This is a genomic window from Burkholderia ubonensis (assembly GCF_902833085.1).
Classification (GTDB): domain Bacteria; phylum Pseudomonadota; class Gammaproteobacteria; order Burkholderiales; family Burkholderiaceae; genus Burkholderia; species Burkholderia ubonensis.
This window is the reverse complement of record NZ_CADFEB010000002.1, coordinates 112,076-337,214: the sequence shown is the minus strand read 5'-3', so window position 1 is coordinate 337,214 and position 225,139 is coordinate 112,076. Positions and strand designations below refer to the sequence as shown.

Genomic DNA, 225,139 nt, shown 5'->3' with positions numbered 1-225,139 from the left:
CAAGCTTGAACACGGCCTGGCCATCCATGTGAAGGAATGCGTTGCCGGCGACCACGCCGCCGTTGACGTGGCCGGGCACGCAGAGAATGTCCGCGTAGCTGCCGTCCGCGTGCAGCGCGCTGCCGAGCACGCCCGGCTCCTCGGATGCGGACAGGATCACCGCGCCCGCGCCGTCGCCGAACAGCACGCAGGTCGTGCGGTCCTTGAAGTCGAGGATGCGCGAGAACGTCTCCGCGCCGACGACGAGCGCCGTGCGGTGCTGGCCGCTGCGGATGAAGCTGTCGGCCGTCGCCATCGCGTACGCGAAGCCGGAACACACGGCCTGCACGTCGAACGCGGCGCCGCCGTTCTTGATGCCGAGCTTGCTCTGCAACAGGCAGGCGGTGCTCGGGAACACGAAATCGGGGGTCGAAGTCGCGACGATGATCAGGTCGATCGACTGCGGATCGATATCGGCCGCCTCGATCGCGCGCCGCGACGCTTCAAGCGCGAGGTCGCTCGTCGCGACATCCGGTGCGGCGAAGTGGCGCGCATGGATGCCCGTACGCGCAACGATCCACTCGTCGCTCGTCTCGATGCCGTCCTTCGCAAGACGATCGGCCAGCTGCTGGTTCGTGACACGGTCGGGCGGCAGGAAGCTGCCCGTGCCGAGCACGCGGGAATAGAGAGTCGATTGGGCCATTTATGCTTTAGAGGATAGCGCAGCGGAGGGCTCGGCGTGCTGGCCTGCGGCGGGACTCGCGTGACCTGCGCCGCTCGCGTCATGCCCGGCGGCGTCGCCGAGCGATCCGGAATTATCCGCCATCGCGCGCGCGAGGCGCTCCAGGACGCCATTTTTGACGGCATCATACCCGCGTTTGATCGCCCACTCAAACGCGTAGGCGTCCGCGGAGCCGTGGCTCTTGATCACGAGGCTCTTCAGGCCCAGCAGCGCCGCGCCGTTGTACTGGCGGTGGTCGACGCGCCTCTTGAAGCGCAGCAGCACCGGCAGCGCGAGCACGGCCATCAGCTTCGACAGCAGCGAGCGGCCGAATTCCTCGCGGATGATGTCGGACAGCATCTGCGCGAGGCCTTCGGACGTCTTCAGCGCGACGTTGCCGACGAAGCCGTCGCACACGATCACGTCGACCGTGCCCTTGTAGATGTCGTTGCCTTCGACGTTGCCGCGGAAATTGAGCGTGCTTGCGCGCAGCAGTTCGCCCGCGCGCTTGATCGTCTCGTTGCCCTTGATGACCTCTTCGCCGATGTTCAGCAGGCCGATGGTCGGACGCTCCTTGCCCTCGAGCGCCGCCACGAGCGCGTGCCCCATCTCCGCGAACTGCAGCAGGTGCTGCGGTTCGCAATCGACGTTCGCACCGAGGTCAAGCATCATCGTGTAGCCGGTCGGGTTCGGCAGCGCGAACGCGATCGCGGGCCGCTCGATGCCGGGCAGCGTCTTGAGCACGTAACGGGAGACGGCCATCAGCGCGCCGGTGTTGCCGGCGGAGATGCAGGCCTGGGCCTGGCCTTCCTTGACTTGGTTGAGGGCGACGCGCATCGAAGAATCCTTCTTCTTGCGCAATGCCACTTCGACCGGATCGTCCATCGCCACGACTTCGGTGGCGGGCACGATGGTCAGCGCAGGGTCGTCGAGCGCCTTGCACTTCTTGAGCTGCGCACGGATCGCACTCTCGATGCCGACGAGCATCAGGTGCGCATCGGGGTGCGCGCGAACGAACTTGACTGCCGCGGGAACGGTCACGGACGGGCCGTGGTCGCCTCCCATGCAATCGATTGTGAGCTTTACAGTCATGGAATGCGACGAATTTCAGGCACAAAAAAGCGGCAGTTGAATGCCGCCTTTTCGTAGAGCCAGGAAAGTGTCAAGCGAACCAGTGGTCACGCGAACGGCGATCGCAGCACGCGTGACATGACGCTTAGTCGTTCTTCGTCTTGACGACTTTCTTGCCGCGATAGTAGCCGTTCGGGCTGACGTGGTGACGCAGGTGCACTTCACCCGTGCTCGGCTCGACTGCCAGCGGCGCTGCCGTCAGGAAATCGTGCGAACGATGCATGCCGCGCTTCGACGGCGACTTCTTGTTTTGCTGGACTGCCATGACTAACTCCTAAAAATTTTCCGGATTCTAACACAGCCCGATCCGGCGCTTGACTACCCTGGCCCACGGCCCTACGCCTTCCCGCGCCACACTGCTCAGTGTTTCTTGTTGCCGTCCCCGCCCTTCTTCAGCGCTTCGAGCGCCGCAAACGGATTCGGCTGTTTGCCTTCGTCCCCGTCTTCTTCGGACGCTTCGTCCGATTCGTCCGCGGGACCGCTCGCACCCGACACGAGGCTTTCGTGAACCGCCGGGCAAACCTCGTGCCTGGGCACGAGCGGCAGCGAAAGCAGCAACTCCTCCTCGATCAAGTCGACGAGATCGAACTGGCGGGAGCCCACGATCACATCGGCTTCATCGTCGTCGAGCGGAAATTCTTCAGCTTCTTCTTCGGTCGCGACGATCCGGTACGTCATGTCGACGTCGAACGCCTGATCGCACGGACTCATGCAGCGCTGGCACGTGAGCCACGCATGGCCGTGCAGCGCGAGGCGCAGATAAGGCTGCTGCCCCTCGGCGCCGTCGTCCTGCAGCTCGTTCTGGGTGAACCCTTCCGCCTGCCAGGTGAAGACCGTGTCGCGATCTGGCGCGTCCGCCGGCACTTCGTTTAACATGCGCGGCAGCTGCGAAAGGTGCACCGCGCCGGCCGCCTGCCGCCCGCTGCGGGCGAATTCGAACAGGTCGACCGCGTGCGGATCGAGCGAAACCGCAGGTTTGCCAGAAGAGGTGCTCATGTGCGCTCCTGCGTATCGATCCGGCCGTGCGCCGTGAACTTCCGAAGACCCGGCAGACGCCCAATCAGGAGCCTGCCGATGAAAAGCGGGAAAGCATACCCGTTTTACCTTTTCCGGTCAATCACTTAAGCTTACGCCCGCGCGCGCCGCCGCGCCGCGCCCCGACGACTCATCACCAACCGACCATGCCGGACACCTTTTGCCGCTCGCCGCGGCTGATTCTCGCCTCCAGTTCCCGTTACCGCCGCGCGCTGCTCGAGCGGCTCGGCGTGCCGTTCGACGTCATGTCGCCCGACCTCGACGAAACCCCGCTGCCCGGCGAGACGCCCGCCGCGACCGCGCTGCGCCTCGCCGGCGCGAAGGCGCGCGCGGTTGCCGCCACGATCGATGCGCCGGACGGCGTGCTCGTGATCGGCTCCGATCAGGTCGCGACCTTCGACGGCCTGCAGATCGGCAAGCCCGGCACGCACGAGCGCGCGCTCGCGCAGCTCGTCGCGATGCAGGGCCGCGAGGTCGAATTCCACAGCGCGCTCAGCCTGTACGACAGCCGCACGGGCGAATCGCAGAACGAGGATGTCGTCACGCGCGTGCGCTTCCGCACGCTGCCCGAGGCCGAACTCGACGCCTACCTGCAGGCGGAAACGCCCTACGACGTCGCCGGCAGCGCGAAATCCGAGGGGCTCGGCATCGCGCTGCTCGACGCGATCGACTCGGACGACCCGACCGCGCTCGTCGGACTGCCGCTGATCGCGCTGACGCGGATGCTGCGCGCCGCGCACTACCCGCTGTTCGCCACCCGCGGAGACCGCGCATGACGGCCGGCACGCTCTATCTGGTGCCGAACACCCTCGGCGACGGCGACGCATCGATGCTGGCCGCGGTGCTGCCCGCCGCCGTGCAGGCGCAAGCCGGCACGCTCGGCTACTACATCGGCGAAAACGCGAAAACCACACGCGCGTTCCTGAAGAAGATCGGCACGACGCGGCCGATCCAGGAAATCCAGATCCGTGAGCTGAACGTCAACACGCCGGCCGGCGAGATCGACCGGCTGCTCGCGCCGGTGCTGGCCGGCGCGGACGCCGGGCTCGTGTCCGAGGCCGGCTGCCCGGCCGTCGCCGACCCGGGCGCGCTGCTGGTGCGCCGCGCGCACGAGCGCGGCGTGAAGGTCGTGCCGCTCGTCGGGCCGAGCTCGATCCTGCTGGCGCTGATGGCGTCCGGCCTGAACGGCCAGAGCTTCGCGTTCAACGGCTACCTGCCGGTCGACGCGGGCGCGCGCGCGAAGCGGCTGCGCGAACTCGAACAGCTGTCGCGCAAGGCGCGCCAGACGCAGATCTTCATCGAGACGCCGTATCGCAATCACGCGATGCTCGACACGCTCGTCGCGACCTGCGCGCCGTCGACGCTGATCTGCGTCGCGGCCGACCTGACGCTCGCGACCGAGACCATCGCGAGCCGCACCGTGGCGGAATGGAAAAAGGCGCCGGTGCCCGATCTGCACAAGCGCCCTGCGATCTTCCTGTTACTGGCGAACTGACGGCGGAACACGCGCCGGGTCTTGCCCGGCGCGTGAACCGCCCCTAACGCAGGCTGAGCTGCGCGCCCGTGGCCAGCGCCTTCATCGCGGCATTGCCGACCGCCGCGCCGAACTTGCGCGCGACGCGGTTTGTCAGGCTCTCCTTCACCGTGTAGTCGACGAGGTCGGGCGCCTTCAGCACGTCGCGCGCGACCGAGTCGGTCGTGCCGAAGCCGTCCGCGAGCCCGAGCTCGACGCCCTTCTCGCCGGTCCAGAACAGGCCCGAGAACATGTCCGGCGTCTCATGCAGGCGCGCACCGCGCCCGTCCTTCACCGCCTTGATGAACTGCGCGTGCACCTGATCGAGCAGCGCCTGCGCGTGCGTGTCCATCTTCGGGGTTTCCGGCGAGAACGGATCGTAAAAACCCTTGTTCTCGCCCGACGTATGCAGGCGCCGCTGGATGCCGAGCTTGTTCATCAGGCCGGTGAAGCCGAAACCGTCCATCAGCACGCCGATCGAGCCGACGATGCTCGCCTTGTCGACGTAGATCCGGTCGGCCGCCGCCGCGATGTAATACCCGCCCGACGCGCACATGTCGGTCACGACCACGTACAGCGGCTTGCCCGGGTATTTCGCGCGCAGGCGCTTGATCTCGTCGTAGACCATGCCCGCCTGCACCGGGCTGCCGCCCGGGCTGTTGATCTGCAGCACGACGCCTACTGTGCCGTCGTCGTCGAACGCGGCGTTGAGCGCCGTGTTGATGTCGTCGGCGTTCGCGTTGACGCCGGCCGCGATCTCGCCGTCGATCGTCACGACGGCCGTGTGCCGGCCGCTCGTCGAGAACTTCGCATCGCTCGAGAAATCGATCAGCGCGAACGCGAGCAGCAGGAACACGGCGAGGAACGCGAAGCGGAAGAAGATCTTCCAGCGGCGGGCCGCGCGCTGCTCCTTCACCGCCGCGAGCGCGATCCGCTCGAGCGCTGCGCGCTCCCAGTTCGGTTCGCGGCCGTCGGGGCGGGAGGAGGAATCGGGAGGGGTCGTCGGTTGGTCGGCCATGCGTGGTTGTCGTCAGTCAGTCGTGGCGGGCCGCAAATCGGCGTCGGGCACCCAGAATACCGCGCGGCCGTCGGGCGTGTCCCGCTCGTCGACCTCGACCGGCCGCAGGCGGGCGCCGCGGCACGGGCCGCCGACGCACTTGCCGGTGTCCGGCGCATAGATTGCGCCATGCGTCGCGCACATCAAGTATAAGCCCGACGATTCGAAGAACTGGCCCTCGGCCCAGTCGAGCTCCATCGGCACGTGCGCGCAGCGGTTCAGGTAGCCGTACGCGCGGCCGTCGTAGCGCACGAAGAACACGACGGCCGACTCGCCGCGCAGCGTCGCGTCGACGCGCACGCCGGCGCCGCCGTCGGCCAGCGCGTCCGACGCGCAGACGCGCACCGCGTCCGGGGCGGGAACGGCCGCGCTCATGCGAACTCGCGCAGCCAGCCGGCCAGCGCCTCGACGTCCGCCGCGACGAAGCGCGGCGCCAGTGCGGCGAGCGCGTCGGCCGAGTGCGCGCCGTACGCGACGCCGATGCCGGCCGCGCCCGCGCTGGCCGCCATCTGCAGGTCGTGGGTCGTGTCGCCGATCATCACGGTGCGCGCCAGGTCCTGCCCCAGTTCCCGGCCCAGTTCCTGAAGCATCGCCGGGTGCGGCTTCGAGAACGTCTCGTCCGCGCAGCGCGTCGCATCGAACAGGCTCGTCAGCTTCGCCTGGTCGAGCGCACGGTTCAGCCCGACCCGGCCCTTGCCGGTCGCGACCGCCAGCAGATAGCCCGTATCGCGCAGCTCCGCGAGCAGTTCGCGCACGCCGGCGAACAGCTCGATGCGCTGGTCCTTGATCAGGTAGTGATAGCGGTAGCGCTCGGCGAGCCGCGGATAGTCGGACGGATCGAGGGTCGGCGCCGTGATCTGCAGCGCGTCGCGCAGGCCGAGGCCGATCACGTAGCGGGCCGCCTCGTCGGACGGCGCGGGCAAGCCGAGATCGCGGCATGCCGCCTGGATACTGAAGGCGATGTGCGCCGTCGAATCCATCAGCGTGCCGTCCCAGTCGAAGACGATCAGGTCAAATTGCTGTCGTGCCATGCGGTTCAAGCGGTATCGCGCAATGCGCTCAGTTGGTCGAGGAAGCGCCGGCATTCGTCCGGCAGCGGCGCGTCGAACTGCAACGCCTCGCCGGTCAGCGGATGCGCGAGCCGCAGCCGGTGCGCATGCAGGAACATGCGCTTCAGCGACGGCTGCGCGTTCGCGCGCGACAGCGCCTTGTTCAGTGCGAAATCGCCATACTTGGCGTCGCCGGCGATCGGCAGGCCGAGATGCGCGAGGTGCACGCGAATCTGATGGGTCCGACCCGTTTTGAGTTCCGCTTCGACGAGCGCATAGTCGGGCCAGCGCTCGACGAGGTTGAACACGGTGTGCGACGGCAGGCCGTCGTCCTGCACGCGCACCCGGCGCTCCCCTTCCGGGGTCGTGTACTTGAACAGCGGCGCCTTCACCGCGCGGCGGCGGCCCCAGTCGGACTGCCACTCGCCGTGCACGCACGCGAAATAGCGCTTGTCCATCCGGTTCTCGCGGATCATCTCGTGCAGGCCGACGAGCGCGGCACGCTTCTTCGCGAGCATCAGGACGCCGGAGGTCTCGCGGTCGAGACGATGCACGAGCTCGAGGAATTTCGCCCGCGGGCGCGCCTGCCGCAGCTGCTCGATCACGCCGAACGCGACGCCGCTGCCGCCGTGCACCGCGACGCCGGCCGGCTTGTCGATCACGAGCATCGCGTCGTCCTCGAACAGCACGTCGAAATGCGCGGGCGGCACGACCGGCTTGTCGGCGCGCGCGAGATCGGCCGCGGCCATCCGCACCGGCGGCACCCGCACGATATCGCCGTGCGCGAGCCGGTACTGCGCGTCGACCCGACCCTTGTTCACGCGGACTTCGCCGCTGCGCAGGATCCGGTAAATATGGCTTTTCGGCACGCCTTTACAGACGCGCAACAGGAAATTGTCGATCCGCTGACCCGCGGAACTTTCGTCGATCTCGACCATCGAGACCTGGCCGCTCGCGACCGAATTCTGGGATATTTTGCCTAACTCATTCATACTGAATATAATTTTGCCCAGCCTGACGTAGCGGGCGGCCTGATCGGCCAACCCGGACGGATTGGGCAAGGCGCAAGCGCAAACCGTCATTTTACTTGCGCCGGGGGCTGGCTGCTCGCCCCGAACAAAGAGAAGCAGCAAGTTGCACGCACGGCGCCGGCCGCCGGCAGGGATCACGCCCACAGGCGGATTCGGTCGGCAAGGCGCCGCGGTAACGGAAAGTTGGTTGAAAAGAATTTAATTGGCAGCCGGGCGGCGCGACGCGTCCGATCCGGCTGCCGGTTGCGAAAAACGGCGTTGCGCCCGATTTGGCCCCGCGAAGCGTGCGGGGACTGGCGACGTCAAACCAAGGAAGAACACCCCAGGCGGGAAAGTCGGGCTGGATTCGATACTCCCCGCTGCGGCCCAAGCCGCAGCATCTGCCGCCCGTCGGCGCGCGCGACTTTCTGCGCGCGCCCGCGGCAGTGCCCGGTCTGAGGCTTAGCGCGCTTGTGCAGCGTGCGGAGTGTCGACGCCGTGCTTTGAAGCCGTATTCGCAGGTGCCCTATGGCCGCCGGCCCCGTCGTTCGGGACCCAAGCGCCTCTTCAGGCAATTCTCCCCGCCATCGATCCCGCTCCAGCGTGCTTGTGACAACACAACAAGGCGCGGCCTGCCGTCGTTCCCGCCCTTGCGGCTGACAACCGCGAGGCGCCGGCAGCAGAGCCGCCTGGAGTCGTTCATGAAACGCATGTTGTTCAACGCGACGCAGCAGGAAGAACTGCGCGTCGCCATCGTCGATGGGCAAAAACTCATCGACATCGATATCGAGACCGCCGGACGCGAACAACGCAAAGGCAATATCTACAAGGGCGTCATCACCCGCATCGAGCCGTCGCTCGAAGCCTGCTTCGTCAACTACGGCGAAGACCGCCACGGCTTCCTGCCGTTCAAGGAAGTCGCCCGCCAGTACTTCAAGGAAGGCGTCGACATGCGCTCCGCGCGCATCCAGGACGCGCTGCGCGAAGGCCAGGAGCTGATCGTCCAGGTCGAGAAGGAAGAGCGAGGCAACAAGGGCGCGGCGCTCACGACGTTCATCTCGCTCGCCGGCCGCTACCTCGTGCTGATGCCGAACAACCCGCGCGGCGGCGGCGTGTCGCGCCGCATCGAGGGCGACGAGCGCCAGGAACTGCGCGAAACGATGGCGCAGCTGCAGATTCCGGACGGCATGAGCATGATCGCCCGCACCGCGGGCATCGGCCGCAGCGCCGAGGAACTGCAGTGGGACCTGAACTACCTGCTGCAGCTGTGGCGCGCGATCGAAGCCGCGTCGCAGAGCGGCCGCTCGGGCGAGCCGATGCTGATCTACCTGGAATCGAGCCTCGTGATCCGCGCGATCCGGGACTATTTCCAGCCGGACATCGGCGAAATCCTGATCGACACGACCGAGATCCACGATCAGGCCCGTGCGTTCATGGACATCGTGATGCCGGACAACGTGTCGAAGGTGAAGCGCTACCACGACGACGTGCCCCTCTTCTCGCGCTTCCAGATCGAGCACCAGATCGAGACCGCGTATTCGCGCACGGTGCCGCTGCCGTCGGGCGGCGCGATCGTGATCGACCACACCGAGGCGCTCGTCGCGATCGACGTGAACTCGGCGCGCGCGACCAAGGGCGCGGACATCGAGGAAACGGCGACCCGCACCAACCTCGAGGCGGCCGACGAAGTCGCCCGCCAGCTGCGCCTGCGCGACCTCGGCGGCCTGATCGTGATCGATTTCATCGACATGGAATCGGCCAAGAGCCAGCGCGAGGTCGAGCAGCGCCTGAAGGACGCGCTCAAGCATGACCGCGCCCGCGTGCAGATGGGCAAGATCTCGCGCTTCGGCCTGATGGAGCTGTCGCGCCAGCGGCTGCGCCCGGCGCTGTCCGAAGGCAGCCACGTGACCTGCCCGCGCTGCAACGGCACCGGCCATATCCGCGACACCGAATCGTCCGCGCTGCAAGTCCTGCGGATCATTCAGGAAGAAGCGATGAAGGAAAACACCGCGGCGATCCACTGCCAGGTGCCGGTCGAGGTGACCGCCTTCCTGCTCAACGAAAAGCGCCAGGAAATCAACAAGATCGAGTCGCGCTTCAAGGTCGGCATCGTGCTGATCCCGAACAAGCACCTCGATACGCCGCACTACAAGCTCGAGCGCCTGCGTCACGACGATGCGCGCCTCGACGATCCGCGCGCATCGTGGAAGATGGCCGAGGAAGCCGCCCGCGAGCTGGAATCGGAAACCGGCTACAGCAAGCGCGCCGCCGAAGTGAAGCCGAAGCAGGAAGCCGCGGTCAAGGGCATCACGCCCGAGCGTCCGGCGCCGAGCCCGGCGCCGCAGCGTCCGGCCGAGCCGACGCCTGCGCCCGTCCCGGTCGCCGCTGCAAGCGGCGGCATCATCGGCTGGCTGAAGGGCCTGTTCGGCATGCAGCCGGCACCCGCGCCGGCCCCGGCTCCGGCCCCCGTGAAGGAGCAGGCCGCCCGCCCGGCGCGCGAGCGCACCGAGAAGCCCGAGCAGCGCGGCGAACGCGGCGGCGATCGCAATCGCAACCGCCGCGGCGGCGCCCAGCAGCCGCAAGGCGGCCGCGACCAGGCCGCAGCCGGCCGCGGCGGCCAGCCGCAGCGTCCGGAGCGCGAAGGCAAGGAAGCCCGTGAGGCACGCGAGCCGCGTGAAGGTCGTGAGGGCCGCGAGGGTCGTGAAGGCCGCGAGGGCCGTGGCCAACGCGAACCGCGTGAAGCGCGCGAGGGCCGCGAAACCCGCGAAACCCGCGAGCCGCGTGAAAGCCGCGAGCCGCGCGAACGCGTCGAGCAGCCGGAAGCCGTCGAGGCAGCCGGTCGCGGCGAGCGCCAGGACCGCGGCGAACGTCGCGAGCGCGGCGAGCGCCGCAAGCCGACCCAGCATGCGGCCACGCTCGAAACGGTCACCCGCGGCGAAAGCCATCCGGAACTCGAAGCCGACAAGGCTGCCGCCGCCCTGCCGGGCGCCGAGGTGATGGCCGACGCGGAAGCCGGCGCGCGTGACGGCGAGGAACGCCGCCGCCGCCGTCGCGGTCGCCGCGGCGGTCGTCGCGAGCGCGAGGAAGACGGCACGATCGTCGCCCACGCAGCGGACGGCACTGAAGGCGAAACCGCTGTCGCACCGGCAGCGGAGCCCGTGGCGCACGCAGCGCCGGTCGCCGAAGCGCCGCACGCGGCAGCACCGGCAGTCGCGGCGGCTGTCGCGGCAGCCGGCGCCGTCGTTGCGGAAGCGGTCGCGCACGCAGAGCCGGCCGCTGCCGACACGCAGCCGGAACCGGCTCGCGTCGAGCCCGCACCGGCCGTCGCCGCGGTCGAACCCGCCGTTGCGGCGCAACCGGTTGAAACCGCTGCGCCGGTCGCTGCGGCCGAAACCGGCCCCGCACCGGTCGCGGTCTCGCCGAACGATGCGCTGGAAGTGCCGGAAGCGCCTGCGGCCGTCGCAGCGCCGCAACCCGCACCGGTCGCCGAAACCGCCCCGGTCGCGACGGTCACGATGGTCGAAACCGCCCCGGCGGTGGCAGCCGAGCCGGTTCGCGTCGAAGCGGCGCCGGTCGAAGCTGCCGTGGCCGTCCCGGTCGTCGAGCAAGCGCAACCGGCTGCCGCGGCGCCCGCCTCGGCCAGCCTGGAGACGGTGCTGACGCAAGCCGGGCTCGTCTGGGTGAACACGGACGCCGACAAGTTCCGCGCCGCCCAGGACGCCGCCGCGCAGCTCCCGCGGCCGGCTCGCGTGCCGCGGGAGCGCAAGTCGCTGCCGCCGGTCGACACGACGCCGATGCAGCAGGTGGAAACGACGCATCACTGATCGCGTCCGCCGTCACGAAAAAGCCCGCTTCGGCGGGCTTTTTCACGTCCGCGCTGCGGGTTTTCCGCCCGCAGCCCGCTGCGGCGCTTGCGGCTAGAATAGAGGTCTGGCTCGTACCGCTTTCAACATGTCCCGACGCATCATTCCCCTCGCCGACGTCAGCGGGTTGCCGGACGTTTCCGGCGCCGCACATACCCCGGATGGCCTGCTGCACGACACGCTTGCGCGTCCGCTGCGCGATCTGCGCATCTCGGTGACGGATCGCTGCAACTTCCGCTGCGTGTACTGCATGCCGCGCGCGGTGTTCGACAAGGATTACCCGTTCCTGCCGCATAGCGCGCTGCTGACGCTCGAGGAAATCGAGCGGATCGCGCGGCTGTTCGTCGCACACGGTGTCGAGAAGATCCGCATCACGGGCGGCGAGCCGCTGCTGCGCAAGAACCTCGAATTCCTGATCGAGCGCCTCGCGCGCCTGACGACCCACGACGGCCGCCCGCTCGACCTGACGCTGACCACCAACGGCTCGCTGCTCGCCCGCAAGGCGCGCGCGCTGAAGGACGCCGGGCTCACGCGCGTGACGGTCAGCCTCGACGCGCTCGACGACACGCTGTTCCGGCGCATGAACGACGCCGACTTCGCGAGCGCCGACGTGCTCGACGGCATCTTCGCCGCGCAGGCCGCCGGCCTCGAGCCGGTCAAGGTCAACATGGTCGTGAAGCGCGGCACCAACGACAGCGAGATCCTGCCGATGGCGGCGCGCTTCCGCGGCACCGGCGTCGTGCTGCGCTTCATCGAATACATGGACGTCGGCACGTCGAACGGCTGGAACATGACCGAGGTGCTGCCGTCCGCCGACGTCGTCGCGCGCATCGCCGAGCATTTCCCGCTCGTGCCGCTCGAGGCCCACACGGCGGCCGAGACCGCGCAGCGCTGGGGCTACGCGGACGGCGGCGGCGAGATCGGCGTGATCTCCAGCGTCACGCAGGCGTTCTGCGGCGACTGTACGCGCGCGCGCCTGTCGACCGAAGGCAAGCTGTACCTGTGCCTGTTCGCGACGGCCGGCCACGACCTGCGCGCGCTGGTGCGCAACGGCGCGAGCGACGCCGAGATCGCCACCGCGATCGCACGCATCTGGCAGGCCCGCACCGACCGCTATTCGCAACTGCGCGGCAGCGCGATGGCCGACACGGCGGCCGACCGCGCGGGCAAGCGCGTCGAAATGTCCTACATCGGCGGCTGACGCGCGATGGCCGCTGCCCCGCTCCCGTCGATCGCCGGCCTGCTGCTCGCGGGCGGCCGCGCGACGCGCATGGACGGCGTCGACAAGGGCCTGCAACTGCTGGACGGCACGCCGCTCGCGCTGCACGTGCTGCGCCGGCTCGCGCCGCAGGTCGACGAAACGCTGATCAGCGCGAACCGCCATCCGGAGCGCTATGCGGAACTGGGCGCGCCGTTCGGCGCGCGCGTGGTGCCCGATGCGACGCACGACTTCCCGGGTCCGCTCGCGGGCCTGCTCGCCGGCATGCGCGCGGCGCGCGCACCGCTCGTTGCGTGCGCACCGTGCGATTCGCCGTTCCTGCCCGAGGATCTGGTCGCGCGGCTCCATGCGGCGCTCGTCGCGCAGCACGCCGACATCGCGATGGCGGTCACGGTCGACGCGCAGCGCCAGCGCGCTCCGCAGCCGACGTTCGCGCTGCTGCGCACGGCGCTGGCCGACGATCTCGCGGCGCGGCTCGACGCCGGCGACCGCAAGGTGCGTGCGTGGTACGCGCGCCACAAGGCGGTCGAAGTCGAGTTTCATGACGAGCGTGCGTTTTACAATGCCAACTCTTGGCAGGAACTCGCCGCGCTCGCCCGTCGCTGACCGCGCCGCCCCGGTTCCCGCCCGCCGCCTGCGCCCCGCGCATACGCGCCGCCGTCGCCCAGCCGGCCACGCACCCCGGCCACCAACCCGATAAGCCTCGCGGCGCAGTCCGACTCATGACCACGCAATCCTCGTCCGCCTCCCGATCCGCAGCCGACCACGACGTGCCGCTGTCGCTCGCCGACGCGCAGGCGCTCGCGTGCCGCTGCGCGGCGCCGGTCGACGCGTGCGACACGGTGTCGCTGCGCGACGCGCTCGACCGCGTGCTCGCGGCCGACGTGACGGCGCCGTTCGACATCCCCGCATACGACAATTCGGCGATGGACGGCTACGCGTTCGACGGCGGCGAATGCGCGCACGCATCGCCGGACGGCGACGTGACGCTCGCGATCGCGGGCGCGGCGTTCGCCGGCCACCCGTTCGACGGCGCCGTGCCAGCGCGCGCCTGCATCCGCATCATGACGGGCGCACCGCTGCCGGCCGGATGCGACACCGTGATCCCGCAGGAGCGCGTGACCGCCCTGGACGGCGCGATCCGGTTCGCCGCGCGCGACGTGTCGCGCGGCGCGAACTGCCGCAAGGCCGGCGAGGATCTCGCGCGCGGCGCCTGCGCGCTCGCCGCAGGCCGCATCCTGCGCCCGGCCGACCTCGGCCTGCTCGCATCGTTCGGCCACGCCGACGTGACCGTGCGCCGCCGCCTGCGCGTCGCCGTGTTCTCGACCGGCGATGAATTGCGCGCGCCGGGCATGCCGCTCGACCGCGGCACGCTGTACGACAGCAATCGCGGGATGCTCGTCGCGATGCTCGCTCGATTGAACGCCGAACCGCTCGATCTCGGCATCGTCCGCGACGATCCGGCCGCGCTCGAAGCGGCGCTGCGCGACGCGGTCGCCGCGCACGCGGATGCGGTGATCACGTCGGGCGGCGTATCGGTCGGCGAGGCGGATTTCACGCGCGACGTGATGGCGCGGCTCGGCGACGTCACGTTCGCGAGTCTCGCGCTGCGCCCCGGCAGGCCGCTCGCGTGCGGGACGCTCGCGCCGCCGTCCGCCGGCGAACGCGGCGCGCTGTTCTTCGGCCTGCCCGGCAACCCGGTGGCATCCGCGGTGACGTTCTACGCGATCGTCCGCCCTGCACTGCTGGCGATGGCCGGCGCGCAGACGCCGCCGCCCGCGCTGTACACCGCGCTCAGCACGCAGCCGCTGAAGAAGCGGCCGGGCCGCGCCGAATACCTGCGCGGCGTCGCCACGCGCGCCGCCGACGGCACGTGGCAAGTCGCGCCGGCCGGCTCGCAAAGCTCGGCGTCGCTGAGCGGACTCGCGGCCGCCAACTGCTTCATCGTTCTCGGCCACGACGCGGGCGCGATCGACGCCGGCGCGCCGGTCGACATCCTGCCGTTCGACGGCCTGATCTGAATTCCATTTATCGGTATCACTACGGGGGCAATCCGCACATGAAGAAACAAATTTCGTCGATCGCCGCGGGACAGACCGCCAAGGCGCTGATCCTCGTCTACCTGACGTTCAGCGTGCCGATCGTGCTGCTCGGCATTCTCGTCGCGTACGTCCGCTTCGGGATGGTCGAACTGAGCACGATCCTGAGCGCGCTGCTGCTGAACGCGGTGGTCGGCTTCGTGCTGTTGTGGATCGCCTGCCACGCATATAACTGGGTTGCGTCGCGCTTCGGCGGCATCGAGATCGTGCTGTCCGACCCGCCGGAGGAAGCGTGAGCGGCAGCCCGCTGATCCGCGCGGCCGAGACGCGGGACGTCGGCGCGATCCTCGCGCTGATGCGCGAGCTGGCGGAATTCGAGCAGCTCACGCACCTGTTCGTCGCAACCGAGCATGATCTCGCCGACGCGCTGTTCGGCGCGCACCCGGCGGCCGAAGCGCTCGTCGCCGAACGCGACGGCGCACTCGTCGCGTATGCGCTGTTCTTCCACAACTATTCGACGTTCGTGGGCCGCCGCGGCCTGTATCTCGAGGATCTCTACGTGCAGCCGTCGCAGCGCGGCACGGGCCTCGGCACCGCGATGCTCCGGCAGCTTGCCGCGCTCGCCGTCGAGCGCCGCTGCGCACGCTTCGAGTGGTCGGTGCTCGACTGGAACCAGCGCGCGATCGATTTCTACGAGAAGATGGGCGCGACCGTGCTGCCGGACTGGCGCATCGTGCGCGTGACGGGCGACGCGCTGGATACGCTCGCCGGGCGCTGAAACCGGCCGCCGCAGCAGCAGCCGTCAAAAGAAATGGGCGCTCATCGCGCCCATTTTCGTTTCACTGACGGATCGCGCGGCCGACGCCGGTCACGCGTCGTCGGGATCGACGCCGTCCGCGCCCAGCAGGCCGGCCGCCGTATCGCCCGGCAGCGCCTCCACCTGCTTGAGCTTGCGGTTCATCACGCGCGTGCGCTGCTCGGCCGCCTCGATCGAACGGGTGACCGTCTCCAGCTGCGACTTCGTGCGCGCGAGCACGTCGCCGAACTTGCCGAATTCCGTCTTCACCGCGCCGAGCACCTGCCACACCTCGCTCGAACGCTTCTCGATCGCGAGCGTCCGGAAGCCCATCTGCAGGCTGTTCAGCAGCGCGGTGAGCGTCGTCGGGCCCGCCACCGTCACGCGGTAATCGCGCTGCAGCAGGTCGGTCAGCCCCGGGCGGCGCAGGATCTCCGCGTACAGCCCTTCGGTCGGCAGGAACAGCAGCGCGAAATCGGTCGTGTGCGGCGGCGCGACGTACTTCTCGGCAATCGTGCGCGCTTCCGCCCGCACGCGCGCCTCGAGCGCGCGCGCGGCCTCGTCGACCGCGGCCGCGTCGGCCCGCTCCTGCGCGTCGATCAGCCGCTCGTAGTCCTCGCGCGGGAATTTCGCGTCGATCGGCAGCCAGACCGGCAGCGCGTCATTCGCGCCGGCGTCGCGCCCCGGCAACCTGATCGCGAACTCGACCCGCTCGCTGCTCTTCGGCACGGTCGCGACGTTCTTCGCGTACTGGTCGGACGTCAGCATCTGCTCGAGCAGCGCTTCGAGCTGCACTTCGCCCCAGGTGCCGCGCGTCTTCACGTTGGTCAGCACCTTCTTCAGGTCGCCGACGCCGGCCGCGAGCGTCTGCATCTCGCCGAGCCCGCGATGCACCTGCTCGAGCCGGTCGGAGACCAGCTTGAACGACTCGCCGAGCCGCTGCTCGAGCGTCGCGTGCAGCTTCTCGTCGACGGTGCGCCGCATCTCCTCGAGCTTCGCCGCGTTGTTCGTCTCGATTTCCTTCAGGCGCTGTTCGAGCGTCGCGCGCACTTCGCCGATCCGGCGGTCGTTCGCTTCGGTCAGCTGCGTGAGCTGGCGGTTCAGCGTGTCGCCGAACATCCGCAGCGCCGCGGTCTGCTCCTCGCGCGCCTGCTGCGCCTGGCGCTGCAGGCTGTCGCGCATCGCGTCGAACTGCTGCGCGTTGCCGGCGACGAGCTTCGCGAGCTGCTGTGCGAAGCCGTCGATCTGGTTGTTCTGCACGGTGGCGACGCTCGTCAGCTGCGCGGCGAGCGTCTGCTGCAGCCGCGCAAAGCTGCCGGCCAGTTCCGTGCGCGAGCCGCGCGCGCCCTCGACGATCTCGCCGCGCAGTTCGCGCTCGAGCCGCTCGACCGCGCGCGCCTGCGCGTGCGCGGCGTCCTCGATCTGGTCGCCGAGCACCGCCGCGTCGTCGTGGCGGCCGCCGCCCCGCACGATTGCGACGATCGCCACCGCCAGTGCGACGGCCAGCACGAAGACGGCCGCGAGCAACAACGTGATCGTCATGCGCGCGTCTTCCCGATCACGTCCGGGTTGATCGGATTCGGCGGACGCCCCGCGCGCGGCCCTTCGCCCAGTGCGGCGATCAGGTTGTCGGCGGCAAGGTTCGCCATCGCGCGGCGGGTCTTCTCGGTCGCGCTCGCGATGTGCGGCGTCAGCACGACGTTCGGCACCTCGAGCAGCGCCGGATGCACGCTCGGTTCTCCCTCGTATACGTCGAGGCCGGCCGCGGCGATCTTCCGGTCGCGCAACGCGGCCGCCAGCGCCGCGTCGTCGACGATCCCGCCGCGCGCGATGTTGGTCAGCGTCGCGGTGGGCTTCATCAGCGCGAGTTCGGCCGCGCCGATCGTATGGTGGTTGTCCTTCGTATACGGCAGCACGAGCACGACGTGGTCGGCACGCGACAGCAGCGCTTCCTTCGACACGTACTCGGCGTTCAGATCCGCTTCGATCTCGGGCGCGACCCGTGACCGGTTGTGATAGATCACCTGCATGCCGAAGCCTTGCGCGCGGCGCGCGAGCGCCTGCCCGATACGGCCCATGCCGATGATGCCGAGCGTCGAGCCATAGATGTCGTGGCCGAGAAAGCCGTCGTATTCCCACTTCTGCCAGCGCCCGGCGCGCAGCCAGTGCTCGGATTCGGCGATGCGCCGCGCGGCTGCCATCATCAGCGCCCAGCCGAAATCGGCGGTGGATTCGTTCAGTACGTCCGGCGTGTTGGTGCCGAGCACGTTCGCCGCGTCGAACGCGGCCATGTCGAAATTGTTGTAGCCGACCGCCATGTTCGACACGACACGCAGGCGCGGCGCCGCCGCGAACGTGGCCGCGCCGATCGGGTCGCCCGCCGTCAGCGCGCCGTCCTTGTCGGCCAGGCGCGCGGCGAGCGCGTCGGGCGCGAGCGCATCGCCATTGTTCCAGTCGACTTCGAAATACTGCTCGAGCCGTTCGATCACGTCCGGGAAGATCGGACGCGCGACCAGGATCTTCTGCATCGCCATCTCCGCATGCACGGGCGGTTCATTCTCGAGCCGCCCGCTCCTTGTTGAAAACCGTCAGCTTACGCCGTGAAGAACAGCCACGTCGTCAGCAGGAACACCGGCACCAGGATCACGACCGCCCAGCCGAGATACGCGAAGAAGCTCGGCATCTTCACGCCGCGCGACTCGGCGATCGCCTTCACCATGAAGTTCGGCGCGTTGCCGATGTAGCTGTTCGCGCCCATGAATACCGCGCCCGCGGAAATCGCCGCGAGCGTCGTCGCGCCGGTGGTCATCAGCGACGGCGCGTCGCCGCCCGCGAGGTTGAAGAACACGAGGTAGGTCGGCGCATTGTCGAGGAACGACGACAGGAGGCCCGTCGCCCAGAAGTACATCGCGTCGACCGGCTTGCCGTCCGGCCCCGTGACGAGATGGACGATCTGCGCGAACGCGCCGTCCGCGCCCGCGCGCAGGATCACGATCACCGGCGCGATCGTCACGAAGATGCCCGCGAACAGCTTCGCGACCTCCTCGATCGGCGCCCAGTTGAATGCGTTGCCCTCGCGCGCGGAGCGCGGCGTCAATGCGAGCGACGCGAACGTCACGGCGACGAGCGCGACGTCGCGGACCAGGTTCTGCAGCGCGACGTGCGTGCCCCACACGTCGAACGTGACGCCGGGCTTCCAGATCCCGCTCAGCAGCACGAGGCCGACCACCGCCGCGAGCAGCACGAAGTTGATCTTGCCGTCGATCGACAGCCCGCCGTCGTCGGGCGTCGGGTCGAGCGCGACCGGCCGCTCCTCGCCGCCCTTCCGGTAGTAATACGTGTCGAGCGCGAAGAAGATCGCCAGCAGCACGACGCAGATGAACAGCATCGGCAGCGCGAGATGCGTCGTCGTCCAGAAGAAGCTCACGCCGTTCAGGAAGCCCAGGAACAGCGGCGGATCGCCGAGCGGCGACAGCGAGCCGCCCGCGTTCGCGACGAGGAAGATGAAGAAGATCACGACGTGCACGACATGCTTGCGATTGTCGTTTGCGCGCAAGAGCGGCCGGATCAGCAGCATCGCGGCGCCGGTCGTGCCCATCACGCTGGCAAGCAGCGTGCCGAGCGCGAGGATCGCGGTGTTGAGCTTCGGCGTGCCGTGCAGGTTGCCGTTCACGCAGATCCCGCCCGCGACGGTATAGAGCGCGGTGAGCAGCACGATGAACGGGACGTACTCCTCGAGCAGCGCGTGCACGAGCGTGCCGAGCGCGGTGCCCGCGCCGAACACGACGGCGAACGGCACCAGGAACGCGACGGCCCACGCGGCCGCGATCTTGCCGAAGTGGTGATGCCAGAACACCGGAGCCACGAGCGGGAACAGCGCGATGGACAGCAGGATCCCGGCGAACGGGACACCCCACAGTGCGGACAGCGTGGCGCCGTCGAGCGACGCGGCCGATGCGAGCGAGGGAGCGGCGCCAAGCGCAGCCCCCGACGCCATGCCCGCCCAGGCGGCATGTCGTTTCATGCGGAACTTCCTTTGTTGAACGGTGGTGGAATGCAGCGGGTGCGTCACGCGCCCCGTACGACGATCACGTGGACGCGATACGGGCCGTGCGCGCCCAGCACGATGGTTTGCTCGATGTCGCCCGTGCGCGACGGGCCGGACACGAAATTGACCGCACGCGGCAATTCGCCGCGCTCCGCGCGGATCAGCGCGAACGCGTCCTCGTGGCCGGCAACGATCCGCGACGCGGGCACGATCGCGATGTGCGTCTCGGGCAGCAGGCCGGCCGACGCATAGGTATCGGGACCGGACAGCAGAACCAGCGAGCCGGTTTCCGCCGTCGCGCAGAAGCAGCCTGTCAGGCCGACGAGATCACCGTCGGCCGGCTTGCGGCATTCGACGGCCAGCCCCGCGCCCGCCCAGTCGAGATCGGCCAGCGTGCGCCACGCAACAGCCTGCATCGGCAGGCCGTGCGCCAACAGATAGCGGGCCGCGGCGGCGGGTGCGTCGGCCAGCGTCGCGACTTCGTCGACGGTCGTCGCGAGCTTCGTCGCTTCGTCGACGAACGCGGCGACCAGGTCGGCCGGTGCCGGCGGACGCGGGCCTTGCGGATGACGGGCGAGGTAGTCGTCGACACCTTCGCGCTCCGTCGCGTCCGGCTCGGCCGCGCGCCCCTGCGCGGCGCGGATGCGCGCGAGGATCTGGCGACGGGCAGCGGAAGTGTCCATGAACGGTCCTCGTGACGTTGGCGGGCGATACCGTCGGATTATACCGGCCGCCCCTCTCGCCACGCACCTTCGGCCGAACGGCCGACCTACTGCGACGCGTCGTCTTCGACCGGCTGCGCGATGCCGAACACCTGGCGCAGGTACGCGAGATATGCCTTGTCGTCGCACATGCTCTTGCCCGGCGAATCGGACAGCTTCGCGACCGGCTGGCCGTTGCAGCGGACCATCTTGATCACGATCTGCAGCGGCACGTAGCCGAGGTCGTTGGTCAGGTTGGTGCCGACGCCGAACGCGAGCTTGCAGCGGCCGCGGAACCGTTCGTACAGCTGCATGACCTTCGGGATGTCGAGCGCGTCGGAGAACACCAGCACCTTGGTGCGCGGGTCGCAGCGGTTCGCTTCGTAGTGCGCGATCATCCGCTCGCCCCATTCGAACGGGTCGCCCGAATCGTGGCGCGCGCCGTCGAACAGCTTGCAGAAGTACATGTCGAAGTCGCGCAGGAACGCGTCCATCCCGTAGACGTCCGACAGCGCGATGCCGAGGTCGCCGCGGTATTCCTTCGCCCACATCTCGAAGCCGTAGATCTGCGAATCGCGCAGCCGCGGCCCGAGCGCCTGGCACGCCTGCAGGTATTCGTGCGCCATCGTGCCGAGCGGCGTGATGTCGTGCTTCATCGCGTACAGCACGTTGCTCGTGCCGGCGAACTGCGGCCCGAGGCCGTCGCGCAGCGTGCGCGCGACCTCCTCGTGCCATACCTTCGAGAAGCGCCGGCGCGTGCCGTAGTCGGCGATCTTGCAGTCGGCGAATTCCGGCCTTGCGCCGAGCAGCTTGATCTTCTCGCCCAGCCGCCCGCGCCCCTCGCGGTAGTCGGGCTCGCGCTGCGTGTTGCGGAAGTACACCTCGTTGACGATCGCGAGCACCGGGATCTCGAACAGGATCGTGTGCAGCCACGGCCCCTTGATCTCGATGTCGATCTCGCCGTTGCCCTTCGGCGACGGCGAGATCGAGATGTATTTCTCGTTCAGGTGAAAGAGCGCGAGGAAATCGACGAAGTCGCTCTTGATGAAGCGCATCCGGCGCAGGTAGTCGAGCTCGACGTCGGCGAAGCGCAGCGCGCACAGGCCGCGCACCTCGTCGCGGATCTCGTCGATGTACGGCACGAGATCGACGCCGGGCGTGCGGCACTTGAAGCGGTATTCGACGCTTGCGGCCGGGAAGTGATGCAGGACGACCTGCATCATCGTGAACTTGTAGAGATCCGTGTCGAGCAGCGAAGTGATGATCATGGTGACGGCACCGCCAATTTCGGAACCGGCCCCGGCGCACCGCGCGCCGCCCGGTCTGCCGGCCATGTTACCCGAATGCGGGCCGGACCATCGGGAAACCGCGGCACGCAGCCCCTGGGCGGGCCCTCATAAACTAATCACGAAACGGTATAAGCCGGAAAGCCGACCACGTCATGCGGGTTTTGCGCATCAGTTACAATGCCGCTTTTGGCGCACACGCCACCCCATATATACCGACCGCCAAGCAGGAGCGTTTTAATGACTCACGTTGTGACCGAAGGCTGCATCAAGTGCAAATACACGGATTGCGTGGATGTATGCCCGGTGGATTGCTTCCGTGAAGGTCCCAACTTTCTCGCCATCGATCCGGACGAGTGCATCGACTGCGCCGTGTGCGTCGCCGAGTGCCCGACCAACGCGATCTATGCCGAAGAAGACGTTCCGGGCGATCAGCAGCAGTTCACCGCGCTGAACGCCGAGCTGGCGAAGAACTGGCCGTCGATCACGAAGACGAAGCCGGCGCCGGCCGACGCGGACGAGTGGAAGGACGTGCAGGAAAAGCTGCATCTGCTCGAGCGCTGATCGCGCGCATGCCCGCGCGGGAAAAAAATTGCGCGGCGGGCATAAAAGGTGTTGACAGCCTAGCTAACACTCCATACAATCTCGTTTCTCTGCTGTTTGTTCCCCGATAGCTCAGTCGGTAGAGCGCCGGACTGTTAATCCGTAGGTCCCTGGTTCGAGCCCAGGTCGGGGAGCCAAAAATGCAAAGAGCCCGTTGAAATTGGACGGGTTTTTTGATGGCCGCCAAACGCAGAAGATACCGATTTATTCCCCGATAGCTCAGTCGGTAGAGCGCCGGACTGTTAATCCGTAGGTCCCTGGTTCGAGCCCAGGTCGGGGAGCCAAACAGCGAAAGGCCCGTCAAGCGACGGGCCTTTTGTTTTTCCGGCGTCGGCACGATAACGCGATCCGCGCGTGCTAGAGTCTCTGTCCCGCAATCGCTTCAGATTTCGCCGATGAAGAGCCGTCTTGCCGCCGTCGCGCCGTCCGCCCTCCTCCTCGCCACGCTTGCCGCCGCGCCGCTCGCGCACGCGGAGGAAGTCGGCAGCGTCAACACCAATTTCCGCCTGACGGGTTCCGACCGCGTGGTCGTCGAGGCCTACGACGATCCGCTCGTCGCCGGCGTGACCTGCTACGTGTCGCGCGCGCGCACCGGCGGGATCAAGGGCTCGCTCGGCCTCGCCGAGGATCCGAGCGAGGCGTCGATCGCGTGCCGGCAGGTCGGCCCGATCAGCTTCACCGGCCCGCTCAAGCAGCAGACCGACGTGTTCAGCGAGCGCATGTCGTTCATCTTCAAGACGCTGCACGTCGTGCGCGTGGTCGACAAGAAGCGCAACACGCTCGTCTACCTGACCTACAGCGACCGGGTCGTCAGCGGCAGCCCGAAGAACAGCGTGACCGCGGTGCCGGTGCCGGCCGCCACGCCGATCCCCGTCAAGTAAGTCGCAACCGGCGCGCGGGACTACACTGTCGGTTCGCCCGTTCCAGTGCCCGCCATGTCCGCCGCCCGCCTCCGAGATTCCGCCCGCTACTGGCGCACCCCGCTCCTGCCGGACGCGGATCTCGTCACGGCCACTTATCGCGACCACACGTTCGCGCCGCACTGGCACGATGCATACACGGTCCCCGTGATCGAAGCGGGCGCCGAGCGCTATGTCTGTCGCGGCACCGGCCATATCGCCGAAACGGGCACCGTCCCCGTGATCAATCCCGGCGAAGTGCACACCGGCTCGCGCGCTGCCGACGACGGCTGGCGCTACCGGGTCTGCTACGTGCCGGTCGAGTTCATCCGGTCGCTCGCGAGCACGATCGCCGGACGCCCGCAGGATGCGCCGTGGTTTCCGCACGACGTGATCCGCGATCCGGATCTCGCGGCCCGGGTCGCGCGGGCGCACCGGATGATGGAAGCCGGCAGCGTACGCGCGCCGGCACCCCACGAGCACGGGCCGCCGGCCGACGCCACCGCGATGCCCGACGCACCGCGGATCTACGACCCGCTTGCCGCCGAGACGGCGATGCTCGACGCGTTCTCGGCGCTGATCGTGCGCCACGCGGACGCGCATCTGCGGCCGGCGTCGCTCGCCGCGGACGAACCGCGCGTCGAGACGATGCGCGAGCGGCTTGCCGCCGACCTGACGGGCGCGGTCACGCTCGACGAGATCGCGCAGGCGGCGGGATTGTCGCCGTTCCATGCGGCGCGCCTGTTCACGCGCACGACCGGCATGCCGCCGCACGCGTGGCGCAACCAGTTGCGGTTGCAGCGCGCGCTCGCGCCGCTGCGCGCGGGCGTGGCCGTCGCCGAGGTTGCCGCGGCCAGCGGGTTCGTCGACCAGAGCCATTTCACCCGCCACTTCAGGCGGATGTTCGGCGTGCCGCCGGGGCGCTGGCAGACGCGCTGACGCCCCCGCGCAGCGCTGCGGGCCGCCCCCTGCCCGGCAGCGCAAGAACGTACAAGCCGCCCGTTCGCCGGCCCGCTATCCTCCCGCATATGGAGGAGCAACTCGTGAATCAATCACCCGCGTCATCCGCACGCCGTCCGCTGAACGAATGGCTCGACGGCGCCCGCGACACGATCCCGATGATGGTCGGCGCAGCGCCGTTCGGCGTGATCTTCGGCACGCTCGTTGCCGGCGGCCCGCTCGCCGGCTGGCACGGCGCGCTGATGTCGCTGACCGTGTTCGCCGGCTCCGCGCAGTTCATCGCGCTCGGGCTCGTCGCGGGCGGCGCAAGCTTCGTCGTCGTGCTCGCGACGACGCTGATCGTCAACCTGCGCCACCTGCTGTACAGCGCGACACTCGCGCCGTACGTCGCCCACCTGCCGCTGCGCTGGCGCGCGACGCTCGGCGCGCTGATGACCGACGAGGTGTTCGCGGTCGCGTACGCGCACTACCGGCATTTCCCGCCGGGCGCGATCGGCCCGCACTACTTCTTCGGCTCGGGACTCGCGATGTACGTGAACTGGCAGATCTGGACGCTCGCCGGCCTGGGGTTCGGCTCGGCATTCCCGGGGCTCCAGTCGCTCGGCCTCGACTTCGCGATGGCGGCGACCTTCATCGCGATCGTCGTGCCGCAACTGGGCACGCTGCGCTATTTCTCCGCTGCCGCGACGGCCGGCGTGCTCGCGTATTACTGGCAGGGCTGGCCGTACAAGCTCGGCCTGCTGGGCGCGGTCGCGGCGGGGGTCGCCGTCGGCGTCGCGCTGACGCTGCTGCAGGACCGCGCACGCGCGGGCTCGCACCCGGAGGCCGCATCGTGAGCTACGCGCTGCTGATCCTCGGCATGGCCGCCATCACCTATGCGATCCGCGCGACGCTGTTCCTGTTCGGCGAGCGGCTGACGTTCCCGCCGCTCGCGCGCACGGCGCTCGGCTTCGTGCCGGTCACCGTACTGACCGCGATCATCGTGCCGATGACCGTGTCGCCGCACGGCGGCACGGCCGAGCTGACGTGGCGCAACCCGCAGCTCGTCGGCGCGCTCGCCGCGGTGCTCGTGTCGGCCGCGACGCGCCGGCCGCTCGTGACGATCGCGGCCGGGCTCGCGGTGTTCTTCTTCTGGCAGGGCGTGGTGCTGCCGCACGGCTGGCTGCCCGGCTGAAGCGGCGCCGGAATGCGCGAGCGCACGTCCCGCTCAAGTTTCGCGCCGCCCGGCCGATAAACGGTTGAAGACCCGCCGTCGGTCTCGGCGCGTACCGGGACCGTCGACGACGCGCCGGCGCCGGCGTGCGATCCCGGCATCCGGCCGGCGCGGGCCGCCACCGAGACGATTCATGGGCCAGATCACCCTTTCCCTCAAGGACGACACGCTCGCGTCCTTGCGCAAGGACTACGACGCATTCGTGCGCGTGTCGCTGAAACTCGACCCGCAGTTCGCGACACCGTCGTTCGAGGATTTCCTGCGCGCAAAACTGCTCGACAACATGGTGCCGCTCACCGAGCACGCCGTGCAGCGAATGCTGGAGGGCGGCCAGTATGCGTGGGCCAAGCGCACGCTCGACAAGGAATTCCCGGACGTCGTCGCGATCCTGATGCGGCAGGCCGGCGAATTCGGCTTCGGCTTCGCGTCGCGTTCGGAATGGACGCCCGACGAGCTGGCGAAGGCGTGCCGAGACTGGGCGAAGGCGATCGTCGCCGAAGCGCAGGGCGATGCGGCCCTGATCGATCCGCTCGCCGCGCAGATCAAGAGCGCGGTGCTGGACATCCAGGCGCTCGAGGAGCAGATGCAGACGCCCGCGTGGCGGCTCGCGGAATCGCTGCGGCAGCGAATCTACGAAGCCAAGCTCGCGTGCGAGATGAGCGTCGGCAGCACGGCGCGCGACAAGCTCGGCGAACTGCGCGGGCTGCTGCGCCTGGCGCTCGCGCACGGCTCGTTCCAGAAGGCGGAAGCGCAGCAGATCATGGAATACCTGCGGCTCCTGAAGCCGGAAATCTTCGTCGAGGAACCGTACGACGTGTTCGCGCGGCTCGCCGCATGGCTGCGCGCGGTGTTCTCGCCGCCCGCGGTGCGCACGCAACAGGGCCAGACGCCCGAACAGCGCCGGCCGTGACCGCGCGCTCGCGGCCATGAACAACGGCCCGGTCCGCGCGAAGCGAGCCGGGCCGCCGGGTTGATGCCGCCGCCACGACGCGCCTTCCGGGGCGACCGTCGCGCGGCAAACGAACGACGTTACTGCGTGGCGCCTTCGGCCGACGCACCGCCCTTCACGCCGGCCGATGCGCCGCCGTCGGCGGCTTCGCCGGCCTTCGCCTTCGCGGCGTTGGCGTGACCCTTCGCCGACTTCGCGGCGTGCTTGACGTGCTTCTTCGTCGAGTGGACGGCCGACGACGCGGTGTCCTTCGCCTCATCGGTCGCCGAGCTCATTGCGCCGGTCGCGCCGCCCGACGCGTCTGCGCCGCCCTGCATGCCCGCACCGGTGGCCGGCGTCTGCACCTGCACGCCGGCGCCTGCCGAGCCCTGTGCCCCCGCCGTCTGCGCAAACGCAGCCGAGGTCGCGAACGCCGTCAGCGCGGCACCGATCAGCATCGTACGAATCTTGGACATGGCAATCCTCCTCAAGAAGTTGTTGGCGTGGACTGCATCGGTGCGGTCCATCGCGTCCCCCGCCGCAACATGCAACAGGTACGCCTAGAGACCCGGCGTTCGCGGGACGGGTTCGCCGATCTCGCAGACTGTTACCCACCGTTTCATTTGCTGACGAATCGCTCACACTCTTTAACATCCGGGGCCGACGCCGCATCGCCGCCCTCGCGCGCAGGCCTCCGGTGCCGTATGATGCGGGGCGATTCATCCCGCGCCCCGCGCGCTTTCCTCGTCATGCCCAATCTGGATTTCACGCTGACCGGCGAATTCGTCGAGTTGCACAACCTCCTGAAGATCACCGGCCTCGCCGACAGCGGCGGCTCCGCGAAAGTGATCGTCGCGTCCGGCGCGGTGAAGGTCGACGGCGCAGTCGAACTGCGCAAGACCTGCAAGATCCGCGCAGGCCAGGTCGTGCTGCTCGGCGACACGCGGATCGCGGTGCACGGCGCGTAGCGCAAACATCCGGCCGCGCGACGCCGCACCCGACCCTGCGCACGACAGGGCCATCGCCCCCCGTTCGACACGGTGCGAATAAACCCGTAAGCTAGGCGCCTCTCTCAAAATAAACACAGCGCGGGCCGGCACCCGCGCAGGCGTTCATTCCATGTCGCATTCCGGTCTCTCGCGGACGGCCGCCGCGCCGCCCTCCCTGTCCAGTCACGCCGCCGATACCGCGCGCCTCGCCGCCCCGCTCGCCATTGCGCAACTGTCGCAGATGGCGATGAGCGTCACCGACACCGTGCTGCTCGGCTCGCTCGGCCCCGACTCGCTCGCGGCGGGCGGCCTCGGCGCGAACTTCTTCTTCGTCATCGTCACGGTGCTGCAGGGCGTCCTGTCGTCGGTCAGCGTCAGCGTCGCGCACGCGCGCGGCGCGAAAGCCGATCATCGCGTGCCGCACATCTACTGGACGGGCTTCGCGCTGTCCGTGCTGCTCGCGATTCCCGCGATCGTCGCGCTGTCGCTTTCCGAGCCGATCCTGCTGATGTTCCACGAGCCGCCGGCGCTCGCGCGCAACGTCGGCGAATACACGGGCATCCTGCGCTTCGCCGCGCTCGGCAGCCTGATCGGCGTCGGCCTGATGCGCTCGTTCCTGCCCGCGATCGGCGCCGCGCGGCGGCTGCTGTGGGTGTCGATCGGCGGCGTCGGCATCAACGCGGTGCTGAACTACGGGCTGATCCACGGCGCGTTCGGGCTGCCGCGGCTCGGCTTTCTCGGCTCCGCGGTCGCGACGACGATCACGATCTGGCTCAGCGCGCTCGCGCTCGTGTGGCTGCTGCACGGCCGCCAGCGGTTCAAGCACTTCGTGACCGTGTCGCGTCCGAAGCTGCCGATGATGGGCGAGCTGGTCGGCATCGGCTGGCCGGTCGCGATCACGTACGGGGTCGAATCGACGCTGTTCCTCGCCACCGGCCTCACGGTCGGCGTGCTCGGCGCGACGTCGCTCGCCGCGCACCAGATCGCGCTGAACGTCGCGTCGGTATCGTTCATGGTGCCGCTCGCGATCGGCCAGGCGGCCAACGTCCGGGTCGGCTACTGGGCCGGCGCGGGCAACGCCGTGGCCGCGCGGCACGCGGGCTTCGTCGCACTCGGGCTCGGGGTCGCGTTCATGTCGCTGTCGGGCGTCGTGATGATCGTCGCGCCGCACACGATCGTCAGCCTCTACCTGCGCCTCGACGACCCCGCCAATGCCGCCACGGTATCGCTCGCCGCGTCGCTGCTCGGCATCGCCGCGGTGTTCCAGATCGTCGACGGCATGCAGACGGTCGGCTCCGGCGCGCTGCGCGGCCTGAAGGACACGCGCGTGCCGATGCTCGCCGCCACCCTCGGCTACTGGGGCATCGGCTTTCCGACCGGCTACTGGCTCGCATTCCACGCGGGTCTCGGCGCGCGCGGCCTGTGGTGGGGGCTCGCGGCCGGGCTCGCGAGCGTCGCCGCGCTGATGGCGTGGCGCTTCCACCGCAAGAGCGCGTCGCTCGCCGCGCTGCGCGCGTGAGCGCTCCCGACGGCGTAAAACCGCCGCCGGCGCTATGCTAGCGGCTGTTCACCCGGATCACGCAGATCACGGGCCTGCGCCAGGCCCGCCGAAGAGACGCCGCGCACGCGCGGCGCGGCCTGCCCACGATACGCCCGACGCCGCGCACCGCGCGGCCTTTCCCCTTTCGAAGAGGAGTGCATCATGAACGAAGCAGTTCGGATGGAACGCGACACGTTCGGCGAGATCGCCGTGCCGGCCGCCCGGCTCTGGGGCGCGCAGACCGAGCGCTCGCTGCAGAATTTCCGGATCTCGACCGAGAAGCAGTCGCCGGAGCTGATCCACGCGCTCGCGATCGTGAAGCGCGCGGCGGCGGCCGTGAACCAGTCGCTCGGCGTGCTGGCCGACGACAAGGCGCACGCGATCATCGCGGCGGCCGACGAGATCATCGCGGGCCAGCATCCGCGCGAATTCCCGCTCGCGGTCTGGCAGACCGGCTCCGGCACGCAGACCAACATGAACCTCAACGAGGTGATCGCGAACCGCGCAAGCGAGCTGATGGGTGGCGAGCGCGGCGAGGCGCGCAAGGTCCATCCGAACGACGACGTGAACCGCGGCCAGTCGTCGAACGACGTGTTTCCGACCGCGATGCACGTCGCCGCCGCGTATGCGATCGTCAACCACCTGCTGCCCGCGCTGCGCACGCTGCGCGCGACGCTCGACGCGAAGTCGAAGGCGTTCGCCGACATCGTGAAGATCGGCCGCACGCACCTGCAGGACGCGACGCCGCTCACGCTCGGCCAGGAGTTCTCCGGCTACGTCGCGCAGCTCGACCAGGGCGTCCGGCACGTCGAATCGGCGCTGCCGCACCTGTACGAGCTCGCGCTCGGCGGCACCGCGGTCGGCACCGGGCTGAACGCGCATCCGGAATTCGCGGTGCGCGTCGCCGACGAAATCGGCCGCCTGGCGAAGCTGCCGTTCGTGAGCGCGCCGAGCAAGTTCGAGGTGATGGCGGCCGCCGACGCGCTGGTGTTCGCGCACGGCGCGCTGAAGACCGTCGCGGCGAGCCTGATGAAGATCGCCAACGACGTCCGCTGGCTCGCGAGCGGGCCGCGCTGCGGGCTCGGCGAGCTGTCGATTCCCGAGAACGAGCCGGGCAGCTCGATCATGCCGGGCAAGGTGAACCCGACGCAGTCCGAAGCCGTGACGATGCTGTGCTGCCAGGTGTTCGGCAACGACGTCGCGGTGAACGTCGGCGGCGCGAGCGGCAATTTCGAGCTGAACGTGTTCCGGCCGATGATCGCGCACAACGTGCTGCAATCGGTGCGGCTGCTCGCCGACGGCGCGCAGAGCTTCAACGACCATTGCGCGGTCGGCATCGAACCGAACCGCGCACGCATCGACCTGCTGCTCAACGAATCGCTGATGCTCGTGACGGCGCTCAATCCGCACATCGGCTACGACAAGGCCGCGCAGATCGCGAAGAAGGCGCACAAGGAAGGCACGACGCTGAAGGCCGCCGCGCTCGCGCTCGGCTATCTGACCGACGCGGAGTTCGATGAATGGGTGCGTCCCGAGCAGATGATCGGGACGCGCTGACGCGCGGGTCGCGCGCCGCCGGCATCGCGCGGCGGCGCGCAACGGGTCCGGCACGGCGGCGCTTGCGTCAGACCGTGCCCTTCGCGACCTCTTCGGGCTTCATCTCGACGATCTTGTCGAGCGCGGCGCGCACGTCCATCGCGTACTTCGCGAGGCGCTTCTGCTCGTCGGTCTCGGGCACGAACGGCGGCACCGGCAGCGGGTTGCCGTTCTCGTCGACGGCGACGAACACGACGAGGCAGTCGGTCGTCTGGCGCAGCACGCCGCCCTTCGGATCGCCGGCGTGCACCGACACGTGGATGTGCATGCTGGTGCGCCCGGTCGCGACGACGCGCGCCTTCAGCTCGACCAGGTTGCCGACCAGGATCGGACGCTGGAAGCGGATGTTGCCGACGCTGACCGTCACGCAATAGCGGCTCGACCAGACCGCCGCGCATGCGTAGGCGACCTCGTCGATCCATTTCATCAGCGCGCCGCCATGCACCTTGCCGCCGAAGTTCACGGACGACGGCTCGGCGAGGAAGCGGAAAACGGTTTCGTTGCGATCGAGGGTCGCGGTGGCGGGGGACGAGGCGGACATCTTGTTGACTCCAGGCGGCGTGGGGCACTGCAAACGGCCCCATTATACGGTGCACTGCGACAATGCGCCGCGGCGCGCCGGCCGGCCCGGCACGCGGGAGCGGGCCAGCCCGGACGGACGGCGCGTCCCCGGTCAGCGGCGCACCGTCACGCCCTGGTCGATCACGCCGTACATCTCGATATGGCTGCCGCGCTCGTCCGCGGCGCTCACGCCGCCCTGCGCGCAAGCCGCGCAGACCAGCGCGGCCGCCAGCAAGCAGAAAATCGTCTTCATCGTCGCATCGTGTCACCTGCGGCGGCCCACTGCCGCCGCGCCCGGCCATTGTACGCGCCGGGCCGCCGGCCCTCCGCCGCCGGCCCGTCGCATTCGACATTTCAGCCTGACGCGAAACATCGAATGCCGTCAGCGCCTACACTGCGAGGCATCCCCCCTTCTCCGAGGCGCCAAGATGACCGATTCCGACGATCACCATTTTCCGGGCCTGAGCCGCATCGGCGCGCTGATCGCCGACCCCGGGCGAGCCGCGATGCTGTGGGTGCTGATGGACGGCAGCGCCCGCCCCGCCGGCGAGCTCACGCTGGTCGCCGGGCTGTCGCCGTCCGCTGCCAGCGCGCACCTCGCGCGCCTGACCGAAGGCGGGCTGCTCGCGCTCGACGTCCGCGGCCGGCACCGCTATTACCGGATCGCATCCGCCGACATCGCCGCGTCGCTCGAGGCGCTCGCGAACGTCGCCCGCGCGGCCGCGCCGCACCGGCCGGTTCCGCCGCCGTCGCGCGCCGTGCCCGCCGAGCTGCGCTACGCGCGCACCTGCTACGACCACATGGCGGGCGAGCTCGCCGTGCGCATCTTCGACGCGCTCACCGCGCGCGGCTGGCTGGACACGCAAGGCGACGCGGTCGACGCGACCGAGCTCGGCACGCAGGCGCTCGCACGCTGGGGCATCGACGTCGCGCAGCAGCGCACGCGCCGGCGCCGCTTCGCGTGCGGCTGCCTGGACTGGAGCGAGCGCCGCTCGCACCTCGGCGGCGCGCTCGGCGCGGCGCTGCTCGACAGCTTCTGCGCGCAGGGCTGGGTCGAGCGCACCGAGCGGCCGCGCGTGCTGCGCGTGACCGTGCCCGGACAGCAGGCGCTCGACGCGTGGCTTACGGCCCCATGACGCGTGCGTGCGGCAGACAAGTTTTGTTACACGACGGGGATGAGGTCTTACAAAACACAGAGCACTGAAACAGCCTGAGCGGATATTGTGAATTCAACGGCACGAATCGACGCGCCGGGATAACGACGAAAGACGCTCATCATGGCCACCCTGTTCACGCTCAAACGCACCACACGCGTCACCCTGCTTGCCTTCGCCGCGCTGGCCGCGCTGCCCACCGCGTTCGCCCAGTCGACGGGCGCGCCGCCGTACGCGGCCGCCCGGCAACAGCAGCAAGGCGATCCGCCCGGGCGCGTCGCACGGCTCAATTACCTGTCCGGCGCCGTGACGACCGAGCCGGCCGGCACCGATACCTGGTCGTACGCCGCCGTGAACCGGCCGCTGACCACCGGCGACCAGTTGTGGAACGACGCGGGGGCGCGCTCGGAGCTGCACATCGGCTCGACCGCCGTGCGGCTCGGTGAATCGACGAGCCTGTCGGTGATGAACCTCGACGACACGACGACGCAGCTGAAGGTCGGCCTCGGCTCCGTGTCGACGCACGTGCGTTCGCTGCCGCCCGGCACCTCATATGAAATCGACACGCCGAACCTCGCGCTCGGCGTCGCCGGCCCCGGCGACTACCGCGTCGACGTCGCGCCGAACGGCGCGAGCACGACGGTCACCGTGCGGCGCGGCAGCGCGACCGTCTACGGCGACAACGGCCAGTACCCGCTGTCGGCCGGGCAGCAGGTCGTGTTCACCGGCACCGGCCTGCAGGTCGCGCAGCAGGCGCAGGCGCCCGGCCTCGACCCGTTCGACCAGTGGGCCGCCGGCCGCGACGGCAACGAGGAGCGCTCGGTGTCGGCCCGCTACGTGTCGCGTGACATTCCCGGCTATCAGGACCTCGACGCGAACGGCACGTGGCGCGAGGACCCGACCTACGGCGCAACCTGGGTGCCGAACGACGTGCCGGAGGGCTGGGCGCCGTACCACGACGGCCACTGGATCTGGCAGGCGCCGTGGGGCTGGACCTGGGTCGACGACGCGCCGTGGGGCTTCGCGCCGTATCACTACGGCCGCTGGGCCTATGTCGACGACAGCTGGGCGTGGGTGCCCGGTCCGGTCGTCGTCAGCGAGCCGCCCGTCTATGCGCCGGCGCTCGTCGCATTCGTCGGCGGCGGGGGCGGCGGCTTCGACTGGAGCATCGGGCTCACGGTCGGCGGCGTCGCCGCGGCGGGCTGCGCGTGGTTCCCGCTCGGCCCGGGCGAACGCTGGCATCCGGGCTGGGGCGGCTGGAGCCCGCATTACTACGACCGCGTAAACCGGAACATCGTGGTGAACAACGTCAACGTCAACGTGAACAAGACCGTGAACGTGACGAACATCACCAACATCAACAACACGTACATCAATTACCGCGCGCCGCATGCGATCACGGCCGTGCCCGCGACCGCGTTCGTACACGGCCAGCCGGTCGCGCACTTCGCGCAGCACGTCGACCCGCAGCAGTGGCGCAACGCGCACGTGACGCCGGGTACGCCGGGCATCGCGCCGGTGCGCCAGAGCTTCACCGGCGGGCTGCGCAACGCCGCCTATCGGCCGCCGGCCGCCATCGCGCAGCATCCGGTCGTCGCGACGCGCAACCCGGCCGTGCCGCCCGCGTTCCGCGACCGGGCGGCCGAGCATCTGGTCCAGCAAGGCGCACGCGTGCCCGGCGCGGGCGCGCCGGTGGTGAAAACCAGCGTGCCGCCCGACTACACGCCGCGCCCGGTCAAGGTGCCCGGCAATCCGCACGAGAGCGGCTGGGCGATGCGCAACGTGCAGCTCGTCAATCCGCACGGCCCGGTCGTGCAGCCGACGCATGCGCAGGCCGAAGGCCAGCCCGGCGCCGCGCATGCGGGCCCATCGGGCCCATCGGGGCCGTCCGGCCCGTCCGGCCTCGCCGCGGCCGGGGTCGGCGCTGCCGCCGCCGGCCTGGGCGCGGCTGCGCTGATGGGCGCCATGCACGGCGGCCACCCGGCGAACGGCGAGCCCGCGAATGCACCCCACTTGATGAACGGCGCCGCGCCGAACGCGCCCGCGGGCCAGCATGCCGCCGCGGCGCCGGGACCCGGCGTCCCGCATCCGCCATCGCTCGGCAACGCGCCCGACCTGCGTGGCGGCGCGCGCGCCGCGCAGGCCGCGCCTGCACCGTCGCCCGCGTGGATGCAGCCGCACCCGCCGATCGACCGGCAACGCGCGGCGCCCGGCTCGTCCGGCGCGCCGACCGCGACCCATCCGGCGGGACAGAACGCGCTGCCGCCGGTGCGAAGCGCGATGCAGCCGCCGCGCCCGGACGCCGCACCGGCGCCGGCGGCGCGGCCGGCCGAAACCGCGCCGACGCCACGCGCATTGCCGAACCCGCGCGCAGACCTCGCCGCCCCGACGCCGCAACCGCGCCCCGATTTCTCCGCGCCGGTCCAGCACGGGCAGCCGCGGCCCGACAACGCGCCCGCGGCGCCGCGTCCGCGTGGCGACTACGCGCCGCCCGCGCCGCGCCAGGACGTCGCGCCGCCGCGTGCGAACGAATATCGCCCGCCGGCGCCCGCTCGCGAGGCGCCGCGGCAGCAACCGCCGGCGATGCAGATGCAGGCCTTGCCGCGGCCGCAACTGCCCACGCCCCATGTGGAAGCCCGGCCGCAGATGCAGGCGCCGCATATGGAACCGCGCCCGCAGATGCAGGCACCCCGGATGGAGCCGCGGCCGCAGGCACAGCCGCCGCGCATGGAGCCACGGCCGTCAATGCCCGCACCGCACGTCCAGAGCAGCCCTCCGCCGCAAGCGCCGCACAACAACGGTCATGACGACCGCCATCACCAGTAAGCGCCTGCGCAGGTGAAAAAAAACCCGACCGGCGCAAGCCGGTCGGGCCTTCGTACGAAGCGGGACGAGCGTCGCGCGCGGCGATCAGACGGCCATCGGCGCGGTCAGCGGCTCATGATGCCGGTAGCCGACGAGCGAGAAGTCGGACGGCTCGACCTTCTCCAGCCATTCGGGCGCGTACACGCCCGTCTGCGCATACTCCGGCACGCGATCGGCGATCGCGAGCCGCGGGCTCTCGTACGGCTCGCGCGCGAGCTGCTGCTGCAGCATGTCGAGCTGGTTCTCGTAGATGTGCGCGTCCCCGACGAAATACGTGAACCAGCGCGGCGTATAGCCGGTCAGCCGGCCGACGAGCGACAGCAGCGCGGCCCCTTCCGTCAGGTTGAACGGCGTGCCGAGTCCGACGTCGTTGCTGCGGATGTACAGGCACAGCGAGATCTCGCGCTTAGCGACGTTCGGCAGGAACTGATACAGCAGGTGGCAAGCCGGCAGCGCGATCTCGTCGAGCACCGCCGGATTCCACCCGTGGAACAGGATGCGGCGACTGCCCGGGTCCTGCATGATCGTGTCGAGACACTGGCGCAGCTGGTCGATCGCCTTGTACAACAGCACCTTCGGCGCACCGTCCTCGTCGAAACGCGCGACGATCCGAAAGCCGTGGCCGGTCGCGTCGGCGATCTGCGCGTCTGCGCCCGCGTCGAGCACCTTGTAGCCGGGCCACCTGCGCCATTGCACGCCGTACACGTCGCCGAGATCGTCCACGCCCTGCCGGTACGGATTCGCGAGCCATTGCGCGTTCTCGTTCGCATTGGCGTCCCACACCTTGCAGCCGAGCGCGCGGAAATCCGCGGCGCTGCGCGACGCGCGCAGGAAGCCGACCAGCTCGCCGATCGCGGATTTGAACGCGAGCTTCTTCGTCGTCACGGCCGGAAAGCCTTGCTGGAGGTCGAAGCGCAGCATCGCGCCGGGCATGCTGATGGTGCGGATGCCCGTGCGGTTCTCCTGCCAGGTGCCGGTGTCGAGAATGGTGCGAACGAGATCGAGATACTGTTTCATGCGGGTTCCTTCGGCCGCGAGGGCGGCCGTACCCGCCAATTCTAGCAAGCGTGCCGCGGAAGCTCAGGCAGCGGCGCCGAGAACCCGGCGAGCCCGGCATCGCCGCGCTCGCGCATCCCGTGCGCGCACATCAGCCGGTACAGCGTGACGCGCGATACGCCGAGCTCGCGCGCCGCGTCGGCGAACCGGCCGCGATGCCTCAGCAGCGCATGCTCGATCGCCTGCCGCTCCGCCGCCTCGCGCGCCTCGACGAGCGACACCGGCGCCAGCACCGCATATTCGCCCAGCTCGAGATCCGCCGCGGTGATCGTCCGGCCTTCCGACATCACGATCGCGCGGCGCACGCGATTGATCAGCTCACGCACGTTGCCCGGCCACGGATAGCCGTACAGCGCTGCGATCGCGTCGGGCGAAAAGCCGCGCAGGCGGCGGTGCGAATCGCCCTTGAAGCGTTCCAGCATGTGCCGCGCGAGCACCTCGATGTCCTTGCCGCGCGCGCGCAGCGGCGGCTCCTCGATCTTCAGCACGCACAGCCGGTGGAACAGGTCCTCGCGAAAGCGCCCTTCGCGCATCGCCGCCACGAGATCGACATGGGTCGCGCAGATCACCCGCACGTCGACCGGAATCGACACGTGCGCGCCGAGCCGCTCGATCTTGCCCTCCTGCAGAAAGCGCAGCAGGCTCGCCTGGCTTTCGAGCGGCAGGTCGCCGATCTCGTCGAGGAACAGCGTGCCGCCGTGCGCGGCTTCGACGCGGCCGGTCTTGCGCTGGTTCGCGCCGGTGAACGCGCCGCGCTCGTAGCCGAACAGCTCGGCCTGCAGCAGCGTCGACGGAATCGCGCCGCAATTGATCGCAATGAACGGCGCCTGCGCGCGCGGCGAGCGCTCGTGGATCGCGACGGCCGTCAGCTCCTTGCCGGTGCCCGACTCGCCGGAGATGAACACCGGCGCATCGGTCGTCGCGACCCGGCGAATCATCTTGAAGAGCGCGAGCATCGCCTCGCAGGTGCCGACCATCTCGCCTTCGCCGCGCCCGGCGCCCGGCTGCGGCGTGACCGGATCGGTCAGCGCGACCATCCCGTGCGCATGGCCGATCGTCTCGACGATGCGCGACGTCTCGAACGGCATCGTCACGTAATCGAAGCAGTAGTCGCGAATCAGGTGCCGCAGCGCGGCGTCCTGCAACTGATCGCGCAATGTCGCCGCGATCCAGCCGATATGCGGAATCGTCAGGCAGGGCTCCAGCTCGCGCAGGTCGGCCGGCTTGAAACCCGACGAGAATTCGAGCAGCCCGGCCGTCGCGACGCCGTGCTGCACGACACGCCGCACGTCGCGCACGGTTTCGGCGAGATCGACGCACCAGCCGCGCGCGTCGAGGTGCCCGCGCAACGCATCGCTCGGTTCCCGGGAGAAATAGATCACGTGCCGTGCTTCGGCTTCCATATGCCCACCCCGTTCATCAACCGTCTGACGATTACCGACGCATGCCAAGTCGCATGCAAAAATCGAATCGGGTCCATGCCCAGGCTGGCTCGATTCACCATGCAATGCGAGGCAGTGCCACACCTCGCATGATGGCGCTCACGAAATCGCGGACAGCGGCCGCGGGTCTCTTCGCGTGTGGTTGTTCTTTGGTCAAGACAGCTTAGTTATAGGCATCGATCGAGACAAGCCGATTTCAACGCCACGCGCGTGTTCGAAAGGCAACCCGAACGAACCGGAAGCTCGCCATTCCTCTGCGTATAACCGCAGGCCCCAGGCTGCTTTTCATATCGACACGTAGGCCGATTGTCGTCCGCGAAGCGAATTGCTTGAATCAGCAGTACTCCCAAGGCCCCTCGTTTCAGAGCTGAAACAATTTCTCCTCGTTTCGCTGCGCGCGCTGCCGCACCGTCGGGGTGGGCGCAATCGCGACAACGATCCTGGCGCAGTGGCATGTATTTCGCTGGTATCAGTGCACACCGGAGATACGCCATGCGAACCCTTCATCGCCTTTCCATCGCCTGGATCGACGTCGCGTTCACAGCCGCGTCGCTACAGGTCGCGGCGATCGCACAGGAAACCACCCAGGGAGGTGTGCCCGACACCATGCTCGCGTCTCCGGCAAACGACGCTACATGGATGAAGCGTTACACGCAGGTCGACGAGCGCCGGCCTGCGCTCCAGCCGGCCAGCACATCGGACGTCGCGCTGGCGCCGTCGTCCACACCCGGCAACGGCACGGTCACGCTGTGGGACGAGATTACCCCGCCCGCGCCGCTTCCGGCTCCCGTGAATACGCAGCAAGCATTGCAGAGCCGCGTCACGTCACCACCGAACAAGTGACGACCGCCGGACCTTCGATATCGCAGCCCTGTCGCGCCCACCACTTCTTTCAATGAATCATCCACGAGATCCGTCATGATCGCGCTGCCCTGTCCTCTTCCCGACAGGCCGATGCAGGCAATCGCCGGCACCGGGTGCGGCGCGCCGGATGTCCGGATGGCGTCGCACATTGCAGACGCGAGCCGATCACTCATATCGGATTACGAATCATTTTTCGAATTCACTCGGCGCGACGGGCAGGCGTGCCCGCCAGACGCACGCAACATCGTCGGGAGCAATGCGATCGAATGCGCCGAAACCCGACGCCCGCCAAGCTGCGGCAAACGGTTTTGTGCTCCGTCCCCCGGCGGGCACTCTTTTTACACGCTCGATGCTGTTTTTACACGCTTCCTCGATCAGGCCATCACGTGATGGAGCACACCGTGAAGCACACGCCACATTCCGATTCGTCGGCCGGACATGATGCCGGCGACGCAAACACGCCCCTGCCCGGACACCTGTGCGCGCTCGCGCCGGCCGGTGCGAGCGGGCATGTCGGAATGTCGGGTGAGGCCGGTCAGCCGTATTGCGTCGACGCTCGGCGCATGACGATGTCGCGCTCTCCAAGGGCTCGACGCAATGCTCTGACGGATCCACCGGAGACCGCGCATGGTCCGTATGTCCGGTAAACGATCGCTACGGCTGCGACGGATGACTGACATGGCAATCCGCGCGAACCGCACCGCCGCATTCGCGCCGTCGAATCCCGACGGCCGGGATGCGTATGGCCACGGCGCTGCGAACCGGTTGCGAACCGCTTCATACCGTTCCACTGCATTTTGCGAACGGCGCGCTCGACAATGCACGCCGTCCGTCGCTCGCCGTATACCGCATGATCGAATCCGGCCGATTTCATATCCGGTTGCATACACAACCGATGCACGCGTAACGCTCCGTCAGACGAGCGTCCCGCCAACGCTGCACGACGGCACATTCACCAGGAGATGACGCACGGCACGCAAGCCGTGGAACCGAATTTGCATGGCATCGATATGCCATTCCGGACGCCCGCCCCCGAACCCGTCGGTCCGCGGCCAGGCCGTCCAACCCGGGGGAGGGAACATGTCGCAACAGCAGCCGCCCGCGATCGGCTTGCCCGCTGACCCGCTGCACCATGCGCGCACGGCGCTGCCCCTGCGCGCGCGGGGCAAACGCGTCAGCCGGGACCAGCTCGAGGCGAACCCGACAACATTCCATGAACTGGCCGCGGCGGCCTCTCCGCGTCGGCCGACAGCATGCCGACCCGCGGCGCTCGCCCGGCATCGCGCCAGGCGCCTCGCGCCAACCGCATGTGCCACCGCGCGCCATACACCGACCATCGTGTCGCGTGCCGGCCGCCCCCATACCTTAAAGAAACTCTCGGCGACGAAGATGCCAGCCGCGTTCGGGCGCACGTCCGACACACCGGCCTGGATCGCCGCCCTGCGCCCTTCGTCCACTTTCCGAAGCGCGCTTACGCAGCGAGGTTATCGTGCATGACTCCCATTCCGTCACCTCAGCCGCCCCGCAGGGCTTCGTGCCGCGACTGACGATCGCGTGCTCGGACGGCGCCGCCGCTCACGGCCACCCGCATGCTGTCCGGCCGCTCGTGTATCTGTCCCGCCACCCTGACGCGACGCTCGTTGCGCATCTGCTCGAGCGCCGCTGGGACGTGCTGCATGCGAGAAGCGCACACGACGCGCAGCGGCTCGTGAAGCCGGAAGCCGCACATGCGGGCATCGTCGATCTCGACGGCTTCGTGGCGCGCGATCTCGCCACGCTCGAGCCGATCCTGCGCCATCAGCAGATCGGCTGGATCGCGCTCGCCGACTCCACGCGCCTCGCCGAGCCCGACATCCGCAAGCTGATCCGCCAGTGCTGCTTCGACTATCTGAAAGACGCGCCGACGCTCACGACGATCGACTACCTCGTCGGTCACGCGTACGGAATGATGACGCTGTGCGACCTCGATCTCGCGACCGACGTCGCCGCAACCGGCGACGACGAAATGGTCGGCACCTGCGATGCGATGCAGAAGCTGTTCCGCACGATCCGCAAGGTCGCCAACACCGATGCGACCGTGTTCATTTCCGGGGAATCGGGCACCGGCAAGGAACTGACCGCGCTCGCGATCCACGAGCGCTCGTCGCACCGCAAGGCGCCGTTCGTCGCGATCAATTGCGGCGCGATTCCGCATCATCTGCTGCAATCCGAATTGTTCGGCTACGAGCGCGGCGCATTCACCGGTGCGCACCAGCGCAAGATCGGCCGCGTCGAGGCCGCGCATGGCGGTACGCTGTTCCTCGACGAGATCGGCGACATGCCGCTCGAGAGCCAGGCAAGCATGCTGCGCTTCCTGCAGGAGGGCAAGATCGAACGGCTCGGCGGCCACGAATCGATTCCGGTCGATGTCCGCATCATCTCGGCGACACACGTCGACCTCGAGGCGGCGATGCGCGACGGCGCCTTTCGCGCCGACCTGTTCCATCGCCTGTGCGTGCTGCGCATCGACGAGCCGCCGCTGCGCGCGCGCGGCAAGGACATCGAACTGCTCGCGCATCACGTGCTGCTGAAGTTCCGCAGCGACAGCGCGCGGAAGATCCGCGGCTTCACGCCCTGCGCGATCGAGGCGATGTACAGCTACCCGTGGCCGGGCAACGTGCGCGAGCTGATCAACCGGATCCGCCGCGCGATCGTGATGGCCGACGGCCGGCTGATCTCGGCTGCCGACCTCGATCTCGGGCCGTACGCCGCCCAGCAGTCGTCGACGCTCGCCGAGGCCCGCGAGCACGCGGAGAAGCGCGCGATCGAGGCGGCGCTGCTGCGCCACCGGCACCGGCTCGCGGAAGCCGCCGCGGAACTCGGCATCTCGCGCGTCACGCTGTACCGCCTGATGGGCGCGCACGGGCTGCGCGAGCTGTCCGACGCCGAGCAGCGCGCGGCGGCGGGCGGCGACGAGCACCGGGGATAGATGCGGCGAACGGATCGAGCCGAACTCGACGAGCGATGCGCGCCGGCATTCCGGTAGAATCGGCGCCGTTCCCGCTTTCCCCTTTCCTACGTTCATGACGACGCTGACCCTGATCGTCGCGCGCGCCCGCAATGGCATCATCGGCCGCGACAACCAGTTGCCCTGGAAACTTCCAGAGGATCTCGCCTTCTTCAAGCGCACGACGATGGGCGCGCCGATCGTGATGGGCCGCAAGACCCACGAATCGATCGGCCGGCCGCTGCCCGGGCGCCGCAACATCGTCGTCACGCGCGACGGGGCGCGCCGCTTCGACGGCTGCGACACCGTCACGTCGCTCGCCGACGCGCTCGCGCTCGCCGCGCGCGACGGCGCGCCCGAAGCGTTCCTGATCGGTGGCGCGCAGCTCTATGCGGAAGGCCTCGCGCTCGCCGACAAGCTGGTCGTCACCGAGATCGACGCCGATTTCGACGGCGACGCGTCGTTCCCCGCACCCGATCCCGCGCACTGGCAGGAAGTGTCGCGCGATTCGCACCAGGCCGCCGCGCCGAACACGTTCGGCTACGCATTCGTCGTCTACGAGAAAAAGCGCGGCTGACGCGCGCTCATGAAAAAAGCCCGACCGGCGATTTGCCGATCGGGCCGTGCTTGTCGGGGCACCGGCCTGGCCGGCGCGGGCCGCGCGACGCGGCTTACTGCCCGGCGATCGTCATCTGCTCGATCAGCACCGAGCCGGTTTCCTTCGTGCCGCGCACGATCGAATCCGCGCCGATCGCGACGATGTGCCGGAACATCTCCTGCAGCGTGCTCGCGACCGTGATCTCCTCGACCGGGTACTGGATCACGCCGTTCTCGACCCAGAACCCCGCCGCGCCGCGCGAATAGTCGCCCGTCACGTAGTTCACGCCCTGCCCCATCAGCTCGGTCAGCAACAGGCCCGTGCCGAGCTTCTTCAGCATCGCGTCGAAATCGTCGCCCGACTGCGTGTTGCTGCTGCGCAGCGCGAGGTTGTGCGAGCCGCCGGCGTTGCCGGTCGTCTGCGTGCCGAGCTTGCGCGCCGAGTAGGTCGACAGGAAATAGCCCTCGACGACGCCATCCTTGACGACGCTGCGCGCGCGCGTGCGCACGCCTTCCTCGTCGAACGGCGCGCTGCCCATCGCGCGCGGCACGTGCGGATCCTCGACGATCTGCACGTGCGGCGCGAACACCGGCTTGCCGAGGCTGTCGACGAGGAACGAGGTCTTGCGGTACAGCGCGCCGCCGCTCACCGCCTGCACGAACGCGCCGAGCAGCCCGGCCGCGAGCGGCGCCTCGAACAGCACCGGCACCTTGCGGGTGTCGAGGCGGCGCGCGCCCATCCGCGCGAGCGCACGCTCGGCCGCATAGCGCCCGACCGCTTCCGGCGCCGCGAGGTCGGCCGCGCTGCGCTTCGACGTGTACCAGTCGTCGCGCTGCATGTGGCGGCCGGTGCCGGCGATCGGCGCGCAGGCGATGTAATGGCGCGAATACGGATAGCCGGCGAGGAAGCCGCGCGACGTCGCGAGCACGAACTGCGAATGCTGCGCGGACACGCTCGCGCCTTCCGAATTGCGGATCTGCGGACTGACCGCGAACGCGGCGTCTTCCGCGCGGCGGGCAATCTCGACCGCGTCGTCGGCGGACAGCTCCCACGGGTGGTAGAGGTCGAGGTCGCGCGGCGCCGTCTCGAGCAGTTCGGCCTCGGCGAGCCCGGCCGCGTCGTCCTCGGCGGTGAAGCGCGCGATGTTGTATGCGGCGGCGACGGTGTCCTTGATCGCGGACGGCGAAAAATCCGACGTGCTCGCATTGCCGCGCTTCTTGCCGATGAACACGGTCACGCCGACCATCTTGTCGCGATTGTGCTCGATCGTCTCGACCTCGCCGCGGCGCACCGACACCGACAGGCCGTCGCCTTCGGAGATTTCGGTCGCGGCGTCCGACGCGCCGAGCGCCTTCGCGTGCCGGAGGATGTCCGAGGCGATTTCTTTCAGCTGATCCTGCGTATGCGGGAAATAGCGCGCTTGCGTGTCGAGATTGGCAGCCATCTTCGTTTTATCCGGTGGCGGGCTCGCGGCCCGCGTGTTCAAAATGTCGTATTCCGCGATCATATCAGTGTGCGCCGGGGCCGTTTCATTTCGGGTCCGGGATACCGGAACGGAGAAGCTTGGGGCGGCCGCGGCGCGATACAATGCCGCCCATGACACGCAAAACCCGTATTCAGCCGATCGAGCACGCCGACGACGACGCCGGCCACGGCTACGATCGCCCCAGCAAATCCCAGTTGAAGCGCGAAATGCACGCGCTGCAGGAACTCGGCCAGGCGCTCGTCGACCTGCCGAAAGACGCACTCAAGCGCATGCCGATGCCCGAAGACCTCGCGGATGCGGTGCGCGAAGCGCGCCGCATCACCGATCATGAAGGCAAGCGCCGCCAGCTCCAGTACGTCGGCCGCGTGATGCGCTCGCTGACCGACGACGAGACGGCCGCGCTGCGCACCGCGCTCGACGCGCAGCGCGGCGTGAACAAGGCCGCGACGGCCCGCCTGCACTGGATCGAACGCACCCGCGAGCAGCTGCTGGCCGACGACGCCGCGCTGACCGAATTCGTGCGCCAGCATCCGGACGCCGACGTGCAGGAAGGCCGTACGCTGATCCGCAATGCCCGCAGGGAGGCGCAGCAGAACAAGCCGCCGCGCTACTTCCGCGAGCTGTTCCAGTGGATCAAGACCGCGAGCGGCGCACCTGACGCGGACGACGACGAAGACGAGTCCGCCGGAGAGGATCATGGCGACGAAGCGTAACCATCCCGACGAGCTGGTGGTCGGCCTCGTGTCGATCAGCGACCGCGCGAGCACCGGCGTCTACGAGGACAAGGGCATTCCGGCACTGCAGGACTGGCTCGCCGCCGCGCTGAGTTCGCCGTGGCGCGCCGAGACCCGGCTGATCCAGGACGACGCCGCGACGATCTCCGCGACGCTCGTCGAGCTGGTCGACACGGCCGGCTGCGACCTCGTGCTGACGACGGGCGGCACCGGCCCGGCGCGCCGCGACGTGACGCCCGAGGCGACGCTCGCGGTGGCGACGAAGGAAATGCCGGGATTCGGCGAGCAGATGCGGCAGATCAGCCTGAATTTCGTGCCGACCGCGATCCTGTCGCGGCAGGTCGCGGTCATCCGCGAGACGGCCGACCATGCGGCGCTGATCATCAACCTGCCGGGCCAGCCGAAATCGATCAAGGAAACCCTCGAAGGGCTGCGCGACGCGGACGGCCGCGCCACCGTGCCCGGCATCTTCGCCGCGGTGCCCTATTGCGTCGACCTGATCGGCGGCCCGTACATCGAGACCGACGCCGCGGTGGTCGCGGCGTTCCGGCCGAAGAGCGCGCAGCGCGCGCCGCGCTGACGCGGCGCGGTGGAGCAAACCGGCCCGCTCAGGCGGCCGGCGCGGATTCGCCGGCCGGCGCCGGCGTGGCCGGGATCAGGAAATGCTCGCGGTAGTACTTCAGCTCGTCGATCGACTCGTGGATGTCGGCCAGCGCCGTATGCATCGCGCGCTTCTGGAAGCCCTTGTAGATCGCCGGCTGCCAGCGGCGGCACAGCTCCTTGAGCGTGCTGACGTCGAGGTTGCGGTAATGGAAGAAGCGCTCGAGGTCCGGCATCCAGCGCGCCATGAAGCGGCGGTCCTGGCAGATCGAATTGCCGCACATCGGCGACTTGCCGGGCGATGCGTACTGCGAGAGGAACGCCTGGAGCTGCGCGGCGGCGTCCGCTTCGGTCACGGTCGACGCACGCACGCGGTCGATCAGGCCCGAGCGGCCGTGCGTGTTCTTGTTCCAGTCGTCCATCTTCGCGAGCGTCGCGTCGCTCTGGTGGATTGCGAACACCGGGCCTTCGACCGCGATCTCGAGCGTCGAATTGGTCACGACGACCGCGATCTCGATGATGCGGTCGTTATCCGGGTCGAGGCCCGTCATTTCCATGTCGAGCCAGACGAGATTCAACTCGTTGCGCACGAGTTCGGGCTGGCTGGCGGAAGCGGGGGTATCGGTCATGAGTCATCCTGGAAAATGGCGGACAGCGCAAGGCGCCGCCCCGGCGGCCGGTTTCGCGTCAGCGGGCCCGGTCCGCAAGAACATATAATTCTCGCATAGAACCCTTTGGCGCCTTCGATGTCACCTTTTTCGTTCACCCTGCTGTTCGCGCTCGCCGTGCTCGCGATGGTCGTCACCAAGCTGTGGCTCGCGTCGCGGCAGGTCCGCTTCGTCGCCGCGCACCGCAACCGCGTCCCTGCCCGCTTCAGCGCGACCATCCCGCTGTCCGCGCACCAGCGCGCGGCCGACTACACGGTCGAGCGCACCCGGCTGACGATGCTCGAGATCGTCGTCAGCGCGGCCGTGCTGGTCGGCCTCACGCTGCTCGGCGGCGTCGGCGCGCTCGATGCGCTGCTGTCCGGCTGGCTCGGCCGCGGCTACGGGCAGCAGGTCGCGCTCGTCGCGGCGGTGTTCGCGATCACGAGCGTGATCGACGTGCCGTTCGAGTATTACCGCCAGTTCGGCATCGAGCAGCGCTTCGGCTTCAACCGGATGGCCAAGCGCCTGTTCTTCACCGACATGCTGAAGAACGTGCTGCTCGGCGCCGCGCTCGGCCTGCCGCTGCTGTTCGTCGTGCTGTGGCTGATGAACCAGGCCGGCAGCCTGTGGTGGCTGTGGACGTGGATCGTCTGGGTCGCGTTCCAGATGCTCGTGCTGCTGATCTACCCGAGCTTCATCGCCCCGCTCTTCAACAAGTTCGAACCGCTGAAGGACGACGCGCTGCGCGAGCGCATCGAGTCGCTGATGAAGCGCTGCGGCTTCGCGGCAAAGGGCCTGTTCGTGATGGACGGCAGCCGCCGGTCCGCGCACGGCAACGCTTACTTCACCGGCTTCGGCGCGTCCAAGCGGATCGTGTTCTTCGACACGCTGCTCGCGCGGCTGTCCGGCGAGGAGATCGAGGCCGTGCTCGCGCACGAGCTCGGCCATTTCAAGCGCCGCCACGTGATGAAGCGCATGCTCGTGTCGTTCGTGCTGAGCCTCGCGCTGCTCGCGCTGCTCGGCTGGCTCGCGCAGCGCGTGTGGTTCTATACGGGGCTCGGCGTCACACCGTCGCTCGACTCCAGCAACGCCGGCGCGGCGCTCGTGCTGTTCTTCCTCGCGATCCCCGTGTTCCTGTTCTTCGCGACGCCGATCGGCAGCCTCACGTCGCGCAAGCACGAATTCGAGGCGGACGCATTCGCCGCCAGCCAGACCGACGCGCAGGATCTCGTCAGCGCGCTCGTGAAGCTGTACGAGGACAATGCGTCGACGCTGACGCCCGACCCGGTCTACACGGCCTTCTACTATTCGCACCCGCCCGCGTCGCAGCGGATCGACCGGCTGCTGCAGCGCGCATGAGCCGGCCGACCTCCCCCCGCAAGCCGGCCCCGCGCGCCTCGGGCGCGGCACGCGCCGAAGGCCGCGTGATCGCGGCGCACGGCCGCCACTACATCGTCGCGCCCGACGAAGGCGGCCCGATGCTGCAGTGCTTCCCGCGCGGCAAGAAGAGCGACGTCGCGGTCGGCGACCGCGTCGCGTACGAGCGCACGTCCGCCGACCAGGGCGTGATCGTCGAGATCGGCGAACGCCGCAACCTGCTGTATCGCTCCGACCAGTTCAAGTCGAAGCTGTTCGCGGCCAACCTCGACCAGCTGCTGATCGTGCTCGCAACCGAGCCCTATTTCAGCGAGGACCTGCTCGGGCGTGCGCTGATCGCCGCCGACGCGAACGACCTGAAGCCGCTCGTCGTGCTGAACAAGATCGACGTCGAGGCGGCGCTGCCGGTCGCCCGCGAGCGGCTCGCGCCGTATCGCGCGCTCGGCTATGACGTGCTGGAACTGTCGGTCAAGGGCGCGCCCGACGACGCGCGTGCGCAGCTGATGCCGCATCTGGCGGGCCATTCGACGATCCTGCTCGGCCAGTCGGGGATGGGCAAGTCGACGCTCGTGAACCTGCTCGTGCCCGACGCCGAAGCCGCGACGCGCGAGATCTCGGCGGCGCTGAACAGCGGCCGGCACACGACGACGTTCACGCGGCTCTATCCGCTGCCCGGCAGCGACGGCGCGCTGATCGATTCGCCGGGCTTCCAGGAATTCGGCCTCTATCATCTGACCGAAGGGCGCCTCGAGCGCGCGTTCCCGGAGTTCCGCCCGCTGCTGGCGGACTGCCGTTTCTATAATTGTCATCATCTGCACGAGCCGGGCTGCGCGATCCTGGAAGCCGTCGCCGACGGCCGCATCGCGCCGTCGCGGCACGCGTTGTACGCGCAACTGGTGCACGAGGCGAGCCAGGTCGTACGTTGACGTCCGGACGGCGCGCACGGAGCGCGCTGCGCGGCCGGGCCACCCTGCCCCGCGCAATGCCCGTTGCCCGGCCCGTCACCGACAGGAGCGATGATGCGTTTCAAGGCGCCGGATCTTGCGACCGCGCAGCATTGGGCCAATGTCCTCGAGGCGGCCGGCGTCGGCTGCGAGCTGCACAACCGCTATGCGACGGGCGCGCTCGGCGGCCTGCCGGCCGACGCGTGCGCGCCCGAAGTCTGGCTCGACGACGAACGCGACGAAGCGCTTGCGCGGCGCCTCCTAGACGCCGCGTCGCGCGGCCCGGCCGCCGGCGCGACGCCCTGGCGCTGCCCGCAGTGCGGTGAGTCGCTCGAAGCGCAATTCACCGCCTGCTGGCATTGCGGCGCGGTGCGCGACCCGCGCGACGGCTGACGCACAGCAAAAAGGCCGGCGTCGAGCCGGCCTTGTGCGTTCCGCTCCGGGCCCTGCGTCAGGACACCCAGACCGCGATCGTCAGCATCAGCAGCAGGATCATCCACAGAATCACCGCGCGCCACACGAGGCCGACCGCCGACTGCAGCGTGCGCGGCGTGCAATCGTCGCCCACCGTCAACGGGCCGCTTTCACCGACCGCCAGCGCGTCGAGGCTCGACGGCTCGGCGAGCGGCCCGGCCAGCCGCGCGCCGAGCGCCCCGCTGCCCGCCGCCAGCAGCACGCCGTCGTTCGGGTCGGGCCACTGGCGCGTGTGATTGCGCCACGCATAGATCGCATCCTCGAAGTTGCCGACGATCGCGAAGCCCAGCGCAGTCAGCCGCGAGGGCACCCAGTCGATCACGAAGAACGCGCGCTGTGCGAACGTCGAGAAGGCGGCGGTGCGGTCGTCGGCCGGCGTCGACCAGCTGCGCGCCAGGTATTCGGAAATGCGATACAGCACCGCGCCTGCAGGGCCGACCGGCAGCACGTACCAGAAGAACACGCCGAACACGTGGCGATGCGACGCGACGACCGCATGGATCAGCGTATGGCGGACGATCTCGCCGACCGGCATGTCGACCGTGTCGATGCCCGTCCACTCGTGCAGGATTTCGCGCGCGCGCGGCACGTCGTCGTTGTTCAGCGCGAGATGGATATCGGTGAAGTAATGGCTGAACTGGCGGAAGCCGAGCGTGAAATACACGACGGCGACGTTCCACAGGAACGCGAGCACGAAGCTCACCTTGTACAGCAGGAAATAGATCAGCGCGACGACCAGCACCCACGGCAGCACGACCGCGAGCCAGGCAAGGATGCCGTGCTTCTGCTTGCCTGCGTCGAGGCCATGCGCGACGGTTTCCGCATGAAACTGAAACAGGGCGAACACCGGATTGCTCGGCGACAATGCGCGGACCTGTTCGATGATGAGGGCGAGAAGAACCGAAAAGAAAGTCATGCGTAGCGCCGTCTTCGGGTTATGTCATTTTTTGCATAACGATAGCACAGCGTAAGCCGGGCATGGCTGCCGACGCCTGCGGCCGTCCGCGCGCGCGGAACGGCGCGCATGTTCATTTCGCGACCAAGAAGCGGTACAGATTGCGCAACATGCCGGCAGTTGCGCCCCAGATGAAGTAATCTCCGCCCCCGTCGCCGCGCGGATAAGGCATCGCAAAAAAACGACGCTCTCCGCCGTCCCAACGGAATGTGCGGATCTGATGGTTCGCCGGATTCATCAGGAACGCGAGCGGCACCTCGAAGATCTCGGCGACTTCGAACGTATCCGCCTGCACCGTGAAGGGTGGATGCACGAGACCGACGACCGGCGTCACGCAAAAGCCGGTGCCCGTCAGGTAGTCCGGCAACGCGCCGAGGATCTCGACCTGCTCGCCGGCGAGCCCGATCTCCTCCTTCGCCTCGCGCAACGCCGTCGCGGTCGCGTCACGGTCGAACGGCTCGCGCCGGCCGCCGGGAAAGCTGACCTGTCCGGCATGATCGTTCAGGTGATCGGCACGCTGCGTGAGCAGCACGGTCAGGCCGGCGTCACGGACGACGAGCGGCACGAGCACGGCCGCGCTGCGCGGATCGACGCCTTCCACGACACGGGATTCGAAAGGTTCGACGGTCCATTCGAGCTGACGGGCAAAGCGGTCGCGCATGCCGGATGGCGTCATCCGTTCGCGATCGATGGGCGGCAGGCCGGCACTGGTGCCTTCGACCGGCAGCACTTCGGGATCGATGATGAGGCGGCGAGTCAACGGGGGCTCTCTTGATTCGAGTCGATATGAGCGTATTGTCGCGCCAGAATGAAAAAAGCACCCGGGTGGGTGCTTTTTCCTTACAGCTCTTACGCCTGGACAGCTGCGGTGCGATCCTTCGACACCAGCTTTTCCTTGATTCGAGCCGACTTGCCCGAACGCTCGCGCAGGTAGTACAGCTTCGCGCGACGCACGTCGCCGCGACGCTTCACGACGATGCTCGCCAGCAGCGGCGAGTAGGTCTGGAACGTACGCTCAACGCCTTCGCCCGACGAAATCTTGCGGACGATGAACGCCGAGTTGAGGCCACGGTTGCGCTTCGCGATCACGACGCCTTCGTAAGCCTGAACGCGCTTGCGGTTACCTTCAACCACGTTCACGTTCACGATCACCGTGTCGCCCGGGGCGAATTCGGGGATCGTCTTGCCTGCGAGCGCGCGCTCGATTTCTTCCTGCTCAAGCTTTGCAATCAGATTCATCACTGACTCCTAAAACCATCTTGTCGGCGTTTGCGCCCGCCCGTTCCCAGGCCCGGCCCCGATAGAGGATGGATTCACATCAGGCGCCGCGCACGCATGCACGGCACCGCCAATTCCCGCCCGCCAGCACCGCCTCAGGAGGCGTTCTTCGCTTCGCGTGCGAGATTCGCGAGCCACGCCTCGTCGGCACGGCTCAGCAACTTGTCGCGACGCGCCCGGTCGATCAGGTCCGGACGCTTCAGCCACGTATTCCTCAATGCTTCCTGGCGCCGCCAGCGCTCGATCTCGGCATGATGGCCGCCGAGCAGCACGTCCGGCACCCGCGCGCCCTCGTATTCCTCGGGCCGCGTGTAATGCGGACAATCGAGCAGGCCGCCGACGAAGCTGTCCTGCACGGCCGACTGTGCATCGTTCAGCACGCCGGGCAGCAGGCGCACGACCGCATCCATCATTGCCATCGCCGGCAGCTCGCCGCCCGACAGCACGAAATCGCCGACGCTGATTTCCTCGTCGACGCAGCGGTCGAGCAGGCGCTGGTCGATCGCTTCGTAGCGACCGCACAGCACGATGACGCCCGGCTCCTGCGCCATCCGCACGACGCGTTCATGCGTGAGCGGCGCGCCCTGCGGCGACATCATCACCACGCGCGGGCTCGCGACGCCCTGCTCCGCCTGCGCCGCCTTCGCGGCACCGATCGCAGCCTCGAGCGGCTTCGCGAGCATCACCATGCCCGGACCACCACCGTAGGGCCGATCGTCGACCGTGCGGTAGTTGTTCGTCGTGAAGTCACGCGGGTTCCAGGTACGCAACCCGAAGCTGCCCTGCTTAACGGCCCGGCTGGTGATGCCCCAGTCGGTCAGCGCACGGAACATTTCGGGAAAGAGCGTGACGACATCGAACTGCACCGCGCTCTCCGTAACCTGGTTCATTTAATAATCGGCTTCCCAGTCGACGACGATGCGACGCGCCGCCTGGTCGACCGTTTTGACGTACACGCCGACGAACGGAATCAACCGCTCGGCAGGCGCCGGCTGGCCGTCTTTCCCGGTCGCCGGATATTCGATGCGCATGATCGAATGCGCGCCGTTGTCGATCATTCCGATCACTTTCCCGAGCGCCACCGATTGCTCGTTGACGACGTCGAGACCGATCAGGTCGACCCAGTAGAACTCGTCTGCGTCCAGCGCCGGAAAATCTTCCCGGCGCACGGACACGCGAAAGCCGCGCAAAGCCAGCGCGGCATCGCGATCGCCCAGACCGGCGAGATGCGCGACGACCGTATCGCCATGCGTCTTCGCCTGCGTGATGCGGACGGCATGCCGCTCCGCACCTTTTTCCAGCCACCAGCAGCGCGCATTGAGCAGCGCGTCGCCGCCGCGACCGGCGTCGGCGTGGGTCATCACCTTGACCCAGCCCTTCAGGCCGTAGGCATCGACCACCGCTCCGACCTCGACGGCGTCGTCGGGCCAGGCTTGCACCGCCTCGAGGCCGCCCTGCTCGGCAGCCGCGCCGGCGTTCGCGGCAGTACCGCGCTCGGCCGGCTTGCGGACGAATGCGCCGAACGACGCTCGCCCGCGCCTTGCGTTACCGGAATCGTGACCCGCCATCAATGCACCTCGCAGCCGGCACGACCGGCACACCGTGCCATGTTAGGCAGCCGGCTGCGCCTTCTGCGCTTGCTTCACGAGACGCTCGACGGTCGGCGACAGTTGCGCGCCAACGCCTTGCCAGTACGTCAGGCGGTCCTGAGCGATACGCAGCGATTCGCCCTTCGTAGCGACCGGGTTGTAGAAGCCGACGCGCTCGATGAAGCGGCCGTCACGACGGTTGCGCGAATCGGTAGCGACGATGTTGTAGAACGGGCGCTTCTTCGAGCCGCCGCGAGCCAGACGGATGATAACCATATGAAATCCTTCGGGAAAACCGGGTTCGAAACTACTGAAACGTGCGATTATAGCCGGAAACCAGAGGCACAACAAACACTTACGCGCAAAAAATCCGCGCCCCCCGACCGCCGGGCATACAATCGGCCTGTCCAGGACCGTCCGCCGCCGCCATGCCGCCGCTTCGCGCCGTGGTGCGCCGCGCGCAGCGCCGCGTTGCGGCGCTCGTTGCCGGCGCCGCCTGTCTCGCCTCCGCAATGGCGTTCGCCGCCGGCCTGCCGGTGAGCGAACTCGTCGTGCCGCCCGGGTTCCACGTGTCGCTGCTCACCGATGAGGTGCCGACTGCACGGGAAATGGCGTGGTCGCCGCGCGGCATCCTGTATGTCGGCACCCGCGAGGGCCGCGTGCACGCATTCGTGATGCGGGAGGGCCAGATCGGCGCGCATCACGTGATCGCGTCCGGGCTCGACATGCCGGTAGGCGTCGCCTACCGGGACGGCGCATTGTACGTGTCGGCCGTATCGCGCATTGTGCGCCTCGACCGCATCGACGACCAGCTTGCCGCGCCGCCGAAGCCCGTGGTCGTCACCGATGCGTTGCCGACCGAGCACCATCACGGCTGGAAATTCATCGCGTTCGGGCCGGACGGCCGGCTGTACGTGCCGACCGGTGCACCATGCAACGTATGCCTCGCCGACCGCAACCGGTTCGCGATCATCGCGCGCATGAATCCGGACGGCGGTCACCGGGAGGTGGTCGCGCGCGGCGTGCGCAATACGGTCGGATTCGCGTGGCATCCGGACACGGGCGAGCTGTGGTTCACCGACAACGGCCGCGACTGGATGGGCGACGACGTGCCGGACGACAAGCTCAACCGCGCGCCGCACGCGGGCCTCGATTTCGGCTTCCCGTACTGCCACGGCGGCGACACGCCCGACCCCGAGTACGGCAGCCAGAACGCGTGCCGCCGCTATACGGGCCCCGTGCTGAAGCTCGGCGCGCATGTCGCCTCGCTCGGCATGCGCTTCTATACCGGCTCGATGTTTCCGGCCGCGTATCGCAACAACATCTTCATCGCCGAACACGGCTCGTGGAACCGCAGCACCAAGGTCGGTTATCGCGTAATGCGCGTCGTGGCGTCCGCCGACGGCAGCCACGCGCGGCAAACGCCGTTCGTGACCGGCTGGCTGCGGGCCGACGGCACCGTGTGGGGTCGCCCGGCCGACGTGCTGGTGCTGCCCGACGGCTCGCTGCTCGTCAGCGACGACTACGCAGGCGCGATCTACCGCATCACCTATGCGGCACCTTGACGCAGAGCAGGGATGACCGCCTCCACCACCGCATCGTAGAATGCGTGCCGGGCTGCACGCCCGCGCCGCGTCTGCGGCGGTCCACTCCAACGCACCATTCCAACGACATTACGCCCGCCCATCCATGTCCAGCAGCAGCACCGCCCCGATCCGCCGCTTCCGCTCCAAGACGCTTACCGCCGCCCTCGCGTTCCTGTTCGGCTCGATCGGCGCGCATCGCTTCTATCTGTACGGCTTTCGGGACGTCTATGGCTGGGCCCATCTGCTCGCGACGATCGTCGGCATTCCCGGCTTCCTGCTGCTCGCCGCGACCCAGCGCACCGCCGGCCTCGGCTGGTGGCTGGCGGTGCCCGGCGCGATTTCGCTGCTGGCGGCCTTCCTTGCGGCCATCGTCTACGGGCTGCGTCCGGACGAAAAGTGGGATGCGCAATTCAATGCGGACACCGGCAGGCACAGCCGTTCGGGCTGGACGGTGATCTTCGTCGTGATCTTCTCGTTGCTGATTGGTGCGTTCCTGCTGATGACGGCGCTCGCCCTCTCGTTCCAGACGTATTTCGAGTCGCAGGTTGAAGCGGCCAAGCAGATCTCGCAATAAACAAACGGGAGCGACGCGCCTGGTGCCGGCATCACGCTCCATCCGGTGGCACGCCGGAAACCTTTACATTGCGGAAGTCATACTGCCTAGAAAAGACTCAACTGCGTGTCGTCACGCAACCTCGAACCGACCACGCGCGCGTTTGATCGAGGGGCGGCCACCCCGCCCCCCGGTTGGCCGGCCCCCGGTTGGCCGGCCCCCGGTTGGCCGGCCCCTCTAAACTGCGACAGATCGAGAATGCCGTTCGCACGCTCGTTCAGCCCAAGCCGCTTGACCGCCTGACGAAAGCGCTGCTTCAGCAGATCCGCCCAGATCCCTTCGCCCTTCATCCGCTTGCCGAAATCCGAGTCGTAGTCCTTGCCGCCGCGCATGTCGCGCACGCGGTTCATCACGCGCTCCGCTCGATCCGGAAAATGTGCGGTCAGCCAGTTCCTGAACAGCGGCGCAACTTCCCAGGGCAGCCGCAGGATGATGTAGCTCGCGTGCGTCGCGCCCGCTTCCGCGCACGCTTCGAGCACCCGCTCCAGGTCCGGCTCGGTGACGAACGGAATCACCGGCGCAATGCTCACGCCGACCGGCACCCCCGCGTCGCGCAGCGCGCGGATCGTACGCAACCGGCGAGCCGGCGTCGCAGCGCGCGGCTCGAGCGTGCGCGCAAGTTCCGCGTCGAGCGTCGTGATCGTGACCGCCGCCATCACCTGCCCGCGCGCCGCCATCGGCGCCAGCAGGTCGAGATCGCGCTCGATCAGCGACGACTTCGTGATCGCGGCGAACGGCAGCCCGTGATCGTGCATGACCTGAATCACGCTGCGCGTGATGCGCAGATCCCGCTCGACCGGCTGGTATGCATCGGTATTGACGCCGAGCGCGATCGGCTCCGGCACGTAGCGCTTTCTGGAAATCTCGCGCTCGAGTAGTTCGGCCGCGTTGACCTTCGCATAGATGCGGCTCTCGAAATCGAGCCCCGGCGACAGGCCGAGATAGCTGTGAGTCGGCCGCGCGAAGCAGTAGATGCAGCCATGCTCGCAGCCGCGATACGGATTGAGCGACACGCTGAACGGAATGTCGGGCGACTGGTTGCGCGTGAGGATGCTGCGTGCCCGCTCCTCGAATACCTGCGTGCGCAGCGGCACCGGCAAATCGGCGTCGTCCGCCTCGTGTGTCCAGCCGTCGTCGACCGCCTCGCGAAGCGCCGTCTCGTACCGCCCCTGCAGGTTGTCGACCGCCCCGCGCCCCTTGCGAGGCATGGGTGGCGCAACCGGAAATTCATTGTCGGATCGATCGTCCATCGCCTCACCCAGTCACCTGCACTCAATACTGTACATTTATACAGTATTGAGTGCAGCGTGCCAAGGGAGAGATAGGGGGCTATTCGTCGACCGAAATCGTCAGCGTCTCCTTGATTTCCTCCATCACGACATAGCTCTTCGACTGCACTGCGCCCGGCAGCTGCAGCAGGATGTCGCCGAGCAGCTTGCGGTAGTCGGCCATCTCGCCGATCCGCGCCTTGATCAGGTAGTCGAAATCACCGGACACGAGATGGCACTCGAGCACCTCGTCGATCTTCATCACCTCGCGGCGGAACTGCTCGAACATGTTGCCGCCCTTGTGACCGAGCGTGATCTCGACGAACACGAGCAGCGCCGCGCCGAGCTGGGCCGGATCGACCCGCGCGTGATAGCCGGTGATCACCCCGTCGCGCTCCATGCGCCGCACGCGTTCGATGCACGGCGTGACGGTCAGTCCGACCTGCTCGGCGAGATCCTTCATCGCCATCCGGCCGTCGTTCTGGAGCAGTTTGAGGATGCGCCGGTCGAGCTTGTCGAGCGTGCGCACCGGGTGGCGTTGCGTTCTCATTTGTTTATGCTGAAAAGCCAAAAAATACGATAACAAAAACTGCACATTCGACAATACCATAGCGCAAAAAACTAGATCAGCTAGAGGTTACACGGAGCCGCGGGTGCATCCGGCCTCGATCTGGTCCTTCCATCTGGAGCAGCTATGCGAGTCGTCGTTCTGGGCAGCGGTGTAGTGGGCGTGGCAAGCGCGTATTACCTCGCGCGCGCCGGTCATGAAGTCACGGTGATCGACCGGGAGGCCGGCCCGGCGCTCGACACGAGCTTCGCGAACGCGGGCCAGATCTCGCCCGGCTACGCGGCGCCGTGGGCCGCGCCCGGCGTGCCGCTGAAGGCGGTCAAGTGGATGTTCGAGAAGCACGCGCCGCTCGCGATCCGCCTCGACGGCACCCGCTTCCAACTGCAATGGATGTGGCAGATGCTGCGCAACTGCACGGCCGAGCGCTACGCGGTGAACAAGGGCCGCATGGTCCGTCTCGCCGAATACAGCCGCGATTGCATTCAGGCGCTGCGCGCCGACACGGGCATCGAGTACGAAGGCCGCACGGGCGGCACGCTGCAACTGTTCCGCACGCAGCAGCAGCTCGACGGCGCGGCGAAGGACATCGCGGTGCTGCGGGACGCGAACGTGCCGTTCGAACTGCTGTCGCCGGCCGAGCTGAAGAACGCCGAGCCGGCGCTTGCCGCGGTGTCGCACAAGCTGACGGGCGGCCTGCGCCTGCCGGGCGACGAAACCGGCGACTGCCAGCTGTTCACGACGCGCCTCGCTGCGCTCGCAGAAGGGCTCGGCGTCAAGTTCCGCTACAACACGCCGATCGACGCGCTCGCGGTCGCCGGCGGCAAGATCGCCGGCGTGCAGTGCGGCGGCGAGATGGTGCGCGCTGACGCTTATGTCGTCGCACTCGGCTCGCACTCGACCCGCTTCATCGCGAACCTGATGAAGATTCCGGTGTATCCGCTCAAGGGCTATTCGATCACCGCGCCGATCGTCGACGAAGCGGCCGCGCCGGTGTCGACCGTGCTCGACGAAACCTACAAGATCGCGATCACGCGTTTCGACCAGCGCATCCGCGTCGGCGGGATGGCGGAAATCGTCGGCTTCGACAAGCGCCTGCGCGACGCGCGCCGCGAAACGCTCGAAATGTGCGTGAACGACCTGTTCCCGGGCGGCGGCGATACGTCGAAGGCGACGTTCTGGACCGGCCTGCGCCCGATGACGCCGGACGGCACGCCGATCGTCGGTCGCACGCCGGTGTCGAACCTGTTCCTGAACACCGGTCACGGCACGCTCGGCTGGACGATGTCGTGCGGCTCCGGCCAGCTGCTCGCGGACCTGATTTCCGGCAAGAAACCGGCAATCCAGGCAGACGACCTGTCGGTGCACCGCTACCTGAAGGACACGGCAGGCCAGCCGCGCCCGGCTTACGCGTAAGTCGCACCGGCCCGCCGCAGCGCGGGGCTCAATCAAGCAAAAAGGCGCCCTCGGGCGCCTTTTTGCATTGCATCCCGCACCGGCGTCAGAACTGGTCTTCCGTCAACGCGAGCACGCCCTCGCCGCCCTTCGCGCCGACGATCGACGCTTCGAACCCGCCCGCCTGCACGAGAATGTGTTCCGCATAGAACTGCGCGATCGCGATCTTTGCGTCGTAGAACGCCGGATCGTTCGCGCGGTTCGCGTGCGCGGCCACCAGCGCGCGCGCCATCTGCCACCCGCACAGCACCACGCCCGCCAGCTTCAGGTACGGCACGCTGCCCGCGAACACCGCGTTCGGGTCCTGCTTCGTGTTCGCCACCACGTAATCGACCACCGCCGACAACGCCCGCGCCCCCTTCTCCAGCTGCGCCTTCATCGACGCCGCCGCCGCGCCGTCGAGCTTGGCGAGCGCCTCGACCGTCTGACCGATCTCGCCGAGCAGCGCCTTCGCCACCGCGCCGCCGTCGCGCACCGTCTTGCGGCCCACCAGGTCGTTCGCCTGGATCGCCGTCGTCCCTTCGTAGATCGCCAGGATCCGCGCGTCGCGGTAGTACTGCGCGGCGCCCGTCTCCTCGATGAAGCCCATCCCGCCGTGCACCTGCACGCCCAGGCTCGCGACGTCGTTCACCATCTCCGTGCTCCAGCCCTTCACGACCGGCACCAGGTACTCGTAGATCGCCTGATGGCGTGCGCGCGTCGCCTCGTCCGCATGGCGGTGCGCCATGTCGCTGTGCGCGGCCGCCACATAGGCCAGCGCCCGCGCGCCTTCGGTCAGCGCGCGCATCGTGCCGAGCATCCGGCGCACGTCCGGGTGGTGGATGATCGCCACCGACTGCTTCGCCGAGCCGTCCACCGGCCGGCTCTGCACGCGCTCCTTCGCGAACGCCGCCGCCTTCTGGTACGCGCGGTCCGCCACGCCGATCCCCTGCATCCCGACGCCGAAGCGCGCCGCGTTCATCATGATGAACATGTATTCGAGGCCGCGATTCTCCTCGCCGACCAGGTAGCCGATCGCGCCGCCGTGGTCGCCGTACTGCAGCACCGCGGTCGGGCTCGCCTTGATGCCGAGCTTGTGCTCGATCGACACGCAGTGCACGTCGTTGCGCGCGCCGAGGCTGCCGTCGTCGTTGACGAGGAACTTCGGCACGATGAACAGCGAAATCCCCTTCACGCCTTCCGGCGCGTTCGGCGTGCGCGCCAGCACGAGATGGACGATGTTCCCGGCCATGTCGTGCTCGCCCCACGTGATGAAGATCTTGGTGCCGAACACCTTGTACGACCCGTCGCCCTGCGGCTCGGCGCGCGAGCGCACCAACGCGAGGTCGGAGCCGGCCTGCGGCTCGGTCAGGTTCATCGTGCCGGTCCATTCGCCCGAGATCAGCTTCGGCACGTAGCGCTGCTTCTGTTCGTCGGTGCCTGCCGTCAGGAGCGCCTCGATCGCGCCGTCGGTCAGCAGCGGACACAGCGCGAACGACAGGTTCGCCGCGTTCAGCATCTCGATGCACGGCGTCGCGATCAGCTTCGGCAGCCCCTGGCCGTCATACTCGGCCGGATGCTGCAGCCCCTGCCAGCCGCCTTCGACGAACTGGCGGAACGCTTCCTTGAAGCCCGGCGTCGCGGTCACGACGCCGTCCTTCCAGCTGCTCGGCTCGCGGTCGCCGTCGACGTTCAGCGGCGCCAGCACTTCGCCGCAGAACTTCGCGGATTCGTCGAGCACCGCCTGCGCGGTGTCGAAGCCCGCGTCCTCGAAACCCGGCAGCTGCGCGACGGCGTCGATGCCGGCCAGTTCCTTCAGCACGAACAGCATGTCCTTGACGGGGGCGGTATAGCTCATGTTGCTCCTCCATATTCTTCTGCCGACGGCGTAATAAAAAAGGGGCGCTCGTCGCGCCCCTCGTCTCGTGTGCTTACCGCTGAAGCGTCACGCCGCGTCAGCCGAGCTCGTTCACGAGCTCCGGCACGAGCGTGAACAGATCGCCGACGAGGCCGTAGTCCGCGACGCTGAAGATCGGCGCTTCCGGATCCTTGTTGATCGCGACGATCACCTTCGAATCCTTCATGCCGGCCAGATGCTGGATCGCGCCCGAAATGCCGACCGCGATGTACAGCTGCGGCGCGACGATCTTGCCGGTCTGGCCGACCTGGTAGTCGTTCGGCACGTAGCCGGCGTCGACCGCTGCGCGCGATGCGCCGAGTGCCGCTTGCAGCTTGTCGGCCAGCGGCTCCAGCACCTTCGTGTAGTTCTCGCCGCTGCCCAGACCGCGGCCGCCCGACACGATGATCGACGCCGACGTCAATTCCGGACGGTCCAGCTTCGTCACTTCACGGCTGACGAATTGCGACTTGCCCGCATCCGCTGCCGCGTCGATCTTCTCGACCGCTGCGCTGCCGCCTTCCGCCGCGACCGGATCGAAGCCCGTCGCACGCACCGTGATCACCTTGACCGGATCGCTCGATTGCACGGTCGCGATTGCGTTGCCCGCGTAGATCGGGCGCTCGAACGTGTCGGCCGAGTCGACCGCCGTGATGTCCGAGATCTGCGCGACGTCCAGCTTCGCCGCGATGCGCGGCGCGATGTTCTTGCCGTAGGCGGTGGCCGGCGCGAGGATGTGCGAATAATCCTTCGCGATGTTCAGCGCAGTCGCCTCGACGTTTTCCGCGAGGCCTTCGGCCAGCTGCGGCGCGTCGGCCAGCAGCACCTTGCTGACGCCTGCAATCTTCGCCGCCGCATCCGCAGCGGCTTGTGCGTTGTGGCCCGCGACCAGCACGTGAATGTCGCCACCGATCTTCTGCGCTGCCGCCACCGTGTTCAGCGTGGCCGCCTTGATCGACGCGTTGTCGTGTTCTGCAATTACCAGAATCGTCATTTCTTTCCGCTCCCCTTACAGCACCTTGGCTTCGGTCTTCAGCTTCTCGACCAGCGTCTTCACGTCCGGCACCTTCACGCCGGCCGCGCGCTTCGGCGGCTCGACCACCTTCAGCGTCTTCAGGCGCGGCGCGACGTCGACACCGAGGTCTTCCGGCTTCACCGTTTCCAGCGGCTTCTTCTTCGCCTTCATGATGTTCGGCAGCGTCACGTAGCGCGGCTCGTTCAGGCGCAGGTCGGTCGTGACCACGGCCGGCAGCGTCAGCGACAGCGTTTCCGCGCCGCCGTCGACTTCGCGTGCGACCGTTGCCTTGCCGTCGGCTACAACAACCTTCGACGCGAACGTCGCTTGCGGCAGGCCCGCCAGCGCAGCGAGCATCTGGCCGGTCTGGTTCGAATCGTCGTCGATCGCCTGCTTGCCGAGGATCACCAGCTGCGGCTGCTCCTTGTCGACCAGCGCCTTCAGGATCTTCGCGACGGCGAGCGGCTCGACGCCGTCGTTCGATTCGACGAGGATCGCGCGATCCGCACCGATCGCGAGCGCCGTGCGCAGCGTTTCCTGCGCTTGCGCGACGCCGACCGACACCGCGACGATTTCCGTCGCCACGCCCGCTTCCTTCAGGCGCACCGCTTCTTCAACGGCGATTTCGTCGAACGGGTTCATCGACATCTTCACGTTCGCAATGTCGACGCCCGTGTTGTCCGACTTCACGCGGACCTTCACGTTGTAATCGACCACTCTTTTCACTGGCACCAGGATTTTCATGCACACGCTCCAAAGTTACGAATACGACCAGAGACCATTTTATAGCGAGGCCTCGTGACTGCGCGGCCAAGCGGATCCTTCCATCGTGGCTATCGAGGATACTGCTCCTCCGCGGCGGGCCGACAATAGCGAACGGTCGTTCTATTTTAAAAGAGAAAAAACCCGGACGCAAAGCCCGGGTTTTCGATCACGGCCTCTAATCACCGTCGGGCGTCCCGTCCGCCACGCGTTACCAGGCGGCGATCACCGCACCGCCGAATTTGCCCTCGATGAACTGCTTCACTTCGGGCGAATGATAGGCCGCGACGAGCTTCGCGACCCAGGGCTTGCTCCGATCCGCCTCGCGAATCGCGATGATGTTCGCATACGGGCCGTTCGGACCCTCGATCGCGATCGCGTCCTGTTTCGGTTTCAACCCCGCTTCCATTGCGAAGTTCGTATTGATCGCGGCTGCGTCGACGTCGCCGAGCGAACGCGGAATCTGCGCGGCATCCAGTTCGACGATCTTCAGCTTCTTCGGATTGTCGACGATGTCGAGCGGCGTCGCCTTCAGCCCCGCATCCGCACGCAACTTCAGCAGGCCCTGCTTCTGCAGCAACAGCAGCGCACGGCCGCCGTTGGTCGGATCGTTCGGGATCGCGATGCGCGCGCCGGGCTTCAGCTCGGCGAGCGTTTTCACGCGCTTCGAGTAGATGCCCATCGGGAACGTCACCGTCTCCGCGACCTTGATCAGCTTGTAGCCGCGATCCTTCACCTGCGCGTCGAGGTACGGCGCGTGCTGGTAGCTGTTCGCATCGAGGTCGCCGGCGGCAAGCGCCGCGTTCGGCTGCACGTAGTCGGAGAATTCGACGATGCGGATGTCGAGGCCGCCCTTCGCCGCGACCTTCTTAACCGCCTCCATCACCTGCGCGTGCGGGCCGCCCGTCACGCCGACCTTGATGGTCTCGGCGTGCGCCTGCGCACCCGCGAACAGCGCGGCCGCGCCGAGCGCCGCCGCGAACTTCAGCATGAACCGTCGTTGCATCGTCATTCCCCCAAACACGTCGGATGTCGCTTTACTTGTGGCTGAGCCGTCGCACGAGCCAGTCGCCGAACGACTGCACGATCTGCACGAACACGATCAGGATCGCGACCACCGTCCACATCACTTCCGGCAGGTAGCGCTGGTAGCCGTAGCGGATCCCGAGATCGCCGAGCCCGCCGCCGCCGATCGCGCCCGCCATCGCCGAATAGCCGACGAGCGACACGAACGTGATCGTCAGCCCCGCGACGATGCCCGGCAGCGATTCCGGCAGCAGCACCTTGAACACGATCTGCGACGTCGTCGCGCCCATCGACTGCGCAGCTTCGATCAGCCCGCGGTCCACTTCGCGCAGCGCGGTCTCGACGAGGCGCGCGATGAACGGCGCGGCCGCGAGCGTCAGCGGCACGACTGCCGCCGCGGTGCCGATCGACGAGCCCGTGACGAGCCGCGTGAACGGAATCACCGCGACCAGCAGGATGATGAACGGCGTCGAGCGCACCGCGTTCACGAAGCCGCCGAGCACGCGGTTCACCGCGAGGTTCTGCAGCACGCCCTGGCGATCCGTCAGGTACAGCAGCACGCCGAGCGGCAGCCCGACGAGCGCGCCGACCACGCCCGAGATGCCGACCATGATCAGCGTCTCCCAGAACGACTGCACGAACATGTCGAACATTTCACTCAACATACGAAAGCTCCTCCACCACCACGCCTTGCTCGCGCAGGAATGCGAGCGCCTGTCCGACCTTGCCCGGCTCGCCGCCCGCGAGCACCGCGAGCGAACCGAACGCCTGGCCCTGGATCTCGTCGATCTGGCCGTGCAGGATGTTGAAATCGAGCTCGTAGCGGCGGATCGTCTCCGACAGGATCGGCTGGTCGACGCCCGACCCCGTGAACGCGAGACGCAGCAGGTGGCCGCTGCCCGTCTTGAGGCGCTCGGCGACGCGCACCTTCAGCGCGGGCGGCAGCTCCTGCGCGATCACGTCACCGATCAGCGCGCGCGTCACTTCGTGGCGCGGCTGCAGGAACACGTCGATGACCTTGCCTTCCTCGACCACCCGCCCGGCGTCGAGCACCGCGACGCGATCGCACACCTGCTTGATCACTTCCATCTGGTGCGTGATCAGCACGATCGTCAGCCCCAGCTCGCGATTGATGCGCTTCAGCAGGTCGAGGATCGAACGCGTCGTCTCGGGGTCGAGCGCCGACGTCGCCTCGTCGGACAGCAGCACTTTCGGCTGGCTCGCAAGCGCGCGCGCGATGCCGACGCGCTGCTTCTGGCCGCCGCTGATCTGCGCCGGGTAACGGTCCTTCTGCGCGGACAGCCCGACGAGGTCGAGCAGCGGCAGCACCGCGGCCTCGATGTCGGCGCGGCTCGCGCCGGCCAGCTCGAGCGGCAGCGCGACGTTGTCGAACACCGTGCGCGACGACAGCAGGTTGAAGTGCTGGAAGATCATGCCGATCTCGCGCCGCGCTTCGCGCAGGTCGCGCGTGGGCAGCAGCGTGAGGTCTCGCCCGCCGACGACGACGTTGCCTTCGGTCGGCCGGGTCAGCAGGTTGATGGTGCGCACGAGCGTGCTCTTGCCCGCGCCGCTGCGGCCGATGATGCCGAACACCTCGCCCTTGGGAATCGTCAGGTTGACGTTGTGCAGCGCCTCGACCCAGCCGTTCGGGCCGGGGAAGCGCTGCGACAGATTGCGTAATTCGATCATGTAAACAAAACGGCGGACGGCTGGGGAGCAGGCCCGCCCAGTCGGCCGCCGATGGATCCGGAATAGCCGGCGATTTTACCGCAAACCCCTCATTCCCCTTAATAATCGATTCCGATCTTTTCATAACCAGGCGAAATTAGAGGAAAGCGCTGGCGCGTGGCGGCGGCGCGGCGTCTATGATCGGGAGCGCGACGACAAACGATCGAAGGGGACAAGCCAGATGACTGCTACCACCACCCCGGCCTCCGCGCCCGCCGCTGCGTCATCCGGGTCACCCGCTACGCGCGCGCCGCGCATGGGGCGGCTGCGCACCGCCGACGGGCTGGAGCTGGCATCGTACCGCTGGCCGGCCGGCGACGGCGCCGCTGTGCCGCGCGCGACGGTCGCGCTCGTGCATGGCCTCGCCGAGCATGCGGGGCGCTACGACGCGCTCGCGACGCGCCTGAATGCGGCCGGCATCGACGTGCTGGCGGTCGACCTGCGCGGGCATGGCCAGTCGCCCGGCAAGCGCGCGTGGGTCGAACGGTTCGACGGCTACCTGAACGATGCCGACGCGCTCGTCGACGAAGCCGCGCGAAGCGGTGCGCCGCTGTTCCTGATGGGGCACAGCATGGGCGGCGCCGTCGCGGCGTTGTATGCGATCGAGCGCGCTGCGGCGCGCGGCCGCGCGTTCGCGGGCCTCGTGCTGTCGAGCCCGGCGCTCGCGCCGGGCCGCGACGTGCCGCGCTGGATGCTTGCGGTAAGCCGCTTCATCAGCCGCGTGTGGCCGACCTTCCCCGCGATCCGGATCGATGCGGCGCTGCTGTCGCGCGATCCGGCCGTGGTCGCGGCCAATCGCGCCGATCCGCTCGTGCATCACGGCGCGGTGCCCGCGCGCACCGGCGCGGAAATCCTCGACGCCATGGCGCGCATCGAACGGGGCCGCGGCGCGCTGCGCGTGCCGGTGCTCGTCTACCACGGCACCGAGGACAAGCTGACCGAGCCGGACGGCAGCCGCGCATTCGGCGCGCGCGTCGGCTCGCCCGACCGCACGCTCACCCTCTACGAAGGGGGCTTTCACGAAACGATGAACGACCTCGAGCGCGACCGGGTGATCGACGCGCTGATCGCGTGGCTGCACGCGCGCGCGCCGCTGCGCTGACCGGACGGCTTGCGGCGTCAGATGCCGGCCAGCACGCGCAGGTGCGCGACGACGCTGCGCCCGAGCGCGGACAGGTTGTAGCCGCCCTCGAGGCAGCTGACGATGCGGCCCTGCGCGTGACGGCGCGCGACCTCGACGATCTGCGCGGTCAGCCATTCGAAGTCCGCCTCGACGAGACCGAGGCCGCCGATGTCGTCCTCGCGATGCGCGTCGAAGCCCGCGGACACGAACAGCATCTGTGGCTTGAACGCATCGAGGCGCGGCAGCCAGAACATATCGACCGCCTCGCGGATCGCCATCCCGTTGCTGCGCGCCGGCATCGGCAGGTTGACCATGTTCGGCGCCTGATGCTCGGCGCCCGAGAACGGATACAGCGGGTGCTGGAAGAAGCTGCACATCAGCACGCGCTCGTCGTTCGCGAACGCGGCTTCGGTGCCGTTGCCGTGATGCACGTCGAAGTCGACGATCGCGACGCGCTCGAGGCCGTGCACGTCGAGCGCATGCCGCGCCGCGATCGCGACGTTGTTGAAAAAGCAGAAGCCCATCGCGCGCGCCGGCTCCGCGTGATGGCCGGGCGGCCGCACGCTGCAGAACGCATTGCCGTAGCGTCCCTCGATCACCGCGTCGGTCGCCGCGATCGCGGCGCCGGCCGCGCGCAGCGCCGCGCGCCACGTATTGCGATTCATCAGCGTGTCGGGATCGATCTCGGCATAGCCGTCGGCCGGCGTCATGCCGCGGATGTAGTCGATATGAGCCTGCGTGTGCACGCGCGCGAGCGCCACTTCGCTCGCGAACGGCGCGGTCTCGTGCGCGATCAGGTCGTCGATGCGGCTCGCGATCAGTTGATCCTGGATCGCCGACAGGCGAGCCGGACACTCCGGATGCCATTCCCCCATCTCGTGCAGCATGCAGTCGGGGTGCGTAAAGAAGGCGGTTGCCATAAGCGTCGTCCGCGGCGCATGCGCGCCGCAGGTCTCCATCAATGAGGTCCATCGTCTGTCGCGAATTCGCCGCTAACTTACCACAACGGGGCGCCGTTTCGCCCCGGCGCGGCGGATGCGTCGGGTATACTGCGCCGAACACATTTGCCTTGTCCGCCCCGGTTCGTCATGAATTACAAGAAGCCTGCCGCACCCTTCTCCGCGCCGTACCGCGTTCGCCTCCCACTCGTTGCCATCGCCCTCGCCGCCGCGCTGTCCGCTGCGCCGGCCGGTGCGCAAACGCAGCCGGCGGCGTCCGCCGGCACGCGCGTCGCGCAGGCCCAGCCGCAGCAGCCGGCGCCGCAAGGCCAGACCTTCGAGGAAGAGATCGTCCCGCAGCGTTATGCGAACAACGCGCAGGTCGATGCATTCATCGACGAGATGGCGAGCCGCCACGACTTCAATCCGGCCGGCCTGCGCGCGCTGTTCGGGCGCGTGAGCTACTCGGCGACCGCGGTCAAGCTCGTGAAGCCCGCGCCGTCGCCGACGGTGAAGAACTGGCGCGTGTATCGCTCGCGCTTCATCGAGCCGATCCGCATCAACGCGGGCGTGAAGTTCTGGAAAGCGAACATGGCGACGCTGCAGCGCGCGTCCGAGGAATTCGGCGTGCCGCCGGAGGTGATCGTCGGCATCATCGGCGTCGAGACGATCTACGGCCGCTACATGGGCAACTTCCGCGTGCTCGACGCGCTGACGACGCTCACCTTCGATTATCCGGACACACCGAATCGCGACAGCCGCCAGGCGACGTTCCGCAAGAACCTCGAGGACTTCCTCGTCTGGACCCGCGACAACCAGCTCGACCCGACCACCGTGCTCGGCTCGTACACTGGCGCGATCGGCATCCCGCAGTTCCTGCCGAGCAGCATCCGCGAATACGCGGTCGACTACGAAGGCAACGGCCACGTCGACCTGCGCAACAGCCCGGCCGACGCGATCGGCAGCGTCGCGAACTACCTGAAGCAGCACGGCTGGGAAAACAATCGCCCGGTGGTCTGGCAGATCGCACCCGACATCGGCAGCCAGGGCATCGCGCAGGCCGCCGCGGACGGGCAGCCGGAACCGCACTGGGCGCTGTCGCAGCTGTTGCGCGCGGGTCTGACGCTCAACGAGCCGGCGATCAATATCGCCGCCGAGGCGGACACACCGGTCACCGTGGTCGATCTGCCGTCGCCGGGACGTGCGACCGAATACCTGCTCGGCCTCAAGAATTTCTACGTGCTGACGCGCTACAACCGCAGCTTCTTCTATGCGCTCGCGGTCTACCAGCTCGGCGAAAGCGTGAAGGCGCAGATGGAAGCGACCGGCGCGCTCAGGCCCGCCGCCGCGAACCCGCCGCAGGCTGCGCAGTAAGCGCTCCGGCCACAAGCAAGAAGCCCCGCGATCGCGGGGCTTCTTCGTTTGATGCGTCGGGTCTCGCTTACGCGGGAAACACACCCGTCGACAGATAGCGGTCGCCGCGGTCGCAGATGATGAACACGATCGTCGCGTTCTCGACCTGGCGCGCGATGCGCATCGCGACTTCGCACGCGCCGCCCGACGAAATGCCGGCGAAGATGCCTTCGACGGCCGCAAGCTTGCGTGCCATCGCTTCGGACGCCGCCTGTCCCACGTTCTCGACGCGGTCGACACGGCTGCGATCGAAAATCTTCGGCAGATAGGCTTCCGGCCACTTGCGAATGCCCGGGATGCGCGAGCCCTCTTCCGGTTGCGCGCCGACGATCTCGATCTTCGGGTTCTGCTCCTTCAGATACTGCGACACGCCCATGATCGTACCGGTCGTGCCCATCGCCGACACGAAGTGCGTGATGCGGCCTTCGGTGTCGCGCCAGATTTCCGGGCCCGTCGCTTCATAGTGCGCGAGCGGGTTGTCCAGGTTCGCGAACTGGTCGAGGATCACGCCCGTGCCTTCGCGCTGCATCTGCTCCGCGAGATCGCGCGCCAGCTCCATCCCGCCCTTGACCGGCGTGAGGATGATTTCCGCGCCATAGGCCGCCATGCTCTGGCGGCGTTCGACCGACAGGTCCTCCGGCATGATCAGCACCATCTTGTAGCCGCGGATCGCCGCGGCCATCGCGAGCGCGATGCCCGTGTTGCCGCTCGTCGCCTCGATCAGCGTATCGCCCGCCTTGATGCGGCCGCGCGCCTCGGCCTTGCGGATCATCGACAGCGCCGGGCGATCCTTCACGGACCCCGCCGGGTTGTTGCCTTCCAGCTTCGCGAGAACCACGTTGTTGCGCGCGCGAATCTCGTCGTCCGGCAGGCGGACCAGTTGCACCAGCGGCGTGTTGCCGATCGTGTCTTCGATAGTTTTGTAAGCCATGGAGGTACCGTGAGTGCGATGCCGATCAATCGATGGATTTTAAACCAGCGCAGAAGTGCGCGCCGCCTGCCCCCATTGCAACGATGGATACCGGCGCCGGGCCGGCATGTGCACGCAAGCGGGACGTCCACGCAAAAAACCCGCGGCATGCCGCGGGAAACCGTCGCAATGACGGTCTGAAGGAGCCTATTCATCCGGCTCGCGAACCCGACCCCGGGCGCGCTATTTCTGGGCGGTGCGCGCCGCGGACGGTTTGGCCGGCAACGTCGGCGGCGGCGCGGCCGCAGGCTTGGCGGCGGCCGGCGCGGCGCCGGCGCCGGCCGCGCCGACCGTCAGCCCTTCGCGCTGCAGCCGCTCGACCGTGTGACCGCCCATGCCCTTCACGCGCGCCGCGAGGTCGTCGGCATTCTTGAACGGACCGTGCGCGCTGCGTTCGTCGAGGATCGCCTTGGCTCTCGCGGGCCCGATGCCCTTGATGCCGATGAGCGCATCCTCGCCCGCGGTATTGACGTCGACGGCCGCCCACGCCGACGCAATCGCGCCGAGCAGGGCCGCTGCAGCGAACCATTGCTTGATCATGTTCCGGATCTCCAAGTGAAAACGGCCGGCGGCCGCCGACCGTGAGACCCAGTCTAAGGATTCGACGCGCCGGCTTAAACCTGGCCGGACAGCCAACGTACGTAGCGGTCGACGCCTTCCTGCACCGTCAGGAACGGCGCATCGTAGCCGGCCGCGCGCAGCTTCGTCTGATCCGCCTGCGTGTAGCACTGGTACTTGCCGCGCAGCGCGTCCGGGAACGGCACGTATTCGATCAGGCCCTGCTCGACCTGCTGCGCGAGCGTCAGCGGCGGCAGGTTGTCGAGCGCACGCAGCGTGTTGACCACCGACGTCGCGACGTCGTTGAACGGCTGTGCGCGGCCCGTGCCGAGGTTGAAGATGCCCGACTTCTCCGGATGATCGAAGAAGAACAGGTTCACCTTCGCGACGTCCTCGACCGACACGAAGTCGCGCGTCTGCTCGCCCGGCGCGTAGCCGTTGTATTCGCCGAACAGCTTGACCTTGCCTTCCGCGCGGAACTGGTTGAAGTTGTGGAACGCGACCGACGCCATGCGGCCCTTGTGCGTCTCGCGCGGGCCGTACACGTTGAAGTAGCGGAAGCCGGCGATCTGGCTCTTCGCGCTCGGCAGCACGCGGCGGACCACCTGGTCGAACAGGAACTTCGAATAGCCGTAGACGTTCAGCGGCGCCTCGACCTCGCGCTCCTCGACGAAGCGCGTCGAGCCGCCGTAGGTTGCCGCCGACGACGCGTACAGGAACTGCGCGCCCTGTGCGAGGCACGCGTCGAGCACCGCGCGGCTGTAGCGGAAGTTGTTGTCCATCATGTAGCGGCCGTCGTGTTCCATCGTGTCGGAACACGCGCCTTCGTGGAACACCGCACGCACCTTGCCGAAATCGCCGCGCGCGAAGCGCTCGACGAATTCGGTCTTGTCGAGATAGTCGTCGATCTCGCAATCGACGAGGTTCCGGAACTTGTCGGCGCGCGTCAGATTGTCGACCGCGATGATGCGCGTCTCGCCGCGCTCGTTGAGCGCCTTGACGAGGTTCGCGCCGATGAAACCGGCTGCGCCGGTGACGATGAGGGTCATGATCGTCCTGCCTGAAAAGAGAAATGAGGCCGCGCGCCGCGCGTTCGTCGCACCGCGCGCCCGCGCTCAATGAAACAGTTCGTCGTAGTCGACCGTGGCCGTCCCAAGCTTGCCGACCACGATCCCCGCCGCGCGATTCGCCAGCACGACCGCGTCGACAAGCGGCACGCCCGCGCCGAGCATCGTCGCGACCGTCGCGATCACCGTATCGCCCGCGCCGGACACGTCGAACACTTCGCGCGCCAGCGCCGGCGCGTGCAGCTCGCCCGCCTCGGAGAACAGCGTCATGCCCTCCTCCGAACGCGTGAGCAGGAGCGCGTCGATGCCCAGCGATGCACGCAGCGTCGCGACCCGGTTGCGCAGGTCGTCTTCCGACTTCCATTGCCCGACGACCTCGCGCAGCTCGGCACGGTTCGGCGTGATCAGCGATGCGCCGCGATAACGCTCCCAGTCGTCGCCTTTCGGATCGACGAGCACCGGCTTGCCGGCCGCGCGTGCCTTCGCGATCATCGTCGTCACGTGCGTGAGGCCGCCCTTCGCGTAATCCGACATCAGGATCACGTCGTGCTGCGGCAGCAGCGCGTCGAAACGTGCGAGGCCCGCCAGCAGCACCTCGTGGGTCGGCGTCGCCTCGAAATCGACGCGCAGCAGCTGCTGCTGGCGTGCGAGCACGCGCAGCTTGATCGTCGTCGGCAACGACGGGTCGCGCTCGAGATGCGGCGTCACGCCGCTCGTGCCGAGCAGCTCGACGATCCGCTCGCCCGGCTCGTCGCAGCCGACCACGCACAGGAGCCCCGCCTGACCGCCGAGCGTCACGGCGTTGCGCGCGACGTTCGCCGCGCCGCCGAGCCGCTCTTCCTGGCGCTGCACGTGCACGACCGGCACCGGCGCCTCAGGCGAAATGCGGTCGACGTTGCCGAACCAGTAGCGATCGAGCATCACGTCGCCGACGACCAGCACGCGCGAGCCCGCCAGCTGTTCGCGCGGCACCGGGGCCACTTCGCGCGGGGCGCTCATCGTCAGATCATCCACGGGAGCCAGCCTGGGGGTCGACATGGGGGCGTCCGATCGCGTAGTAATCGATGCCGAGCTCGGCCAGCGCTTGCGGCTCGTACAGGTTGCGGCCGTCGAAAATCACCGGCGCCTTCAGCTCCGCCTTGAGCCGGTTGAAGTCGGGGCTCCTGAATTCCTTCCATTCGGTCACGATCACGAGCGCGTCGGCGCCCGTCACCGCCACGTCCTGCGTGTCGACGAAGTGCAGGCGCGACAGCGCGTCGGAACCCTCGCCGAGATCCAGCGCGAACACGCGGCGCGCCTCGTCGATCGCGACCGGATCGTATGCGCGCACCGTCGCGCCGCGCTCGAGCAGCTCGGCGATCAGGCGGCGGCTCGGCGCCTCGCGCATGTCGTCGGTGTTCGGCTTGAACGCGAGGCCCCAGACCGCGAACTCGCGGCCGGTCAGATCCGCGCCGAAGCGGTGCTCGATCTTGCCGAGCAGCACGGCCTTCTGCGCGTGGTTCGCCTCCTCGACTGCCTCGAGAATGCGCAGCGGCTGGCCGTTTTCGCTCGCGGTGCGGATCAGCGCCTGCACGTCCTTCGGGAAGCACGAGCCGCCGTAGCCGACGCCCGCATACAGGAAGTGGTAGCCGATGCGCGGATCGGAGCCGATCCCGCGGCGCACGGCCTCGATGTCGGCGCCGACCTTGTCGGCCAGGTTCGACATCTCGTTCATGAACGAGATGCGCGTCGCGAGCATCGCGTTCGCCGCGTACTTCGCGAATTCCGCCGAACGCACGTCCATGTAGATTGTGCGCTCGTGGTTGCGGTTGAAAGGCGCGTAGAGCTTCTTCATCTTCTCGCGCGCGATCTCGCCCGTCTCGTCGCCGTCGACGCCGATGATGATCCGGTCCGGACGCATGAAGTCCTCGACCGCCGCGCCTTCCTTCAGGAATTCGGGATTCGACACGACCGAGAACCGGTGCGCGACGCTGCCCGCCAGGCCGCGCGCGGCCAGCGCCTCGTCGACCACGCCGCGCACGCGCTGCGCGGTGCCGACCGGTACGGTCGACTTGTCGACGATCACCTTGAAGCCGGTCATGTGGCGGCCGATGTTGCGCGCCGCTTCGAGCACGTATTGCAGGTCGGCCGAGCCGTCCTCGTCGGGCGGCGTGCCGACCGCGATGAACTGGATCTCGCCGTGCGCGACGCTCGCCTCGACGTCGGTCGAGAAGCGCAGGCGCCCGGCGGCGCGGTTGCGGGCGATGATGTCCAGCAGGCCGGGTTCGTGAATCGGCATGCCGCCGTTGTTCAGGATGTCGATCTTGCGCGGATCGACGTCGAGGCAGAAGACGTCGTGGCCGATCTCAGCCAGGCACGAACCCGTGACGAGACCGACGTAACCGGTGCCGATGATGGTGATTTTCATAGATGTTCCGGTGATGGTTCCCGGTGATTGACTAACTTGGCCGCCGGGCCGCGCCCGGCGGCGTCCGCATCGCGTTCGCCCAGCCGGCCTCGATCAGTTCGGCACGGCGGGTTCGACGCGACGCGGCGCATAGGTTTCCCAGCCGCTGCATCCGGGGCATTGCCAGTAGAAGAGCCGCGCCCGGAAACCGCAATTCTGGCACGTATACCGTGGCAGATTCTTGGTGCGCTGCTTGATCAGCGCACGCATCATTTCAAGTTCCTTACGACGCGCTTCGTCGGCCGTCGCGATCTGCGCGTCGAGCAGGTGCAGCATGCCCGACAGGTTCGGCGACTTTTCCATCTGCGCGCGCGCGAGCAGGTGCGCGGCATCCTGGCCGCGCAGTCCGGCGATGTGCTGGTACGCGGTGTCGAGCAGGTCGTTCGACGGGTAGCGGTCGACATAGTCCATCAGCAGCTCGGCGCCCTCGCCGGCCCGGTCGAGCGCGACATAAGCCTTCATCAGCTTGTCCGCGACGAGCGGCAGGTAGGCCGGGTTCTGCGACTCGACGCGCTTCCAGTGGTCGATCGCGGCCGCATGGTCGCCGGCCGCCGCCGCGGCGTCGCCGGACAGGATCGTCGCGCGGACGTTCTGCGGATTCGCGGCCAGCGCGAGCCGCAGCTGCTCCGAGGCAGCCGCCGCGTTCTTGCGTTGCAGCGCCTCCTGCGCGAGCTCGCAGTGGAACTGCGCGATCTCGGTGCCGAGAGAACCCGCGCCCATCGACTCGATGCGCTTCGCGGTTTCGATCGACTTGTTCCAGTCCTTCTCGATCTCGTAGATCGTCAGGAGCGCACGCTGCGCGCCGAGTGCACGGTCGCCGTCGACCAGCTTGTGGAAGGCTTCTTCCGCACGATCGAGCAGGCCGGCCTTCAGGAAGTCCTGGCCGAGCTCGTACAGCGCGTGGTCGCGTTCGTTGACGGGCAGGTCGGTGCGGCTCAGCAGGTTCTGGTGCACGCGAATCGCGCGATCCGTTTCGCCGCGACGGCGGAACAGGTTGCCGAGCGCGAAGTGCAGCTCGACCGTTTCGGGGTCGAGCTTCGCGACCTCGATGAACGCGTCGATCGCCTTGTCGGGTTGTTCGTTCAGCAGAAAATTCAGGCCGCGGAAATACGAGCGCGGCAGGTTCGCGCTCTCCGACAGGAGACTCTTCAGGTCATAGCGTGACGCCACCCAGCCGAGTGCGAAAGCGACCGGAATCGCGAGCAACCACCAGAAATCCAGATCCATGCGAAATATCGAAGCGGAATCGAAAACCGCGCAGCCTTCGCGCGGCTTGAAAGGTCGTTAAATGACCGGCGGCATCGGCGGTTGGTCGATGACGGCCGGAGTTTCGCGCGCCGCGCGCAGATCGCGCTTCAGGCGCCCGTTCTCGACGCGCATGCGGAAGATCGCGGGCACGGCGGACAGCAGGCCGGCAATCAGCCCGACGCCGAAGAAAGCGAGGCCGATCAGGATCAGCGGAGCTTGCCATGCGTAGCCGGCGAGGAAATTCAGCGTCGCGGTTTGCGTATTGGCCAGCGCGAGCACCAGCAACAGCACGAACACCAATACCCGGATCAGCCAGACGATAAATTTCATGAAGCCCTCTCGATGATTGAGATTTCGCCGCGGCGCGCGCGACTCCCCTTCGCCGCGCCGAATCGACCCGTATTGTAAAGGATGCGTTTCTGCGTCAGCGCATCCGATGCATGCGCGCACCCGCGCGCATCGGACACGTGCCGCAAAAATAAAAAAAGCGCCCGCAAGGGGCGCTCTTCTTCAGCCTTTGCCGGTTGGGTTCCGGGCGGGCCGGGCGACGTTCAGCGATCGTCGTCCGGCTCGTCGGCCTTCAGCGGCTCACCGGCACGGCCGTCGACGCGTTCACGCAACTCCTTGCCAGGCTTGAAGTGCGGCACGAACTTCTCGGGCACCTGCACTTTTTCCCCCGACTTCGGGTTGCGTCCGACGCGGGCCGGGCGACGGTTGAGACCGAAGCTGCCGAAACCCCGAATTTCGATGCGATGCCCTTTGGACAGAGCATCGGACATCGCATCGAGCATCGTTTTCACCGCGAAATCCGCATCCTTGAGGACAAGTTGCGGAAATCGCGATGCCAGCTGCGCGACCAACTCGGATTTGGTCATACTTCAGCAGACCTCGTAAGGCTTACTGGTTCTGGCCGTCGAGCTTGGCCTTCAGCAGCGCGCCGAGGTTGGTCGTGCCCGTCGCGGCGGAGCTGGTGTCGGCTTGCAGGCCGCGGATCGCTTCCTGCTGCTCGGCCGAATCCTTCGCCTTGATCGACAGGTTGATGCCGCGCGACTTGCGATCGATGTTGATCACCATCGCGTTGACCTTGTCGCCTTCCTTCAGCACGTTGCGTGCATCTTCGACGCGATCCTGCGAGATTTCCGACGCACGCAGGTAGCCTTCGATGTCGCCCGTCAGCGTAATGACCGCACCCTTCGCGTCGACCGACTTCACCACGCCGTCAACGATCGAGCCCTTGTCGTTCATTGCAACGTAGTTGCTGAACGGGTCGCCTTCGAGCTGCTTGATGCCGAGCGAAATGCGCTCCTTCTCGACGTCGATGCCGAGCACGATTGCCTCGACTTCGTCGCCCTTCTTGTACTTGCGAACCGCTTCTTCGCCAGCTTCGCTCCACGACAGGTCCGACAGGTGGACCAGGCCGTCGATGCCGCCCGGCAGACCGATGAACACGCCGAAGTCGGTGATCGACTTGATCGCGCCCGTGATCTTGTCGCCCTTCTTGAAGTTGCGGCTGAAGTCATCCCACGGATTCGGCTTGCACTGCTTCATGCCGAGGCTGATACGACGACGGTCTTCGTCGATCTCGAGGACCATGACTTCGACTTCGTCGCCCAGCTGGACAACCTTCGACGGAGCGACGTTCTTGTTCGTCCAGTCCATTTCCGACACGTGGACCAGGCCTTCGATGCCCGATTCCACTTCGACGAATGCGCCGTAGTCGGTGATGTTCGTGACCTTGCCGAACAGGCGGGTGCCCGACGGGTAGCGGCGCGAGATGCCTTCCCACGGATCGTCGCCCAGCTGCTTGATGCCCAGCGAGACGCGGTTCTTCTCTTGGTCGAACTTGAGGATCTTCGCGGTGACTTCCTGGCCAACCGACAGGACTTCGCTCGGGTGACGCACGCGGCGCCATGCGATGTCGGTGATGTGCAGCAGGCCGTCGATGCCGCCGAGGTCCACGAACGCGCCGTAGTCGGTGATGTTCTTGACCACGCCGTTGACGATCGCGCCTTCCTTCAGCGTCTCGAGCAGCTTCGCGCGCTCTTCGCCCTGGGTCGCTTCGATCACTGCGCGGCGCGACAGCACGACGTTGTTACGCTTGCGGTCGAGCTTGATGACGCGGAACTCGAGCGTCTTGCCTTCGTACGGGGTCGTGTCCTTGACCGGACGGGTGTCGACCAGCGAACCCGGCAGGAACGCGCGGATGCCGTTGACCATCACGGTCATGCCGCCCTTCACCTTGCCGGTGATCGTGCCGGTGACGAGTTCGTTGTTGTCGAGGGCCTTTTCCAGCGACAGCCACGATGCAAGGCGCTTCGCCTTGTCGCGCGACAGGATCGTGTCGCCGTAGCCGTTTTCGAGTGCGTCGATCGCGACGGACACGAAATCGCCCGACTGCACCTCAACCTCGCCCTGATCGTTCAGGAATTCCTCGATCGGAATGTAAGCCTCGGACTTCAGGCCTGCATTGACGACCACGAAGTTGTGGTCGACGCGCACGACTTCGGCGGAGATCACTTCGCCGGCGCGCATGTCTTGGCGGGTCAGCGACTCTTCGAACAGAGCCGCAAAGGATTCGGTATTCGGGTTGGAGGTTTGCAGGTCGGACATAAAAATCTGATTGTGCATGGATCGCTGTGCCACGCCGGCCGGAATGGTCGGCTGAAAGAGCCAGATCGAAGTCCACACGGGGTTAAGGGTTCAAAACACGCTCCGCACTTGCGGCGCGGAGCTCCTGCTGCTGCCCTGCCCTTTCAGGCAGGCTGGCCGAGCGCCCGGTACCACTGCAGCACCTGATCGACCGCCTGGTCGATCGAAAGCGCCGACGTATCGAGCAGCTCGGCATCTGCCGCGGGCTTCAGCGGCGCGGCCGCGCGATTGCTGTCGCGCGCGTCGCGATCACGAAGATCCCGGAGCAAGTTATCAATATTAGCAGAAAAACCTTTTTGCATCAATTGCTTATGCCGTCTGGCCGCGCGCGCCTCGACGCTGGCCGTCAGGAACACCTTCAGCACGGCGTCCGGGAAGATCACCGTGCCCATGTCGCGGCCGTCCGCGACGAGGCCCGGCGTCTTGCGGAACGCGCGCTGGCGGGCGACGAGCGCGGTGCGCACCGGCGCATGCACGGCGATCGCCGACGCGCGATTGCCGACCGCTTCCGCGCGAATGTCGTTCGACACGTCCGCGCCGTCGAGCTGCGCGCAGCCTTCGCGGAACGTGATATGGAGATCGTCGATCAGTTTCACGAGCGCGTCGACGTCTTCGGCCGCGATGTCGTAGCGCATGCTCGCCAGCGCGGCGAGGCGGTACAGCGCGCCGCTGTCGAGCAGGTGAAAGCCGAGGTGGGCGGCGACGAGCGCCGCGACGGTGCCCTTGCCGGAAGCGGTCGGGCCGTCGATCGTGATGACCGGGGTCGGGTGAAAGGGTCGGTTGGATTTCATCGGAAATACGGGGTCAGGCTTTCGCGAGCGCGGTGAAGCGGTCGAAATAGTCGGGGAACGTCTTGCCGACGCACTTCGGATCGTTGATGCGCACCGGCACGCCGCCCAGGCTGACGAGCGAGAAGCACATCGCCATCCGGTGATCGTCGTAGGTGTCGATCGCCGCGTTCGGCGTGAGCTTTTCCGGCGGCGTGACGACCAGGTAGTCCGGCCCTTCCTCGACGGTCGCGCCGACCTTGCGCAGCTCGGTGGCCATCGCCGCGATGCGGTCCGTCTCCTTCACGCGCCAGCTCGCGATGTTGCGCAGCGTGCTCGGACCGTCGGCGAACAGCGCCGCGACCGCGATCGTCATCGCCGCGTCGGGAATCAGGTTGAAATCCATGTCGATCGCTTCGAGCTTGCCGTGGTCGTGGCCGATGCCGCGCACCTCGATCCAGTCGTCGCCCATCGTCACGTTCGCGCCCATCTGCATCAGCGCGTTGGCGAAACCGACGTCGCCCTGGATGCTCGCGCGCCCCACGCCCTCGACGCGCAGCGGGCCGCCGCCGAGCGCGCCGGCCGCGAGGAAGTACGATGCCGACGACGCGTCGCCCTCGACCATGATCCGTCCCGGCGACTTGTAGCGGACGCCGGCCGGCACGATGAAGCGCTGCCAGCCGTCGCGCTCGACGGTCACGCCGAAGCGCGCCATCAGCTTGATCGTGATCTCGATGTACGGCTTCGAGATCAGCTCGCCGTCGACCTCGACGACGATCCGGCCGTCCGGCGCCTTCACGAGCGGCAGCGTCATCAGCAGCGCGGTCAGGAACTGGCTCGACACGTCGCCGCGCACGAGGATCGGCGCGTCGACCTTGATCGACGCCGGCTTGATGCGCAGCGGCGGGAAGCCTTCGTTCTGCTCGTAGTCGATCTGCGCACCGATCTGCCGCAGGCCGTCGACGAGATCGCCGATCGGCCGCTCGTGCATGCGCGGCACGCCGTGCACGCGATAGTCGCCGCCGTTGACCGCCAGCGCCGCCGTGAGCGGCCGCACCGCGGTGCCCGCGTTGCCGAGGAACAGGTCGGCCGTCCTCGCGGTAAACGCACCGCGCGTGCCGGCGACGACGCAGGTGTCGCCGTCGCGTGTGAGCCTCACGCCGAGCTTGCCGAGCGCATCGAGCATCACGCGCGTGTCGTCGGAATCGAGCAGGTTGGTGATCGTCGTTTCGCCTTCGGCGAGCGCCGCGAGCAGCAGCACGCGGTTCGAGATGCTCTTCGAGCCGGGCAGGCGCACGGTGCCCGATGCGCTGGAGTACGGGCCGAGATCGAGATATTCCATGGGAGCTTCCTGTTATTTCCTGATCGTTTGGGCTGGCTGTCCGGGGGCGGGCTCGCCGGGCGCGTGCTTGCCGCCGCGCTCCTGCCACGCCGAGCGCGCGGCGCGCGAACGCGCGAACACGGTTTCGAGCGCCGCGCCGTCGCCGGCGTCGATCGCGGCCCGCAGCCGTTCGAGCACGCGCATGTAGCCGTCGAGCTCGTCGAGCAGCGCGGCGCGGTTCGCGACGCAGATGTCGCGCCACATTTCGGGGCTCGATGCGGCGATGCGCGTGAAATCGCGGAACCCGCCCGCCGCATACGAGAATTTCAGTTCCGCGTCCGCCTCGCCGAGGATCTGCTCGACGAGCGCGAACGACAGCACGTGCGGCAGATGGCTCACCGACGCGAACACGCGATCGTGCTGCTGCGCGCTCATCGTCCGCACGTCGGCGCCGGTCGCGCGCCACATCGCGTCGATCCGCGCGACCGACGCCGCCGGATTCTCCGGCAGCGGGCACAGCACGACGTTGCGCCCGACGTACAGGTCCGGCAGCGCCGCCTCGACGCCGCTCGATTCGCGCCCGGCGATCGGATGCCCCGGCACGAACTGCGCGAGGCGCGCGCCGAGCGCGTCGCGCGCGGCGGCCACCACGTCCGACTTGGTGCTGCCCGCGTCGGTGACGATCGTCGCGTCGTCGAGCCACGGCGCGATGCGCGCGAGCAGCGGGCCCGTCTGCGCGACCGGCGCGGCCAGCAGCACCAGATCGGCGCCGGCGAGCGCGTCGCGCAATTGCGCATCGTCGTCGAGCGCCGCGGCGCGATCGATCACGCCGAGCGACACCGCCCGCTCGACCGACGCCGGCGAGCGGCCGACGCCGACGATCTCGCCCGCGCCGCCCGGCGCGCGCTCGCGCAGCGCACGGGCCAGCGATCCGCCGATCAGGCCGACGCCGAAGATGACCAGTTTGTTGAATGCAAAGCCTGACACGACAAGAGCCAAGTTGCGCGTGGCGGCCGATGCCGCGCTACGCGAGAGTCCAGATTCGGGGCGGACCGGCGGCCGGCGCCATGCGCCGAACGTCGTCCGCCCCGCCTTCGGCAGCGCCGACCGGCCTGCCTTGCCCACTCCGGCGCGACGCGCGCCGGCACCACCGCAACGCGCGCCGCGTCAGCGCGCGCGCGGATACGAACCGAGAATCTTCAGGAACGCGGCCTTCTGGCCGAGTTCCGCGAGCGCGGCCGTCACCGACGCGTCGCCCCGATGCCCTTCGATGTCGATGTAGAAGTAGTACTCCCACGTGCCGACGCGCGCCGGGCGCGACTCGAAGCGGGTCATCGACACGCCGTGCCGCGCGAGCGGCTCGAGCAGCTTGAACACCGCGCCCGGCTCGTTCTTCACCGACACGATCAGCGAGGTCTGGTCATAGCCGCTAGGCCCCGCCGGCTGCTTGCCGACGATCACGAAACGGGTACGGTTGTGCGGATCGTCCTGGATCAGCGAGAAGGCGATCTGCAGGCCGTAGTGCGCGGCCGCGCGGTCGCCGGCAATCGCCGCAACCGTCGGATCGGCCGCCGCGAGGCGCGCCGCCTCGGCATTGCTCGAAACCGCCTGCCGCTCGAGTTGCGGCGCGTTCGCCGACAGCCATTGCTGGCACTGGGCCAGCGCCTGCGCATGCGCGCACACGCGCTTCACGCCGTCGAGCGTGCCGTTCTGCGTGAGCAGGTTGTGGTGGATCGGCAGCGCGAGTTCACCGCTGATCAGCAGCTGCGTCTGCAGCAGCAAGTCGAGCGTGCGCGACACCGCGCCCTCGGTCGAATTCTCGACCGGCGCGATGCCGAACGCCGCGGCGCCCGCCTCGACCGAGCGGAACACCTCGTCGATCGACGGGCACGGCAGTCCTTCGATCGACTGGCCGAAATACTCGAACATCGCCTGTTCGCTGTACGTGCCGACCGGGCCGAGGAACGCAACGTGGATCGTCTGCTCGAGCGCGCGGCTCGCGGCCATGATCTCGCGCCAGATCGCGCTGATGTGCTCGCTCGCAAGCGGCCCCGCGCTCATGTCCTGCAGGCGGTTGATCACCTGCAGCTCGCGTTCCGGCCGGAACACCGGCGCGTTGAAGTGCTTCTTGACCTCGCCCACCTCGAGCGCCACCGCCGCGCGCTGGTTCAGGAGCTCGATCAGTTGCGCGTCGATCGCATCGATGCGGTCGCGCAGCGGTTTCAGGCGGGAATTCAGTTCGTCGTCCATGCGTTTTGCCGTGCTGTTGACCAGCACCGCCGCCGTCAGGCGCGGTGCTGCTCGAAATCCTTCATATACTCGACGAGCGCCTTCACGCCCTCGAGCGGCACCGCGTTGTAGATCGACGCCCGCATGCCGCCGACGGACTTGTGGCCCTTCAGCTGCAGCAGCCCGCGCGCCTTTGCGCCGGCAAGGAAGTCTTCGTTGCGCGTTTCGTCGGCCAGGAAAAAGGGCACGTTCATCCGCGAACGCGCCGCCGGCTCGACCTTGTTCAAATAGAAGCTGCTCGCGTCGATCGTGTCGTAGAGCAGCTTCGCCTTCTCGATGTTGCGGGCCTCGATCGCCTTCAGGCCGCCCTGCCGCTTCAGCCACTGGAACACGAGGCCCGCGATGTAGATCGCGTAGGTCGGCGGCGTGTTGTACAGCGAGTTGTTCGCGGCAACCGTCTTCCATTCGAATGCGGACGGGCAGATCGACAGCGCGCGGTCGAGCAGGTCCTCGCGGACGATCACGAGCGTGACGCCCGCCATCCCGATGTTCTTCTGCGCGCCGCCGAACAGCACGCCGTACTTCGCGACGTCCATCGGGCGCGACAGGATGTGCGACGACACGTCCGCGACGAGCGGCACGTCGCCGAGATCGGGAATCTCGAACGTCTCGACGCCGTCGATCGTCTCGTTCGTGCACAGGTGCACGTAGGCCGGATCGTCCGACATCTGCCATTCGGCGCGGGCCGGCGCGCGCGTATAGCCGGCGTCGGTCTTGCCGGTCGCGGCGAGATGCGGCGTGCCGTACTTCTTCGCCTCGTTGAACGACTTCTGCGACCACGAGCCCGTCACGACGAAATCGGCCGTCTTGCGCGACCCGAGCAGGTTCATCGGCACGACGGCGTTTTCCGCGATGCCGCCGCCCTGCAGGAACAGGATCCGGTGGCTCGCCGGCACGTCGAGCAGCTCGCGCAGGTCGGCGAGCGCCGTTTCGTGGATCGACATGAATTCCTTGCCGCGATGGCTCATCTCCATCACGCTCATGCCGCTGCCATGCCAGTCGAGCATTTCGTCGGCGGCTTGCCGCAGCACTTCCTCGGGCATCGCCGCGGGGCCGGCGGAGAAATTAAAGACGCGCATCGTGAAAACCTCGGGAGGGACGCGGCCGGCTCGCCGCCGGCAAAGGAACCGCGCCAGAAAAGAAATGGCCGCTTGCGCTCACGCGCAAACGGCCATTATCGCACTGTCGTCAGGCTCCCGCCAAACCCGGCCGCGCGGCCGGGGGCGGACCGCGACCGCTTACTTGCCCGGCTTGACTGCGGAGACTTCCTTGTCAGCCTGCGCACGCGTCGCCTGGATCGCTTGCGGCATGTACTTCTGCATCAGGCCGTTGACCACGTCGCGGCCGACCTGATCCTGCACCTGGATGAACTTGCGGCCCGTCGTGCTCTTGTAGAACGTCGTCAGATCCTTGATCTCCGACGTGCTGTAGTACTTCGCGTACGCGTCGTACTGAGCCTGCATCGCGTCGTTGCTGAACGCCGACGTCGAGAACACCTTGCCTGCGCCGTCGACCAGCTTCGGCACCGCGTTCTTCTGCAGCGTCGGGACCGCAGCCTGCTTCTGCTTGTCGTTCAGCGTCTTGTTTTCCGACAGCGCGTCCGACAGGATCGCCGGCACCAGCTGCTTCGCCTGCATTTCAGCGCTGTTGCCGATTGCCGACACGAGCTTCGGCGCGTCGATCGCGTCGAGCAAATCCTTGATCGCAGCCTTCTTGTCGGCGTCGATCGGCGCAGCCGCCGCCGGAGCCGGCGCGGGGTTCGACAGCGATTGCGCCATCGCGAACGTCGGCACCAGTGCAGCCAGCAGGACCAGTCGCTTGAATTGCTTTTGCATCATCACTCCCTTCTTGGAAATATGAATGGGTACTTCGCCGCACGCGGCGCGCTTATTCGCGTTGCGCGCCTGCCTGCGGCCGCTCGAGAGTCACATCCTTGGTCAGGCTTCGCCGTCCGACGCCTCGTCGGCCTCGCCGTCGCCATCTTCGGCTTCCGCGATCTGCTGCAGGCCGGAGAGCTTCGTACCCTCGTCGAGGCTGATGAGTGTAACACCTTGCGTGGCGCGCCCCATTTCGCGAATCTCCGAAACGCGCGTGCGAATCAGGACGCCGGCCGTGGTGATCAGCATGATCTGGTCCTCGGCGTCGACGAGCGTCGCGGCGACCACCTTGCCGTTGCGCTCGGACGTCTGGATCGCGATCATGCCCTTCGTGCCGCGGCCGTGACGCGTGTACTCGGTGATCGGCGTGCGCTTGCCGTAGCCGTTCTCGGTCGCGGTGAGCACCGACTGCTCCTCGCTGCCCGCGACCAGCATCGCGATGACCTGCTGGCCATCCTCGAGCTGCATCCCGCGCACGCCGCGCGCCTCGCGGCCCATCGGACGCACGTCGTTCTCGTCGAAGCGCACCGCCTTGCCGGCGTCGGAGAACAGCATCACGTCGTGCGCGCCGTCGGTGATCGACGCACCGATCAGGTAATCGCCGTCGTCGAGGCCGACCGCGATGATGCCCTTCTTCATCGGGCGGCTGAACGCCTCGAGCGGTGTCTTCTTCACGGTGCCGAGCGACGTCGCCATGAACACGAACTTGTCGGCCGAGAATTCCTTGACCGGCAGCACGACGTTGATCTTCTCGCCGTCCTGCAGCGGGAACATGTTGACGATCGGGCGGCCGCGCGAGTTGCGCGAGCCCTGCGGCACCTCGTAGACCTTGACCCAGTACACGCGGCCGCGGTTCGAGAAGCACAGCATGTAGTCGTGCGTGTTCGCGATGAAGAGCGTCTCGATCCAGTCGTCTTCCTTCATCTGCGTCGCCTGCTTGCCGCGGCCGCCGCGCTTCTGCGCGCGGTACTCGGACAGCGGCTGCGACTTCACGTAGCCCGAATGGGACATCGTGACGACCATGTCCTGCGGGGTGATCAGGTCTTCGGTGTTCAGCTCGGTCGCGTTCAGCTCGATCTTCGAGCGGCGCGCATCGCCGAACTCGGCCTTCACGGCGGTCAGCTCCTCGCCGATCATCACCGTGATCCGCTCGGGGCGGGACAGGATATCCAGCAAGTCTGCGATCTGCGCCATCACGTCGCGGTATTCGCCGATGATCTTGTCCTGCTCGAGGCCGGTCAGGCGCTGCAGGCGCATCTGCAGGATTTCCTGGGCCTGCGTGTCGGACAGCCTGTACAGGCCGTCGCCCTGCATGCCGAACGCCGGGCTCAGCCCTTCCGGGCGATACGCGTCACGGCCGCCTGCCGTGGCGTTCTCGGTCTCGGCGCGGGTGAGCATCTCGCGCACCAGCGACGAATCCCACGCCTTGGCCATCAGCTCCTGCTTCGCGATCGGCGGCGTCGGCGCGGCCTTGATGATCGCGATGAACTCGTCGATGTTCGCGAGCGCCACCGCGAGGCCTTCGAGCACGTGGCCGCGTTCGCGCGCCTTGCGCAGTTCGTAGACCGTCCGGCGCGTGAGCACTTCGCGGCGGTGCGCGAGGAAGCACTGAAGGATTTCCTTCAGGTTGAGCAGCTTCGGCTGGCCGTCGACCAGCGCGACCATGTTCATGCCGAACGTGTCCTGCAGCTGGGTCGCCTTGTACAGGTTGTTCAGCACCACTTCCGGCACTTCGCCGCGCTTGAGCTCGATCACGACGCGCATGCCGCTCTTGTCGGACTCGTCGCGGATGTCGGAGATGCCCTCGAGCTTCTTCTCGTTGACGAGTTCGGCGATGCGCTCGAGCAGCGAGCGCTTGTTGACCTGGTACGGCAGCTCGTCGACGATGATCGCCATCCGCTGGCCGCGGTCGATCTCCTCGAAGTGAGTGGCCGCGCGCATCACGACGCGCCCGCGCCCGGTGCGATAGCCGTCGCGCACGCCGGCGACGCCGTAGATGATGCCCGCCGTCGGGAAGTCCGGCGCCGGGATGATCTCGATCAGCTCGTCGATCGTCGCTTCAGGGTTGTGCAGCAGGTGCTGACACGCGTCGACGACTTCGTTCAGGTTGTGCGGCGGGATGTTGGTCGCCATGCCGACCGCGATGCCCGACGAGCCGTTGATCAGCAGGTTCGGGATCCGCGCCGGCAGGATCAGCGGCTGCATCTCGCTGCCGTCGTAGTTCGGGCCGAAATCGACGGTTTCCTTGTCGATGTCGGCAAGCAGCTCGTGACCGATCTTCGCCATGCGAATTTCGGTGTAACGCATCGCGGCGGCGTTGTCGCCGTCGATCGAGCCGAAGTTGCCTTGCCCGTCGACCAGCATGTAGCGCAGCGAGAAATCCTGCGCCATCCGCACGATCGTTTCATAGACCGCGCTGTCGCCGTGAGGGTGGTACTTACCGATCACGTCGCCGACGATACGCGCCGACTTCTTGTAGGCCCGGTTCCAGTCGTTGTTCAGTTCGTGCATCGCGAACAGGACGCGCCGGTGCACGGGCTTCAGGCCATCGCGGACATCCGGAAGGGCACGTCCGACGATCACGCTCATCGCGTAATCGAGATACGAACGGCGCATTTCCTCCTCGAGGGAGGTGGGCAGGGTCTCTTTGGCGAATTGATCCATGTATCCGTATCTTTTCGGAGCGAAGACGGGAACGCCTTTCGCATGAGCGCTGCATGCGCAACGCAACGCGAGATTCTAACATGCGCCCTTCTCCCGCAAATTCGCCACCCCCTCTATATAAGAAAGGCAAAAGCCGGCGCGGCGGCCCGCATGCCTGCTCGCACCCCGAAAGCACCCCGCCCGGCCATTTCACAAGTACACGCAGTCATTCACATGCACACACGGACATTCCTGCACCGGCGAGCAAATTCGCACCCGCACACTTGACAATCTCTAAAAGTTACGGCAGGGCGGTGTTGCGCATGCGCCACAAACGGAGAGGCGATGTTGGGGTGGGGAGGATTTTTTTTCGTGGGAAGGGAACGATATGGCAAAATGCCAACGCACTGAAAGTTAGACGCTGCTCGAAGTCTACACAGAGCGGCGCCGCGTTTTTTGTGCCGCACCAATGTTATACTTCGAGCAATGTATGACTTGTCACCGTCAACAGGCTCGCAGTAAACCTGCGGTAATCTCAATTTCGAGAGGAGAAATATGAATAAACTTTCAAAGCTCGCGTTCATTGCAGCTACCGCAGTTATGGCTGCATCCGCATCGGCACAATCGGTGCCGGCGTCGCGACAAGCCGTGAATGACAACTGGGTGAACGGTACCGGCGAATACGTCTGGATGAACGGCACGAACGAGCTTTGCTGGCGCGATGCATTCTGGACGCCGGCCACCGCCAACGCGAAGTGCGATGGCGCACTGGTCGCCCAGGCAGCCGCACCGACTCCGGTCGCACCGGCAGCAGCTCCGGCAATCTCGAGCCAGAAGATCACGTATCAAGCCGACGCACTGTTCGACTTCGACAAGGCAACGCTGAAGCCGCTGGGCAAGCAGAAGCTGGACGACTTGGCTGGCAAGATCCAGGGCATGAACACGGAAGTGGTCGTCGCAACGGGCTACACCGACCGCATCGGTTCGGACAAGTACAACGACCGTCTGTCGCTGCGCCGTGCGCAAGCCGTGAAGTCGTACCTGGTCAGCAAGGGCATCCCGGCCAACAAGATCTACACGGAAGGCAAGGGCAAGCGCAACCCGGTCACGACCGGCTGCAACCAGAAGAACCGCAAGCAGCTGATCGCCTGCCTCGCACCGGACCGCCGCGTGGAAGTCGAAGTGGTCGGTACGCAAGAAGTGCAGAAGACGACCGTTCCGGCACAGTAAGCCGCGGTCCTCGACTGCCTCAAAGCCCCGCCTCGGCGGGGCTTTTTCATTGACGCCTGCCGGGGCGCTCGCTGGCCTCGCCGTCCGCCCGCTTATATACTCGGGGCTTGATGCCGCGATGCGTCGCCCTCCTCCCGTAGCCCGTTTGCCGACATGACCAACGCCGATCCGCACGAACTCCAGAAATTCAGCGACCTCGCCCATCGGTGGTGGGATCCGAATGCCGAATTCAAGCCGCTGCACGACCTGAACCCGGTCCGGCTCGGCTGGATCGACGCGCATGCCCATCTGGCCGGCAAGCGCGTGCTCGACATCGGTTGCGGCGGCGGCATCCTGTCCGAATCGATGGCGGGGCTCGGCGCGCAGGTGAAAGGCATCGACCTGTCGACCGAAGCGCTCGGCGTCGCCGACCTGCACAGCCTCGAGAGCGGCGTGACGGTCGACTACGAGGCGATCGCCGCCGAAGCGATCGCGGAACGCGAGCCCGGTACCTACGACGTGGTCACGTGCATGGAAATGCTCGAGCACGTGCCGTCGCCGGCCAATGTCGTCGCGGCCTGCGCGACGCTCGTCAAGCCGGGCGGCTGGGTGTTCTTCTCGACGCTGAACCGCAACCTGAAGTCCTACCTGTTCGCGGTGATCGGCGCCGAGTACATCGCGCAAATGCTGCCGAAGGGCACGCACGACTACGCACGCTTCATCCGTCCGTCGGAACTGGCCGGCTTCGTGCGCGCCACCGATCTGCACGTCGTGGAGATCAAGGGCATCACGTATCATCCGCTCGGCAAGCGCTTCGCGCTGTCGAACGACACCGACATCAATTACCTCGTCGCGTGCCGTCGCAGCGCGTGACAACGATTCGACCGGTATGACGACTTCCCTCTCGCCCACGCGGGCCGCGCCTGACGAACCGGGCCTGCAGCGCTTCGACGCGGTGCTGTTCGATCTCGACGGCACGCTCGCCGATACCGCACCCGATCTCGCGGCCGCCGTCAACAAGATGCAGCGCGCGCGCGGGCTGGCCGAGACCCCGCTCGACACGCTGCGGCCGCTGGCGTCCGCCGGTGCGCGCGGCCTGCTCGGCGGCGCATTCGGCATCACCCCGCAATCGGCCGACTACGACGCGATGCGCGACGAGTTCCTGGCCAACTACGCGACCGACCTTTGCGTGCACACGACGCTGTTCCCGGGCATCGATACGCTGCTCGACGAGCTCGACGCGCGCGGCGTGCGCTGGGGCATCGTCACGAACAAGGCAATGCGCCTGACCGAACCGCTCATCGGCCTGCTCGGCCTCGGCCCGCGTGCCGCATGCGTCGTCGGGGGCGACACGACTCCGCACTCGAAGCCGCACCCTGCCCCGCTGCTGCATGCGGCCGGGCAGCTGACGATTTCGCCCGAGCGCATCGTCTACGTCGGCGACGACCTGCGCGACATCCAGGCCGGCAGCGCGGCGGGCATGGCGACCGTCGCGGCCGCCTACGGCTATTGCGGCGACGGCGCCGCGCCGGGGGACTGGCAAGCGCAGCACCTTGTCGAAACGACGCAGCAATTACGCGAGCTGCTGCGCGATGTTGGGCTATAATGTTGAATCTTATCCGCGGGGGCGACCTGGTTTCGACAGGGGTTGTGAAGCGGCTAGGGCATGTCGAGGACCCGTCACCTCGTTAATCAATGGGAAAAACGTAACTGCAAACGACGATACGTTCGCACTGGCAGCCTAAGGGCCGCCGTCCTCTGCCTAGTTCACTGACGGGCTAGCGTCGCAAGACCGGTAGCAATACCGCCAGAGGTCATTTACGTCAGTTAAGCCTTGGCGGCGTCGCGACGCCCGGGTCGAAAACCTAGCGAATCGCCGTAGCGCAGCGTGTTCGTCCGCGTCGCTGCGGTTAAATCAAATGACAGAACTAAACATGTAGAACTGGTCGTGGAGCGCTTCTGGACGCGGGTTCGATTCCCGCCGCCTCCACCAAATTCTCGCGATGCAACGAACCCCGCATGACGGCCGTCCTGCGGGGTTTTTTGTTGCCTGTGCAATGCATCCGTGGCGCACGGTACCGCCCTCCTTCGAAAAAAGCGCCCAGCCCCGATGGGCCGGGCGGAATGCCGCGGGAAACCCGGCGGCAGGAGGTGACGGATATCGGGCCGCCCCGCGAGCGCCTCACACAGAGGCGCGCGGCGACAGCCCACCCGGGCCCGACCGTTCAGCGCGCCGCGCGACTGATCGTCGCACCTGGCGCTTCGCCCGCCGTCCCGGGTGACGCGCGGCTTAGCTGCCGCGATACAGCAAGTTCATTTCGTCGGCAGTGGCCGGACGCACGCCCGCTGCGCGCGAACCGGACGCCGATGCGCCCTGCGCTTGCGCGCCGTAACCGCTGGCATCGACGCCTTGTGCCTGCGCGACGGCATTGCGCTGCTGCTCGGCGACGCGCGCGGTCGCGGCCTGGATCGCTTCCGGGTAATGCGGATCTTCACCGCGTGCCGAGTTGTAGCCTGCCTGCTGGAGCTGAACCAGTTCGGCGCGCACCTGCGCGCGGGTGATCTGCGAACCCGGCTGGGCGAACGACACGACCGGGGCAACGAGGGCTGCAGCAACGACGACGGCTTGAACGAGCGACTTCATGATGACCTACCTCCAGATTTGTCCGTTTTCGCGATGAACACCTCGTTCATCGCTGACACCTGAAGTTTATGTAGGCAGTTGCTTAAGAATAAGGCAGGTTTCAGGAAGAATGACTTTCAGAATACGGGTTAACCACTAAAGCGCCAGACCCTCCTGGACACCGTTGGCTGCCGGTACGCGCGAAAACGCGCAAGCCCCGCGAAGCGGCATGCTTCGCGGGGCTCGCAATGAATGAAACGCGTGGTGCGTCCGGGAACAAAACCACGCCGGGCGACGCCCGGACGCCCTCATCGTCACTTCATTCGCCGTCCATCGGGCACTTCAGGTTGCAGCCGTTCGGATCGCCCAGGTCGCCCTTGCGGCGCAGCGCGGACTTCTTACCGCTCTGATATTTCTTCGACGGCGCCGACGCCGCGAACGGCATCTGCGGATGTTCATTCAACCGGAACTGGTCGTTCAGGATGCCGCCGGGCACACCGGGCGAATTCTGCGCGAACGCGAGCGGCGAAGCGGCGATCAGCAACCCCGCGGTCAACGCTGCCGCGGCGAGGGGAAGGGAAAGTTTCATGGCGTGACGACGCCTGGCTGGCGTGCTTGTTGGAACGTTGATCGAGCGGCAAGCGTAGCGCAAATCCGCAGCAACTGCAGAGCCGTTCTCGCGCGGCCCGTTACCGTGCGTTGCCGCTGCGCGCCGTCTACGCGTCCGCGCCGGCGAGCCCCGCCGCGACGCTCGTCACCGTGCCGCACGCCGCCGGATCGTAGCCGTCGAGACGCGCGACCCGCTCGACATAGCGCGCATCGCGCAGCAGCGCCAGCACGCCGTCGAGCGGCCGCTCGTCGAGCCGTTCGCGCTCGCAAGCGAAGTAGTAATCCTCGTCGACGACCGGAATGAAATCGAGACCGAAATGGTGCGCGGCCGGCTCGACGCCGAAGCCGAGATCGGCCATCCCGCTGGCGACGAACGCGGCGATCGCCGAATGGGTCAGCTCGGCCGACGCATAGCCGTTGATGCGCTCGGGATCGACGCCGATCCGGCGCAACGCGAGATCCAGCAGCATGCGCGTGCCCGAGCCCAGCTGGCGGTTGACGAAGCGGATGTCGTCGCGCGCGAGGTCGGACAGGCCGCGCACCTGCTTCGGGTTGCCGCGCGGCAAGAACAACCCTTGCTTGCGCCGCGTCAGGTGGATCAGCACGTGGCGCGCGTCGTCGAGCCAGGGGCGGTAGATCTGTGCGCATTGTTCGCGAAACTCGCCACGCGGCAGATGGAACCCCGCCAGCTCGCACTCGCCGCGCGCGAGCGCCTGCACGGCCTCGACGCTCTCGCGATACTTGATGTCGACCGCCGCATGCGCGTCGACCAGGGCAGAGACGAGCGCAGCAACCGCATAACCGTGCGACGCGTGGATCCGCACGCCGCCGTCGCGCTGCGCGAGCCGCCGGTTCAGGTCGCTCGCGATTTCGGCCGCCAGCACGCGCAGGTTCCCGTCGAGACGGCTGCGCGCGAGGCGCTGCGCGTCGACGACCGCCTGCCCGAGCTCGGACAGCACCGAGCCCTTGCCTCGCGCGGTTTCGATCAGCGCGCCGCCGACGCAGGCCTCCAGCGCGCGCAGCAACCCCCATGCATGCCGGTACGACAATCCCTTGGCCTGCGCCGCCTGCGCGATGCTGCCGGTCCCGGCGACGAGCTCCAGCAGCGGCGCGACGTCCGAGAGGCTCGCCTTGCGCCCCTCGCTGTCGCGCACGATCAGATTTGCGTCGCATTCGATTCGAATCATTTATGCACCGTGACTTCCTATTGCGACCGCTCAATGTTCCGCTTATCGTTGATCCAGATCCAACAGAACGAAGTCAGCATGCGCAATATATGAATCATCGGCGCATATGAGACTTTGGAGGAGCATAACAGATGTCCCCGATTTCCGAAGCGCCCGACGCACTCGTCGCGCGGCATGCGCAGAGCGGCCGGTCGCTCGTCGCCGTGCTGCACGCGATCCAGGACGAAGCGGGCTACGTGCCGCCCGGTTGCGTCGCGCCGCTCGCGAAGACGCTGAACCTGTCGCGCGCGGAAGTGCACGGCGTCCTCACGTATTACCACCATTTCCGCACCGAGCCGCCGGCGCGCGTGACGATCCAGATGTGCCGCGCCGAAGCATGCCGCAGCATGGGCTGCGAGGCGCTCGCAGCGCACGCGCAAGCGCGCACCGGCTGCACGTTCGACGCGTCGCAGGCGGGCACCGTCGCGCCGGGCGCCGTCGCGCTCGAATCCGTCTACTGCCTCGGGCTCTGCGCGCAATCGCCGTCGATGACGGTCAACGGCGTGCTGCACGCGAAGGTCACCCCGGAGAAATTCGACGCGCTGCTCGCCGACGCCGTCGCCCACGCTCAGGAGACCGCATGACGACCCGCATCTATGTGCCGCGCGATTCGTCCGCGCTCGCCCTCGGCGCCGACGCGCTCGCCGCCGCGATCGTCGCGGAAGCCGAACGGCGCGGCGTCGCAGTCGACCTCGTGCGCAACGGCACGCGCGGCCTGCTGTGGCTCGAACCGCTCGTCGAGGTCGGCACGGCGGCCGGCCGCGTCGGCTATGCGAACCTGTCGGCCGCCGACGTGCCGGCCCTGTTCGACGCCAACTGGCTCGACGGCGGCGCGCACCCGAGCGGCGTCGGCCTCGTCGACGCGCTGCCGTATCTCGCGCGCCAGCAGCGCCTCACGTTCGCCCGCATCGGCCTGACCGACCCGCTGTCGATCGACGACTACCTGCGGCACGACGGCCTCGCAGGCCTGAAGAACGCGCTCGCGCTCGACGGCGACGCCGCGTGCGACGCGCTGATCGAGTCCGGCTTGCGCGGCCGCGGCGGCGCGGCGTTTCCGGCCGGCATCAAATGGCGCACGGTGCGGCACGCGAGCGCGAATCAGAAATACATCGTCTGCAATGCGGACGAAGGCGACTCGGGCACGTTCTCCGATCGCCTGATCATGGAAAGCGATCCGTACTGCCTGATCGAAGGCATGATCATCGCGGGCATCGCGACCGGCGCGACGATCGGCTACATCTACGTGCGCAGCGAATATCCGCACGCGATCGCGACGCTCGAAGCCGCGATCGCGCGCGCCCGCGACGCCGGCTGGCTCGGCGCGAGCGTACTCGGCTCCGCGCACGCGTTCGAGCTGCACGTCGCGAAAGGCGCGGGCTCCTATGTGTGCGGCGAGGAAACCGCGCTGCTCGAATCGCTCGAGGGCAAGCGCGGCGTCGTGCGCGCAAAGCCGCCGCTGCCGGCGCTCGCCGGGCTGTTCGGCCAGCCGACCGTGATCAACAACGTAATCACCCTTGCGACCGCGCCGGTGATCTTCGCGCGCGGCGCCGCGTTCTACCGCGACTTCGGGATGGGCCGCTCGCGCGGCACGCTGCCGTTCCAGCTCGCCGGCAACATCCGGCACGGCGGCCTCGTCGAACTCGCGTTCGGCGTCACGCTGCGCGAGCTGCTGTTCGATTTCGGCGGCGGCACCGCCAGCGGCCGGCCCGCACGCGCCGCGCAGGTCGGCGGCCCGCTCGGCACCTACCTGCCCGAGCACCAATGGGACGTGCCGCTCGATTACGAGGCGTACACGGCGATCGGCGCGGTGGTCGGCCACGGCGGCATCGTGCTGCACGACGACACGTCGAACCTTGCCGAGCTCGCCGAGTACGCGATGAAATTCTGCGCGATCGAATCGTGCGGCAAATGCACGCCGTGCCGGATCGGCTCCACGCGCGGCGTCGAGACGATCGCGCGCATCCGCCGGGGCGACACGTCGGAGCGCCAGGTCACGCTGCTGCGCGACCTGTGCGACACGATGCTCGCCGGCTCGCTCTGCGCGATGGGCGGGATGACGCCGTACCCGGTGCTGTCCGCGCTCGACCATTTCCCCGAAGATTTCGGGCTCGCCGCCGGCAAGAATGCCGCGCCGGGCCCGGCCAAGGCCGCGGCCTGACCCAGAAGGAGCATTGCATGTCCCTTGATGCGCTCAATTCCAGACCGGGCGGCTGCGGCTCGGGCCAGTGTTCGTGCAAGAGCGCCGCGCAGGCGCGCGCGCGCGACCCGTTCGACGACACCGACTACGGCACGCCGCAGCGTCACGCCGATACCGACGTCACGCTCGAGATCGACGGCCAGCCGGTCACGGTGCCGGCCGGCACGTCGGTGATGCGCGCGGCGATCGAAGCCGGCGTGAACGTGCCGAAGCTGTGCGCGACCGACTCGCTCGAACCGTTCGGCTCGTGCCGGCTGTGCCTCGTCGAGATCGAAGGGCGGCGCGGCTATCCGGCGTCGTGCACGACGCCGGCCGAAGCCGGCATGAAGGTGCGCACGCAGTCCGACCGGCTGCAGGCGCTGCGCCGCAACGTGATGGAGCTGTACATCTCCGACCACCCGCTCGACTGCCTCACCTGCCCCGCCAACGGCGACTGCGAACTGCAGGACATGGCGGGCGTCGTCGGGCTGCGCGAGGTGCGCTACGGCTTTGACGGCGCGAACCATCTGCGCGATCAAAAGGACGAGTCGAATCCGTACTTCACGTACGACCCGTCGAAGTGCATCGTCTGCAACCGCTGCGTGCGCGCCTGCGAGGAAACGCAGGGCACGTTCGCGCTGACGATCGCGGCGCGCGGCTTCGAATCGCGCGTCGCCGCGGGCGAAAGCGAAGCGTTCATGGATTCGGAATGCGTGTCGTGCGGCGCGTGCGTGGCCGCGTGCCCGACCGCCACGCTGCAGGAAAAGTCGGTCGTGCAGCTCGGCCAGCCCGAGCACGCGATCGTGACGACCTGCGCGTATTGCGGCGTCGGCTGCTCGTTCAAGGCGGAGATGAAAGGCACGCAGGTCGTGCGCATGACGCCGCACAAGAACGGCCTCGCGAACGAAGGCCACGCGTGCGTGAAGGGACGCTTCGCCTGGGGCTATGCGACGCACAAGGATCGCATCACGAAACCGATGATCCGCGAGAGGATCACCGACCCGTGGCGCGAAGTGAGCTGGGACGAGGCGGTCACCTATGCCGCGACGCAGTTCCGCAAGCTGCAGGCGAAGTACGGCCGCGACTCGATCGGCGGCATCACGTCGTCGCGCTGCACGAACGAGGAAACCTATCTCGTGCAGAAGCTCGTGCGCGCCGCGTTCGGCAACAACAACGTCGACACCTGCGCGCGCGTGTGCCACTCGCCGACCGGCTACGGCCTGAAGACGACGCTCGGCGAATCGGCCGGCACGCAGACCTTCGCGTCGGTCGCCCGGGCCGACGTGATCGTCGTGATCGGCGCGAACCCGACCGACGGCCACCCCGTGTTCGGCTCGCGCCTGAAGCGCCGCGTGCGCGAAGGCGCGAAGCTGATCGTCGTCGATCCGCGCCGCATCGACGTCGTCGACGGCCCGCACGTGAAAGCGTCGCATCACCTGCAGCTGCGCCCCGGCACCAACGTCGCGATCATCAATGCGCTCGCGCACGTGATCGTCACCGAAGGGCTCGTCGACGCGGCCTTCGTCGCCGAACGCTGCGAGACGCGCGCGTTCGAGCAGTGGCGCGAGTTCGTTTCGCGCGCCGAGAATTCGCCGGAAGCGACCGCAGACGTGACCGGCGTGCCGGCCGAGCAGGTGCGCGCCGCCGCGCGGCTGTATGCGACGGGCGGCAATGCCGCGATCTACTACGGGCTCGGCGTGACCGAGCACGCGCAAGGCTCGACGATGGTGATGGGCATCGCGAACCTCGCGATGGCGACCGGCAACATCGGCCGCGAAGGCGTCGGCGTCAATCCGCTGCGCGGCCAGAACAACGTGCAGGGCTCGTGCGACATGGGCTCGTTCCCGCACGAGCTGCCCGGCTACCGGCATATCGGCGACGCCGGCGTGCGCGCGCTGTTCGAGGACGCGTGGGCGGCCAAGCTGCAGCCGGAGCCGGGGCTGCGCATCCCGAACATGTTCGACGCGGCGCTCGACGGCAGCTTCAAGGGGCTGTACTGCCAGGGCGAGGACATCGTGCAGTCGGACCCGAACACCCAGCACGTCGCGGCCGCGCTGTCGTCGATGGAGTGCATCGTCGTGCAGGACATCTTCCTGAACGAGACAGCGAAGTACGCGCACGTGTTCCTGCCCGGTTCGTCGTTCCTCGAGAAGGACGGCACGTTCACGAACGCGGAGCGCCGCATCTCGCGGGTGCGCAAGGTGATGCCGCCGCTCGCCGGCTACGCGGACTGGGAAGTGACGCTGATGCTCTCCCGCGCGCTCGGCTACGAGATGGACTACGCGCATCCGTCGGAGATCATGGACGAGATCGCGCGGCTCACGCCAACCTTCACGGGCGTGTCGTACGCGAAGCTCGAAGCGCTCGGCAGCATCCAGTGGCCGTGCAACGAGCATGCGCCGGAAGGCACGCCGACGATGCACATCGACACGTTCGTGCGCGGCAAGGGCAAGTTCGTGATCACGCAGTTCATTCCGACGCCGGAAAAGGTCACGCAGCGCTATCCGCTGATCCTGACGACGGGCCGCATCCTGTCGCAATACAACGTCGGCGCGCAGACGCGCCGCACCGAGAACGTCCGGTGGCACGAGGAAGATCGCCTCGAGATCCATCCGCACGACGCGCAGGACCGCGGGATCCGCAGCGGCGACTGGGTCGGCATCGAGTCGCGCGCAGGCCAGACCGTGCTGCGCGCGCTCGTGACCGAGCGCATGCAGCCGGGCGTCGTGTACACGACGTTCCACTTCCCGGAATCGGGCGCGAACGTGATCACGACCGACAGCTCGGACTGGGCGACGAACTGCCCCGAGTACAAGGTGACGGCGGTACAGGTGATGCCGGTCGCGCAGCCGTCCGACTGGCAGCGCGCATACGCGCGCTTCAACGCCGAGCAGCTCGACCTGCTCGAACGCCGTGCGGCCCAGCCCGCGCCCGTGACGACCGGCAAGTGAGGACGCCATGAACACCGGACACCTGATCGACATGGCCAACCAGATCGGCGAATTCTTCGCGTCGATGCCGGATCGCGACGAGGCGCTGGCCGGCATCGCCGACCATATCCGGCGCTTCTGGGAGCCGCGGATGCGCCGCGCGCTGCTGGCGGCATTCGACGATCCGGCCGGCGACGCAGCGCAGCGCGCCGCGCCGATCGTCCGCGATGCGATTGCCGCCTATCGCGACACGCTGACGCCCGCCGACACGCCCGTCTGAACGCCTGACCGGCGTATCGCCGCCGCTACGCGGGCAGCGATACGCCGGCGAACCAGCTCTCGCAGTGGCGTAGCAGCGCGTTCGTGTCGGACGCGAGCCGGCCGCGCGCCGCGATATAGCCGTCGGGCCGCACCAGGTAGAACGACGGACGCGACCGGCCGTAGGCGTCGGCCAGCCCCGCCGCACCGTCGCCTTCGGTATCGGCGACGCGCCACACGCGCACCGCGCCCGGCATGATCCGTTCGAGCGACTGCGCAAGGGCCTGCGCGGCCTCGGCAGCGGGCGGCGGCGCGCCCGCCCCGCCCTCCTGGGGTGGATCCTCGAGCAACAGCAGCGTGAAGCCCGTCGGCTCGTGCAGGTCGAACAGCCGCGCGACGCCCGGCGCCTGCCCGAGCGGCCCGTCGATCACGTGCACGAGCGCATCGGGCGCCCGCTCGCCCGCGCGCGGGCCGCCGTCGAGCACGCGCTCGAGCGTGAGCGGGCTTTTGCGGTACTGCACCCCCAGTTCGCTGACCGTGCGCCGCACCGCGTCGCGCATCGGCCCGAACGACGCCAGCAGCGGCACGACGTGATCGCGCAGCAGCTTCATCGGCCCGCGATCGGCCTCGACGATCTGCGTCAGGAAGCTCGTCTGCCGCAACACGTCGCGCTCGATCGGATGGCGCTCCGTGTGATACGTGTCGAGCAGCCGCTCCGGCGCCCCCGCACCCAGCACCCGCGCAAGCTTCCAGCCGAGGTTGAACGCCTCCTGGATGCCGGTGTTCATGCCTTGCGCGCCGGCAGGGCTATGGACGTGCGCGGCGTCGCCCGCGAAGAACACGCGCCCGTGCCGCAAGCGCTCGACCATCCGGCTGTGCAGGTGGAAATAGGACGACCACGTCAGGTCGCTGACGACGATCGGCGTCCCCATGCGTGCACGGACGATCTCCTGGCATCGTGCAAGCGACGGCCCGCGCTCGTCGGACAGCGCGCCGTTCTCCCGCGGCCGGTCCGCCACCAGCCGGTAGCGGCCGTCGCCCATCGGGAACAGGCCCGCGATGCCTTCCGCCGTCGTGAACAGATGAATCTCGTCGTCCGGCCAGTCGGGAATCGCCGCGAGATCGGCGAGCAGGAACGTCTGCTCGAACGGCCGGCCGGCAAAGCCCACGCCGAGCAGATGCCGCACCGTGCTGTGCGCGCCGTCGGCGGCGATCAGGTACGACGGCGCGAGCCTCTCCTCCGCGCCGCGCGCATCGCGGATCGTCACGTCGAGGGACGCGCCGCCCGCGTCGCAGGCGGTCAGCGTGAGGCCGCGCTCGACCGTCACGCCGAGGCTCTCGAGATGCTCGGCGAGCAGCCGCTCCGTGACGCTCTGGTCGAGAAACAGCAGATACGGATAGCGCGTCTGCAGCGGATCGAAATCGAGCCGGGCGATCACGCGGCCGTCCGCGTGCAGCGCCGCCGCGTGCGCGCGATGCCCGCTCGCGAGAAACGGCTCGACCACGCGGTGCTGCTCCAGCAATTCGAGCGTGCGCGCCTGGATGCCGATCGCGCGCGAATACGGCGACGGCTCCGCCGCCTGGTCGATCACGCGCACCGGCACGCGCGCCCGGGCAAGGCTCATCGCGGCGGCAAGGCCGGTCGGCCCCGCGCCGACGACCAGCACGGGGGGAATATCGAGCAGTTCGTCGACCATGAGAACCTCGATGACACGCGACCCTGCAAGTCTACGCCGCTCCGCCTGACGGGACCATATGCCGGACGGCCGACCGGGGCCCCCTGGCCGGGTATGGGACAATGCGCGTTTCCCGCCAGTTTTCGCGTCATGGATTCCGCCTTCGACCGAGCGTACGCCGCGCATCGCGCGGGCCGCCTCGCCGACGCCGAGCACGGCTACCGCGCCGCGCTCGCCGCCAATCCCGCTGACGCCGACGCGCTGCATCTGTTCGGCGTGCTTCGGCATCAGCAGGGGCAGCACGCCGAAGCGGCCGATCTCGTCGGCCGCGCGGTCGCGCTGCGCCCGGACGACGCCGCGCTGCAGCTCAATCTCGGCAATGCGCTCAAAGCGCTCGGCCGCGTCGAGGAGGCGCTCGACCGCTTTCGCAACGCGCTGACGCTCGCGCCCGAATTTCCGCTTGCGCACTACAACCTCGGCAACGCGTATGCGGCGCTGCAGCGTCACGACGAGGCGATCGACGCGTTCGGCCGCGCGCTGCGGCTCACGCCCGACGACGCGTCGATCCACAACAATCTCGGCAACGCGCTGAACGCGCTCGGCCGTCACGATGATGCGCTGGCCGCGTTCCATCGCGCGCTGGCGCTGCGGCCGGGCCATGCCGGCGCGCACAACAACCTCGCGATGGCGCTGTCCGCGATGGGCCGGGCCGACGACGCGATCGCGCATTTCCATGCGGCCATCGCCGCGCAGCCGCGCTTCGTCGCCGCGCATTTCAACCTCGGCAACACGCTCGACGCGGTTGGCCGCCACGCCGAAGCGGCCGCGGCGTTCGAAGCCACGCTCGCGCTGCATCCGTCCTTTCCGCTCGCGCTGTTCGGCCTCGCGAACGCGCTGAGCGCGCAGGACCGCCATCGCGACGCGCTGCCCTTCTACGAGCGCGCGGTCGGCCTCGATCCGTCGTTCAGCCTCGCATGGCTGAACCTCGGCACCGCGCACCACGCGCTCGGCGCGCACGAGATGGCGCTGCGCGCGTTCGACCAGGCGCTGCGCGTCGAGCCGGACTTCACACTGGCGCAATTGCATCGCGCGGTCACGCTGCTGACGCTCGGCGATTTCACCCGCGGCCTGCCCGCCTACGAGGCGCGCCATGCCACGCCCGGCGCGACACCGCTCGGCGCGCTGCCGCGCTGGCAGGGCGAGCCGATCGCGTCGCGCACGCTGCTGATCCGCGCGGAACAAGGGTTCGGCGACACGCTGCAGTTCGTCCGCTTCGTGCCGCTTGCCCGTGCGCGCTGCGCGCACGTCGTGCTCGAAGTGCAGCCGGAACTCGTCGCGCTGCTCGAGCCGGCCGCCGCTCGCTGGCGCGTCACGCTCGTCGCGCAGGGCGCGGCGAAGGCGCCCGCAGCGGACGTCGGTTGCACGCTGCTGAGCCTGCCGTTCGCGCTCGGGCTGCAGCCGGACGACATCCTGTCCAGCACGCGCTACCTCCACGCACCGGACCCTGCCCGCCGGCGCTTTCGCGGCTCCATCGGCGGGCAGCAACGACGCAAGTTCGGCATCGTCTGGTCCGGGCGGCGCCATGCACGGGACAATCGCTCGATGCCGCTGGCCGCGCTCGAGCCGCTGTTCGCGTTGCCCGACATCGACTGGATCGTGCTGCAGCCGGCCGTCGACGACGACGAGCTGGCCCGCCTCGACGCGCATCCGCGCGTCCACCCGTTCGGCGATCGGCTGACCGACTTCGCCGCGACGGCGGCGCTGATCGAACGGCTCGACGGCGTCGTCTCGATCGACACCGCGGCCGCGCACCTCGCCGGCGCGCTCGGCAAGCCGTTGTGGCTGATGCTGCCGTTCGCGGCCGACTGGCGCTGGTTCGGCGGTCGCGACTGCCCGTGGTATCCGCAGGCCCGGCTCGTACGCCAGCCCGCGCCGGGGCAATGGCGCGACGTCGTGAGCGAAGTCGCCGGCATGCTGCGCACCGCCTGAGCCCATCGGCAGTGTCGAGATCGTGGGCGTAAAGCCGTCGATCGTGGTCGCGAGGCTGTACGCAAGCGAGAGCCGGCCGTGCGCACGTCGGCCGGCATCGCTTCGGTCAGCGCGACGACCATCGCGCCGTTGCATGACGCATAAAGGAACGACCGCCACAGCTCGACCGCGGGCGGTCGCAGGAACGACGGCTGCGCGACCACCCAACTGGACGGCCGGACAGGCGATCACGAGCGTAACCAGCGCAAGCGCGATCAGCACCGGGCGGCGGCCGATGCGGTCCGACAGCGGCAGCCGGACTTCGAGGGCTCCGCCCGGCGCTGGCCGATGAAATCGTGACGATAGACGGCAAGAGCGTTACACGTTTCATGCGATTGCCGTCGGTTGTCGGAACATCGGCCTCCAAATTCGGATTAGTCCAATCGACTGCCGGCGCCCCAGCGATCACAATTTCGGATTTACTTCGACGCCAGCGCCACATCCACTCCCGTGCCGCACCGCGTATCGCCGCCATGAATCCATCGCCATTCGTTCCCGTTGAAGGCGACCTTTCCATTCCCCGATTCCGCCCGCTCGACGGCATCCCGCTCGGGCGCGAATGGACGTTTCGGGGCACGTCGGACGCCCGATCGGGCAGCGCGTACGCCGCGCGGACCAAGACCACGTGCATCGACGTCGAGGCTCCGCATCGCGCCTGCCACTGGACGCCGTCGAGCGATGCGAAGCCCGAACCCGTCGTGGTCCGGCCTCGCTCGCATCCGGACGCTGCCGCACCCGCGCGGCGCGCCGTGCGCGCGTCCTGTTGGACCCTCGGCGCGCTCGGCATCATCGGCGGGCTCATCGCCGCCCACGAGCCGGCTTTCGATCCTGCGCGGGCGCCGGGTAACGCGCAAACGGGCGTCACCGCCGTCAGCCGTGTCGCCCAGCCGCCGGGGCCCGCGCTCGCCGCTGCCCGCGCACCTGCCAGCGAGCCTTCGATCCACGCCGCACCTGAAGCGGCAGCGGCCAGGCCGGTGATCACTGCCGACGCCGCGCCGGTGACCGCCAAAGCCGAACATCAGGTCGTGACGCACGCCGCAGCGATCCCGCGGACGAGTCGTGCAAGCGAACGGCAGGCGACGGCGCGCGCGCAGCCCGCCATGCCCGCCGCGCTCCACCGGGTCGTCGCACGCGTCCAGCCCGCCCCACCGCCGGCGGCAGCCTCCGCGCTTCGACGCGCGTCCACGACAACACCGCTCGACGAGCTCGACAACCCGCAACCGCTGATCGCGCTGGAAAAGGCGCTGCGGGCCGAACATCCCGCGGCCGTGCGGGCGCCGCAAACGGCCGCGGCCGACGGCGACTGGACGTCGCGGCTGTCACATCGGCGCCTGACCGACACGCCGGACGCATTCATGCGCTGACCGGCGTGCTGCAAAAAAAATCAACCCGATCCGCGCAAGCCGATCGGGTTGATTCGTTCAGACTGTCCTGGTCGTCGGACCCGGCGAGGATCGCGTCTTCGCCGGGCCCGCTGTTTCGTCGATTCTTGTCGATCCGGGCCGGCGCGTGGTTACTTGTGCACCGGCAACCCCGTCTCGGTCTGCCGCTCGAGCTGCTGTACCTGCTGTTGCAGTTCGCGCAACTGCGCCTGCGCGGCGCGCTTCTCGATCTGCAGCGCATGCGTCTGCTCCTGCGCCGACTTCTGCCGCTGCGCGACTTCCGCCTGCTGGCTGCGCGCGATGCCCAAGTCCGCCTGCAACTGCTGCGCGCGACTGTTCGACAATGCGATCACACGCTCGAGAAACGCCTTCTGCGCCTGCAGTTCGGTCCGGCGGATTTCGATGTCCGACAACTGTACGGTCTGCTGAATGAAATTCGCATAGATCATTTCCGCGCGACTCTTGTCCTGCGACTTGATCACCCGCCAGAGGTGCTTGTCCTGGAACAGCGCGACGTAGTACGTCATTTCCTGCGGATCGAACATCAGGCTCGCACCGTAGCTGCCGTTGTACGTGGTGCGCATTTCGACGACCTTGCCGTCGCGCAGCATCCGCGTCAGCTCGGCGACGTTGCCTTGCGCGGCCCCATCCGCCGCGGGTGCGGCTTCGCCGCTCAGGCTCGTCACGGCCGGGCGGGTGCCGGCGACGGGCGCCGTGTCGTCGGCGGACCACGCCGCAACGGCGTGCGCGCATGCGGCCATCGCAACGATCCACGTTGCGCATCGGACAGGGGAAAGATTTCGGAAGACCAACGTCAGACTCCGGCGGACGAATCGGGAACTCACGATTATCGTTCAATTCGCCGATGCCGCATCTCGAATTTAACGAGATGCGGCGCGTCGTTGCAACGCTCGACGGTCTTACAGGCGGGTCTCGCGCGCGGCACGCAGGAATGCGTCGAGCAGCGGCGTGCAATCGAGCAGTTCGGCCCCACCCGCGCGATGGAACTCGGGGTGCCACTGCACGCCGACGACGAACGGCGCGCGCCGGTAGCGGATGCCCTCGATGATCCCGTCGCCGGCCGAGACGGCCTCTATGTTCAGGTCACGGCCCAGGTCGCGGATCGCCTGGTGATGGATCGAATTGACGATCGCCTCGCGGCGCCCCGGGAACATGCTCGCGAGCGTCGAGCTGTCGGGGAACCGGATCGCGTGGCGGTGCTGGTCGTAATGCTCGCTCACGTGCGGGTTCGCGGTCGGCACGTCGGTCGCGATGTCCTGGTAGAGCGACCCGCCGAACGCGACGTTGATCAGCTGGCAGCCGCGGCACACGCCGAGCACCGGCTTGCCGGACTCGACGAATTCGTGCAGCAGTTCGAGCTCGTACATGTCGCGCACGCGGTCGCCCGGCCATTCGGGATGTGCGTCCGATGCCGCATAGGTCTGCGGCGACACGTCGGCGCCGCCCTGCAGCAGCAGGCCGTCGAGATGCTTCGCATAGTCGCGCAGGCGGATGTTGCTCGGATGCAGCATCCCCTGATGACCGACGGTCGGAATCATGAAGACCAGCACGTCGCGCGACATCACCCAGTGCGCGATCGATTCCTCCAGGTACTGCAGCGTCTTGCCGCGCAGCCCCTTTGCACCGGGCTCCGGATGGAAGATCCGCGCGGACACGCCGATGCGCAGCGTGCGCTGCGTGATGCGCTGGCCGGCGCGGTCGAACAGGCGGCGCGCACGCGCCGCGATGATCCGGCCGAACACCGACCACGGCGTGTCGCTCTGCTTCAGATAGGCGGGCGGCGCGGTCTGCGCGCTCGCGGGCGGCGGCCGCGGCGTGTCGAAGTCGGGCGGCGCGCCGAATCCCGGCGGCGGCGCGCCCGGTTTGCGTTCGTTCGCCGTCGCGCCGGCGCCGCCGGCCGCTGTCCCCGGCGCACCCGGCTCGGACGCCCCGGTGACGGGCGAAGCGCCCGCCCCGGCGACGTCATCGACGACGCCTTGTGCCGCGGACGTCTGGGCGGCCGTGCCGGCCGCTGCGTTCACCGAATTCGGACGGGTGGGATCGGAAGAAGGAGATGACGTGCCGGCCGAGCCGGCGAAGGAAGGCGTGTTTTCGCTCATGACGTTGGTCTGCTGCGTCGCTCACGCGGGTGGATTGACGAAGGTTCATTATGCTTCAGTGCCCGATCGCGCGGGGAACCGACAACATCTTGTCATCAATGTTGCAAGGGTCCGGTCGCTTCCCGCGGGGGGAGCGCCGCCGACCGGGCGCGCTGGACATCTGTGATATATCACCATAATATCGACGCATTGCCCATGCGCCGGAGCTATCCGAATGCCCTCGCCTCGCCCGGCCGCCGCGCCACCACCCGCATGAACACCCGGATCGATGCCCCGCCCGCCCGCCGCCCCCCTGCCTCGTCCGCCAGCCTCGCCGAACGCGCATATGCGCTGATCCAGCGCGACATCATCACGATGCGCCTCAAGCCCGGCGCCGCGCTCAACGAAGCCGAGCTCGTCGCGCGCACCGGCATCGGCCGCACGCCGGTTCATCAGGCCGTGCATCGCCTCGTGCTCGAGGGGCTGCTGTCGGTCATCCCGCGCAAGGGGCTGATGGTGCAGCCGCTGTCGCTCGACGACATCGTCGCGATCATCGACGTGCGGCGCATCAACGAAGCGCACTGCGTCGAGCTCGCCGCCCGCCACGCGACTCCGGACGATTTTGCGCGCCTGGCCGCGCTGCTCGACGACGGCGAGACCCGCGCCGACGCGCACGACGTCGAGGGGATGATGGAGCTCGACCGCGCGTTTCATCTGACGATCGGCGCGGCCGCGCGCAACCCGGTGCTGGCCGAGATCCTGCGCGGGCTGCACGAGCGCTCGCTGCGCTTCTGGTTCGTCACGCTGTCCGCACCGGACCACCTCGCCGACGTCCAGCGCGAACACCGCGAACTGTTCGAGCGGCTCGCCGCGCGCGACGCCGCCGGTGCGCGCGCGGCCGTCGAACGCCATATCGACTCGTTCCGCGCCACCCTTCTTCAACATCTTCATCCCTGAGCCGACCATGACCACTTTCACGCCCCTCCCTCCGCTCGCCCAGCTCGCCGCGGATCTCGCGTCCGGCAGGACGACGAGCCGCGCGCTCGTCGACACCGCGCTCGCACGGATCGCCGATCCGGCCGGCCAGGGCGCGGTCGTGTTCACCGAAGTCGACGCCGACAACGCGCGCGCCGCAGCCGATGCGCACGACCGGCTGCGCGCGGCCGGCACCGTGCTGTCGCCGCTCGCGGGCATTCCGGTGTCGGTGAAGGACCTGTTCGACGTCGCCGGCCAGGTGACGCGGGCCGGCTCGCGCGTGCTCGACGGCGCGCCGCCCGCCACGACCGACGCGATCGCCGTCGCGCGGCTCAAGCGCGCGGGCGCGGTGCTGGTCGGCCGCACCAACATGAGCGAATTCGCATTCTCCGGCCTCGGCCTGAATCCGCATTTCGGCACGCCGCGCTCGCCGTATCGCCGCGACGTGCCGGGCGACGCGCGGATCGCCGGCGGCTCGTCGTCGGGCGCTGCCGCGTCCGTCGCCGACGGCATGGCGGCCGTCGCGCTCGGCACCGACACCGGCGGCTCGATCCGCATCCCGGCCGCGCTGTGCGGGCTGACGGGCTTCAAGCCGACCGCGAGCCGGATTCCGCGGCAAGGCGGCGTGCCGCTGTCGACGACGCTCGACTCGTTCGGCCCGATCGGCCTGACGGTCGCATGCTGCGCGCTCGTCGACCGGATGCTCGCCGGCCTCGAGCCGCACGTGCCCGCCGCGCGCCCGCTCGAAGGCGTGCGGCTCGGCGTGCTGACGAACTATGTGACGGACGGGGTCGACGCCGACGTCGCCGCATCGCTCGACGCCGCGCTCAAGCACCTGGAAGCGGCCGGCGCGATCGTCACCGAGGTGCGCTTCGCGGCGCTCGACCGGCTGCCTGACATCAACCGCTTCGGCTTCTCGCCGATCGAGGCCTACGCATGGCACCGGCCGCTGCTCGCGCAACACAGCGACCGGTACGACCCGCGCGTGCTGACTCGGATCCTGAAGGGCGAGCCCGCGAGCGCGGCCGACTACCTCGACCTGCTCGCCGCGCGCCACGCGCTGCTCGACGAAGCCGCACACACGGTCTGGTCGCGCTTCGACGCGCTGGTCGCGCCGACGGTGCCGGTCGTGCCGCCGCGCATCGCCGAACTGGAAACGGACGACGACGCGTTCGCACGCGCCAACGCGCTGATCCTGCGCAACCCGAGCGCGTTCAACTTCCTCGATGCGTGCGCGCTGTCGCTGCCGTGCCATCCGCGCGACGCCGCGCCGGTCGGCCTGATGCTCGCCGCCGCGCCGCATCGCGACGACGCGCTGCTCGCGATCGGCCAGGCGGTGGAAGCGGTGCTGAACACGATCCGCTGACGCATGAGCGGGGCGCGGCGGCGCGCGCCGAGCAGGCTGTCAGTTTCGTGCCAGTTCGTTCGCGCTAAAATCGCGCGATTGTTTTCCGGACCGACCCACGAGGAATCTCGCTGACCATGAACGACTACACGCTTGCGCTACGCCGTGAACGCCGCCTGCTGATGCTGCTCGGCTGGATATGCATCGCCCTGCTCGCCGGCGCGCTCTATCTGCAGTACGTGAAGAACGAGGACCCGTGCCCGCTGTGCATCATCCAGCGCTACTTCTTCGCGGCGATCGGCATCTTCGCGTTCCTCGCCGCCGGGATGCACCACTGGCGCGGCGTCTGGCTGCTCGAATTGCTGATCGCGATCTCGGCGGCCGCCGGCGTCGGCACTGCCGCGCGACACCTGTCGATCCAGATGAACCCCGGCTTCAGCTGCGGCTTCGACACGCTGCAGCCGATCGTCGACAGCCTGCCGCCCGCGCACTGGTTCCCCGGCATGTTCAAGGTCGCCGGTCTGTGCGAGACCGTCTATCCGCCGATCTTCGGCATCCTGCTGCCCGGCTGGGCGCTGATCGGCTTCGCGGCGATCCTGATCCCGGTTGCCGCGAGCCTCTGGCGCAATCGCCGCAAGCTCGCGGGCTGAGCCGCGACCGGTTCCGCGCGCGCGGCCGCGGCCGGCCGCAACTGCCGGCCGTATCTCACTGGCCGCGCCTTGCCGACCACACCTCGCCGGCCGCGCCTCGCCGGCCGCGCGTAAACACCTACCCCTTTGCGGCGCGCCTTTCCGGGCAGACCACCTCCCGCCCCGCTTCACCGTCGCACACTGCCCAGCCCCGCCGGGCCTGCGTCCGGCCGGCCTCGGGCCGCCGGACCCGCAACGTCCCGCGACGGGCCTATGATCGACATGATCGCCGTCTGATAGCGCGCATCAACGCCGGACGATCTTCCGGCCTTTTTGCAGTGCTATCGTGCGGGCTGGATGGCGATCTACGTGCGCGAGGCCGGGCGGTCTCGAACCCTGCGTAACGCGCGCCTGATCCGCAATGTCGACCGGATTCATCATGACAACGCAAACCATCCGCATCTGTCACCCTCATGGCGTCCGCGCCGCATTTGGCGGCTCATCCGGCCGCTCATTCGGCGGCGCACCTCGCACGCCCCGCCCCGCACCCGCTGCGGCGCCCGCCGGCCCGCGCCGCGCATCCTGCACCGACCGTCCGGGAGCCCACTGATGGAACCGTGGCTCGGCGATCTCCAGCACATGCTCGCGCACGGCGAAGCGGCCGTGCTCGTCACCGTCGCGCACACCGACGGCTCCGCACCGCGCGAAGCCGGCACCAAGATGCTCGTGACGCGCGACACCGCGCGCCACACGATCGGCGGCGGTCATCTGGAATGGAAGGCGATCGAAATCGCGCGACACCTGCTGAAGGACGGCGCGCACGTGCCGCACGCACGCAAGCTCGAGCGGCTCGCGCTCGGCCCGAGCCTCGGCCAGTGCTGCGGCGGCGCGGTGGTGCTCGCGTTCGAGCGGCTCGACGTCGGCGATCTCGGCTGGATCATGTCGCTCGCGAAACGTGTCGCGGCCGGCGCCGCGACCGTGCGTAGCGTATCATTCGGCCCCTCGCCGGGCGCGCCGCTCCTGAGCGAGCCGGAACCGGCCGCCGCGCGCGCCGACTGCCTGCTGTGGGAAACCGGCGGCGTCTCGCTGATGACCGAGACGATCGCGCCGCATGCGTTCCCGGTCGTGCTGTTCGGCGCCGGGCACGTGAGCGCCGCGCTCGTGAAGGTGCTCGCGACGCTGCCGTGCAGCGTGCGCTGGGTCGACCGGCGCGACGCGGCGTTCCCGCCGTCCGACACGCTCGCCGGGATCGGCAACCTGACGATCGACGCGAGCGACACGCCGGACGACGCCGTCGACGCCGCGCCGCCGCAGAGCTACTTCGTCGTGATGACGCACGATCATGCGCGTGACTTCGCGCTGGCCGAGCGCATCCTGCGACGCGGCGACTACGCGTACTTCGGGATGATCGGCTCGCACACGAAGCGCGTGCAGTTCGATCACCGGCTCGCGGCGCTCGGCGTCGATCCGGCGCAGATCGCGCGGATGCGCTGCCCGATCGGCGTCGAAGGCATCGTCGACAAGGCCCCCGAAGTGATCGCGATCTCGGTGGCCGCGCAGTTGCTGCAGGCCGTCGAAGCGCATGCGCCCGCGCAGGCTTCCCCTACTTTCTGACCGACCAAGAAAAACGCCATGACCCCGACATTCAAAGAGAAAATCGCCCGCGCGCCGAAAGCGGAGCTGCACATCCATATCGAAGGCTCGCTCGAGCCGGAGCTGATCTTCGCGCTCGCGAAGCGCAACAACGTGAAGCTCGCGTACGACTCGATCGACGCGCTGCGCGCCGCGTACGCGTTCACCGACCTGCAGTCGTTCCTCGACATCTACTACGCGGGCGCGAGCGTGCTGCTCACCGAGCAGGATTTCTACGACATGACGGCTGCATACTGCGAACGCGCGCTCGCGGACAACGTCGTCCACACCGAGCTGTTCTTCGACCCGCAGACGCACACCGAGCGCGGCGTGCCGATCGAAACGGTCGTCGCGGGGATCGAGCGCGCGCTCGCCGATGCGGAGCAGCGCGGCCTGTCGAGCCGGCTGATCCTGTGCTTCCTGCGCCATCTGTCCGAAGAGGATGCGCTCGCGACGTTCGACGCCGCGCTGCCGCTCTTCGAGCAGTACCGGCATCGCCTGATCGGCATCGGCCTCGATTCGTCCGAGCGCGGCAACCCGCCGTCGAAATTCGCGCGGGTGTTCGAGAAGGCGCGCGCGCTCGGCCTGAAGCTCGTCGCGCACGCGGGCGAGGAAGGCCCGCCCGCATACGTGTACGAAGCGCTCGATCTGCTGAAGGTCGACCGGATCGACCACGGCGTGCGCAGCATCGAGGATGCGGCGCTCGTCGAGCGTCTCGCCCGATCGCGGATGGCGCTCACCGTCTGCCCGTTGTCGAACCTGAAGCTGTGCGTGTTCGACGACATGGCGAAGCACACGCTGAAGGCGCTGCTCGACCAGGGCGTCGCGGTGACGATCAATTCCGACGATCCGGCCTACTTCGGCGGCTACGTCAACGACAACTATTTCGCGACCGTCGAAGGGCTGCGCCTGACGGACGCGGAAGTCCACACCGTGATCCGCAACGGCTTCGAGGCGTCGTTCGTCGACGCCGCGCAACGCGACGCGCTGACCGCGCGCCTCGACGCGTACTGGCACGCCGCCTGACGAGGCGACCGACGAATGCGGACTGCCGCGGTCACGGCGACCGACCTTGAGGAACGCTTTTCCGATTGATATCCGAGGCGGCGCGGGCCGTCGCAACCCGCCCCGCGCCGCCGCTCGCACCACGCTGATCGTTTTTTCCACGCAGGACCATTCGTCATGACGCAAACCGCTTTCCGCGCCCGGCTGCTGACCTTCAGCGGCGACCCGGCGCAATCCGACCAGGCCGTGCACTACGAGACCGACGGCCTTCTGATCGTCGACGACGGCAAGGTCGTCGCGGCCGGCCCGCACGCGCGGCTCGCCGCGACGCTGCCGCCCGACGCGCTCGTGCACGACCTGCGCGACAAGCTGATCGTGCCCGGCTTCATCGACACGCACATCCACTACCCGCAGACGGACATGATCGCGTCGCCGGCGCCCGGCCTGCTGCCGTGGCTCGACAAGTACACGTTCCCGACCGAGCGGCAGTTCGGCGACGCCGACCATGCGCGCGAGGTCGCGGAATTCTTCGTCGACGAGCTGCTCGCGTGCGGCACGACGAGCGCACTCGTCTACTGCACGGTGCACAAGCAGTCGGCGGACGCGCTGTTCACGGTGAGCGACGCGCGCGACCTGCGGATGATCGCGGGCAAGGTGCTGATGGACCGCAACTGCCCCGAATTCCTGCGCGATACCGCGCAATCGGGGTACGACGACAGCGCGGAGCTGATCGGCCGCTGGCACGGCCGCGGCCGCCAGATGTACGCGCTCACGCCGCGCTTCGCGCCGACGTCGACCGAGGCGCAGCTCGAGGCGTGCGCCGAACTCGCGCGCCGCCATCCGGACGTGTTCGTGCAGAGCCACGTGGCCGAGAACGTCGACGAGGTGAAATGGGCGGCCGAGCTGTTCCCCGGCCACCGCAGCTACCTCGACATCTACGATCATTACGGGCTGCTGCGCCGCCGCGCGGTGTACGGCCACTGCATCCATCTCGACGACGAGGACCGCCGCCGGATGGCCGAGACGGGCACCGTGGTCGCGCACTGCCCGACGTCGAACTTCTTCCTCGGCAGCGGCCTGTTCGACTTCGACAAGGCCGGCGAATACGGCGTGCCGGTCGCGCTCGCGACCGACGTCGGCGGCGGCACGTCGTTCTCGATGCTGCAGACGATGAACGAGGCGCACAAGGTCGCCCGGCTGTCCGGGCATCACCTGAGCGCCACGCGGATGTTCTGGCTCGCGACCGCGGGCGCCGCGCACGCGCTCGACCTCGCGGACACGGTCGGCACGCTCGCGCCGCGCACCGAGGCGGACTTCGTCGTGCTCGATCCGCAGGCGACGCCGCTGCTCGCGCGCCGCACGCAGCGCGCGGAATCGCTCGAGGAGCTGCTGTTCGCGTTCGCGCTGCTCGGCGACGACCGGGCCGTGTACCGGACCTATGCGGCCGGCCGCTGCGTGCACGAGCGCGGCACCGCGCGCCGCACCGCCTGACCGAACGCCGGCGCGCGCCGCGCGATGCGGTGTCCGAACCGCTTTTGCGCGCGGCGCACGCCGTGCTAGAATCCGCTCCTCATTGGGGAGTAGCCGCTCCGCTCGATGTCCCGCGCCACCGGCGCGCATCGTGACGGAGGCGTCCGTCAACAGACTTGGCCGTTCGGCCATGGCGGGCGCAGCCACCGAAGGCCTGGCGAGACCGATGGTTCACAGTGCGCCGCATCAGGGCCCGGCGCGCCGTGGATCGTCGCTCGCACGCATAACGACAGGCCCGTGGAACCCCGTACGTGACCCAAGCCTTCCTGATCTCCACCGGCGCCGTCGCCCTCGCAGAAATCGGCGACAAGACGCAACTGCTTTCCCTCGTGCTCGCCGCGCGCTACCGCAAGCCCGTTCCGATCATTCTCGGCGTGCTGGTCGCGACGCTCGTCAACCACGGCTTCGCGGGCGCGCTCGGCGAATGGCTCGGCGCGCTCGTCACGCCGTCGATCATGCGCTGGGCGCTCGCATTCTCGTTCATCGGGATGGGGCTGTGGATCCTGGTGCCGGACAAGCTCGACGCCGACGAAGCCAACGCGAACCGCTCGCGGCTCGGCGTGTTCGGCGCGACCCTGGTCGCGTTCTTCCTCGCCGAAATGGGCGACAAGACCCAGATCGCGACCGTCGCGCTCGCCGCGCGCTTCCAGGATTACATCGGCGTCGTCGCCGGCACGACGTTCGGGATGATGCTCGCGAACGTGCCTGCGATCCTGCTCGGCGACCGCTTTGCGCACCGTCTGCCGACGAAGGTCGTGCACGGCATCGCGGCCGTGCTGTTCGTCGTGCTCGGCGCGCTCGCGCTGTTCGGCGTCGGGGCATGACCCGCGCGGCGCCGCGGCCGGCCAGCGGCCGCGGCGCCGCCATCGCCTTCTACTTGACTACCGCCGCGCCCGACGCCGGCGCGGCCGACACCGCGCGCTCGTTGGCCGCCGGCGCGGCCGGCCCGCCCTTCTTGTCGACCGGCAGCCGCACGGTCCTGACCGCGCCGTTGCCGAGCGGGAAATCGGCGAGCGCGCTGCGCGCGAGGAACGGCATCGCATACAGCAGCACGCCGTTGTCGCCGGTCGTGCGCGCGGTCACGTTATAGACTTCCTTGCCCGTCGCGCGCTCGGTGATGCGGATGCCGAGCGTGTAGTCGAACACCTGGTACGTCTGGTTCACGTAGCCGCTCGGGAACGGCCCCCAGGGCCCCCACGGGCCCGGGCCCCACGGCCCGCGCCGCCAGTACGGCCCCGGGAACCAGGGGTCGTAATAGACCGGCGTCGGCACCGCCACCAGGTCGCTGCCGATGCCGTAGCTCAGCCCGACCAGGTAGCGGGCGCTCGCCTGCGGCACCTGGCGGAACGCATATGAAGACAGTTCGCCGGCAACGATCGGCTCGTAGGTCGACTGCTCGATGCTGTTCTTCTGCGCGTCGCTGCGCGTGAAGGCATAGGTGCGTGTCGCGTCACTGCCGCTCCAGTCGGAGAAGGCCGTGACCTGCGTCGTCACGTAGCTGGTGCAGCCCGCCAGCAGCGCCACGCACAGCGCCGCCGCCCAACCTGCACCGCGAAAAATCCGTTCGCGTCTCATGATCGTCCTCGTCAATCCGTCACCCGCCCGTCGCGTCGCGCGAACGGTCGGGATGCCGATAATACGCGGACTGTCCGAAACGGTAAAAAGTTCGCACGGCACGCAAACTCAAGCCTTTGTACAATGGGCCGATCCGCCGGGCCCGCGCCGCGCGCCCGATCCCGATTCCACCGACCTCGACAACCATGTCCGACAACGCCTCCTCCACCGTGATCCGCCGCGCCGACTACACGCCGCCGGCGTTCCTCATCGATTCCGTCGCGCTCGAATTCGACCTCGCGCCGGCCCGCACGATCGTCAGGAACACGATGCGCGTGCGCCGCAATCCCGACGCCGCGCCCGCCCCGCACCTGGAGCTGATGGGCGAGGCGCTCGAATTCGTCGGCGCATCGCTCGACGGTGCGCCGCATGCGGCCGTGCGCGCGCACGAGCGCGGGCTGACCGTCGAGAACGTGCCCGACGCGTTCGAGCTGACGCTCGACAGCGCCTGCGCGCCGGACCAGAACACGACGCTGTCCGGCCTGTACGTGTCGAGCGGCAACTTCTTCACGCAGTGCGAGGCCGAGGGCTTCCGCCGCATCACCTATTTCCTCGACCGTCCCGACGTGATGGCGTCGTACACGGTGACGCTGCGCGCGGACAAGGCCGCATACCCGGTGCTGCTGTCGAACGGCAACCTGGTCGATTCCGGCGAGCTGCCCGACGGCCGCCACTTCGCGAAGTGGGAAGACCCGTTCAGGAAGCCGAGCTACCTGTTCGCGCTCGTCGCGGGCAAGCTCGTCGCGATCGAGGAGAAGATCACGACCGGCTCCGGCAAGGAGAAGCTGCTGCAGGTGTGGGTCGAGCCGCAAGACCTCGACAAGACCCGTCACGCGATGGATTCGCTGATCCACTCGATCCGCTGGGACGAGAAGCGCTTCGGCCTCGAGCTCGATCTCGACCGCTTCATGATCGTCGCGGTCGGCGACTTCAACATGGGCGCGATGGAAAACAAGGGGCTCAACATCTTCAACACGAAGTATGTGCTGGCGAACCCCGAAACGGCGACCGACACCGATTTCGCGAACATCGAATCGGTCGTCGGCCACGAGTATTTCCATAACTGGACCGGCAACCGCGTGACCTGCCGCGACTGGTTCCAGCTGAGCCTGAAGGAAGGCCTGACGGTGTTCCGCGACCAGGAGTTCTCGGCCGACATGGCCGCGGGCGACGACGCGAACGCGGCGGCCCGCGCGGTCAAGCGCATCGAGGACGTGCGCGTGCTGCGCCAGCTTCAGTTCGCCGAGGACGCAGGCCCGATGGCGCACCCGGTGCGCCCGGAAAGCTACGTCGAGATCAACAACTTCTACACGATGACCGTCTACGAGAAAGGCTCGGAAGTCGTGCGGATGTACCAGACGCTGTTCGGCCGCGACGGCTTCCGCAAGGGAATGGACCTGTACTTCAAGCGCCACGACGGCCACGCGGTCACCTGCGACGATTTCCGCCACGCGATGGCGGACGCGAACGGCCGCGACCTCGCGCAGTTCGAGCGCTGGTACAGCCAGGCCGGCACGCCGCGCGTGACGGTGAAGACCGCGTATGACGCAGCCGCGCGCCGCTACACGCTGACCCTCGCGCAGGGCTTCGGCGACGCGTCGCCCGCCGCGCGCGAGACGCAGAAGGGTCCGCTCCTGATTCCGTTCGCGATCGGCCTGATCGGCCGCGACGGCCGCGACCTGCCGCTGCGCCTCGACGGCGAGGCCGCCGCCGCCGGCACGACGCGCGTGCTCGAATTCACCGACGCCGAGCAGACCTTCACGTTCGTCGACGTGCCGCACGAGCCGCTGCCGTCGCTGCTGCGCAACTTCTCCGCGCCGGTGATCGTCGAGTACGACTACAGCGACGACGACCTCGCGTTCCTGCTCGCGCACGACAGCGATCCGTTCAACCGCTGGGAAGCGGGCCAGCGCCTCGCGACCCGCGCGCTGCTGACGCTCGCCGCGCGCGCGGCCGCAAACGAGCCGCTCGCGCTCGGCGAGAATTTCGTCGCCGCGTTCCGTCGCGTGCTGACCGACGACGCGCTGTCGCCCGCGTTCCGCGAGCTCGCGCTGACGCTGCCGTCCGAAACCTACCTCGCCGACCAGATGGCCGAGTCCGATCCGGCCGCCGTGCATCGCGCGCGCCAATTCGTGCGCCGCCAGCTCGCGACCGCGCTGCGCGCCGACTGGCTCGCCGCATACGACGGCCAGCAGACGCCGGGCGCCTATGAACCGACGCCGGACGCCTCCGGCCGCCGCGCGCTGAAGAATCTCGCGCTCGCCTACCTCGCCGAGCTGGAAGACCCGGCCGACGCGGTGCGCGTCGCGAGCGCGCAATACGACGCGGCGAACAACATGACCGATCGAGCGGCCGCGCTGGGCGCGCTGCTGTCGGCCGCCGCGGCCGGCGCGAACGAACCGGCCGAGCGCGCGCTCGCCGACTTCTACCGGCGCTTCGAAAAGGAGGCGCTGGTGATCGACAAGTGGTTCGCGATGCAGGCGGCGCAACGCGGCACGCCCGCGCACCCGACGCTCGACAAGGTTCGCAAGCTGCTCGCGCATCCGGCGTTCAACCTGAAGAACCCGAACCGCGCCCGCTCGCTGATCTTCAGCTTCTGCGCGGCGAACCCCGCGCAGTTCCACGCGGCGGACGGCTCGGGCTATGCGTTCTGGGCCGAGCAGGTGCTGGCGCTCGATGCGATCAATCCGCAGGTCGCCGCGCGCCTCGCACGCTCGCTCGAACTGTGGCGCCGCTTCACGCCCGCGCTGCGCGAGCGGATGAAGGCCGCGCTCGAGCAGGTCGCCGCCGGCGCCAAGTCGCGCGACGTGCGCGAGATCGTCGAGAAGGCGCTCGCCTGACGCGACCCGTTTCCGCGTCGGCCCAACGCGACAAAGCCGGCGCCGCTCGATGCGGCGCCGGCTTTTTTTCGGCCCCCGCCCGCACCGGGCCGGATTCGGGTCCGCTTCAGGCCGGCACGGCCGGCGCCTGCGCTTCCACCCGCGAACGCGCGATCCGCGCGGCCTCGACCATCGCGGTCAGCGCCGCGTCGACTTCGCGCCAGTCGCGCGTCTTCAGCCCGCAGTCCGGATTGACCCACAATCGCTCGGCCGGAATCCGCGCCAGCGCACGCTCGATCAGCGCGACCATCTCGTCGCGGCCGGGCACGCGCGGCGAATGGATGTCGTAGACGCCCGGGCCGATCTCGTTCGGATACGCGAACGATTCGAAATCGTCGAGCAACTCCATGTTCGAGCGGGTCGTCTCGATCGAGATCACATCGGCGTCGAGCGCGGCGATCGACGGCAGGATGTCGCCGAATTCCGAATAGCACATGTGCGTGTGGATCTGCGTGTCATCGGCGACGCCCGACGCCGCCACCCGGAACGCGCGCACCGCCCAGTCGAGATACGCGGCCCGGTCGCGCTCGCGCAGCGGCAGACCTTCGCGCAGCGCCGGCTCGTCGATCTGGATCATGCCGATGCCGGCGCGCTCGAGGTCGACCGTCTCCTGGCGCAGCGCGAGCGCGATCTGCAGCGCGGTGGCCGCACGCGGCTGGTCGTCGCGCACGAACGACCACTGCAGCATCGTCACGGGCCCCGTCAGCATCCCCTTCACGGGCTTGTCGGTCAGGCCTTGCGCGTACTGCGCCCAGCCGACCGTCATCGACTCCGGCAGGAACACGTCGCCGTAGATCAGCGGCGGCTTCACGCAGCGCGACCCGTAGCTCTGCACCCAGCCGTTCGCGGTGATCGCGAAGCCCCACAGCAGCTCGCCGAAATATTCGACCATGTCGTTGCGCTCGGCTTCGCCGTGCACGTACACGTCGAGCCCGTACCGCGCCTGCTTGCCGATCGCGATGCGGATCTGCTCGCGCATCGCCTCGAGGTAGCCGAGATGGTCGAGCGCACCCGCCTTGAAGTCCGCGCGCGCCTTGCGGATCTCCGCGGTCTGCGGGAACGAGCCGATCGTCGTGGTCGGCAGCAGCGGCAGCTGGAAGCGCGCGCGCTGGCGGCGCGCCCGCTCGTCGTAGTGCGCGCCGCGCCGCGCGTCGGCATCCGTCAGCGCGGCGACGCGGCGCTGCACGAGCGGGTTGTGGATGCGGGCCGACGTGCGGCGCGCCTGCGCCGCCGCGCGCGACGCGTCGAGCTCGCCGGCGACGACCTCGCGCCCCTTCACGAACGCATCGCGCAGCACCGCGACTTCGCGCGCCTTCTGCACCGCGAACGCGAGCCACTGCTTCAGCTCGGCATCCAGCTTCGGCTCGTTGCCGAGATCGACCGGCGCGTGCAGCAACGAGCAGCTCGTCGCGATCCACAGCCGCTCGCCCAGTTGCGCGCGCGCCGCCGCGAGCCGCGCGAGCGACCGGTCGAGATCGTTGCGCCACACGTTGCGCCCGTCGACGATCCCGCACGACAGCACCTTGTCGGCCGGAAAGCCGGCCAGAATCGCGTCGAGCTGCGCGGCGCCGCGCACCAGATCGACGTGCAGCCCCGCGACCGGCAGCGATTTCAGCAGCGTCGCGTGCGCGTCGACCGATTCGAAGTAGGTCGCAAGCAGCACGCGCGGCGCATGCGCAACCAGTTCGGCGTACGCGGCGGGCGCGGCGTCGCGCCACGCGCCGGGCAGGTCGAGCGCGAAGATCGGCTCGTCGATCTGCACCCATTCGACGCCGTCGGCCTTCAGGCGCGCGAGCAGCGCCTGGTACGCGGGCAGCAGGCGCGGCAGCAGCGACAGCCGGTCGGCCAGCCCGTCGCGCGCCTTGCCGAGCCACAGCAGCGTCAGCGGGCCGACGAGCGCGACCTTCACCGGATGGCCGAGCGCCTGTGCCTCTCGCACTTCGTCGAACAGCCATTCGACGCCCGCGCCGAACGTCGTCGACGGCGAGTATTCCGGCACGAGGTAGTGATAGTTCGTGTCGAACCACTTGGTCATTTCCATCGCCGGCTGCGCGACGTTGCCGCGCGCGGCCGCGAAATAGTCGGCCAGCGACAGCTTGCGCGCATCGAAGCCGAACCGCTCCGGCAGCCCGCCGACGTGCGCGAGCGTCGTCAGCACGTGGTCGTACCACGCGAAATCGCCGACCGTCACCCAGTCGAGCCCCGCGTCTCGCTGCGCGGCCCAGTGCGCGGCGCGCAGCGAGACGCCGGTGTCGACCAGCGCGCGCTCGGCGTCGGCGCCCTGCCCGTCGCGCCAGTAGCGCTCGAGCGCGAATTTCAGTTCGCGGTGCGCGCCGATGCGCGGGAAACCCAGTACGTGTGCAGTGCTCATCTCGATCCTCCAATAGTCCAGCGAGTATCGGATTTGCCTTATCATTACTCAAACGAAAGTTTTTTCGATTGACCATGAATAATTTTCAACATTACATCGCGAAGCGGGTCCGCCGATGATCCGCTCACCGCTCGAATTCCGTCATCTGCAGACGCTGGTCGCGCTGCGCGACACCGGCAACCTGTCGCGCGCCGCGCAGTTCCTGTGCCTCACGCAGTCGGCGCTGTCGCATCAGCTCAAGGCGCTGGAGGCGCACTTCGGCTTGCCGCTGTTCGTGCGCAAGTCGGCGCCGCTGACGTTTACGCCGGCCGGCAAGCGGCTGCTCGCGCTCGCCGAGCAGGTCGTGCCCGCGATCGAGGAGACCGAGCGCGACATCGCGCGCCTCGCGCAGGGCACGGGCGGCACGCTGCGGATCGCCGTCGAGTGCCATACCTGCTTCGACTGGCTGATGCCGGCGATGGACGCGTTCCGCCAGCGCTGGCCGGAAGTCGAGCTCGACATCGTGTCGGGCTTCCATGCGGACCCGGTCGGCCTGCTGCACCAGGACCGCGCGGATCTCGCGATCGTCGCCGAGGCGGACCCGGCCGAGGCGGTCGACTATCATCCGCTGTTCCGCTTCCAGATCGTCGGCCTCGTCGGCAACGCACATCCGCTCGCGGCGAAGCCCGCGCTTTGCGCCGACGATTTCCGCGCCGAGACGCTGATCACCTACCCCGTCCCCGACGAGATGCTCGACATCATGCGGCAGGTCCTCGTGCCGGCCGGCATCGCGCCGAAGCGACGCACGTCGGAGCTGACGGTCGCGATCCTGCAGCTCGTCGCGAGCCGGCGCGGCGTCGCGGCGCTGCCGCTGTGGGCGGTCGCCACCTATCTCGACAAGCATTACGTGAGCGCGCGCCCCGTGCTGCGCGGCGACGGCGCGACGCTGTCCGGCGAGCTGTATGCGGCTACGCTGCCCACGTTTTCGTCGCGGCCGTACGCGGCCGACTTCGTGTCGACGATGCGTGCGACGTGCGCCGTGGCGCTGCCGGAAATCGAACTGATGTGACCGCCCGGCCGTGTAACCGGACGAAAAAAGCCCGTGGGGCCAGGAGCGCGGCGGGTAAAATTGGGGCAATTCAAGGATTCATTTGGCCTCACGGAGTCTGTCATGTCCATTGCCCGCCGCACCACGCTGTCCAAGTTCCTGATCGAACAGCAGCGTGAGACCAACAACCTCCCCGCCGACCTCCGCCTCCTGATCGAAGTCGTCGCCCGCGCATGCAAGGCGATCAGCTACAACGTGCAGAAGGGCGCGCTCGGCGAAGCGCTCGGCACCGCCGGCAGCGAGAACGTCCAGGGCGAGGTGCAGAAGAAGCTCGACATCCTGTCCAACGAAATCCTGCTCGACGCCAACGAATGGGGCGGCAACCTCGCCGCGATGGCGTCCGAGGAAATGGAAACGTTCTTCCCGATCCCGTCGAACTACCCGCGCGGCGAATACCTGCTGGTGTTCGATCCGCTCGACGGCTCGTCGAACATCGACGTGAACGTATCGATCGGCACGATCTTCTCGGTGCTGCGTTGCCCGGACGGCCAGCAGGCGACCGAGCAGTCGTTCCTGCAGCCCGGCACGCAGCAGGTCGCGGCCGGCTATGCGGTGTACGGCCCGCAGACGGTGTTCGTGCTGACGACCGGCAACGGCGTGAACTGCTTCACGCTCGATCGCGAAGTCGGCTCGTGGGTGCTCACGCAGAGCAACATGCAGATCCCCGCGGAGACGCGCGAATACGCGATCAACGCATCGAACGCGCGCCATTGGTATGACCCGGTGAAGCGCTACGTCGACGAACTGAACGCCGGCAAGGACGGCCCGCGCGGCGACAACTTCAACATGCGCTGGATCGCGTCGATGGTCGCCGACGTGCACCGGATCCTGAACCGCGGCGGCATCTTCATGTACCCGGCCGACAAGCGCACGCCGGACCGCCCGGGCAAGCTGCGCCTGATGTACGAAGCGAACCCGATGTCGTTCATCGTCGAACAGGCCGGCGGCGCCGCGACGACGGGCACGCAGCGCATCATGGAAGTACAGCCCACCGGCCTGCACCAGCGCGTGCCGGTGTTCCTCGGCTCGAAGAACGAAGTCGAGCGCGTGACCGGGTATCACACCGAAGGCAATTAATTTGCACTGCAGCACTGGACGTGCGGGCAGGACGCACGTACAATCGCGCCTCGCGATGCGGCTCTACGGGGCCACATCGCGGTGAAATGAAATCGGAAGACCTGTCGAAACAGGGGTTTTGCGAAGCAGCCGAAAAAAAGCTGAAAAATTTTTCGCAAAACCTATTGCCAAGATCGAAGATTCCACCATATAATTTCATTTCTCTGCTGCCGGTGTAGCTCAGTTGGTAGAGCAGCGCATTCGTAATGCGAAGGTCGTAGGTTCGACTCCTATCTCCGGCACCAAAGTATTCAAGGGCTTAGCCGCAAGGCTAGGCCCTTTTTACTTTCCAGGCACTGACACAAGTCGCCTCCCCCTCTCCAATCAGCGAACGGCACCTTGAACAAGATACAAGGCGTTCTTTGCCTCTGCCTGCTGCTCATCCCCGCGATCACGACGGCTCATCTCGCAGACGATGGCGTTGCGCGACCAGCGTTCTGCGCGGCCGACTACCGCCAGTCGAATGTCATGCCCAAATGGGCGGACCTGGTCGATGGCTCGGCAACAAGCAGCGCCGCCTTGATCTGGGGGCTGCGCGCTTCCGAATGGACGTTGGACCTCTACGGCCTGAGGAACACCAACATACACGGGACGTACGGCCTGATCTGGATAGCGAACGCTGCATTCGGGAGCATCGTTCGCTGCGATGCCGCAAAAGCAACGAACGCGGCCCGCTAACAGTCCCCGCTCAGTGACTCCGGCATCGGCCGCGCATGGCCGATCGCTTCGCATTCCTTTCTAATCGCGATGCGGCCGCCCGCACGTCGCCCACTTTCTTACAGACTCATTTCACCCGCCACGTGCTGCTTTGCACTGACAAATTCCTTGGAAAATCCGGATCGGGGTGCATAACATTACTTAACGATTCCGACCCGTCTATCGCGCTACATTGCGTGGGCGGCGCTGCGAGATCGACGTGCCACCCATACCGGGTTGCGGCTCCCGCATGACGTCCGGTCATATCGACTCGTTACCAGGAGAGGATCACCATGACTCATGGCTTGATAATGTGGCTCATCATCGGCGCGATCGCCGGCTGGCTTGCCGGCGTGCTCGTCAAGGGCGGCGGCTTCGGGCTCATCGTCGACATCATCGTCGGGATCGTCGGCGCGGTCATCGGCGGATGGCTCGCGGGGTTGCTCGGCATCCATATCGGCAGCGGCTTCATCGGCTCCGTGATCATCGCGGTGGCCGGCGCGGTGGTCCTGCTGTTCGTGATCCGGCTGTTCAGGCGAGCGGCCTGACGATCCGCTCGACGTCACTCTACGCGCGCCTGCGGGCGCGCGTGCGCTTCACCGGCGCGCGGCGCGAATGCCGCGCGCCTCTCTCTCAACGACGCCCCGTCCCGCGCAGCCAGCCGTCGAGCACGGCAGGCGTCAACAGTCCGCTGCGCGCGTCGCGCACGCCATCGCGGCCGATCCACACGGTGCGCGGCAGTTCTCCGCGCCATCCCGCATCGAGCGCCGCGCGCAGGCGTTCCGGCATCGCGTCGGCGTTCGCGTACTGCGCGACCTGCGACGGCAGGTTCATCTGCACGAGCGCCTGCTCGATCGCCGCGCCGTTCTCGTCGTACGCATCCATCGCGATCATCGCGACGCGCACCTCCCGGTGACGGCGCTGCCACGCGACGAGATGCGCGGCATTCTCGCGACAGTAGCCGCAGTCGAGCGACCAGATCTCGATCGCGAGCGGTTGCTCGCGCGCGGTCTCGAACAGCCGCGCGACGTCAACGGCGCGCAGCGGCTGCAGCGCGCCCGCGAGCGCCGACATGCACCAGACCGCGAGCGTTGCCAGCACGAACCACCGCTTCATTGCCCACCCTCCACCGCGATCAGGCGATAACCGTCATTGCGCGTGCGCCACGACAAGTAGACACGCCCCGCGTCGTCGAGCAGTTGCGGGTTGTCGCTCGCGCCCGACGTCGACGCGATCACGCGCGGGTCCGACCAGTGCGCGCCGCGATCGTCCGAGCGGCGCAGCTTGATCTGCATCGTGTCGCCGTCGAACGCCTTCCACGCGAGCCACACGACTTCGCCGCGCGCGATGAGCGCCGCGTGCGACGCCTGCTCGCCGGGCACGGCCGGATTCGCGCCGAACGCCCAGGCGGCGCCGAGCGGCTGCCCGTCGGCGCCGATCCGCGAATAGAACACGTCGGCGCGGCCGTCGACGACGCCGAACCCCGCGAGATGACGCGTGCCGTCGGCCGTGATCGCGAGCGCCGGACCGTGATCCGGACACGCCTCGACGTGCCAGTTCGAGAACGTCGCGCGCAGCGGCGCGACCGGCGCGTCAGCCGACGCGGGCAGCACCGCGAGCGCGTGATCGCGGATCTGCCCGGGAAATACGTTGCGCCACGCGGCCTCGACGCGCCCGGCCGGATCGATCGCCATCGCGATCCGGCAGCATTCACACGTGTGGTCGGCGACCTTGCGCTCGGGCTCGAACGACGCGCCGCCGTCGCGCGACACCGCGTAATAGACGGCCGCGCCGTCGTATGCCTGCCCCGCCGCCTTCGCCGCGCCCAGGTCGCGCTTGTCGATCCACGCCAGATAGATCCGGCCCGCCGGGTCGACCGTCATCATGTCGAAGCGGTGCGTGATCATCTGCCGGTCGCGGTGCACGGTGATCGGCACGCTCCACGTCGCGCCGCCGTCGAGCGAGCGCGAGAAGCGCACCATCCCCGTGTACGGCGCGTCGAGCGGCATCGACCATGATGCGTAGACCGCGCGACCATCCGGGCTCGCCGCGAGCTTCGGGCGATTCTCGGCGCTCGTATAGACCGGCTCGGGCATCGCGTTGACGGTGACGGGCGCCGACAGCGTGCGGCCCGCGTCGTCGGAATGCGCGACGACCACATGCTCGCCCTCCACCCACGCGACCCACAGCCGATGCCGCGCATCGAACGCGGCGCCCGTCGCGAGCGGCTGCTTCTGCGGCGCGCTCGCTGCCTGCGCGCCCATGTGCGCGGCATGCGGATCGGCGGGCTTCGCCGCCTCATGCGCACCGGCGACCGACAGCGTCGCGAGCCAGAGCGCGCAGCCTGCCGCGAACGACTTCACAGCGACCATTTCAGTTCTCCAAAGAAAGTCCGGCCCGGATACGGGTGGAACACGTAGTAGCGGCGGTCCGTCAGATTGTCGATGCCGACCGATGCGACCCAGTGCCGGTCGAACCGGTAGCGCGCCTTCAGGTCGACGACCGTAAACGAACTGGTGCCGCCGTAGACGTCCGGATTCACGTCGCTGTTGTCGAGCGTGTTGAACTGACGCCCGGAATAGCGGACGCCGACGCTCGCGAGCCAGTGCTCGTCGAAGCGGTACGACGCGAGCAGGTTCGCGCGCATGCGCGGAATGCGCGGAAACCGCGAGCCGACATACGCGGGGTTCGCCGCGTCGGACAGGATCTGCGCATTGCTCGCCGATACGTTCGCATCGACGTCGAACCCTTTCAGCCCGACGTTCTGGCCGCTGAACGCCAGTTCGACGCCGCGCACGCGGACGCGATCGACGTTCGAGGTGTTCGTGACGGTCGACGCGCCCGACACCGTCGTCTGGCTGTAGATCGAGTCTCGCAGGTCGCTCTGGAACACGCTTGCGCGCACGACGCCGACGCCGACGTCGCGCTCGGCCGTGAAATCCCAGTCGATCGCCTTTTCCGGCCGCAGGTTCGGGTTGTTGTTGACGATCGCGTTGTTCGAGATCGTGCCCTGGAACATCTCGCCGACGGTCGGGAAGCGCGTGCCGGTCGCGAACGACAGGCGGAAGCGCCAGACGTCCGTCGCATCCCACTGCAGCGCGACTTTCGGCGACAGCGCATTCGCGCTGCGATCCGCATAGCCGAACGTACCGCTCGCGTTGCCGAGCGCGCCGCCGTAAACGTCCCAGCGCTCGTAGCGCAGGCCGAGCGTCGCGAGCCATCCCGGCGCGAAGCGCCACGCATCCTGCGCGAACAGCGCCTGCGTGCGCGTGTCGCCGCGATAGACGCTCGCGAGCGACGTGGTCGGCCCGGCCTGCCAGTCGGCCGTGTTGAATGTGACGTTGCGCAGGAAATAGTTGTCGTAGTGATAGCCGAACGTGAAGGTATGCCCCTTCACCTCCGGCGCTTCCGCCTTCAGGTCGAGCGTGCGCCAGCCGGTGCCGTCGCCCTGGAACTGCGTGCCCGGGCCGCCCTGCACGGTCGACGCCGCGCGCAGCACGTCGCGCGACACGTCGTACGCGGACACGACGCCGGAGAGCCGCCAGCCGGAATCGAGCCGCGCGTTCAGCCCGAGCGCGTACAGCCAGTTCTCCTGGTCGCCGCGCTGCGGCGCGAACGCGCCCGGCGCGACGGTCATGTTCTGCCCGCCGATCGACACGTTGCCGCCGTACACGGGGTTGCCCGCCGCGTCGCGCAGAAAGGTTTCGCCGTGCTGCCGGTAGTGGTTCTCCCAGTGGCCGAGCGTAAGCGTCGCGTCGACGTGATCGGTGAACGCGTAGCCCATCCGAACCGTCTCGCTGATCTGCTCGGTGCGCTCGATCGACTGCGCGCCGACGAGCGTGCGCGGCTTGCCGTTCGGCCCGATGTCGGCCGCGGCGCCGGTGACCGGCACCGCGCGGCCGAGCTTCGGGTTGTAGCCCGCGTTCGGGCTCGCATACTGCATCGGCTGCCCGTTGTTTTCGAGGCGGTCGAGCGACAGCGCGAACCAGAAACGGCCGACGCGATTCGCGATCCGCGCGGTCTGGTGGTTGCCGCCCAAGCTGTCGGCGAACCCGTAGCCGTCGCGGTAGCGCTGCGTGAAGAACTGCGTCGACAGCGACGCCTCGAGCCGTTCGGGCCGGCGGGTCGTGAGCAGCACGGTCGAACCGATCGCGTTGCCCGGATACAGCGCGGAAAAGGGGCCATAGAGCACGTCGACCCGCGCGATGTCGTCGGGCGGGATCAGCGACCAGCGCGGCGGGTACGCATAGCTCGAACCGAGCAGGTTCGACAGCAGCAAGCCGTCGGCATAGACGAGCCCGCGCGCGCTCTGCAGCTCGTTGAAGTCACGCCCCGCGAACACCGCGTTGCGGTCGCCGATGTAGCGCTTGCGCACCATCAGGTTCGGCGCGTACTTCAGCGCGTCCTCGGTGTTGACGTTGGTGTGCGCGTCGATCCGGTCGCGCGAGATCGATTCGATGACAGCCGGCGTGTCGGAGTCGACGGACTGCCGCTGCGCGGTCACGCTGACGGCGGTGAGCGTGTCGCCGGCGGCGGCCTCGACCGGCGCGGGCGGGGTTGCCGTCGGCGCCGGCGCGGCGGCGCGGCTTGCCTGCGGGGCTGGCGCCTGGATCGGGTCGGCGCGCCCGCCGTCCGGCTGCGCCGCAAAGGCGGCGGGCCATGCGAAAGCGGCCGCGCAGGCAAGCGCGGCCCGGCCGCGCGACGGCCGCGCGGCAACGATGAATGACATGGAAGGTTTCCTGAAAACGTGATCGAACGCCGCCGGACGCCGGCGGCGCGGCGCGCACGAAACGGCGCGGCGCGCGGCCGGCGCCGCGTGCGGTGCGCGCCGTCAGGCGCGCGCGGAATCAGATCGGGACGATTTCAGGCGGAGCGCGCGGCTGGGCGAGACGGATGCCCTTGCGCGTGACGACGGGAAAAGACGCGGCCGGCGTGCGGACCGTGAACGCCCGCACGAACCCCGGCAGCGCGGGCAGGCTTGCGCCGAGCGCGACGTTGGCGGCGAAGCCCGGGCAGTACACGCAATGCGGCACGCCCGCATGGTCGAACGACGATGCACTGCGATCGTCCCCCGACTGCGTGAGCACGACCTGGCGGGCGCCTGCCGCGCTGCACAGTTCGAGCGCGAGATCCCCCGACCCGCTCGACGCCATGCGCGCATAGCCGACGACGGGCGACAGTACGTTCAGTACCAGCGCCAGCCAGACGAGGCCGATCCATCGCGTCGTTCGTTTCATCGCGGTCCAGGAAAAAGTGCGCGCAAGTATAGCAAGCAGCCCGGCCATCGCCGATTCCGCAGACCGTAAGGCGGGTATCGGCGCGCGCGGGTAAACACATGTGCCGCGAATACAACAGAGACAAAATCTAACGATTCGTTGCTGGCATAAATCTGAGCACGAGGCTGATAATTATTGAACCTGTTGGAGAAACGATCATGGACGAAAAGCCGATCCGCATGCCACCGCCGGAGCAAGTGATGAGCCCGGACCCGGAACCCGTTGGCGTGGAGTTCCTCGCCGAGTTGCCCGAGCACGTGCGGGCGTTCTTCGACGAGCAGCACAAGCTGTACTCGCCGAAGTGAACGAGCGTTCCGCTCAGTAACCGCCACGTGCCGCAAGCCGATATCGTGCGGTTCATCGCTGCGTTTGCGCAGCCTTACGCATCGCACCCCGGTCGCAACGACCTGACGGTGCCGGATCAGTTCGTCCGCTGATTCTTCTGTCGCGTCGCCACGCCGCGCGACTGTCTTCGTCTATTCTTCTGTTTTTCCACTTCCGGCTCGCCCGGTTCCCGCTCGTTCCAATGAAGCACGCAATTCGCGCCGGCCTCGCCGCGGCCGCACTCGGCCTCGCCCTCTTCTCCTCGCCACGCATCGCCGCCGCCGACGGCGACGATACGGCGCTGACCAATCTCGTCGCGCTTGCCTCTCAGCGCCTCGCGCTCGCCGAGCCGGTCGCGCGCTGGAAATGGGCAAACGGCAAGCCGATCGAGGATCGCCCGCGTGAAGCGGCGCTGCTCGCGTCCGTCGAGAAGCGCGCGACGCAGGCCGGCATCGATCCGGCATTCGCCCGGCGGTTCTTCGAGGATCAGATCGCGGCCAGCAAGGACGTGCAGAACGCACTGTTCGCGACATGGCGGGCAACCCGGCCGCCCGAAGGCATGCCGCCCGATCTCGCGACCAGCACACGCCCGAAGCTCGACCGGCTCACTCAGGCAATGCTGACCGGGCTTGCGCAGGTCGAGCCGCTGCGGGCCGCCCCCGACTGCCAGATGCGGCTTGCGCGCAGCATCGCCAACTGGAAGGCCCTGACGCGCTACGACGCGAACCAGGCACAAGCGCTCAACACCGCGCTCTCTCATGTGTGCGCGGCGGGCGGCGCAAGCGCGATCGGCTGACGCGTCACGCAGCGCTTGCGCCGGCCGGGACCGGTCACGGCGCGCGCCGCGCCCTAACCCGCAGGCGCGAGCGCGAGCGCGGCCAGTGGAATCAGCTGCAGGCCGCGCGCGAGGTGCGTCTGCAGCAGGCGATAGGTAAAGGGCTCGAACGTCCCGGCCGTTTCGTCGACGACCAGCCGCGCGGCTGCGTCGAGCGTCTCGACCACGCCGAGGTAGCGCCAGCCTTCGATCACGTGGAACAGCCGGCGCTCGCCGTGCGCCTCGAACACGACCGCACCGTCGAACGGCCAGGGCGCCGCCGCACCCGCGCGCGCCGCGTCTGCCGGACGACGATTGAATGTCGGACGCAACCGCGCAATCCACTGCGCTTCGGCGAGCATCGCGCCGAGTTCGTTACCGGTCTCCCGCCACTCGATGCGCCGCACCTGCTGGGCGAGCCGCAGTTCCTTCGACGAGCGCCGCTCGCCGGTCAGCAGCGCACGCAGCCGCTGCCGCACCCGCACGCTGCGCCCGACGTAGAGCGGTTCGTCCGCTTCGCCGAACAACGCATAAGCGCCGCATCCCGCCGGCGCGGTGTCGAGCCACGCCTCGGTCAGTCCGCCTGCCAGACGGAAATGGCGTGTCGTGCGGGTGATCTGGTCGCGTAACCGCTCGAGCGGCACGGTCTCGTGCAGTTGACGCCAGAACTGCCACAGCAGGTCGGCATCCGCGAGCGCGCGGTGCCGGGCGGACGGCACGAGTCCGTGCCGCTGGATCAGCGCGTCGAGCCCGTGCCGCGATTCGCGCGGGAACAGCGCGCGCGACAGGCGTACGGTGCACAGAACGTCGGGATTGAATGCCAACCCGATGCGCTCGAACTCGGCGCGGAGGAATCCGCGGTCGAAGCTGGCGTTGTGCGCGACGAACAGCTTGCCTTCGAGCCGCTCGAACAGCGCGGGCGCGAGCGAGGCGAACGACGGTGCTTCGCGCACCATCGCATCCGAAATGCCGGTCAGCTGCTGAATGAACGGAGGAATCGGCTGCCCGGGATTGACGAGCGAGGTCCAGGTCGACACACCGAGCGGGCCGATTTCGACCACGCCGATTTCGGTGATGCGGTGCTCGGCAGACGAGCCGCCGGTGGTTTCGAGGTCGACGAAGACGAGAGGTTGCTCGCAGGCGGGATCGGTCGAACGGGAATCGGACATGAATGAACAGGAAAGCGACGCTTCCGTGAGTATGCACCGGCAGGCCCGTCCGCGGCCAGCCTGAGCCCATGCACGCCGATTGCGCGCCCGAAAGCAAAAAGCCCCCGACGAAGCGGGGGCTCGGACGTGATCGGCAATGCGTAGCGCGTCAGATCGCCTGGATATTCGCAGCCTGCTTGCCTTTCGGCCCGACTTTCACGTCAAAGGAAACACGCTGATTTTCCTTCAGCGTTTTGAAGCCATCCATCTTGATTTCGGAAAAGTGCGCAAACAGATCCTCACCGCCATTGTCTGACGTGATAAAACCGAAACCTTTAGCATCGTTAAACCATTTCACGATACCGGTATCCATACCTTCGTTCCCCACTCGATTTGATCAAAATAGCTATTTTTATAGCCGTTTCCCGAAATCCGAAGCGTCGCATCTGATTTCAGCTACATACGCCGCCCGGAGGACGGAGTGCTGACTTTATAAATTGGAAAATCCAGGTGCGTCAAGTGGATTTTTATTGGACGCTTTATAAAAAACCGCCATTGCCAATGGAATCGGTACCCCGATGCGTTTCTGCGAATAAATTTCGCATCAAACTCCGTCATTGTTACCGGGCACGATTCACCGATAATCCGCGCGGAGAAAAACCTACCGGGGTCGAATCGCATCGGTAAAATGCTCGGTATTTCCACGGGTTGCAAATTGCGAACGACGTTGCGATGCTGAAGCCACACCGACGCAACGGAGAAAGTCATGTGGCTGGACGGAATCAAGCGCTTCGCGAGCCGGCTCGGCCGCGTTCGCCGGAAGTCCCGCGCACTTGCCGACCCTGCACGTGAACAGCCTTGCGAGGCCGAATTCGATACGACCTGGCATGGCGACCACTGGCAGAACCTGCTGGCGTCACCGCTCGATGCGCGTCATTACGTAATGGAAGACTGGACGTACACGCCGCCGCCCGCCGAAGCCAAGGACGCGCCGCCGCCGCGCAGGCGCAGGCGCCGCTGGTACGAACAATAGAAGCGAAGCCGACGGGCGAAAAAAAAGCGCGACTGGAAAGTCGCGCCGACAAAGGTTTGGAGATCTTTTCCGTCAACGAAAAAGTCTGCTTCGGAAAGCAGAGATCGCAGTATAACGACATAACATCCTTTCATTATCCATGCTCCGCACAAACCTCTATTGCCGAAGCGACAATAATGACGCTCGTGCAATAGGCGTCGCCGGATAGCCGCCTGTCGCGGCCGCGCAACGCCCCGCTGCGCTCACTTGTCACACCGAATTCTCGCGGCGTTGCAGCAAACCCTTGATGGACAGGGCTTTCGAGCCATCCGCCCATCATTGCCAAATTCAAAATACAGTATTGCTTAAAGTGTCCCCCTCCCCGCTCGGAGCCGCTCCTTACACTGAAATTGAATTTTGAGACAAGGGGTATCAAGCCCGTCCGGCGCCAGCGCACTAACCGCGCGCCACGCCGGGGCCAGCAACAGGTTCGCTTCCCATCATCCGGTTTGGAGACAAATCAATGAAAAAGACCCTGATTGTTGCAGCACTGTCTGGCGTGTTCGCGACCGCCGCGCACGCACAAAGCAGCGTCACGCTGTACGGCCTGATCGACGCCGGCATCACCTACACGAATAACCAGGGCGGCCACAGCGCGTGGCAGCAATCGACCGGCTCGGTCAACGGCAGCCGCTGGGGCCTGCGCGGCGCCGAGGATCTCGGCGGCGGCCTGAAAGCGATCTTCACGTTGGAAAACGGCTTCGGCATCAATAACGGCACGCTCAAGCAGAACGGCCGCGAATTCGGCCGTCAGGCATTCGTCGGGCTCTCGCACAACGTGTACGGTTCGGTCACGCTGGGCCGCCAGTACGACAGCGTCGTCGATTATCTCGGCCCGCTGTCGCTGACCGGCACGCAATACGGCGGCACCCAGTTCGCGCACCCGTTCGACAACGACAACCTGAACAACTCGTTTCGGATCAACAACGCGGTCAAATACCAGAGCGCGGACTATAACGGCCTGAAATTCGGCGCGTTGTACGGATTCTCGAATTCGAGCAATTTCGCGAACAACCGCGCGTACAGCGTCGGCGCGTCGTACAACTTCATGGGCTTCAACGTCGCGGCCGCGTACATGCAGTTGAACAACAACGTGAACGGACTGGCGCAGGCGGTCGGCGATCCCGGCGCAGTCGCGGGCGACTGGACGTTCGCGGCCAGCCGTCAGCGCACCTGGGGCGCGGGCCTGAACTACTCGTTCGGCCCGGCAACGGTCGGCTTCGTGTTCACGCAGACGCGCCTGACCGACAGCGTCGCGATCAGCGCCGGCCAATCGGGCGTGTCGGGCGGCATCACGGGCCTGTCGGGCGGTACTCGCTTCAACAATTATGAAATCAACGGCCGCTATGCGCTGACGCCGGCACTGTCGCTCGCCGGTTCATACACGTACACCGACGGCCGCGTCGTGGGCCAGTCGCCGAACTGGCACCAGATCAACCTGCAGGCCGCCTATGCGCTGTCGAAGCGCACCGACGTCTATCTGCAGGGCGAATACCAGAAGGTCAATTCGGATGGCCTGCCGCTCCACGCGAACATCAATGGACTCGGCACGGCTTCATCGAACAACAAGCAGGTCGCGGTCACGGCCGGCTTGCGCCACCGCTTCTGAGCGTCGTCGTACGCTTGCCAGCCGCAGCATGACGAAGCGCCCCAGCCGGGGCGCTTTTTTTCGCTGTGCGACAGCGCAGACGCGCTCAAGCCGCGCCCGGCTCCGGGTAGTGCACGTCGAGCACATCGATCGGCTGCGGGCCGGCGGGCGTCATCAGCGTGACGGTGTCGCCGATCTTCGCCTTCAGCAGCGCGCGCGCGACAGGCGAGATCCAGCTCACATGACCGTGGTCGAGATCGACCTCGTCGATGCCGACGATCGTGATCGTGTGCTCCTCACCGTCCGGCGTCGCATAGTCGACCGTCGCACCGAAGAACACCTGGTCGGTGTTCTCCTGCCGGCTCGCGTCGACCACCTCGGCGATGTCGAGCCGCTTCGTCAGGAAACGGATGCGCCGATCGATTTCTCGCAACCGCCGCTTGCCGTAGATGTAGTCGCCGTTCTCGGAGCGGTCGCCGTTCGATGCCGCCCACGACACGAGCCGCACGACTTCGGGCCGCTCGGCGTCGATCAGGTTCAGCAGTTCGTCCCTGAGGCGCTTGTGCCCCGCGGGCGTGATGTAATTCTTCGAACCCGCCGGGATCGCCGTCTGGGCCTGGTCGAGATCGTCGTCGTCGCCGTCCGACTCTTTGACAAACGCCTTGTTCATGATGCAATGTTCAAACGTGGATTGCGGATATTTCAAGGGTACACGATGGGCCGGCCGACGAGCCCATGTCCAACAATTTGCGAATAAGGCTTCACTTTTTACGCGACCCTGCTATAATCCCTCTTCTGCGTGCGGCTGTAGCTCAGTTGGATAGAGTACTTGGCTACGAACCAAGGGGTCGTGGGTTCGAATCCTGCCAGCCGCGCCACCTAATTCAAGGGCCTTCCGTACCGAAGGCCCTGTCAGTTTGAAGTAGTATCGTTTTGCGTGCGGCTGTAGCTCAGTTGGATAGAGTACTTGGCTACGAACCAAGGGGTCGTGGGTTCGAATCCTGCCAGCCGCGCCACTTTTTGGGGGCCTTCCCACCGTAGAAGGTTCCGACAGTTGAAGTAGTACCGCTTTGCGTGCGGCTGTAGCTCAGTTGGATAGAGTACTTGGCTACGAACCAAGGGGTCGTGGGTTCGAATCCTGCCAGCCGCGCCACTTCAGAAGGGCCTTCCTCCGGGAAGGCCCTTTTTCTTTGCCCCTTCCCTGCTCGATCTCACCGCGCCGATTCGAATCCGGATCAAATCGCCGACGCACAAACAAGAACGGCGGCCCGAGGCCGCCGTCGCATCGCTTGCGTGAGCGTTCGCGCGTCAGTAATCCTGCCGCTCGCGCTCGATCCGCATCCCGCCGTCGTGACGCGCATGCGCACCATCCTCGGTCGAACGCTCGCGCATGATCCGCATCACGTCCGGATTGGTCCGCACGCGCCGCATCACGTTCGCAAGGTGGACGCGGTCGCTGACCTGGATCACGAAGCGCAGCACCGTCGACTCGTGCGTGAGGTCCTCGTCCATCGCAATGTGGACGATGTTCGCGTCAGCCGACGTGATGTCCGCCGCCACGCGCGCGAAGATCCCCTTCGTGTTCTTCACGAGCGCCTTTACCGCGACGTCAAAGAGGCGCCCCGGCTGCGGCGCCCATTCGACGTCGATCCAGCGGCCCGGATCGCGCCGGTGGATGCGCTGCGCGACGCGGCAATCGGTCGTATGAATCGCCATCCCCAGACCGATGCCGATGTAGCCCATGATCGCGTCACCCGGAATCGGCCGGCAGCACGCGGACAACTGCACCGACATCCCTTCGGTGCCGGTGATCACGACCGGCGGCGCATGATGCGCGGCATGACGCTCGGCCTTCGGCAGGTCGTCGTCCGCGTCGCGGCCGCTCATCAGCACCTCGATGCGCTTGGCCATCACCGCGGCGACGCGGCGGCCGAGGCCGATGTCCGCGAAGATTTCCTGGCGACTCTTGTTGCCCGTCCACTGCACGAGCTTTTCCCACACTTCCGGCGTGACGTCCGCGAGCGCGAGGCCGTAGCCCTTCAGGCTCTGGTCGACGAGCCGCTCGCCGAGCTGCACCGATTCGTTCAGGCGCATCGTCTTCAGGTAGTGACGGATCGCCGAACGCGCCTTGCCGGTGCGCACGAAGCCGAGCCACGCGGGGTTCGGCTTCGAATACGGCGCGGTGATCACCTCGACGATGTCGCCGCTCTTCAGCTCGGTGCGCAGCGGCAGCAGCTCGTTGTTGATCTTCACGGCGACGCACTGGTTGCCGAGATCGCTGTGGATCGAATACGCGAAATCGAGCGCCGTCGCGCCGCGCGGCAGCGCCATGATCTTCGACTTCGGCGTGAACACGTAGACCGCATCCGGGAACAGGTCGATCTTCACGTGCTCGAGGAATTCGCTCGAATCGCCGGCCTCGCTCTGGATGTCGAGCAGCGACTTCAGCCACTGGTGCGCGCGCTTCTGCACGTCGTTGAGATCCGCGCCGCCGTTCTTGTACAGCCAGTGCGCGGCGACGCCCGCCTCGGCGATCTCGTGCATCTTGCGCGTGCGCACCTGGAACTCGATCGGCGCGCCGAACGGGCCGACAAGAGTCGTGTGCAGCGACTGGTAGCCGTTGATCTTCGGGATCGCGATGTAATCCTTGAACTTGCCCGGCACCGGCTTGTACAGCGCATGCAGCGCGCCGATGCACGTATAGCAGTCGAGCGGATTCTCGACGACGACGCGAAAGCCGTACACGTCGAGCACCTGCGAGAACGACAGCTGCTTGTCGCGCATCTTCCGGTAGATGCTGTAGATCGTCTTTTCGCGGCCGGTGATCTCGGCGTCGATCTTCGCGTCGACCATCGCACGCTGCGCGGCCTCGAGGATCTTGCTGATCACCTCGCGGCGATTGCCGCGCGCGGCCTTCACCGCCTTCTCGAGCGTCGCGTAGCGATGCGGGTTGAAGTTCGCGAAGCTCATGTCCTGCAGCTCGCGATAGGTATTGTTCAGACCAAGCCGGTGCGCGATCGGCGCATAGATGTCGAGCGTTTCGCGCGCGACGCGGCGGCGCTTTTCCATCGGCACCGCACCGAGCGTGCGCATGTTGTGCAGGCGATCGGCGAGCTTGACGAGGATGACCCGCACGTCGCGCGCCATCGCGAGCAGCATCTTGCGGAAGTTTTCCGCCTGCGCTTCCTCGCGGCTGCGGAATTCCATCTTGTCGAGCTTGGACAGCCCGTCGACCAGCTCCGCGACCTTCGGCCCGAAGCGCTCGGCGAGCTCGCTCTTGGTCACGCCCTGGTCTTCCATCACGTCGTGCAGCAGCGCGGCCATGACCGCCTGCGCGTCGAGCTTCCAGCCGGCGCAGATTTCCGCGACGGCGACAGGATGGGTGATGTAGGGTTCGCCGCTCTGGCGATATTGACCGAGGTGGGCTTCGTCGCTGAAGTGGAACGCCGCCTTGACCTCTTTGATTTCTTCCGGCGCCAGGTACTCGGCAAGCGCGGCGGTCAGTTTCGCGATCGAAACGACGCCGTGCTTGCGCGGCTGCTCCGGAGTGGCGGTCGGCCCGAACAGATGCCGGAACGACTGTTCGAGGACCGCGTCGATGTACTGGCGCGCAGGCGATTGTGCCGTGGCTTCGGTGGTCTGATCCGCGGAGGCGGACGATGGGGTGGTGCTCATATTCGCCTCCTCGGTCAGCAATCGTTGCGCGCGTGGACTACATGGCTGAAGTAAAGCGGTGCGCCTTAGACCGGCACCTTCTTCAGCATCTCGACGCCGACCTGACCTGCCGCGATCTCGCGCAGCGCGACGACCGTCGGCTTGTCGCGGCTTTCGATCTTCGGCGTATGGCCTTGCGCGAGCTGCCGCGCGCGATAGGTGGCGGCGAGCGCCAGTTCGAAGCGGTTCGGGATTTGCTTCAGGCAGTCTTCGACGGTAATGCGAGCCATGTTGGGTAATTCCTTCTGAATATAGTGCTTATTCTACCTTATGTCCCTCGACACTCGCCGTCATTCCGCGTGCGGCTGGTGGATGCCGAGCTCGATGAACAGCTCCGCATGTCGCGCGTACTGCGAAATGAAGCGCTGGCGCGTCGCGGCGACGATGCATTCGAGCTCGGCAAGCGCGCGATCGAAGTTCTCGTTGATCACGACGTACTCCGCTTCCGATGCGTGCGCCATCTCGCTGCCGGCCGCGAGGAGACGCCGCGTGATCACGTTCGGCTCGTCCTGGCCGCGCTTCTTCAGGCGCTCCTCGAGCGCGTCGAGCGACGGCGGCAGGATGAAGATGCCGACCGCGTTGCGGAACTGCTTCTTCACCTGCTGCGCGCCCTGCCAGTCGATTTCGAGCAGCACGTCGTGGCCGTTCTTCATCTGCTCCTCGATCCACACGCGCGAGGTGCCGTAGTAGTTGCCGTGCACTTCCGCGCTCTCGAGGAATTCGTGCGCGGCGTGGCGCGCGCGGAAATCGTCGACGGTCGTGAAATGATAATGCTGGCCATCCTGCTCGCCCGGACGCGGCTTGCGCGTCGTGTACGAGATCGACAGGCAGATATCCGCGTCCTTCGACAGCAGCGCGTTCACCAGCGTGGACTTGCCGGCGCCCGACGGCGCGACGACCATGAACAGGTTGCCGGGATAGACGCCGCCGTGCAGCGCATGCGCGGCGTGGCCGTCGTGGGTGAATTCGGTCATGTTGCGTTACTCCAGGTTTTGCACTTGCTCACGCATCTGCTCGATCAGCAGCTTGAGCGCCATCGACGCATCGGCCAGTTCCTTGGCCGCCGCTTTCGAGCCGAGCGTGTTCGCTTCGCGATTCAGTTCCTGCATCATGAAGTCGAGACGCTTGCCGACGCGGCCGCCCTTCTCGATCACGTGACGCGTTTCGTTCAGGTGCGCGGTGAGCCGCGACAGCTCTTCCGCGATGTCGATCCGGATGCCGTACATCGTCACTTCCTGACGAATGCGCTCCGCCGCTTCCTCGCGCGACACGATCGGCGCGCTGCCTTCCGGCGCCGCGATGCCGAGCGCTTCCTGCAGCCGCTCGACGATCTTCTGCTGATGCTTCGCGATCAGCTCCGGCACGAGCGGCGTGATGCGCGCGACGATCGCCTCCATCTCGGCGACGTTCGACAGCAGCATCGCCGCGAGCTGCGCGCCTTCGCGCGAACGCACGACGACCAGCTCGTTGATCGCTTCCTTGCCGCACGCGAGCACCGCGTCGCGGATCGCGTCGGCCGACACGCCGCTTTCGGCGATCACGCCGGGCCAGCGCAGGATCTCGCCCGCGCGCAGGCGGCCGACGCCCGGGAACGACTCGAGCACCGTGCGCTCGAGGTCCGCGAGCTGGCCGAGCGCCGCCTGGTTCAGCGCGCCCGCGCCGATGCTCTGCTCCCCGCGCTGCAGGTTGATGCGCACGTCCACCTTGCCGCGCGACAGCTTGTTCATCAGCATCTCGCGCAGCGCGGGTTCGCACGCGCGCACGTCGTCGGGCATGCGGAAATTCAGGTCGAGGAAACGCGAGTTCACGGTTCGGAATTCGACCGACACGCTGGTGCCGCCGTTGCCCGTCGCCGCTGCGAGTTCGCGCGTCGCGCTCGCGTAGCCCGTCATGCTGTAGATCATGGTTCGTCTCGCCGTCTGAATGCCCTCGCGGGCCGGGAATAAGTCGAGGCGCCCGGCGCATTCGCAAGCGCGGGGCGGGAAACGCGCATTATCCCATTTTTGCCGGCCACCCCGCCCGGCGCCGCCGCCGTTCGGCGCTAAAATCAGGGTTTCCTCCCTGCCATCTTTCCCTCATGACGCAATCCACTTCCCGGCCGAGCGGCCGCCGCGCCGACGAACTCCGCAAGGTCGCCCTCACGCGCCACTACACGAAGCACGCGGAAGGCTCCGTGCTGGTCGAATTCGGCGACACCAAGGTGATCTGCACGGCGAGCGTCGCCGAGCGCGTGCCCGAATTCCTGCGTGATCGCGGGCAAGGCTGGCTGACCGCCGAATACGGCATGCTGCCGCGCGCAACGCATACGCGCAGCGATCGCGAAGCGGCGCGCGGCAAGCAGACGGGCCGCACGCAGGAAATTCAGCGCCTGATCGGCCGCGCGCTGCGCGCGGTGTTCGACCTGGAGGCGCTCGGCCCGCGCACGATCCACATCGACTGCGACGTGATCCAGGCCGACGGCGGCACGCGCACCGCGAGCATCACCGGCGCGTTCGTCGCCGCGCACGATGCGGTGTCGAAGCTGATCGCCGCCGGCAAGCTCGCGCGCTCGCCGATCACCGACCACGTCGCCGCGATTTCGGTCGGCGTGTTCGAGGGCACCCCGGTGCTCGATCTCGATTACCCGGAAGATTCGCGCTGCGACACCGACATGAACGTCGTGATGACGGGCGCGGGCGGCTTCGTCGAAGTCCAGGGCACCGCGGAAGGCGTGCCGTTCTCGCGCGACGAGATGAACGCGCTGCTCGACCTGGCGCAGAGCGGGATCGGCCAGCTCGTGCGGCTGCAGAAGGACGCGCTGGGTGTGAGCCATGTCTGACGATCGCATCACGCCGCCGCTGTCGCGCATCGTGCTCGCGTCGAACAATGCGGGCAAGCTGCGCGAATTCACGGCGATGTTCTCGACCGTCGGCATCGACGTGATTCCGCAGGGCGACCTCGCGGTGCCGGAAGCGGAAGAACCGTACCGCACGTTCATCGAGAACGCGCTGACGAAGGCGCGGCACGCGGCGCAGCTCACCGGGCTGCCGGCGATCGCCGACGATTCGGGGCTGTGCGTGCGCGCGCTGCGCGGCGCGCCGGGCGTCTATTCGGCGCGCTACGCGCAACGCGCGGGGCTCGAGAAAGGCGACGCGGCGAACAACGCGCATCTCGTCGACCAGTTGCGCGACGTCGCCGACCGCCGCGCGTACTACTGCTGCGTGCTCGCGCTCGTGCGTCATGCCGACGATCCGGAACCGATGTTCGCCGAAGGCCGCTGGCACGGCGAGATCGTCGACGCGCCGCGCGGCGCGCACGGATTCGGCTACGACCCGTATTTCTACCTGCCGTCGCTCGGCGCGACGGCGGCCGAGCTCGAGCCGCCGGTGAAGAACGCGCTCAGCCATCGCGCGCTCGCGCTCAAGGCGCTGCTCGCGCGGCTTGCGGAGGCAGCATGAGCCAGGCCGCGGACACCGGCGCGCGCGTCGTCGCGACCTTCACGTCGCCCGGGCAGGTGCGGCTGACGTCGCTGCCGCCGCTCGCGCTGTACGTGCATTTCCCGTGGTGCGTGCGCAAGTGCCCGTATTGCGATTTCAACTCGCACGAATGGAAAGGCGAGCAGTTTCCGGAGACCGAGTACCTCGACGCGTTGCGCGCCGATCTCGAGCACGCGCTGCCGCTCGTGTGGGGACGGCAGGTGCATACCGTGTTCATCGGCGGCGGCACGCCGAGCCTGCTGTCCGCAGCCGGCCTCGACCGCCTGCTGTCCGACGTGCGCGCGCTGCTGCCGCTCGACGCGGATGCGGAAATCACGCTCGAGGCCAATCCCGGCACCTTCGAAGCCGCGAAGTTCGCGCAGTTCCGCGCGAGCGGCGTGAATCGCCTGTCGGTCGGCATCCAGAGCTTCAACGAGACGCACCTGAAGGCGCTCGGCCGCATCCACGACGCCGCCCAGGCGCGCGCGGCCGTCGAGGTCGCCGCGAACACGTTCGACAACTTCAATCTCGACCTGATGTTCGCGCTGCCGAACCAGACGCTCGACGAATGCCGCGCCGACATCGAGACCGCGCTGTCGTTCGCGCCGCCGCATCTGTCGCTGTATCACCTGACGCTCGAGCCGAACACGCTGTTCGCGAAGTTTCCGCCCGTGGTGCCCGACGACGACGCGTCCGCCGACATGCAGGAGTGGATCCACGCGCGCACGGCCGAGGCCGGCTACGAACGCTATGAAGTGTCCGCGTATGCGAAGCCGCATCACCAGTGCAAGCACAACCTGAACTACTGGCGCTTCGGCGACTATCTCGGGATCGGTGCGGGCGCGCACACGAAGCTGTCGTTCCCGAACCGCATCCTGCGGCAGGCGCGCTACAAGCATCCGGCGACCTTCATCGAGCAGGCGCTGGCCGGCACGCCGGTCCAGGAGGAACGCGAAGTCGGCGCGCGCGACCTGCCGTTCGAATTCATGCTGAACACGCTGCGGCTCGTCGAGGGCTTCCCGGTGCACAGCTTCGCCGAGCGCACGGGGCTGCCGATGAGCACGATCGAGCCGGCGCTGAAGGAAGCGGAACGGCGCGGGCTGATCGCGCGCGATTTCGCGCAGATCGCGCCGACGCCGCTCGGCCAGCGGTTCCTCAACGACCTGCAGGAACTGTTCCTGCGCGACGATTGAGCATGACCGCAAAGCATGGGACCGGAGCAAGGACTGATGTGCCGACTCCGGTCGACAGGGGCGGCATTTCGGTTACAATGCCGCCTCGTGGAAGCGTGGCCGAGCGGTTTAAGGCACTGGTCTTGAAAACCAGCGACGGGCAACTGTCCGTGAGTTCGAATCTCACCGCTTCCGCCATCCTGCATTCGAAGAGACGGCCAAGAACGATGTTGCCGCCATCGCCGTCTCCCGAAGACGACGCGCCGATTCATCCGTTCGCACCGTGCTCGTTCCCCGAGCGGCACATCGTTCACGATGCGTATGCGAGCACCGGTCCTTGCGACGAGATCGCCCGCGAGTCGCACCGTTCAACACCCGATTGAAACGCCAGAACATTGCCGTCGAACCTGGACTGCAGTTTCTCCGCTGCGTAGGCGCGCGTCGATGCAAACAAGCTGTACGACGCGTCGTTACCATCCAGGCAGACGTTGACGAGCGATTTGGCGACGAGCTCTCCGATACTGTCGAACAAGGCGTCCCGCGACATCCTCACGTCGCGCGCCGCATCACACATCGATTCGAAACTGAACGGCTCTTCGAATTTGTGCAACTGCATCAGCAACGTCCGGCCGAGGTCACTCAATAATTCGAAGCTCACGTCGAGGGCTGCACGCAGACCGCGGTGTCGCGGGGTAGCGGTTCGATAGCCGCCCGACAGCAGCGACAAGGCATCATCGAGCCGGCGACGCACGCCGTCGACGCCGAGCATCTCCACGCGGCCGGCGGCCAGTTCGATTGCCAGCGGGATGCCATCCAGCCGGCGGCAGATTTCGCCGATTTGCTCGAGCTCAACGGCGTCAGGAGCGAGCTTCCAGCCGGCCACATGCGCATGGTGAACGAACAGTTGGACAGCGGGACTCTCGAGTAGCCTGTCACTGCGATCGGCTTGGCCCGGCACGCACAGCGGAGGGACCTTCAAGACCACTTCGTTCCGGATGCGCAGCGCTTCGCGGCTCGTCACCAGGAACCTTACCATTGCCGTTCCGGCGAGGACCGACTCCACGACGTGCGCGACGATGGAAACCACATGCTCGACGCCATCCAGAACGAGCAGACGCGAAGACGAGGAGATCGCTGCCCTTAGAGACTCGACCGTCGCAACATTGCCGATCGCCCCGACACCGCACGCATTCGCAATCGACTTCAGGACGTCGCACAGGGTGACGTCGGATGCCAGATCGACAAAAGACACCGTTTCTGCGTCCACCGACATCGCGCCGTGAGCGACTTCCAGCGCAAGGCTCGACTTTCCCACCCCGCCGTGGCCCGTCAGTGTTACGACGGGGCCGCGCTTCAGCGCGGCAAACACGTCCGCCACCAACGTTTCGCGCCCCACGAACAGGGAATTACGACGCGGAATCGGCATCGGCTCGGCCGCGGAGGTCTCGCCTGCATCAGCGTCGCGTGACGACGCCAGCCGGTAGCCACGGCGTGCGACGGTGACGATGAGGTCCCGGTCAGCCCCGAGCGCCCTGCGCAGGGCCGAGATGCTGACGTCGATGTTGCAGTTCTCCACAATGACGTCCGGCCAGGCCGCTTCCATCAATTCCGCTCGCGTCACCACGCGGCCACGCGCGGATGCGAGTGCAACGAGAACGTCGATCGCGCGCGATCCGAGACGCACGGCGTCGCCGTTCAGGAGCAGGCAGCGCATGTTCATATCCAGTTCGAATCGTCCGATTCTCATGATGTCTTTCTCCTGCTTGAAGGACACGGACATGAGCGCCCTGCCCCAAGGTGGTTTGACGGATGAAATCTATGCTTCCGTATATCGAACGAAGCCTGCGCCATTGGATATCCAATGGCCGTCAGCCATGGAGTACGCACTTGATGACGCTGCACGCGTGTCTCAGTGCGGCATCGGTCGGGATAGTCTCGGCCAGTCCGTCGAACACGACGAAGTCGTGTATCGTGCCCAGATAGCGAACCGCGTTGACCTTGACGCCTGCTCGCATGAGATTGCGAGCGTATTCCTCCGCATCGTCGCGAGAGACGTCGTTTTCCGCGGTGATGATGAGCGCCGACGGCAGGTCTTCAAGCTCGTCGGCTCTCGCAAGAATGGGCATTGCCGTTTTATCCGACAGCGATTCCGCGGGAAATTGCGCGTCGATGAACGCCTCGAGCGCATGCGCCGTCATTCCCGGACCGCTCGAATACTGGCGATATGACCGCGTTGTCGGATTCGCGGACAGGATCGGACAAATCAGCACCTGCAGCCGAAGGGCCGGTCCGCTTCGGTCCCTGGCCAGAAGCGCGGTAACGGCCGCCATGTTGCCACCGGCGCCATCACCCACGACGGCCATTGCGCGGCTGTCTATCCGCAGCGCCTTGTCGTTCCGAACGACGTATTGCAGCGCGGCGTACGCTTGTTCGTTCTGAGCCGGGTAGCGGACATCCGCCGCAGACGAATAGGCCACAAATGCGACCGCGACGCCTGCCTCGACGGCAAGACGGCATACGAGCCTTCGATGCGTCGCGTAGCTCGCCATACGCCACCCTCCGCCAGGAAAGTACACGACTGCAGGCAGAGGCTCCTGTACACCGAGCGGACGCACGATATGCACGTCGACCGTGCCCGTGTCGGTCCGCAAAGCGTGGTGCTCGACTGTCACCGGGGTTGGGTCGCCCGACCGGTCGTCGGAGTCGCGACATTCCGGGAAGTTCGGACGCTCGATCAGGAGCCTGTCCGGATGCAAGCCGGCCTCGGCGGCCAAATCGAGAAACTGCTGCGTCTCCGGGTCTAGAACCGGGTGTGACGACCAGGGTGTCGTCAGGTCCGCCGGGGTCGATTTGGCGGAAATTGAAAGCGAGCTGTCATTCATCACGGCGCACATCCATGAGTAGGCTGTTGGGAAAACCCGATGGCTGTCCAGACACGGCGTCTACTGCCCGCCTCACGCCTGGAGCGACCTCGAGCTCCGGTACGCCCATTCTCGAAGAGACATGCCCCGAAGGCTCAGTTAACCTTAGTTAAGAGGTGTTAGCGATGCCGCCGCAACGCCGCCGCATCCCCTTCAGAACCCTCGCGTCATCGTCATGGCGGGGATAGCGTCAACCCGCATGGTCACGGAGTGCGCCACGGAACCATGACGGCGCGTCGAGACGGCCATCGGCAATCAGCGCGTCGGCACTGGCCTTGCAGCCCGCACTCGCAAAGACTTCCAATTGCATCGGACTCGCGCCGGCCGGCGCGACCGGCCGACCTTCGAGGACGGCATCAAAGCCTTCAGCCCACTTGTCCCAGTGGGTCAAGCCTCGCCGCTTGGTCCGCTCGCGCAGCCTGTCCGTGAGCTCTCTGGCCATCCCCAGCTCGCCGGACCATGTCGCCACCGGAATGGCGCCAATCGCGAGACCGTAACAGATCGACAGGTCATGGTCGACCGACAGGGCCAGCTCGGCGCATTCCCGCGCAAGCGCGAGCGCCTCGTCCGCCAAGCCTTGTAACCAGAGTACCCGCATGTGCAGCGACATGCTCGCGATCCGGCCGTCAACCTGGGCATGATTCGCGTGGTCTGCGCGAATGGGGTCCTCATCCCGCGCGATGACGCCCTCAATGAGCGCACGAGCCCTTGCCTGATCGCCCAGGAAATGATGGGAAAGCGCAAGCATGTGGTCCGCCGTCTGATTCAGCGCAAGTTCCGTCGTGCGCGCCGCCATCGATTTGAACCTGTCCGCGAACGCCAGACTCTCGGTGTAATGACCCGCCAGGATGCGCTGCGCCCAGATGCCCCACAGCGCACGCAGCGCCAGCCCCTCGTCGCCGGACCGTTCGGACGCCGCGTAGGCCTGCTCGAATGCACGTGCCATCTCCGGAGTCGGCCCTCGCGTGTGCCACAGCGCATGTCCATAGGCTGCAAGCAACTCGATATGTTGAGCGCTTCCTGCCCGCTCCGACACTTCCACTGCCGCGATGGCATGCTCCGCCATGCCGAGGAACTCGTGCGGCAGCGACAGATGGAACCAAAGCGGCGCGGTGACGATCACCAGATTGATCGCAAGTTCGGGCGTGCCCGCCTGGTCCGATGCCCATTCGAACGCCGCACGAATATCGTCGATGCGCTTGCTATGCAGGGCAAGCCACTGCCGCGGCGCCTTGCCTTCCCACGCAGCCACGGGGTCGGCAAAGACGGCGCAGCAATGCGCCGCGTGTCGACGCCTCACCTCGCCGGCTTCGTTCGCTTCGACCAGCCGCACGTGCGCATAGTGGCGCGTCGTGTCCAGAAGCCGGTAGGGCAGATCGGAATCATCGACGTCGCGGGCGATGAGCGACTTGGCAACGAGCCCCGTGGTCGCTTCGAAGACGGCAAGCTCATCCAGGTCGGCGCAGCCGGCCACCGCGGCGGCTTCGCTCATGCCAAACGACGACCGCATGACCGACAACCGGCGCAAGACCTGCTGCTCCCGAGGCCGCAGGAGCTCGTAGCTCCAGTCAAGCGTCGCGCGCAGCGTCTGCTGCCTCGGCAGCGCAGTCCGGCGCCCTTGCGTGAGCAACGCGAAGCGGTCATCCAGCCGCGCCGCAATGGCGTGCACGTCCATCAGGCCGACGCGCGCCGCGGCAAGCTCGATCGCCAGCGGAATGCCATCCAGACGGCGACAGATATCGGACACCGCGCCGATGTTCCTGTCGGTCAGCTCGAACGTGTCATCGGCAGATTTTGCGCGGTCATGGAACAGTGAAATCGCCGGGTACTTCGCCGTTTCATCCGTGCCGACCCGAACGCCCGCCTCGGGAGACGGCAGCGCCGCAAGCCGATGCACCGACTCGCCATCCGCGCGCAACGGCTCCCGACTCGTCACCAGCAGATGAATGCCGCGCGCGCCCTGCAACAGTTGCTCGGCGACTTGAGCGACCGCGTCTACCAGATGTTCGCAATTGTCCAGGACCAGGAGTATCGGCGTGTCGCCCAGCGCGCGAATCAGGTCGGGTATCGGGTCGCCGGTGGACACGGCGACACCGGCCGCCGAAGCGACGGTACTCGCTACGCTAGCGCCGTCGGAAACCGGCGCAAAATTCACGAACAGCGCCTGGATGCCGGTCCGTTCGGAAAACCGATGTGCAATCGCGACCGCCACCGTGGTCTTGCCCATGCCGCCGGGGCCCGCAATCGTCAACAGCCGACGCAGGGGCAACTGCTCGGTCAGCCCGGCGATGACGTCGTCCCGGCCAATGACGCGAGCCAACGTAACCGGCAGTGCGCGTCCCCCGAGCCCTGCGGTCCGAGCTGCGCCGGCCGCCGCGAGCGCCGGTTGCGGCAAAGCCGAGCGACTGACGGGCACCGCGAATCGGTAACCCCGCCCCATCTCGTTCACGATGTATCGAACGTCGGAATTGCCGTCGCTCAGCACTTTGCGCAAAGCCGAGAGGTGCACCCGGAGCGCCCCCTCGTCGACCACGCTGTCCACCCACACCCGGTCGCACAGTTCACGCGTCGACACCAGCGCCCCCGCACTTTCGACCAGTACGACGAGGATGTCGAGCGCCCGACTGCCAATGCGAACCTCCTCTCCATTTCTGGTGAGTGTGCGCTGGGGAAAGTGCAGGGAAAACAGCCCGAATGTCAGGCTAAACGGTGCAACCATCGAACCACCATGCAGGTCATCAGTAGTAGGCCGCTTGCGGGCGTTGTCCTCAGCTCCGTGCGGCGCCGCCGGTTTTGTCGAATTTTTACCCAGCGGCGCCGCGCCGCCAACTTAAATGACCTGAAATCACGCGCCCACCGACCTTGCAGACTGCTTTCACGCATGAAACCAATCGCATTAACGCTTCCGCAAGCGTCTTACGATACTTAACGACTCGTAACTCGCCGTGGCTTCGCCGACGCCCCAATATTCGCTCCATGCAACCTGACTTCATCACGGAGCGCGTCATGGAACGTCTGAAAGCGTTAGAAATCTTCAAAGCGGTCGTCGAGCACGGCAGCTTCACCAAGGCCGCGGATGCCACCAACGTGCGCGTTCCGTCGGTCAGCCGTGCCGTGCAGGACCTCGAAACCCTGCTGGGCGTACAGTTGTTCAATCGCACGACGCGCAAAGTGAGGTTGACGTCGGTCGGGCACACCATTCTGGAACATGTGACGGGTGTGCTGGACAGCTACGAAAGTCTTGCTCAGGTCGGCGCCGATTCGCTGACGCTGTGCGGCGACCTCCGCATCGAAGTACCTGCCCTCTTCGGCATGGCGCAACTGGGGCCCATCGTCCATGGCTTCATGCGCGAGCACTCGAAGGTGCGGGTCGACGCGCGCCTTGTGGACAACGGCAGCGAATTGCTCGGCGAACTCGCCGACCTCGCGATCGTTGTCGGCCGCCAGGTACCGGCGTCCCGCATTGCTCGTCCGCTTGCGCCATTGAGCGTCGGCATATATGCAACCCCGTCTTACCTCGCGAAAAGCGGTATGCCGACAAGTCCGCAGGACCTGCCGGCAGAACGATGCATGACCGCGCTCGCGAATGACGGCCCTGCCGGACTGCCGGTAAGCCATCGCGCGACCGGCGCGCAGGCCGCGCTCGTCGCTCGCAGCCCCTTCCGCTCGAATTGCCCTGGCGCGCTGATCGCCGCGGTGCTGGAATCGGAAGGCGTCGCCGTTCTGCCCGACCACATCGCTCGCGGCCCCGAGTCGCGCGGCGAGCTTGTCCGGATCTTGAACGACTGGGAGACCGAGCCATTGCCGGCGTTCCTGCTTTATCAGGCACGACGCAATCAACCGTTGCGTGTTCGGAAGTTCATCGAGCACATCCTTCGAAGTCTCGGCCCCCATTCGGACTCGGTCCAAACCACATCGGACCTGGACCATCGCGCCGTTTCGCTCGCGCCGCTGCGCGCGATTCCGTCCGACCGTCGCGCACTTCACGCCGCTTGAGGCATCAGAGAGCAACCGCACCATGACGAATCACATCATCTCCGATTTTCTGACGACAACATCCCGCTATCTGGGAACTGACCTGCGCCTCCGAAACCGGCCATTCCGAAGCGACCGCGGCATCATTGATTTGCCCGTCAGCCGCGGCATGTGGGTCGCACCGGTCGACGCGCACCCTGTTTCAACCGGGGTGAGGCCCGTACCAAGCATGGGTGCCCCTTTGGGACTCCATCCGTATCCTGTTGATTTAATATAAATTCCCCTTACGCCGTCGAATCTCACCGCCTCCGCCGAAACATCCCGCCCGCGTGCAGCGTGGCGGGATTTTTCATTGCGCGACCGCAGCCTTCGTTCGATTCCCATCGATGCCGCGCCGGCACCCTCGCCACGCCGCCCTGGCATTGCGTCGATCGCGCGGCCGCCGGCCGGCCGCAACGCGCCGCTGCCATGCTCGCCCTCCTCCGCCATCGCCTAGAATTCGGATCAGAACGGCGACACGAACGCCGCCGCGCATTCGCTGCCGCACGGGCTTACCCGCCCGCGCCGCACACGGAGACCGCCATGTCCGAACAGTCGACCCCGATCCGCCACGTCGATTACTACGAAGGCTTCGAGATCCATGTCGTGCCGACCTCGATGCCGGGCAACGACACGCGCTTCACCTATACCGGCTACGTCTGCCATCCCGGCGCGAATCCCGCGCTGCCCGGCCACGCCGTGCCGTTCCACGCGGACGGCGAGGAAAGCTACTCGACCGTTGACGAGGCCGTCCACGAAGCCGTGCATATCGGCAAGAGCATCGTCGACGGCACGCATCCGGACCTGTCGGTCCTGTCGCTCGTCACGCACGGGTATTGAGCGGCACGGCACGCGCCGCCTGACGATCAGCCGACAGGCGCGTCACGCGTCATCAGCCGTCGCAACCACGCGCGCCGCGCGATATACGTTTGTCCCGATGTCGCGCGATCCATCGCGCGACTATCATTTGTCTATCGTGTTCCCCGGCGCCACGCCATGTTCGCCATCCCCCTGTCAGGCGTCGTCCGGTTGCGTGTTGCCGCCGCGGCCGCCGTCGCCATGCTCGCTGCCTGCACGATCACGCCGCCGCCCCCGCGCGCGGTCCTGACGATCCCGTCGGTCATCCGCAGCGCCACACTCGCCCAGTACCGCACCGAAGTTGCCGAACACGTCGCCGAGCGCAATCCGTCCGGCGTGTTGCGCGGCACGCCGCAGGCGATGCTGCGCTCGCTCGTCGTGCTCGCATTCACGATCGATCGCAGCGGCCAACTCGTGCACGCATCGGTATACCGCAGCAACGGCGACAACGAGGCCGAGTCGCTCGCGCTCGCATCGCTGCGGCGTTCGGCGCCGCTGCCGCCGCCGCCCCCGAAACTGCTCGACGGCAACGGCCACGTGGAGCTGATGGAAAGCTGGCTCTTCAACGACAACGGCAAGTTCCAGCTGCAAAGCACCGCGTCGGCGCAGGCGCAAACGATCGACTGAAGCCGCGCGCGATTGCCTGCGCTCGGCAGCGCTGGCTATAATTTTCCGCAATCGCCGCGGCCATCACGCCGCACGCGGGCTCGCGCCTCACCAGGCACACGAGCCGATCACGGCGGCGACTATCCGTCTCCAGCGTCGACCGGCGGGCGACGATCCGCGCCACGGCGCGCATCCATGCCGCCACCTTCTCGCGCTCGACGGTCCGGGCAGGCGTCCGCTTGCGTGGCCGCGTGCATCACCGGGCGTTCATCAAGACCAAAAACGGAGACATCCATGTCCGCATCCCCACCGGCCGTTGCGCACGCAACCAATGCGGCCGGCGCCGTCAGCCACAAGCGCATCGTGTTCGCGAGCTTCATCGGCACCGCGATCGAGTTCTACGATTTCTACGTGTACGCGACCGCCGCCGCGCTCGTGATCGGCCCGGTGTTCTTCCCGCACGGCTCCGCGACCGCGCAGGCGCTTTCCGCGTTCGTCACGTTCGGCATCGCGTTCATCGCACGGCCGATCGGCTCGTTCCTGTTCGGTCATTTCGGCGACCGCGTCGGCCGCAAGTCGACGCTCGTCGCGTCGCTGCTGGTGATGGGCCTGTCCACCACCGCGATCGGCCTCGTGCCCGGCTACGACGCGATCGGCACGCTCGCGCCGGTGCTGCTGTGCGTATTGCGCTTCGGCCAGGGCATCGGCCTCGGCGGCGAATGGGGCGGCGCCGCGCTGCTCGCGACCGAGCACGCGCCGCGAGGCAAGCGCGGCTGGTTCGGCATGTTCCCGCAGCTCGGCCCGTCGGTCGGCTTCCTGATGTCGAACGGGCTGTTCTTCGCGCTCGCGCTGTCGCTGTCCGACGCGCAGTTCCGCAGCTGGGGCTGGCGCATTCCGTTTCTCGTGAGCGCGGTGCTCGTCGCGCTCGGCCTGTACGTGCGGCTCAAGATCGCCGAGACGCCCGCGTTCCAGGCCGCGCTCGAGCGCAACGAGCGCGTGCGCGTGCCGGTCGCGACGCTCGTCACGCAGCACTGGCAGCCGACGCTGCTCGGCGCGCTGGCGATGGTCGTCTGCTACACGCTGTTCTACATCTCGACCGTGTTCTCGCTGTCGTACGGCGTCGCGACACTGCATATCCCGCGCCAGAGCTTCCTCGGCCTGCTCTGCCTCGCGGTCGTGTTCATGGGGCTCGCGACGCCGCTGTCGGCGTGGGCGTCGGACCGCTTCGGCCGCCGGCCGGTGCTGATCGCCGGCGCGATCGCCGCGCTGCTGTCGGGTTTCACGATGGCGCCGCTGCTCGGCAGCGGCTCGATGCCGCTCGTCGCGCTGTTCCTGACGCTAGAGCTGTTCCTGATGGGCGTGACGTTCGCGCCGATGGGCGCGCTGCTGCCGGAACTGTTCCCGACCAACGTCCGCTACACGGGCGCGGGCGTCGCGTACAACCTCGGCGGGATCCTCGGCGCGTCGATCGCGCCGTACATCGCGCAGTTGCTTGCCGCGCAAGGCGGCCTGTCGTGGGTCGGCGGCTATGTGTCCGTCGCGGCGGCGCTCAGCCTGCTCGGCGTGCTGCTGATGCGCGAGACGCGCGACACGGCGCTCGTCTGACGCTGCGGGGCAACCCGGCTTGTGCCGCGGGCGGCGCCGCCTATACTCGATGGCGGGCGCGCCGCCTGCCGCGCCGCCATCGCCACGGAGCCGCCCCCCATGAGCATCCGCCTCGCCAATGCCGACCTCGTGCTGATCCTGTCGCTCGCGCTGGGCGGCGCGTTGCTGCTCACGCTCCGCTTCCGGCCGAAAAGCTGGCTCGGCCTCGTGTTCGAGGCGCTCGTCGCGAATGCGGCGGCCATTGCCGCCGTGCTCGCGTTCGAGGCACTGCTCGCCTGAGCGTGCACCGGCGCGCGGCCGCTCAGGCCGCCTGCGCGTGCATCGGCGCGCCGAAAGCCGGACCGACCGAGTCGATTGCCTGCAGCGCGTCGTCGACCGACGGCGCGGCGCCCACCTCGCCGATCGACACGGCATGCGGCGCGCCGCCGATGCCGCAGTGCTCGGGCGATGTGTCCACGAAGATCATCACGGTCGGCCGCCGCAGCGCGTGCGCCATGTGGACGAGACCCGTGTCGACACCGACCACCAGTGCGGCCCGGCCAATCGCCGCGCCGAGCTGACGCACCGACATCGCGGGCAGCACGATTGCCCCGGGCGCACGCGCGGCGATTTCCTGAGCGACCGCGTGCTCCGCCGGCGAGCCCCACGGCAGCAACACGCGCATGCCGCGCGCCATCATCCGCGTCGCAACCGCCGCCCAGTGCCCGACCGGCCATCGCTTGTCGTCGTTCGACGTGGCATGGAACATCAGCATGAACGGCCCGCCGTCGGTCACGGCGGCAGGCAGGCACGCATCGTCGGGCGCGACGATCCCGTAATCGGCGGCGCCCTGCGGCGCGTAGCCGAACGCCTCGCCCGCACTCACGCGCATCCCGTGCCAGGCGTCGCATGCGGGCCGCGGGCCGAAATGGTCCGAATACGCGAAGCGCGCGCCCGATTCGCCGAGATCCTGCGTCTGATAGCCGACGCGGCGCGCGGCACGCGCCAGCGCCGAGATGATCGCGCTCTTGTAGACGCCGTGCAGGTCGATGACCGCGTCGTAGCGGTGCGCGCGCAACGCGCTGATCGAGGCCCAGATCGCCTTCAGGTCGGCGCCGCCGCGCAGCTTCTTGAACCGCCGCAATGGCGCGCACAACACGTTGCTCACGCCGGGATGCCAGCGCACCACTTCCGCACACGATTCGTCGACGGCCCAGTCGACCGTCACGCCCGGAAACGCGCGATGAAGGTCGGCGACCACCGGCAGGGTCTGGACCACGTCGCCGAGCGACGTCACTTTCACGATGAGGATGCGGTTCACGTTTATGTTCGAGTTGCGAGAGCGGGGAATTTAGGGATACTAGTGAAGCCCGGACGACATGAGGACTACATTTAAATTACATTTGTAACAACGTGTATCTTGATTGTGACGATTTGTTACGCACGTCCCGGCGCGGTTTCCTTTTTATAATCGGTCCTTTGCCGACGGCCGCGCCGATGCAACGTTCCCAGCCATTGTTTCCCGCCCTCACCCGCCGCACCCAGCGCCTGTGGCGCCAGTACGGCGTGTTCTGGCTTGGCGCGATCGCCGTCGGCCTGACCGCCGTGCTCTATGCGCGGCTGATCGACTGGGGCTACGACACGTTCCGCACGCTGCGGCAGCACGCGCCCTGGCTGCCGTTGCTGCTGACCCCTGCGATCGCAGCCGGCTCGGTCTGGCTGACCCGCCGCTTCTTCCGCGGCGCGGAAGGCAGCGGCATCCCGCAGGTGATCGCGACGCTGCACGCGCGTCCCGGCGCGTTCGGCGCGCGGCTGCTGACGCTGCGCATCCTGTTCGGCAAGATCCTGCTTTCGTTCTTCGCGATCCTCGGCGGCTTCACGATCGGCCGCGAAGGGCCGACCGTGCAGGTCGGCGCGGCGCTGATGTTCAACCTGCGGCGCTTCTATCCGCGCTCGAACGCGCAGATCGAGCGCCAGCTCGTGCTCGCGGGCGCGGCGGCCGGTCTGTCGGCCGCGTTCAACACGCCGCTCGCCGGCATCGTGTTCGCGATCGAGGAGCTGACGCGCAGCTTCTCCGCGCGCGCGAGCGGCGTGCTGATCACCGCGATCATCATCGCCGGCGTGGTCGCGCTCGGGCTGAACGGCAACTACACGTATTTCGGCACGATCGACGCCGGCGCGCATTTCCCGAAGCTGCTCGCGGTCGCGGTGTTCGTCGCCGCGGTCGTGACCGGCGTCGCCGGCGGGCTGTTCTGCTGGCTGCTGCTCAATACCGGCCGCTGGCTGCCGGCGCGGCTGCTCGCGCTGTATCGCGAGCGGCCGATCGCGTTCGCCGCGCTGTGCGGCTTCGTGATCGCCGCGGTCGGTCTCGTGTCGGGCGGCACGACGTTCGGCAGCGGCTATGCGGAAGCGCGCGGCATGCTCGACGGGCGCGAGCAATTGTCCGTGCTGTATCCGTTCCTGAAGATGGTGTCGATGGTCGCGTCTTACCTGCCCGGCATCCCGGGCGGCATCTTCGCGCCGTCGCTGTCGATCGGCGCGGGTTTCGGCAACCTGCTGCACATCGTGTTCGGCAACATGAGCCTGCCGGTGCTGATCGCGCTCGCGATGGTCGGCTACCTCGCGGCGGTCACGCAATCGCCGATCACGTCGTTCGTGATCGTGATGGAGATGATCAACGGCCATGCACTCGTCATTTCGCTGATGGCCACCGCGCTGATCTCGAGCCGCGTCTCGCGCTTCTTCGTGCCGCCGCTGTACGAGACGCTCGCGCAGCGCTATCTCGCACCGCCGGCTGCGGCTGCCGCAGCCACCGCCGCAGCGGCGCCGGCCCCGGCAACGTCCGGCGTCATCGCGCCGCAGGACGCGGCCGCCGCACCCGCCGATCCGCTCGATACGCTGCGTGACGAGAATGGCGACGGGCTTGCCGGCGACGAAGCGGCCGGCGGCAAGCCCGCGGCCGGCACGGGGCCGGCCACCGCCGCGGCGAACCCCGCCGCGACGCAAGCCGGACCGCGCGACGCTCAGTAGATCACCACCGGCGCCGGCCGGTAGTAGACGGGACGGGCCGGCACGACGACGCAGCCGGCGAGCGTGACGGCGACGAGCGCGATCACGAATACGGTTCTTTTCATCGCACGTCTCCGTTACGCCCAATGCCCGCGCGTCCAGAACCAGTTCGGACCGCGCTGGTCCCAGTGGCCCGGCACCCAGTGCATGCCGATGCGCTCGGCTTCCCAGCGGCCGCCGATCCATACGTATTGGCCATGATCCCAGTGCCAGTGGCCGCGCTCCCATACGTAGCCGACCCGCGCGTCGGGCACGACTTCATAGCGGACAGGCGGCGGCGCGTTCGGCGCGACGACGACGATCTCTTCCGTGCGCCCGGCGACCGGCTCGGCGATGACGACTTCACCCGGCCGGGTGACGACCGGCGTGGCGACGAGAATTTCATCCGCGCGCGCAGCGAGCGGTACGGCAAGAGCGGACGCGCCCGCAGCCACTGCTGCGAATGCGAGGACAACGCGACGAATCGATGAGACAGCCATTACAACCTCCTGATTGAACAAGCAACGCGAGCTATTCGTTCAATGCGGGAGCAGGGGTTACGGCCGACAGGCGCCGTGTTACGGCGTGCCCGAAAGTGCAACAGGGCGTAAGACGCGCGCGGCGGCAGGTGCCGCCGCGCGGAACGGGAACAACGCGGGTCAGGCTTGCGGAATCTCGATCTTCACTTCGAGCACCTCGAGATCGTCCTGACGCTCGAGGCTCACGCGGATGTCATCGTTCGAAATCTGCACGTACTTCGAGATCACGGCGACGAGCTCCTTCTGCAGCGCCGGCAGGTAGTCGGCCGGCGGCTTGCCGCCTACCCGCTCGTGCGCGATGATGAGCTGCAGGCGCTCCTTCGCGATCGACGCGGACTTCTTTTTCTCGCCGAGGAGAAACGACAGAATGGACATGGGCGGCCTCCGTTACTTGCTGCCGAAGAGGCGCTGCAGCAGGCCCGGCTTCTGGTATTCGGTGAAGCGCAGCGGCTTGTCCTCGCCGAGGAAGCGCCCGACGATGTCCTTGTACGCTTCGGCGACGTCGGTGCCGTCGAGGTGCACGGCCGGCAGGCCCTGGTTCGACGCGTGCAGCACCGCTTCCGACTCCGGCACCACGCCGATCAGCTTGATGCGCAGGATCTCGCTGATGTCCTCGAGCGACAGCATCTCGCCTTCGTTGACGCGCTTCGGGCTGTAGCGGGTGATCAGCAGGTGCTCCTTGATCGGGTCCTTGCCTTCGGTCGCGCGCTTGGTCTTCGACGACAGGATGCCGAGAATGCGATCCGAGTCGCGCACCGACGACACTTCCGGGTTCGTGACGATCAGCGCTTCATCCGCGAAGTACATCGCGTGCAGCGCACCGGCCTCGATGCCCGCCGGCGAATCGCAGATGATGTATTCGAAATCCATCGCGGCAAGGTCGTTCAGCACCTTCTCGACGCCGTCGCGCGTCAGCGCGTCCTTGTCGCGGGTCTGCGACGCCGGCAGGATGAACAGGTTCTCGCACTTCTTGTCCTTGATCAGCGCCTGGTTCAGGTTCGCTTCGCCCTGGATCACGTTCACGAGGTCGTACACGACGCGACGCTCGCAGCCCATGATCAGATCGAGGTTGCGCAGGCCGACGTCGAAGTCGATCACGGCCGTCTTGTGGCCACGCAGCGCGATACCGGACGCGAAGCTCGCGCTCGTCGTCGTCTTGCCCACGCCGCCCTTGCCGGAAGTCACCACGATGATTTTTGCCATTTACCCTATACCCTGTGTTCGTCAATGAGAGCCGATCGATCCGGCGTGCGCCGCGTGCTTCACGTCAGGCGCAGCGGTTCGATCATCAATTTTTCCTCTTCGAGCCGGATCTGCACCGCTTTGCCCAGCACGTCGGCAGGCAGCGGGTTCTCGGTGGTTCGATAGATACCCGCAATCGAAATCAGTTCCGGCTCCAGACACGTGCAGAATATGCGCGCGTCGTGATTGCCGTGCACGCCCGCCAACGCGCGGCCGCGCAACGGCGCGTAAATGTGGATATTGCCTTCCGCAATGATCTCCGCGCCGTGACTGACCGGCGCGAGCACCACGAGGTCTCCTTTCGCATAAACCTGCTGCCCCGAGCGCAACGGCCGATCGACCACGAGCGTCTGACCGCCGGCCGGCGGCTGCGCCGGCTCGGGCGCAGGGGCCGCAGCGGCCGGAACGGCCGCCGCCTCGACGGCAGGCGCAGCGTCCGTGTCGCCCGCGCCCTTCGCCGACGGCACGCGACGGTCGCGCGCCTCGAGCAGCGGCAGGCCAGCCTCGCCCGCCCAGCCCTGCGACGCCAGCGCGACGACGCCCACCGGGCGCATCCGCACGTCGTTGAGCATCTGGCGGATGTCGCCCAGCGCCACGCGCTCGCCTTCCGCGAGACGACGCACGTCGATCGCAACGACGTCGTCGGCAAAAAACTCGGGAGTCGCTTCGAAGCGCTTGACCAGCTCGGTGCGCAGCGCATCGAGATCGGTCGTCTTTACGGTAAACAGCAACGTATCGACCGAACCACTGCGCAGCTCGAAGAATGGCGATTTTTTAAGCGACATGGACACTCTGCAAAAAATTTTTGCGTATTTTACAGGCGTCCACGCGGCCAGCCATTATTTTTGGGCGTCGTGCAACAGGCGTGGCGCAACAGCCGTCACGCCGCTGTGTCGGGAATCGGGTGTCGGGCCGCCGCGGCCCGGATGGGTGGGAAGGCGCGCCGGTGCGCGTGAATTGCCGGAGAACCGCAATCGTGCGCGCCGGACCGAGACCGGGCCCGCCTCGAGGGCATGGCCCGTCGGTCAGTGCGTCGCCTGCGACACGAACAGCGTCTTCATCGCGCCCGGCATGCGCGCGATCGGCGCATGCTCGCCGGTATTGCCGAAGCCAGCACGCTCGTAGAAGCGGACCGCGTTGCGGTTCGCGTCGGCGATCCATGCATAGACTTCCTGCGCGCCGCGCTCGGCGAGCCACGCGCTCGCGGTGTCGACGAGCAGCAGCCCGCCGCGCAGATGACGGACCGCATGCGCGACCCACAGCTCGCTCACGAAGGCGCGGCGCTCGGGCGTGTTGTCGAAATACGCGCCGATCATGCCGGCCGGATGGCCTTCCGTGTAAAGCAGGAACGTCGTCGACTGATCGGACGTCGCGCGCTGCGCGGCAATGGCCGCCGCCGCGTCGGCATCGACGTTCAGCAATTCGGCCTCCGGCGCTTCGCCGGGTGCGTAGGGCTCACGCAGCGACGCGGCGCGGAGTTCGCGATACACGTTGCCCTGGTCGGCAGCGATACGACGAACGGTCAAGGTCGAACTCATGCAGGCACAGCCCCCTTCGGACAGCAAGCTATAAGCTTCATCTGAAAGCGGGGCATGAGTCAAATCGTTATTTTCAAATGCCGGCGCAAATCGAAAGGCAACAGGCGTTGCGGACGCCCTCCGGCGCCGCCGTCCGCACGTTGCTGTGCAGGTGCAGCATCGCCGATGCACGCCCGGCCGCGCACGTTGACCGCCGGCTCGCCGCCCGCCCATACCTGGCGCGCCACCTTGGCGGACAGGACCGGACGCGCGCGGACCGGCATGCAAGCCGTCACCGCCACGCCGCCCGCGCGTCGCAGCGACGACCGGAAATCAAACGAAAGCCGCCTCGCGCCGGCGATTTTTATTGCATCGCAACATTTGTTGCGCGGCCCGCAGGCGCCGTACGCGCACAGCCGCCGTCGTGGTTTCGTCTGACGATCACACGGCCTCGCCGGCGCCGCGCGCGATGTGCCGGCCCGTTTCAATCGGCGCGCGACCGCCCTTCCCCGGATGCGCCGGCGGATCCCCGCCGTTTGGAGCATCCCGCCTAGCGCGGGGGTTTGGAAAAGTGCGCGCACGGGTCGTATAACAGGCAGAACCGGGCCATGACCCGGTGCCACGCACACCCATGCGGCGCGGACCAACGACCGGGATTCAAGCAAGGAGGGAGACGATGGCTACGACCGACGGACCGGCCGCGGGCTGGTCGGATGGCAAGCGTTACCTGTGGCTGCTCGGCGCGCTCACGATTACGCTGCCGATCCTCGCCGCCCAGCTTGCGCTGTCGACGGGCATCCACGTGTTCTGGTGGTTCGGGCCGCTGTTCGCGTTCGGCGTGATCCCGATTCTCGATACGCTGATCGGCGACGATCGCGACAATCCCCCCGAGAACGTCGTGCCCCGCCTGGAAAAGGACCGCTACTACCGGCTCATCGTCTATCTCGCGACCCTCGTCGAATACGTCGCGTTCTTCGTGGGCGTCTGGATCGTCGGCACGCATACGCTCGCGTGGCACGACTACGTCGGCTTCGCGCTGTCGGTCGGCACGGCCACCGGCATCTCGATCAACACCGCGCACGAGCTCGGCCACAAGACCAGCCGCTTCGAGCGCCGGCTCGCGAAGATCACGCTCGCGCCGGTCGCATACGGGCATTTCTTCGTCGAACACAATCGCGGTCATCATGTGCGGGTCGCGACCGCCGAGGACCCGGCGAGCGCGCGCTACGGCGAATCGTTCTGGGCGTTCCTGCCGCGCACCGTCACCGGCAGCATCCGCTCCGCGTGGCATCTGGAGCGAACGCGCCTCGCGCGGCTCGGGAAGTCGCCATGGACCTGGCGCAACGAAGTGCTGCATGCGTGGGCGATGACCGTCGTCGTGTGGGGCATCGCGATCGCGCTGGCCGGCAAGGTGGTGGTCCCGTTCCTGCTGATCCAGGCGGTGTACGGCGCGTCGCTGCTCGAAGTCGTGAACTACGTCGAGCATTACGGGCTCGGGCGCGTGAAGCTGCCGAACGGCCGCTACGAGCGCTGCACGCCGCAGCATTCGTGGAACAGCAATCACGTCGTGACGAACCTGTTCCTGTATCAGTTGCAGCGGCACGCCGACCATCACGCGAATCCGACCCGCTCGTACCAGGCGCTGCGCCACTTCGACGATTCGCCGCAGCTGCCGGCCGGCTACGCGACGATGATCCTGCTCGCGTACGTCCCGCCGCTCTGGTACCGCGTGATGAACCCGCGCGTCGTCGCGCACTACGGCGGCAACATGGCGCAATCGAACATCAAGCCGTCGATCCGCGAGAAGGTGCTCGCGCAGTACGGCGCGGCGGCCTGAGCGCCTCGTCGACGCGTTGCGCGCGACGGTGCGGCTTGCCGCGCCGTCGCCCGCTCAGGCCGCCGCCGTTCCCGGCAGCTTGAATACCGCCACCGCGTGCCGCAGCGCCCCCGCCTGCTCGGCGAGCGCCTGCGTCGCGGCCGACGCCTGTTCGACGAGCGCCGCGTTGCGCTGCGTCGCGTCGTCCATCTGCGTGACCGCGATGTTGACCTGGTGGATGCCGCCGCTCTGCTCCTGCGATGCCGACGAAATCTCGCCGACGATCGTCGTGACCCGCTCCACCGCGCCGACGATCTCGCGAATCGATTCGCCCGCGCGGCCGATCAGCGCCGCGCCGGCGTCGACGCGCTGCGTCGACTGATCGATCAGCACCTTGATTTCCTTCGCCGCGGCTGCGCTGCGCTGCGCGAGCGTGCGCACTTCGGCCGCGACGACCGCGAACCCGCGCCCCTGCTCGCCCGCCCGCGCGGCCTCGACTGCCGCGTTCAGCGCGAGGATGTTGGTCTGGAACGCGATCCCGTCGATCACCGAAATGATCTCGCCGACCTTCGCCGAGCTGTCGGCGATGCCGCTCATCGTCTCGACCGCCTGCGCCATCACGCCGCCGCCGGCCGACGCGATGTCGGACGCCTCGTTCGCGAGCTGCGCCGCGTGCTGCGCATGGTCCGCCGACTGCCGCACGGCGCCCGTCAGCTGCTCCATGCTCGCCGCGGTTTCCTCGAGCGACGCCGCCTGCGCCTCGGTGCGCGCGGACAGGTCGTGATTGCCGGACGCGATCTGCGCGCTCGCGGTCGCGACCGACTCGGCGTGTGCGCGCACCTCGAGCACGACGCCCGACAGGCTTGCCTGCATCGTCTGCAACGCGCGCAGCAGGTCGGCGATTTCGTCACGGCCGGCCACGGAGAACTCGCGCGTCAGGTCGCCGTCGGCGACCGCCTTCGCGCACGCGACCGCTGCGTCGAGCGGCCGCAGGATCGCGCGGCTGAACAGGAATGCGCCGATCATCGCGACGACCAGCACGACCAGCATCAGCACGATGCTCGCGATCGTCGCATGCTGCGCATCGAGCCCCGCGCGCTCGGACACCGCCGCGCTCTCGGCGGCGATCGTTTTCGCGGCCCGTTCGAGCAGTTCGGCCGGTTCGCGGTCGACGCCCGCGACTGCCGCATCGCCGGCCGTCGGATCGAAGCCGGCGGCCTTGAAGGCGTCGAAGCCGCGCCGGTAGCCGTCGCCCATCGTCGCGTGCGCGCGCATGAACTGCTCGACGAGCGTGCGGCTTTCGCCGGCGGGCAGTTGCTTGTCGAGCTGCGCGGCGAGCGCGTCGACCGCGCGCTCGCGCGTCTGGAACGCGCTCCAGTACTTGTCGAGCTTGTCGGCCTGCTTGCCGCGCAGCAGCGTGTCCTTCCATTCCTGGACCTGCAGCTTGAACTGCACGAGCGTCGCCGAGATGAGCCGCTCGTTGTTGACGTTCGTCTGCACGTCGTTCGTGAACGTGTCGATCGAGCGATTGAGGATGTGAATGCCGTACAGCGCGCCGGCGAACATCAGCAACAGCGCGACGGCGAACGCGAGGGGAATCTTGTAGCTCAGCTTCATTGGACCTTGAATCGACAGAGAGGGAGCGGCGTCGCGGCGCGGACGCCAGTTTGTCGAAACCTGTTAACGGCGGGCAAGCCGGCGGCTTAAAGTAGACGAAAGCGATCGGCCGGGATCAGGCGCGAACCGCGTGTGTACCAGAGGACAGACAGCAGGCGACTGGCTGCTGCTTCGGCTGGGTGGCGGACGGCTGCGAACCGACGGCGTTTGCCGCAAGCCGGCGCGCGCCGGGCCACATCGGGACAACGCGCCGGTCAGCGCTGATCCGGGACTCAGAGAACGAAAAACCCCTTGATCCTGACGAATCAAGGGGTTGCTCGGAGTCGGCGGAACGATCCATGAGAGTCGGATGGGCCTCGATGATCTTGTTCACGCCGTGCGGACGCCCATCGGGATACTTTACCGGGCAATCCGCCAGATCGTGCAGCCGGGCGATACTTTTACCATTGATCGCATGACCTTCCGAGTCTGTAATAACTCGTCCGCCGTGCGAGGTCGTATCGCCGATCACGATAATCTGCGATGCAATTCGACACCTCGTTCGGAACCGTCGTGGCTCAATCGTTCTCGTCGTCAGGATACGACGGGGAGCTGTCAGACACCTTGCCCTTGATATGGCTGATTCTCGACGAGTACGCCCTCAGCAGACAATCCACCGTCGCGCACTTGTTTCTTACACCGGAAACCCATTTGATCTGATCGATTCGAATCGGATCCTGATACGAAATTTCCCTCGAGTACTTCTGCTGCATCAGGACAAATCCATAATTAACGTCGGCATCCATCTTCCGCAGGCGCGGATCGCCGCAAATCAGATGCTCCACGTCAGATTTCGCAGCCCCACAATCGAACCCCTTGCTCGCATCCCTGAAGGGATGCTTCTCGAGCGCAAACACATAGATGAATGATCCATCGAGCAAGACGAGCTCGGAATTCGATGCATATATCCTCGCGAAGCGGAGCGCAGTACAACTCGGCGATGTCGCATCCTGCAGCAGATACATCGTCGTCCAGCCGTTCGAGTTGATGTGGAATTTGTCCTCGAGGAATTTGTTCAGCTTATGAGCATTCCCGAGCGGCGCCGAGTCAAACGAAAATGGCTCCTGCTTCTTTATTTTTACGCCACACCAACCCGGATTCGATCCGTCATAGTTCAAATAAAACGAATCGCCCCTCAACGCAAGAACGCTGGATTCGGCCGGATTGATGGGCAACTCGAGGTTCGGCTGCACCATCGAACCGACACTGTATATTCTCGCGACACCGGTCAAGCGATAAGTGCTCTCCGCAGCGGCGCCGAGCACATGAAAAAGCAGCCCGATGGCCAGCATCAACCTGAACACCACTCTCATCATTGACAATCTCAAATAATTAGCAACCGGCATCGCACACAATGCTGCATAGCTTGTCGTGCCCCTGCCACCTTCGTAAGCGAAGCAGAGCATCGAATTCATGCTGATACAAGCGAGCAGTGACGGCTTTTCCGACATACCCTTCATGCCCCCGAAACGAAAAACCCCTTGATTCTGACGGATCAAGGGGTTGCTCCGGGTAGGCAGAACGATCGGCGACAGTCGATGGTGGCGTTATGTGGCTAATCGCCGACATGTGCGGCCGTGCTGCCGATCAACGTGCAGCCGCATTCGGTACGGTGGCCATGCAGCGCAACACGCGCCCCACCGATCGTGAAAGTCGGATGGGCCTCAATGATCTTGTTCACGCCGTGCGGACGCCCATCGGGATACTTTTCCGGGCAATCCACCAGATCGTGCAGCCGGGCGATATGCTTACCATGGATCGTATGACCCTCCGAGCCTGTAATAACTCGCCCGCCGTGCGAGGTCGTGTCACCGACCACGATAACCTGCAATGCCACTTCGGCACCTCCTTTGCAACCGTTACGCGTCAGATCGCGACCGCTTGCGCCTTCGCGCACGCCGTCGATCAATCACCGTCCTGCTCGGACTCTTTTTCCGGATAAGACGGATAGGTACTGGATATCCGGCCCTTGATATATTGAACCCGCGCACGGTATGCATCAATGAGGCAAGCGTTATTCACACACTTGTTCCGGACGTTTCTGATCCAATTGATCTGATCTTTCCTGACCGGGTCCTGATAAGAAATTTCCTTCGAATCAACCAGCTGCATCGCGACAAATCCACGATTCACCGTTTCATCAAGTTTCACGAGATCAGGATTGGCGCAAATAAGACGCTCGACACTAGTCTGGGCCTTTGCACAATCAAAACTCTTTTCCGCATTCACGGGAGGATGCGTTTCGCGTTGAAACGCATACATCCACGATCCGCTCGTCAAAACGAGCGCGTCTGCAGACTTGTAAACCATCGCAAATCGCAAACCCGAGCAAAGCGGCATATTCGCATCTCCCAGCAGATAAATTTCACTCATATTCTTGTAACCAATATGATATTTATCACCCAGGAACTTCCCAAACGCATCAAGCGAACCAAACGCGTGCGCAATGACCGGGTCGAAATAAAAATTCAACCGCTTCTGAATCTTGACCGTGCATTCGTGCCCAGCATACTGAAAAGTCACTGCACCATCGCTCGGAATCAACACACCCGAAGTGACCGGATTCACTGGCAAAGGAAGATCATGCGTGTCCTTCGTTTTTTCGAATCGAGCAGCTCCGGTCATCAGGTATCGATCTTGCGCGAAGGCGATACCCGACAACGAAAACACCAGAATCATAAATACCGAAAATCTCTTGAATTCTTTCATAATCTCGACCACATGGTTCAGTGCGCTGAATTATAAACACCCTGGCAAAACATATCGTACTCTCGCTTTCGGCGCTTCTCGTTTTCGATATCCAGGAACTCTTTAGGCGCCCCTGCGTAGTCGCATTTATTCAACTTCGCCCGAAGATTGGGCGTCTTCGACAAGCTGCCAAGATTAAATGCGAGCGACACCAGGGCATCGTACTCGTGCTGGTAGAGAGGAACAGTGATCGCGTTCCGAACGCGCCCCTCTATGACGGCCACATCGTCGTCGAACAGCTTTTTCGCATCGGCCACCGGGATCTTGCTCGACATGGCTATATAACCACTTGCCGAACAGCTGGCCTCCTGAATCAAATGCCCCCACCCGACCGTGCAATAGCCCTTGCTATCGTCGTAGTAATAGGTATTTTCCTTGGTTTTATCCAAGTGAACACCTTCCCATCCTTTTATGAAATCCTTGCCGCGCTCCGAAAGCTTGAGTTGCGCAATTGGAATCCGATTCCCGACCGGCGGCAGCGGTGGCGCATCGAGAAATACCGCCCGATAACCTTCCTGCAATATATCCACCGAATCCATCAGATCTTCGCGACGCTGGAATGCATTCTTCAAGACCTTTCCATTCAATTTCGAATTCGGATCAAACCCCAAGGCTCCCGAATAGGTCTCGAAGTGAAGCATCGACACGTTCTTGCCGTGCACGATAGTCAACGGCGTTCCGTCGTCGTGCAGCAAAACTCCGCTTTTGGCGATCAATTGCCCTTGGCTTACCGACTCGCCAACTTTCACCTTGATCGACGATGGATCAACCTCTCCATACAACGCAATGAACTCACGTCCGTCGGTGGTTTTGTGGTGAATGCTGAGCTGCCATGTCTTGCAATAAAAGGGTTCCCGTTTCATCACGACACCGGGTGCAATCGCGACGATCGGCGTATATGCGTCGACATACAAATCCCGCGCGGCATGTTTTCTACGGCCCTGTTCGCGGGGTGTGCCAAACCGTGCCAGATTCAGCCCTCCGGCTCCCAAAGGCTTGACCCACGGGCAATCGCCATATTTCCCTCCCTCGTCGTTCAGCGGACGAGTTTGAATCGGGAAAATAATCGGCGCACCGCCCTTGCGCGGCGTGGTCGTCGGCGCTCCCCGATCGTTGTTGTCGTGATCGTTTTTCGGCGGGGCCCCTTTCGGATCCGGTTTCTTCGGCGCGGGCGCATCCGATTTCCTCGAATCGACAGGCGGCACCTTCAGCACCTGCCCGACCACGATCAGGTCGGATTTGAGATGATTGACATGCTTGAGGAGATCGACGCTCGTGTGATATTTCCTGGCGATCACGGTCAGGTTGTCATGCGCTTTGACCTTGTAGGTGCCGCGCCAGTAGTCGCCGCCGGCTCCGTCATCGGTCTTCGTCGGTAGGTCATGCAGCGTCTTCGGACTCGTCAGGTGGAATTTGATCTGCGACAGTGCGGCGTCAAGCCGCGCAACTTCTTTCATGCTGTCGCTGGTCCATCGCTTCACATGGACGGAAAGCGCTTCCCCCATGCGCACGGAAAACTCGACTGCGCCCTGTGCATTCGTCGATGCGGTGTGATAGACATGGTCGAGCCGCTCCTCCATACCCTTGATCTCGACTTTCAGATTCTGGATAGGCTGGCCAAAGTGATCCTTGAAATAGACAGTGACCGCGGAGAGAGCGTCGTTGGTATGGTTGGATTTAGCCATAAGTCGGTCAAGCACTCTGATTGACGTAATGATACGGATCGTCCGGCAATTCATCGCCGGAAACGTCGTGCTGGTCGGCGTTATCGCCAGCCTCGGTTTCCACTAGCCACGCCCCCTGTGTGCCAACCAGAACCTGAATCGTTTCGGGTTGATCCGTCGAAAGGCGCGGCGTCCTGCCTTCCTGATCGAGTGTGCCCTGGGCAAGCACTTCGCCACCGACGCGCCGGGCCGTATATTCGACCTCCTCAAACGACCTGCGCCAGTAAATGTCGTAGACATCGAGACGGTTGCTGAACGCCTTGGGCATGTCCATACCCGGTATGGAAACCGGCAACGACTTCGGCCCCGGCATCGCATGGCTGGCAGCGTGTGCGACCCACTTCGCGGGGGTTCCATGTTCGATGCCGGCCCCGTTGATCCGGATGTAGCTGCCTCTCGCCTGCAGCAGGATTTCCTCCGCCGCCGTAATCTCGATGCGCTTCTTCGCGCTGATCAGTTTCAGCACCTGATCGGCAATGAGCTCGATGTCGTCGGACTGTGCCTGAATCTCCACCTTGCCCTTGGCGGAAAAAAGCTTCATACCCGCACTCTTCACGAACAGGCTGATCTTTTCGGTCACGCTGGCGACCAGCGACTTGCCGACCGCTAGATGGGTACTCTCGCCGCTCACGACGTTCACGTGCTGGTCGGCGGCGATCTGTGTCGACTGCCGCGTCGACATCGCGATACCGGCCGGGCTGGCCATCAGCATGATCGGTGTCTTGAAGCCGTTCGCACTCCCCGCCCCACCTCCGGCCGTGCGACCGCCTGACGTAGTGCCGGCCACACTGGACTGCGTGGCATCGTTGAATGCGCGCAACGATTCATACCCGGGATCGAGCCCCTCCGCGTGGTGGGCAACGCTTGCTCCCGAGAGCGACTTGACGACGTTCTCCGCGTTGGTAAGTTGTGCCGTCGCCTGCTGCACATCCATCGGCTGACTGACCGACGCCGAATAGCTGGACACGTAGATGCCTTGCCCCGCACGAATCGCACCATATGCATCCGACTTCAGGTCGAAGCCGCTGCCAAGGTAGGCGCCGCGCGTGTTGCCGCTCTGATCGATCAAATAGCCGAGGTGAAGCAGACTGTTGGCGCTGCTGCTGAACAGCTTCACCCGGTTTTGCGCAGTCGCATCGTCGAGCACCATCTCGTTATAGCCAGCGCCCGAGAATTCCTTCGACCGATAGCCCGACATGATGCCGTTCGAGTGCCATTGCGGCTTGACGGCACCGTTATAGACGCGATGCAGGACCATGGGACGATCGCAATCGCCGCCGAGATATCCGACGATCACCTCTTCCCCGACGCGCGGGACATGGACGCCGCCGTATCCGCCGCCCGTATCCGATTGTGCGACCCGCACCCAGCATGATGCGCGTTCGTTGCCGGGATTGATCCGATCCCAGACGAACATGACCTTGACGCGGTTCAGTTCGTCGGTATAGACCTCTTCCCCGCTCGGACCCACGACGATCGCGGTCTCCAACTGCATCACGGGTTTCTTGTGTTCGAACGGGCTTCGATACGGCACCGTCACCCGCTGGGCCTCGACTTCGACGAGATAAAAGCCTGTCGAGCCGTCGTCGTGCGCAACCTGGAGCCCCGCATCCGCTGCCTGACTGGCCTTCGCCTGTGCGATCTGCTGGCTCAGACCATGCGGAAAACTCGATTCACGATCCGACAGCGGCAGGTTGTTCTCGATATACCGCCATACCTTGATCGCGGCAAATTCCCGTTGACCGTCGGGGTCTCGATCGTGGTCCGGATGATCCGTCAGAACGAAACGCCGCCCCGCATCGATGCCGCGAAGGCCGCCCACGCCCAAATATCGCTTCGCGCGCGACTCCCATTCCTCGAGCCGGATTTTCGACAGATGCTCTCCGCGCCCTTGGTCCTGATAGGTATACGGGCCGGTATATTCGTACACCTCGGCCTGCTCCGGCAGATTTCCCTGATCGGCCCGCGTCGGCAACGTCGTGCCTTTGGGATTGAACGGCGCGGACGGCGCCTTGTAGTCGAACGTACGCGTCGTGTGCAGAACGCTCTGCAGCGTTCGCGAGCCAGCCCATTGCACGAATCCGTCCGTCTCGCGGCTCGTGCCGGTACGCTGGAACCGGGCCGTGCGCGGTGACATCTCGTCGAGTGAATGGATGGCGTCGGTAACGACGAACCGATGCGATTTGCCGTCCCCGTCGTGTTGCCAGAAACCAAACAGCCCTTCGTCCTCCATCAGACGATGCACGAAATTCCAGTCGGTTTCGCTCTGACGGCAATACGAACGCTGCGGCAATGGCTTCGACAATGCGAACTGAAACTGCCCTCGTGCCTGCGGATGCTGATTGAACACGTCCGCGATGATTTCGTCTGCCGCCTTGTCCTGCCAGTACCGCATATCGCTGCGAAACTTCAGGAAATGCAACCACGATGCAAAGGTCAACTGGTAGGTCGTCAGGCTGCCGTCCGCGCCGAGTCGGCGGGCGGTATGAATATAACCGTTGATCGGCAGATACGATTTGTCCGCCTGCTGAATCCACAACGTCATGGGTGCGGCGATCAACGTCTTAAGTTCGACGGCGCCCGCTGCAGACACCATATCGAGCGTAACGGTGAAATCGCGTCCCAGTTCTGCCGACGTCACCGCGCGTCGCGGCACCAACGTGTTCAACGGCAATGACGGTATATCGGTCTTGAGCAATCGGTCCTGCTGGACCAAGCCGCCACGAATGGCTCGAACCAAGTCGATCATGTTCATGCGTTTTCCATCTTGTTTTCATCCTCGGGCCTGTAGCGGCCCTCGCTCTCATGGATGGGGACGGCTCCCCCACGAACTGCACACGTGCGGCGCGATTCTACAGACGAACATAAAACAAAGGAATCGATCGTCAACAATCGAAAGCATGACGAAAGGATAGTCAGACGCCCACCAACCAAGTGGATCAAGGAAGGTACATCACTGTCTTTTTTGGCCGGTAGCCGTCACGGCCATTCCAGCTCTCGCAACATCATTTTTCTAGTGAATTTTTGTTCGGATGAGCGCAACCAAGATCGACCAGATACACCGAAGCTATAGGAAAAATATTTCGAAGCGGTGAATATGAGGCTGGATCGAATCGGCACAAACGAAAAACCCCTTGATCCTTCCGGATCAAGGGGTTTCGTATTTTGGCGGAGAGGGTGGGATTCGAACCCACGGTACGGGGAAACCGTACGCCTGATTTCGAGTCAGGTACATTCGACCACTCTGCCACCTCTCCTTCCTTGCTGCTTCATTTCCCGGTTGGTCGTCTCCGGGAAAGAAAAGATTATAAAACGATCTCTTCGATACCTTCAAGCCTTTTTTGCAAATTTTTTTGCGAGGCCTTCTGAAGCAGGTCGCGGGGCAATCTCACGACGCCTGTGCGGGCGCGTCGATGCGCTCCACGCCGCCCATATACGGGCGCAGCGCTTCAGGCACCGTGACCGAACCGTCGGCGTTCTGGTAGTTCTCGAGCACGGCCACCAGCGTGCGGCCGACCGCGAGGCCCGAACCGTTCAGCGTATGCACGAGTTCCGGCTTGCCCTGCGCGTTGCGGAAACGCGCCTGCATCCGGCGCGCCTGGAACGCCTCGGTGTTCGAGCAGCTCGAGATCTCGCGATACGTGTTCTGCGCGGGCAGCCACACTTCGAGATCGAACGTCTTCGCGGCCGAAAAGCCCATGTCGCCCGTGCACAGCGTGATCACGCGGTACGGCAGGCCGAGCTTCTGCAGGATCGCTTCCGCATGGCCGACCATCTCGTCGAGCGCCGCATACGACGTTTCCGGCTCGACGATCTGCACCATCTCGACCTTGTCGAACTGGTGCTGGCGGATCATCCCGCGCGTGTCGCGACCGTACGAGCCCGCTTCCGAACGGAAGCACGGGGAATGCGCGGTCAGCTTGATCGGCAGCGCGGCCCCCTCGACGATCGACTCGCGCACGGTGTTCGTCAGCGAGATTTCCGACGTGGAGATCAGGTATTGCGTGACGGTGTTCTCCGCACCGCCCTTCTCGACGCGGAACATGTCGTCCGCGAACTTCGGCAGCTGGCCGGTGCCGTACAGGATCTCGGGGTTCACGATGTACGGCGTATACGTCTCGGTATAGCCGTGCTGCAGCGTGTGCGTGTCGATCATGAACTGCGCGAGCGCGCGGTGCAGGCGCGCGATCGCGCCGCGCAGCATCGTGAAGCGCGCGCCGGCGAGCTTCGCGCCGGTCTCGAAATCGAGGCCGAGCGGCGTGCCGACGTCGACGTGATCCTTCACGTCGAAGTCGAACTGGCGCGGCGTGCCCCAGCGGCGCACCTCGACGTTGTCGTTCTCGTCCTTGCCGACCGGGACGCTGTCGTGCGGCAGGTTCGGCATCATCAGCAGCAGGTCGGACAGGCGCGTCTGGATCTCGCCGAGCTTCACCTCCGACGCCTTCATCTCGTCGCCGATGCCGCCGACTTCGGCCATCACCGCCGACGTGTCCTCACCCCGCCCCTTCATCGCGCCGATCTGCTTCGACAGGCTGTTGCGGCGCGCCTGGAGCTCTTCGGTGCGGGTCTGGATCGCGCGGCGTTCCGCTTCGAGCGCGGAAAACGCAGCGACGTCGAGGGTGTAGCCGCGATCGGCGAGGCGCTTGGCGACGCCGTCGAGGTCTTTGCGCAGCAACTGGATGTCGAGCATGGGAGGACAGGAAATTCGTTGTGTAAGACGGGAATTCTAACGCACCGCGGGCCCGCGCCGGCATCGGCCGGTTGGACAAGGCCGGAACACGCCGCGGCCGGCCGTGGCAGACTCGTGGTGCCGGCCGCATGTCGCCCGCCGGCAAACCGCCACGCATGGGACCCGAGAACCGATGGCCATCGAACTGGACAAGGACGTGCGCGACCGCGCGATCGCTTCGCTGCAACGTTATTTCACAGAAAACATGGACGAGCCGATCGGCAACATCCAGGCCGGCGCGCTGCTGCACTTCTTCGTCGAGGAAATCGCGCCGGCGATCTACAACCTCGCGATCGCCGACGCGCAGGCAAGCCTGCACGCGCGAGTCGCCGAGCTGGACATCGAATGCCACGAGGAGCCGTTCGGCTACTGGAAGAAGCAGCCGGGCCGCAAGCGCTGACGCGGGCCGGCTGCCGCTCGCGCTAGTCCTTCTTGCCGGCCTCGCGGTCGAGCTCGCGCAGCCACGCGAGCTTGTCGGCGATCTTCGATTCGAGCCCGCGCGGCACCGGCTGGTACCAGCGCGGCTCGCGCATCCCGTCCGGCAGGTACGTCTCGCCGGCCGCGTACGCGTTCGGCTCGTCGTGCGCGTAGCGGTACGCGTGGCCGTAGCCGAGCTCCTTCATCAGCTTGGTCGGCGCGTTGCGCAGGTGCACCGGCACCTCGCGCGACTTGTCCTGCTTCACGAACGCCATCGCCTGGTTGAACGCGTTGTAGCCCGCATTGCTCTTCGCCGCGCACGCGAGATAGATCACGGCCTGGCCCAGCGCGAGCTCGCCTTCCGGCGAGCCGAGCCGCTCGTAGGTCTCGGCCGCGTCGTTCGCCATCTGCATCGCGCGCGGATCGGCGAGGCCGATATCCTCCCACGCCATCCGCACGATCCGCCGCGCGAGATACTTCGGGTCCGCGCCGCCGTCGATCATCCGGCAGAACCAGTACAGCGCGCCGTCCGGGCTCGAACCGCGTACCGACTTGTGCAGCGCCGAGATCTGGTCGTAGAAGTTGTCGCCGCCCTTGTCGAAGCGGCGCGCGTTCAGCGTCATCGCGCTGCTGACGAAATCCGCGTCGATCGTCGTCACGCCGGCCGACGTCGCCGCCGTCTGCGCCTGCTCGAGCAGGTTCAGGAAACGCCGCGCATCGCCGTCCGCGTAGCCGACCAGCGTGTCGACCGCCTTGTCATCGAACGCGAGCCCTTCGAGCGTGATCTCCTGCGCGCGCTTGAGCAGCTGGCGCATCTCGTCGTCGGTCAGCGACTTCAGCACGTAGACCTGCGCGCGCGACAGCAGCGCCGAGTTGACCTCGAAGCTCGGGTTCTCGGTGGTCGCGCCGATGAAGGTCACGAGCCCCGACTCGACGAACGGCAGCAGCGCATCCTGCTGGCCCTTGTTGAAACGGTGGATCTCGTCGACGAACAGGATCGTGTGGCGGCCGGTGCGGTTGAGCGTGTCCTTCGCCTGCTCCATCGCTTCGCGAATGTCCTTCACGCCGCCCAGCACCGCGGACAGCGCGATGAACTCGCAGTCGAACGCGAGCGCGGTGAGCCGCGCGAGCGTGGTCTTGCCGACGCCGGGCGGCCCCCACAGGATCATCGAATGCGGCTTGCCCGATTCGAACGCGAGCCGCAGCGGCTTGCCTTCGCCCAGCAAATGCGTCTGGCCGATCACCTCGGCGAGCGTCTTCGGCCGCAGCGCCTCGGCGAGCGGCCGGCGCGGTTCGACTTGAAACAGGTCGGACATGAACCCTCGCTCCCCATCATACGGTGGCGGCCGAACGCGGCCGCCGGACCCGACATTATGACAGCCGCGCGACACGACCGCCGCGCCTGGTGCCCGCGCCCCCAAACAACACGGGCCTGCCATCGCTGGCAGGCCCGTCGGTAACTGCGGCGCGCGGCGCCGTTCAGCCGGTGATCACGTCGGCGCCCTTCGGCACGACGAACTTGAACGTATCCGACTTCAGCGGCGGGTTCGTCTGGATGTTCGTGAACGTCAGCAGCGTGACGTTGCCGAACACGTCGTGCAGCTCCATCGCGGCGAGCGTGCCGTTCCTGAAGCCGATGCCGATCCGCTGGAACTGCGTGTCCTGCGCCTTCGGCAGCATCTCGAGCCACTCGATGCCGCCCTTCTCGCCGGCGTCGCGCAGCGTGTAGTTCTTGTCGAGGTCGTTGCTGCCGAACAGGATCGCGGCCGGGCTCGCGCCCAGCGCGCCGGCCAGCTTGCGCTCGGTGACCTGGTTCAGGTCGCGGTCGTACACGTAGAGCTTGTCGCCGTCGGCCTGCAGCACCTGCTGGTACGGCTTCTGGTAGGTCCAGATGAACTTGCCCGGACGCGCGAACACGAACGTGCCGCTCGAGTTGTCGGTGGGCTTCGGCGCGACTTGCGCAGCGGTCGCGCCCTTCGCCGGCGCCTTGACGATCTGCTGCGTGAATTCGCCCTTCGCCGAACGCACCTGCGACACGAATGCCTTCAGCTGTTCGGTGCCGCCCGCGAACGCATGCGTCGCCGCGAGCATCAGCGATGCGCCGGCGAGCGCCGCGCCGAGCCAGCGCCGCGTCGAACGAAGGGAAGGGGCGAACGGATGTTGCTGCATGATGCGGTTTTCTCCCTGGGTGGCCTGCGTGCGCCGCGGACTCATTCCGCGTCGCGCGCCGGCACAAGAATTTCGCGGTTGCCGCTCGACGACATCGCCGACACGAGCCCCGACTGTTCCATCTGCTCGAGCAGCCGTGCCGCGCGGTTGTAGCCGATCCGCAGATGACGCTGCACGAGCGAGATCGACGCGCGGCGGTTCTTGATGACGATCTCGACCGCCTGGTCGTACAGCGGATCAGACTCGCCGCCGCCTTCGCCGGTTCCCGCGCCGGCCGAGCCCTCGTCGCCGTCGGCAGTGCCGCCCTCGAGCAGGCCCTCGACGTAGTTCGGCTCGCCCTGCTCCTTGAGCTTCTCGACGACGCGGTGCACCTCGTCATCGGCGACGAACGCGCCGTGCACGCGCACCGGCAGCCCGGTGCCGGGCGGCAGGTACAGCATGTCGCCCATCCCGAGCAGCGATTCGGCGCCCATCTGGTCGAGAATCGTGCGCGAGTCGATCTTCGACGACACCTGGAACGCGATCCGCGTCGGCACGTTGGCCTTGATGAGGCCGGTGATCACGTCGACCGACGGACGCTGCGTCGCGAGGATCAGGTGGATGCCGGCCGCGCGCGCCTTCTGCGCGATCCGCGCGATCAATTCCTCGACCTTCTTGCCGACGACCATCATCAGGTCGGCCAGCTCGTCGATCACGACGACGATGTTCGGCAGCCGGCCGAGCGGCTCCGGGTCCTCCGGCGTCAGGCTGAACGGATTCGGGAGCTTCTCCTCGCGCTTCGCGGCCTCGTCGATCTTGTTGTTGTAGCCGGCGAGGTTGCGCACGCCGAGCTTGCTCATCAGCTTGTAGCGCCGCTCCATCTCGGCGACCGTCCAGTTGAGCGCGTGGCCCGCCTGGCGCATGTCGGTGACGACCGGGCACAGCAGATGCGGAATGCCTTCGTAGACGCTCATTTCGAGCATCTTCGGATCGATCAGGATCAGGCGCACCTGGTCGGCGGTCGCCTTGTACAGCAGCGACAGGATCATCGCGTTGATCCCGACCGACTTGCCCGAACCGGTCGTGCCGGCCACCAGCAGGTGCGGCATCTTCGCGAGGTCGGCGCACACCGGCTTGCCGCCGATGTCCTTGCCGAGGCTCAACGTGAGCGCAGACGACGCGGCCGCGTACACCTCGGAGCCGATGATCTCCGACAGGTGCACCGTCTGGCGGCGCTGGTTCGGCAGCTCGAGCGCCATGTAGTTCTTGCCGGGAATCGTCTCGACGACGCGGATCGACACGAGCGACAGCGAACGCGCGAGATCCTTCGCGAGGTTCACGATCTGGCTGCCCTTCACGCCGGTGGCCGGCTCGATCTCGTAGCGCGTGACGACCGGGCCCGGATACGCGGCGACGACGCTCGCCTCGACGCCGAAATCCTTCAGCTTCTTCTCGATCAGCCGCGACGTGAATTCGAGCGTGTCGGCCGAAATCGCCTCCTGGGCCTTCGGCGCCGGGTCGAGCAGCGAGACCGGCGGCAGCGTCGAATCGCCCGGCAGGTCGGTGAAGAGCGGCACCTGGCGCTCCTTCTCGACGCGCTCGGATTTCACCGGCGTGACGACCGGCGGCACGATCGTCACCGGCTCGTGATCCTCGATACGCACGCGTTCTTCCTCGACCTTGCCCTCGCGGCGCACGGCCGCGGCCTCGCCGAGCTTGCGGTCGCGCTCGGCCTCGCGGCGCAGCTTCGCGACGTTGACGGCGGACAGGATCGCGCCGCCGACGCGCTCGGCGACCGACAGCCACGAAAAACGGAAATACAGCGACAGCCCGATCGCGAGCGCGATCAAGAGCAGCAGCGTGCCGCCCGTGAAGCCGAACGCGTGCGACATCGCGCCCGCGACCGCCTCGCCGACGACGCCGCCCGGCGCGCGCGGCAGCTGCACCTTCAGCGACCACATCCGCAGCGCCTCGATGCCGTCGCACGCGAGCAGCACGAGCACGAACGCGAATACCTCGGTCAGCCAGCCGACCGGCCGCTCCGGCTCGTCGGGCAACGCTTCGTGGCGGGTGATGCGGCGATAGGTGGCATTGATGCGGCGCCCGAGCGGCACGAGCAGCCAGTAGGCCGACAGGCCGAACAGCAGCAGCACGATGTCGGCGGTCCACGCGCCGACACGGCCCGCCCAGTTGGTGATGTGATCGACCTGCGCCGCGTGCGTCCAGCTCGGATCGCGCCGGCTGTAGCTCAGCAGCGCCATCACCAGAAATGCGCACAGTGCGACCTGGAGAATCCAGCGGATCTCCGTGAGGAGCTTCGACATCCGGTGCGGCAACGCCTGTGCCTGAGCGGAATAAGGAGCTTTTGCCATGAATCCGTATAGAGAAGGCGGGCCACGCGCGCCGCGCGCCCGCCGATCGTTCGAGCCCGCTTATTGTAAACGCTGCGCCGTGCCGCCAAGTGTAAATGACGGTTACATGGGCACCTGCCGGCGACCGCCCCGTCGCCCCGCCCCGCCGAACGCTATCGCCCCGATTGAAACTCTCGTTCGGCAGCGCAACAACAGGGCCTTTATAATGCGCGTCTGATACCCATCTACGGTGGCATCCCGGTCTACCCCGACCGTCCGGCGCGCTCACCCCGCCCGCCGCGGCCGCCTTTTACGGATTTCGCACATGTCCACGCCCAAACACGCCAAAGTCCTGATTCTCGGTTCCGGCCCCGCCGGCTACACGGCCGCCGTCTATGCAGCGCGCGCCAACCTGTCCCCGGTCCTGATCACCGGCATCGCGCAGGGTGGCCAGCTGATGACCACGACCGACGTCGAAAACTGGCCGGCGGACGCGAAGGGCGTGCAGGGTCCCGAGCTGATGCAGCGCTTCCTCGAGCACGCCGAGCGCTTCAACACCGAGATCCTGTTCGATCACATCCACACCACGAAGCTGCACGAGAAGCCGATCCGCCTGATCGGCGACGCCGGCGAATATACCTGCGACGCGCTGATCATCGCGACCGGCGCGTCCGCGCAGTACCTCGGCCTGCCGTCCGAGGAGGCGTTCATGGGCAAGGGCGTGTCGGCCTGCGCGACCTGCGACGGCTTCTTCTATCGCGGCCAGAACGTCGCGGTCATCGGCGGCGGCAACACCGCGGTCGAGGAAGCGCTGTACCTGACCGGCATCGCGAACAAGGTCACCGTGATCCACCGCCGCGACAAGTTCCGCGCGGAGCCGATCCTCGTCGACCGCCTGCTCGAGAAGGAAAAGGAAGGCAAGGTCGAGATCAAGTGGAACCACGTGCTCGACGAAGTGACGGGCGAGGATTCGGGCGTCACGGGCCTGCGCATCAAGAACGTGCAGTCGGGCGCGACGGAAGACCTCGCGGTGCAGGGCCTGTTCGTCGCGATCGGCCACAAGCCGAACACGGACATCTTCCAGGGCCAGCTCGAGATGAAGGACGGCTACATCCTGACGAAGAGCGGCCTGCAGGGCAACGCGACGTCGACGAGCGTGCCGGGCGTGTTCGCCGCGGGCGACGTGCAGGACAACATCTACCGCCAGGCGATCACCAGCGCGGGCACCGGCTGCATGGCCGCGCTCGACGCGCAGCGCTACCTCGAAAGCCTGCACGACCACAAGTAAGCCGCGCGCGCCGGGCGCTACAATGGCGTCCGCTGCCGCGACGCACGCTTGACGAAAAGCCGCTGCCGACGCAGCGGCTTTTTTCATGCCCGCGCGCCCGCGCGCGTTTGCCTTGCGTGTGTGAATCATGGCGAAGAACCAGCCCCATCCCAGCGACCCCGCGAAGCGGCAGGCCGCCGCCCGTCCCCAGCAACCCGCCCCGGCCGCGCCGCCGGCGCCCGAGCCCGCCGCGCTGCGCGGCCAGGGCCTCGCCGGCCTCGGCGCGCTGCGCACCGCGCTCAAGGGCGAAGCCGAGCGCCGCGAGCGCGATCGCGTCGAAACCGCGAAAGCCGCGCGCCAGGCCGAAGCCGACGCGAACCTGTTCCGCAACGAGATCGGCGCGATCCGGCCGCTCAGCGCGCCGCCGCGCGCCGCGTCCGGCCGCGAGCCGCCCGCGCCCGTGCCGAAGCAGACCCAGCGCGACGAGGAGGCGGTGCTGAACGCGACGCTATCCGACGAATTCGATCCCGAGACGCTGCTCGACAGCGACGAGTCGCTCTATTACCACCGCCCCGGCGTGAGCCGCGACGTCGTGCGCAAGCTGAGAAGCGGCGCGTGGATCGTCCAGGCGCAGATCGACCTGCACGGGATGCGCCGCGACGAAGCGCGCGACGCGCTCGCCGAGTTCATCCGCGAGTCCGGCAAGAAGGGGCTGCGCTGCCTGCGCGTGATCCACGGCAAGGGCCTCGGCTCGGTCGGCAAGGAGCCGGTGCTGAAGGGCAAGGTGCGCGCGTGGCTCGTGCAGAAGGAGGAAGTGATCGCATTCTGCGAGGCGCGCGACCACGACGGCGGCGCGGGCGCGGTGCTCGTGCTGTTGCAGCCGCTGGCCGCGCCCGGTGAGCGGGGGCCGCGTGCCGCATCCTAGGCTGACGCTCGCGATCACGGTACTCGAGGCGATTGCGACGCTCGCGTTCGCGATCTCCGGCTTCATCGAAGCGCGCAAGAACCGGCTCGATTCGGTCGGCACGTTCGTCGTCGCGCTCGCGACGGCGTTCGGCGGCGGCACGCTGCGCGACATCCTGCTCGAACGCCGGCCGTTCTACTGGGTCGTGCACGACGACTACGTGCTGGTGATCTTCGCGCTGTCGCTGTGCGCGCCGTTCGTGCTGCGAATGCTGTCGCGGCTGTCGGCCGAACGGACGCTGCTCGTCGCCGATGCGGTCGGCCTCGGCATCTTCAGCGTGTCCGGCACGTCGATCGCGCTCGACGCCGAAATGCCGCGCTTCATCGCGGTGATGATGGGCGTGATCACCGGCGTCGTCGGCGGCATCATCCGCGACGTGCTGTGCAACGACATCCCGCTGATCCTGCGCGATTCGCGGCCGTATGCGACCTGCGCGTTCGTCGGCTGCTGGTTCTACCTGCTGCTCATGTGGCTGGACGTCGATTCGGTCTACAGCGTGCTGACGGCGACCGGCTTCATCCTCGTCGCGCGGCTCGTCACGTTCAAGTTCGACGTGCGGCTGCCGCACTGAGCGCAGACCATCAGTCGTCCGGAACGGACGCGATCCATCGGACACAGTCTTTTACATATCCCTTTCGGCGCCCAATGGCGCCATGCTACGTTCCGCCCGGTGATGACAACCGAGTGGAAAGCGGCATGAGCATCCGTTATGCGGTAGTCGAAGGCGATCCGTTGGACAGCGGAGGCCACGTACTCAAGGAAGGAAAATGCGGAACGATCACGGGTGACGACGGCGGGCGCCGAAGAATCGCGTTCCTCGGACAATGGGCGTGGTGCAACACCTGCGAAAGCGTCGGAACGATCGAAGCGGCTCCCGGCTCTCCGGACAAAGGCCGAATGCGCGACCTCGCTCCCGGCGGAAGGCTTCAAGCCCTGGATGGAGATTGGGTCCGATGCCGTTGTGAACGCCCCCCTCGCATCATCTCGCTGTACGGGCGCAAATGGCCTGACAACTGCGTCGAACTCGGGGGCGTCTCTTGAAACCGGGCAATCGACGCGTCTCCCATTCGAGTGCGCAACAAGATACGCCGTCGATGGCCCGGCTCATTCGCGTTACGCGATCCGCTCTTCCGACGCCGGATCGAACAGCACCGCCTTCGACACGTCGAACAGCAGCGACAGCGTCTGCTCCGGCTGCGGGTTCGCGGCCGGGTGCACGCGGCTCACGATGCGCTTGCCGTTCACCTGCGCGAACACGTGCGTATCCGGGCCGGTCGGCTCGGTCACGTCGACGCGCACGTCGAGCGGCTGCAGGTGCGATGCGTCGCCGTTGTGCGCGTGGCGCACGTCGGTGATGCGCTCCGGCCGCAGGCCGAGGATCACCTCGCGGCCGACGTGCGCCTTCAGCTTGCCCGCGTCGAACGGCAGGTTCAGCGCGCCGCGCGTGACGCCCGTGTCGATCTCCAGCGCGACGCCGCTGCCCTGCTCCACCAGCCGGCCGTTGATGAAGTTCATCGGCGGCGCGCCGATGAAGCCCGCGACGAACAGGTTCGACGGCGAATCGTAGATGTCCTGCGGCGCGCCGAACTGCTGGACGACGCCGTCCTTCATCACCGCGATGCGGTCGCCGAGCGTCATCGCCTCGATCTGGTCGTGCGTGACGTAGACGATCGTGGTGCCGAGGCGCTGGTGCAGCAGCTTGATCTCCGCGCGCATCTCGATGCGCAGCTTCGCGTCGAGGTTCGACAGCGGCTCGTCGAACAGGAACAGCGCCGGGTCGCGCGCGAGCGCGCGGCCCATCGCGACGCGCTGGCGCTGGCCACCCGACAGCTGGCCCGGCTTGCGGTCCAGCAGGTGCTGGATCTGCAGCATCTGCGACACACGGTCGACGATCTGCTGCTGCTCGCTCTTCGGCACCTTGCGGATGTTCAGGCCGAACGAGATGTTCTCGCGCACCGTCATCGACGGATAAAGCGCATACGACTGGAACACCATCGCGATGTCGCGGTCCTTCGGCGACAGGTCGTTGACGACCTTGCCGTCGATCCGGATCTCGCCGCTCGTGACCGTCTCGAGCCCGGCGATCATGTTGAGCAGCGTCGACTTCCCGCAGCCCGAGCCGCCGACGAGAATCAGGAACTGTCCGTCCTCGATGTCGATGTCGACACCCTTCAGGACCGGCACCCCGTTCGGGTAGGTCTTGTACACGTCACGGATGGAAAGGCTTGCCATGCTGTGAATCCTCTGTCTCGTGTGTCGGCCGGAGTTGGCGCTTCAGCGCTTACTCCGGTCTCATGCAACGCTCGGCGCGTTCCGCGCGCCGCGTCGGGTTCGTTTCGATGCGCCGCGCGTCGCGCGCGGCCGGTTCGTCGTCTCGTATGACACCGCGCTCAGCCCTTCACCGCGCCCGCCGTCAGGCCGCGCACGAAGTAGCGGCCGGCGATCACGTAGACGAGCAGCGTCGGCAGCGCGGCGATGATCGCGCCCGCCATGTCGACGTTGTATTCCTTCACGCCCGTCGACGTGTTGACGAGGTTGTTCAGCGCGACCGTGATCGGCATCGAGTCGACGCCGGAGAACACGATCCCGAACAGGAAGTCGTTCCAGATCTGCGTGAACTGCCAGATCAGGCACACCATGAAGATCGGCAGAGACACCGGCAGCAGGATCTTCGTGAAGATCGTGAAGAAGCCCGCGCCGTCGATGCGCGCCGCCTTCACGAGCTCGGCCGGCACGCTCACGTAGAAGTTGCGGAAGAACATCGTCGTGAACGCGATGCCGTACACGACGTGCACGAACACGAGGCCGGGAATCGTGTTGGCGAGGCCCAGCATCCCCTGCAGACGCGCCATCGGCAGCAGGATCACCTGGAACGGGATGAAGCAGCCGACCAGCATCATCGTGAACAGCGCGTCCGCGCCGCGAAAGCGCCAGTGCGTGAGCACGTAGCCGTTGAACGCGCCGATCAGCGACGAGATCAGCACGGCCGGGATCACCATCTGCAGCGAGTTCAGGAAGAACGGCTTCATGCCGTCGCAGCGCACGCCGGTACAGGCCCCGCTCCACGCCTTCACCCACGGATCGAGGGTCCAGTGCGTCGGCGGCGTCAGCAGGTTGCCGGTGCGCAGCTGGTCGAGATCCTTGAACGACGTCGACAGCATCACGTAGATCGGGAACAGGAAGTACAGCGCGAACAGGATCAGCGCCGCGTAGATCACAGCGCGGCTGATTTGCATCTTAGGCTGCATTGCGGGTGCTCCTCGATTCCATATACATCAGCGGCACGAGCACCGCCACCACCGTCGCGAGCATCATCACCGACGATGCGGCACCGAGGCCGAGCTGGCCGCGGTTGAACGAAAACGTGTACATGAACATCGCCGGCAGCGACGACGACGTGCCGGGCCCGCCCGCCGTCAGCGCGACGACGAGGTCGAAGGTCTTGATCGTGATGTGGCAGAGAATCAGCAGCACCGAGAAGAACACGGGCCGCATGCTCGGGATCACGATCTTGCGATAGATGGTCGGCAGCGTCGCGCCGTCGACCTGCGCGGCCTTGAAGATCTCGCTGTCGACGCCGCGCAGGCCCGCGAGGAACAGCGCCATCACGAAGCCCGTCGATTGCCATACGGCCGCGATCACGACGCAGAAGATCGCCTTGTCCGGATCGTCGAGCCAGCCGAACGAGAAGCTCGTCCAGCCCCAGTCGTGCATCACCTTCTCGAGGCCGAGGCCCGGGTTCAGGATCCACTGCCACGCGGTGCCGGTCACGATGAACGACAGCGCCATCGGGTACAGGAAGACCGCGCGCAGCGCGCCTTCGTTGCGGATCTTCTGGTCGAGCAGGATCGCGAGAAAGAGGCCGAGCGCGACGCAGATCGCGATGAACGGAATGCCGAACCAGCCGAGGTTCGCGGCGGAGGTCCACCACACGTCGTTCTGGAACAGGTCCGTGTAGCGGCCGAAGCCGTCGAATTCGTAGTTCGGCAACAGCCGCGAACGGGTCAGCGACAGATAGCCGGTAATCAGGATGAAGCCGTAGATGAACACCACGGCGATCGCCACGCTGGGCGCGAGCACCAGCTTCGGAATCCAGCGATCGGCGAAGGCCGACATCGGCGACGTGCGCCTGACGGCAGCGCCGGATCCGTTTCCGCTAAGAGGGGCAGCCACTTGATTCGACTCCTGGAACGAGAGTAACGCCGGCCGGATCGGGGCCGGCGTCGGGTGCGGCGCGGGCCCGGCGGGCGGGCCCGTTTGCTGCGCATGCAGGAACGCCCGGCGGACGAAACGGCGCGGGCCGGGCGCTCGCCGCGTGCGTTACTTCACCTTCGCGGCCTTCGCGAGCGCGGCGACCGCGCTCTTCGAATCCTGCTGCGAGTTCATGAACTTCGTCACGACGTCGGTGATCGCGCCGGCGGTCGCGTCGCCCTGCGCCATGCCGTGCGCGAGCGACGGCACGAAGCCGCCCGACTTGATCGCGGTCTGCTCGTCCGCATACGACTTCTTCGCGCAGTCGTCGAACTTGTCCATCTTCACGCCGAGGCGCACCGGCACCGAGCCCTTCAGCAGGCTGAACTGCTCCTGGAAGTCCGGCGTCATGATCGTCTTCGCGAGCGCGAGCTGGCCCGGCGTCGCGGCGCTCTGGCCCTTCTGCTGGAAGAACACGAACGAATCGACGTTGAACGTATACGCGTTCGCGGTGCCCGGCACCGGCGCGCAGATGTAGTCCTTGCCCGCCTTCTTGCCCGCGCTCTCGAACTCGCCCTTCGCCCAGTCGCCCATGAACTGCATGCCGGCCTTGCCGTTGATGACCATCGCGGTCGCGAGGTTCCAGTCGCGGCCGTTACGGCCGCTGTCGAAGTAGCCCTGGATCTTGCGCACGGTATTGAACACGTCGAGCATCTGCGGCGAGGTCAGCGTCGCCTGGTCGAGATCGACCAGCGCCTTCTTGTAGAACGCGGGGCCCTGCGACAGCACGACGTCTTCCCACAGCGTCAGGTCCTGCCACGGCTGGCCGCCCATCGCGATCGGCTGGATGCCCGCGGCTTTCAGCTTGTCGGCGACCGCGAAGAATTCGGGCCAGGTGGCCGGCGCCTTCGCGCCGACCTTGTCGAGCGCGGCCTTGTTGATATAGAGCCAGTTCACGCGATGCACCGAGAACGGCGCGCCGACGGTGTGGCCCTTGTACTTCATGATCTTGTCGATTTCCGGCGGCAGGTTCTGCTTCCAGTCGCCGGTTGCCTGGTCGATGTTGACGAGCACGCCCTGCTCGGCCCAGTCCTGGATCAGCGGACCCTTGATCTGCGCGGCCGACGGCGCGTCGCCGCTGATCACCTTGGTCTTCAGCGCGGTCATCGCCGCTGCGCCCGCGCCGCCCGCGACCGCGAAGTCCTTCCAGACGTAGCCCTGCTTCTGCAGGTCGTCCTTCAGCACGCCGACGGCCTTCGATTCGCCGCCCGAGGTCCACCAGTGCAGCACCGTCACATTCTCGGCCGCCTGCGCCGCCGCGGCGCCGGCCATCAGGCCTGCCGCGCACAGCGCGCCCATGATCGCGCGAACTTTCATTACTTATCTCCTCCAGACTGAATCAACTCGTGAGGTTCCCTTCAGGAACCGGCTTCTTGGTGACGACGGGGAAATCGAGCCGCGAGACGCTGCGCGCGTACGGGGCCGATGACCGGCCGGGCTCTTACAGAAAGCGTGACTTGAGATTCAACGGCGTGTCTCCTCTTGTGTTTCTGGCCCGCCGCGACGCGGCGCGAGCCCGGGGCCGACGACGTGCGCACGATGCGCGCCATCAATGTCCGATAACATTCGGCACATGGTGCTCCCGGCGACGAAGCACGCGCTGTTGCATCGACCGCGCTTCATTTTTTCTTCGTCCGGGTGCTACCCCTTGCGGCGGATTGTAGTTAAACTACAATTCAGTGTCAAAAATATTTTTATCGCACTACGGATCGCTTCAAAGCACCCCAACCCGGGCGGAGACACATGCATACCGATTCCAGCTTTACCTTCGTACTTTTCGGCGGCACCGGCGATTTGTCGATGCGCAAGATCCTCCCGGCGCTGTTCGAGGCGCACCGCGCAAACATGCTGGCGGAAAGCGGCAAGATCGTCGCGGTCGCGCGTCACTCGGCCGATCTCGCCGAGTATCTCGAGTGGGTCGAGGAACACGTGAAGCCGCATGCGGCGAAGGCATCGCGCGGCGCATTCGACGAGGCCGCCTGGAAAAGCTTCATCGAGCGCATCGTGTACGTGAAGCTCGATCTCGGCCGTGCGGAAGACTACGCCGTGCTGCGCGACACGGTCGGCCAGCTGTCCGGCATCCGGGTGTTCTATCTCGCGACGGGCCCGTCGCTGTTCGTGCCGATCTGCAAGGCGCTCGCGTCGGTCGGCCTGAACCAGGGCGCGCGCATCGTGCTCGAGAAGCCGCTCGGCTACGACCTGCGCTCGTCGAACGCGATCAACGACGCGGTCGGCGAGATCTTCGCGGAAGACCAGATCTACCGGATCGACCACTACCTCGGCAAGGAGCCGGTGCAGAACCTGCTCGCGCTGCGCTTCGGCAATGCGCTGTTCGAGCCGCTGTGGCGCCGCGAATGGGTCGAGAGCATCCAGATCACGATCGCCGAGGAGCTCGGCGTCGAGGCGCGCGGCGATTTCTACGACAATACCGGCGCACTGCGCGACATGGTGCAGAACCACCTGCTGCAGCTGCTGTCGATCGTCGCGATGGAGCCGCCGCACTCGATGGATTCCGATTCGGTGCGCGACGAGAAGCTGCGCGTGCTGCGTGCGCTGAAGCCCGTCGATCCGCGCGACATCGGCAAGGTCGCGGTGCGCGGCCAGTATCACGCGGGCGTGATCAAGGGCGCGCAGGTGCCGGCCTACGCGACCGAGCCGGGTGTGAAGCCCGACAGCCAGACCGAGACCTTCGTCGCGCTGAAGGCCGAGATCGAGAACTGGCGCTGGGCCGGCGTGCCGTTCTTCCTGCGCACCGGCAAGCGGCTCGCCGACCGCGTCGCGGAGATCGTCGTCAACTTCCGTCCGGTGCCGCACTCGGCACTCGGGCCGACCGCGCTGCGCCCCGGCGCGAACCGCCTCGTGATCCGCCTGCAGCCGAACGAGACGATTCGCCTGTACTGCCTCGCGAAGCAGCCCGGCGAAGGGATGAACCTCGCGAGCGTGCACCTCGACCTCGCGTTCGACCAGTTCTTCAAGGAAGGCCAGATGGAGGCGTACCAGCGCCTCCTGCTCGACGTGATCAACGGCCGCCTCGCCCTGTTCGTGCGCCGCGACGAGCAGGAAGCCGCATGGCGCTGGGTCGAGCCGATCCTGAACGAATGGGCGCGCTCGCTGAAGCCGCCGAAGCCGTATGCGGCCGGCACGTGGGGCCCGGCCGCGGCGAGCGCGATGCTCGCGCAGCACGGCACCTGCTGGCTCGAAGAAGAGAACTGATGCAATGGGCGGGCGCTGCGCACGCGGCGCCCGCCGTCGTACCCAAACACCATACGATTCAACAGACAACAGCAGTCCGGAGGAGATGTGATCGAGATTCACGCTTTCGACACCCAGGAAGCGCAAGGCGATGCGCTCGCGCAGGCGGTCGGCGACGCGCTGCGCGCGGCGCTCGCCCGCCCCGCGCGCGCGACGCTCGCGGTGTCCGGCGGCACCAGCCCGCGCCCGTTCCTGCAGACACTGTCGCATGCGGCGCTCGACTGGGCCAACGTCGACGTCACGCTGGTCGACGACCGCTGGGTGCCGGAAGACGATGCCGCGAGCAACGCGCGCCTCGTGCGCGACACGCTGCTGCAGCATGCGGCCGCGCCCGCCACGTTCCTGCCGCTCGTCGACACCGGCGCCGCGCTCGACGCGCACGTCGCCGCGCTGAACGCGAACCCCGCACACCGCCTGCCCGACGTCGCCGTGCTCGGCATGGGCGAGGACGGCCATACCGCGTCGATCTTCGCCGATGCGCCCGAATGGGAACACGCGATCACGACCGCCGAGCGGTTCGTCGCCGTGCATCCCGGCGCCGCGCCGCATGCGCGCGTGAGCTTTTCGCTCGATGCGCTCAAGCGCATCGACCGGCTATTTCTGCTGATCGCGGGCAGCCGCAAACGCGAGGTGCTCGAGGCCGCCGCCTCGTCGCCGCAGAAGAACGCCATTTCGCAACTGGCCAACGACAAGGGGACCCAGCTCGATGTCTACTGGTGCGCAAAGTAAAGTCGCCGCCGCGGGCCAGCATGCCGACGGCCCGCGCCTGCTCGCGGACGTCGGCGGCACCAACGCGCGCTTCGCGCTGGAAACCGGCCCGGGCGAGATCACGCAGATTCGTGTCTACCCGGGCGCCGAGTATCCGACGCTCGCCGACGCGATCCGCAAATACCTGAAGGACGTGAAGATCGCCCGCGTGAACCACGCGGCGATCGCGATCGCGAACCCGGTCGACGGCGATCAGGTCACGATGACCAACCACGACTGGACCTTCTCGATCGAGGCGACGCGCCGCGCGCTCGGCTTCGACACGCTGCTCGTCGTCAACGACTTCACCGCGCTCGCGATGGCGCTGCCCGGCCTGACCGATGCGCAGCGCGTGCAGATCGGCGGCGGCACGCGCCGCCAGAACGGCGTGATCGGGCTGCTCGGCCCCGGCACCGGGCTCGGCGTGTCCGGGCTGATTCCGGCCGACGACCGCTGGATCGCGCTCGGCAGCGAGGGCGGCCACGCGTCGTTCGCGCCGCAGGACGAGCGCGAGGATCTCGTGCTGCAGTACGCGCGCAAGAAGTTTCCGCACGTATCGTTCGAACGCGTGTGCGCGGGGCCCGGCATCGAGATCGTCTATCGTGCGCTCGCCGCGCGCGACAAGAAGCGCGTCGCGGCGAGCGTCGACACCGCCGAGATCGTCGAGCGCGCGCATGCGGGCGACGCGCTCGCGCTCGAGACGGTCGAGTGCTTCTGCTCGATCCTCGGCACGTTCGCCGGCAACATCGCGGTGACGCTCGGCTCGCTCGGCGGCGTCTACATCGGCGGCGGGGTCGCGCTGAAGCTCGGCGAGCTGTTCACGCGCTCGCCGTTCCGCGCGCGCTTCGAGGCGAAGGGACGCTTCGAAGCGTATCTCGCGAACATCCCGACCTACCTGATCACCGCCGAATATCCGGCGTTCCTCGGCGTGTCGGCGATCCTCGCGGAACAGCTGTCGAACCGTTCGGGCGGCGCGTCGTCGGCCGTGTTCGAGCGGATCCGCCAGATGCGCGACGCGCTCACGCCGGCCGAGCGCCGCGTCGCCGATCTCGCGCTGAACCATCCGCGCTCGATCATCAACGACCCGATCGTCGACATCGCGCGCAAGGCCGACGTGAGCCAGCCGACCGTGATCCGCTTCTGCCGCTCGCTCGGCTGCCAGGGGCTGTCCGACTTCAAGCTGAAGCTCGCGACGGGCCTCACCGGCACGATCCCGATGAGCCACAGCCAGGTGCATCTCGGCGACACCGCGACCGACTTCGGCGCGAAAGTGCTCGACAACACCGTGTCGTCGATCCTGCAGTTGCGCGAGCACCTGAACTTCGAGCACGTCGAGAACGCGATCGAGATCCTGAACGGCGCGCGGCGCATCGAGTTCTACGGGCTCGGCAATTCGAACATCGTCGCGCAGGACGCGCACTACAAGTTCTTCCGTTTCGGGATTCCGACCATCGCGTACGGCGACCTGTACATGCAGGCCGCGTCGGCGGCGCTGCTCGGCAAGGGCGACGTGATCGTCGCGGTGTCGAAGTCGGGCCGCGCGCCCGAGCTGCTGCGCGTGCTCGAAGTCGCGATGCAGGCCGGCGCGAAGGTGATCGCGATCACGTCGAGCAACACGCCGCTCGCGAAGCGCGCGACCGTCGCGCTCGAGACCGATCACATCGAGATGCGCGAATCGCAACTGTCGATGATCTCGCGGATCCTGCATCTGCTGATGATCGACATCCTCGCGGTCGGTGTCGCGATCCGCCGCGCGGCGCCGAACGCGGAGCTGAGCGAGGCCGTCGCGCAGGCGAAGGCGCGCGCGAACGACGACGAAACCGCCGACGTGCTCGACTGGCTGAGCCACGGCGCGTCGCCGGCGGCGAGGGACGCAGCGCGGGATTAACGCGGCGGTAAGACGCCACGGGTGAACGACACCCCGAACGCCGGATGGCTGGTCCGGCGTTCGGGGTGTTTTGCATTGGGAGATTTACTTGACGGGCCGCAGTGGGTAAATCGACGAATTAACACTGCGCAACAAAGTAACGACTGCGCGATTCAGGTTGCATCATCAGTGGTGACAAGGGATGCGCCTGCATAACGATGTCGCATAAATTGCCGCAGGAGATCGAGTTTTTTCGAAATTCGGATATCCTCGCAGTCATCCGTCGTGTTTTTTAGAGTAACGCACAAATCTGCCACACGACGAATGACCCGTCCATTCATGCAACAACACCAAAGCATAGCGAGATGCGCATAAGCCAATGGGTTATTCGCATGCACCCCACACTGGAATAACCAGGAAAACGCTGATTTATCTGCTTTCGCGACCCACGCACTTTTGCGCAGTGTGATCGCGAGCACAGAATAAGCCATTAATCAGCCCTCCAAGGCATCCAGTATGACGCAAGACATGAAAACCAAACCTCAACCAATCCCCTCGAAAGAAGAGGCAATTGAAACAATAATTGACATTTTCATCAAGGAAATTGCATTTATTGAGCGAAACGAAGTATCAAAAAATACGAATATACTCGAAGACTTTAAAATCCATCACGATGACATTTCCTTATTTTTAATAAGAGTGTTCCGGAATTTTGAAATGCCAATAATAAAAAACCCAGACTGCCCACCAACAATAGAAGGCATTTCAGATTTTGCACTTGACTACCTTTCTTCCGACAAAAAACACGAAAAGCCTCGCGACCGGAAGGGGCTTTGGGGGAAATTTTTAAAATGGATACGCGCACATTAAGGAAACACCAACCCACTCCCTTTCATCCACTTTAGCGGCGTGATCTCGAACACGAAATCATCTTCCGGGGAAGGCGGCACCCTGGTTAACAAGCAGGGAATCTGCCGCTCACGGCAGCATTCACGCGCGCACTGACCGACGCTTTACAAACCGAGGCGCATCACGCGGGCTTCGCTTGGCAATCGCTACCCGAACACGAATTCACGACTGCGCTGTAATCGCTCCGCCGCATTCGTGCCACGTCAGTCGTCCCCCCTCCGCAAATCTCGCCGCGCCGCTCAAGCCCCGGCTGGCACGGGCCGTCCGTGCCAACGCAATACGAGATAGCGCCCGACGAAGCACAGCACGCCGGTCACACCGATCGTCACGCCCATCGCGAACGGCGTGCCGTCCGCGAGCGCGCCGATCGCAACGCTCGCAAGCGCGCCGAGCGCGAGTTGCATCGCGCCGAACACCGCCGCCGACGCGCCCGCGTTGTGCGGATAGCGATGCATCAGGTCGGTCGTGCAGTTCGCCGACAAGATGCCGACGACGCCGACGACGAAGAACAGGCACACCACGATCGACCACAGCCCGCCCCACCCCGTCAGCGCGACGAGCGCGACCGCGAGCGACGCGGTGCAGCTCACGAGCGACGCCGCCGCGATGAGCCGCAGCGAGCCGACCCGGCCGACGAGCCGCGTATTCGAGAAGTTGCCGATCATGATGCCGACCACGTTCAGGCCGAACAGCAGCCCGTAATGCTGCGGCGACACGTGGAAGTACTCGATATAGACGAACGGCGTCGCGGTGATGTACGAGAACATCGACGCGAATGCCATCCCGCCGCACAGCATGTGCCCCCACGCGACCGGATCGGACAGGATGCGTCCGTAAGACGCGAACGACGCGAGCACCGCCGCGCTCTTGCGCCGCTCCTTCGGCCAGGTCTCGGGCACGCGCAGGTATGCGGTCACCGCGCACAGCGCGCCGAACGCCGCGAGCACGACGAACACGCCGCGCCAGCCGGCGAAGCGCAGAATCTGTCCGCCGAGCAAGGGGGCGAGCAGCGGCCCGACCGCGGTGACGATCGCCACCATCGACAGCACCTTCGCCGCGTCGGTCGGTTCGTGCGCGTCGCGCGCGATCGCCCGCGCGAGCACCGACGCCGCGCCGGCGCCGAGCGCCTGCAGGAAGCGCACGACGATCAGCATGTCGATCGAGCCGGCCACGAAGCAGCCGATGCTCGCGAGCGTGAACAGCGCGATGCCGCCGAGCAGCACGGGGCGCCGGCCCCAGGTGTCGGACAGCGGGCCGTACAGCAGCATGCCGATCGAGAAGCCGGCCATGAAGCTCGTCAGCGTGCGCTGCGCGGCGCCGGGGCTGACGGAGAAGCCTGCCGCGATCGACGGCAGGCTCGGCAGGTACATGTCGGTGGCGATCGGCCCGCAGGCGGCGAGTGCGCCGAGCAACAGGATCAGCCGGGCATCGGGCCGGCGACGGATGACGTGAGACATGGAAATCCGCAAAGGAGCCGGCGCGCATCGGGCGCGCGCGGCGGTGAAGACGGGAGCGCGGCAGCCGGGTGCGGCGCCGCCAAGTCCATGATTGTACGCGCAACTTTTTCAGGTCACCTGATTGGGCGCCAACCCGCGCGCGGCGCGCCGCCGTGCGTCGATTGGATTAAGCTTGCTTCCCTTGTCTGACCAATCCCCGCCCCGACCGAACCGATGACCGCTTTCCTGCTGATCTGGAGCCCCAAGAAATGGCCGTGGCCCGAGCTGCCCGACGTCGCCGCGCGCGTGAAGGCCGGCGAGGCCGTGCACGACGTGTGGGGCTGCGGCTTCGCGCGCGGCATCCTGCCGGGCGACCGCGTGTTCCTGCACCGGGTCGCGAAGGACCCCAAGGGCGTGTTCGGCTCCGGCTACGTGACGCGCGCGCCGTACGAGGTGCCCGATCCGTCGACGAAGCGCGGCTACCGCCTGTGCATCGACTTCGTCTACGACTGGCTCGTCGACGCGCACCGGGAAGTCGCGATCCCGCGCGATGCACTGCGCGTGCACCCGTACTCGGTGCAGACGTGGGACGCGCAGACCTCCGGCACGTCGATCAAGCCGATGGTCGAGGGCCCCCTCGAGAAGCGCTGGGCCGAGCTGACCGGCAAGCGCAAGCCGCCGCGCTAGGGCCGAATCCCCACGCGCCGAATGGCCGCACGCCGCCCGCCGGCTCGCCGCGCGCGTCTCCGGTACAATCGGACGATCGTTCCGCCCAGGCGCCGCGGCCCGTGCACCGGCCCGCCCGCGCCGTTCTCTCGCAGGTTTCGCTCATGTCCAACAATCAGATCCTCTTCGAACGCGCGCAGCAAACCATTCCCGGCGGCGTCAACTCGCCGGTCCGCGCGTTCCGCTCGGTCGGCGGCACGCCGCGCTTCGTGTCGCGCGCGCAAGGCCCGTACTTCTGGGATGCCGACGGCAAGCAGTACATCGACTACATCGGCTCGTGGGGCCCGATGATCGTCGGCCACGTCCATCCGGAAGTGCTCGCGGCCGTGCAGAAGGTGCTCGGCGATGGCTTCTCGTTCGGCGCGCCGACCGAGGCCGAGATCGAGATCGCCGAGGAAATCTGCAAGCTCGTGCCGTCGATCGAGCAGGTGCGGATGGTGTCGAGCGGCACCGAGGCAACGATGAGCGCGCTGCGCCTCGCGCGCGGCTTCACGGGCCGCAGCCGCATCGTCAAGTTCGAGGGCTGCTACCACGGCCACGCGGACAGCCTGCTCGTGAAGGCCGGCTCGGGTCTCCTGACGTTCGGCAACCCGACGTCGGCCGGCGTGCCCGCCGACATCGCGAAGCACACGACCGTGCTCGAATACAACAACGTCGCCAAGCTCGAGGAAGCGTTCGCCGCGTTCGGCGACGAGATCGCCGCGGTGATCGTCGAGCCGGTCGCCGGCAACATGAACCTCGTGCGCGGCACGCCGGAATTCCTGAACGCGCTGCGCGCGCTGTGCACGAAGCACGGCGCGGTGCTGATCTTCGACGAAGTGATGTGCGGCTTCCGCGTCGCGCTCGGCGGCGCGCAGGCGTACTACGGGATCACGGCCGACCTGACCTGCCTCGGCAAGGTGATCGGCGGCGGGATGCCGGCCGCCGCGTTCGGCGGCCGCCGCGACATCATGGCCCACCTCGCGCCGCTCGGCGGCGTCTACCAGGCCGGCACGCTGTCGGGCAACCCGATCGCGGTCGCCGCGGGCCTGAAGACGCTGCAGCTGATCCAGGCGCCCGGCTTCTACGACGCGCTCACCGCGCAGACCAAGCGCCTCGCCGACGGCCTCGCCGCCGAGGCGCGCGCGGCCGGCGTGCCGTTCGCGGCCGATTCGATCGGCGCGATGTTCGGCCTCTATTTCGCCGAGCGCGTGCCGGCGAGCTTCGCGGAAGTCACGCAGAGCAACGTCGAGCGCTTCAACCGCTTCTTCCACCTGATGCTCGACGAGGGCGTCTATTTCGCGCCGTCCGCGTATGAAGCCGGGTTCGTGTCGAGCACGCACGACGACGCGGTGATCGACGCGACGCTCGCCGCCGCGCGCCGCGCGTTCGCCGCGCTGGCGGCCGCGTAAGCCGGGGCCGCGCGGATGTTCTCGGATACCGATTTCGCCCACATGCAGCGCGCGCTCGCGCTCGCGGCGCGCGGCATGTACACGACGACGCCGAACCCGCGCGTCGGCTGCGTGATCGTCAAGGACGGCGACGTGATCGGCGAAGGCTTCACGCAGCCGGCCGGCCAGGATCACGCGGAAGTGCAGGCGCTGAAGGATGCGCGTTCGCGCGGCCACGACGTCACGGGCTCGACCGTCTACGTGACGCTCGAGCCGTGCAGCCACTTCGGCCGCACGCCGCCGTGCGCGAACGCGCTGATCGACGCGCGCGTCGCGAAGGTCGTCTCGGCGATGGAAGACCCGAATCCGCAGGTGTCGGGGCGCGGCCTCGGGATGCTGCGCGACGCGGGCATCGACGTGCGCTGCGGGCTGCTCGCGCATGAAGCGGGCGAACTCAACATCGGCTTCGTGTCGCGGATGACGCGCGGCCGCCCGTGGGTGCGGATGAAAACCGCCGCGTCGCTCGACGGCCGCACCGCGCTGCCGTCCGGCGAGAGCCAGTGGATCACCGGCGACGACGCGCGGCTCGACGGCCATGCGTGGCGCGCGCGCGCGTGCGCGATCCTCACCGGCATCGGCACCGTGCGCGAGGACGACCCGCAGCTGACCGTGCGGGGCATCGACACGCCGCGCCAGCCGCGGCGCGTGCTGGTCGACAGCCGGCTCGAGCTGCCGCTCGACGCGCGTCTGCTCGAAGGCGCGCCGCTCCTGATCTTCTGCGGCCGGCTCGACGCCGCGGGCGAAGCGCGCGCGGCGGCGCTGAAGGCGCGCGGCGCGGAAATCGTGCCGCTGCCGAACGCGCACGGCAAGGTCGACCTGCCGGGCATGCTGACGGCGCTCGGCGCGCGCGGCATCAACGAGCTGCACGTCGAGGCCGGCCACAAGCTGAACGGCTCGCTGCTGCGCGAGCACTGCGTCGACGAACTGCTGGTCTACCTCGCGCCGAGCCTGCTCGGCGCCGACGCGGCCGGCATGTTCGATCTCGCCGCGCCGGCAAGCCTCGACGCGCGCGCGCGGCTCACGTTTCACGGCATCGAGCGGATCGGCGACGATCTGCGGATCCTGGCGCGCTTCGCGTCGCCCAACGCCTCTCATTGAACGGAATCGTCACGATGTTTACCGGAATTGTCGCGGCCGTCGGCCGCATCGAATCGATCAAGCCGCTCGGCGCATCGCCGGACGCGGGCGTGCGCCTGACCGTGAAAGCCGGCGGGCTCGACCTCGCCGACGTCGCGCTCGGCGACAGCATCGCGATCCAGGGCGCGTGCATGACGGTGATCGAGAAGACTGCCGACGCGTTCGACGTCGAAGTGTCGCGCGAGAGCCTGAACCTCACGGTCGGCCTTGCGGAGCCGGGCGACGTCAATCTCGAGAAAGCGCTGCGCGCGCACGACCGGCTCGGCGGGCACATCGTGTCGGGTCACGTGGACGGGCTCGGCACGGTGTCGCACTTCGCGCCGGTCGGCGAGTCGCACGAGCTGCGCATCGTCGCGCCGCGCCAGCTCGGCCGCTATCTCGCATACAAGGGTTCGATCACGGTGAACGGCGTGAGCCTGACCGTGAACTCGGTTGCGGACCGCGCCGACGGCTGCGAGTTCTCGATCAACCTGATTCCGCATACGGTCGAGGTGACGACGCTGCGTCACCTGCGGGCAGGCAGCCAGGTGAATCTCGAAATCGACATGATCGCGCGCTACGTCGAGCGGATGCTGTCGACGTCGCCTTCGGCGGGCACGCCGCAGGACTGATCGCCCGACGTCGCCCGACGTCGCCCGCCGCGCGTCAGGCCGCCACGTCGGCGCGCTGCGCCTGCGCGGCAACGGTCACGCGATCGCGCCCGGCCGCCTTCGCCGCATACAGTGCGGCATCGGCCCGGGCCATCAGCTGCGACAGCGGCTCGCCGGCGATGCGCTCGGCGACACCCGCGCTGAACGTGAACCTGACGACGCCACGGGTCGCTCCGGCACCGCCGCCCGCCAGCGACGCGCGCAGGCGATCGATCACGCGCGCCGCTTCATCCGCGGGCGTGTCGGGGCACAGCACCGCGAACTCCTCCCCGCCCAGCCGCCCGAACAGGTCGCGAGACCGGATGCCCCCCGCCATCACCGCCGCAAAATGCACGAGCGCCTGGTCGCCCGCCGCATGCCCGTGGCGATCGTTGATGGCCTTGAAGTTGTCGAGATCGACGATGACGAGCGAGTGCGGCGAGCCGGCACGCGCCGCGCGCCCGCACCGCTGCTCGGCCCGCTCGAGAAAGGCCCCGCGCATCAGCGCGCCCGTCAGGCCGTCGACGGTCGCAAGCCGCTCGAGGCGTTCCGCGATGCGATCGTGCGCCAGCATCACGACGCTCATCGACAGGCACGACAGGCTCAGCACGGCAAGCGCGACGAACGCGACGTTCAACGGCGCCGGGTGCAGCAGCGTCGAGTCGCCTCCGTGCCCGAGCGCGAACGCAACGCCGCGCGCGAACTGGACGATCGCGCCGGCAATCGCGACCACCCACACGAATCCGTAGGCAAACGCCGGACGGTGCGCGGGCCGGCGGCGATACGCGAGCCAGCCGATCGCGACACGAACGTATACGGCCATCACGGACACGAGCACGACGCGCAGGTTCGACGGCGCTCCGGTCCATGCGCACCAGACGACCGCCGCGACCAGTAGCGCGGCTCCAGCCAGCTCCGTCCGATACACGGGCCGCACGCCGAAGAATTGCCGAAAGCCCTGCAGGATCGCGAGCGTCCCGCATACGTACGGCACGACGGCGACAGAGACGGCCACCGGCGACGACGGCGCGGCGAGCAGCGCGCCGACCGCGATCGCGAGCAATGCCTGCGACGCGAGCCAGCGGCGCACGCCCGGCACGTCGGCGCGCCACAGCGAGCCGAGCACCGCCGACGTCGCGACGCAATTGATCAGCAGGACGAGCAGCAGAACGGCGGGAGTCGACATGTCCGGGGAGCATCCGATCGAAATCGCCAAACGCCGTCGCGCACGCGCCGCCATCGGCGCGCAAAACCGGTCGGCATGATGGCCGTCGGCGCGGGCGATACGCAGCCCGGCGTTATGGTGTGTCCGCCGGCGAGGCGGTGGTGGTGCGCGCATTCTACCCGGTACGGACGGCCGGTCGCGACTCGTCCGTCCGGCCATGCGCGCGCGCCTGCCCTGGCCGTTCGGCCGGCGTCGCGCACGCGCGATGCCGCCGCGCTATGATGCTGCAGCGGCCATTGCACCGCTCCCGCTGCACCATGCCATCGCGCGCCGACGCGCGCACGATCGTCCCCTTCGAGGAAACGCCCATGTCCATTTCGATGTATCAGGCCTCGGTGCCTGTCCTGATCCGCGGCCTGACCAACCTGCAGCACATCCTCGGCAAAGCCCAGGCGCACGCGGCCGAAAAGCAGATCGATCCGTCGGTGCTGATCGGCGCCCGGCTGTTTCCGGACATGGCGCCGCTCGCGCGCCAGGTCTACATCGCAACCGACACCGCGAAGGGCTGCGCCGCGCGGCTCGCGGGCGTCGAGATCCCGAGCTACCCGGACGTCGAGCAGACGTTCGACGAGCTGCACGCACGCCTGCAGAAGACGATCGACTACCTGAACGGCTTCGACGCGGCGCAGATCGACGGCTCGGAAACGCGCGAGATCGTGCTCAAGATGCGCGTCGGCCCGCTCGAATTCTCGGGCCAGTCGTACCTGCTGAATTTCGTGCTGCCCAACTTCTTCTTCCACGTGACGACCGCGTATGACATCCTGCGCCACAACGGCGTCGAGCTCGGCAAGCTCGATTTTCTCGGCGGCCGCGACGGCCGCATGTGACGCGCTCCGGCCGCTGGTCCGGGCGGCGCGGCAGCCGCGCCGGACCGGCCCCGCGGCCGGCGCCGCCCGCGCCAGCCGAAACCCGGTCCGGCTGGCGTAAAATACGCACTTTCCCCTTTCTCGCTCCCTTATGACGCTCGCCTCCACGCCCGACATCATCGCCGAGCTGAAAGCCGGCCGGATGGTGATCCTGGTCGACGAAGAAGACCGCGAAAACGAAGGCGATCTCGTGATCGCCGCCGAATTCGTGACGCCGGAAGCGATCAACTTCATGGCCAGATACGGCCGCGGCCTGATTTGTCTGACGTTGACGCAGGAACGCTGCAAGCAGCTTCACCTGCCGCTGATGACGTACCGCAACGGCACGCAATACGGCACCGCTTTCACGGTCAGCATCGAAGCGGCCGAAGGCGTGACGACCGGCATCTCGGCGGCCGACCGCGCGCATACGATCGCCACGGCGGTCGCGCACGACGTGCGCCCCGAGCACATCGTGCAGCCGGGCCACGTGTTCCCGATCATGGCGCAGCCGGGCGGCGTGCTCGTACGCGCGGGCCATACCGAGGCCGGCTGCGATTTCACCGCGCTCGCGGGCCTCACGCCCGCCGCGGTGATCTGCGAAATCATCAAGGACGACGGGACGATGGCCCGCCTGCCCGACCTGATCGAGTTCGCGAAGGAGCACGGGCTGAAGATCGGCACGATCGCCGACCTGATCCACTACCGCAGCCGCACCGAGTCGATCATCGAGCGCGTCGCCGAGCGCATGATGCACACCGCGCACGGCACGTTCCGCGCGGTCCTGTACCGCGACCAGCCGACCGGCTCGCCGCATATCGCGCTGGTGCGCGGCACGCCGTCGCCGGACGTCGACACGCCGGTGCGCGTGCACGAGCCGCTGTCGGTGCTCGACCTGCTCGAGACCGGCACCTCGACGCACTCGTGGACGCTCGACGCCGCGATGCGCGAGATCGCGCAGCGCGACCACGGCGTGATCGTGCTGCTCAACTGCGGCGACACGAAGGAACATCTGGTCGACGTCTTCAAGGCGTTCGACGAGGAAGAGAAGGCTGCGGCGCTGAAGCGCCGGCCGGTCGATTTCAAGACGTTCGGCATCGGCGCGCAGATCCTGCGCGATGTCGGCGTCGGCAAGATGCAGGTGCTGTCGAATCCGCGCAAGCTGGGCAGCATGTCCGGCTACGGCCTCGAAGTCACGGGCTTCGTGCCGATGCCCGGCGGCGAAGCCAAGGCCTGCGGCTCGGCGCCGCACGCGTAACCCGTCACGGCATTTTCGCCTTATAACCGCTTATCCACACCACGGACAAAGATCATGGAAATCGGACAATACCAACCGAATCTCGAAGGCGACGGCCTGCGTATCGGCATCGTGCAATCCCGCTTCAACGAGCCCGTGTGCAACGGCCTCGCCGATGCGTGCGTCGAAGAGCTGGAGCGCCTCGGCGTCTCCGGTGAAGACGTGCTGCTGGTGTCGGTGCCGGGCGCGCTCGAAATCCCGCTCGCGCTGCAGAAGCTCGCGGAAAGCGGCCAGTTCGACGCGCTGATCGCGCTCGGCGCGGTGATCCGCGGCGAGACCTACCACTTCGAACTCGTGTCGAACGAGAGCGGCGCGGGCATCACCCGCATCGGCCTCGACTTCAACCTGCCGATCGCGAACGCGGTGCTGACGACCGACACCGACGAGCAGGCCGTCGCGCGCATGACCGAAAAGGGTCGTGACGCGGCGCGCGTCGCGGTCGAGATGGCCAATCTGACGATGGCGCTCGACCAGCTCGGCGACGAGGAAGACGAAGAAGAAGAGGACGAAGACGACGAAGAGGAGCGCGCATGAAGAAGAGCGCCCGCCGACAATCGCGCGAGCTGGCGACGCAAGGCCTGTATCAGTGGCTGCTGTCGAACGCGTCTTCAGGCGAAATCGACGCGCAACTGCGCGGCGCGCTGGGTTACGACAAGGCCGACAAGGACCTGCTGGACGCAATCCTGCACGGCGTGATCCGCGAGCACGCGACGCTCGCGGAAGCGCTCACGCCGTGCCTCGACCGTCCGATCGACCAGCTCTCCCCGATCGAACGGGCGGTGCTGCTGATCGCGACGTTCGAGCTCACGCACCACGTCGAAACGCCGTACCGCGTGATCATCAATGAAGCGGTCGAGCTGACCAAGACGTTCGGCGGCTCCGACGGCTACAAGTACGTGAACGGCGTGCTCGACAAGCTCGCCGCCAAGCTGCGCCCCGCCGAAACGCAGGCGCGCCGCAACGGCTGATCCTCCGACGGGCGCGCATGCGCCCGTTTTTTCTTTATCGCTCCCCTTCCCCGACCCGCCGATGAATACCACCGCCGATTCGCTCGTCACGCTCGCAGCGCGCGTCGACGCGATCCAGCCCTTTTACGTGATGGAACTGATGAAGGAGGCGCAGCGGCTCGAAGCCGCCGGTCGCGACATCATCCACATGGGCATCGGCGAGCCGGACTTCACCGCGCCGGAGCCCGTCGTCGAGGCTGCCGCCGCGGCGCTGCGCCGGGGCGTCACGCAATATACGAGCGCGCTCGGCATCGCGCCGCTGCGCGAGGCGATCGCCGCGCACTATGCGCGCGCGTACGGCCTCACCGTCAGCCCCGAGCGGATCGTCGTGACCGCCGGCGCCTCCGCCGCGCTGCTGCTCGCATGCCTCGCGCTCGTCGGCCGCGACGACGAGGTGCTGATGCCCGACCCGTCGTATCCGTGCAACCGGCACTTCGTCGCGGCGGCCGAGGGCCGCGCGGTGCTCGTGCCGAGCGGCCCGGCCGCGCGCTTCCAGCTCACCGCGGACGACGTCCGGCGGCTATGGGGCGACAGGACGCGCGGCGTGCTGCTCGCGTCGCCGTCGAACCCGACCGGCACGTCGCTCGAGCCCGACGAGATGAAGCGGATCGTCGAGGCGGTGCGCGAGCGCGGCGGCTTCACGATCGTCGACGAGATCTACCAGGGGCTCAGCTACGACGCCCCGCCCGTGTCGGCGCTGTCGTTCGGCGACGACGTGGTCACCGTCAACAGCTTCTCGAAGTACTTCAGCATGACCGGCTGGCGGCTCGGCTGGCTGGTCGTCCCGCCGGCGCTCGTCGGCACGTTCGAGAAGCTCGCGCAGAACCTGTTCATCTGCCCGTCCGCGCTCGCGCAGCACGCGGCGCTCGCATGCTTCGAGCCGGCCACGCTCGACATCTACGAAACGCGCCGCCTCGAATTCAAGCGGCGCCGCGACTTCATCGCGCCGGCGCTCGGGCAGCTCGGCTTCACGGTGCCCGTGATGCCGGACGGTGCGTTCTATGTATACGCGCATTGCGGCGGCGTCGCGCATCCGGCGGCCGGCGACAGCGCGGCGCTCACGCAGGCGATGCTGCACGATGCGGGCGTCGTGCTCGTGCCCGGCATGGACTTCGGCGTCCATGCGCCGCGCGACTATATCCGGCTGTCTTATGCGACCGCCTACTCGCGCCTCGAGGAGGCGGTCGAGCGGCTCGCGACGCTGTTCCGGCTGCGCTGACCGGTCGCGCACGTCGCCGCGCGGGCGCGAGCCGAAGCACGGCGGCGCACGTCACGGCGAGCCCGGCCGCGAAACCGGCGGTTTACCGGCGCAGAAACGAAAAAAGCACCCGTGGGGTGCTTTTTTCGTTTCCGGCGGAGATGCTGCTCGCGTTACGCGCCCAGCTCCGAGTGATCGCCGTGCGGCTGCTTCGCGGTGTCGACGCTGGCATCGTCCTGCTGCGGCGCCTTCGGCGCGGCAGTCTTCGCCGTCATCGGCTGGGCCGCTTCGAGCGTTGCATGGACGCGCTTCGCACCGCCGGCGGCCGCCGCCGTCATCGCGGCGGTGACGATCGGCTTTGCCGGCGCCTGCGGCGCATTGATCGGCACGCTGCGGCCGCGCGCGACGTCGCGCAGGCGTCCGCGCTCGGCCATCACCTTCGAGCCGTAGCCATTGTCCTCGGGATTCGTCGAGCCGTTGTACAGGCGCAGGCCGCTCGCGAGCGAGCCGCCGCGCGCGATGCAGTCCTTCAGCACGAGCGCGCCGACCTGGAGGTTGGCAAGCGGCTGCAGCGCGGTGTCGGTGCCGCCGAAATACTCGAACTTGTCGGAATGGACCTTCGACATCACCTGCATCAGGCCCTTCGCGCCGACGCCGCTCTCGGCATACGGATTGAAGCCCGATTCGATCGCCATCACGGACAGCAGCAGCAGCGGATCGAGGCCGATGTCGTGGCCGGTCTGGAACGCGGCCTTGACGAGTTGCCCGACCGGCTCCTGCGCGACGCGGTAGCGGCGCGACAGGTAGGTGGCGACGAGCGCCTGCTGGCGGTTCGACGCGAGCGAGCGGTCGTCGCGCGCATCGGCGGCGACGCGCTGGGCCGGGATCAGCTTCGCGAGCGTAACGGGCGACGGGCTGTTGCGCGACGCATCCGCCGCGTCGCTCTGCGCGACGGCGTCCGGTGCGACGTCGAGACCGACCGCCAGCGCATCGGTTTCCGGACCGTCGTCCTGCTGCGGCTGCGCGCCGGCCGGCGCGAAATTCGGCAGCGGATGGCCGGTCAGCAAACGCGCCGGACCGGCCTGCACGGCCGCGGACACGACCGGCATCAGCTTCGCGGCGAGCGTGCCGCGCGCGGTTGGCAGCAGCCAGAGGGCAAGCGCAATCGCGACAGCGAGACAGCCTACGACGCTGAATAAGTGGTGACTGACACGCGTCCCGCGACGCAGCATATCGCGCACGATTTGTGCATGCTGCTCACTGGGACGCCACGATAACCAAGCGTTCATTCAGATCTCCCATGAACATGATTCGTGCGGCTCGCTCAGCTCGATGGCGAGACAGAATGCGCCGCGGAATCACGACGCCGCACGTCTGGTCTGGACGGCAGGCATCGGAGAAACGGTATAAGTACCGTTCGAGGCCACGGCAAGACAGGGCCGACGCCTTCATATCCATATGAAGGCGGGCAAACGCGGTGGCACTCACGCAAAAAACCAGCGTCAGGAGGCGCTGGCTGTGACTACGACTAGAGCCGTCGGACAGGCCGTGCAGGTTTCGGCAGACGGTGACGCGCTGCGTCAAAAGATCGGTGATTGGCGGCTTGAAGCCTTGTACCCTGCAACCAATGTCAGCGGATTCTAACAGGGTTTTATAGATCGTCAACACTATAAAACATCAAAATCATAACAAAAAGTAATTACGAAGCCCCCTTCAGAAGCGCGAGCCCCTTGCCGTAGGGGGTTTGCGCGCCGTCGACTTTTTTCTCGGTCGGGCAGCCGCGCGGCCGGGCGGGTAAAATCGTCGGTCGATTCGGGGCCGCAGCCGGCCGCTGCGCCCGCCCATCGCCGCCCCGCCACGCGGGCGGCCCGGACCTTGTTCATGAAATACAAAGACTTACGCGATTTCATCCAGCGCCTCGAGGCGCTCGGCGAACTGCGGCGCATCACGCAGCCGGTGTCGCCCGTACTCGAAATGACCGAGCTGTGCGACCGCGTGCTGCGCGCCGGCGGCCCCGCGCTGCTGTTCGATGCGCCGCCCGGCTACGCGTTCCCGGTGCTCGGCAACCTGTTCGGCACGCCGCGGCGCGTCGCGCTCGGCATGGGCGTCGATGCGGGCGACGACGCCGCGCTCGCGTCGCTGCGCGACCTCGGGCGCCTGCTGTCCGCGCTGAAGGAGCCGGACCCGCCGCGCAGCCTGAAGGACGCCGGCAAGCTGCTGTCGCTCGCGAAGGCCGTGTGGGACATGGCTCCGAAGACGGTGTCGTCGCCGCCGTGCCAGGAGATCGTCTGGGAAGGCAACGACGTCGACCTCGCCAGGCTGCCGATCCAGACCTGCTGGCCGGGCGACGCGGGCCCGCTCGTCACGTGGGGCCTGACGGTCACGCGCGGGCCGAACAAGCCGCGCCAGAACCTCGGCATCTACCGCCAGCAGCTGATCGGCCGCAACAAGCTGATCATGCGCTGGCTCGCGCATCGGGGCGGCGCGCTCGACTTCCGCGAATTCGCGCTGCGCAACCCCGGCAAGCCGTATCCGGTCGCCGTCGTGCTCGGTGCGGACCCCGCCACGACGCTCGGCGCGGTCACGCCCGTGCCCGACTCGCTGTCGGAGTACCAGTTCGCGGGCCTGCTGCGCGGCAGCCGCACCGAGCTCGCGAAGTGCCTGACGCCCGGCGTCGACACGCTGCAGGTGCCCGCGCGCGCGGAGATCGTGCTGGAGGGTTTCATCTATCCGCAGGACGGCACGCCCGGGCCCGCCCCCGCCGGCGCGCCGCCGCGCCCGGCGAACGGCGCGTCCGCCGCGTACGAGCACGCGCTCGAAGGGCCGTACGGCGACCACACCGGCTATTACAACGAGCAGGAGTGGTTCCCGGTGTTCACGGTCGAGCGCATCACGATGCGCCGCGACGCGCTCTATCACTCGACCTACACCGGCAAGCCGCCCGACGAGCCCGCGGTGCTCGGCGTCGCGCTCAACGAGGTGTTCGTGCCGCTGCTGCAGAAGCAGTTCGCGGAGATCACCGACTTCTACCTGCCGCCCGAGGGCTGCAGCTACCGGATGGCCATCGTCCAGATGAAGAAGAGCTACGCGGGCCATGCGAAGCGCGTGATGTTCGGCGTCTGGAGCTTCCTGCGCCAGTTCATGTATACGAAGTTCATCGTCGTGGTCGACGAGGACGTGAACGTGCGCGACTGGAAGGAAGTGATCTGGGCGATCACGACGCGCGTCGATCCGGTGCGCGACACCGTGATGGTCGACAGCACGCCGATCGACTACCTGGATTTCGCGTCGCCCGTCGCCGGCCTCGGCTCGAAGATGGGGCTCGACGCAACCAACAAGTGGCCCGGCGAGACGATCCGCGAATGGGGCCGCCCGATCGAGATGGATGCGGCCGTGAAGACCCGCGTCGATCAGCTGTGGCGCGACCTCGGCCTGTGAGGCCGCGCGCCGCCCGACTCCCGCCATCCCGAGAATCGCAACAAGAAGCACGATGATGAGCTTTCCACCCGCCTCGATGCTGTCCGACGGATTCTTCCTGTCGCTGTCGCTGTGTCTCGACATCGGCCTCGTGAACGTCGCGATGCTGTCGCTCACGCTGTCGCACGGCTTCCGGCCGGGTTTCTGGCTGGGCGTCGGCTCGTGCGTCGGCGATCTCGTCTACGCGGCGCTCGCGCTCGCGGGGATGGCCGTGCTGCTGCAGTTCGAAGCGGTGCGCTGGGTGGTGTGGATCGGTGGCGGCGCGGTGCTGCTGTTCCTGACGTGGAAGATGGCGCGCGAAGCGCTGGCGCCGGCCAAGGCGCCTGACGACGACGGCGCGGACGACGCCGCCCAGCCCCGTGCGAGCGCGCGGCGCAGCTTCATGCGCGGGATGCTGCTCGCGATGTCGTCGCCGAGCGCGATCCTGTGGTTCGCGGCGGTCGGCGGCGCGCTGATCGCGAAGGCCGGCGCGACCACGCCGGCGACCGCGTCGGTGTTCCTGTCCGGCTTCTTCCTCGGCGGGCTCGCGTGGACCCTCTTCATGTGCACGCTCGCGAGCCAGGGCCGCAAGCGCGCCGGTGCGGGGCTGATGCGCGCCTGCCATGTCGCGTCGGCGCTGCTGTTCGCGTATTTCTCGTACAGCGTGATCGTCGGCGGCTATCGCGACCTGATCGCCCACGCGGCTTGAGCGGGCGCGCCGCGCCAGCAAAAAACGGCGCAGCGTCCTGTCACGAGACGCTGCGCCGTTCGCCACGCGCGGTCAAGCCGCGCGGGAATCAATCAGCGACGCCAGTAGCCGTGGCCGTAGTAGCCGTGATGACGCCAGTACGGGCGGCCATAGTAGCCGCCGCCGTAGCCGCCGACGACCACGGCGGGCGGCGGATAGTAGACCGGCGGCGGTGCGTAATAGACAGGCGGAGGCGGCGGCGCGTAATAGACTGGCGGCGGCGCCGCATAGACCGGATACGCGGGCGCGACCGGAATCCCGATGCCGACCCCGATCGACACGTGAGCCTGCGCGGCGCTTGCGGCACCCAGGCCCAGCGCAGCGGCGGCGATGAACGGAACGAGCTTTTTCACTTCGATTCTCCTGCTGGAGCGATCATTTCAGGCGCTCCTGTCGGCAACGGCGGGCATGCACGTCGCATGCAAGCAATGTAGCGAAAACCCGGAATCCCCGTGTCGGGCATTTGTTGCAAATTGCAATCGCGCCCCCGCGCGCCCCCCGCGTCGCGCGGCACGACGGTCCGCCCGAGGTCGCTGCGGAACGCGGCAATTCATCGGACCGGACAGCGCAAGCGGTTTCGTCAGGTCAGTCTTACCGATCGCCGTGCGCGCCGCGCGCGAAGCGTCGTAATCAACGATTACAAATTTGAGACAAGAATCCGACAGTTCGGGAGGCCGTCGCGCGGGGCCGGATCGCGGCCGGGCGTTGAAACGCAGCTGCCGCGAGCGCGTCGCCATTCCTGCGATACTGGCGGCTTCCCGTTTTTCGCCTCGTCGACCGCCATGTCCCTCCCCGTCACGCCCCGTCTCGGCTTCATCGGCGCCGGCCGCCTCGCGCGCTGCGTCGCGCAGCGTTTCGCACAGGCCGGCTTTCCCGTCGTCGCGGTGGCGAGCCGTACGCCGGCGTCCGCCGCCGCGCTCGCCGAGCGCCTCGCCGGCTGCCGCGCGGTCGCGACGCCGCAGGAGGTCGTCGACGCGGCCGACCTGATCTTCCTGACCGTCCCCGACGACCATCTCGCGGCGAGCGCCGCGGGCCTGCGCTTCGATGCGTCGCGTGCCGCGCGGCAGGCGCTCGTGCATTGCAGCGGCGCGTCGGACGTCGGCCTGCTCGATCCGGCAAGACGGCAAGGCGCGGCGACGGGCGGCTTCCATCCGCTGTACCTGTTCGGCGGCGGCGACGCCGACCTGACCCGCATCGACGGCTGCTCGGTGACGATCGAGGCCGACGGCGCGCTGCATGCGATGCTCGTGCGCCTCGCGGCCGCGCTCGGCTGCCATCCGCTGTCGATTCCGGCGGGCGGCCGGATGCTTTACCACGCGGCCGCGCATTATGCGGCGAGCTTCGCGCTGTGCGGGCTCGCCGAAGCGGTCGAGCTGTGGCGCTCGCTCGGCTTCGACGAGGACGCCGCGCTGCGCGCGCTGCTGCCGATGCTGGCCGGCACGATCGAGACCGCGCGCGACAAGGGTCTCTCGAATGCGCTCTCGGGCCCCGTGTCGCGCGGCGACACCGGCATCGTCGAACGCCAGCTCGCGCTGCTGGAGGCGCGCGGCGGCGATCACGCGACGCTCTACGCGCTGCTGACCCGCCGCGCCGTCGCGCTCGCCGCGAAGCGCGCGGCCCCGCCCGCGGCCCTGCCGGCGCTCGCGGATGCCGTGGAAGCGTCGCTCGCGCGTGCGGCGGCGCGCCCCTCCCCCTCGCACGACGAGGCGTGATAAGGTGTCGGCCGATGCGCCGCCATCCGGCGTTGGCGGCCGCACGCTACCCGACTGTATAAAAAGGAAGCCAACGATGTTCGGCGAGATCGCCCGTTTTCTGCTCAATACCCTCTTCACGCTGTTCGGCGCCGCGCTGATCCTGCGCGTCTGGATGCAAGCCGTGCGCGTGCCGCCGTACAACCCCGTCACGCAGGCCGTGCTGCAGGCGACCAACTGGCTGGTGCTGCCGCTGCGCCGCGTGATCGCCGGCGTGCGCGGGATCGACTGGGCGAGCGTCGTCGCCGCGGTGCTGACGGCGCTCGTCTACGTCGTGCTGTTGGTCGTGATCGCGGGCGCCGACCCGCTCGGGCTGATTCCGACGATCGTCGTCGCCGCCCTGCTCCACGTCGTGGAGTGGGTGCTTTATCTCGTGATCTGGATGACGATCCTGATGGCACTGGTGTCGTGGCTGAACCCGCGCTCGCCGGCGATGCCGATCCTCTACCAGCTGACCGCGCCGTTCCTCAATCCGCTGCGCCGCGTGATCCCGAATCTCGGCGGCCTCGACCTGTCGCCGATCCTGCTGTTCGTGATCGTGCAGGTGCTGCTGATGATCGTGTCGCGCGCCGCCGCGGCGCTCATGCTGTTCAGCATCTAAGACGCGCCTTCCCGCCCCTGCGCCGCCGGCGCGCCGAGCGTGTCGATCACGCCGAAGCGCGCCGGAATCATCGCGTAGCACACCCGCACTTTCTCCTGGCCGAGCCGCTCGAGCAGGCGCCGCGCCTCGTCGTCGGTGACGATGAACTCGACCTCGATCGTCAGCGACCCCTGCAGTTCGAAGAAGCGGTCCTCGTGCAGCACCCGGTGCTCGCCGAAACCCGCCATCGCGCGAAACGCCGACCCGCCCGCGACGCCCATCCGCCGCCCTTCCTCGAGCAGCCATTCCCACAGCGGTTTCCAGTGCAGGCGGTGCTGCTCGTGAACGTAGAAGCGCAAGAAAATCTTGTCCATCGGCTCCTCCGATGCCGGCCGTAGGGCCTGTTCCCGCTAATAACGGGAACAGGCCCTACGCGGCGGCCAGCCACGCACGGGCGGTCCACATGCCGAGGGCCGTCAACGTGAACGATCCCATCAAGTGTAGGGCAGCCACCGCAAACGCCCATCCGAACTCGCCCTGCAGCGCGTGCGTCATCACCTCGACCGAATACGTCGAGAACGTCGTCAGCCCGCCGAGGAAGCCGGTGATCACGAACAGCCGCCACTCGGGCGGCAATCCCGCGCGCATCGTGAACACGACGGCGGCGACGCCGATCACGTAGCCGCCGATCAGGTTCGCGGCGAGCGTGCCGAGCGGCACCTCGGGGAAGAATTCGTTGAGCGCGAGGCTCAGGAACCAGCGCAGCAGCGCGCCGAACCCGGCCCCGGCGAAGATCGCGACGATCGAATAGAACAAGGAAATGCCTCGCTGACGATGCGGCGCCGCGCACGATGCGCGACGAATGCAGCACACGCTGAACTGTATGCGGATTTGCGGCGCGCCTGCAATGCGGACGGGCCGGATCGGCGCTTGCCGAATGAGGCCGCGGGTGCGTGCGGACGGATATTCATCTTTTCCCGCGCATTACGCTGGATATTACAAATTCATTCAAAAAATCGATTAACGACCGATCATCAAAAGCCGCGTACCCGATTGAACAATTCTCTCTTCAGCCCCTCTCGCCGGCCCTCCACGTATTTTCCCTTATCGGACATTCCCGAATTTCGCCGATATTTCATGCAATTGAATCCACCGATTTATTAGACTTCATTCGGCCCATTCACTCCATTCGGCATGGAGACTCGAAAAATGAACAATATCCGCCTGTCGTCCATGTTGATTCCGGCGCTGTGCGCGTCGCTGCTCGCGTCGAGCGTCGCGTTCGCCGATAGCGGCGGCCCGCCCTCCTACGTCGAAGGCAACCGCGCGCCGAAGGGGTTTGCGCGTCCGCCGTTCCACACGAAGCCGCGCGCGAGCACGGCCACGGTCGCCGGGCTTACGCCCGCGCTCGCGCGCCACGCGTACGGCTTCGACGCGATCGCCAACCAGGGCGACGGCATGGTCGTCGCGATCGTCGACGCGTACGACGACCCGCGGATCGAATCCGATCTCGGCGTGTTCAGCAACGCGTTCTCGCTGCCGCCCTGCACCACGGCCAACGGCTGCTTCACGAAGGTGTACGCGAGCGGCAGCAAGCCCCGCGGCGACGCCGGCTGGTCGCTCGAAATGGCGCTCGACGTCGAATGGGTGCACGCGATCGCGCCGAAGGCGAAGATCGTGCTCGTCGAAGCCGCGTCGGCCAGCTTCAACGACCTGATGGCCGCGGTCGACGTCGCGGTGCAGCGCGGCGCGTCGGTCGTGTCGATGAGCTTCGGCGGCAACGAGTTCAGCGGCGAATCCGGTTTCGACGGCCACTTCGGCGCGCCGGGCGTCACCTTCGTCGCATCGTCCGGCGACAGCGGCACCGGCACCGAATACCCGGCGGCGTCGCCGTACGTGGTCGCGGTCGGCGGCACGACGCTGTCCACCGATCCGTACGGCAACTACGTCGGCGAGGCGGCCTGGAGCGGCAGCGGCGGCGGCGTGAGCAGCGGCGAAGCCGAGCCCGCCGGACAGGCCGCGTGGCCGATTCCGGTCGCAGGCAAGCGGGGGGTGCCGGACGTCAGCTACGACGCGAATCCGTCCAGCGGGTTCGCGGTCTACGACTCGGTCACCTATCAGCGGCAAGCGGGCTGGTTCCAGGTCGGCGGCACGAGCGCGGGCGCGCCGCAATGGTCGGCGCTCGTCGCGATTGCGAATTCGCTGCGCGCGGCGGCCGGCAAGGCACGGCTGAGCGGCACGTACGACGCGCTGTATGCGGCCGGGAAAGCCGCTTACGGCAGCAACTATCACGACGTGACGACCGGCACCAACGGCAGCTGCGGCGCGATCTGCACCGCCGCAGGCGGCTACGACTACGTGACCGGCCTCGGTTCGCCGCTCGCGCCGTCGCTCGTGCAGGCGCTCGTCGCCCGGCCGTAGGCACGCAGCCGGCGGCGGGCCGTGCAGGTCAGCTGCCGTGCCACGCGCGCTCGAGCGCGCTCAGGGTCGCCAGCGCGCCGCCCTTCAGGCCGATCACGTCCGCGCGCCGTGCGTGCGCTTCGCGCGCGTTGATGCGGATCACGTCGGCGCCGACCCGTTCGCTGATCAGCCGCACGGTCGGAATCGCCGTGCCCGCGCCGACTTCGACGACGGCCACGCGCCCGGCCCCGGCCAGCCAGTCTTCCAGCGCGCGCTCCTGCGCGTCGTAGCGCGCGCCGATCCAGCCGGCGTCGCCGAACATCAGGATGTTCGGCCGCGCGAGGCCGCCGCAGTGCGGACAGGCCGGCAGGTCGCCGACGAGGCGGCAGGCCGCTTCGTCGACGACGGGCGTGAACGGGTCCGCCGTCCACGTGTCGTCCGTGCACGACCGCAGGCACTGCATCCGGTGGATCGAGCCGTGGATCTCGACGATCCGCGCCGGATCGAAGCCGGCCTTCTGGAACTGCCCGTCGACGTTGCTCGTCAGCACGAAGCCGCCGTTCGGCATCGCGTCGATCCAGCGGCGCAGGATCGCGAATCCCGCGTGCGGGACGGTCGCCCGGTAAAGCCCGAGGCGGTGGCCGTAGAAGCCCCACGCGAGTTGCGGCCGCGCGCGGAACGCCTGCGGCGATGCGATCTCGTGGAATTCGAAGCGCTCGTGGCGCAGCGCGGGATACGCGCGCCAGAAGCCGTCCGTGCCGCGGAAGTCCGGCAGGCCGGAATCGACGCCGATGCCGGCGCCGGCCGTCACGAGCAGCGCATCGGCACGGGACAGCGCGGCGACGGCGGCGGCGATCAGGGAATCGGGCAGCGGCGGTTCGCCGGCGCAGGCAGGATCGAGGGACGGCATGAGGGTTCGGTGGTCGGGTGCGGGGCGGCAGGGTTTTCGCCGTCGCGATCATACGCCGACGCACCGCGCGTGGCGACTCCTCCGCCGTGGCGTCACGGGCCGCCGTCGCCGCGCGCTTCGGGCGTCGCGGCCGGCACGTCGTCGAGCGAGCGATAGACCGGCTTGCCGAGGCTATGCGCGAGCGCCACGTCGGCATCCGCGCCGCGCGATTCGCCGTCGATCCGCAGCACCGCGTCGCAGCGATGCAGCAGCCGGTGCGCGGCCGGATAGAGGAACGTCTCGCTGATCGCGTCGCCGACCTGCTTCGACCCGGCCATCGTGGCGAGCGGCAGCGACACCCATTCGGCGATCAGCGGCACGTGCCCGCGCCGGTAGAGGGCCAGCGCCGCGTGCTCGAGCCGCGCGAGGTTCGCGGCGATGCGGGCGGCGTCGCCGCCGGTGCCGCTGCGGTACGGGCCGGCCACCAGGATGAGTTGCGGCGTCATGCGCTCCCTCCCGCCGCGTCCTGCAACGCCGCGTACTGCAGCAGCATGATCGTCTTCCCGTCGACGATCTCGCCGCGCGCGATCGCCAGCAGCGCCGCCTCGAGCGGCATCTCGACGACTTCCAGATCCTCGCCTTCGTCCGCCAGCCCGCCGCCGTCGCCGGTGCGCAGCGACGCGTCGTATTCGCCGACGAAGAAGTGCAGCTTCTCCGTCACCGATCCCGGGCTCATGAACGCCTCGAACACCTTGCGGACGTTGCGCACGCGATAGCCGGTCTCCTCCTCGGCCTCCGCGCGAATCCGCGCTTCCGGCGTCGCGTCGTCGAGCAGGCCGGCCGCGGTCTCGACCAGCATCCCGTCATGCCCGTTCACGAACGCCGGCATCCGGAACTGGCGCGTCAGCAGCACGTTGCCGGTCGCGGCGTGGCGCAGCAGGATCGTCGCGCCGTTGCCGCGGTCGTAGGTCTCCCGGCTGAGCCGCTGCCAGGTGCCGTCGCGGCGGCGGAAATCGAACGTCACCTTCTTCAGCACGTACCAGTCGTCCGACAGCACGACGGTATCGACGATGCGCACCCGGTCCTGCGTTGCAGCCATGACAGCCTCCATTCGACAGATGACGGCGCTGATGGTAACGTGCATATTCGTGCAACATCAAGAAATTTCGTGCAAACCATGCTGACGACGCAACGCAAGAAAGCCATCCTCGACATGCTCCGCCGCGACGGCCAGGTGCTGGCCGGCGAGTTGAGCGCGACCTTCGGCGTGTCCGAAGACACCGTGCGCCGGGACCTGCGCGAGCTCGCCGCGGAAGGCCTGCTGCAGCGGGTCCACGGCGGCGCGCTGCCGGCTTCGCCCGCGACCGCGCCGTTCGCGCAGCGCCAGGATCTCGAATCGGCCGCGAAGCGCCGCATCGCGCGGCGCGCCGCCGGGATGATCGCGCCGGGGCAGGTCGTGATCGTCGACGGCGGCACCACGTCGGCGCTGCTGGTGAGCCAGCTGCCCGCGGACCTGCGGGCGACGATCGTCACGCACAGTCCGAGCGTCGCCGTCGCGCTCGTCGCGCATCCGTCGGTCGACGTGATCCTGATCGGCGGCCAGCTGTTCAAGCATTCGATCGTGACGGTCGGCGCGGCGGCGATGGAGGCGATCGCACGCGTGCACGCGGACCTGTATTTCATGGGCGTGACGGGCGTTCATCCGGCGGCCGGGCTGACCACCGGCAATTTCGAGGAAGCGGGCATCAAGCGCGCGTTGGCGGGGCGCGCGGCGGAAACGGTCGTGCTTGCGTCGTCGTCCAAGCTCAACGCGGCGTCGCCGTTCGTGATCGGCGAGCTCGCGCTCGCGCAGACGATCGTCGTCGAGGAGGCGACCGACGCCGCGCTGACGCAGCCGATCGAGGCGGCGGGCGTGACGGTCGTGCGCGCGTAGCGGCACGCCGCTACGACGGAACTCGGTAAGATGACACGCTTGCCGCTTCCGCCGCCACGCGATGCCTACGCCTCCCGCCCCGTCCGCACACCCTGCCCCGCGCCCCGGCGCGCTGGCACTGTTTCTGGCCTTCGCGCAGATCGGCCTGACCAGCTTCGGCGGCGGCCTGAGCGGACGGATGCTGCGTGACTTCGTCCACACGCGGCGCTGGCTCGACGAAGAAGCATTTCTCAACGGCCTCGCGCTGTCGCAGGCGCTGCCCGGCGTCAACGTGAAGAACCTCGCGATCTGGATCGGCTACCGCCTGTGCGGGTGGCGCGGCGCCGTTGCCGGCTTTGCCGGCATCATCGTGCCGCCGGCCGTGCTGATCGTCCTGTTCGGCGTCGCATTCGCGACGCTCACGCGCTTCCCGCTGACCCACGTCGCGCTCGCCGGCGCGGCGGCCGCGGCGATCGGGCTGTCGATCGCGATGGCGCTGACCGCCGTGCGCCGCCTGCCGCGCCGCGCGGCGCCGTTCGTCGTGGCGACGCTCACGTTCGTATCGGTTGCCGTGCTGCACTGGCCGCTGGTGTGGACGGTGCTGATCGGCGGCGGCGCGAGCGTCGCGCTCGAATACCGGCGCGCGGCGCGCGCATCGGCACGGAGCGATCGCTGATGCCGGCCGCGCACCGCTATGCCGCGCTGTTCGGCGTGTTCGCGCCGCTGTCGATCGCGACGATCGGCGGCGGGCAGGCGATCATCGCCGATCTCCAGCGTCAGGTCGTCGACGTCCATCACTGGATGACCGCCACGCAGTTCGTCAACGATTTCGCGATCGCCCGGATGGCGCCCGGCCCCGGCTCGCTGCTCGCGACGCTGATCGGCTGGCAGGTCGCGGGCTTCTGGGGCGCGGTGATCGCGACGCTCGCGCTGTTCGGGCCGACCGCATTCCTGATCTACGGCGTGGCCCACCTGTGGCGGCGGCACGAAGGCGCGCGCTGGCAGATCGCGCTCGAAGCGGGGCTGCGGCCGGTGGCGGCCGGCATGCTCGTCGCATCGGCCTGGGTGCTGCTGCAGGGGCTCGACGGCGGATGGCCGGCGCGCGGGCTCGCGCTGGCTTCGACGGTGTGCGTGATGCGCACGCGCATTCATGCGCTGGCGTTGATCGCGGCGGGTGCGGGGCTGTTCGTCGCGCTGAGGCTGGCCGGTCATTGAAGCCGATGCGGCTCGCGTCCGCTCACCCCGCCTATTCCGCTTCGATCAGTAGCCGAATGCGGCCCGGAACGTTTCCCACGCTTCGCGATGCAACTCGAATCCGATACCGGGCGCCTGCGGCACGGACGCCTGGCCGGCCGCGACCATCGCGCCGTCAGCCAGTCCGCGAAACGGTCGAAACGCGAACGGGTTGATTTCCGCGCCGCCCAAGCCCAGCGCAGCGACGACGTGCAGGCAGAACAGATGACCGCCATGCGGCCAGAACGCGTCGCGCGGCCATCCACGCGCGGTGAAATGGTCGACGATCTGCAGATAGCCCGGCAGGCCGTAGCAGTGGACCGGATCGAATACGAGGACGTCGCGGCCCTTGCGCAAGCCGCCATGCAGATCGAGCAGTTTCGCTTCCGCGAGCGAGAACAGCGCCTCGCCTGCCGCGATCGGCGGATCGTAGCGCGCGGCGACGTCCGCCTGCAGCGCGAAATCGAGCGGGTCGCAGATGTCCTCGAACCACCACGGTTCGAACGGCGCGAGCATCGCGACGGCGGCCCGGCTAGTTTGCGCGTCGTAGGTGTTCATCGCATCGACGGCGAGATGCCGGCTGCTCGGCAACTGCGCCGCGGCCGCTTCGATACGCGCGCGGTCCTGATCGGGATCGACGCCGCCGATCTTGATCTTTGCGTGCGTGTAACCGAGGTCGGTGATCCGCCGCAACTCGTCGGACAGGCGCGCGAGATCGTCGTGCGGATAGCGATAGCCGCCGCCGGCGTAGACACGCACGTGCGGTGCTTCCGCGACTATTCGTCCGAGTCTGTCGGCGAGTAAACGATACAAAGGCAGGCCTGCGATCTTCGCGGCGGCGTCCCAGATCGCCATGTCGAGCGCGCCGACCGCGACGCACCGCTCGCCGTGGCCGCCCGGCTTCTCGCCGGCCATCATCGCCTGCCACGCGCGGAATGGGTCGAGGTTCGTGCCGGCTTCGTCGGCAAGCGCTGCGTCAGGGGCGTTCAACAAGCGCGGCGCGAAGCGCTCGCGGATGAGGCCGCCCTGCGCGAAGCGCCCGACGGACGCGTAGCCGTAGCCGGTGACCGGCTTGCCCTCGCGCGACACGTCGGTGACCACGGCCACGACGCTCGTCGTCAGGCCGCCGGATGGCATCGCCGGGTCGGCATAGCGGGAGACCGGGATCGAATGTTCGCGGATGTCGGTGATGCGCATGGTCCTGTTTCCGTTGTGTTGCAGGTTTTTGCACGAGACACCGGATGCAATCGCTAACCGCGGCGGCGGTTGCGATGCAGCACCTCCGTGATCGCCCCGAAATCGGCCTGGATGACGGCGAAGATGAACGCCGTGGACATGCCGAACAGCAGCACGCCGCAGGACGACTCGATCGCGCCCAGCATCCGCCAGTTGCCGATCAGTGCGAGACCGGACGCGCCGCGCGTCGCCATCGTATCGATCGAGTAGAACAGCGCATCGCCGAACGAGCCGATTGCGTCGAGCCGCACGAACACCGCGGCCCATGCAGCCGCTTCCAGCGTATGCAGCAGGCCGAGGGCGATGCAGATCAACGCGATGATGGCGGTCACCTTGCGCAGGTGCGCGTGGATGTCGACGCGCCTCACGTCGAACGCATGGCGGACCCGACGGGCGGTGACCGCCAGGGAAACCATCGCGGCCGCGTGGACCAGAATGGTCGCCATGCCGAGCAGCACGCCGATCGTCCAGCTTTTCATGGGGGTTTCCGTTTGGGGAGGGCAACGCGGAGGGGAGCCAAGATTAACATCGATGGCGGGGGAATGCCTCTGCGCGGATACTGCCTGCGGGCGTCGCCGGTCGCCGCGTCGGCGTTGAAAGACGGCCCGTTGCCACCGAGCCCGAATTCCTCCTAGAACTCTAGGTTCTGCGAGCGTCGCAAATGACCATTGCCTCAGCTTCCCAGCCCCAACGCGTTAATCAAAACCGCTATTCACGCGCATTCTCACGTCGATTTTCCTCCCTGCTCCACTGAGCGCTACTGTTCATGCAGGGGTTCACGGCGATGCCAGTTTTCACACCAGCGCCAACGCAAAAGGCTGCAGGATCGGATACATGGCCTCGAGCGGGCGTTGCTGCCACTTTTCGACGTCGGCCAGCATCTCGTCGGTGACCGTCGAAATCAGGTCGGGCGACACTTGCAACCCGTACAGTTCCAGCAGATGGCCCTGGATCTGGCGAACGCTCATGCCGCGCGCACACATGCTGATCACGTGGTCGTCGAAGCCCAGCAGCCGGCGTTGATACTTGCCGACCAATTGCGGCTCGAACGTCGCCTGCCGATCGCGCGAGATATCGCCGGGTGTGGCACCGTCTACACCGTGCGGCATCTGGCAGCGATGCTAACCCGCGTTTGACTCCTCAAGGCGGGCCAGCCTCTACCTCACGCGAAGTCTACTGCCTAAAAATCCGAAAAGCTTTGCGGTGGGAAATCGTCGTCGTATCGGATTTTGCCCATGAGACAACTATCCATCCAATTCCGAAGCCGAAGCCGACACAACGAATCCCCCATCCGGCGCAAATCAACTGCGGACTCAACCGGTCGAATCAATAGCCAGAAAGCGGCCGCCCAACATTTGACACGAGCGGCCGGCGGAGGCCGTAGGCCAGGGGGATGTCCCCTCGACACAAGCTTGGGCGTCTAGACTTCGGGAGAAGACTCCAAAGACTAGTTGCTTCTTCGCCCCCTCTATGCTTTCGTGCTCAAGAAGCGCCGAAACAGCGCAGCGTAACCTGGCTGCGCAATCTCAGACACATTCGATCCGTGCCTTTCGTAGTATTTGCCGTGAAAATCGCAAGGCTCGTGGCCTGCTTCCACTTTAAAGATCACAAGGGATCGGCCAAAGTACGAGATCAGTCTCACGTCTCGAGCTATTTGGGCACGCGCCCACTCACTCATCTGCGTTTCAGCGAGCCGCTGCGTTATTCCAAGGAAATAGGAGTCCAACTTCTTCGGAAGCGCGGCGGCTTCATGGTCGATGCCGGTGATCAAGAATCGCTGGTACTCTATTGGCGCTATTCCATACAAATCCTTGATTCTCGCCGCCGTCTTGTCGTCGTCGACCACGCCTACGATTACGTACCCGACCGCCCCTGGACCCTGATTGGCCATCGCCGCAAGTGTCTTGAACACTTTCTCGAAGAGAGGCTCATCGAATTTCGCGGAGCCATCCAAGAGCATGAACCCTTGCTTAAAATCATAGAGTGCTTGCTCCGTGTATGACTGCATCAGAATATTCTCGAATTCCGTGGTCCATGACGATAACGCAGGATCATTTTGCTTTCTCTTAGAGAAGGATTTCTGAAGAAGACCCTTCACCACCGTGATGTTTTTTTCCCGATCGTCCGCGCTGAATCGCCCGCCACCTCCGCCGATTGAAATATTCTCCCCCGCGCCGTCTAGCGCCTTGGCTGCTTTGTTAACATCCTTGATAACCAACTGCTCGTTAATCAATAGCTCCCAAAGAGCCAAAAACACACTCTGAAAATAACGAGGCACTCGCTGCCCGGCATCTGCGAACATTAACTCGTTGAAACGCTTTTTGGACGCCTTCACAATGTCGCGCAAGACATCATGAACTGTCATGTATTGCATAATGAGGACATCGCTGCCAACCTTGTTGACGGCAGTCTCGATCTCGTCGCGTCGAGCTTGCTTTGCACCGTTCGGTGAATAGCCGAAGAATTCATCGATAATCTCAGCACTGGAAGACACTTTTGGAGTCAGAAGGACATATCCGAGCATGTCGGCTATAAGTTCCTCATCACGCGATTGGCGAATGTACTCTCGCGTGAGAATGTTGTTCTGAACCCAGAAGATCGTATCGACATTCAAGCCGTAGGGTAACTCCTTGCTAGTGATACTTATCTGCTTCATAGAGGACAAATACAGCTTGTCACTTGCAGAAACGTCGCCTCGAACCCGCGCAGCAAGATTTCGTACAAGTTGGGCGAAAGAGCTCGTGACCCCAGCGACGCGAAGTTCCTGCCTTGACAGGTGCTTCCCATAAGCATTGATCCTACGAAAGATCTCATCGATTTGTGTATGAGCAGTAGCAGGATAGACGGTGAGTGGCAGGCTATAGCCGACAATCTTGACGCAGATTGCTCTATCGAGAACGGGCGTCTTCTGACTCAACTGCCCCTTGTCAAGGAGAAGTTTCGTTTGGGCCATAGCCTGCAGATCAAAGTATGCTCCGTCGAGATCGAACTCCCCTTCTATGAAGGAGACGATTGCGTTTAGCCGCTGCATTCCGTCGATGATCTCAAAGCGGTCCTCCCCCTCGTGTTCCACATCTGCTAGCAAAATCAACGGAACGGGAAACGCCTGACGCAGCGAGTCAATAAATGCGCGCTTCTCATCTATGGACCAGACGAGCTTCCGTTGATACCGTCGGTTCACGAGAAATCTGCTCTCTGCATTAAAGCCGTACACGCGTTCGACGCTTTCGTTGCGATTTGTAAGGTCTTGCTTGATGCTTGCCATTTGGTGACCGCTTCTGAGGGTGGATTCTAGGGAAGTCTTCGTTGAAGGTACTGCACTTGGATTGAAACGCTAACAGTTCAAACTGAGGCGAAGGTTTCGGCATTACTTGGAAAGGCCGATGATAACTGATGGGATCATGCGAACCTACTGCCCTCGACAAACCGACTCGACCGCGCACGCTTCGGTACTGCTTTGCAACACATCTACTCTAGGCCGGTAGCAATATCCTCATGGTGTGTGTAAGCACTGTTTGGGCATGTCGATGTGGCGACGAACATGATCTGCGCCCCTATTCTAAGGGTCGGCTGCAGAGCAGTATGCAGTCCACTTGATATGCTGCCTGGTCGGACGCGATGAAAGCAGACACTGGCGAGGGACTGCCTCTGGACGTTCTCAAGCTGTTCCACAGCCAGCCATGCCCGTTTCGCTGCCACCGCCCCAAACAGCCCGCTTGCCATCCCCGCGTCAAACCCTGTACAATCATCCGTTCTGCGGGCGTCGTATAATGGCCATTACCTCAGCTTCCCAAGCTGATGACGTGGGTTCGATTCCCATCGCCCGCTCCACTTTCCGGCTGCATCGCAGCCTGCGCGTCAGCCGCCTCATCGAAGGCGGCTTTTTTGTACCGCGCGCCGGTCCCGCCCGGCGCGGCAACCGCGCCACGGGCCCTCGCCCGCAACCGAGCCTTTCTCTGTCACCGATGATGCACGACGACCCGAACGAAGCCGGCCTGCCGCCGCACGACGACGCCATCCCCGACGAAGCCGCCGCCGGCGACGACGCAGTCAATCCGCTGCATCTCCGCCGCATCCGCAGCTTCGTGACCCGCGCCGGCCGCGTGTCGACCGGCCAGCGCCGCGCGCTCGACGACCTCGGCCCGCGCTTCGTCGTCCCGTACACGCCGGAAACGCCCGACTGGAGCGCCGTGTTCGGTCGCAACGCGCCGCGCATCCTCGAAATCGGCTTCGGCATGGGCGCGTCGACCGCCGAAATCGCCGCGCACCGTCCGGACGACGACTTCCTCGGCGTCGAGGTGCACGAGCCGGGCGTCGGCGCACTGCTCAAGCTGATCGGCGAGCAGGACCTGACGAACATCCGCATCATCCAGCACGACGCGGTCGAAGTGCTCGAGCACATGCTCGCGCCGGACAGCCTCGACGGCGTGCACATCTTCTTCCCCGATCCGTGGCACAAGGCGCGGCATCACAAGCGCCGGCTGATCCAGCCGCCGCTCGTCAAGCTGCTCGCGTCGCGCCTGAAGCCCGGCGCGTACCTGCATTGCGCAACCGACTGGCAGAACTACGCGGAACAGATGCTCGAAGTGCTCGGCGCCGAGCCGTCGCTCGAGAACACCGCCGACGGCTACGCGCCCCGCCCCGACTACCGCCCGGTGACGAAATTCGAGCGGCGCGGAATCCGGCTCGGCCACGGCGTCTGGGACCTGATCTTCCGCAAGCGCGCAGGCTGACCACAGCGCATCACGCAAGCCGCACATGCAACGACGGCCCGACCGGCATCTGCCGGTCGGGCCGTCCGTCATTGGGCTCGCCGAACCGCGCGTCAGGCGTCAGGACCCTCCTGCATCGCGCTGCGTCACGCCCAGTTCAGCCAGCCGCTGTAGCCGACCAGCAGCACGAACAGGCCGAACACGATCCGGTACCACGCGAACGCGGTGAAATCGTGCGATGCGACGTAGCGCAGCAGCCAGCGCACGCACGCGAACGCGCTGACGAACGACGCCCCGAGCCCCAGCGCGAACAGCCCGATCGAATCGACCGTGAACGCGTGCCAGTCCTTGACGGTTTCGTAGAGCGTCGCGCCGAAGATGATCGGTATCGCGAGGAAGAACGAGAATTCGGTCGCGACGCGCCGGTCGAGGCCGAACAGCATCCCGCCGATGATCGTCGAGCCCGAGCGCGACATACCGGGAACCAGCGCGAAGCATTGCGCGAGGCCGACCTTGAGCGCATCGAGCGGCGTCAGCGCATCGACCGACTGCACGCGCGGCGCGTCGCCGCGCTCGCGCTGCCGCGCCTCGGCCAGCAGGATGATCGCGCCGCCGACGACGAGCGCGAACGCGACCGGCACCGGCGAAAACAGCACCGCCTTGATCTTCTTCTCGAACAGCAGGCCGAGCGCGACCGCGGGAATCGTCGCGATCACGACGTTGAGCGCGAAGCGCCGCGCGTCGGGCCGGCTCGGCAGCCCGGCGACGACCGACACGATCCGGCGCCGATACTCCCAGCACACGGCGAGGATCGCGCCGAACTGAATCACGACGTCGAAGGTCTTCGCATGCGCATCGTTGAAATTCAGGAAGCTGCCCGCGACGATCAGGTGGCCGGTGCTCGACACCGGCAGGAATTCCGTCAGCCCCTCGACGACGCCGAGGATCAGTGTCTTGAAGATCAGTATCCAGTCCATCCGTGGCCCAGTTTCGAAGTGGTCGAAGAAATGGGCCACGCACCCGCCGCGGCCCGCCCGGCCGCGCGCGGCGCATCGTCACTTCTCGACGATCGCCACGCGTATGCCGTTTGTAAGAATTGTGATTGTACCGGGTTCGTAATTCACGCCGGCGAATTGCAGCTGTTCCGGCTTGAACGTGTAGATCGGATAGTCGGTCAGCAACTGGGTGGCGATCATGCCGGCGGCCGCGCCGATCTGCTGCGCGTACATCTGTGCGTCGCCGTCGAGCGTCAGGCTGTCGACGGCCGGCGTCTTGATCACGACCGAGCGGCTCGGCGCGTCGTACGCAAGCTGGCCGGAAACGGTGAACTTGCCGTTGACCGGCATGCGCAGGAACGGGCTCACGAAGTGCGCGTCGACCTGCACGGCGATGCGGTTCTGGTCCGGCAGCAGGCCGACGACCGGATTCGCGAGCGACACGTCGAGCACCGACGCGACGGTCTTCTGGTACGGGAACTTGCGCGCGACCGCCTTCTGCACGTCACCGCGCGAGAACGTGTAGTGGTCGGGAATGAACGGGAACGTCGACGCGCACGCGGCGAGCGACACCGACACGCCGACGGCGGCGGTGCATGCGATGAGGAAGCGGCGCCGACTGGACGCGCGGCTGGCGGTCATGCTGAATCTCCTATGCTTGCCGGAATGGGCGCCTGGTCGATCGGAGGCCCCATGCCGATGTCAGCGCGGCTGTGACGGCTGCGACGGCTGCGTCGCGGTTTCGAGCCGGGCGAGCCACGCGAGCGCGTCGGCGCGCGACGCGCCGCACATCTCGGCCGACGGCTGCAGCCCCGAGCAGCACGCGGGCCGCTCGGGCCGGCCGAAGATCCGGCAGCGCAGGTCGTCGCCGAGCTGCGCGCAGCGCACGCCGGCCGGCTTGCCGTCGGGCATCCCCGGAATCGGGCTGGAAATCGACGGCGCAATGCAGCACGCGCCGCAGGCCTCGCGGCACGCGTGGGGCGGCGGAACTTCGGCGGGCGCCGGGTGGACGGGCATTTCGACGGACAACTCGGCTCTCTCGAACGGAACGACGGCAACGACGCGGCGCCGCGCCTCGAGGCCGGCCGCCGCACCCCGCATTGTGCCATCCCCGGCTGCGACGTTATTACACAATGCGGACGAATCGCGCGTTTATATACTCCGAAGCATCTAAATGCGCGAGACCGCGATGAGCTCAGCCGACACCTTGTTCCGTCCCGATTTGCTCGCGAAGTACGGCGCGAACGGGCCGCGCTACACGTCGTACCCGACGGCGCTGCAGTTCCGCGACGACTTCGACCCGGCCGACTACGCGCGTGCGGCCGGCGACCCGGGCGCGTCGTCGAGCGAGCTGTCGCTCTATTTCCACATCCCGTTCTGCAACACGGCCTGCTTCTACTGCGGCTGCAACAAGATCGCGACCAGCAACCGCCGCCGCGCGCGCCCGTATCTCGACCAGCTCAAGCGCGAGATGGCGCTGCAGGCCGCGCTGTTCGACCCGGCGCGCCCGGTCACGCAGCTGCACTGGGGCGGCGGCACGCCGACCTTCCTGTCCGACGACGAGACGGCCGAGCTGATGGCGGCGACCCGCGAGCATTTCACGCTGGCGCAGGACGCCGACGCCGAGTTCTCGATCGAGATCGATCCGCGCACGGTCACGCCGGCGACGCTCGTCCACCTGCGTACGATCGGCTTCAACCGGCTGAGCCTCGGCGTGCAGGATTTCGATCCGGCGGTGCAGCAGGCGATCAACCGCATCCAGCCGCTCGCGATGACGGCCGACCTGCTGAGCGCCGCACGCACGACCGGCTACCAGTCGGTCAGCGTGGACCTGATCTACGGGCTGCCGCACCAGACCGTGGCGAGCTTCGGCCGCACGCTCGAGACGATCATCGAGCTCGCGCCGGACCGGCTGTCGGTGTTCGGCTACGCGCACATGCCGCACCTGTTCAAGATGCAGCGGCAGATCGACGACGCCGCGCTGCCGCCGCCCGCGACGCGCGTCGCGCTGCTCGGGCTCGCGATCGAGATGCTGACTGCGGCGGGCTACGTGTACATCGGCATGGACCACTTCGCGCGTCCGGGCGACGAGCTCGTGACGGCCCAGCAAAACGGCACGCTGCAGCGCAATTTCCAGGGCTACAGCACGCGCGCGGACACCGACCTGATCGGCATCGGCGTGTCGTCGATCGGCAAGGTCGGCGACGTCTACGCGCAGAACGCGAAGGATCTGCCCGCGTACGGGGCGGCGCTCGACGCGGGCCGGCTGCCCATCGCGCGCGGCGTGCGGCTCACCGCGGACGACCGGCTGCGCCGCGACGTGATCACGCAGCTGATGTGCAACCTCGAACTGCCGTTCTCGCACGTCGAGGCCGCGCACGGCATCCGCTTCGCGGACCATTTCGCGCGCGAGCTGGACGCGCTGCGCGAATTCGAGCGCGACGCTCTGCTGAGCATCGCCGGCGACCGCCTGACGATCCATCCGGCCGGCCGGATGGTCGTGCGCAACATCGCGATGGCGTTCGACGCCTATCTCGCCCACACGCCGCAGCAGCGCTACTCGCGCACGGTCTGAGCGGGGCGCCGGCCGCGCACGCGCGGCCGGTTGTTGATAAAGTGTGGGCCTCATGTCCGCAGCAGAACCCGCACCATGCGCACCACCAAGGCGACCCACGCGGTCGAACGCCTGAAAACCCGCTCCGGCAACCCGCAACTCGCGGCGGTCGCGATGCCGGGCGGCCTGTTCTATCTCGTCGACCGCTCGAGCGGCGCCGCCGAAAAGCGCTGCGAGCCGCTGCCGCTCGACGAGTTCGTCAAGTTCGTCGACGACCTTGGCCCCAAAAAACCGCGCAAGGCCAGCAAGCTCGACCTCGCGTTCGAGGAACAGATCAAGAACAGCAAGCGATAAGCTGCATTGCAGGGCTTCTGAAGGCTGGCTGCCCGTCCCGTTTGGTACAATTCGAAAGTTTTTCTATCTCCGCTGACGGCCGACCAGGCTGCATGACCACCATGAATATCGAACAAGCGCGTTTCAACATGATCGAGCAGCAGATCCGTCCATGGGACGTCCTGGATCTGGAAGTTCTGGGCCTGCTGTCGATCGTCAAGCGTGAGAATTTCGTCCCGGCCGCATACCGCGACCTGGCGTTCGCCGATCTCGAGCTGCCGCTGCCGGGCGGTCACAAGATGCTGTTCCCGCGCGTCGAGGCGCGCGTGCTGCAGGAGCTCGCGGTGAAGAAGCACGAGAACGTGCTGCTGATCGGCGCGGGCTCGGGTTACCTGGCCGCGCTGTTCGCGGCGCGCGCGCAGCACGTGACGGCCGTCGACATCGATCCGGCGATCGCGAAGCTCGCGGAGGACAACCTGCGCAACAACGGCGTGACGAACGCCGAAGTCGTGCTCGGCGACGGCTCGCGCGGCTGGCCGGCGAAGGCGCCGTACGACGTGATCTGCGTCGCGGGCGGCCTGCCCGTCGTACCGCAGGAGATGCTCGAGCAGCTCAAGACCGGCGGCCGCCTGTCGGCGTTCGTCGGCGGCCGTCCGGTGATGAAAGCGCAGGTCATCACGCGCATCGACGACAAGCAATACCGCGTCGCCGACGTGTTCGAGACCTACGTCGACCACCTCGTCAACGCGATCGAGCCGTCGCGCTTCAAGTTCTGAGCGCCGCCATGCAGATCCTGACGCCCGCGATGCTCGCGGACTGGCTCGCCGACAAGACCCGCCCCGCGCCCGTCGTGCTCGACGTGCGCGAGCCGTGGGAAATCGCCACCGCGCAGATCGCGGGCAGCGTGTCGATCCCGATGCAGCAGATTCCCGCGCGCAGCGAGGAGCTGGACGACGAAGCCGAGATCGTCTGCGTGTGCCATCACGGGATGCGCAGCGCGCAGGTCGCGATGTTCCTCGAATCGCGCGGCTTCACGAAGCTCTACAACCTGCAGGGCGGGATCGACGCGTGGTCGCGCGACGTCGATCCGGCCGTGCCGCGGTACTGACCTGACTGACCGGCCGGCCGCACCTCGCCGGCCGCACGAATTGCCCGACGGGCGCGCGCTGCGCGCCCGTTTCTCTTTCCGCCCTACTCCGTTTCCTTCAGCGCTTCCGCGACGATCGCGAACAGCTCGGCAATCTGCGCCTCCTCGACGATGAGCGGCGGCGAGAACGCGAGGATGTCGCCCGTATAGCGCACCATCGCGCCCTTCTGGTAGCACCTGACGAACACGTCGTACGCGCGCGCGCCGGGCTTGCCGTCGCGCGGCTTCAGCTCGACGCCGCCGACGAGGCCGAGATTGCGCACGTCGATCACGTGCGGCGCGTCCTTCAGCTTGTGGATCTCGCGCTCGAACACCGGCGCCATCCGCGCGGCGCGGTCGAACAGCTTCTCGCGCTCGTACAGGTCGATCGTCGCGCACGCGGCGGCGGCCGCGAGCGGATGCCCCGAATACGTGTAGCCGTGGAACAGCTCGATGCCGGCCGGCGCGCCGTTGACAATCGTGTCGTGGATCGCGTCGCTTGCCGCGACCGCGCCCATCGGCACCGCCGCGTTGTTGGTGCCCTTCGCCATCGTCAGCAGGTCGGGCGTCACGTTGAAGAACTGCGCGGCGAACGGCGCGCCCAGGCGCCCCCAGCCGGTGATCACCTCGTCGAAGATCAGCAGGATGCCGTACTTGTCGCACAGCGCCCGCAGGCGCTCGAGATAGCCCTTCGGCGGAATCAGCACGCCGGTCGAGCCGGCCACCGGCTCGACGATCACCGCGGCGATCGTCGACGCGTCGTGCAGCGCGACGAGCCGCTCGAGCTCGTCAGCGAGGTGCGCGCCCCACGTGGGCTGCCCTTTCGAGAACGCGGCTTCGTTGAGATTCAGCGTATGCGGCAGGTGGTCGACCGACGGCAGCAGCGCGCCCGAAAACGCCTTGCGGTTCGGCGCGATCCCGCCGACCGAGATGCCGCCGAAGCCGACGCCGTGATAGCCGCGCTCGCGGCCGATGAAGCGGGTGCGCTGCCCTTCGCCGCGCGCACGGTGATACGCGAGCGCGATCTTCAGCGCGGTATCGACCGCCTCCGAGCCGGAGTTCGTGAAGAAAATGTGCTTGAGGTCGCCGGGCGTATGGCGCGCGATCCGGGTGGCCGCCTCGAACGCCTTCGGATGGCCCATCTGGAAGGTCGGCGCGAAATCCATCTCTTCGGCCTGCGCCTTCACCGCCGCGACGATCTCGTCGCGCCCGTGCCCGGCGTTCACGCACCAGAGCCCGGCGGTGCCGTCGAGAATGCGCCGGCCGTCGTGCGACGTGTAGTACATCCCCTTCGCCGATACCAGCAGGCGCGGCGCATCCTTGAACTGGCGGTTGGCGGTAAACGGCATCCAGAAGGCGGACAGATCGGGGGCGTTCGTTTGCTGCTGACTCATGGCGGCTCCTCGGTGGAATCGTTCGGCGCGGCTGCGCGGTGGCAGGGTGCGCCGGCGTGGTGCGAAGACATGATGCGAAGCAATGCGAAACCCGAGTGTAAGCACCGCAACGGTGAAGCACAACCGTGCACCATTTGCGCCCGCGCGCCTGCACCGCGACGAGCCATTCGTGCCACACGACGCGTCACGCGCACCGCGCCGCCGCCCGCGCGGCGCACGGCCGCCGTGCATGCGCGTGGCTGGCACATGCCTTGCGTAATACCGATGGTCGGCGCCGCAGCGGCGCACGCACATCCAACACGTCAAGGGGAACTCGATGAAACGTCGCAGTCTGTTGAAGTTCGGATCGATGGCCGGCGCGCTCGCGCTCGCGGGCAAGAGCCCGTTCGCCCGCGCGGCCGATGCGGGCAGCGGCCCGATCAAGGTCGGCATCCTGCATTCGCTGTCCGGCACGATGGCGATCTCCGAGACGTCGCTGAAGGACACCGCGCTGATGACGATCGCCGACATCAACAAGAGCGGCGGCGTGCTGGGCCGCAAGCTCGAGCCGGTCGTCGTCGATCCCGCGTCGAACTGGCCGCTGTTCGCGGAGAAGGCGCGCCAGCTGCTCACGCAGGACAAGGTCGCGTGCGTGTTCGGCTGCTGGACCTCGGTGTCGCGCAAGTCGGTGCTGCCCGTGTTCGAGGAGCTGAACGGCCTGCTCTACTATCCGGTGCAGTACGAGGGCGAGGAAATGTCGCGCAACGTGTTCTACACGGGCGCCGCGCCGAACCAGCAGGCGATTCCCGCGGTCGAGTACCTGATGAGCGCCGAAGGCGGCGGCGCGAAGCGCTTCTTCCTGCTCGGCACCGACTACGTGTATCCGCGCACGACCAACAAGATCCTGCGTGCGTTCCTCAAATCGAAGGGCGTGAAGGAGGCCGACATTCAGGAGGTCTACACGCCGTTCGGCCACAGCGATTACCAGACCATCGTCGCGAACATCAAGAACTTCTCGCAAGGCGGCAAGACGACCGTGATCTCGACGATCAACGGCGACTCGAACGTGCCGTTCTACAAGGAGCTCGGCAACCAGGGGATCAAGGCGACCGACGTGCCGGTCGTCGCGTTCTCGGTCGGCGAGGAAGAGCTGCGCGGGATCGACACGAAGCCGCTCGTCGGGCATCTCGCCGCGTGGAACTACTTCATGTCGGTGAAGAACCCGTCGAACACGAAGTTCAAGGACCAGTTCGCCGCGTGGGTGAAGGCGAACAACCTGCCCGGCGGCGCGAAGCGCGTGACCAACGACCCGATGGAAGCGACCTTCGTCGGCATCCACATGTGGAAGCAGGCGGTCGAGAAGGCGAAGAGCACCGACGTCGACAAGGTGCGCGTCGCGATGATCGGCCAGAGCGTCGCCGGGCCGTCCGGCTTCACGCTGACGATGGACGGCAACCATCACCTGCACAAGCCGGTGATGATCGGCGAGATCCGCGGCGACGGGCAGTTCAACGTCGTGTGGAAGACCAAGACCGCGATTCGCGCGCAGCCGTGGAGCCCGTTCATCGCGGGCAACCAGGGCAAGCCGGACGTCGTCAGCTCGATCCCGGCGTTCCTGCGCCGGCAGCGCGCGGCGCTGGCCTGATGCGGCACGGGGCGCCGCGCGAACGCGTGGCGCTCCCGGTCGCGGCGGTTCGTCGTTGCAGCACGCCGGTTTCGGCCGGGAGCGCAATCGCGAACCGTCACCGCGCCCGCCGACGCCCCGGCATCGCCGCACGAGACCTCTTCCCCAGTCTGCCAGGACTTCCCGATGCCTACACTCCTCCGCCGCGCCGCCGTCGCGCTCGTTGCGTGTACCGCCCTCGCCGGCGTCGCGCCGCGCACGGCTTTCGCGCTGACGGCCGCCGACACCGCCGCGCTCGCCGGCGACGACTTCGACGCGAAGGCTTCCGCGATCGAACGGCTCGCCGCCGATCCCGATCCGCACGCCGTGACGCTGCTCGATGCGCTGTCGTCCGGCGACGCGCTCGCGACCGGCGACGGCCGCATCCTGATCCAGACCGGCGACGCCGCGCACGACGCGCTGACGCAAGCCGCCGCGCAGCCCGGCGACGCGCAGCCGGTGATGCTCAACAACCTGCTGCGCACGAAGATCGCCGCCGCGCTGTCGGGCCGCGCGCTTGCGTCGCCGGACGTCGCGGCGCGGCGCGACGCGATCGACGCGCTGCTGAAGTCGCCCGATCCCGCGCTGAAGCCGATGATCGACCGCGCCCGCGCGAACGAGACCGACCCGTCGCTGAAGCGCCGTCTCGACGCGCTGTGGGCGATCGCCGCGCTGCACGACGCCGATCCGGCGAAGCGTCTCGACGCGGTGCGGCTCGTCGCCGCGCGCCGCGATCTCGACATGATCGAGCAGTTGCGCCCGCTCGTCGCGAAGAACGCCGACGGCAGCTTCGCGGAACCCGACGCGCGCGTGCGCGACGCCGCGCAGCAAGGGCTCGACGCGCTGCACGCATTGCAGCGCCGCGGCGAGATCGCCGGCACCTTGTTCGCGGGCCTGTCGCTCGGCAGCGTGCTGCTGCTCGCGGCGCTCGGCCTCGCGATCACCTACGGCCTGATCGGCGTGATCAACATGGCGCACGGCGAATTCCTGATGATCGGCGCGTATGCGACCTACGTCGTGCAGACGCTGGTGCAGCGCTTCGCGCCGGCCGCGTTCGACTGGTATCCGCTCGTCGCGGTGCCCGCGTCGTTCGCCGCGGCCGCGCTGGTCGGCATCGTGCTGGAGCGGCTCGTGCTGCGGCACCTGTACGGCCGCCCGCTCGAGACGCTGCTCGCGACCTTCGGCGTGAGCCTGATCCTGATCCAGGCGATGCGGATGCTGTTCGGCGCGCAGAACGTGCAGGTCGTGAACCCGTCGTGGATGAGCGGCGGCGTGACCGTGATGCAGAACCTGATCCTGCCGTACAACCGGCTCGTGATCCTCGCGTTCGCGCTCGCGGTGGTCTTCATCGCGTGGGCCGTGCTGACGAAGACGCGGCTCGGCCTGTTCGTGCGCGCGGTCACGCAGAACCGCCGGATGGCCGCGTG

General features: G+C 67.3%; 212 protein-coding genes, 9 tRNA genes, 1 other RNA gene, 4 pseudogenes and 1 riboswitch (2 of these 227 cut by a window edge). Of the genes and pseudogenes, 110 read left to right on the top strand and 116 right to left on the bottom strand.

Going from position 1 to position 225,139, the window contains the following annotated elements:
- The 4 genes from HWX31_RS05580 to HWX31_RS05565 all read right to left on the bottom strand — a co-directional run.
- Positions 1–682: the 5' portion of a beta-ketoacyl-ACP synthase III gene (locus tag HWX31_RS05580; RefSeq protein ID WP_174964813.1), read on the bottom strand. Its footprint begins 308 nt before the window's first position; 682 of the gene's 990 nt are visible here — the first part of the coding sequence; the start codon lies at positions 680–682; its stop codon lies beyond the left edge, outside the window.
- A complete protein-coding gene (gene plsX, locus HWX31_RS05575; protein ID WP_059929713.1) occupies positions 683–1,792 on the bottom strand; it encodes a phosphate acyltransferase PlsX in 1,110 nt (369 codons plus the stop codon).
- A gap of 124 nt (positions 1,793–1,916) precedes the next feature.
- Positions 1,917–2,096: a 50S ribosomal protein L32 gene (gene rpmF, locus HWX31_RS05570; protein WP_006051932.1), complete on the bottom strand. Its 180-nt coding sequence runs from the start codon at positions 2,094–2,096 to the stop codon at positions 1,917–1,919.
- A gap of 95 nt (positions 2,097–2,191) precedes the next feature.
- Positions 2,192–2,827 (bottom strand): DUF177 domain-containing protein, encoded by a 636-nt coding sequence (locus HWX31_RS05565; RefSeq protein WP_174964814.1) that lies wholly within the window; start codon positions 2,825–2,827, stop codon positions 2,192–2,194.
- A 185-nt stretch (positions 2,828–3,012) separates the two neighbouring features.
- Here HWX31_RS05565 and HWX31_RS05560 point away from each other — a divergent pair, with 185 nt between their 5' ends.
- Positions 3,013–3,642: a Maf-like protein gene (locus tag HWX31_RS05560; RefSeq protein WP_174964815.1), complete on the top strand. Its 630-nt coding sequence runs from the start codon at positions 3,013–3,015 to the stop codon at positions 3,640–3,642.
- Positions 3,639–4,361: an SAM-dependent methyltransferase gene (locus HWX31_RS05555; RefSeq protein ID WP_059536759.1), complete on the top strand. Its 723-nt coding sequence runs from the start codon at positions 3,639–3,641 to the stop codon at positions 4,359–4,361. Before HWX31_RS05560 ends, HWX31_RS05555 begins: the two co-directional genes overlap by 4 nt.
- 43 nt (positions 4,362–4,404) lie before the next feature.
- On the opposite strand, the gene HWX31_RS05550 is transcribed toward HWX31_RS05555, so the two are convergent.
- Genes HWX31_RS05550 through HWX31_RS05535 form a run of 4 tightly spaced genes read right to left on the bottom strand, consistent with a single transcriptional unit; the run spans position 4,405 to position 7,477 of the window.
- The gene (locus HWX31_RS05550; RefSeq protein ID WP_124470880.1) at positions 4,405–5,397 is read right to left on the bottom strand and encodes a S49 family peptidase; all 993 of its coding nucleotides are present in this window, start codon (positions 5,395–5,397) and stop codon (positions 4,405–4,407) included.
- A gap of 12 nt (positions 5,398–5,409) precedes the next feature.
- A complete protein-coding gene (locus HWX31_RS05545; protein ID WP_174964816.1) occupies positions 5,410–5,811 on the bottom strand; it encodes a Rieske (2Fe-2S) protein in 402 nt (133 codons plus the stop codon).
- On the bottom strand, positions 5,808–6,467 hold the full coding sequence (locus HWX31_RS05540) for an HAD-IA family hydrolase (RefSeq protein WP_174964817.1): 660 nt from the start codon (positions 6,465–6,467) through the stop codon (positions 5,808–5,810). Before HWX31_RS05540 ends, HWX31_RS05545 begins: the two co-directional genes overlap by 4 nt.
- Positions 6,468–6,472: 5 nt before the next feature.
- Positions 6,473–7,477 (bottom strand): RluA family pseudouridine synthase, encoded by a 1,005-nt coding sequence (locus HWX31_RS05535; protein ID WP_174964830.1) that lies wholly within the window; start codon positions 7,475–7,477, stop codon positions 6,473–6,475.
- 719 nt (positions 7,478–8,196) lie between these two features.
- Between HWX31_RS05535 and HWX31_RS05530 the strand changes: the two genes are divergently transcribed.
- The 6 genes from HWX31_RS05530 to HWX31_RS05505 all read left to right on the top strand — a co-directional run bounded on the left by HWX31_RS05530 (position 8,197) and on the right by HWX31_RS05505 (position 15,394).
- Positions 8,197–11,319 carry an Rne/Rng family ribonuclease gene (locus HWX31_RS05530; RefSeq protein WP_174964818.1) on the top strand — a complete coding sequence of 1,041 codons (3,123 nt, stop codon included), beginning with the start codon at positions 8,197–8,199 and terminating at the stop codon, positions 11,317–11,319.
- Positions 11,320–11,446: 127 nt separating this feature from the next.
- Entirely contained in the window at positions 11,447–12,559 is a 1,113-nt protein-coding gene (moaA, locus tag HWX31_RS05525; RefSeq protein WP_174964819.1) for a GTP 3',8-cyclase MoaA, read from the top strand.
- Positions 12,560–12,565: 6 nt separating this feature from the next.
- Positions 12,566–13,183 carry a molybdenum cofactor guanylyltransferase MobA gene (gene mobA, locus HWX31_RS05520; protein WP_174964820.1) on the top strand — a complete coding sequence of 206 codons (618 nt, stop codon included), beginning with the start codon at positions 12,566–12,568 and terminating at the stop codon, positions 13,181–13,183.
- A gap of 116 nt (positions 13,184–13,299) precedes the next feature.
- Positions 13,300–14,598, top strand: coding sequence for a molybdopterin molybdotransferase MoeA (gene moeA, locus HWX31_RS05515; protein ID WP_174964821.1), 1,299 nt, complete (start codon positions 13,300–13,302; stop codon positions 14,596–14,598).
- Positions 14,599–14,636: 38 nt separating this feature from the next.
- Positions 14,637–14,912, top strand: coding sequence for a hypothetical protein (locus HWX31_RS05510; RefSeq protein ID WP_042583460.1), 276 nt, complete (start codon positions 14,637–14,639; stop codon positions 14,910–14,912).
- Entirely contained in the window at positions 14,909–15,394 is a 486-nt protein-coding gene (locus HWX31_RS05505) for a GNAT family N-acetyltransferase (protein ID WP_059619275.1), read from the top strand. The genes HWX31_RS05510 and HWX31_RS05505 overlap by 4 nt, the downstream gene beginning before the upstream one ends.
- 90 nt (positions 15,395–15,484) lie before the next feature.
- On the opposite strand, the gene HWX31_RS05500 is transcribed toward HWX31_RS05505, so the two are convergent.
- The 5 genes from HWX31_RS05500 to pncB form a co-directional block, all read right to left on the bottom strand.
- Positions 15,485–16,954, bottom strand: a complete 1,470-nt coding sequence (locus HWX31_RS05500) for a DNA recombination protein RmuC (RefSeq protein WP_174964822.1) — start codon at positions 16,952–16,954, stop codon at positions 15,485–15,487.
- A complete protein-coding gene (locus tag HWX31_RS05495; protein ID WP_059614869.1) occupies positions 16,951–17,940 on the bottom strand; it encodes a 2-hydroxyacid dehydrogenase in 990 nt (329 codons plus the stop codon). Before HWX31_RS05495 ends, HWX31_RS05500 begins: the two co-directional genes overlap by 4 nt.
- A 65-nt stretch (positions 17,941–18,005) precedes the next feature.
- Positions 18,006–19,436, bottom strand: coding sequence for a sodium:proton antiporter (locus HWX31_RS05490; protein WP_059619279.1), 1,431 nt, complete (start codon positions 19,434–19,436; stop codon positions 18,006–18,008).
- Between the two features lie 44 nt (positions 19,437–19,480).
- Positions 19,481–20,143, bottom strand: coding sequence for a LutC/YkgG family protein (locus tag HWX31_RS05485; RefSeq protein ID WP_042583456.1), 663 nt, complete (start codon positions 20,141–20,143; stop codon positions 19,481–19,483).
- An 86-nt stretch (positions 20,144–20,229) separates the two neighbouring features.
- Positions 20,230–21,429: a nicotinate phosphoribosyltransferase gene (gene pncB, locus HWX31_RS05480; RefSeq protein ID WP_174964823.1), complete on the bottom strand. Its 1,200-nt coding sequence runs from the start codon at positions 21,427–21,429 to the stop codon at positions 20,230–20,232.
- A gap of 258 nt (positions 21,430–21,687) precedes the next feature.
- Here pncB and fdxA point away from each other — a divergent pair, with 258 nt between their 5' ends.
- The 8 genes from fdxA to HWX31_RS05440 all read left to right on the top strand — a co-directional run bounded on the left by fdxA (position 21,688) and on the right by HWX31_RS05440 (position 26,032).
- Complete coding sequence (gene fdxA, locus HWX31_RS05475; protein ID WP_042583454.1) at positions 21,688–22,011, top strand: ferredoxin FdxA; 324 nt, start codon at positions 21,688–21,690, stop codon at positions 22,009–22,011.
- A 100-nt stretch (positions 22,012–22,111) separates the two neighbouring features.
- Positions 22,112–22,187: transfer RNA gene (locus HWX31_RS05470), tRNA-Asn, on the top strand.
- Positions 22,188–22,258: 71 nt separating this feature from the next.
- Positions 22,259–22,334, top strand: a tRNA-Asn gene (locus tag HWX31_RS05465).
- 111 nt (positions 22,335–22,445) lie between these two features.
- Positions 22,446–22,931, top strand: coding sequence for a CreA family protein (locus HWX31_RS05460; protein WP_042583453.1), 486 nt, complete (start codon positions 22,446–22,448; stop codon positions 22,929–22,931).
- 54 nt (positions 22,932–22,985) lie between these two features.
- Positions 22,986–23,888 carry an AraC family transcriptional regulator gene (locus HWX31_RS05455; RefSeq protein ID WP_174964824.1) on the top strand — a complete coding sequence of 301 codons (903 nt, stop codon included), beginning with the start codon at positions 22,986–22,988 and terminating at the stop codon, positions 23,886–23,888.
- Between the two features lie 104 nt (positions 23,889–23,992).
- Positions 23,993–24,745, top strand: coding sequence for an AzlC family ABC transporter permease (locus tag HWX31_RS05450; RefSeq protein WP_415493104.1), 753 nt, complete (start codon positions 23,993–23,995; stop codon positions 24,743–24,745).
- Positions 24,742–25,083 (top strand): AzlD domain-containing protein, encoded by a 342-nt coding sequence (locus tag HWX31_RS05445; RefSeq protein WP_059614760.1) that lies wholly within the window; start codon positions 24,742–24,744, stop codon positions 25,081–25,083. Before HWX31_RS05450 ends, HWX31_RS05445 begins: the two co-directional genes overlap by 4 nt.
- Positions 25,084–25,255: 172 nt before the next feature.
- Entirely contained in the window at positions 25,256–26,032 is a 777-nt protein-coding gene (locus HWX31_RS05440) for a DUF4088 family protein (RefSeq protein WP_059614762.1), read from the top strand.
- Between the two features lie 119 nt (positions 26,033–26,151).
- Here HWX31_RS05440 and HWX31_RS05435 read toward each other — a convergent pair whose 3' ends face one another.
- Complete coding sequence (locus HWX31_RS05435) at positions 26,152–26,526, bottom strand: hypothetical protein (RefSeq protein ID WP_174964826.1); 375 nt, start codon at positions 26,524–26,526, stop codon at positions 26,152–26,154.
- A gap of 273 nt (positions 26,527–26,799) precedes the next feature.
- Here HWX31_RS05435 and HWX31_RS05430 point away from each other — a divergent pair, with 273 nt between their 5' ends.
- The 3 genes from HWX31_RS05430 to fumC all read left to right on the top strand — a co-directional run bounded on the left by HWX31_RS05430 (position 26,800) and on the right by fumC (position 30,136).
- Positions 26,800–27,018: an RNA-binding S4 domain-containing protein gene (locus tag HWX31_RS05430; protein ID WP_059564720.1), complete on the top strand. Its 219-nt coding sequence runs from the start codon at positions 26,800–26,802 to the stop codon at positions 27,016–27,018.
- A gap of 151 nt (positions 27,019–27,169) precedes the next feature.
- On the top strand, positions 27,170–28,558 hold the full coding sequence (gene norM, locus HWX31_RS05425) for a multidrug efflux MATE transporter NorM (RefSeq protein ID WP_059730185.1): 1,389 nt from the start codon (positions 27,170–27,172) through the stop codon (positions 28,556–28,558).
- 183 nt (positions 28,559–28,741) lie between these two features.
- Positions 28,742–30,136 carry a class II fumarate hydratase gene (gene fumC / locus HWX31_RS05420; RefSeq protein ID WP_059730187.1) on the top strand — a complete coding sequence of 465 codons (1,395 nt, stop codon included), beginning with the start codon at positions 28,742–28,744 and terminating at the stop codon, positions 30,134–30,136.
- A gap of 67 nt (positions 30,137–30,203) precedes the next feature.
- On the opposite strand, the gene HWX31_RS05415 is transcribed toward fumC, so the two are convergent.
- Complete coding sequence (locus tag HWX31_RS05415) at positions 30,204–30,716, bottom strand: acyl-CoA thioesterase (protein ID WP_174964827.1); 513 nt, start codon at positions 30,714–30,716, stop codon at positions 30,204–30,206.
- A 132-nt stretch (positions 30,717–30,848) separates the two neighbouring features.
- Positions 30,849–30,989 carry a hypothetical protein gene (locus HWX31_RS05410; protein ID WP_174964828.1) on the bottom strand — a complete coding sequence of 47 codons (141 nt, stop codon included), beginning with the start codon at positions 30,987–30,989 and terminating at the stop codon, positions 30,849–30,851.
- Between the two features lie 175 nt (positions 30,990–31,164).
- Here HWX31_RS05410 and HWX31_RS05405 point away from each other — a divergent pair, with 175 nt between their 5' ends.
- Positions 31,165–31,872, top strand: coding sequence for an ArsR/SmtB family transcription factor (locus HWX31_RS05405; RefSeq protein ID WP_042583445.1), 708 nt, complete (start codon positions 31,165–31,167; stop codon positions 31,870–31,872).
- Positions 31,873–32,013: 141 nt separating this feature from the next.
- The gene (locus HWX31_RS05400; RefSeq protein ID WP_175933876.1) at positions 32,014–34,716 is read left to right on the top strand and encodes a DUF6600 domain-containing protein; all 2,703 of its coding nucleotides are present in this window, start codon (positions 32,014–32,016) and stop codon (positions 34,714–34,716) included.
- Between the two features lie 84 nt (positions 34,717–34,800).
- Here HWX31_RS05400 and HWX31_RS05395 read toward each other — a convergent pair whose 3' ends face one another.
- Positions 34,801–35,772, bottom strand: a complete 972-nt coding sequence (locus HWX31_RS05395) for a thymidylate synthase (RefSeq protein ID WP_174965891.1) — start codon at positions 35,770–35,772, stop codon at positions 34,801–34,803.
- 41 nt (positions 35,773–35,813) lie between these two features.
- The gene (locus tag HWX31_RS05390) at positions 35,814–37,214 is read right to left on the bottom strand and encodes a sigma-54 dependent transcriptional regulator (protein WP_174965892.1); all 1,401 of its coding nucleotides are present in this window, start codon (positions 37,212–37,214) and stop codon (positions 35,814–35,816) included.
- Between the two features lie 531 nt (positions 37,215–37,745).
- On the opposite strand from HWX31_RS05390, the gene HWX31_RS05385 reads away from it, so the two are divergent.
- The 4 genes and pseudogenes from HWX31_RS05385 to HWX31_RS05370 all read left to right on the top strand — a co-directional run bounded on the left by HWX31_RS05385 (position 37,746) and on the right by HWX31_RS05370 (position 41,680).
- A complete protein-coding gene (locus tag HWX31_RS05385) occupies positions 37,746–38,096 on the top strand; it encodes a hypothetical protein (RefSeq protein WP_174965893.1) in 351 nt (116 codons plus the stop codon).
- A gap of 75 nt (positions 38,097–38,171) precedes the next feature.
- Positions 38,172–38,507 carry a hypothetical protein gene (locus tag HWX31_RS05380; protein ID WP_174965894.1) on the top strand — a complete coding sequence of 112 codons (336 nt, stop codon included), beginning with the start codon at positions 38,172–38,174 and terminating at the stop codon, positions 38,505–38,507.
- 1,006 nt (positions 38,508–39,513) lie between these two features.
- Positions 39,514–41,085 (top strand): annotated as a pseudogene (locus tag HWX31_RS05375) (sigma-54 dependent transcriptional regulator); the annotation flags it as partial.
- A gap of 94 nt (positions 41,086–41,179) precedes the next feature.
- On the top strand, positions 41,180–41,680 hold the full coding sequence (locus HWX31_RS05370; RefSeq protein ID WP_174965895.1) for a dihydrofolate reductase: 501 nt from the start codon (positions 41,180–41,182) through the stop codon (positions 41,678–41,680).
- Positions 41,681–41,774: 94 nt separating this feature from the next.
- Here the strand turns inward: HWX31_RS05370 and pmbA are convergent, their stop codons facing one another.
- Positions 41,775–43,145, bottom strand: coding sequence for a metalloprotease PmbA (gene pmbA / locus HWX31_RS05365; protein WP_174965896.1), 1,371 nt, complete (start codon positions 43,143–43,145; stop codon positions 41,775–41,777).
- A 152-nt stretch (positions 43,146–43,297) separates the two neighbouring features.
- On the opposite strand from pmbA, the gene yjgA reads away from it, so the two are divergent.
- Both yjgA and mog read left to right on the top strand, forming a co-directional pair.
- Positions 43,298–43,900, top strand: a complete 603-nt coding sequence (gene yjgA, locus HWX31_RS05360) for a ribosome biogenesis factor YjgA (protein WP_279613140.1) — start codon at positions 43,298–43,300, stop codon at positions 43,898–43,900.
- On the top strand, positions 43,884–44,501 hold the full coding sequence (mog, locus tag HWX31_RS05355; protein WP_059614778.1) for a molybdopterin adenylyltransferase: 618 nt from the start codon (positions 43,884–43,886) through the stop codon (positions 44,499–44,501). The genes yjgA and mog overlap by 17 nt, the downstream gene beginning before the upstream one ends.
- Before the next feature lie 28 nt (positions 44,502–44,529).
- On the opposite strand, the gene orn is transcribed toward mog, so the two are convergent.
- Positions 44,530–45,150 carry an oligoribonuclease gene (gene orn / locus HWX31_RS05350; RefSeq protein WP_174965897.1) on the bottom strand — a complete coding sequence of 207 codons (621 nt, stop codon included), beginning with the start codon at positions 45,148–45,150 and terminating at the stop codon, positions 44,530–44,532.
- 117 nt (positions 45,151–45,267) lie between these two features.
- Here orn and HWX31_RS05345 point away from each other — a divergent pair, with 117 nt between their 5' ends.
- From HWX31_RS05345 to HWX31_RS05335, 3 genes are all read left to right on the top strand, one after another.
- Entirely contained in the window at positions 45,268–46,527 is a 1,260-nt protein-coding gene (locus HWX31_RS05345) for a M48 family metallopeptidase (protein ID WP_174965898.1), read from the top strand.
- The gene (gene rsgA, locus HWX31_RS05340) at positions 46,524–47,471 is read left to right on the top strand and encodes a ribosome small subunit-dependent GTPase A (RefSeq protein WP_174965899.1); all 948 of its coding nucleotides are present in this window, start codon (positions 46,524–46,526) and stop codon (positions 47,469–47,471) included. Before HWX31_RS05345 ends, rsgA begins: the two co-directional genes overlap by 4 nt.
- A 93-nt stretch (positions 47,472–47,564) precedes the next feature.
- Positions 47,565–47,882 carry a putative signal transducing protein gene (locus tag HWX31_RS05335; RefSeq protein WP_029226465.1) on the top strand — a complete coding sequence of 106 codons (318 nt, stop codon included), beginning with the start codon at positions 47,565–47,567 and terminating at the stop codon, positions 47,880–47,882.
- Positions 47,883–47,940: 58 nt separating this feature from the next.
- Here the strand turns inward: HWX31_RS05335 and HWX31_RS05330 are convergent, their stop codons facing one another.
- From HWX31_RS05330 to rpsP, 6 genes are all read right to left on the bottom strand, one after another.
- Complete coding sequence (locus tag HWX31_RS05330; RefSeq protein ID WP_059536702.1) at positions 47,941–48,879, bottom strand: CobD/CbiB family protein; 939 nt, start codon at positions 48,877–48,879, stop codon at positions 47,941–47,943.
- A 112-nt stretch (positions 48,880–48,991) separates the two neighbouring features.
- A complete protein-coding gene (locus HWX31_RS05325) occupies positions 48,992–49,678 on the bottom strand; it encodes a CoA pyrophosphatase (RefSeq protein WP_059614782.1) in 687 nt (228 codons plus the stop codon).
- 89 nt (positions 49,679–49,767) lie between these two features.
- Positions 49,768–50,157, bottom strand: coding sequence for a 50S ribosomal protein L19 (gene rplS / locus HWX31_RS05320; RefSeq protein ID WP_010091772.1), 390 nt, complete (start codon positions 50,155–50,157; stop codon positions 49,768–49,770).
- Positions 50,158–50,291: 134 nt separating this feature from the next.
- Complete coding sequence (gene trmD / locus HWX31_RS05315; protein ID WP_174965900.1) at positions 50,292–51,086, bottom strand: tRNA (guanosine(37)-N1)-methyltransferase TrmD; 795 nt, start codon at positions 51,084–51,086, stop codon at positions 50,292–50,294.
- Positions 51,087–51,764, bottom strand: coding sequence for a ribosome maturation factor RimM (gene rimM, locus HWX31_RS05310; protein WP_059619304.1), 678 nt, complete (start codon positions 51,762–51,764; stop codon positions 51,087–51,089).
- Positions 51,765–51,806: 42 nt separating this feature from the next.
- A complete protein-coding gene (gene rpsP, locus HWX31_RS05305) occupies positions 51,807–52,061 on the bottom strand; it encodes a 30S ribosomal protein S16 (RefSeq protein WP_010091769.1) in 255 nt (84 codons plus the stop codon).
- 152 nt (positions 52,062–52,213) lie between these two features.
- On the opposite strand from rpsP, the gene HWX31_RS05300 reads away from it, so the two are divergent.
- The gene (locus tag HWX31_RS05300; RefSeq protein WP_174965901.1) at positions 52,214–53,350 is read left to right on the top strand and encodes a PQQ-dependent sugar dehydrogenase; all 1,137 of its coding nucleotides are present in this window, start codon (positions 52,214–52,216) and stop codon (positions 53,348–53,350) included.
- A 124-nt stretch (positions 53,351–53,474) separates the two neighbouring features.
- On the top strand, positions 53,475–53,945 hold the full coding sequence (locus tag HWX31_RS05295; protein WP_059619308.1) for an NINE protein: 471 nt from the start codon (positions 53,475–53,477) through the stop codon (positions 53,943–53,945).
- A gap of 86 nt (positions 53,946–54,031) precedes the next feature.
- On the opposite strand, the gene HWX31_RS05290 is transcribed toward HWX31_RS05295, so the two are convergent.
- Positions 54,032–55,234: a PA0069 family radical SAM protein gene (locus tag HWX31_RS05290; RefSeq protein ID WP_174965902.1), complete on the bottom strand. Its 1,203-nt coding sequence runs from the start codon at positions 55,232–55,234 to the stop codon at positions 54,032–54,034.
- 79 nt (positions 55,235–55,313) lie between these two features.
- Complete coding sequence (locus HWX31_RS05285; protein WP_059614794.1) at positions 55,314–55,802, bottom strand: Lrp/AsnC ligand binding domain-containing protein; 489 nt, start codon at positions 55,800–55,802, stop codon at positions 55,314–55,316.
- 144 nt (positions 55,803–55,946) lie between these two features.
- Here HWX31_RS05285 and HWX31_RS05280 point away from each other — a divergent pair, with 144 nt between their 5' ends.
- The gene (locus HWX31_RS05280; RefSeq protein WP_174965903.1) at positions 55,947–57,233 is read left to right on the top strand and encodes a D-amino acid dehydrogenase; all 1,287 of its coding nucleotides are present in this window, start codon (positions 55,947–55,949) and stop codon (positions 57,231–57,233) included.
- Positions 57,234–57,318: 85 nt separating this feature from the next.
- Here the strand turns inward: HWX31_RS05280 and HWX31_RS05275 are convergent, their stop codons facing one another.
- The 6 genes from HWX31_RS05275 to HWX31_RS05250 form a co-directional block, all read right to left on the bottom strand.
- Positions 57,319–59,109, bottom strand: coding sequence for an acyl-CoA dehydrogenase (locus HWX31_RS05275; RefSeq protein ID WP_175933875.1), 1,791 nt, complete (start codon positions 59,107–59,109; stop codon positions 57,319–57,321).
- Positions 59,110–59,206: 97 nt separating this feature from the next.
- Positions 59,207–60,142: an electron transfer flavoprotein subunit alpha/FixB family protein gene (locus HWX31_RS05270; RefSeq protein WP_059732678.1), complete on the bottom strand. Its 936-nt coding sequence runs from the start codon at positions 60,140–60,142 to the stop codon at positions 59,207–59,209.
- A 15-nt stretch (positions 60,143–60,157) separates the two neighbouring features.
- On the bottom strand, positions 60,158–60,907 hold the full coding sequence (locus HWX31_RS05265; protein ID WP_059662891.1) for an electron transfer flavoprotein subunit beta/FixA family protein: 750 nt from the start codon (positions 60,905–60,907) through the stop codon (positions 60,158–60,160).
- 229 nt (positions 60,908–61,136) lie between these two features.
- Positions 61,137–61,931 (bottom strand): MetQ/NlpA family ABC transporter substrate-binding protein, encoded by a 795-nt coding sequence (locus HWX31_RS05260; protein WP_174964618.1) that lies wholly within the window; start codon positions 61,929–61,931, stop codon positions 61,137–61,139.
- A 31-nt stretch (positions 61,932–61,962) separates the two neighbouring features.
- Positions 61,963–62,616 (bottom strand): methionine ABC transporter permease, encoded by a 654-nt coding sequence (locus HWX31_RS05255; RefSeq protein ID WP_059719391.1) that lies wholly within the window; start codon positions 62,614–62,616, stop codon positions 61,963–61,965.
- A complete protein-coding gene (locus HWX31_RS05250; protein WP_174964619.1) occupies positions 62,606–63,640 on the bottom strand; it encodes a methionine ABC transporter ATP-binding protein in 1,035 nt (344 codons plus the stop codon). Before HWX31_RS05250 ends, HWX31_RS05255 begins: the two co-directional genes overlap by 11 nt.
- Before the next feature lie 220 nt (positions 63,641–63,860).
- Between HWX31_RS05250 and HWX31_RS05245 the strand changes: the two genes are divergently transcribed.
- Entirely contained in the window at positions 63,861–64,781 is a 921-nt protein-coding gene (locus tag HWX31_RS05245; protein WP_174964620.1) for an alpha/beta hydrolase, read from the top strand.
- A 17-nt stretch (positions 64,782–64,798) separates the two neighbouring features.
- Here HWX31_RS05245 and HWX31_RS05240 read toward each other — a convergent pair whose 3' ends face one another.
- Positions 64,799–65,722, bottom strand: a complete 924-nt coding sequence (locus HWX31_RS05240; protein WP_059615028.1) for a histone deacetylase family protein — start codon at positions 65,720–65,722, stop codon at positions 64,799–64,801.
- A 168-nt stretch (positions 65,723–65,890) separates the two neighbouring features.
- Here HWX31_RS05240 and mltB point away from each other — a divergent pair, with 168 nt between their 5' ends.
- Positions 65,891–67,114: a lytic murein transglycosylase B gene (gene mltB / locus HWX31_RS05235; RefSeq protein WP_174964621.1), complete on the top strand. Its 1,224-nt coding sequence runs from the start codon at positions 65,891–65,893 to the stop codon at positions 67,112–67,114.
- A gap of 67 nt (positions 67,115–67,181) precedes the next feature.
- On the opposite strand, the gene cysM is transcribed toward mltB, so the two are convergent.
- The 16 genes from cysM to gyrA form a co-directional block, all read right to left on the bottom strand.
- Entirely contained in the window at positions 67,182–68,084 is a 903-nt protein-coding gene (gene cysM / locus HWX31_RS05230; RefSeq protein ID WP_174964622.1) for a cysteine synthase CysM, read from the bottom strand.
- A 222-nt stretch (positions 68,085–68,306) separates the two neighbouring features.
- Entirely contained in the window at positions 68,307–68,663 is a 357-nt protein-coding gene (locus tag HWX31_RS05225; protein ID WP_174964623.1) for a ComEA family DNA-binding protein, read from the bottom strand.
- A 74-nt stretch (positions 68,664–68,737) separates the two neighbouring features.
- Entirely contained in the window at positions 68,738–69,730 is a 993-nt protein-coding gene (gene rfaD / locus HWX31_RS05220; protein ID WP_010091750.1) for an ADP-glyceromanno-heptose 6-epimerase, read from the bottom strand.
- A gap of 66 nt (positions 69,731–69,796) precedes the next feature.
- A complete protein-coding gene (rfaE1, locus tag HWX31_RS05215; protein ID WP_088510524.1) occupies positions 69,797–70,747 on the bottom strand; it encodes a D-glycero-beta-D-manno-heptose-7-phosphate kinase in 951 nt (316 codons plus the stop codon).
- 7 nt (positions 70,748–70,754) lie between these two features.
- On the bottom strand, positions 70,755–72,155 hold the full coding sequence (locus HWX31_RS05210) for a UDP-glucose dehydrogenase family protein (RefSeq protein ID WP_174964624.1): 1,401 nt from the start codon (positions 72,153–72,155) through the stop codon (positions 70,755–70,757).
- Between the two features lie 93 nt (positions 72,156–72,248).
- The gene (lapB, locus tag HWX31_RS05205) at positions 72,249–73,421 is read right to left on the bottom strand and encodes a lipopolysaccharide assembly protein LapB (protein WP_059615020.1); all 1,173 of its coding nucleotides are present in this window, start codon (positions 73,419–73,421) and stop codon (positions 72,249–72,251) included.
- A 57-nt stretch (positions 73,422–73,478) separates the two neighbouring features.
- On the bottom strand, positions 73,479–73,772 hold the full coding sequence (locus HWX31_RS05200) for a LapA family protein (RefSeq protein WP_010091746.1): 294 nt from the start codon (positions 73,770–73,772) through the stop codon (positions 73,479–73,481).
- Positions 73,773–73,993: 221 nt separating this feature from the next.
- Entirely contained in the window at positions 73,994–74,317 is a 324-nt protein-coding gene (locus tag HWX31_RS05195; protein ID WP_010091745.1) for an integration host factor subunit beta, read from the bottom strand.
- A gap of 22 nt (positions 74,318–74,339) precedes the next feature.
- Positions 74,340–76,052, bottom strand: coding sequence for a 30S ribosomal protein S1 (rpsA, locus tag HWX31_RS05190; protein ID WP_059612605.1), 1,713 nt, complete (start codon positions 76,050–76,052; stop codon positions 74,340–74,342).
- A gap of 143 nt (positions 76,053–76,195) precedes the next feature.
- Positions 76,196–76,882: a (d)CMP kinase gene (gene cmk, locus HWX31_RS05185; protein ID WP_059612585.1), complete on the bottom strand. Its 687-nt coding sequence runs from the start codon at positions 76,880–76,882 to the stop codon at positions 76,196–76,198.
- A 13-nt stretch (positions 76,883–76,895) separates the two neighbouring features.
- The gene (gene aroA / locus HWX31_RS05180; protein WP_059615019.1) at positions 76,896–78,200 is read right to left on the bottom strand and encodes a 3-phosphoshikimate 1-carboxyvinyltransferase; all 1,305 of its coding nucleotides are present in this window, start codon (positions 78,198–78,200) and stop codon (positions 76,896–76,898) included.
- Between the two features lie 12 nt (positions 78,201–78,212).
- Positions 78,213–79,166: a prephenate dehydrogenase gene (locus tag HWX31_RS05175; protein ID WP_059631459.1), complete on the bottom strand. Its 954-nt coding sequence runs from the start codon at positions 79,164–79,166 to the stop codon at positions 78,213–78,215.
- Positions 79,167–79,346: 180 nt separating this feature from the next.
- The gene (gene pheA / locus HWX31_RS05170) at positions 79,347–80,429 is read right to left on the bottom strand and encodes a prephenate dehydratase (protein WP_059612579.1); all 1,083 of its coding nucleotides are present in this window, start codon (positions 80,427–80,429) and stop codon (positions 79,347–79,349) included.
- 35 nt (positions 80,430–80,464) lie between these two features.
- Positions 80,465–81,547: a 3-phosphoserine/phosphohydroxythreonine transaminase gene (gene serC / locus HWX31_RS05165; protein WP_174964625.1), complete on the bottom strand. Its 1,083-nt coding sequence runs from the start codon at positions 81,545–81,547 to the stop codon at positions 80,465–80,467.
- A 159-nt stretch (positions 81,548–81,706) separates the two neighbouring features.
- Positions 81,707–82,303: a DUF2059 domain-containing protein gene (locus tag HWX31_RS05160; protein ID WP_059612604.1), complete on the bottom strand. Its 597-nt coding sequence runs from the start codon at positions 82,301–82,303 to the stop codon at positions 81,707–81,709.
- Between the two features lie 102 nt (positions 82,304–82,405).
- Positions 82,406–85,009 carry a DNA gyrase subunit A gene (gene gyrA, locus HWX31_RS05155; RefSeq protein WP_174964626.1) on the bottom strand — a complete coding sequence of 868 codons (2,604 nt, stop codon included), beginning with the start codon at positions 85,007–85,009 and terminating at the stop codon, positions 82,406–82,408.
- Positions 85,010–85,543: 534 nt separating this feature from the next.
- Here gyrA and ompA point away from each other — a divergent pair.
- The 4 genes from ompA to ssrA all read left to right on the top strand — a co-directional run bounded on the left by ompA (position 85,544) and on the right by ssrA (position 88,190).
- Positions 85,544–86,218: an outer membrane protein OmpA gene (gene ompA / locus HWX31_RS05150; RefSeq protein WP_174964627.1), complete on the top strand. Its 675-nt coding sequence runs from the start codon at positions 85,544–85,546 to the stop codon at positions 86,216–86,218.
- Between the two features lie 153 nt (positions 86,219–86,371).
- Positions 86,372–87,070, top strand: a complete 699-nt coding sequence (gene ubiG / locus HWX31_RS05145; RefSeq protein ID WP_174964628.1) for a bifunctional 2-polyprenyl-6-hydroxyphenol methylase/3-demethylubiquinol 3-O-methyltransferase UbiG — start codon at positions 86,372–86,374, stop codon at positions 87,068–87,070.
- A 16-nt stretch (positions 87,071–87,086) separates the two neighbouring features.
- Positions 87,087–87,803: a phosphoglycolate phosphatase gene (gene gph / locus HWX31_RS05140; RefSeq protein ID WP_059631461.1), complete on the top strand. Its 717-nt coding sequence runs from the start codon at positions 87,087–87,089 to the stop codon at positions 87,801–87,803.
- A 17-nt stretch (positions 87,804–87,820) separates the two neighbouring features.
- Positions 87,821–88,190: a transfer-messenger RNA gene (ssrA, locus tag HWX31_RS05135) on the top strand.
- 297 nt (positions 88,191–88,487) lie between these two features.
- On the opposite strand, the gene HWX31_RS05130 is transcribed toward ssrA, so the two are convergent.
- From HWX31_RS05130 to HWX31_RS05120, 3 genes are all read right to left on the bottom strand, one after another.
- Positions 88,488–88,841, bottom strand: a complete 354-nt coding sequence (locus tag HWX31_RS05130; RefSeq protein ID WP_010091731.1) for a DUF4148 domain-containing protein — start codon at positions 88,839–88,841, stop codon at positions 88,488–88,490.
- 298 nt (positions 88,842–89,139) lie between these two features.
- A complete protein-coding gene (locus tag HWX31_RS05125) occupies positions 89,140–89,409 on the bottom strand; it encodes a hypothetical protein (RefSeq protein ID WP_059749594.1) in 270 nt (89 codons plus the stop codon).
- A 127-nt stretch (positions 89,410–89,536) separates the two neighbouring features.
- Positions 89,537–90,616, bottom strand: coding sequence for a substrate-binding domain-containing protein (locus HWX31_RS05120; protein ID WP_174964629.1), 1,080 nt, complete (start codon positions 90,614–90,616; stop codon positions 89,537–89,539).
- Between the two features lie 131 nt (positions 90,617–90,747).
- Between HWX31_RS05120 and HWX31_RS05115 the strand changes: the two genes are divergently transcribed.
- The 4 genes from HWX31_RS05115 to HWX31_RS05100 are packed head-to-tail and all read left to right on the top strand — an operon-like array spanning position 90,748 to position 96,041.
- Positions 90,748–91,239: an NAD(P)H-dependent oxidoreductase subunit E gene (locus HWX31_RS05115; RefSeq protein WP_174964630.1), complete on the top strand. Its 492-nt coding sequence runs from the start codon at positions 90,748–90,750 to the stop codon at positions 91,237–91,239.
- Positions 91,236–92,813 (top strand): formate dehydrogenase beta subunit, encoded by a 1,578-nt coding sequence (locus HWX31_RS05110; protein WP_174964631.1) that lies wholly within the window; start codon positions 91,236–91,238, stop codon positions 92,811–92,813. The genes HWX31_RS05115 and HWX31_RS05110 overlap by 4 nt, the downstream gene beginning before the upstream one ends.
- A gap of 17 nt (positions 92,814–92,830) precedes the next feature.
- Positions 92,831–95,782 (top strand): formate dehydrogenase subunit alpha, encoded by a 2,952-nt coding sequence (gene fdhF / locus HWX31_RS05105; protein WP_174964632.1) that lies wholly within the window; start codon positions 92,831–92,833, stop codon positions 95,780–95,782.
- Between the two features lie 7 nt (positions 95,783–95,789).
- Positions 95,790–96,041, top strand: a complete 252-nt coding sequence (locus HWX31_RS05100) for a formate dehydrogenase subunit delta (protein ID WP_174964633.1) — start codon at positions 95,790–95,792, stop codon at positions 96,039–96,041.
- 25 nt (positions 96,042–96,066) lie between these two features.
- Here HWX31_RS05100 and HWX31_RS05095 read toward each other — a convergent pair whose 3' ends face one another.
- On the bottom strand, positions 96,067–97,716 hold the full coding sequence (locus tag HWX31_RS05095) for an FAD-dependent monooxygenase (protein WP_174964634.1): 1,650 nt from the start codon (positions 97,714–97,716) through the stop codon (positions 96,067–96,069).
- A 129-nt stretch (positions 97,717–97,845) separates the two neighbouring features.
- Between HWX31_RS05095 and HWX31_RS05090 the strand changes: the two genes are divergently transcribed.
- Positions 97,846–99,684, top strand: coding sequence for a tetratricopeptide repeat protein (locus HWX31_RS05090; RefSeq protein ID WP_244143660.1), 1,839 nt, complete (start codon positions 97,846–97,848; stop codon positions 99,682–99,684).
- On the opposite strand, the pseudogene HWX31_RS05085 reads toward HWX31_RS05090, so the two are convergent.
- Positions 99,664–99,972, bottom strand: a pseudogene (locus HWX31_RS05085) (MFS transporter); the annotation flags it as partial. The gene HWX31_RS05090 and the pseudogene HWX31_RS05085 overlap by 21 nt on opposite strands.
- A 224-nt stretch (positions 99,973–100,196) precedes the next feature.
- Between HWX31_RS05085 and HWX31_RS05080 the strand changes: the two are divergent.
- On the top strand, positions 100,197–101,087 hold the full coding sequence (locus tag HWX31_RS05080) for a hypothetical protein (protein WP_174964636.1): 891 nt from the start codon (positions 100,197–100,199) through the stop codon (positions 101,085–101,087).
- A 149-nt stretch (positions 101,088–101,236) separates the two neighbouring features.
- Here the strand turns inward: HWX31_RS05080 and HWX31_RS05075 are convergent, their stop codons facing one another.
- On the bottom strand, positions 101,237–101,917 hold the full coding sequence (locus tag HWX31_RS05075) for a DUF2968 domain-containing protein (RefSeq protein WP_174964637.1): 681 nt from the start codon (positions 101,915–101,917) through the stop codon (positions 101,237–101,239).
- A 108-nt stretch (positions 101,918–102,025) separates the two neighbouring features.
- Complete coding sequence (locus HWX31_RS05070) at positions 102,026–103,225, bottom strand: gamma-glutamyl-gamma-aminobutyrate hydrolase family protein (RefSeq protein WP_124470425.1); 1,200 nt, start codon at positions 103,223–103,225, stop codon at positions 102,026–102,028.
- Positions 103,226–103,477: 252 nt separating this feature from the next.
- Here HWX31_RS05070 and HWX31_RS05065 point away from each other — a divergent pair, with 252 nt between their 5' ends.
- The 7 genes from HWX31_RS05065 (at position 103,478) to HWX31_RS05035 (ending at position 111,144) form a co-directional block, all read left to right on the top strand.
- Positions 103,478–104,161, top strand: coding sequence for a GntR family transcriptional regulator (locus HWX31_RS05065; RefSeq protein ID WP_059731344.1), 684 nt, complete (start codon positions 103,478–103,480; stop codon positions 104,159–104,161).
- 7 nt (positions 104,162–104,168) lie between these two features.
- Complete coding sequence (locus HWX31_RS05060; RefSeq protein WP_174964638.1) at positions 104,169–105,545, top strand: amidase; 1,377 nt, start codon at positions 104,169–104,171, stop codon at positions 105,543–105,545.
- Positions 105,546–105,661: 116 nt separating this feature from the next.
- Positions 105,662–106,174, top strand: coding sequence for a disulfide bond formation protein B (locus HWX31_RS05055; protein ID WP_174964639.1), 513 nt, complete (start codon positions 105,662–105,664; stop codon positions 106,172–106,174).
- 588 nt (positions 106,175–106,762) lie between these two features.
- On the top strand, positions 106,763–107,767 hold the full coding sequence (xdhC, locus tag HWX31_RS05050) for a xanthine dehydrogenase accessory protein XdhC (protein WP_174964640.1): 1,005 nt from the start codon (positions 106,763–106,765) through the stop codon (positions 107,765–107,767).
- Positions 107,768–107,785: 18 nt separating this feature from the next.
- The gene (locus tag HWX31_RS05045) at positions 107,786–108,811 is read left to right on the top strand and encodes an adenosine deaminase (protein WP_174964641.1); all 1,026 of its coding nucleotides are present in this window, start codon (positions 107,786–107,788) and stop codon (positions 108,809–108,811) included.
- 156 nt (positions 108,812–108,967) lie between these two features.
- Positions 108,968–110,281 carry a guanine deaminase gene (gene guaD / locus HWX31_RS05040; RefSeq protein ID WP_059654915.1) on the top strand — a complete coding sequence of 438 codons (1,314 nt, stop codon included), beginning with the start codon at positions 108,968–108,970 and terminating at the stop codon, positions 110,279–110,281.
- A 72-nt stretch (positions 110,282–110,353) separates the two neighbouring features.
- A riboswitch (yybP-ykoY riboswitch) is annotated at positions 110,354–110,492 on the top strand.
- A 79-nt stretch (positions 110,493–110,571) separates the two neighbouring features.
- Positions 110,572–111,144, top strand: a complete 573-nt coding sequence (locus HWX31_RS05035; protein WP_059483129.1) for a TMEM165/GDT1 family protein — start codon at positions 110,572–110,574, stop codon at positions 111,142–111,144.
- 49 nt (positions 111,145–111,193) lie between these two features.
- Here HWX31_RS05035 and HWX31_RS05030 read toward each other — a convergent pair whose 3' ends face one another.
- A complete protein-coding gene (locus tag HWX31_RS05030) occupies positions 111,194–111,895 on the bottom strand; it encodes a DUF4136 domain-containing protein (protein WP_174964642.1) in 702 nt (233 codons plus the stop codon).
- A gap of 185 nt (positions 111,896–112,080) precedes the next feature.
- Between HWX31_RS05030 and pepN the strand changes: the two genes are divergently transcribed.
- Complete coding sequence (pepN, locus tag HWX31_RS05025; RefSeq protein WP_174964643.1) at positions 112,081–114,774, top strand: aminopeptidase N; 2,694 nt, start codon at positions 112,081–112,083, stop codon at positions 114,772–114,774.
- Positions 114,775–114,880: 106 nt separating this feature from the next.
- Here pepN and metE read toward each other — a convergent pair whose 3' ends face one another.
- Complete coding sequence (gene metE, locus HWX31_RS05020) at positions 114,881–117,184, bottom strand: 5-methyltetrahydropteroyltriglutamate--homocysteine S-methyltransferase (RefSeq protein WP_174964644.1); 2,304 nt, start codon at positions 117,182–117,184, stop codon at positions 114,881–114,883.
- Positions 117,185–117,299: 115 nt separating this feature from the next.
- Between metE and HWX31_RS05015 the strand changes: the two genes are divergently transcribed.
- The 5 genes from HWX31_RS05015 (at position 117,300) to HWX31_RS04995 (ending at position 120,631) form a co-directional block, all read left to right on the top strand.
- Positions 117,300–118,232, top strand: coding sequence for a LysR family transcriptional regulator (locus tag HWX31_RS05015; RefSeq protein WP_174964645.1), 933 nt, complete (start codon positions 117,300–117,302; stop codon positions 118,230–118,232).
- Between the two features lie 102 nt (positions 118,233–118,334).
- On the top strand, positions 118,335–119,348 hold the full coding sequence (locus HWX31_RS05010) for a class 1 fructose-bisphosphatase (protein WP_059612529.1): 1,014 nt from the start codon (positions 118,335–118,337) through the stop codon (positions 119,346–119,348).
- A 208-nt stretch (positions 119,349–119,556) separates the two neighbouring features.
- A tRNA-Thr gene (locus tag HWX31_RS05005) sits at positions 119,557–119,632 on the top strand.
- A gap of 94 nt (positions 119,633–119,726) precedes the next feature.
- Positions 119,727–120,065 carry a hypothetical protein gene (locus HWX31_RS05000; protein ID WP_174964646.1) on the top strand — a complete coding sequence of 113 codons (339 nt, stop codon included), beginning with the start codon at positions 119,727–119,729 and terminating at the stop codon, positions 120,063–120,065.
- 311 nt (positions 120,066–120,376) lie between these two features.
- Complete coding sequence (locus HWX31_RS04995) at positions 120,377–120,631, top strand: GlsB/YeaQ/YmgE family stress response membrane protein (RefSeq protein WP_174964647.1); 255 nt, start codon at positions 120,377–120,379, stop codon at positions 120,629–120,631.
- Positions 120,632–120,716: 85 nt separating this feature from the next.
- Here the strand turns inward: HWX31_RS04995 and HWX31_RS04990 are convergent, their stop codons facing one another.
- The 4 genes from HWX31_RS04990 to HWX31_RS04975 form a co-directional block, all read right to left on the bottom strand.
- On the bottom strand, positions 120,717–121,199 hold the full coding sequence (locus HWX31_RS04990; protein ID WP_174964648.1) for a TlpA family protein disulfide reductase: 483 nt from the start codon (positions 121,197–121,199) through the stop codon (positions 120,717–120,719).
- Complete coding sequence (locus tag HWX31_RS04985) at positions 121,196–122,455, bottom strand: sialidase family protein (protein ID WP_174964649.1); 1,260 nt, start codon at positions 122,453–122,455, stop codon at positions 121,196–121,198. The genes HWX31_RS04990 and HWX31_RS04985 overlap by 4 nt, the downstream gene beginning before the upstream one ends.
- On the bottom strand, positions 122,443–124,812 hold the full coding sequence (locus HWX31_RS04980) for a TonB-dependent receptor (protein ID WP_175933874.1): 2,370 nt from the start codon (positions 124,810–124,812) through the stop codon (positions 122,443–122,445). The genes HWX31_RS04985 and HWX31_RS04980 overlap by 13 nt, the downstream gene beginning before the upstream one ends.
- 118 nt (positions 124,813–124,930) lie before the next feature.
- Positions 124,931–125,320, bottom strand: coding sequence for a DUF2946 domain-containing protein (locus HWX31_RS04975; protein ID WP_174966165.1), 390 nt, complete (start codon positions 125,318–125,320; stop codon positions 124,931–124,933).
- A 197-nt stretch (positions 125,321–125,517) separates the two neighbouring features.
- Between HWX31_RS04975 and HWX31_RS04970 the strand changes: the two genes are divergently transcribed.
- The gene (locus HWX31_RS04970) at positions 125,518–125,664 is read left to right on the top strand and encodes a hypothetical protein (protein WP_010091699.1); all 147 of its coding nucleotides are present in this window, start codon (positions 125,518–125,520) and stop codon (positions 125,662–125,664) included.
- A 221-nt stretch (positions 125,665–125,885) separates the two neighbouring features.
- Positions 125,886–126,479 (top strand): chorismate mutase, encoded by a 594-nt coding sequence (locus HWX31_RS04965; protein ID WP_174966166.1) that lies wholly within the window; start codon positions 125,886–125,888, stop codon positions 126,477–126,479.
- 53 nt (positions 126,480–126,532) lie between these two features.
- Here the strand turns inward: HWX31_RS04965 and HWX31_RS04960 are convergent, their stop codons facing one another.
- The gene (locus tag HWX31_RS04960; protein WP_174966167.1) at positions 126,533–127,666 is read right to left on the bottom strand and encodes an exonuclease domain-containing protein; all 1,134 of its coding nucleotides are present in this window, start codon (positions 127,664–127,666) and stop codon (positions 126,533–126,535) included.
- 148 nt (positions 127,667–127,814) lie between these two features.
- Entirely contained in the window at positions 127,815–128,018 is a 204-nt protein-coding gene (locus HWX31_RS04955) for a cold-shock protein (RefSeq protein WP_010091695.1), read from the bottom strand.
- A 393-nt stretch (positions 128,019–128,411) separates the two neighbouring features.
- Between HWX31_RS04955 and HWX31_RS04950 the strand changes: the two genes are divergently transcribed.
- Together HWX31_RS04950 and HWX31_RS04945 are read left to right on the top strand one after the other, a co-directional pair.
- Positions 128,412–128,678 (top strand): hypothetical protein, encoded by a 267-nt coding sequence (locus tag HWX31_RS04950; protein WP_059612511.1) that lies wholly within the window; start codon positions 128,412–128,414, stop codon positions 128,676–128,678.
- A 502-nt stretch (positions 128,679–129,180) separates the two neighbouring features.
- Entirely contained in the window at positions 129,181–130,326 is a 1,146-nt protein-coding gene (locus tag HWX31_RS04945; RefSeq protein WP_174966168.1) for a porin, read from the top strand.
- 85 nt (positions 130,327–130,411) lie between these two features.
- On the opposite strand, the gene greB is transcribed toward HWX31_RS04945, so the two are convergent.
- A complete protein-coding gene (gene greB, locus HWX31_RS04940; protein ID WP_010091692.1) occupies positions 130,412–130,975 on the bottom strand; it encodes a transcription elongation factor GreB in 564 nt (187 codons plus the stop codon).
- 131 nt (positions 130,976–131,106) lie between these two features.
- On the opposite strand from greB, the gene HWX31_RS04935 reads away from it, so the two are divergent.
- The 3 genes from HWX31_RS04935 (at position 131,107) to HWX31_RS04925 (ending at position 131,458) form a co-directional block, all read left to right on the top strand.
- A tRNA-Arg gene (locus HWX31_RS04935) sits at positions 131,107–131,183 on the top strand.
- Positions 131,184–131,244: 61 nt separating this feature from the next.
- Positions 131,245–131,321 (top strand) — tRNA-Arg (locus HWX31_RS04930).
- Between the two features lie 60 nt (positions 131,322–131,381).
- A tRNA-Arg gene (locus tag HWX31_RS04925) sits at positions 131,382–131,458 on the top strand.
- 155 nt (positions 131,459–131,613) lie between these two features.
- Here HWX31_RS04925 and HWX31_RS04920 read toward each other — a convergent pair.
- The 4 genes from HWX31_RS04920 to HWX31_RS04905 all read right to left on the bottom strand — a co-directional run bounded on the left by HWX31_RS04920 (position 131,614) and on the right by HWX31_RS04905 (position 135,923).
- Complete coding sequence (locus HWX31_RS04920; RefSeq protein ID WP_174965435.1) at positions 131,614–133,980, bottom strand: RelA/SpoT family protein; 2,367 nt, start codon at positions 133,978–133,980, stop codon at positions 131,614–131,616.
- A gap of 65 nt (positions 133,981–134,045) precedes the next feature.
- On the bottom strand, positions 134,046–134,249 hold the full coding sequence (rpoZ, locus tag HWX31_RS04915; protein ID WP_006025620.1) for a DNA-directed RNA polymerase subunit omega: 204 nt from the start codon (positions 134,247–134,249) through the stop codon (positions 134,046–134,048).
- A gap of 60 nt (positions 134,250–134,309) precedes the next feature.
- On the bottom strand, positions 134,310–134,993 hold the full coding sequence (gene gmk, locus HWX31_RS04910) for a guanylate kinase (RefSeq protein WP_174965436.1): 684 nt from the start codon (positions 134,991–134,993) through the stop codon (positions 134,310–134,312).
- A 6-nt stretch (positions 134,994–134,999) separates the two neighbouring features.
- A complete protein-coding gene (locus tag HWX31_RS04905; protein WP_174965437.1) occupies positions 135,000–135,923 on the bottom strand; it encodes a YicC/YloC family endoribonuclease in 924 nt (307 codons plus the stop codon).
- A gap of 173 nt (positions 135,924–136,096) precedes the next feature.
- Here HWX31_RS04905 and rph point away from each other — a divergent pair, with 173 nt between their 5' ends.
- The 4 genes from rph to HWX31_RS04885 all read left to right on the top strand — a co-directional run bounded on the left by rph (position 136,097) and on the right by HWX31_RS04885 (position 138,844).
- Positions 136,097–136,837, top strand: a complete 741-nt coding sequence (gene rph, locus HWX31_RS04900; protein WP_042583381.1) for a ribonuclease PH — start codon at positions 136,097–136,099, stop codon at positions 136,835–136,837.
- Complete coding sequence (gene rdgB / locus HWX31_RS04895) at positions 136,830–137,456, top strand: RdgB/HAM1 family non-canonical purine NTP pyrophosphatase (RefSeq protein WP_174965438.1); 627 nt, start codon at positions 136,830–136,832, stop codon at positions 137,454–137,456. Before rph ends, rdgB begins: the two co-directional genes overlap by 8 nt.
- Positions 137,453–138,667, top strand: coding sequence for a radical SAM family heme chaperone HemW (gene hemW, locus HWX31_RS04890; RefSeq protein ID WP_059631483.1), 1,215 nt, complete (start codon positions 137,453–137,455; stop codon positions 138,665–138,667). The genes rdgB and hemW overlap by 4 nt, the downstream gene beginning before the upstream one ends.
- An 89-nt stretch (positions 138,668–138,756) precedes the next feature.
- Positions 138,757–138,844, top strand: a tRNA-Ser gene (locus HWX31_RS04885).
- A gap of 112 nt (positions 138,845–138,956) precedes the next feature.
- On the opposite strand, the gene HWX31_RS04880 is transcribed toward HWX31_RS04885, so the two are convergent.
- From HWX31_RS04880 to HWX31_RS04870, 3 genes are all read right to left on the bottom strand, one after another.
- Positions 138,957–140,426: an ATP-binding protein gene (locus HWX31_RS04880; protein WP_174965439.1), complete on the bottom strand. Its 1,470-nt coding sequence runs from the start codon at positions 140,424–140,426 to the stop codon at positions 138,957–138,959.
- A gap of 88 nt (positions 140,427–140,514) precedes the next feature.
- Positions 140,515–141,528 (bottom strand): alpha/beta hydrolase, encoded by a 1,014-nt coding sequence (locus HWX31_RS04875; RefSeq protein WP_174965440.1) that lies wholly within the window; start codon positions 141,526–141,528, stop codon positions 140,515–140,517.
- Between the two features lie 229 nt (positions 141,529–141,757).
- On the bottom strand, positions 141,758–144,286 hold the full coding sequence (locus HWX31_RS04870) for an ATP-binding protein (RefSeq protein ID WP_174965441.1): 2,529 nt from the start codon (positions 144,284–144,286) through the stop codon (positions 141,758–141,760).
- 287 nt (positions 144,287–144,573) lie between these two features.
- Here HWX31_RS04870 and HWX31_RS04865 point away from each other — a divergent pair, with 287 nt between their 5' ends.
- The 5 genes from HWX31_RS04865 (at position 144,574) to HWX31_RS04845 (ending at position 148,929) form a co-directional block, all read left to right on the top strand.
- A complete protein-coding gene (locus HWX31_RS04865; RefSeq protein WP_174965442.1) occupies positions 144,574–145,563 on the top strand; it encodes a LysR family transcriptional regulator in 990 nt (329 codons plus the stop codon).
- 561 nt (positions 145,564–146,124) lie between these two features.
- Positions 146,125–146,421 (top strand): hypothetical protein, encoded by a 297-nt coding sequence (locus HWX31_RS04860; RefSeq protein WP_010091685.1) that lies wholly within the window; start codon positions 146,125–146,127, stop codon positions 146,419–146,421.
- 156 nt (positions 146,422–146,577) lie between these two features.
- Entirely contained in the window at positions 146,578–147,066 is a 489-nt protein-coding gene (locus tag HWX31_RS04855; protein WP_174965443.1) for a TonB family protein, read from the top strand.
- Positions 147,067–147,339: 273 nt separating this feature from the next.
- Positions 147,340–148,650 (top strand): MFS transporter, encoded by a 1,311-nt coding sequence (locus HWX31_RS04850; RefSeq protein ID WP_174965444.1) that lies wholly within the window; start codon positions 147,340–147,342, stop codon positions 148,648–148,650.
- A gap of 99 nt (positions 148,651–148,749) precedes the next feature.
- Positions 148,750–148,929, top strand: a complete 180-nt coding sequence (locus HWX31_RS04845; protein ID WP_174965445.1) for a hypothetical protein — start codon at positions 148,750–148,752, stop codon at positions 148,927–148,929.
- Positions 148,930–148,951: 22 nt separating this feature from the next.
- Here the strand turns inward: HWX31_RS04845 and waaC are convergent, their stop codons facing one another.
- Positions 148,952–149,950, bottom strand: a complete 999-nt coding sequence (waaC, locus tag HWX31_RS04840) for a lipopolysaccharide heptosyltransferase I (protein WP_174965446.1) — start codon at positions 149,948–149,950, stop codon at positions 148,952–148,954.
- A gap of 176 nt (positions 149,951–150,126) precedes the next feature.
- On the opposite strand from waaC, the gene HWX31_RS04835 reads away from it, so the two are divergent.
- Positions 150,127–151,659: a chloride channel protein gene (locus HWX31_RS04835; protein WP_174965447.1), complete on the top strand. Its 1,533-nt coding sequence runs from the start codon at positions 150,127–150,129 to the stop codon at positions 151,657–151,659.
- A 116-nt stretch (positions 151,660–151,775) separates the two neighbouring features.
- Here the strand turns inward: HWX31_RS04835 and HWX31_RS04830 are convergent, their stop codons facing one another.
- The 6 genes from HWX31_RS04830 to HWX31_RS04805 all read right to left on the bottom strand — a co-directional run bounded on the left by HWX31_RS04830 (position 151,776) and on the right by HWX31_RS04805 (position 155,259).
- On the bottom strand, positions 151,776–152,177 hold the full coding sequence (locus HWX31_RS04830; protein ID WP_174965448.1) for a YXWGXW repeat-containing protein: 402 nt from the start codon (positions 152,175–152,177) through the stop codon (positions 151,776–151,778).
- 159 nt (positions 152,178–152,336) lie between these two features.
- Complete coding sequence (gene minE / locus HWX31_RS04825; protein WP_010091676.1) at positions 152,337–152,591, bottom strand: cell division topological specificity factor MinE; 255 nt, start codon at positions 152,589–152,591, stop codon at positions 152,337–152,339.
- A 12-nt stretch (positions 152,592–152,603) separates the two neighbouring features.
- Entirely contained in the window at positions 152,604–153,419 is an 816-nt protein-coding gene (gene minD, locus HWX31_RS04820) for a septum site-determining protein MinD (protein WP_010091675.1), read from the bottom strand.
- Between the two features lie 59 nt (positions 153,420–153,478).
- Positions 153,479–154,243 carry a septum site-determining protein MinC gene (gene minC, locus HWX31_RS04815; protein WP_174965449.1) on the bottom strand — a complete coding sequence of 255 codons (765 nt, stop codon included), beginning with the start codon at positions 154,241–154,243 and terminating at the stop codon, positions 153,479–153,481.
- Positions 154,244–154,483: 240 nt separating this feature from the next.
- Positions 154,484–154,996, bottom strand: coding sequence for a GNAT family N-acetyltransferase (locus HWX31_RS04810; RefSeq protein WP_059802550.1), 513 nt, complete (start codon positions 154,994–154,996; stop codon positions 154,484–154,486).
- A gap of 59 nt (positions 154,997–155,055) precedes the next feature.
- The gene (locus tag HWX31_RS04805) at positions 155,056–155,259 is read right to left on the bottom strand and encodes a hypothetical protein (RefSeq protein WP_174965450.1); all 204 of its coding nucleotides are present in this window, start codon (positions 155,257–155,259) and stop codon (positions 155,056–155,058) included.
- Here HWX31_RS04805 and HWX31_RS04800 point away from each other — a divergent pair.
- Together HWX31_RS04800 and HWX31_RS04795 are read left to right on the top strand one after the other, a co-directional pair.
- Entirely contained in the window at positions 155,258–155,413 is a 156-nt protein-coding gene (locus tag HWX31_RS04800) for a hypothetical protein (protein WP_174965451.1), read from the top strand. The genes HWX31_RS04805 and HWX31_RS04800 overlap by 2 nt on opposite strands.
- Positions 155,414–155,651: 238 nt before the next feature.
- Positions 155,652–156,812 carry an alkane 1-monooxygenase gene (locus tag HWX31_RS04795; RefSeq protein WP_174965452.1) on the top strand — a complete coding sequence of 387 codons (1,161 nt, stop codon included), beginning with the start codon at positions 155,652–155,654 and terminating at the stop codon, positions 156,810–156,812.
- 54 nt (positions 156,813–156,866) lie between these two features.
- On the opposite strand, the gene HWX31_RS04790 is transcribed toward HWX31_RS04795, so the two are convergent.
- The 9 genes and pseudogenes from HWX31_RS04790 to serS form a co-directional block, all read right to left on the bottom strand.
- Positions 156,867–158,408 carry a methyl-accepting chemotaxis protein gene (locus HWX31_RS04790; RefSeq protein WP_174965453.1) on the bottom strand — a complete coding sequence of 514 codons (1,542 nt, stop codon included), beginning with the start codon at positions 158,406–158,408 and terminating at the stop codon, positions 156,867–156,869.
- A 340-nt stretch (positions 158,409–158,748) separates the two neighbouring features.
- Positions 158,749–158,937, bottom strand: a pseudogene (locus HWX31_RS34845) (PAAR domain-containing protein); the annotation flags it as partial.
- Positions 158,938–158,965: 28 nt separating this feature from the next.
- Complete coding sequence (locus HWX31_RS04780; RefSeq protein ID WP_174965454.1) at positions 158,966–159,946, bottom strand: lysozyme inhibitor LprI family protein; 981 nt, start codon at positions 159,944–159,946, stop codon at positions 158,966–158,968.
- A gap of 56 nt (positions 159,947–160,002) precedes the next feature.
- On the bottom strand, positions 160,003–160,284 hold the full coding sequence (locus tag HWX31_RS04775) for a PAAR domain-containing protein (protein WP_174965461.1): 282 nt from the start codon (positions 160,282–160,284) through the stop codon (positions 160,003–160,005).
- A gap of 68 nt (positions 160,285–160,352) precedes the next feature.
- The gene (locus tag HWX31_RS04770) at positions 160,353–161,156 is read right to left on the bottom strand and encodes a lysozyme inhibitor LprI family protein (RefSeq protein ID WP_174965455.1); all 804 of its coding nucleotides are present in this window, start codon (positions 161,154–161,156) and stop codon (positions 160,353–160,355) included.
- Between the two features lie 17 nt (positions 161,157–161,173).
- A complete protein-coding gene (locus HWX31_RS04765) occupies positions 161,174–162,880 on the bottom strand; it encodes a glycoside hydrolase family protein (protein ID WP_059617943.1) in 1,707 nt (568 codons plus the stop codon).
- 7 nt (positions 162,881–162,887) lie between these two features.
- Positions 162,888–165,674: a type VI secretion system Vgr family protein gene (locus HWX31_RS04760; RefSeq protein WP_059617945.1), complete on the bottom strand. Its 2,787-nt coding sequence runs from the start codon at positions 165,672–165,674 to the stop codon at positions 162,888–162,890.
- Positions 165,675–166,085: 411 nt separating this feature from the next.
- A tRNA-Ser gene (locus HWX31_RS04755) sits at positions 166,086–166,176 on the bottom strand.
- A gap of 131 nt (positions 166,177–166,307) precedes the next feature.
- On the bottom strand, positions 166,308–167,609 hold the full coding sequence (serS, locus tag HWX31_RS04750; RefSeq protein WP_174965456.1) for a serine--tRNA ligase: 1,302 nt from the start codon (positions 167,607–167,609) through the stop codon (positions 166,308–166,310).
- A 172-nt stretch (positions 167,610–167,781) separates the two neighbouring features.
- Between serS and HWX31_RS04745 the strand changes: the two genes are divergently transcribed.
- The gene (locus tag HWX31_RS04745) at positions 167,782–168,048 is read left to right on the top strand and encodes a DUF2164 domain-containing protein (RefSeq protein WP_059997135.1); all 267 of its coding nucleotides are present in this window, start codon (positions 167,782–167,784) and stop codon (positions 168,046–168,048) included.
- Positions 168,049–168,070: 22 nt separating this feature from the next.
- Here the strand turns inward: HWX31_RS04745 and HWX31_RS04740 are convergent, their stop codons facing one another.
- From HWX31_RS04740 to HWX31_RS04730, 3 genes are all read right to left on the bottom strand, one after another.
- Positions 168,071–169,381 carry a replication-associated recombination protein A gene (locus HWX31_RS04740; protein WP_174965457.1) on the bottom strand — a complete coding sequence of 437 codons (1,311 nt, stop codon included), beginning with the start codon at positions 169,379–169,381 and terminating at the stop codon, positions 168,071–168,073.
- A gap of 163 nt (positions 169,382–169,544) precedes the next feature.
- Complete coding sequence (lolA, locus tag HWX31_RS04735) at positions 169,545–170,234, bottom strand: outer membrane lipoprotein chaperone LolA (RefSeq protein ID WP_174965458.1); 690 nt, start codon at positions 170,232–170,234, stop codon at positions 169,545–169,547.
- Between the two features lie 41 nt (positions 170,235–170,275).
- Positions 170,276–172,585: a DNA translocase FtsK gene (locus HWX31_RS04730; RefSeq protein WP_059631494.1), complete on the bottom strand. Its 2,310-nt coding sequence runs from the start codon at positions 172,583–172,585 to the stop codon at positions 170,276–170,278.
- Between the two features lie 304 nt (positions 172,586–172,889).
- On the opposite strand from HWX31_RS04730, the gene trxB reads away from it, so the two are divergent.
- The 3 genes from trxB (at position 172,890) to HWX31_RS04715 (ending at position 175,366) form a co-directional block, all read left to right on the top strand.
- Entirely contained in the window at positions 172,890–173,852 is a 963-nt protein-coding gene (gene trxB / locus HWX31_RS04725; protein ID WP_174965459.1) for a thioredoxin-disulfide reductase, read from the top strand.
- Between the two features lie 127 nt (positions 173,853–173,979).
- Entirely contained in the window at positions 173,980–174,756 is a 777-nt protein-coding gene (locus HWX31_RS04720) for a Smr/MutS family protein (protein ID WP_175933873.1), read from the top strand.
- On the top strand, positions 174,743–175,366 hold the full coding sequence (locus HWX31_RS04715; protein WP_042584535.1) for a trimeric intracellular cation channel family protein: 624 nt from the start codon (positions 174,743–174,745) through the stop codon (positions 175,364–175,366). The genes HWX31_RS04720 and HWX31_RS04715 overlap by 14 nt, the downstream gene beginning before the upstream one ends.
- A gap of 542 nt (positions 175,367–175,908) precedes the next feature.
- On the opposite strand, the gene HWX31_RS04710 is transcribed toward HWX31_RS04715, so the two are convergent.
- The 4 genes from HWX31_RS04710 to HWX31_RS04695 all read right to left on the bottom strand — a co-directional run bounded on the left by HWX31_RS04710 (position 175,909) and on the right by HWX31_RS04695 (position 180,363).
- Positions 175,909–177,027 carry an ABC transporter ATP-binding protein gene (locus HWX31_RS04710; protein WP_059483717.1) on the bottom strand — a complete coding sequence of 373 codons (1,119 nt, stop codon included), beginning with the start codon at positions 177,025–177,027 and terminating at the stop codon, positions 175,909–175,911.
- A gap of 158 nt (positions 177,028–177,185) precedes the next feature.
- Entirely contained in the window at positions 177,186–178,043 is an 858-nt protein-coding gene (locus HWX31_RS04705; RefSeq protein WP_059617951.1) for a carbohydrate ABC transporter permease, read from the bottom strand.
- Positions 178,033–178,968 (bottom strand): carbohydrate ABC transporter permease, encoded by a 936-nt coding sequence (locus tag HWX31_RS04700; protein ID WP_059615701.1) that lies wholly within the window; start codon positions 178,966–178,968, stop codon positions 178,033–178,035. The genes HWX31_RS04705 and HWX31_RS04700 overlap by 11 nt, the downstream gene beginning before the upstream one ends.
- Positions 178,969–179,115: 147 nt before the next feature.
- Positions 179,116–180,363, bottom strand: coding sequence for an ABC transporter substrate-binding protein (locus HWX31_RS04695; RefSeq protein ID WP_059615702.1), 1,248 nt, complete (start codon positions 180,361–180,363; stop codon positions 179,116–179,118).
- Between the two features lie 426 nt (positions 180,364–180,789).
- Here HWX31_RS04695 and zwf point away from each other — a divergent pair, with 426 nt between their 5' ends.
- The 3 genes from zwf to HWX31_RS04680 all read left to right on the top strand — a co-directional run bounded on the left by zwf (position 180,790) and on the right by HWX31_RS04680 (position 184,933).
- Positions 180,790–182,259: a glucose-6-phosphate dehydrogenase gene (gene zwf / locus HWX31_RS04690; RefSeq protein WP_059617955.1), complete on the top strand. Its 1,470-nt coding sequence runs from the start codon at positions 180,790–180,792 to the stop codon at positions 182,257–182,259.
- Between the two features lie 87 nt (positions 182,260–182,346).
- Positions 182,347–183,027 (top strand): 6-phosphogluconolactonase, encoded by a 681-nt coding sequence (gene pgl, locus HWX31_RS04685; RefSeq protein WP_174963361.1) that lies wholly within the window; start codon positions 182,347–182,349, stop codon positions 183,025–183,027.
- Positions 183,005–184,933: a bifunctional transcriptional regulator/glucokinase gene (locus HWX31_RS04680; protein WP_059617960.1), complete on the top strand. Its 1,929-nt coding sequence runs from the start codon at positions 183,005–183,007 to the stop codon at positions 184,931–184,933. The genes pgl and HWX31_RS04680 overlap by 23 nt, the downstream gene beginning before the upstream one ends.
- 152 nt (positions 184,934–185,085) lie before the next feature.
- Here the strand turns inward: HWX31_RS04680 and HWX31_RS04675 are convergent, their stop codons facing one another.
- On the bottom strand, positions 185,086–185,403 hold the full coding sequence (locus HWX31_RS04675; protein ID WP_174963359.1) for a hypothetical protein: 318 nt from the start codon (positions 185,401–185,403) through the stop codon (positions 185,086–185,088).
- A 37-nt stretch (positions 185,404–185,440) separates the two neighbouring features.
- Between HWX31_RS04675 and HWX31_RS04670 the strand changes: the two genes are divergently transcribed.
- Positions 185,441–185,782, top strand: coding sequence for a hypothetical protein (locus HWX31_RS04670; RefSeq protein WP_174963357.1), 342 nt, complete (start codon positions 185,441–185,443; stop codon positions 185,780–185,782).
- A 278-nt stretch (positions 185,783–186,060) separates the two neighbouring features.
- Here the strand turns inward: HWX31_RS04670 and HWX31_RS04665 are convergent, their stop codons facing one another.
- Entirely contained in the window at positions 186,061–187,278 is a 1,218-nt protein-coding gene (locus tag HWX31_RS04665) for a Bcr/CflA family multidrug efflux MFS transporter (protein WP_174963355.1), read from the bottom strand.
- Positions 187,279–187,491: 213 nt separating this feature from the next.
- Between HWX31_RS04665 and HWX31_RS04660 the strand changes: the two genes are divergently transcribed.
- From HWX31_RS04660 to HWX31_RS04645, 4 genes are all read left to right on the top strand, one after another.
- A complete protein-coding gene (locus HWX31_RS04660) occupies positions 187,492–187,944 on the top strand; it encodes a hypothetical protein (protein WP_059615708.1) in 453 nt (150 codons plus the stop codon).
- 143 nt (positions 187,945–188,087) lie between these two features.
- On the top strand, positions 188,088–189,374 hold the full coding sequence (hemL, locus tag HWX31_RS04655) for a glutamate-1-semialdehyde 2,1-aminomutase (RefSeq protein ID WP_059631499.1): 1,287 nt from the start codon (positions 188,088–188,090) through the stop codon (positions 189,372–189,374).
- Positions 189,375–189,389: 15 nt separating this feature from the next.
- Positions 189,390–190,511, top strand: coding sequence for a bifunctional diaminohydroxyphosphoribosylaminopyrimidine deaminase/5-amino-6-(5-phosphoribosylamino)uracil reductase RibD (ribD, locus tag HWX31_RS04650; RefSeq protein ID WP_174963353.1), 1,122 nt, complete (start codon positions 189,390–189,392; stop codon positions 190,509–190,511).
- A gap of 14 nt (positions 190,512–190,525) precedes the next feature.
- Complete coding sequence (locus HWX31_RS04645; RefSeq protein ID WP_059551113.1) at positions 190,526–191,161, top strand: riboflavin synthase; 636 nt, start codon at positions 190,526–190,528, stop codon at positions 191,159–191,161.
- Positions 191,162–191,195: 34 nt separating this feature from the next.
- Here the strand turns inward: HWX31_RS04645 and HWX31_RS04640 are convergent, their stop codons facing one another.
- Positions 191,196–192,365 carry a GGDEF domain-containing protein gene (locus HWX31_RS04640; protein WP_174963351.1) on the bottom strand — a complete coding sequence of 390 codons (1,170 nt, stop codon included), beginning with the start codon at positions 192,363–192,365 and terminating at the stop codon, positions 191,196–191,198.
- Positions 192,366–192,712: 347 nt separating this feature from the next.
- Here HWX31_RS04640 and HWX31_RS04635 point away from each other — a divergent pair, with 347 nt between their 5' ends.
- From HWX31_RS04635 to HWX31_RS04615, 5 genes are all read left to right on the top strand, one after another.
- Complete coding sequence (locus HWX31_RS04635; RefSeq protein ID WP_059615793.1) at positions 192,713–193,231, top strand: DUF1993 domain-containing protein; 519 nt, start codon at positions 192,713–192,715, stop codon at positions 193,229–193,231.
- A 130-nt stretch (positions 193,232–193,361) separates the two neighbouring features.
- On the top strand, positions 193,362–194,507 hold the full coding sequence (gene ribBA / locus HWX31_RS04630) for a bifunctional 3,4-dihydroxy-2-butanone-4-phosphate synthase/GTP cyclohydrolase II (protein WP_059615713.1): 1,146 nt from the start codon (positions 193,362–193,364) through the stop codon (positions 194,505–194,507).
- 54 nt (positions 194,508–194,561) lie between these two features.
- Positions 194,562–195,080: a 6,7-dimethyl-8-ribityllumazine synthase gene (gene ribH / locus HWX31_RS04625; protein WP_059615714.1), complete on the top strand. Its 519-nt coding sequence runs from the start codon at positions 194,562–194,564 to the stop codon at positions 195,078–195,080.
- Positions 195,077–195,514, top strand: coding sequence for a transcription antitermination factor NusB (gene nusB / locus HWX31_RS04620; protein ID WP_010091646.1), 438 nt, complete (start codon positions 195,077–195,079; stop codon positions 195,512–195,514). Before ribH ends, nusB begins: the two co-directional genes overlap by 4 nt.
- Before the next feature lie 61 nt (positions 195,515–195,575).
- The gene (locus HWX31_RS04615) at positions 195,576–196,772 is read left to right on the top strand and encodes a pyridoxal phosphate-dependent aminotransferase (RefSeq protein WP_174963349.1); all 1,197 of its coding nucleotides are present in this window, start codon (positions 195,576–195,578) and stop codon (positions 196,770–196,772) included.
- 152 nt (positions 196,773–196,924) lie between these two features.
- Here HWX31_RS04615 and HWX31_RS04610 read toward each other — a convergent pair whose 3' ends face one another.
- Together HWX31_RS04610 and HWX31_RS04605 are read right to left on the bottom strand one after the other, a co-directional pair.
- On the bottom strand, positions 196,925–198,040 hold the full coding sequence (locus HWX31_RS04610; protein ID WP_174963347.1) for a lytic transglycosylase domain-containing protein: 1,116 nt from the start codon (positions 198,038–198,040) through the stop codon (positions 196,925–196,927).
- Positions 198,009–198,419, bottom strand: coding sequence for a hypothetical protein (locus HWX31_RS04605; protein WP_174963345.1), 411 nt, complete (start codon positions 198,417–198,419; stop codon positions 198,009–198,011). Before HWX31_RS04605 ends, HWX31_RS04610 begins: the two co-directional genes overlap by 32 nt.
- A gap of 213 nt (positions 198,420–198,632) precedes the next feature.
- Here HWX31_RS04605 and HWX31_RS04600 point away from each other — a divergent pair, with 213 nt between their 5' ends.
- Together HWX31_RS04600 and HWX31_RS04595 are read left to right on the top strand one after the other, a co-directional pair.
- On the top strand, positions 198,633–200,189 hold the full coding sequence (locus tag HWX31_RS04600) for a UbiD family decarboxylase (RefSeq protein ID WP_174963343.1): 1,557 nt from the start codon (positions 198,633–198,635) through the stop codon (positions 200,187–200,189).
- 55 nt (positions 200,190–200,244) lie between these two features.
- A complete protein-coding gene (locus HWX31_RS04595; RefSeq protein WP_174963373.1) occupies positions 200,245–200,916 on the top strand; it encodes a LysE family translocator in 672 nt (223 codons plus the stop codon).
- Positions 200,917–201,008: 92 nt separating this feature from the next.
- Here the strand turns inward: HWX31_RS04595 and HWX31_RS04590 are convergent, their stop codons facing one another.
- Entirely contained in the window at positions 201,009–201,308 is a 300-nt protein-coding gene (locus HWX31_RS04590) for a hypothetical protein (RefSeq protein WP_059615722.1), read from the bottom strand.
- Between the two features lie 429 nt (positions 201,309–201,737).
- Between HWX31_RS04590 and HWX31_RS04585 the strand changes: the two genes are divergently transcribed.
- Both HWX31_RS04585 and HWX31_RS04580 read left to right on the top strand, forming a co-directional pair.
- Complete coding sequence (locus HWX31_RS04585) at positions 201,738–202,667, top strand: Rossmann-like and DUF2520 domain-containing protein (protein WP_174963341.1); 930 nt, start codon at positions 201,738–201,740, stop codon at positions 202,665–202,667.
- Between the two features lie 76 nt (positions 202,668–202,743).
- The gene (locus HWX31_RS04580) at positions 202,744–203,307 is read left to right on the top strand and encodes a YggT family protein (protein ID WP_059749533.1); all 564 of its coding nucleotides are present in this window, start codon (positions 202,744–202,746) and stop codon (positions 203,305–203,307) included.
- On the opposite strand, the gene HWX31_RS04575 is transcribed toward HWX31_RS04580, so the two are convergent.
- Both HWX31_RS04575 and crcB read right to left on the bottom strand, forming a co-directional pair.
- Positions 203,304–203,660: a DUF190 domain-containing protein gene (locus tag HWX31_RS04575; RefSeq protein WP_059733372.1), complete on the bottom strand. Its 357-nt coding sequence runs from the start codon at positions 203,658–203,660 to the stop codon at positions 203,304–203,306. The genes HWX31_RS04580 and HWX31_RS04575 overlap by 4 nt on opposite strands.
- Before the next feature lie 55 nt (positions 203,661–203,715).
- On the bottom strand, positions 203,716–204,102 hold the full coding sequence (gene crcB / locus HWX31_RS04570) for a fluoride efflux transporter CrcB (RefSeq protein WP_010091635.1): 387 nt from the start codon (positions 204,100–204,102) through the stop codon (positions 203,716–203,718).
- 393 nt (positions 204,103–204,495) lie between these two features.
- Between crcB and HWX31_RS04565 the strand changes: the two genes are divergently transcribed.
- A complete protein-coding gene (locus HWX31_RS04565) occupies positions 204,496–205,707 on the top strand; it encodes a S53 family peptidase (protein ID WP_174963339.1) in 1,212 nt (403 codons plus the stop codon).
- 28 nt (positions 205,708–205,735) lie between these two features.
- Here the strand turns inward: HWX31_RS04565 and HWX31_RS04560 are convergent, their stop codons facing one another.
- The 3 genes from HWX31_RS04560 to HWX31_RS04550 all read right to left on the bottom strand — a co-directional run bounded on the left by HWX31_RS04560 (position 205,736) and on the right by HWX31_RS04550 (position 207,674).
- Positions 205,736–206,596, bottom strand: a complete 861-nt coding sequence (locus HWX31_RS04560) for an SIR2 family NAD-dependent protein deacylase (RefSeq protein WP_174963336.1) — start codon at positions 206,594–206,596, stop codon at positions 205,736–205,738.
- Positions 206,597–206,688: 92 nt separating this feature from the next.
- Positions 206,689–207,081, bottom strand: coding sequence for a DUF4406 domain-containing protein (locus tag HWX31_RS04555; protein WP_174963334.1), 393 nt, complete (start codon positions 207,079–207,081; stop codon positions 206,689–206,691).
- Positions 207,078–207,674: an NUDIX domain-containing protein gene (locus tag HWX31_RS04550; RefSeq protein ID WP_174963332.1), complete on the bottom strand. Its 597-nt coding sequence runs from the start codon at positions 207,672–207,674 to the stop codon at positions 207,078–207,080. Before HWX31_RS04550 ends, HWX31_RS04555 begins: the two co-directional genes overlap by 4 nt.
- A 78-nt stretch (positions 207,675–207,752) precedes the next feature.
- On the opposite strand from HWX31_RS04550, the gene HWX31_RS04545 reads away from it, so the two are divergent.
- The 3 genes from HWX31_RS04545 to HWX31_RS04535 all read left to right on the top strand — a co-directional run bounded on the left by HWX31_RS04545 (position 207,753) and on the right by HWX31_RS04535 (position 209,702).
- Positions 207,753–208,508, top strand: a complete 756-nt coding sequence (locus HWX31_RS04545) for a DeoR/GlpR family DNA-binding transcription regulator (RefSeq protein WP_174963371.1) — start codon at positions 207,753–207,755, stop codon at positions 208,506–208,508.
- Between the two features lie 61 nt (positions 208,509–208,569).
- On the top strand, positions 208,570–209,163 hold the full coding sequence (locus tag HWX31_RS04540; protein ID WP_059662745.1) for a chromate transporter: 594 nt from the start codon (positions 208,570–208,572) through the stop codon (positions 209,161–209,163).
- Complete coding sequence (locus tag HWX31_RS04535) at positions 209,163–209,702, top strand: chromate transporter (RefSeq protein WP_174963330.1); 540 nt, start codon at positions 209,163–209,165, stop codon at positions 209,700–209,702. The genes HWX31_RS04540 and HWX31_RS04535 overlap by 1 nt, the downstream gene beginning before the upstream one ends.
- Positions 209,703–209,747: 45 nt before the next feature.
- On the opposite strand, the gene HWX31_RS04530 is transcribed toward HWX31_RS04535, so the two are convergent.
- The 4 genes and pseudogenes from HWX31_RS04530 to HWX31_RS04515 form a co-directional block, all read right to left on the bottom strand.
- On the bottom strand, positions 209,748–210,917 hold the full coding sequence (locus HWX31_RS04530) for an enolase C-terminal domain-like protein (RefSeq protein ID WP_174963328.1): 1,170 nt from the start codon (positions 210,915–210,917) through the stop codon (positions 209,748–209,750).
- Positions 210,918–210,970: 53 nt separating this feature from the next.
- Positions 210,971–211,435 (bottom strand): two pore domain potassium channel family protein, encoded by a 465-nt coding sequence (locus HWX31_RS04525; protein WP_174963326.1) that lies wholly within the window; start codon positions 211,433–211,435, stop codon positions 210,971–210,973.
- A 342-nt stretch (positions 211,436–211,777) separates the two neighbouring features.
- A pseudogene (locus HWX31_RS04520) lies at positions 211,778–212,032 on the bottom strand (transposase); the annotation flags it as partial.
- Between the two features lie 392 nt (positions 212,033–212,424).
- Entirely contained in the window at positions 212,425–214,221 is a 1,797-nt protein-coding gene (locus tag HWX31_RS04515; protein WP_174963324.1) for a DUF262 domain-containing protein, read from the bottom strand.
- 491 nt (positions 214,222–214,712) lie between these two features.
- Here HWX31_RS04515 and HWX31_RS04510 point away from each other — a divergent pair.
- Positions 214,713–214,787 (top strand) — tRNA-Gly (locus HWX31_RS04510).
- 134 nt (positions 214,788–214,921) lie between these two features.
- Complete coding sequence (trmB, locus tag HWX31_RS04505) at positions 214,922–215,689, top strand: tRNA (guanosine(46)-N7)-methyltransferase TrmB (protein WP_059615752.1); 768 nt, start codon at positions 214,922–214,924, stop codon at positions 215,687–215,689.
- 125 nt (positions 215,690–215,814) lie between these two features.
- Here the strand turns inward: trmB and HWX31_RS04500 are convergent, their stop codons facing one another.
- The 3 genes from HWX31_RS04500 to HWX31_RS04490 all read right to left on the bottom strand — a co-directional run bounded on the left by HWX31_RS04500 (position 215,815) and on the right by HWX31_RS04490 (position 217,680).
- Complete coding sequence (locus HWX31_RS04500; RefSeq protein ID WP_059618004.1) at positions 215,815–216,645, bottom strand: undecaprenyl-diphosphate phosphatase; 831 nt, start codon at positions 216,643–216,645, stop codon at positions 215,815–215,817.
- A 78-nt stretch (positions 216,646–216,723) separates the two neighbouring features.
- Complete coding sequence (locus HWX31_RS04495; protein ID WP_059731416.1) at positions 216,724–217,305, bottom strand: DUF1439 domain-containing protein; 582 nt, start codon at positions 217,303–217,305, stop codon at positions 216,724–216,726.
- A gap of 60 nt (positions 217,306–217,365) precedes the next feature.
- On the bottom strand, positions 217,366–217,680 hold the full coding sequence (locus tag HWX31_RS04490; protein WP_174963370.1) for a YkgJ family cysteine cluster protein: 315 nt from the start codon (positions 217,678–217,680) through the stop codon (positions 217,366–217,368).
- A gap of 172 nt (positions 217,681–217,852) precedes the next feature.
- Between HWX31_RS04490 and hemN the strand changes: the two genes are divergently transcribed.
- The 4 genes from hemN to HWX31_RS04470 all read left to right on the top strand — a co-directional run bounded on the left by hemN (position 217,853) and on the right by HWX31_RS04470 (position 220,658).
- Complete coding sequence (gene hemN / locus HWX31_RS04485) at positions 217,853–219,238, top strand: oxygen-independent coproporphyrinogen III oxidase (protein ID WP_244143659.1); 1,386 nt, start codon at positions 217,853–217,855, stop codon at positions 219,236–219,238.
- 75 nt (positions 219,239–219,313) lie between these two features.
- The gene (locus HWX31_RS04480; protein WP_060003776.1) at positions 219,314–219,571 is read left to right on the top strand and encodes a hypothetical protein; all 258 of its coding nucleotides are present in this window, start codon (positions 219,314–219,316) and stop codon (positions 219,569–219,571) included.
- A 101-nt stretch (positions 219,572–219,672) separates the two neighbouring features.
- Positions 219,673–220,326 (top strand): protein-L-isoaspartate O-methyltransferase family protein, encoded by a 654-nt coding sequence (locus HWX31_RS04475; protein WP_059615799.1) that lies wholly within the window; start codon positions 219,673–219,675, stop codon positions 220,324–220,326.
- Positions 220,327–220,334: 8 nt separating this feature from the next.
- Positions 220,335–220,658 (top strand): rhodanese-like domain-containing protein, encoded by a 324-nt coding sequence (locus tag HWX31_RS04470; protein WP_010091617.1) that lies wholly within the window; start codon positions 220,335–220,337, stop codon positions 220,656–220,658.
- An 83-nt stretch (positions 220,659–220,741) separates the two neighbouring features.
- Here HWX31_RS04470 and aptA read toward each other — a convergent pair whose 3' ends face one another.
- Positions 220,742–222,070 carry an omega-aminotransferase AptA gene (gene aptA / locus HWX31_RS04465; protein ID WP_174963320.1) on the bottom strand — a complete coding sequence of 443 codons (1,329 nt, stop codon included), beginning with the start codon at positions 222,068–222,070 and terminating at the stop codon, positions 220,742–220,744.
- A 316-nt stretch (positions 222,071–222,386) separates the two neighbouring features.
- On the opposite strand from aptA, the gene urtA reads away from it, so the two are divergent.
- Together urtA and urtB are read left to right on the top strand one after the other, a co-directional pair.
- The gene (gene urtA / locus HWX31_RS04460) at positions 222,387–223,694 is read left to right on the top strand and encodes an urea ABC transporter substrate-binding protein (protein ID WP_059615759.1); all 1,308 of its coding nucleotides are present in this window, start codon (positions 222,387–222,389) and stop codon (positions 223,692–223,694) included.
- A 165-nt stretch (positions 223,695–223,859) separates the two neighbouring features.
- Positions 223,860–225,139 carry the 5' portion of an urea ABC transporter permease subunit UrtB gene (urtB, locus tag HWX31_RS04455; RefSeq protein ID WP_174963318.1) on the top strand. Its footprint extends 340 nt past the window's final position, so only the first 1,280 of its 1,620 coding nucleotides appear in the window; its start codon is at positions 223,860–223,862; its stop codon lies beyond the right edge, outside the window.

Coding starts and splice junctions, on each gene's coding strand:
- plsX (WP_059929713.1), bottom strand. CDS start 1,792: ATGACTGTAAAGCTCACAATCGATTGCATGGGAGGCGACCACGGCCCG.
- rpmF (WP_006051932.1), bottom strand. CDS start 2,096: ATGGCAGTCCAGCAAAACAAGAAGTCGCCGTCGAAGCGCGGCATGCAT.
- HWX31_RS05565 (WP_174964814.1), bottom strand. CDS start 2,827: ATGAGCACCTCTTCTGGCAAACCTGCGGTTTCGCTCGATCCGCACGCG.
- HWX31_RS05560 (WP_174964815.1), top strand. CDS start 3,013: ATGCCGGACACCTTTTGCCGCTCGCCGCGGCTGATTCTCGCCTCCAGT.
- HWX31_RS05555 (WP_059536759.1), top strand. CDS start 3,639: ATGACGGCCGGCACGCTCTATCTGGTGCCGAACACCCTCGGCGACGGC.
- HWX31_RS05550 (WP_124470880.1), bottom strand. CDS start 5,397: ATGGCCGACCAACCGACGACCCCTCCCGATTCCTCCTCCCGCCCCGAC.
- HWX31_RS05545 (WP_174964816.1), bottom strand. CDS start 5,811: ATGAGCGCGGCCGTTCCCGCCCCGGACGCGGTGCGCGTCTGCGCGTCG.
- HWX31_RS05540 (WP_174964817.1), bottom strand. CDS start 6,467: ATGGCACGACAGCAATTTGACCTGATCGTCTTCGACTGGGACGGCACG.
- HWX31_RS05535 (WP_174964830.1), bottom strand. CDS start 7,477: ATGAATGAGTTAGGCAAAATATCCCAGAATTCGGTCGCGAGCGGCCAG.
- HWX31_RS05530 (WP_174964818.1), top strand. CDS start 8,197: ATGAAACGCATGTTGTTCAACGCGACGCAGCAGGAAGAACTGCGCGTC.
- moaA (WP_174964819.1), top strand. CDS start 11,447: ATGTCCCGACGCATCATTCCCCTCGCCGACGTCAGCGGGTTGCCGGAC.
- mobA (WP_174964820.1), top strand. CDS start 12,566: ATGGCCGCTGCCCCGCTCCCGTCGATCGCCGGCCTGCTGCTCGCGGGC.
- moeA (WP_174964821.1), top strand. CDS start 13,300: ATGACCACGCAATCCTCGTCCGCCTCCCGATCCGCAGCCGACCACGAC.
- HWX31_RS05510 (WP_042583460.1), top strand. CDS start 14,637: ATGAAGAAACAAATTTCGTCGATCGCCGCGGGACAGACCGCCAAGGCG.
- HWX31_RS05500 (WP_174964822.1), bottom strand. CDS start 16,954: ATGACGATCACGTTGTTGCTCGCGGCCGTCTTCGTGCTGGCCGTCGCA.
- HWX31_RS05495 (WP_059614869.1), bottom strand. CDS start 17,940: ATGCAGAAGATCCTGGTCGCGCGTCCGATCTTCCCGGACGTGATCGAA.
- HWX31_RS05490 (WP_059619279.1), bottom strand. CDS start 19,436: ATGAAACGACATGCCGCCTGGGCGGGCATGGCGTCGGGGGCTGCGCTT.
- HWX31_RS05485 (WP_042583456.1), bottom strand. CDS start 20,143: ATGGACACTTCCGCTGCCCGTCGCCAGATCCTCGCGCGCATCCGCGCC.
- pncB (WP_174964823.1), bottom strand. CDS start 21,429: ATGATCATCACTTCGCTGCTCGACACGGATCTCTACAAGTTCACGATG.
- fdxA (WP_042583454.1), top strand. CDS start 21,688: ATGACTCACGTTGTGACCGAAGGCTGCATCAAGTGCAAATACACGGAT.
- HWX31_RS05460 (WP_042583453.1), top strand. CDS start 22,446: ATGAAGAGCCGTCTTGCCGCCGTCGCGCCGTCCGCCCTCCTCCTCGCC.
- HWX31_RS05455 (WP_174964824.1), top strand. CDS start 22,986: ATGTCCGCCGCCCGCCTCCGAGATTCCGCCCGCTACTGGCGCACCCCG.
- HWX31_RS05440 (WP_059614762.1), top strand. CDS start 25,256: ATGGGCCAGATCACCCTTTCCCTCAAGGACGACACGCTCGCGTCCTTG.
- HWX31_RS05435 (WP_174964826.1), bottom strand. CDS start 26,526: ATGTCCAAGATTCGTACGATGCTGATCGGTGCCGCGCTGACGGCGTTC.
- HWX31_RS05430 (WP_059564720.1), top strand. CDS start 26,800: ATGCCCAATCTGGATTTCACGCTGACCGGCGAATTCGTCGAGTTGCAC.
- norM (WP_059730185.1), top strand. CDS start 27,170: ATGTCGCATTCCGGTCTCTCGCGGACGGCCGCCGCGCCGCCCTCCCTG.
- fumC (WP_059730187.1), top strand. CDS start 28,742: ATGAACGAAGCAGTTCGGATGGAACGCGACACGTTCGGCGAGATCGCC.
- HWX31_RS05415 (WP_174964827.1), bottom strand. CDS start 30,716: ATGTCCGCCTCGTCCCCCGCCACCGCGACCCTCGATCGCAACGAAACC.
- HWX31_RS05410 (WP_174964828.1), bottom strand. CDS start 30,989: ATGAAGACGATTTTCTGCTTGCTGGCGGCCGCGCTGGTCTGCGCGGCT.
- HWX31_RS05405 (WP_042583445.1), top strand. CDS start 31,165: ATGACCGATTCCGACGATCACCATTTTCCGGGCCTGAGCCGCATCGGC.
- HWX31_RS05400 (WP_175933876.1), top strand. CDS start 32,014: ATGGCCACCCTGTTCACGCTCAAACGCACCACACGCGTCACCCTGCTT.
- HWX31_RS05395 (WP_174965891.1), bottom strand. CDS start 35,772: ATGAAACAGTATCTCGATCTCGTTCGCACCATTCTCGACACCGGCACC.
- HWX31_RS05390 (WP_174965892.1), bottom strand. CDS start 37,214: ATGGAAGCCGAAGCACGGCACGTGATCTATTTCTCCCGGGAACCGAGC.
- HWX31_RS05385 (WP_174965893.1), top strand. CDS start 37,746: ATGCGAACCCTTCATCGCCTTTCCATCGCCTGGATCGACGTCGCGTTC.
- HWX31_RS05380 (WP_174965894.1), top strand. CDS start 38,172: ATGATCGCGCTGCCCTGTCCTCTTCCCGACAGGCCGATGCAGGCAATC.
- HWX31_RS05370 (WP_174965895.1), top strand. CDS start 41,180: ATGACGACGCTGACCCTGATCGTCGCGCGCGCCCGCAATGGCATCATC.
- pmbA (WP_174965896.1), bottom strand. CDS start 43,145: ATGGCTGCCAATCTCGACACGCAAGCGCGCTATTTCCCGCATACGCAG.
- yjgA (WP_279613140.1), top strand. CDS start 43,298: ATGACACGCAAAACCCGTATTCAGCCGATCGAGCACGCCGACGACGAC.
- mog (WP_059614778.1), top strand. CDS start 43,884: ATGGCGACGAAGCGTAACCATCCCGACGAGCTGGTGGTCGGCCTCGTG.
- orn (WP_174965897.1), bottom strand. CDS start 45,150: ATGACCGATACCCCCGCTTCCGCCAGCCAGCCCGAACTCGTGCGCAAC.
- HWX31_RS05345 (WP_174965898.1), top strand. CDS start 45,268: ATGTCACCTTTTTCGTTCACCCTGCTGTTCGCGCTCGCCGTGCTCGCG.
- rsgA (WP_174965899.1), top strand. CDS start 46,524: ATGAGCCGGCCGACCTCCCCCCGCAAGCCGGCCCCGCGCGCCTCGGGC.
- HWX31_RS05335 (WP_029226465.1), top strand. CDS start 47,565: ATGCGTTTCAAGGCGCCGGATCTTGCGACCGCGCAGCATTGGGCCAAT.
- HWX31_RS05330 (WP_059536702.1), bottom strand. CDS start 48,879: ATGACTTTCTTTTCGGTTCTTCTCGCCCTCATCATCGAACAGGTCCGC.
- rplS (WP_010091772.1), bottom strand. CDS start 50,157: ATGAATCTGATTGCAAAGCTTGAGCAGGAAGAAATCGAGCGCGCGCTC.
- trmD (WP_174965900.1), bottom strand. CDS start 51,086: ATGAACCAGGTTACGGAGAGCGCGGTGCAGTTCGATGTCGTCACGCTC.
- rimM (WP_059619304.1), bottom strand. CDS start 51,764: ATGGCGGGTCACGATTCCGGTAACGCAAGGCGCGGGCGAGCGTCGTTC.
- rpsP (WP_010091769.1), bottom strand. CDS start 52,061: ATGGTTATCATCCGTCTGGCTCGCGGCGGCTCGAAGAAGCGCCCGTTC.
- HWX31_RS05300 (WP_174965901.1), top strand. CDS start 52,214: ATGCCGCCGCTTCGCGCCGTGGTGCGCCGCGCGCAGCGCCGCGTTGCG.
- HWX31_RS05295 (WP_059619308.1), top strand. CDS start 53,475: ATGTCCAGCAGCAGCACCGCCCCGATCCGCCGCTTCCGCTCCAAGACG.
- HWX31_RS05290 (WP_174965902.1), bottom strand. CDS start 55,234: ATGGACGATCGATCCGACAATGAATTTCCGGTTGCGCCACCCATGCCT.
- HWX31_RS05285 (WP_059614794.1), bottom strand. CDS start 55,802: ATGAGAACGCAACGCCACCCGGTGCGCACGCTCGACAAGCTCGACCGG.
- HWX31_RS05280 (WP_174965903.1), top strand. CDS start 55,947: ATGCGAGTCGTCGTTCTGGGCAGCGGTGTAGTGGGCGTGGCAAGCGCG.
- HWX31_RS05275 (WP_175933875.1), bottom strand. CDS start 59,109: ATGAGCTATACCGCCCCCGTCAAGGACATGCTGTTCGTGCTGAAGGAA.
- HWX31_RS05270 (WP_059732678.1), bottom strand. CDS start 60,142: ATGACGATTCTGGTAATTGCAGAACACGACAACGCGTCGATCAAGGCG.
- HWX31_RS05265 (WP_059662891.1), bottom strand. CDS start 60,907: ATGAAAATCCTGGTGCCAGTGAAAAGAGTGGTCGATTACAACGTGAAG.
- HWX31_RS05260 (WP_174964618.1), bottom strand. CDS start 61,931: ATGCAACGACGGTTCATGCTGAAGTTCGCGGCGGCGCTCGGCGCGGCC.
- HWX31_RS05255 (WP_059719391.1), bottom strand. CDS start 62,616: ATGTTGAGTGAAATGTTCGACATGTTCGTGCAGTCGTTCTGGGAGACG.
- HWX31_RS05250 (WP_174964619.1), bottom strand. CDS start 63,640: ATGATCGAATTACGCAATCTGTCGCAGCGCTTCCCCGGCCCGAACGGC.
- HWX31_RS05245 (WP_174964620.1), top strand. CDS start 63,861: ATGACTGCTACCACCACCCCGGCCTCCGCGCCCGCCGCTGCGTCATCC.
- HWX31_RS05240 (WP_059615028.1), bottom strand. CDS start 65,722: ATGGCAACCGCCTTCTTTACGCACCCCGACTGCATGCTGCACGAGATG.
- mltB (WP_174964621.1), top strand. CDS start 65,891: ATGAATTACAAGAAGCCTGCCGCACCCTTCTCCGCGCCGTACCGCGTT.
- cysM (WP_174964622.1), bottom strand. CDS start 68,084: ATGGCTTACAAAACTATCGAAGACACGATCGGCAACACGCCGCTGGTG.
- HWX31_RS05225 (WP_174964623.1), bottom strand. CDS start 68,663: ATGATCAAGCAATGGTTCGCTGCAGCGGCCCTGCTCGGCGCGATTGCG.
- rfaD (WP_010091750.1), bottom strand. CDS start 69,730: ATGACCCTCATCGTCACCGGCGCAGCCGGTTTCATCGGCGCGAACCTC.
- rfaE1 (WP_088510524.1), bottom strand. CDS start 70,747: ATGAGCGCCCCGCGCGAAGTGGCCCCGGTGCCGCGCGAACAGCTGGCG.
- HWX31_RS05210 (WP_174964624.1), bottom strand. CDS start 72,155: ATGAAAATCACCATCATCGGCACCGGTTACGTCGGTCTCGTCACGGGT.
- lapB (WP_059615020.1), bottom strand. CDS start 73,421: ATGGATCTGGATTTCTGGTGGTTGCTCGCGATTCCGGTCGCTTTCGCA.
- HWX31_RS05200 (WP_010091746.1), bottom strand. CDS start 73,772: ATGAAATTTATCGTCTGGCTGATCCGGGTATTGGTGTTCGTGCTGTTG.
- HWX31_RS05195 (WP_010091745.1), bottom strand. CDS start 74,317: ATGACCAAATCCGAGTTGGTCGCGCAGCTGGCATCGCGATTTCCGCAA.
- rpsA (WP_059612605.1), bottom strand. CDS start 76,052: ATGTCCGACCTGCAAACCTCCAACCCGAATACCGAATCCTTTGCGGCT.
- cmk (WP_059612585.1), bottom strand. CDS start 76,882: ATGAAATCCAACCGACCCTTTCACCCGACCCCGGTCATCACGATCGAC.
- aroA (WP_059615019.1), bottom strand. CDS start 78,200: ATGGAATATCTCGATCTCGGCCCGTACTCCAGCGCATCGGGCACCGTG.
- pheA (WP_059612579.1), bottom strand. CDS start 80,429: ATGGACGACGAACTGAATTCCCGCCTGAAACCGCTGCGCGACCGCATC.
- serC (WP_174964625.1), bottom strand. CDS start 81,547: ATGCGCGTCTTTAATTTCTCCGCCGGCCCCGCGGCGATGCCCGAGGAA.
- HWX31_RS05160 (WP_059612604.1), bottom strand. CDS start 82,303: ATGCAAAAGCAATTCAAGCGACTGGTCCTGCTGGCTGCACTGGTGCCG.
- gyrA (WP_174964626.1), bottom strand. CDS start 85,009: ATGGATCAATTCGCCAAAGAGACCCTGCCCACCTCCCTCGAGGAGGAA.
- ompA (WP_174964627.1), top strand. CDS start 85,544: ATGAATAAACTTTCAAAGCTCGCGTTCATTGCAGCTACCGCAGTTATG.
- ubiG (WP_174964628.1), top strand. CDS start 86,372: ATGACCAACGCCGATCCGCACGAACTCCAGAAATTCAGCGACCTCGCC.
- gph (WP_059631461.1), top strand. CDS start 87,087: ATGACGACTTCCCTCTCGCCCACGCGGGCCGCGCCTGACGAACCGGGC.
- HWX31_RS05130 (WP_010091731.1), bottom strand. CDS start 88,841: ATGAAGTCGCTCGTTCAAGCCGTCGTCGTTGCTGCAGCCCTCGTTGCC.
- HWX31_RS05125 (WP_059749594.1), bottom strand. CDS start 89,409: ATGAAACTTTCCCTTCCCCTCGCCGCGGCAGCGTTGACCGCGGGGTTG.
- HWX31_RS05120 (WP_174964629.1), bottom strand. CDS start 90,616: ATGATTCGAATCGAATGCGACGCAAATCTGATCGTGCGCGACAGCGAG.
- HWX31_RS05115 (WP_174964630.1), top strand. CDS start 90,748: ATGTCCCCGATTTCCGAAGCGCCCGACGCACTCGTCGCGCGGCATGCG.
- HWX31_RS05110 (WP_174964631.1), top strand. CDS start 91,236: ATGACGACCCGCATCTATGTGCCGCGCGATTCGTCCGCGCTCGCCCTC.
- fdhF (WP_174964632.1), top strand. CDS start 92,831: ATGTCCCTTGATGCGCTCAATTCCAGACCGGGCGGCTGCGGCTCGGGC.
- HWX31_RS05100 (WP_174964633.1), top strand. CDS start 95,790: ATGAACACCGGACACCTGATCGACATGGCCAACCAGATCGGCGAATTC.
- HWX31_RS05095 (WP_174964634.1), bottom strand. CDS start 97,716: ATGGTCGACGAACTGCTCGATATTCCCCCCGTGCTGGTCGTCGGCGCG.
- HWX31_RS05090 (WP_244143660.1), top strand. CDS start 97,846: ATGGATTCCGCCTTCGACCGAGCGTACGCCGCGCATCGCGCGGGCCGC.
- HWX31_RS05080 (WP_174964636.1), top strand. CDS start 100,197: ATGAATCCATCGCCATTCGTTCCCGTTGAAGGCGACCTTTCCATTCCC.
- HWX31_RS05070 (WP_124470425.1), bottom strand. CDS start 103,225: ATGAGCGAAAACACGCCTTCCTTCGCCGGCTCGGCCGGCACGTCATCT.
- HWX31_RS05065 (WP_059731344.1), top strand. CDS start 103,478: ATGAACACCCGGATCGATGCCCCGCCCGCCCGCCGCCCCCCTGCCTCG.
- HWX31_RS05060 (WP_174964638.1), top strand. CDS start 104,169: ATGACCACTTTCACGCCCCTCCCTCCGCTCGCCCAGCTCGCCGCGGAT.
- HWX31_RS05055 (WP_174964639.1), top strand. CDS start 105,662: ATGAACGACTACACGCTTGCGCTACGCCGTGAACGCCGCCTGCTGATG.
- xdhC (WP_174964640.1), top strand. CDS start 106,763: ATGGAACCGTGGCTCGGCGATCTCCAGCACATGCTCGCGCACGGCGAA.
- HWX31_RS05045 (WP_174964641.1), top strand. CDS start 107,786: ATGACCCCGACATTCAAAGAGAAAATCGCCCGCGCGCCGAAAGCGGAG.
- guaD (WP_059654915.1), top strand. CDS start 108,968: ATGACGCAAACCGCTTTCCGCGCCCGGCTGCTGACCTTCAGCGGCGAC.
- HWX31_RS05030 (WP_174964642.1), bottom strand. CDS start 111,895: ATGAGACGCGAACGGATTTTTCGCGGTGCAGGTTGGGCGGCGGCGCTG.
- pepN (WP_174964643.1), top strand. CDS start 112,081: ATGTCCGACAACGCCTCCTCCACCGTGATCCGCCGCGCCGACTACACG.
- metE (WP_174964644.1), bottom strand. CDS start 117,184: ATGAGCACTGCACACGTACTGGGTTTCCCGCGCATCGGCGCGCACCGC.
- HWX31_RS05015 (WP_174964645.1), top strand. CDS start 117,300: ATGATCCGCTCACCGCTCGAATTCCGTCATCTGCAGACGCTGGTCGCG.
- HWX31_RS05010 (WP_059612529.1), top strand. CDS start 118,335: ATGTCCATTGCCCGCCGCACCACGCTGTCCAAGTTCCTGATCGAACAG.
- HWX31_RS04995 (WP_174964647.1), top strand. CDS start 120,377: ATGACTCATGGCTTGATAATGTGGCTCATCATCGGCGCGATCGCCGGC.
- HWX31_RS04990 (WP_174964648.1), bottom strand. CDS start 121,199: ATGAAGCGGTGGTTCGTGCTGGCAACGCTCGCGGTCTGGTGCATGTCG.
- HWX31_RS04985 (WP_174964649.1), bottom strand. CDS start 122,455: ATGGTCGCTGTGAAGTCGTTCGCGGCAGGCTGCGCGCTCTGGCTCGCG.
- HWX31_RS04980 (WP_175933874.1), bottom strand. CDS start 124,812: ATGTCATTCATCGTTGCCGCGCGGCCGTCGCGCGGCCGGGCCGCGCTT.
- HWX31_RS04975 (WP_174966165.1), bottom strand. CDS start 125,320: ATGAAACGAACGACGCGATGGATCGGCCTCGTCTGGCTGGCGCTGGTA.
- HWX31_RS04970 (WP_010091699.1), top strand. CDS start 125,518: ATGGACGAAAAGCCGATCCGCATGCCACCGCCGGAGCAAGTGATGAGC.
- HWX31_RS04965 (WP_174966166.1), top strand. CDS start 125,886: ATGAAGCACGCAATTCGCGCCGGCCTCGCCGCGGCCGCACTCGGCCTC.
- HWX31_RS04960 (WP_174966167.1), bottom strand. CDS start 127,666: ATGTCCGATTCCCGTTCGACCGATCCCGCCTGCGAGCAACCTCTCGTC.
- HWX31_RS04955 (WP_010091695.1), bottom strand. CDS start 128,018: ATGGATACCGGTATCGTGAAATGGTTTAACGATGCTAAAGGTTTCGGT.
- HWX31_RS04950 (WP_059612511.1), top strand. CDS start 128,412: ATGTGGCTGGACGGAATCAAGCGCTTCGCGAGCCGGCTCGGCCGCGTT.
- HWX31_RS04945 (WP_174966168.1), top strand. CDS start 129,181: ATGAAAAAGACCCTGATTGTTGCAGCACTGTCTGGCGTGTTCGCGACC.
- greB (WP_010091692.1), bottom strand. CDS start 130,975: ATGAACAAGGCGTTTGTCAAAGAGTCGGACGGCGACGACGACGATCTC.
- HWX31_RS04920 (WP_174965435.1), bottom strand. CDS start 133,980: ATGAGCACCACCCCATCGTCCGCCTCCGCGGATCAGACCACCGAAGCC.
- rpoZ (WP_006025620.1), bottom strand. CDS start 134,249: ATGGCTCGCATTACCGTCGAAGACTGCCTGAAGCAAATCCCGAACCGC.
- gmk (WP_174965436.1), bottom strand. CDS start 134,993: ATGACCGAATTCACCCACGACGGCCACGCCGCGCATGCGCTGCACGGC.
- HWX31_RS04905 (WP_174965437.1), bottom strand. CDS start 135,923: ATGATCTACAGCATGACGGGCTACGCGAGCGCGACGCGCGAACTCGCA.
- rph (WP_042583381.1), top strand. CDS start 136,097: ATGACGCAATCCACTTCCCGGCCGAGCGGCCGCCGCGCCGACGAACTC.
- rdgB (WP_174965438.1), top strand. CDS start 136,830: ATGTCTGACGATCGCATCACGCCGCCGCTGTCGCGCATCGTGCTCGCG.
- hemW (WP_059631483.1), top strand. CDS start 137,453: ATGAGCCAGGCCGCGGACACCGGCGCGCGCGTCGTCGCGACCTTCACG.
- HWX31_RS04880 (WP_174965439.1), bottom strand. CDS start 140,426: ATGTCCGTGTCCTTCAAGCAGGAGAAAGACATCATGAGAATCGGACGA.
- HWX31_RS04875 (WP_174965440.1), bottom strand. CDS start 141,528: ATGAATGACAGCTCGCTTTCAATTTCCGCCAAATCGACCCCGGCGGAC.
- HWX31_RS04870 (WP_174965441.1), bottom strand. CDS start 144,286: ATGGTTGCACCGTTTAGCCTGACATTCGGGCTGTTTTCCCTGCACTTT.
- HWX31_RS04865 (WP_174965442.1), top strand. CDS start 144,574: ATGGAACGTCTGAAAGCGTTAGAAATCTTCAAAGCGGTCGTCGAGCAC.
- HWX31_RS04860 (WP_010091685.1), top strand. CDS start 146,125: ATGTCCGAACAGTCGACCCCGATCCGCCACGTCGATTACTACGAAGGC.
- HWX31_RS04855 (WP_174965443.1), top strand. CDS start 146,578: ATGTTCGCCATCCCCCTGTCAGGCGTCGTCCGGTTGCGTGTTGCCGCC.
- HWX31_RS04850 (WP_174965444.1), top strand. CDS start 147,340: ATGTCCGCATCCCCACCGGCCGTTGCGCACGCAACCAATGCGGCCGGC.
- HWX31_RS04845 (WP_174965445.1), top strand. CDS start 148,750: ATGAGCATCCGCCTCGCCAATGCCGACCTCGTGCTGATCCTGTCGCTC.
- HWX31_RS04835 (WP_174965447.1), top strand. CDS start 150,127: ATGCAACGTTCCCAGCCATTGTTTCCCGCCCTCACCCGCCGCACCCAG.
- HWX31_RS04830 (WP_174965448.1), bottom strand. CDS start 152,177: ATGGCTGTCTCATCGATTCGTCGCGTTGTCCTCGCATTCGCAGCAGTG.
- minE (WP_010091676.1), bottom strand. CDS start 152,591: ATGTCCATTCTGTCGTTTCTCCTCGGCGAGAAAAAGAAGTCCGCGTCG.
- minD (WP_010091675.1), bottom strand. CDS start 153,419: ATGGCAAAAATCATCGTGGTGACTTCCGGCAAGGGCGGCGTGGGCAAG.
- minC (WP_174965449.1), bottom strand. CDS start 154,243: ATGTCGCTTAAAAAATCGCCATTCTTCGAGCTGCGCAGTGGTTCGGTC.
- HWX31_RS04810 (WP_059802550.1), bottom strand. CDS start 154,996: ATGAGTTCGACCTTGACCGTTCGTCGTATCGCTGCCGACCAGGGCAAC.
- HWX31_RS04800 (WP_174965451.1), top strand. CDS start 155,258: ATGCAAGCCGTCACCGCCACGCCGCCCGCGCGTCGCAGCGACGACCGG.
- HWX31_RS04805 (WP_174965450.1), bottom strand. CDS start 155,259: ATGCCGGTCCGCGCGCGTCCGGTCCTGTCCGCCAAGGTGGCGCGCCAG.
- HWX31_RS04795 (WP_174965452.1), top strand. CDS start 155,652: ATGGCTACGACCGACGGACCGGCCGCGGGCTGGTCGGATGGCAAGCGT.
- HWX31_RS04790 (WP_174965453.1), bottom strand. CDS start 158,408: ATGAAGCTGAGCTACAAGATTCCCCTCGCGTTCGCCGTCGCGCTGTTG.
- HWX31_RS04770 (WP_174965455.1), bottom strand. CDS start 161,156: ATGAAAGAATTCAAGAGATTTTCGGTATTTATGATTCTGGTGTTTTCG.
- HWX31_RS04765 (WP_059617943.1), bottom strand. CDS start 162,880: ATGGCTAAATCCAACCATACCAACGACGCTCTCTCCGCGGTCACTGTC.
- HWX31_RS04760 (WP_059617945.1), bottom strand. CDS start 165,674: ATGAACATGATCGACTTGGTTCGAGCCATTCGTGGCGGCTTGGTCCAG.
- serS (WP_174965456.1), bottom strand. CDS start 167,609: ATGCTCGACATCCAGTTGCTGCGCAAAGACCTCGACGGCGTCGCCAAG.
- HWX31_RS04745 (WP_059997135.1), top strand. CDS start 167,782: ATGGCCATCGAACTGGACAAGGACGTGCGCGACCGCGCGATCGCTTCG.
- HWX31_RS04740 (WP_174965457.1), bottom strand. CDS start 169,381: ATGTCCGACCTGTTTCAAGTCGAACCGCGCCGGCCGCTCGCCGAGGCG.
- lolA (WP_174965458.1), bottom strand. CDS start 170,234: ATGCAGCAACATCCGTTCGCCCCTTCCCTTCGTTCGACGCGGCGCTGG.
- HWX31_RS04730 (WP_059631494.1), bottom strand. CDS start 172,585: ATGGCAAAAGCTCCTTATTCCGCTCAGGCACAGGCGTTGCCGCACCGG.
- trxB (WP_174965459.1), top strand. CDS start 172,890: ATGTCCACGCCCAAACACGCCAAAGTCCTGATTCTCGGTTCCGGCCCC.
- HWX31_RS04720 (WP_175933873.1), top strand. CDS start 173,980: ATGGCGAAGAACCAGCCCCATCCCAGCGACCCCGCGAAGCGGCAGGCC.
- HWX31_RS04710 (WP_059483717.1), bottom strand. CDS start 177,027: ATGGCAAGCCTTTCCATCCGTGACGTGTACAAGACCTACCCGAACGGG.
- HWX31_RS04705 (WP_059617951.1), bottom strand. CDS start 178,043: ATGCAGCCTAAGATGCAAATCAGCCGCGCTGTGATCTACGCGGCGCTG.
- HWX31_RS04695 (WP_059615702.1), bottom strand. CDS start 180,363: ATGAAAGTTCGCGCGATCATGGGCGCGCTGTGCGCGGCAGGCCTGATG.
- zwf (WP_059617955.1), top strand. CDS start 180,790: ATGCATACCGATTCCAGCTTTACCTTCGTACTTTTCGGCGGCACCGGC.
- HWX31_RS04680 (WP_059617960.1), top strand. CDS start 183,005: ATGTCTACTGGTGCGCAAAGTAAAGTCGCCGCCGCGGGCCAGCATGCC.
- HWX31_RS04675 (WP_174963359.1), bottom strand. CDS start 185,403: ATGGCTTATTCTGTGCTCGCGATCACACTGCGCAAAAGTGCGTGGGTC.
- HWX31_RS04670 (WP_174963357.1), top strand. CDS start 185,441: ATGAAAACCAAACCTCAACCAATCCCCTCGAAAGAAGAGGCAATTGAA.
- HWX31_RS04665 (WP_174963355.1), bottom strand. CDS start 187,278: ATGTCTCACGTCATCCGTCGCCGGCCCGATGCCCGGCTGATCCTGTTG.
- HWX31_RS04660 (WP_059615708.1), top strand. CDS start 187,492: ATGACCGCTTTCCTGCTGATCTGGAGCCCCAAGAAATGGCCGTGGCCC.
- hemL (WP_059631499.1), top strand. CDS start 188,088: ATGTCCAACAATCAGATCCTCTTCGAACGCGCGCAGCAAACCATTCCC.
- ribD (WP_174963353.1), top strand. CDS start 189,390: ATGTTCTCGGATACCGATTTCGCCCACATGCAGCGCGCGCTCGCGCTC.
- HWX31_RS04645 (WP_059551113.1), top strand. CDS start 190,526: ATGTTTACCGGAATTGTCGCGGCCGTCGGCCGCATCGAATCGATCAAG.
- HWX31_RS04640 (WP_174963351.1), bottom strand. CDS start 192,365: ATGTCGACTCCCGCCGTTCTGCTGCTCGTCCTGCTGATCAATTGCGTC.
- HWX31_RS04635 (WP_059615793.1), top strand. CDS start 192,713: ATGTCCATTTCGATGTATCAGGCCTCGGTGCCTGTCCTGATCCGCGGC.
- ribBA (WP_059615713.1), top strand. CDS start 193,362: ATGACGCTCGCCTCCACGCCCGACATCATCGCCGAGCTGAAAGCCGGC.
- ribH (WP_059615714.1), top strand. CDS start 194,562: ATGGAAATCGGACAATACCAACCGAATCTCGAAGGCGACGGCCTGCGT.
- nusB (WP_010091646.1), top strand. CDS start 195,077: ATGAAGAAGAGCGCCCGCCGACAATCGCGCGAGCTGGCGACGCAAGGC.
- HWX31_RS04615 (WP_174963349.1), top strand. CDS start 195,576: ATGAATACCACCGCCGATTCGCTCGTCACGCTCGCAGCGCGCGTCGAC.
- HWX31_RS04610 (WP_174963347.1), bottom strand. CDS start 198,040: ATGAACGCTTGGTTATCGTGGCGTCCCAGTGAGCAGCATGCACAAATC.
- HWX31_RS04600 (WP_174963343.1), top strand. CDS start 198,633: ATGAAATACAAAGACTTACGCGATTTCATCCAGCGCCTCGAGGCGCTC.
- HWX31_RS04595 (WP_174963373.1), top strand. CDS start 200,245: ATGAGCTTTCCACCCGCCTCGATGCTGTCCGACGGATTCTTCCTGTCG.
- HWX31_RS04585 (WP_174963341.1), top strand. CDS start 201,738: ATGTCCCTCCCCGTCACGCCCCGTCTCGGCTTCATCGGCGCCGGCCGC.
- HWX31_RS04580 (WP_059749533.1), top strand. CDS start 202,744: ATGTTCGGCGAGATCGCCCGTTTTCTGCTCAATACCCTCTTCACGCTG.
- HWX31_RS04575 (WP_059733372.1), bottom strand. CDS start 203,660: ATGGACAAGATTTTCTTGCGCTTCTACGTTCACGAGCAGCACCGCCTG.
- HWX31_RS04565 (WP_174963339.1), top strand. CDS start 204,496: ATGAACAATATCCGCCTGTCGTCCATGTTGATTCCGGCGCTGTGCGCG.
- HWX31_RS04560 (WP_174963336.1), bottom strand. CDS start 206,596: ATGCCGTCCCTCGATCCTGCCTGCGCCGGCGAACCGCCGCTGCCCGAT.
- HWX31_RS04555 (WP_174963334.1), bottom strand. CDS start 207,081: ATGACGCCGCAACTCATCCTGGTGGCCGGCCCGTACCGCAGCGGCACC.
- HWX31_RS04550 (WP_174963332.1), bottom strand. CDS start 207,674: ATGGCTGCAACGCAGGACCGGGTGCGCATCGTCGATACCGTCGTGCTG.
- HWX31_RS04545 (WP_174963371.1), top strand. CDS start 207,753: ATGCTGACGACGCAACGCAAGAAAGCCATCCTCGACATGCTCCGCCGC.
- HWX31_RS04540 (WP_059662745.1), top strand. CDS start 208,570: ATGCCTACGCCTCCCGCCCCGTCCGCACACCCTGCCCCGCGCCCCGGC.
- HWX31_RS04535 (WP_174963330.1), top strand. CDS start 209,163: ATGCCGGCCGCGCACCGCTATGCCGCGCTGTTCGGCGTGTTCGCGCCG.
- HWX31_RS04530 (WP_174963328.1), bottom strand. CDS start 210,917: ATGCGCATCACCGACATCCGCGAACATTCGATCCCGGTCTCCCGCTAT.
- HWX31_RS04525 (WP_174963326.1), bottom strand. CDS start 211,435: ATGAAAAGCTGGACGATCGGCGTGCTGCTCGGCATGGCGACCATTCTG.
- HWX31_RS04515 (WP_174963324.1), bottom strand. CDS start 214,221: ATGGCAAGCATCAAGCAAGACCTTACAAATCGCAACGAAAGCGTCGAA.
- trmB (WP_059615752.1), top strand. CDS start 214,922: ATGATGCACGACGACCCGAACGAAGCCGGCCTGCCGCCGCACGACGAC.
- HWX31_RS04500 (WP_059618004.1), bottom strand. CDS start 216,645: ATGGACTGGATACTGATCTTCAAGACACTGATCCTCGGCGTCGTCGAG.
- HWX31_RS04495 (WP_059731416.1), bottom strand. CDS start 217,305: ATGACCGCCAGCCGCGCGTCCAGTCGGCGCCGCTTCCTCATCGCATGC.
- HWX31_RS04490 (WP_174963370.1), bottom strand. CDS start 217,680: ATGCCCGTCCACCCGGCGCCCGCCGAAGTTCCGCCGCCCCACGCGTGC.
- hemN (WP_244143659.1), top strand. CDS start 217,853: ATGAGCTCAGCCGACACCTTGTTCCGTCCCGATTTGCTCGCGAAGTAC.
- HWX31_RS04480 (WP_060003776.1), top strand. CDS start 219,314: ATGCGCACCACCAAGGCGACCCACGCGGTCGAACGCCTGAAAACCCGC.
- HWX31_RS04475 (WP_059615799.1), top strand. CDS start 219,673: ATGAATATCGAACAAGCGCGTTTCAACATGATCGAGCAGCAGATCCGT.
- HWX31_RS04470 (WP_010091617.1), top strand. CDS start 220,335: ATGCAGATCCTGACGCCCGCGATGCTCGCGGACTGGCTCGCCGACAAG.
- aptA (WP_174963320.1), bottom strand. CDS start 222,070: ATGAGTCAGCAGCAAACGAACGCCCCCGATCTGTCCGCCTTCTGGATG.
- urtA (WP_059615759.1), top strand. CDS start 222,387: ATGAAACGTCGCAGTCTGTTGAAGTTCGGATCGATGGCCGGCGCGCTC.